Source organism: Arthrobacter sp. LAR12-1-1.1, assembly GCF_040676555.1.
Classification (GTDB): Bacteria; Actinomycetota; Actinomycetes; order Actinomycetales; family Micrococcaceae; genus Arthrobacter.
This window is the reverse complement of sequence record NZ_JBEGIG010000067.1, coordinates 57672-223064: the sequence shown is the minus strand read 5'-3', so window position 1 is coordinate 223064 and position 165393 is coordinate 57672. Positions and strand designations below refer to the sequence as shown.

Genomic DNA, 165393 nt, shown 5'->3' with positions numbered 1-165393 from the left:
GTTCCTCGGATGATGGGTCGGTGGTTTCCTATGCCTGGGACTTTGGTGATGACTCGCTTGCGGGAACCGGGCCGACGGTGCGGCACAGTTACGGGAAGGCGGGGACATACACGGTCCGTTTGACGGTTACCGATAATGCCGGCGTCGAGGGCACGAGTTCGAAGATGGTCACCGTTGTTGCGCTGCCGGTCAATGCTGCTCCGGTGTCTTTGATTGCTGAGACGGTCTCGGGTCTCGATGTTGTTTTTGATGGGTCCGGTTCCTCGGATGATGGGTCGGTGGTTTCCTATGCCTGGGACTTTGGTGATGACTCGCTTGCGGGAACCGGGCCGACGGTGCGGCACAGTTACGGGAAGGCGGGGACATACACGGTCCGTTTGACGGTCACTGATAATGCCGGCGTCGAGGGCACGAGTTCGAAGATGGTCACCGTTGTTGCGCTGCCGGTCAATGGTGCTCCGGCGCCTTGACACCAGCCATCGCAGTGCTGCGTCGGGCCCCGACGGGAGGGCGGTGCCGCCTGACCTGGGCCCGTCGGGCCCAGGTCAGGCGGCAGCCGATGCAGCAGCTGATCCCCGACGAAGTCCCGCCCTCTAGCTTCAACAACTGGGTCAACGCCGCCGCCACGATTCCGTGGATGCCTGGGTCCCGTCCCCGCCGGTCCTTGCGCCCGCTCCTTGGTACCTTCTCCCCGGCGCCCGGCACCTGCAATTCCGCGGAGGACTACTGGGCCGCCACCGGCCAGCTACTGGGGATATCCGTGGTTCTCTGATTGGTACCGCAAAAGGTGCGTGCTGACGGTTCACAGACCCGGCCGTCTGTGGTCACATAGGGGGGTGAGTCCGTGACGATTGGGGTCTGGCGGACATAGTGCGGGAGTCACATCGTGGGAAAACACTGGGGAAACTCATCGAGTGAGCAGTCAGCCAGGGCGCGGACCATTGCCGTGCGCTGCGTATCCGGAGGCCTGTGCCTGTCCCTGGCCGTTCTGGCATTCGGTGGCTTTCAGGGGCTGAGCGCCTTCGCGTCCTACGGGGCGCCCGCCGCCATCCCGACCGCCGCCATGCCGCCCGCCGGCGCGGTGGGGCGCGAAACCCTGGACCCGCAGGCCCACTCCGCCGCTACCGGTGCTGCGGGGACTCCCGGCACAGTCACTGCCGACGCCCTGGCGCTCCTGGCCTTCAGCCGGAGCACGGTGGACACGGTCACCAGGGAAGGAGTGCGTGGCGAGCTCAATGTGGCCTCGGCGGTCCTGAGCCGGCCCGCGGCCGGTTTCCTCATGGCCCCGCTGGAATCGCTCGTGCCGTCGTCCCCGTTCGGGCTGCGCACCAGCCCCCTGACGGGATTCGCGGGCGAATTCCATTGGGGCCAGGACTTCGCGGCATCGTGCGGCACCAGGGTCTACTCCGCCGACGCCGGCGTGGTGAGGGCCGTAGGGTGGCATCCCTGGGGCGGCGGCAACCGGGTGGAAATCGACCACGGCAACGGGCTCATCACCACGTACAACCACCTGGAGGCGATCGCGGTCAAGAAGGGCGACTCCGTGCGGGTGGGGGAGGTCATTGCCCGGGTGGGTACCACCGGCTCCTCCACCGGCTGCCACCTACATTTCGAAACGATCCTCAACGGCTCCCACACCAATCCCCGGGACTGGACGTTGCTCCCCATCAAGCAGGTGGATCAGCTCAGCCCGATGGACATGACCAGCTACGCACCCGACGCCGGCAAGGCAACCAACGCGGGGATTGGCTGGGCGATTCCTGTCCGGGAGGATCTGACCCACGTGGTGGCCGGCGGCGTTCAGGAACAGCCCGCCGCGGTGGCCGCCAAGCCGTCAGCGAGTGCCTCAGCAGCAGCCACCGAAGCCGCCGCCAACAAACCGTCGGCAAAGCCTTCCGCCACCTCGAAACCGACGCCGACCGGCACTGCCTCCGCTACACCGACGCCGACGCCGACCGGCACTGCCTCCGCGAAGCCGACGCCGTCGCCGACCGGCACTGCCTCCGCGAAGCCGACGCCGTCGCCGACCGGCACTGCCTCCGCGACGCCGTCGCCGACCGGCACTGCCTCCGCGAAGCCGACGCCGACCGGAACTGCCGCGACGACCGCCCCTGCCGCCCCGACGCCCACCCCAACCCCGACGGGAACAATTCCCGCCAAGCCGTCAGCTCCGGTGCCGGTCATGCCGTCGATAAATCCGACGCCCTCCGCGCCCGCGACGGCCTCCGCGGCCGCGACAGAGGCTGCGGGCAGCGCCGCGCCGCCGAGCCGGCCCCTGGCGCCGGCCCCAATCACTGTGCAGCCGGCCCCGGTCACCGCGCCGGCCGATGAGCCGAAGCCCACGACGACCACGCAGTCGGCCACCAAAGCAGTGACAACGAAGCCCTCACCGACGCCCACTTCGACGCCCAGCCGTTAGACGCCGGGTCGGGACCCAGTTACCGGCCCAGCGTCGGGTCCGGGATGCGCACCCATACCCGCACGCCTCGGTGCCGGATAATGGGGGGAACAGTTCCGAACCCCGGCTCCGGACCACCGATATCGCAAGGACGCGCTCCATGACAGCTCTGCACTCCATTCCCTTGACCCTCATCGACGGGACCGAGACCGATTTTGGCCGCTTCAGGGGAGAGGTGGTTCTGGTGGTCAACGTGGCGTCCGAGTGCGGTTTCACGCCCCAATACGCAGGACTCGAGGCACTGCACAACAAGTTCCGCGGCCAAGGCTTCCAGGTCCTCGGCGTCCCCTGCAACCAGTTCGCCGGGCAGGAGCCCGGCGGCGACGCAGAGATCGCCGAGTTCTGCCAGCGCAATTTCGGCGTGACCTTCCCGCTGACAGTCAAGTCCAGCGTCCGGGGAAAGAACCAGCACCCGCTCTACGCCGAGCTCACCAAGTTCAAGAACGGGCTCCTGCCCGGCCTGGTGAAGTGGAACTTTGAGAAGTTCCTCGTGAACCGCGACGGCGAGGTCATCGCCCGCTTTGCGCCCACCGTGGAGCCGGACTCACCGGAGATCATCGACGCTGTTCAGTCCGCCCTGGACTGAAACAGCCCCGGCCCGCCTTCCGATTCCGCAGCCTCTATCCCTAAGCATGCTTACCCCCTAGACTGGCCGAACCCTCCAACATTCCGGGCACATCCACGGCGCAGTCATCCCTGACAGCCGCCCTTCGGCAGTGCGGCCGAGGTGTCCCTGCGGAGGGCGCATCAAACACTTCGTCAATCACAGCAGGGCCCCGTGTGGGTCCGTGAACGCAGGAGGAATGAGATGACAGGGAACAAAGCCGTTGCCTACAAGGGGCCGGGAAAAGTCGAACTGATAGACATTGACTACCCCACCTTTGAACTCAAGGACGGCCCGGGGGTCAATCCCGCCAACGTCGGCCGGCAGGTGCGCCACGGCGCCATCATCAAGACCGTTGCCACCAACATCTGCGGCTCGGACCAGCACATGGTCCGGGGACGCACCACAGCCCCCCCTGACCTGGTGCTTGGGCACGAGATCACCGGCGAAGTGGTGGAAGTGGGGCCGGACGTTGAATTCATCAAAGTGGGGGACATCTGTTCCGTCCCGTTCAACATCGCTTGCGGGCGCTGCCGGAACTGCAAGGAACGCAAGACGGGCATCTGCCTGAACGTCAACCCCGACCGGCCAGGCAGCGCCTACGGCTACGTGGACATGGGCGGCTGGGTCGGCGGCCAGGCCAACTACGTCCTGGTGCCGTACGCCGATTGGAACCTGCTGAAGTTCCCCGACAAGGACCGGGCCCTTGAAAAAATCATGGACCTGGCCATGCTCTCGGACATCTTCCCGACCGGATTCCATGGCGCGGTCACCGCGGGCGTCGGCCCCGGCTCCACCGTCTACATCGCTGGCGCGGGCCCCGTAGGCCTGGCCGCGGCGACCAGCGCGCACCTGCTGGGTGCCGCCGTCGTGATTGTGGGGGACCTGAACGCGGACCGTTTGGCCCAGGCGCGCAGCTTTGGCTGCGAGACCGTCGACCTGAGCAAGGGCGGCCCGGCGGAGCAAATCGAGCAGCTCCTCGGCGTCCCGGAAGTCGACTGCGGCGTTGATGCCGTAGGCTTCGAGGCCAGGGGCCACGGTGCCGGAGCCCAGGAAGCCCCGGCAACCGTCCTGAACTCCCTCATGGAAGTCACGGCCGCCGGCGGCGCCCTCGGCATCCCCGGGCTCTACGTCACCGGCGACCCGGGCGGCATAGACGAGGCTGCACGGAAAGGCTCGCTGTCGCTCAGCCTCGGAACGGGCTGGGCGAAATCGCTCAGCTTCACCACGGGACAGTGTCCGGTCATGAAATACAACCGGCAGCTGATGATGGCCATCCTGCACGACAAGGTACACATCGCCAAGAACGTCAACGCGAAGGCCATTGCCCTGGAGGACGCGCCGAAGGGGTACGCCGAATTCGACGCCGGCGCGGCGACGAAGTTCGTGCTCAACCCGAACGGCTACCTCAGCTAGCGCAACCCCAACCCGGCGGCACTGCCGGCCCCGCCCCGCTGAACCGGGGTTTTGGGAGTGCCGCCGGGCGGCCGCGTCCCGCATATGCCTGCAGGAGCATGTGAGGGCACGCCACCTGTTAACGCGCGATTTTCCAATATGCCTGTCCCAGTTTTTACATTGTTTGCCTAATGTCTGGTTGGATAGTTCTTACTGAGAGGGACACTGGAGGCACCGCTTCCACCCAACCAAGAAGGCAGCAATGGAGCGCATCGAGGCCGAGCACCCCCGGCCACGTCATTTCTTACTTCACCTGAGCGACCCCCACTTGCTGGGGGGTCCGCAACCCTTGCACGGCGTCGTGGACAGCGAAGCCCTGCTCAGGCAGCTTTTCGAGGAGGTCCACGCCTCGGGTGCACGCCCCGAAGCCGTGATCTTCACGGGGGACCTGGCTGATCTCGGGGAACCCGAGGCATATGCCAAGCTCCGCGCAATCGTGGATCCGGCCTGCAAAGCCTTGGGGGCGAAGGTCATCTGGGCGATGGGCAACCACGACAACCGGGCCAACTTCCGGGCCGGGCTCCTGGACCAGGCCGACAATGACACGCCGGTGGACCACAGCTACTTCGTCAACGGGCTGCGCATCATCACCCTGGACACCTCCGTGCCCGGCTTCCACCATGGCGAATTGAGCCACGACCAGCTGGATTGGCTCGCTGCTGAGCTGGCCACGCCGGCCCCGGACGGGACCATCCTGGCCCTGCACCACCCACCGGTGCCGTCCGTGCTGGATCTTGCCGTGCTCGTGGAGCTCCGGGGCCAGTCGGCGCTTGCCGGTGTCCTGCGCAACTCCGATGTCCGCGCCATCCTGGGCGGCCACCTGCACTACTCGACCACCGCAACATTCGCGGGTATCCCCGTGTCCGTGGCCTCAGCCACCTGCTACACCCAGGACCTGAACGTTCCGGTGGGCGGCACCCGTGGCCGCGACGGCGGGCAGGCGTTCAACCTGGTCCACGTCTACGAACACACGATCGTGCACTCAGTGGCGCTGCTCGGCGACACCCCGGCCGTCGGCGAGCTTGTCTCTCCTGAGGAAGTCCAGCGCCGGCTCGCGGCCGCCGGGATTTCCATCCCGGAGCAGGCCAAGCTCGAGGCCCCGGCCCGGACGCCGGCGCCCCGCAGGTTCACCACCCTGAACTGATGCAATCCCTGGCTGGCGTCATCACTGCCTGAACGAGGCGGCGCCCGCTTTGGTCACGGTTCGTTACTTCTCCCAGGGCGCCTTGATGGGGTAGTACTTCTCCAGGAAATCCGTGACCAGCTCGGCCCGCTCTTCCGCGGGGACCTCCGGGAAGCTGCCGTCGTTGAGGCAGAAGAAGTCCATGTTCCGCTTGGCCAGGAGCTTGGGCAGGTAGTTCAGGCCCGCACGCGCCGTGGTGTCCACATATCTCACCCTGGCAGCCGTCTGGGTCACGGCCCGGCCCGTGAGCAACGCGTAGTAGTGGTAGAACGAATTGGTAACGGAGATGTTGTCCGCGGCCCGGAACGTGCTCGCCGCGGTCTTGGCAAACTCGGCCGGGAACTCCTGTTCCATCTGCTCGACCACGCTGCGCCGCAGCGGGGCCGCCGTGTGCTCCAGGTGCCGGGTGGTAATGCGGCCGAAGCGGTTCCACAGCAGCTTGCGGTTCACCCGGGCGGCGTTCTCAAAGCCGCTGCGTTCGGCGTCGTTATCCCCCAGCCCGATCCGGGTCTCGGCCTCGATGAACTTCGTGATGCCGCCGGGGGTGAAGAACATGTCCGGCCCCACGGCGCGGCCGAAGAACATGTCGTCGTTCGAATACAGGAAGTGCTCGGAGAGTCCCTCGATGTGGTGCAGCTGGCATTCCACGGCCTGCGAATTGTGCGTGGGCAGAACCGAAGTGTCGGCGAAAAACTCTTCGCTGCGGACGATCGTCACGCTGGGGTGGTCCGCCAGCCATGACGGCGTGGGGGAGTCCGTGGCGATGAAAATCCGGCGGATCCACGGCGCGAACATGTAGACCGAACGCAGGGCGTACTTGAGCTCATCGATCTGGCGGAAGCGGGCCTCGTGGTCATCTCCCTCGCCCACCACCACGCCGGCCATGCGGGCTCGGCGGGCTGCGATGTACTCGGGGGAGCTGCCGTCAACCCATGAGAACACGAGGTCGATGTCGAAGCTGATGTCGCTCGCGTGGTCCGCGAACATGTTCTCGATGGTGGGCCACGTGTGGCCGTAGCGTTCCACCGTGCCGCGCACCGCGTCCTGGGCCAGCATGGTGCGGCGCGTCAGGGAGTTCTCGATCGGCAGGATCAGCTGATCGCCCTCGAAGCTCCAGAGCTCCAGCTGGACGCCGGCGGAAGCCCCGAATTCAAAGCCGCCCTCCGGCTCCACCCTGGGCCGGTACAGCCGGAAGATCCGGGACTGGCGGTTCGGTGAAAGCTCACCGTCGGCCACCAGCACAGAGGATTTCTTCTTGGCGTCCACGCTCATGGAATAGAACGGCTCGTCGCGGCACGCCTCTACAAGAGCGTCGCGGAGTTCCTTGCGGTCCTTCCAGTCGACGGCGACGACCGGGCGGTGGTTGTTGCCGCGGACCAGCAAGTAGCTGATGCCGGCGCCGGCCATGACGGAACGCAGGAACATCAGGTCCTCGACCATGGCCTGGTACGGCGTGCGGTTCTCGTTGATCAGCGCATAGCGGCCGCGGCGGCGGACAACATCGGAGCGGGTCCGGAATCTGGCGACGGCGGCCGCCGACGTGATCTCGGCGTGGGCTTCCGCGGATGCCTGACTGCCATAGTAAATCTCGTCTTGGATCGCTGCTTCGGTAATGTCTGATCTCCCGCTTCTTTGAGTGCGTTGGTGTCTACTTGCATGATAACGCGGGCCTCAAAATTGCCGCGGAAAACCGGCCGGCACCTGCGGTGCATGACGACGGAATGTGACGGCGGAACGGGCCTCAGCCGGTGACGACGGCCAGCCAGTGGTGCAGGAAGGCGCCACCGGCGTCGTCGTGGATGACGTCCTCGCCGAGCCCCAAATCAGCGGCGGTGAGAACCTCGTAGGGTTTGACCGGGATGCCGTCCGCGGGCCGGACGTCCACGTGCTTCACGGCGTGGTCGTTGTAGTGCAGCCAGTCGGCCATGGCGTAGTCCGTGCGGGAATCGCCCACCGTGCGCCAGGCCTGCGGCGTGATGCCCTGTGCGGCCAGGAACTCCACTGCCCGGCTCGCGCCCAGGTCTTTGCCCAGCCGGACCGATTCGATATCGGTGGAGATGATGGTCGGATCGACGCGGAAATCGATCTGGTCATCCGAATCGGGGACGTGGTGGTCCAGCCGCACCACACCGAGCCCGTGCCGTGCCATGATGCCCATGGCGTCGGCGTCGAAGAGTTCCTGCTCGGCCCGGTAGTCAGGGTTGGCGACGGCGATGTGCTGCTCCACGGAGACCATGGCCCGCTTGGTTTCGTCGTAGAACATGTGGGCGGAGTAGTCCTCGGCGACCAGGCGGCGGACGTCGTCGCCGAAGGCCTGCGGGATGGCGAGTTCATGATCCACGTGGACCGGTCCGGGGCCTTCCGCGGTGTAGCTGAACCAGACGGCGCCCTTTTCGCAGATGGCGTGGATGACGGTGCCGGCGGGCATCCCGGCAGCAATCATCGGTTCCATGACTTGTTCGCGGATGAACGCGTCCGACCGGCCGGTGTTGAAGATGACCGGCACGCCGGCGGCGGCCAGGGCCACCAGATCCGCGATGATGCCGGGCTGCACTTCGCGGGTGACCGGGCTCGCGACCGGGCCGTCGACGTCGAGCAGCAGCGCCAGCACAGGGGCAGACGGCGACGGAACAGGGGCAGTCTCGGATGAAGTCATACGGCTATTCTGTCAGCCGCGCGGACCGTTTGCGTGAACGGTGCAGAAGATCGGCGGCCCGCGCTGGAGGTGACAGGCGGCGAAGCATCGTGTGACAGATGGTTACTGTTTGGCCACAACCTCACGCCGCCCGCGGAACTTGATTCCTTCGGGCGTCCAAGTTCCCTAGGCTGGCATGGTGATATTCAAAGCTGTGGGCGAGGGACGCCCGTACCCCGACCATGGTTACACCACGCCCAAGGACTGGGCGGCCCTGCCGCCGCGTCCGGTCCGGCTTGATGAGCTGGTGACCACGAAGCGCACGCTGGACCTTGAAGCCCTGTTGGCCGAGGACTCCACGTTTTTCGGCGACCTCTTCCCGCACGTCGTGGAATACCGCGGCGTCCTCTACCTTGAAGACGGCCTGCACCGGGCAGTCCGCACCGCGTTGCACCAGCGCACCGCAATCCACGCGCGAGTCCTGGTGATAAATGGCTAGGAAGCCGCGAGACGTCCGAGTCCTGCATGGGCACCGCGTCATCAGTGGCTCCGAGCTGCGGGCCACGTTCGTGGTGCAGGACGACACGGCAGACAACCCCGTCCGGCTGCGGCGCAGGATCCTGCACGGCGTGGTCCTGGTGATGCTTGTCGGCCTGCTCGCGGCGGCGATCGTGGTGGCCCTCGCCATCATGAACGGCCAGATCAAGCTGCCCGCGGCGGAGCGGAGCAAGGCGGCAGTGTCGGTGTGCCCGGCGGCCACCTACGACTACACGCCGCCGGATAAGGTCAGCGTCAACGTCTACAACTCCACGAGCCGGCCGGGCCTGGCCCGGAGCGTGGCCGATCAGCTCGTCGCCCGGAAGTTCCTCGTGGGCGCGGTGGGGAACACGACGTCGAGCTACCGCGGCGTGGCGCTGGTCGTCTCCGGCGCCGCCGGCCAGTCGGCCGCCTTCAGCGTCCAGCGCAACCTGCCCGGCTCGGACTATGTCCAGGACGGCCGCACGGACCCGAGCGTGGACGTCATCATTACCGGCGACTTCAAGGAACTGGCCAAGCCGGAACTCGTGGACCAGACGCCGGGCCAGCTCAGCTGCCCTCGCGAGGACCGGCGCATCGTGGATGACACCACCCTGCCCATCCTGCCGACGGCCACGCCCGCGGCGGGCTAGGGCACGCAGTTCGGGCACGCAGCTTAACTGTTGGCGCGGACCGGCCGGCCGGCGTCGTCGAACCTGGCCCCGGCGCCCAGCTGGATGAACCGCACCGTCCGGGCCAGCCGCGCCTCAGCCTCGGCGTCCTGTCCCGCACCGTCGCCCCGGGCAGCGCTCGAGGAGAGCGTGCCGTGGATGAGCTGGGCGAGCTGGGCGACGTCCGACTCGGGCAGGTAGCCCTGGGTCATGCCGTCGCGCAGGATCCCCCGCAGGAGCACGCTGAGCTCACCCACGTGGTCCGCGAGCTTGGCGAACGACGACGGCGAGAGCACCGCCGCCATGGCCGGCCCCGGCGGCAGGTGGCGCCGGCTCAGGTCCTCCACCTGGGCCCGGACGTAGACGGCCAGCCGCTCCACCGGGTTCTCCAGCGCATCGAGCGATTCGCGCAGGTCGAGCAGGAACCGTTCCGTCTCATCCAGGGCGTAGGCGATCAGGAGTTCTTCGATGTCCGCGTAGTAGTTGTAGACGGCGGTCCGGCCGATCTGGGCGTGGCGTGCGACGTCCGTCATGGTCAGGCCGGGCAGCCCGTGGGTGAACAGGAGTTCCCCGAAAGCGGTCAGGATGCGGCGCTGGGTCTCGGCACGTTGGGCGGCGTTGTTCGCGGCCGAAATCCTGGGCATACGGACACTTTAGCGCGATCTGTCACCAAAGCAGCCGAGTGGCGGACTGTGACACGGCCGGGCGCGTGACATTTAAGAGACGGCACCGCCAGGAAGGGGGTTTTAGGTTGGTGCAGCGTGCCGGTTCCTGCCTTGGTAGAGGCGACGGTAGCTTGAGGGTGTGGTGTTAAATTTCCGGGTGAAGTGGAGCCGGAAATTTGCTGTCGTTCCCAAACCAGTCCTGGAGGCAACCGCCTGTACAGTCAGATCGGTGGTTTCCAAGAGCCGGCATGCTTCGCCTATCCGTTGATCGTTTAGCCACCTCAAAGGTGTCATTCCTGCTTCGGCCGTAAATTTGCGTGTGAAGCTCCTGGGTGCCCAGCCGGCGTGGGCGGCCAGGTCGTCGACTGTGAGCGGTTCAGCCAGGTTCTGCCTTGCCCAGGCGCAGGTGTCGGCGAAGAGGGCCAAAGGCGCGGCGACCGCACGTTCCATGAACTGGACTTGGCCCCCTTCCCGGTGCGGGGCCACTACCATCCGTCGTGCAATGCTGTTGGCCGCCTCCGTTCCATAGTCCTTGCGGACCAGGTGCAGACATAGGTCTATGCCTGCCGCTACCCCGGCGCTGGTGCTGACGCTGCCTTGGTCTATGTACAGGACGTCTGCGTCGACGGCGACTCCCGGGTACAGGGTCTGAAGACGTTCGGCGTTTCTCCAGTGGGTGGTTGCCCGCTTGCCGTCCAAGAGACCTGCAGCAGCGAGGGCGAAAGCGCCTGTGCATACAGACACCATGCGGGCTCCGTTGGCCGCTGCCTGACGCAGCGCCACACAGACCTCCGCGGGTGGATCGTTCAGCGGTGCGTAGCCGGGCACCACGACCGTATCCGCGGATAGAAGGGCACCCAAACCGTCAGCGGCCAGGATGGAATATCCGGACGTCGTCGGCACCAGGCCAGGCTGGGCTGCGCAGACCCGGAAGGAGTACCGTCCCCGTTCATCCTCGTGGCCGAAAATCTGCGCTGGAATGGCAAGGTCAAAAGCGACCACATCCGGCAGTGCCAGGGCGACAACTCGGTGCATAGAATCACTGTACTCACGAAGGCACCAGGTGGGCGGAATCCTTTCCATGCAGGGCATTTTTGCCGTGCACTTCCGCTGCCGGCGAATGACAGCATTAGCGCATGACACTCTTCCCTGCGAGGCAGGAATTGACGGCAGCCCCTCCCACGGGCTCCACATCCACGGGCCAGGACCGTCCGCCCGGCGCTGATCCTTCCCAGAATGGACACCTCGGCTGGATCGTAGCCAGCTCATTGATTACCGGGGTCCTCGCTGCACTGCTGCTGGCCGTCGCCCCGTTCATTCCAGCAACCCAGAGCAGCGTGACCGGGGCCATCCTGTTGGGGCTTTCGCTGGGATGGGCAATGGTGGCTGTGTTGTCGGTGAGGTTCACGGAGCAACCACAGAAGTGGGCGGTGGCTCCAGCGCTTTTCATCGGGCTGGGCGGTTTCTTTTTGCTGGCGTTCGGCTCCCCAGCGCAGGAAGTGCTCGCCTGGGTATGGCCCCCCGCTTTGATGGTGTTAGCGCTCTGGACAGGCTCTCAAGCCAATCGGCAGCTTCGTAGCCGGAGCGGGCGCGTGCTGCTGTACCCAGTGATCGCGATGCTGGTTCTGGCTTCACTGGGTAGCGGCTACGAAACCGTGCGCGAAGCGGCGGATGCGGGGGCCTCTCCAGTGCAGGGCCAGTTGATCGACGTCGGCGGACACCGCCTGTACCTCAACTGCACCGGCTCGGGCAGCCCTACCGTCGTGCTCGAACCGGGCGCAGGCCAAGTGTCGTCTGACCTCGCATTGATCGCACCGGCCGTTGCCCGTGACACCCGGGTGTGCGTCTACGACAGGGCAGGACGTGGGTGGAGCGATTCAGCGAGGACCGCGCAGGAGGGCGCGCAGATCGCGACCGATCTCCACACGTTGCTGCAGCGCGGGAACGAGTCGGGACCGTATGTGCTGGCGGGGCATTCATTCGGGGGCCTCTACGCACTCACTTTCGCTGCCAGCTTTCCCGAGGACGTAGCCGGATTGGTCCTGGTGGACTCAACCGCACCAGCATGGGACTCGGAATCAGCACACCCCTCTCGCTCGGAGTCCGACGACACGATGAACCGTGCCTCCGCACTGGTCTCGAGCGCAGCTCGACTTGGCCTCGGCCGGTTGCTCGGCATGACACCCAACCACCTACGCAGCACGATCGACGAGTACATTCATGCGGGCTCCTCGGTGCAGCAAGCTGCCGCGTTGAGGAACTTCACCAATAGGCCGCTGGTAGTTCTGACGGCAGGCAGTGGGAGCGCGCCCGGCTGGGCGGCTTCGCAGGAAGCCCTTGCCTCTCTCTCGACCAACAGCCTGCACCGCGTCATCAACGGCGCCACCCATGCGTCTTTGATTAGCGAGCAGGAGGATGCGGCCGCGACCACCCGCGGGATCCTCGACGTCGTCTCTGCCGTGCGGACTGCAAGCCCGCTGATCCCGTAGGACAAAAGGAAGCCCGTGACACCCTCGTCGAGGGAAAGCGGCACCTGATCGGCCGAGGTCGGCGGTACAAAATAGCCCCGGTAAAACTCCGGCTGGCCATTGCTTCTATCCCACTGATACTGAACAGCCTCGCTACTCTCGCTGACCCTGCCACCGCCACTCATCCCCATGGGGAACCCCAGCGCCTGTTTCACTCTCACCGACGTGCCCGAAGGACGTCGGTGTTCTTCGGTTCTTTTTCACCCGCATTGGGTGAGGACTGCCCCCACTGAAAGCGTTAGCTTGGAGAGCATGTGATTGACCAGCCCAAATCGCTTGCGCGACCCACTATAGGCTCCCGCCGTCTAGCGCACGGCCAGCGGAAGGAGACGGGATGCTCAACTGTTACCACGGGCGCACCGAACCCGTTCTCTCGGTCCTCTCGGCGCCTCCGTTTGCTGGGGGCCGTCCTTCTGGCGGACGCTGGCTAAGTCCGTGCCGGATTGGGAAGCCTTCGGTGACGTGGCGCCGGAGGGCAGCCTGATGTTCTGCCCGGTGATCATCGGTGGCTCGCGGTGTGGCCGGCTGGGCAAGTCGACCCGATCTAGAAGAAGGACATTCGGAGTGACCCGAATCGTCATAGGCGCGCCGCGATGCCGGGATTGAGAGAGCCTGCCGCGCCGCCACCCAGTATCGATCCGGCCAGTTTCGATCCGGCCGCCGTGATTCGTTCCAGGTCGTACATCGCTGCGCTCGTGCTGGCGGCGGTCTTGGGCGTTCCCATCTCGGCCATTGCTTACGGCTTTCTCGCTTTGGTCGCGACGATCCAGCGGTACGTCTTCGACGGGCTGCCGAATCAAGTCCTAGGGGGTCCTGCTCCCGCGTGGTGGCCGGTTCCGTGGTTGGTGCTGTGTGGGTTGTTGACGGCGTTGACCATCCGGTATCTGCCGGGAACCGGGGGCCACTCGCCTGCTTTCGGGTTCAAGACGGGCGGCGGTCCGCCGAACGGGCGGGAGCTCGTGGGCATCGTTCTCGCGGCGCTGACCACGCTCAGCCTGGGTGCGGTGCTCGGGCCCGAGGGGCCGCTGATCGCGATCGGTGGCGGCCTCGGGGCGTTGGCGGTGCACCTAGTGAAGAAGGACGCTCCGCCGATGGCCCTGACGATCATGGCGTCGGCAGGCAGCTTCGCCGCGATCAGTACCTTGCTCGGGTCTCCCGTGCTCGGTGCGTTCCTGATCATGGAGGCCGCCGGGATCGGGGGAATGACGCTGAGTCTGATGGCCCTGCCCGGGCTGCTCGCTTCTGGCGTCGGGGCGCTGGTGTTTGTCGGCTTGGACGGCTGGACCGGGTTGGGCAGCTTCTCGCTGGCGCTGCCTGTGGTGCCGCCTGCGGAGCCGCCGACGCTGGCGACGTTGGGCTGGGCGGTGGTCATGGGCGCGGTCGGCGCACTGTTGGGATGGTTGATCCGCTGGGTCGGGCTGTCGCTTCGTCCTGTTGTGCATCTGAACCGGGTGTTAGTGACCGCTGCGCTCGGCTTGCTGATTGGTCTTACCGCGATGGCGTACCAGTTGATCTCTGGGAGAAGCTTCACGCAGGTGTTGTTCTCGGGGCAGGACGCACTTCCGGAACTGGTCGAACACGCCGCGGACTACTCGCTTGGTGTGCTGGTCCTGCTGATCGCTTGTAAGACCTTGGCCTACGGGCTCTCGCTGAGCGCATTCCGTGGTGGTCCCGTGTTCCCGTCGATGTTCATCGGTGCGGCGCTCGGTATTGCTGCGAGTGGGTTGCCCGGAATGAATCTCGCGGCAGCGATCGGCATGGGCATAGGAGCCATGTGCGCAGCCATGCTGCGGCTGCCGTTGACATCGACGCTGCTGGCCACGCTGCTGCTGGGAGTGGACGGTGTGGCCGTAACACCCCAGGTGGTGGTGGCTGTGGCGGTGTCCTTCGTGATCACCAACGTGCTCCCGGCACCGGGTCCGGGCTCGGGCCAGGGCCCGACGGCGTCCGTGGCGCCTGACGATGCCGGCAGCGTTCAACATCGGGCCCACACGAAGGCCGACCACGCAACTGAGATCTCCAGCGCGGACCGTTCGACCGTGCGGGGCCGGTGGATCGCCTGGTTGTTCATCATTGGCTCGAGTCTGTTCGCCTTGGGGGCGCTGCCGTTGTACGCCGAGGCCGTGGGACTGCGCTGGTGTGCGGCCACATTCTTCGTCGGTTCGCTGTTCTTCACCTGCGCGGCGTTCCTGCAGTACCGCGAAGCCGTTGACGCGCTCCCGGCCGCGCGTGCCACGCGGCGCCAGTCGTTTTGGGTATGGGCGCCGCGGAATCTCGGCTGGCTCGCTGGCGCGGTTCAACTTGCCGGCACGCTGTGGTTCAACTGGAGTACGGGAAATGCACTGCGGGACAATCTCAGTGCGGCGCTGACCGAGCAGCGGGTGTGGCGACCCGATGCGCTGGGTTCAGTCGCCTTCCTCGTTTCAAGCGGGGTTGCGTTGCGGGACGCCGGTCGTGGCGCCATCGCCGGCCTGCCCAGGCCGCGGACATGGAAGATCGGCGTGATCAACGTGGCCGGCTCTGTTGCCTTCGGCATCTCGGCTGTCGCGGCCTTTGTCATACCGTCGAGCGGCGAAGTGTGGAACGCCGAGCTGTCCAATCTCGGCACACTCGTGGGCGGCCTGTGCTTCCTCACCGGAGCGATTCTGATGCTGAGTCCAGAATCCACCGACGCCTCGGTTCCTGCGCACCGGGGAGCTCATCCGTAACCCCTTTTCAACAGTCTCTGAAGGAGAAGTGATGTCAGCAAATTTCCAGCCGGCCGATGCCGACGTGGCGCTGTTCGGCAACCGATTCGTCACCCAGGAGGTTCCGAGCCGGGAGTTCCCGGAGACCGGCATTCCTGCTGAGGACGCTTTGCGCCTGGTCTCGGAGGACCTGGCGCTGGAGGGTGATCCGGCCCGGAACCTGGCGACCTTCGTGACGACATGGATGGAGCCGCAGGCCCAGCAGATCATCGCCGCGAACCTGCACCGCAATTTCATCGACCACGCCGAATATCCCCGCACGGCCGAGATCGAGCAGCGCTGCATTCGGATGCTCGCCGACCTCTTCCACGCGCCCGGCGAGACGACGGGAGCCCGAACCCAAGGATCGTCCGAGGCGATCATGCTCGGCGGCCTGTCCCTGAAGTGGAACTGGCGCAAGCGTCGCGAGGCCGCCGGCGCGTCGACGTCGAGCCCGAACCTGGTGTTCGGCGGCGACGTGCATGTCGTGTGGGAGAAGTTCTGCCGCTACTTCGACGTCGAGCCGCGGATCGTGCCGTTGCAGCCGGGGAAGTACACGATCGGCCCGGAGGACGTGCAGGCCCATGTCGATGAGAACACCATCGGTGTCGCTGCCGTGCTGGGTACGACGTTCACTGGGCACAAGGACGACATCGCCGGCATCAACGATCTGCTGCTACGGATCAAGCGTGAGCGTGGCCTTGATGTGCCGTTGCACGTGGACGGGGCCAGTGGGGGGTTCGTCTGGCCCTTCCTCTACCCGGACTCCGAGTGGGACTTCCGGCTCGAGCAGGTCCACTCGATCAATGTCTCCGGGCATAAGTTCGGACTGGTCTATCCCGGCATCGGCTGGCTGATCTTCCGGGAGAAGGCCGACCTGGCCAAGGACCTTGTTTTCGAGGAGAACTACCTCGGCAAGACCGACTCGACCTTCACCCTGAACTTCTCCACGGGCTCGTCGATGGTTCTCGCCCAGTACTACAACTTCGTGCGCTATGGCCGCGCCGGTTACACCTACATCATGCAGAACATGCAGACCAACGCCCGCGTCCTCGCCGAGAAGTTGGAGGCCATGGGCCGGTTCGAGATCATCGGCCCCGACGAGGAGCAACTTCCCCTGGTCGCGTTCCGGCTCGCCGCCGACCCCGGGTACGACGAGTTCGACATTGCCTGGCAGCTCTCGGCCGAACGCGGCTGGATGGTGCCGGCCTACACCCTGCCGCCGAACGCCCAGGACGTGACGATCATGCGTGCCCTGGTCAAGGAAACGATGAGCCGCGAGCACGTCGACACGCTCGCCCGAGACATCGAAGAGGCGTGCTCCACGCTGGCGAAGAAGGGCGGCGCGCACGAATCGGAACGGAAGAAGATCGTCACCGGACCCGGCCATTGACCCAGTGCAACGGTGACGCACCGGTCCCGACACTTCCGGCCGGGCCGGCGCGGGAACACCACTCAGGATTCGACGTCGGCCGCGGCGATTGCCTTGTCCGTGAGGATGGGCATCATCCCCAGTAGCGCGAGGGTCAGCACTCCCATGATGCCGAACATGACCTGCAGGCCCAGCCATTGGGCCAGCAGTCCGCCCGCTGCTGCACCGAGCGGCATGGTTCCCCAAGCCAGCAGGCGGTAGACGCTGTTGACTCTGCCCAGCAAGGGGTTGGGCGTAATGCGCTGGCGCAGGGATACGGTAATGACGTTCCAAAGCACGATCAGCATGCCGCCCACAAAGAGGATGGGGCCAAGAACGTAAGGGCTGTCGGTCATGGCGGGCGCACCCACCAGCAGCGCGCCCCCGAAGATCGTGAGCGTCAGGGACCTGGACCTACCCAGCTTGGACTCCACCGGTTCGGCGATGAACGAGCCAACGAAGGCGCCCAAAGCGGAGGTCGTCAAAAGTAGGCCGAACCCCACCTCGGACAGTTCCATTTCTGAAGCCGGGCCCACGGCAAACAGCACCAAGACCGCGAATGCCGCGTTGGATGCGAAGTTGAACACCCCGGTCATCACCGCGAGCGTGCGAAGGATCTTCTGGTTCCAGAGGAACCGCAAACCCTCAGCAACGTCGAATCGCAGTGTCGTCTTCACCTCCCGCTCTGTGCGAAAAGCTCCCGGGACCAGGAACAGGACACCGGCGGCCGCAAGCCACAGTGCCGCCGGCGCGGCAAAGCCCGCAACGACGCCGATGGCCACCAGCAGCCCGCCCAGCGGTGGACCAACGAACTGGTTGGCGGTGAGCTCGACGGCGTAGAGCCGGCCGTTGGCGCGCGAAAGCTGATCCCTGTGCACCACCTGGGGCAGGATCGACTGCGCGGAGGTGTCGTAGAGCGTTTCAGCCACACCCACCATCAATGCGACGATGTACAGAGCCCAAATGGAGCCCAAATCCAGCAGGACGACGGCGACCAGCAAGGCGGGCAGCATCGCGCGGCTGAGGTTGGCCCACAACATCAGCTTGCGCCTATCCAGCCGGTCGGCCAGCGCTCCGGCAGTGAGGGCGAAGAGAAGCCAGGGAAGCGTGGCTGCGACGGTCAGCCCGGCAATCAGCGTGGGTGACTGAGTGAACTGAATGGCCAGCAGCGGCAGCGCGATCTTGAAGACGCCGTCTGCGAGGTTGGACAGCCCGGATGAGGTCCACAGCTTCCAGTAGGACGCACCCAGCGGCGCATCACTCCGTGCCTGCACCTGCGCAGAGTGACTAGTCATAGGTGAACCATTCCCTATTGATTGAGAAAATTCAAGGTGGTTGAAATTAGTACATCAGATCGTAGGATGGGTACATGACGGACGCAGAGCCGACGAGCGCGAACGAGAAGAAACCCGCCGCCAGCGCCCGCGAAATTAAGGCCCTGGCCCATCCGCTGCGCCTGAGGATCCTGCGCCTGTGCGGGCTCCACGAACTGACCAACAAGCAACTCGCCGATCGGCTGGGTCAGGATCCGGGGACGATGCTTTATCACGTGCGGCAATTGCTCTCAACCGGATTCCTTGAACCCGCCGAGGTCCGCACGGGGGTCAGCGGTGCGCTTGAGAAGCCGTATCGTTCCACGGGACGGTCCTGGAACCTGGACACCGCACTGCGTGAAGCTGGTCCGGACGGTCCAATGGCACCGATCGAGGCGTTTCGGGAAGAGCTGACGGAAGCCGGGCCGGATGCGCTCACCAGCCTCTCACGCTTCGTTCTGCACCTCTCCGAGAAAGACGCCGAGGACCTCATCAGGCGCATCTACGCTGTGCTGAGCGAATACACCGACAGCGATCGGCAGCGATCGGACCAGCCCGCATACGGCGGCATCTTTGTCCTTCACCGGTCGTCAGACTAGGCCGTCGGCCCCGCCTGGAACGACTTGCGAAGACCCCTCCGCGAAGAGTGCCTGCTCCCCGCCTTATTCGTAGATGGTGGGGATGGCCGGTTCGCCCGGTTGCAGCCTGTCCACCACCCGGGGCAGCTCTGCCATGGAGGCCGTGTGCCGCTCCCGGGCCCGCCCCACGGCGTCCGGCCCGGTCCAGCCGGGCAGGATTTCGCCATCCTTCATGAACTGCTGCAGCAGCGGGCGACCGTTCGGGACGGCGGCCGGCGGGTGGCCCACGCCGAGGACCTCGTGGGTGGCGGTGCCGCTGTCGTTGAGGCGTCGCACGGCGAACTTGCGGCCGCCCATGTTGATCTTGTCCTTCGAGGTCTTCGCCACGGCAGTCAGCTCACCGGAGTCCCCGGCCCGGCTCACCAGCTTGTAGACCATGCCGGCCGTGGGCGCACCGGAACCGGTCACGAGCGCAGTGCCGATGCCGTAGGAATCGGCCGGGGCGGACCGGAGAGCGGCGACGGAGAATTCGTCCAGGTCTGAGGTGACCACGATCCTGGTGTGCACATTGCCGAGGCTGTCCAGGAGTTCGCGGACCCACCGGGCCTGGGCCACGAGGTCCCCGGAGTCCAGCCGGATAGCCCCGAGGCTGTCTCCGGCGAGGCCGACGGCGGTGCGGACCGCCGCCTCGACGTCGTACGTGTCCACGAGCAGCGTGGTCCCGGGCCCCAGCGAGGCCAGCTGGGCCGCGAAGGCGTCGCGCTCGGAGTCGTGGAGCAGGGTGAAGGAGTGGGCGGCGGTGCCGACGGTCCGGAGGCCGTAGCGCCGCCCGGCAGCCAGGTTGGAGGTGCCGGAAAAGCCGGCGATCACGGCCGCGCGGGCCGCTGCGGCGGCAGCTTCCTCGTGGGTGCGGCGTGAGCCCATCTCAATGCAGGGCCTGCCGCCGGCTGCACTGATCATCCGGGACGCGGCCGACGCGATGGCGCTGTCATGGTTCAGCACTGACAGGACGTAGGTCTCCAGGACGCAGGCCTCGGCGAACGTCGATTCGATGATCAGGACGGGGGAGTGCGGGAAATACGCTTCGCCTTCCGGGTAGCCCCAGATGTCGCCGGAGAACCGGAAGGCGGCCAGCTGGTCCAGCGTATCCTCTTGGACCACACCGGTGCCTGCCAGGAAATCGAGGTCGTCCGCCTCGAAGCGGAAGTCCGCGATCCCCTCAAGGAGCCGGCCGGTGCCGGCCACGATGCCGTACCGGCGCCCGGCCGGCAGCCCCCGGGCAAAGGCCTGGAAGACGGACCGGCGGTGGGCCGCGCCGGAGTGCAGAGCCGCCTGGAACATGGTCAGCTCATAGTGGTCCGTAAACAAGGAGGTCCGGCGTCCGCCCGGGCCGGCCGAAGTGTCCATGCTCCACTCTAGGCCGGGGATCCGCGCTAGGCCGGACCGGCTGGGAAAAGGCGGCCGAACCTCAGGCGACCTGCCGGGGCGGACTCAGACGGCGCAGCCGTCGGGGCCGCAGGCGCCGGAATCCGTGGCACTGTCCGCGGCGGCTCCCGCGCCGCTGGCGCCCCCGGCGGTTGCGCCCGCGGCGGCTTCCGACCCGGCGGCGCCCACCATGACCAGCGGGTGGCTGTCCTGCCACGCCTGCTCGAGGGCCGCGCTGAAGGTTTCCGCAGGCTGGGCGCCCGAGAGCCCGAATTTCCGGTCAATCACGAAGAACGGGACGCCGCTGATGCCCAGGGCCCGGGCCTCGGCGATGTCGTTGCGGACGGCGTCGGAGTAGGCGTCCGTGCTGAACAGTTCCGCCAGTTCGCCGGCGTCGAGCCCGAGGTCCAGGCCCAGTGCGGTCAGGTACTCCTGGCTGCCGATGTCCCTGCCGTGTTCGAAGTGGTCGCTGAGCAGGCGTTCCTTCGCGGCATCCTGCTTTCCGTGGCCGGCGGCGAGGTGGATCAGCCGGTGGGCGGTGAAGCTGTTGGCCACCACGACGGCGTCGAACCGGTAGTTCAGCCCCTCACCCTTGGCCTGGGCCGCGACGTGCTCGAACATCTGCGATACCTGTGCCGGCGCCATGCCCTTGCGCGTGCTCAGGTAGTCCAGTTCGGTGCCGTCGTAGTGCTCCGGGAGCGTTGGGTCCAGCTGGTAACTGCGCCACTGCACCTCCACGGAATCGCGGTGCGGGAAGGCCGCGAGGGCGGTTTCGAAACGGCGTTTGCCGATGTAGCACCAGGGGCAGGCGACGTCTGACCAGATCTCAATCTTCATGCCGGCAACAACCCCGCCGGCGCCGGGTCCATTCCCCGGCGGCATGTCGGCTTCGTCACGGCCCGCCGGCTGACGGGCTGGCAGCCACAGACCCGTGCTCACAGGCCCCGCGCTCACGGCGCGACCGGGCGCTCCATCACGAAGTCGTGCTCCACGGTGTCGCCGAGCTGGAAGGACTTGGTGCCGACCTTGCGGAAGCCGGACTTCTCGTAGAACCGGATGGCCCGGGCGTTCTGGCTGTTCACGCCGAGCCAGAGCCCTCGGGCGCCGGCCGCCGCGGCCGCGCCGACGCTGGCGTGCATCAGTTCGGCCGAGGCGCCGAGCCCGTGGTGGTCCGGGTGGACGTAGCACTTGCTCAGCTCGGTGCACGGCAGTTCGCTCAGGACAGCGGCCACCTCCGGGTCCCGGGTGGGGCGGGCCACCAGCAGGCTGTAGCCGCGGAGCTCGCCGTCGGCGTCGATCACCAGCACCGTTACCTCTGGATCCGCCAGATAGGCCCGGAAATTGGGCTCGCTCAGGGTATTGGCCAGATGTGCCGCGATGTCTTCTGGCCGGGATTGCGGCGGGCACGCGAGCGGGAAGGTGACGGCCGCCAGTGCTGCCAGCCTCCCGGCGTCGTCCGCGGTTGCCTTTCGGAGTACGTGGGTCATGGGGGATCTCCCGGCTAGTGCTGGATTTTTCTCTCCGACCAACGCCGTCAAACGGCGCCTCCGGCGGCGTTGGCTGTCCCTAAAAGACTCTAGCGGGCGTCGGTCTCCATGCCCGCAGCGCACTCACAGGCTGCGCAGGAAAGCGAGGCCACTTTCCGCCAACTGGTCCTGGCTGGGGGCCAGCGGCCGCCAGATCGATGCCGCGACCGCAATGGCGGCATTGTCGACGGTGAAACTTTCAATGTTGAGTGGTCCCGTGTAGCCCACCTCATTCAGGACGTGCAGGAAGCTTTTCCAATCAGTCTGGTCCCCGCCGGGGGCACCGCGGTCGTTGCCGCAGACCTGCACGTGCACCAGATGTTCTCCGGCGGCCCGGATCGCCGCGGCCACCGAACGCTCCTCTATGTGCAGGTGGTAACTGTCCAGCGCGAGGCCGACGCCGTTCCCGAGCAGTGGCCCCAGCGCCTCAAGCGCCTGGTCCACCGTGTTAATCAGCGAAGTTTCATACCTGTTTAGCGGCTCGATGCCCAGCACCACGCCCGCCTCCTGGGCCCGGGCCGCGACCGGCTGGAGGTTTCGGCGCAGCTCCGCGTAGGCGTCGCGTCGCTGCTCCCGCGACATCCGCCAGACTCGACCCGTTTGGGCATAGAAAGGTCCGCAGACCGTGGGCGAGCCGATGCTGCTGGCCATGGTGATGCAGGCTGACAGGTAGGCCTGGGTCCTTTCCACGGAAGCCTGATCCGCGGCTACGAGGTCCCGCCCCGGTGCCATGGCCCCCACCACGAACGGTTTGAGCCCGTTTCCCGCGAGGGATTCCCGTACCGCTGCGGGCGTGAAGTCGCCCTCGTTTTCCAGCGGAAGTTCGACGGCGTCAAACCCTATGGCGGCGATTTTTGCGAGGAGTCCGGGGAGGTTGGAGTCGGTCAAGGGGGATTCCCAGACCCAGGTGCTGATTCCGGTCAGACGCTCCAAGCTGTCTCCTTCCGTCTGTTTGTCCTGCCGACTGTTCCAGACGCGGCGGTCCCGCGGGGAGGGGTATCCCGCGCGACCGCCGGGCCGCGTCAGGGAATCTGCCGTTGCTGCCAGACCTCCGGGTAGCCGGCCAGGTCCTCACCGCCGAACTTGGCGTAGTGCCCGCTGGGCATGCCCTGGTTACGCTGCAGCCATTGGTCCAGTTCGTCCGCGAGGATGGGCTTCTGCGGCAGAACCCATTCGGTCGGAATCGGCTCGCCCTTAAAGATCTTTTCCAATGCCAGCAGCGGGGTTCGCCATTGGAAGTTCGAATAGACCGGGGCCATGGCGTCGATTCCGGTTTGCTTCCACTTGGTCAGGAAGCTCATCTCATCCTCGCCGGTCATCACGGGCAGCTTCTTGCCTGCATCCTCGAAGGCCTCGAGGGCCGCCACCGCACCGTCTCCGGCGTCCATCCAAACGCCCTTGACGTCGCCCGTGGCCAGTTCATCGGAGATGATCTTCTTGATCTCGGTGGGGTCGGCGTTGGTGAAGTAGTCCTTGGCCTGGATTCCCTTTTCCTCGAAGATCTTCTTGGCCGCCGCCCAGCGGTGCTCCAGGACATCCACACCCGGGAGGATGCGAAGGGCAACAACCTTGTCCCCGGACTGAAGCTTGTCACTCAGGAAAGTGGCGGTGTCGATGCCCCAGGCGAATCCGCCGATCGGATGGATGAACGTGGTGGCGCAGTCCGTCTCCACACCGCGGTCAAACACCACCACGGGCTTGCCCGTCTGGCAGGCACGTTCGACGGCCTGCGTGAGGGCGGCCGTGGAATTGGGTGAAATGACGAACGCATCGCACTTGCCCTCGGCGATGAAATAGTCGATGTCCGCAATTTGGGTGTTGTCATTGTCCTTGGCATCCCGTGTTTCCATTTCGGAAATGACCCCGGAGCCCTGGAGTGCCTTGAGTTGCTGATTCATGGTGATCCACCCGGTTTGCCGCCACGGGTTGGAGATGGAGGCGTTGGCGAAGCAGACCTTGTGCGCTCCCGGGGCCTTGAACTTGGACGTGTCCGTCATCGGGCCCGCGATGTACTGCAGGTAGGGCTTCTCCGGGCTCCCTTCAAAGGTTGCCGAGCGCTGCTGGTTCTGTGTGTCGTACAGCGCCTGGTCAAACCAGTCTTTGCTTGCCGGGCTGGATGCCGCCGCAGAGCCGGTGCTGGTCCCTGATGTTTGGGTGACGGATGGGTCGGTGGTGGTACAGGCGGTCAGGGCCACCAGCGGCAGTGTTGCGGCAAGGGCGATCGCGCGGACAGGATTATTGCGCATCAGACTCTTTCTCCTCCTTGTTCGATGCCCTCGGCGGGCGTGGGTGCTGCGGCCAACTTGTGCTGTTCGTCATGGGCAGCGGAACTGGCTCCCTTGCGCTTGCGCTGCCACGACCTGGATGCCGCGGCCACAGCGATGATGATGATTGCTCCTTGGACCGTGTCCCGCCACGTCGCCTGGACGCCCATGAAGTTTAGGAGGGTGAACAACGACTCCAGGGCGAACGCCCCGGCCGCGGCGGACAGGACCCAGCCGCGTCCGCCGCCCAGCACAACGCCCCCGAGAACGACGGCGGTGATCGCCGTGAACTCGTACCCGCGCCCCACCGACGGGTGCACGCCGGCGTAACCCACGAGCAGGATGCCGGCCACGGTGGCCGACAGCGACGACATCATGAAGGCGCGCGTCCGCACCCACCAGACGGGGGAGCCGGTAAGTGCCGCCGCCGCAGGATTGTCGCCGATCGCGATAAGCATGCGGCCGTAGGGGCGGCGCATCAGGACGAACGCCGCTACCGCCACCGCCGTCAGGATAATGACCGGGTAGGGAATGATGTCCAGGACCGGAACGTCCTGGATGCCGCCGCGCCCGATCTGCCGGAAGCTGTCCGCAGGGTTCCCCTGGGCCGCGCCGCCGGTCCAGTAGAGGACCAGCCCGAGCAGCGCCAGCATCATGCCCAGCGTGACAATGAAACTCGGGACTTGCAGGAGCGTGGTGATCAGTCCGTTCACCAGCCCGATGAATGCTCCCAGCACAAACATCAGGACCAGCACGGGGATCACCTTGGAATCGTCCTGCCGTATCAGGTTGCCGGCAACGATGACCTGCATCGTCACGACCGATCCCATCGACAGGTCGAATTCCCCGCCGACAATGACGAAGTACTGGCCGATGGCGGCGATGGCAATGGGGGCAGTCCTGCCGATGAACCGGATGAAGGAGCCCGGCTCCCCGAAGGACGGATTCAAGACGATGATTGCCACCAGGAGGCCGATCAGCAGGATGAAGACGGCGCCGCCGGGGGTGCGGACGGCGCGCAGGAGCCGCTCGGAACGGCTAGCTCGGTTGCGCTTGAGAACTGCGCTGCGCTCGGAGTTCAGTGCTGTGCTCATGGCCCCTCCGCGGGCACAGGCTGGGCAGCGGGCGTTTCCGCGGAACCTTTCGAGTCGAACCGTTCGGGCCTGCTGACGATCCGGCGCCGGGCATAGACGGCGACGGCGACGACGATGACTACGCCTCTGACCACGTCCTTCAGGAACGGGTTGACCTGCATGACGGACATGATGTTGTCCAGCATGGCAAAGATCAGCACGCCGCCGAGGGTGCCGGTGATAGTCCCTTTGCCGCCGGAGAGCAACGTGCCGCCGAGCACAACTGCTGCGATGGAGAGCAGATCGTAGCCGCCCTGGGAACCCACAGTGGGACTACCCACGCCCAGCCTGCTGGCAAGGAGCAGCCCTGCCATCCCCGCCAGTACTGAACAGATGACGTGCGCCGTAATGACCGGCACGTCAACGCGGATTCCGGACGTACGGGCGACGGCAATGTCGCCGCCGACAGCGTACAGGTGGTGCCCGACGCGGGTACGGTGCAGGAGCAGCCCGGCCAGGCCCGCGCAGGCCAGCATGATGATCGTGGAGATCGGAACCGGGCCGATCCCCGTGGCGCCGACCAAGCGGAACGCTAGCGGTGTCTCGCCGAAGCTGCCCTTAAAATTGGTGGCGAGGTAGCCGCTGATGATCAAGCCAACGCCGAGCGTGGCGATGAATCCGTGCACATTCAGGCGGGCGACGATCAGCCCGTTCGCGAGTCCAATGACTGCTGCCGTCCCCAGCGTCAGCAGGACTCCGGACAGGACGTTGTTTGAGTTGTTGGCCATCACCCCGGCGGCGATGAGGCTGGCCAGACTGGTGACGTAGGGAACTGACAGATCCAGGCTGCCTGCCAGGATGACCAGTGTCTGGCCGATGGCGATGAAGCCCAGAACGCTGGTTCCGGTCAGGATGCTCGAGATATTTCCTGGGCTGAAGAAACTCCGCCCGATGGAGTTCACCAACAACACACCCAGGATGAGTGTCACCAGCGCCACCAGGTAGACGATCTGCGTGGAGGACAGCCTCTGGAAGAAGCCCGCTCGCTGTTTCATGCCTCTCCTTCGGGTGCTGTCCTGGCGCCGGTGCCCAGCTGGAGGATGGCTTCCTCTGACGTTCCGGCAGGCAGTTCGCCGACGAGCCGGCCATCACGCATGACAAGGATCCGGTCCGACATGCCGATAACTTCTGGGAGCTCGCTGGACACCATCAAGATGGCCTTGCCCTCCGCCGCGAGCTGGCGCATCAGCCGGTAAACCGCCACCTTGGCCCCCACGTCAATGCCGCGGGTGGGTTCATCCAGCAGGACAAGCCGGGGGCGGATAGCCAGCCACTTGGCGAGGACCACCTTTTGCTGGTTGCCGCCCGACAGGTACTGCACCTCCTGGTCCAGGTCACGGGCGATAACCTCGAGGGAGGAGAATACGCCCGGGATTTCTGTCCTGACGGTCCCTGTGCGGCGTGGAAAAACTGACCTGATCACACTAAGTGCGTTGTCCAGGATGGACTGGTTCAGGCTCAGGCCTTCAGCCTTGCGGTCCTCTGTGATCAGGGCCATCCGCGCCCGCACGCCTTGGCGCGGCGACTTGGGCAACAGCTCCCCGCCGGCCATTTTCATTGTTCCGCGGGTGAAGGGTGCTGCGCCAAAGATGCCATGAAGCAGTTCCGTGCGGCCGGACCCTTGAAGCCCGGCCAAGCCGACAATCTCGCCGGGGCGAATGCTGAGGCTTATCCCGTCCAGCTGGCCGTTTCCGGCGCCTTGCAACTCGAGGATCGGCTTCTCCCCCGGACCGTCGGGGTCCCCGTCCTCCCGGGGTAGCTTGTCCGGGAAGAACGCCGAAATGGGCCGGCCCACCATCAGCCGGACCAGCTGGGCGTCGTCAAGTTCCGAGGCGGGTAGGGTGCTGACCACCTTGCCGTCCTTCAGGACGGTGATGACGTCGCAGAGGTCGAACACTTCGCGGAGGCGGTGGGAGACATAGAGGATGGCCGTCCCACGTTCACGAAGGCGTGCCACGATCTCGTAGAGGAGTTCAACTTCGGCGCCGGCCAGGGCCGCAGTCGGCTCGTCCATGGAGATGATCCGCGCGTCGTAGCTGACTGCCTTCGCGATCTCCACTATCTGCTGCTCAGCCACAGTCAGGCTCCGCACCTGCATGGTGGGCCGGATGGCGGTGATCCCCAGGGAATCAAGCAACTCCGCCGTTTTCGAATTCATCAGGGCCTTGTTCACGAGCAGTCCGCGGCGCGGCTCCCGGCCAAGATAGATGTTCTCGGCCACCGTCCGGTCCGGCAGGAGGTTGAACTCCTGGAACACCGACGACAGCCCGGCTTCGTGCGCCTTCGTGGGGTGGCTAAAGTTGACTTCCTCGCCGTCCAGGAGGACGGTTCCGGCGTCGGGCTGGTACACACCGGCCAGCACCTTCATCAGGGTGGACTTTCCGGCGCCGTTTTCCCCCATGAGCCCGTGCACCTCTCCCCGGTGAAGGCTGAGATGGGCGTCTTCCAGTACGGGTATGCCGAAAAAACTCTTGGTCAGTCCGCGGACTTCCAGGATTGGCGGTGGTGCCGGGGAACCGGAGTGGAGCGCCTCGGAAGCATTCACGGCATCAGTTTCGTTGTGGTTCTCCATCGATGCGCCCTCCACGAGCTAACTGTTACAGCAGCGGTTCTGATCCGTCAAGGAATAAACGAGCGTTCACTATTGCCGCTTTTCGGCTGGTCCCTTACTGCTTGAAGGCGGCGTCGAAGGAGGTGTTCGAGGGCGGGAAATCGTACTTCTTGAGCGCGGCGAGGGCTTCGGGGGCGCCGTGGAGCCGGTCCATGCCGGCGTCCTCCCATTCGACCGAGATGGGGCCGTCGTAGCCGATCGCGGCCAAGGCGCGGAAGGACGATTCCCAGGGCACGTCCCCGCGGCCAGCGGAGACGAAGTCCCAGCCGCGGCGCGGGTCGCCCCAGGGCAGGTGTGAGCCCATCACGGTGTTCCGGCCGGTGGGCCGCAGCTTGGTGTCCTTGCAGTCCACGTGGTAGATCCGGTCCTTGAAGTCCCAGATGAAGGAGACCGGGTCGATGCCCTGCCACATGAAATGGGACGGGTCCCAGTTCAGCCCGAAAGCTTTGCGGTGGCCGATCGCCTCGAGGGTCCGGACGGTGGTCCAGTAGTCGTAGGCGATCTCGGAGGGGTGGACCTCGTGCGCGAAGCGGACGCCGCACTCGTCGAAGACGTCCAAAATCGGGTTCCAGCGGTCCGCGAAGTCCTGGTAGCCGGCCTCGATCACCTTCTCCGGCACGGGCGGGAACATCGCGACGTACTGCCAGATGGAGGAGCCGGTGAAGCCGACCACGGTGTCCACGCCCAGGGCCTTGGCGAGCCGGGCGGTGTGCCGCATTTCCTCGGCGGCGCGCGTGCGGACGCCTTCGGGGTCGCCGTCGCCCCAGACCTTGGCCCCGACGATGGCCTCGTGGCGGAAGTCGATCGGGTCGTCGCACACGGCCTGGCCCTTGAGGTGGTTGGAGATGGCCCAAACCTTCAGGTTGTACTTCTCCAGCACGGCGAGTTTGGACTCGACGTAGCCGGGCTCGTCCCACCGCCAGGCGTCCAGGTGGTCGCCGGAGACGGCGATTTCCAGGCCGTCGTAGCCCCAGCCGGAGGCCAGGCGCGCGACTTCCTCGAACGGCAGATCGGCCCACTGGCCGGTGAACAGGGTGTAGGGGCGGGGCATGTCAGGCTCCTTCGGTAGTCGTCGTCTGGGTGGTCGATGCGGACGGAGTGAGCTGGATGAGCGAACTTCTGGCCGCGGCGCTTTCCTCCACGGCTGTGAGGATCCGCTGGACGGCCAAGCCGTCCTCGAACGACGGCGACGGCTGGGTTCCGCTGCCCACCGCCAGGAGGAAGTCTCGGATCTCGTGCGTGAACGTGTGTTCCCAGCCGATCACGTGGCCCTGCGGCCACCATGCTTCAAGATACGGGTGCTCGGGTTCGTTGACGAGGATGCGGCGGAAGCCCTGTTCGCGGACGGGCAGCGTGGCGTCGAGGAATCCGAGCTCGTTCAGGTCCTCCAGATCAAACAGCAGGGCGCCCTTGTCGCCATAGATCTCCAGCTTGAGCGAGTTCTTCTGCCCGGTGGCCACCCGGGAGACCTCCACGGAGGCGATGGCCCCGGAGGCGAGGGTCAGCGTGGCCCACGCGGCGTCGTCGACAGTCACCTGTTCCGGACCATTGGGGCCGGGCCGGCTGGGCGTGAAGGTGTGCAGCCGGCCGGTGACCTCGGTGACCTGGTCGCCGAGGAGGAACAACACCTGGTCAATCGCATGGCTGGCGATGTCGCCCAGCGCCCCCGAACCCGCGGTTTCCTTGCTCAGCCGCCAGGTCATGGGCGAGTCCGGGTCCACGAGCCAGTCCTGCAGGTAGGCCGCGCGGACGTGCCGGACGGTGCCGAGCCGGCCCTCCGCGATCAGCTCCCGGGCCAGCGCCAGGGCCGGGACCCTGCGGTAGTTGAAGCCGATCATGGACTGCACCCCTTTGTCCTGGGCGCTCCGGGCCGCCGCCGCCATGGCCTCAGCCTCGGCCAGGGTATTCGCCAGCGGCTTTTCGACGAGGACGTGCTTGCCGGCGGACAGCGCGGCGATGGCGATTTCCGCGTGCATGAACCCCGGCGCGCAGATATCGACGATGTGGATATCGTCCCGGTCAAGGACTGCGCGCCAGTCCGTGGCGGACTCCGCCCAGCCGTACTTCGCGGCAGCCTCGGCGACCCCGGCCGGGTCGCGTCCGACCAGGACGCGCCGTTCGAAGGCCGGGACGTCGAAGTAGCTGGCCACGTTGCGCCAGGCGTTCGAGTGGGCTTTGCCCATGAACGCGTACCCGATCATGGCCACCCCCAAAGGGGGAGGGCCGGGGCTGGTTTCTTGGGAGTTCATTGCTGGTTCCTAGAGTGTGGAAGCTGTGGGGTCCCAGTCCTCGGGGAGGGCTGCGGAGGCGGGGACGGCGCTTTCGACGTCGATGAAGGTGCCGGAATCGATCGACTCGGAGATCGAGACCATGGTGTCCAGGACGTGGTAGGCGAGGTTGCCGGTGGCGCGGTGCGGGACGCCGGCGCGGATGGAGCGGGCCATGTCCAGCACGCCCATGCCGCGGCCTTGGCTCGGTCCGGTGGCCGGGATGACCGTCCATTCCTCGTCGCCGGCGCGCCAGAGCCTGACGTTGCCGTCGAAGTAGTTCGGATCCGGCAGCGAGATGGTGGCCTCGGTTCCGGTGATCTCCACGAAGCCCATCCGCAGCCGCGGCGACTCGAAGCTGAAGACGCTGTGGGAGGACGCGCCGGACTCGAATTGGGCCATGGCGGACACGTGGGTGGGGACCTCGACCGTGAATTCCTCGCCGGCCTTGGGCCCGGAGCCGATGACCCGGACCTGTTTGGCCTTCGAGCCCGTGGCGGCCACGCGGCGCACGGAGCCGAACGTCTGCACCAGGGCCGTCAGGTAGTAGGGGCCCATGTCGAACAGGGGCCCGGCACCGTACTGGAACAGGAACGCGGGGTTCGGGTGCCAGGATTCCGGCCCGGGGGTCTGGAACGTGGTCATGGCCGTCAGCGGCGTGCCGATGTCGCCGCGTTCGATCAGCCGCCGCGCGGTCTGCAGCCCGGCCCCGAGGAACGTGTCCGGGGCGCAGCCGAGCCGCAGCCCGGCGGCGTCGGCCGTTTTCAGCAGGCCGAGGCCGGAGTCGCGGTCCAGCGAGAACGGCTTTTCGGTCCAGACGTGTTTGCCGGCGTTGACGGCGGCCGTGGCCACTTCGACGTGTGCAGCCGGGATGGTCAGGTTGACGATGATCTCGACGTCGGGGTGGTTCAGGGCGGCATCGACCCCGCCCCACTCCGGGATGCCGTATTCCTTCGCACGCGCCTCGGCGGCCTCTTCGAAGAGGTCGGCGATCACGTGGACCTTGATGTCGGGGAAGACCCTCAGGTTGTCCAGGTATTGCTTGCTGATGTTGCCGGCCCCAATGACCGCCACGCCCACCGGGCCGCGCCCGGTTGCCTGATTCTGTGCGGCGCTCATGCGTTCACGCCCTGCGCACTGGCGGAACCGCTCTGCAGGTAGCCGAGGCTCTGGGCGATGCCGTCGAAGATGTCGCCGGAGTAGTCGTCGAATTCCACCACGCCGACTTCCAGGGACTGTGCCGCGGCGATGACGTCCCACACGGGAATCTTGCCCTGCCCGGCAGGCTGCTGCGCCTTGGTGTCGGTGTTGACGGGACCGTCCTTGATGTGGATGAACTTGACGCGGTCGCCGAGGCGCTGCAGCAGCTGGACCGGGTCCTGGCCGCCGACGGCGGCCCAGTAGGTGTCCACCTCCAGGACCAGTTCCGGGTCCAGCAGCCCGGCGAAGTACTCCAGTGCCGTCTGTCCCTCAATGCTGGACTCCAGCTCCCAGGCATGGTTGTGGTAACCGACGCGGATGCCGTACCCGGCGCCCTTCTTGGCGGCGGCGTTGAGCTTCGCGGCGGTGGCTTGGATATCTTCGGCGGACTGCCAGTGCTCGGCCGGGAGGTAGGGATCGATCACCGTGCTGATGCCCAGTTCCTGGGCCGCGGCGAAGATTTCGTCCTGGTCCTGGCTCAGCAGCGGGGCGTGGCCGGACGGGGCGGTCAGGCCGTTGTCCTTCAGGGCCGCGCCGAGCTCCTTGGCCGTCGCCACGAAGTTGTACGGCTCCACCTGGGTGAAGCCCAGCTCGGCGACTTGTCTGATGGTGCCGGGCAGGTCTTCCTGGAGGGCGTTGCGGAGGGTGTACAGCTGGATTGAATAAGACACGGGATTCCTTTGCTGGGAGTCGGTTGTTTTCAAGTAGGGGAGGGACTAGCGGCCGAGGTATCCGCCAATACCGCCGACGCCGAAGTACTTGTTCAGGGCAGCGAAGACGAGGATGGGCGGGAGCATCATGATCACAGCCAGGGCCATGACGGAGGTCCAGTCCGTTTGATTCTGCTGGAAGAAGGACTGCACGCCCATGGGCAGGGTGAAGATTTCTGTGGAGCGCAGGAACACGATGGCAACCAGGTAGTCGTTCCAGGCCAGCAGGAAGGCGAAGATCGCAGTGGAGAGGACGCCCGGGAGGTGGCCGGCCCCCAGGATCCCCACCCCTAGCGGCGCCGGTGCCGCATGTTCTTGGCTCGACAAGTTCCATACCCCTTCGCAAGTACCTGCACCCTCCCGGCAGCGAGGCTGCTTGGGGCGGTGATATGGCTCACTGCCAAAGCTAGAGATACTTTTGCCGGGCGTCAAGCAAAAGTTGAAAACTGCGTGTCAATCTTTTTCCGCCGTGACATGCAGAAGATCTTCGTGCTATCACTTACTCATGAGTTCTCCCACCGGTACAGAGTCCGCAGCCCCAGAGGCTGGCGGCAGCCTGTCCCGCGCCGGCGACCTCTTCCAACTCCTGCGCGACGGCAAGGCCCGGACCCGTGCGGAACTGGCCCTGACCACCGGGCTGGCCCGCTCCACCGTCGCCTCCCGCATCGACGCGCTGATGGTCTCGGGACTCGTTGGCCCCGCCGGGGAGGCGAGCTCCAGCGGCGGCAGGCCGCCGTCGCGCTTTGCCTTCAACCCTGCCGCCCGGGTAGTGCTTGCGGTGGATGTCGGGGCCACGCACGTGATCATCGCCGTCACGGATCTCAGCGGGAAGGTGCTCGCCGAGCGCCGGCTGGCGCAGGATGTCGCCGAGGGCCCGGTGGTTGTCCTGGACCGTGTGATCGAGGAAGGGCTGCGGCTGCTCGGCGAGGCCGGCCGGGGCGCCGCGGATCTGGCCGGCGCCGGAATCGGGCTCCCTGGACCGGTGGAACATGCCACCGGCATGCCGGTGAAGCCGCCGATCATGCCCGGCTGGGACGGGTTCGACGTCGTCCGCCATGTCCAGCGGTCCCTCCCGGTTCCGGTCCTGGTGGACAACGACGTGAACATCATGGCGCTGGGCGAGCGCACGGCGCACTGGCCCGAGGACGACAACTTCCTGTTCATCAAGGTGGCCACCGGCATCGGTGCTGGCATCATCAGCAGCGGCCAACTCCAGCGCGGCGCCAACGGAACCGCCGGCGACCTCGGACACGTCCGGGTTCCGCGCGGCGATGACGTGCTGTGCCGTTGCGGCAACTACGGATGCCTCGAAGCCCTGGCCTCCGGGCCCGCGGTCGCCAAGGCGCTGACGCAGCAGGGCCTGCCGGCGCACGACGGCGGCGATGTGCTGCGCCTCGTCGCAGAGGGGAACCTGCAGGCCATCCAGGCGTTGCGGCAGGCCGGCAGGGACCTCGGCGACGTCCTCTCCACGGTGGTGAACCTGCTGAACCCCTCGGTGATTGTGATCGGCGGAAGCCTCGGCCAGGCCGGGGAGCACCTCATGGCCGGAGTCCGCGAGGTGGTCTACCGGCGCTCGCTGCCCCTGGCCACGACGCACCTGCGGATCGGCGTGTCGAAGGCCGGGGACCAGGCCGCCATCCTCGGCGCCAGCCAGATGGTCACGCAGCACGTGCTCTCGCCCGCCGTCATAGAGGCGACCCTGCAGGCCACGGGCTAGGGGTGTCCCGGGAAGCGGCGCCTGAAGCGTCACATACCGCAGGTGCGGCAGGGGCCCGTGATAGCAATGGGACTGATGAAACCATATTTCTGCCCGCCCGCCGGGCGCCGGCCCACCCGATGAGCGACCTGGCCCGGGCACCTCGCGGCTGGCTCCTCATGCTCGCGATCGGGCTGATCGCGCTGAACATGCGCGGCCCGTTGGTGGCCGTGGCCCCGGTAATCGCGCAGCTGGAGGACGATCTCGGCTTCACCCCGGTGGAATTGGGATTCCTGACCGGGATCCCCGTGCTGTGCTTTGCCCTGGCCGCGCCGCTGGCCTCCCTGGCCGGGCGCAAGCTGGGTCCCGAGTTCGCTATCACCCTGACCCTGCTCGGCGTGCTCTTCGGCGTCGTGGTCCGCTCCGCGGGCGGGGGCGCCCTCGTCATGCTGGGCACCGTGATCCTCGGTGTCGCCATCACGATCGGCAACATCGTGGTCCCGCTGATCATCCGGCGTGACTTCACCCCGGCCCGGCAGGGCGCGGCGATGGGCACGTACACCGCGGCGCTGAATATCGGCTCGTTCCTGACCTCCATGGTGTCCGCTCCGCTGGCCGATCTGCTGGGCTGGCGGGCCTCGATTGCGGCCAGTGGACTCTTCGCGGTGTCGGCCGGCACGGTCTGGGTGATCGCCGTCGGCCGGCGGGCATTTATTCCCGAAGCCGTCCCCGCCACGGACCCGGGACGGCCGGGAGGCAAGCTCACCTCCCGGTGGATCACCGCGGCCCTGACCTTCGGGTTCGCCGGGCAGGCGTTCTCCTACTACGGAGTGACCGCGTGGCTGCCGAGCCTGCTGGCCGACGTCCTGGGCATGGCGCCCGCAGCCGCCGGGGCAGGGTCCTCGCTCTTCCAGATTCTCGCCATTGTGGGCGGACTGGGCGTGCCGCTGGCGGCCCGTTTCGCCAGCACGACGGCGGTGGGCCTCACCCTGGGACTGCTGTGGCTCACGGTACCTTTGGGCCTACTGCTCGCCCCGGAGCTGTGGTGGCTGTGGTGTTCCTTCGGCGGTGTGGCCCAGGGCGGCGGCATCACACTGATCTTCCTCGCCATCATCCGGCTGGCCCGGGACCAGGCCTCAGCGGCCCGGATGTCCGCCGTCGTCCAGGGCACGGGGTACTCGTTCGGCGCAGTGGCGCCGACACTGCTCGGCTACGTCCACGGGGTCACCGGAGCCTGGACCGGCCCGCTGCTGATGATCCTCTGCTCCGTCTGCGCATTCATCGTGGGCACCGCGCTGTCCCTGCGCCGCGTGCCCAAGCCGCGCTAGGGTGTGCCTCCTAACGTTCGCCTAGTGTTCGGGGCGGACTGATGTCGTGGCTCGGCTGAGGTGTTGTCGGATGCCCGTGTCGATCCGGTGAAACCGTTGCTTCGCAGTGGGATCGTGTGACAGCGTCGAAGTGATCCCGTCGCCGGGGCGACGACGGGCGACAGAGAAGGAGCACGGCATGGGACTCATCCATATCGACTTGTTCACCACGCTCGACGGCGTCGCGCAGGCGCCCGGCGGGCCGGACGAGGACGCCGACGACGGTTTCGCGTTTGGCGGCTGGCAGGCGCCTCTCTTCGACGAGGTCGTCGGCGAACAAATTGACTCCGGGATGGCGGGGATGGACGCGCTGCTGCTTGGGCGCCGGACCTACGACATCTTCGCCGCGTACTGGCCGCACGCGGAAGGGGAAATCGCGCGGCTGTTCAACCGCCTCCCGAAATACGTGGCCTCGCGCCAGACGCCGACCCTCGAGTGGGCCGACTCCACACTGCTCGGTCCTGATGTCGTCGCCGCCGTGCGCGAACTGCGCGACCGGCACGCGAACATCCACGTCATCGGCAGCCTCGACTTCGTACAGACCCTTTTCGCCGAGCGGCTCTTCGATCGGCTCACGCTCTGGGTCTATCCGATCCTCCTCGGCGGTGGAAAGAAAGTCTTCGCCGACGGTGTGGTTCCGACGAACCTCAGACTCATCGAGCCGGTCGTCGCCTCACCGAAGGGTGCGGTGATGCAGCGCTACGCGCTCGCCGATGGCACGCCTGGCGTCGGCGATATGTCGGCCATCGACCAGGAGGGCTAGGGGCTGGTCTTACCAACACCAGTGCTGCGCTCCAGATGACGAAGGACTGTAGGGCGGCGGCCGATCTGTACGTGAGGACGAGCTAGTCGTACCGGGCGGGCAGTGACCGCCGCGGGCAGCGACCGCAAATGCTTGAGGGTGTTGAAGCTGCGCCGGGGTGACTTCAATCAAGACAACAGCTAAGGCCCATGTTCGTGAGGAACATGGGCCTTAGCCGTCATCTCGACGCCGTTGTCGAGTAGGTGGGGGTCTTCCGTTGCTGGACTGCCACCCGGATTTCGGGGTGCCTGTTGCGAAGGGCATGGCAGCCCAGCTAACGGAAATCTTTGCGGACCCGGATGCCCGGGGCCGTGGAGTCCTACGCCGGAACCAGCGCGGGGTCCCCGGTGGCGACGTCGGCGCCGTCGCGCGCTTCATGCAGGAAGCGGTCGTAGGCCGGCAGGGTCAGGAACGAGGGGAACTCGTTGCTGAGGGTGACTTCCTCGAAGATGTCCCGCGCGTCGGCGAAACGGTCCCCCTCGAAGCGCTCCAGCTTGGCGAATTCCTCGTCCAGCATGTCCTCCACCCACTCCCGGGTGACCACATCGCCGTGGTCGGTGATGGCCCGGGAGAAGATCCACTGCCACAGCTGCGAGCGGGAGATTTCCGCGGTGGCGGCGTCCTCCATCAGGTTGTGGATGGCCACGGCGCCGTTGCCGCGCAGCCAGGACTCGATGTAACGGATCCCCACCTCGATGTTGTTCCGGAGGCCCTGTTCGGTGATGGTTCCGGTGGTCGTGGAGATGTCCAGGAGGGCGCGGTCGTCCGGGGTGACGTCCTCGCGGAGGCGATCCAGTTGGTTCGGACGGTCGCCGAGGACGCCGTCGAACACCTCGCGGCAGACCGGAACCAGGTCCGGGTGCGCCACCCACGAGCCGTCGAAGCCGTCGCCGGCTTCGCGGGTCTTGTCCGCGCGGACCTTCTCGAAGGCGATCGCGTTGGCAGCCTGGTCCTTGCGGTTGGGGACGGCCGCGGCCATGCCCCCGATCGCCATGGCACCGCGCTTGTGGCAGGCCCGGACCAGCTGTTCGGTGTAGGCCCGCATGAACGGCTGGGTCATGGTGACCTGGCCGCGGTCCGGCAGCACGAAGCGGGGGCCGCGGGTGCGGAAGTTCTTGATCAGGGAGAAGATGTAGTCCCAGCGGCCGGCGTTCAGGCCCGCCGCGTGGTCCCGCAGTTCGTAGAGGATCTCCTCCATCTCGAACGCCGCCGTGATGGTCTCGATCAGCACCGTGGCGCGGATGGTGCCCTGCGGAATGCCCAGCAGGTCCTGCGCCAGGATGAAGATGTCGTTCCACAGCCGGGCCTCGAGGCGGCTCTCGATCTTGGGCAGGTAGAAGTACGGCCCCTTGCCCTGGGCGATCAGGCGCCGGGCGTTATGGAAGAAGTACAGGCCGAAGTCCACGATCCCGCCCGCGACCGGGGCGCCGTCAATGAGCATGTGCTTTTCCGGCAGGTGCCAGCCGCGGGGACGGACCACCACTGTGGGCAGCTCCCCGGCCGGGCGCAGCTTGTACTCCTTGCCCTCGGGCGAGGTGAAGTCGATCCTGCGCTCCAGGGCGTCCGTGAGGTTCAGCTGGCCCTGGATCACGTTGCGCCAGGACGGGGTGGAAGAGTCCTCCATGTCCGCGAGCCACACCTTGGCCCCGGAGTTCAGCGCGTTGATGGTCATCTTCTTATCCACCGGCCCGGTGATCTCCACCCGGCGGTCCTCCAGGCCCGGGGCCGGGGGAGCGACGCGCCAGTTCGCGTCGTTGCGGACGGCCTCGGTCTCGCGCAGGAACCGCGGATCCTGGCCTTTGGAGATCTGGTGGCGGCGTTCCTGCCGTGCCTGCAGCAGCTCCTGCCGGCGACCGGCCGTGGCCCGGTGCAGCTTGGCCACAAAGGCCAAAGCGTCCGGGGTAAGAACCTCGCTCTGCCGGCAAATCGGCTGCGCGGTCAGTGTGATCCCGTTGATGGTGAAGTTGTCAGTGAAGCTGTTCATGGGAGGTGCTCCTTGAAAGTCCGCTGTTGCCCTATCACTTTTGGTCCCCAAGGCGGCCGATGAGGACCAAAAGTGATATAGCAACTGGCAGGGAAGTGTCTAGTGGAACTGGCCTTCTTCGGTGGATCCCACCAGAGCCAGGGTGGATGCGTTCGGGTTGAGCGCGGTGGCGATGTCGTCGAAGTAGCCGGTGCCGACCTCGCGCTGGTGCTTGGTTGCGGTGTAGCCGCGGGACTCGGAGGCGAATTCCTTCTCCTGCAGCTCGACGTACGCGCTCATGCCTTCCCGGGCGTAGCCGTGGGCGAGGTCAAACATCGAGTAGTTCAGGGCGTGGAAGCCGGCCAGGGTGATGAACTGGAACGTGAAGCCCATGGCGCCGAGTTCGCGCTGGAACTTCGCGATCGTGGCGTCATCGAGGTGCTTGCGCCAGTTGAACGACGGCGAGCAGTTGTAGGAAAGCATCTGGTCCGGGAACTCGGCCTTGACGGACTCGGCGAACTTGCGGGCCAGCTCCAGGTCCGGGGTGCCGGTCTCCATCCAGATGAGGTCCGAATAGGGGGCGTAGGCCTTGGCGCGGGCGATGCAGGGTTCGATCCCGTTGCGGACCTTGTAAAAGCCTTCCGGGGTGCGGACCGGCTGTCCGCCTTCGCGGAGGATGAATTCCTGGTCACGCTCGTCGACGTCGGAGGTGATCAGGGTGGCCGCCTCAGCGTCGGTGCGGGCGATGATGACCGACGGCGTGCCGGCGACGTCGGCGGCGAGGCGGGCGGCGTTCAGCGTCCGGACGTGCTGCTGGGTGGGGATCAGGACCTTGCCGCCGAGGTGGCCGCACTTCTTCTCCGAGGCGAGCTGGTCTTCCCAGTGCACGCCCGCGGCGCCGGCCTGGATCATCGACTTCATGAGCTCGTAGGCGTTGAGCGGGCCGCCGAAGCCGGCCTCGGCGTCGGCCACGATCGGGACCATCCAGTCCTCGACCGTCTGGATGCCTTCGGAGAACTCGATCTGGTCCGCGCGGAGCAGGGCGTTGTTGATGCGGCGGACCACCGTGGGCACCGAGTTCGCGGGGTAGAGCGACTGGTCGGGGTAGGTGTGGCCGGAGTTGTTGGCGTCGGCGGCGACCTGCCAGCCGGAGAGATAGATGGCGCGGAGCCCGGCCTTGACCTGCTGCACGGCCTGGTTGCCGGTCAGTGCGCCCAAGGCGTTCGTGTACTTGCCCGTGCTGTGCTCCTGGGTGAGCTGCGTCCACAGCTTTTCGGAGCCGCGGCGGGCCAGCGTATGTTCTTCGGAGACGCGGCCGCGGAGGCGGACGACGTCCGTTGCCTTGTAGTCACGGGTCACACCTTCCCAGCGGGGGTTGGCGGCCCACTCGAGCTCCAGTGCGGCGGCCTGCTGCTCGGGCGTCTGCTGGGTGGGCTCAAATGCTGCAGTCATCTTTGTCTCCTTGATGGGTCCGGGCCGGCCAGTCTGCGTCTCTGCAGATCCTGACTGGTTGTTCCGGATGCGAATCTTTCCGTGAGTTCTACTTTTCTTCACTTTCCAAGGGGTTTCTAGACTAAAAGGATGGAAAGAAATGCACTTCTTCGCGTATTCTCAAGAAATGCACTCAACCAGCTGGAATCGCCAAGCTCTTTCGCCGTCCGCGCCCGCAGCGCCGGAGGTGGACGTCATCAGCCTGGGCCGGCGCGTCCGCCATCTGCGCAAGGCGGCAGGCCTCACGCTCGACGACCTGAGTGCCGCCGTCGGCACAGCGCCAAGCCAGCTGAGCCTGATGGAAAACGGAAAACGCGAGCCCAAGCTTGGCCTGCTCCAGCAGCTTGCAGCGGCGCTCGGGGTGAGCATCGACGAGCTGCTTGGCGCGGAGCCGCCCAACCGGCGTGCGGCCCTAGAGATCGAGCTGGAACGGTACCAGCGCAGCCCCATCTATGAGTCCCTGAACCTGCCGAAAATCCGCATCAGCTCGCGGCTTCCGATGGATGTGCTGGAGTCGATGGTGGGGCTGCAACATGAGCTGGAACGCCGCCTGAACGAACAGATCGCGACGCCGGAGGAGGCCCGCCGCGCGAACGGTGAACTGCGGGCGATGATGCGGGAGCGGAACAACTACTTCCCCGAGTACGAAGCCGAGGCGCAGAAGGTCCTGGCCTCGGTGGGACACACAAGCGGTCCGCTGTCCCACCACGTCATCTCGGACATTGCCGGGCACCTCGGATTCAGCCTCCACCATGTGGGTGATCTCCCGCATTCCACGCGTTCGGTGACCGACCTTAAGAACCGCCGAATTTATCTCACGCAGAACGCGCGCAGCGATCACGACCCCCGTTCGGTGCTGCTGCAGGCGCTGGGCCACTACGTCCTGGGCCACCAGACCCCCAACAACTACGGCGATTTCCTGATGCAGCGCGTGGCCACAAACTACTTCGCCGCCGCGCTGTTGCTGCCCGAGCAGGCCACGGTGGCATTCCTGCAGGAGGCCAAACAAGCCAAGGAAATCGCGGTCGAGGACATCCGGGACGCCTTCGCGGTGTCCTACGAGACAGCCGCGCACCGCTTCACCAACCTCGCCACCCAGCACCTGGGCATCCGCACTCACTTCCAGAAGACGCACAAGAGCGGCATCATCTACAAGGCCTACGAAAACGACGGCGTGACGTTCCCGCAGGACCACACCGGCGCCATCGAGGGCCAGTTCTCGTGCCGGAACTGGACCTCCAGGGTGGTGTTCGACGTCCCGGACAAGTTCAGCGCGTACAACCAGTACACCGACACCCCTGCCGGGACGTACTGGTGCACGGCCCGGACGGAACGCTCGGCGAACGGGGAGTTCTCGCTCTCCGTGGGTGTCCCGTATGCGCATGTGAAGTGGTTCCGCGGCCGCGACACAACGGAGCGGTCCAAGTCCACATGCCCGGACGAAAGCTGCTGCCGCCGCCCGCCGGCGTCGCTGACCGCCGAGTGGGCCGGCAACGCCTGGCCCTCGGCGCGGGCGCATTCGCACCTGCTGGCCGCGATGCCCCCCGGCGCTTTCCCGGGCGTGGACGAGACCGAGGTCTACACCTTCCTGCAGGCGCACTCGGGGAACTGAGCCTCACTCAGGTTCTGCCCGGGCCGGGCGGACTATATTGGCCTGTGTCAGCTCATCGATCCACCTCGCGGGAGCGTGCACCCATGGCCAAAGAACTTGCCACCCAGCTCATCGAACAACTCCAGGCTGCCGGCGTGCAGCGGATCTACGGGATCGTGGGGGACAGCCTCAACCCGATCGTCGACGCCGTCCGCAAGACCGGCGGCTCGCAGCAGGGCGGCATCGACTGGATCCATGTCCGGCATGAGGAGGCGGCCGCGTTCGCCGCGGCGGCGGAAGCCCAACTAACCGGCCGGCTCGCGGTGTGCGCCGGTTCCTGCGGGCCCGGCAACCTGCACCTGATCAATGGGCTCTACGACGCCAACCGCTCCGGGGCTCCGGTGCTGGCCATCGCCTCGCACATCCCAAGCAAGCAGATCGGCAGCAGTTTCTTCCAGGAAACCCACCCGGATCGGCTCTTCAACGAATGCTCGGTCTACTCCGAGCTCATCAGCACCGCGGAGCAGGCGCCCCGGGTCATGCACAGCGCCATCCAGCACGCCGTCGGGCTCCGCGGCGTCGCCGTCGTGACCCTTCCCGGCGATATCGCCGGTCTGGAGGCGACCGCCGCAACCCCGGCCCCCGCGGCATTCCGGCCGGCCACGCTGACGCCGGACCCCGCCAGCGTGCAGGAACTGGCCGACGCCATCAACGCCGCCGCCAAGGTGGCCATCTTTGCCGGCGCCGGCGTCGAGGGCGCCCACGCCGAGGTGATCGCGCTCGCCGGGATGATCGCGGCGCCGATCGGCCACTCGCTCCGCGGCAAGGACTTCATGCAGTATGACAACGCGTATGACATCGGCATGACGGGGCTGCTGGGCTACGGCGCCGCGGCCGAGGGCATCGAGGACGCGGACCTGCTGATCCTGCTCGGCACGGACTTCCCGTACGACCAGTTCCTCCCGGGAACCCGCACCGCGCAGGTGGACCGGGCCGCCCACAAGCTCGGGCGGCGAACCGACGTCGACATTGCCGTGCACGGCGACGTCCTTCCCACCCTGGCCGCGCTCATGCCGTTGCTGACGGCCAAGAAGAGCCGCCGTTTCCTGGATTCGATGCTCAGGAAGCACGACCGGCTCATGAACAAGGCCGTGGGGGCGTACACCCGGAACGTGGGGACGAAACAGCCGATCCACCCGGAATACGCGGCCTCGCTGCTGGACCAGGTGGCGGCCGAGGACGCGATTTTCACGGCGGACACCGGCATGTGCAACGTCTGGACCGCGAGGTACATCAACCCGCTGGGCACCCGCCGGCTGATCGGCTCCTACCTGCACGGCTCCATGGCCAACGCCCTGCCGCATGCGATCGGCGCCCAACTGGCCTACCCCGGCCGGCAGGTGGTCTCGGTCTCCGGCGACGGCGGCCTGTCCATGCTGCTGGGCGAGCTCATCACAGTCGCCGCGCACCGGCTCCCGGTCAACGTGGTGGTCTTCAACAACTCGACGCTGGGCATGGTGAAACTCGAAATGCTGGTGGACGGCCTCCCCGACTTCGGCGTCGATGTCCCGGACGCCAACTACGCGGATGTTGCCCGGGCCCTGGGCTTCCACGCCGTCCGGGTCACGGACCCGACCCGCATCGAAGCCGCCTACCGGGAAGCTTTCGCCCACCCCGGGCCGTCGCTCGTGGAGCTCATCACGGACCCCAAAGCGCTGTCCCTCCCGCCGAAGATCAAGGGCGCCCAGGTCCTGGGCTTCGCCACGGCGATGTCCAAAGTGGTCCTCAACCGGGGCGCCGGCGAGGCCGTGAGCATGGCACGGAGCAACCTGCGGAACATCCCGCGGCGCTGACGCCCGCCTCCCGGGACGTAGCGAGTTCGCCGGAAAGTCTCGAGTTCGCCGGAAACTTCCGGCGAACTCGAGCAGTTCCGGCGAATTGGACGTCAGTGGCACCGGCGTCGTGCCTCAGGAGAACCACCGGATCGGCGCCCCGGATGGGAACCGCGGAGCCGCCGCCCCGAGACCAAAACGACGGCAAACCGTGACCGTACAGGCATCGTTGTGCCACGCTCCGGCTGGTTGACTGGGAGCGGCGGATTCCGCTACAGTCGGACGCACCTGTCGGAGGGCAGCCATGAAGTTGAAGGTGGCCAGAATTGCTGCGGCGGGAGCCGTGGCGGCCCTCACCGCATGTTCGGCCCCGGCCCCAGGGCTCTTGAAGGCCGACGGCGTGGAGCGGGTTGCGGTCGACAGCACGGCATATGCCGCCGAACTTCAGGCATTCCGGGCTTCCGCCCTTGAACTCGGCGCGGCGCTGCTGTCCGACGGCGGTGACGGTACCAACGGCAACGTCGTTTCCTCGCCGGGAAGCCTGCTAATTGCCTTGGCGATGCTGCGGGCCGGCGCCACCGGGGACACCGCCGCCGAAATGGACGGGGTGCTGGGACTCCCCGCGGACCGGCGGGACGAAGCCATGAACGCGGTGCTCGCTTCCCTCGAAAAGTTCGACGGCGACCCCGGGGCCGTGGACGAGGAGAACCCGCCGCGTAAACCGGTGATGCACGCGGCGAACGGCCTGTTTGTGGACAAAACCGTGCCCACGGGCCAGGAGTACCTGGCCACCCTTGGCCGGCACTATGGAACCGGCGTGTACCCAGTGAACTTCCCGGACGAGCGCTCCACGAAGCCTGCCATGGATGCCTGGGTGGCGGAGAACACCGGTGGCCGGATCAAGGAGGCTCCGGCGAAATACGATCCGGACAACACCTTCAGCCTGCTCAATGCGCTGTACTTCGCGGCCGCCTGGAGTGCGCCCTTTGATCCGAACAACACCTCGGACCTGCCCTTCACTTTGGCGGATGGCGAGGAAATCGCCGCTCCCGCCATGAACAACGAACTGAAAATGAAATACGCGGAAGGCAAGGGCTGGCGCGGAGTTGATCTGCCGTATGCGGAGGGCTTCGTCATGCGGCTGGTTCTGCCCGACGCCGGTTCCGGCCCGCCGGCCACTGCGTTCGACGTCGGGAAGTTGACGGAAATTGCGGCAGCCTTCGACACGGCGCAGGCGGAATCCGTGCAGATCCAGCTGCCCCGGTGGGATCACAAATGCAGTTTTGACCTGCGCAAGGTGCTTGGAGCCCTCGGACTGCACAAAACTCTGAGCACTGCGGAGGACTTTAACGCCATCCAGCCGAAGCTGACGCTCACGCAGGCTGCCCAGGCCGCCAACATCACGGTCGCAGAGAAAGGCACCGTGGCCGCGGCCGTGACCCAGGTCAACGGCGCAGTCACCAGTGCCCCGCCCCAGCCGGAGCGGACCATCGAGTTCGACCGGCCGTTCCATTACCAGATCGTGCACATCGAGACCGGGCTCCCGCTCTTCATGGGGAAGGTCGCGGACCCGCGCTGACGGGCAGACAACCGGGAACCAAATCGCCGGAAGCTCTCCAGTTCGCCGCAAACTTCCGGCGAACTGGAGTGACTCCGGCGAACTCGGCGACTTAAGGCGCCCCGCTCCGGCTCTCTTGTGCCAGGGCCGCCGCCACTTTTCCAATCAGCTCGTACGGGACAGGCTTCCGCAACGGGAACTTCAGGGTGCCCTTCGCTGCGCGGTAGGGTGCGAGTTCCGCGCTCAGCGATTCGTCGCCGTCGGGCACGGGATAGACGGAGATGTGGTGCGCCCAGCCCGCGAAATACACGACGTATTTGCCCCCGAGCGTGATCGTCGGGATGCCGTAACTGATCATCTCCGCTGACCCGGGTACCGCGGCATGGCAGCGCCGCCGGATCTCCTGCAGCGCCTCCTGCACGTCAGCAGGAAACGAGGCGATGTATTCCTCCACGGACTCAAAGTGCTGTGCCATTCCCGTTCCCTCCAACGTTCCCCCGCAACGAGTTAGCGCGCGCCGCCCTGCCACAAGGCATCGAACGGGGCGCCCGAGGCCACCCGGTTCCGGATTCCGGCGGTCACAAACGCCTTGGCCGTCCGGGCGGCGGCCAGCGGCGTCGCACCCTTGGCGAGCTCGGCCGTCACCGCTGCGGCCAGCGAGCACCCGGCGCCCGACACGGCCACTTCGCCCACCTTCGGGGCGGACAGGACTTCCAGAGTTACGCCGTCGTAATAGACGTCGACGGCGTCGGGGCCAACCAGGCGCACGCCGCCCTTGGCGAGCACCGCGGCGCCGCTGAGCTCATGGATGCGGACCGCGGCGGCCTTGAGGGACTCGACGTCTGTGATTTCCAGGCCGGAGAGCGATTCGGCCTCGAAGTGGTTCGGCGTGACGAAAGTGGCCAGCGGCAGGATGTGGGACTTGAGCGCCTGGTCAGTGTCCAGGGCGTGGCCCGGTTCCTGGCCCTTGCAGATCAGCACCGGATCCAGCACCACGTTGGCGAACTGTCCGCCGGCCAGCGCCGCGGCCACGGTCGAAATCGTCGCGGGGCTGCCCAGCATGCCGATCTTGACGGTGTCCAACACGGCCGGTGCGCCGGACGCGGCACCGTAGGCCGCCGTCGTCGCTTCCAGCTGGTCCGCGATGACCTGCTGGTCCACCGGGACAAAGCGGTGGTTCCAGTTGTCCTTGGGGTCGAAGGACACGATGCAGGTCAGGTTCGCGATCCCGAAGACGCCGAGTTCCTGGAACGTCTTCAGGTCAGCCTGCGCGCCGGCGCCGCCGGTCGCTTCGGAGCCTGCGATGGTCAGCGCGACGGCGGGGGAGGAGGCGGCGTCAGAGGCGGCCAAGGCAGCGGAGTCGAATGCGGTAGAAGTCATGGTTTCATCCTGCCACGCAGCCAAATCCACCCGCATTGTGCTCATGAACAAGCATTCCATGAACAGTATGAACAAAACCTTAGTGCTCCGGATCACGCGGACTAGGGTGGCGGACGGTGTTGCTTACAGGCGGCGCCGGATCCAGGAAGGTTCATTGATGAGCACCCAACTGTCCGAAGCGGCCCAGACCCGGAAAGCCGTCGGCAACATCCTCAAAGGCTCGGCCGGCAACCTTGTCGAGTGGTACGACCTGTACGTTTACACCGTCTTCGCCGCCTACTTCCAGGCGCACTTCTTCAACTCCACGGACGAGCTCCAGGCCGGCCTCGAGGCGATGGCCGTCTTCTCGACGTCGTTCCTGATGCGCCCGATCGGTGCCTGGTTCTTCGGCCGGTACGCCGACCGCAAGGGCCGCAAGGCCGCGCTGACGCTGAGCGTGACCATGATGTCCGCAGGCTCCTTCGCCATCGCAGTGCTGCCCACGCAGGACGTGATCGGCCTGTGGGCCCTGATCCTGCTGGTCCTCATCCGCGTGATCCAGGGCTTCTCCGTGGGCGGTGAGTACGGCACCAGCGCCACGTACATGTCCGAGGCTGCCACTTCCAAGCGCCGCGGCTTCTTCTCCAGCTTCCAGTACGTCACGCTGGTCGGCGGCCAGATGCTGGCCCTGCTTGTCCTCGTGATCCTGCAGAACGCCATGCCCAAGGCCGAGCTGACCGAATGGGGCTGGCGCATCCCGTTCGCGATCGGCGGCGTGGCCGCCCTGGTGGTCCTGTGGCTGCGGCGCTCCATGGAGGAGACCGTCTCGCCCGAACAGATCGAGGCCGCAAAGGCCCCGGCCGTGGCGGGCGAGGCGCAGCCGGGGACCATGAAGCTGCTGTTCACCAGCTACTGGAAGCCGCTCATGATCTGCATCGGGATCACCCTTGGCGGCACCGTGGCGTTCTACACATACACCAACTTCATCCTGAAGTTCATGAACGATACCTCCGGCATCGCCAAGACCGACACCTCGGTCATCAACTTCTGGGCGCTGTTCATCTTCATGCTGCTCCAGCCGGTTTACGGCATCATCTCGGACAAGGTGGGCCGCAAGCCGCTGCTGCTGTGGTTCGGCATCACCGGCGTCCTGTTCACCTGGCCTCTTCTGTCCGCCCTTGCCGGAACCAAGGATCCGATGACCGCGTTCCTGCTCATGATGGGCGGCCTGCTGATTGTGGGCGGCTACACCTCCATCAACGCCCTGGTGAAGGCCGAGCTGTTCCCCGCGTCCATCCGCGCCCTCGGCGTGGGCCTGGGCTACGCGATCGCCAACTCGCTCTTCGGCGGCACCGTCCCGCTGATCGGCGCGGCACTGCAGAAAGCCGGCCAGGAAGAACTCTTCTTCACCTACGTCACGGTGGCGATCGGCATCTCCCTTCTGGTCTATATCTTCGCGCTGAAGAACAAGAAGTCCACGCACCTGGACCACGAGCAGGGTCACGCCTGGGCGCCGGCCGCTGTCGACACGGGCGCCGGTGTTTCCGGCCCCAAGGACGAGGACAAGGACCTCATCGACGCCTCGCGCCGCTAGGCGCCACGACTCGGGGATTGTCTCGGGGGAGAACGACGGCGGGCCGCCGGCTACGGAACGTGCGTTCCGGGAGCCGCGGGCACGCCGTCGTCGTTGATGCTGGCGCCGGTAGGGTGTCGGCTCTGGGCGGCGACCGCCCGGCCCCGGGCTTACTGGGCGTTGTCCGCAAACCGCAGTTGCAGGACTGTGGCGGCGATGCCAGCTACAAACGTCGCCGCGAGCACCACATAGCTGCCCGCCGGGAGCGAGCCGACGGGGTCGGCCACCAAGCCGATCAGCAGCGGGACGATCGAGTAGGGGAACCACTCCGCCCAGCCGGTCTTGCCGAACAGGTTGCCCAGGGCCAGCATCACGAGGGAGAAGGCGATGGGGGCCACTTCGCCGCGGCTCCAGACGGCAATCCAGGCGATCACCGGCGCCAGCAGGAACGAGATCCCCGCAGCCAGAAGCACGTTTGCGATTCCGGTCCCGGCCAGCCGCGCCGAGAACCCCGGCAATCCCATCGCCAGTCCGATCCCCATCGCCTCGACGAGGACAATGATTACGAGCGCCATCCACCACACCGCCGCGACCGCCAGCTTCGCGACGGCGAACCAGTGACGGGCCACGGGCAGCGCGAGCATGTTCTTGGCAGTGGCATCACGGTATTCCCGGCCGAACAGGTAGGCGACGATGAATGCGAGCAGCAGCATCCCACCGACACCGAAGACCAGCGTGAGCACGTAGAAGTATTCGGGCCACGTCGCCTCTAGCCCGGCGAGGCTCGCTTTGGTCCCCAGAAGCCCAAGCTGGGCAGCCCGCCCCGGTTCGCGCACGATCCACATGAACAGCGCGATGCCGAGGGGCATCAGCGCCAGCACCGCCAGCGTGGCCCACGTCGCTTTGGCACGGCGAAGCTTCATGAACTCGGTGGAGAGCACCCGTCCGAACATCAGACAACGCCACTCTTCGGGCCATCGCCCGTGCGCGCGAGGAAGTAGCGCTCCAGATCCAGTGTGAGCAGGGCCTGCTCGCGCTCTTCTGAGGTGTAGGCGCCTGCCGCGAAGGCGCGTGCCTTCGCGGCGAGTTCCTCGCGCGACGACTCCTCGATGAGGCGGCCCTCGTGGACGATGCCGATCCGGTCTGCCAGGTGAGCGACCTCGGCGAGGATGTGGCTCGACATGAAGACGGTGATGCCGCGTTCGTCGGCGAGCGAACGGAACAGCACGCGGATCTCGACGATACCGGCCGGATCGAGCCCGTTAGCCGGCTCGTCGAGCACGAGCAGTTCGGGGGAGTGCAGCAGCGCGCGGGCCAGGGCGAGGCGCTGCTTGTTGCCGAGCGAGAGCTGCCCGGCGCTCCGGTCGGCGTACGGATCGAGGCGCAACAGCGCGATCGAATCGGCAACGGATCGCGCCGGCGAGCCGGTGAGGCGGCACTGGATGTCGAGGTTCTCGCGCACTGTGAGGTTGGGGTAGGCGGTCGCGGTCTCGACGAGGAAGCCGACGCGCGAGAACACGCTCGTCTCGCCAGGCCTGACGCGCCGGCCGAGTACGCTCACCTCCCCGCTGGTCGGTCGGATCAGGCCGAGCAACATGCGGATCGTCGTCGTTTTACCCGCCCCGTTCCTGCCGAGGAACCCGTAGATTTCGCCGCGGCGGACGTCGAGGTTGAGCGAGTCGACGGCGGTGACGTCGCGGTAGCGCTTGACGAGGGCGCGCGTGGAAAGTGCGGTGTCAGGCATGGGTCTTGTCCATGGCCCCATCCTGCCACCACGCCCGGAGCGTTCACAGGGTGAGGGCGAGCCGCATGGGCGGCGTGGGTGCCGCCGACGAAGCGTGGGCCCGGCGGCGTGGGCCCGGCGGCGTCGGCCCGTCGTCTTCGAAATCGCCGGAAGCGCTCCGGATCGCCGTATATTTCCGGCGACCTCGGGCGTTTCCGGCGAACTCGCGGCTACTGGTCGGGCCTACACCGCCGTCCAGACCGCCGTGCCCGCACCGCCGGGTGCGACAATGGAGGCGGTTCCGTCGGCTCGCGTCACCGGGGCCGTCCAGTGCTAATACAGCCGGCCGTCCAGCGTGTTCCCCTTGCGGGCACGGGCCGCCGAGCGAACCACTACGAATGGAATGCCCATGACTTCCGCCAAGACTTTCCCGGCCTCAGCTCCGCCGAGGTTCGCCTCGATCGGCTCCCCGTATTTCGGCATCATCCTGGCCGTCATGGCCGTTGTGCTGATCCTGTCCAACATCGGGGCGTCCAAGGGCGTGGCGATCGGCCCCGTCATCACAGACGGCGGATTCTTCCTCTTCCCGCTGGCCTACATCCTGGGCGACGTCATCAGCGAGGTCTATGGCTTCAAAGTGGCGCGCAAGGCTATCGTCACCAGCTTTGCGCTGTCCGTCTTTGCGTCCCTCTGCTATTGGGTCATCATCGCCCTTCCGGGGTTCGGCGACGAGTACGGTGCCTCCAAACAGGCAGCCTTGGAGGGTGCTTTGGGGCCGGTCCCGCAGATTGTGCTGGCATCGCTGCTGGCCTTCCTCGCAGGCCAGACGATCAACTCGTGGATCCTCGTGAAGATGAAGGTGCGGACCGGAGAAAGGTCCTTGTGGGCGCGCATCATGGGCTCCTCCGTGGCCGGCGAATTCGTGGACACACTGATCTTCTGTAGCATCGCCGCGTCCGTGATCGGCATTACCGACGCCGGGATGTTCGTGAACTACGTCCTCGTGGGCTTCCTCTACAAGACCCTCGTAGAGTTCGCCTTCGTGCCGCTGACCTCGCTCGCCATCGGCTGGGTCAAGAAGCGTGAACCGAGCTACGGGGCGTAGGCAGCCGCCGACCTCTGCCCTTCCCGCACTGCCGCAGCCCACCCAATCCGCCGCCGGCCGCGCAGTTCGCCGCCCGTCGCAGCCCACTCCGCCCCCCGCCGCCACCCAAAGGGACGCGAGAAACAGAACGGGCAACGGGCTCGGCCGGCGCCCACTCCGCGCCCCGCCGCCACGCACTTCGCCGGAAACCCGCGGGGTCGCCGTAAGATTCCGGCGACGTTGCGGGCTTCCGGCGAATTCGACGCTCAAGGGTGCGGGCGTCTAGCCAGCGCACGAAGCAGACGGCTCTTGAATTCCTGCTCGCGGAAGAGGTCCTTCCACTCAACCCGGACGAACCGCCAGCCCTCTTCAGTCAGGGCCTTCTCCCGGCGCCGTTCCTCGAAGATCACCTCGGCTGTGGGACTGTAATCGAAGTACTTGATTTTGCCGTCGAACTCGAGGGCGACCTTCTCCTCTTTCCACGCAAAGTCCAGGCGATGGCGCCCGGCGCGGCTTGAGACCTCCAGTTGCGGCTCAGGAGGCCTGATCCGGCACCGCAGGATCAGCTCGCGCGCCAGGGTTTCGCCGCGAGATTCGGACCGCGGATCGGCCGAGGCGAGGACCCGCCGGAACGTCCGGATTCCCCGGCGGCCGTCCAGATCATTTGCCATGGTCTGCAGGGCGGCCGGGTCCGCGCCCAGGCGAAGCGCGTGGTCAGTGAGGATCAACGCCTGCCTGTAGCCCAGCAGCATGGCGCAGTCGGCCGTTGTGCGCTCCAGGGAAGTCATCCGAAGGCCGTTCACTACGGCGACGTCGTGTTCGGCGAAGGGACGCGTGTGGCAACGGACGTCCCTGCCGTGGCGCTCGTTCGAGGGGCGCACTTTCTGGAGGACATGGATCGCGTCATCCACGTCCCACAGGTAGAGGCGGCGGAGGCGTGCGGCGGAAGTGTGGCTGTAGAGGAAGGCGCCCGTCGACGTCGTGCGCGTCCCGTGGGCATGCGCGTAGATGAGCTGCCGGCTCCTGACGGCGGGGGACTGGGCCCGCCACAGGCTGGCGCGGATGTAGCAGCCGTGCCGGAGCCCGACGAGGCCCCCCGAATCCAGGAGCGAACGGATGGCGCGCGAGCCGTAGCCCGACGAGGCCCCCCCGAATCCAGGAGCGAACGGATGGCGCGCGAGCCGTAGCCGAGGTCCAGGAGTTGTTCGGTGCGCCAGAGGTTGCCTGTCGGAGGCAGCTCCAGGAGGGATATCTGCGTCATGCCACAAGCTTGAGCTGCCATCCAAACGGGCGGGAGGCCTCGCCGTCGTTATGTGGAAAACGCGAGGCCGCGCCCCAGATTTGTTGCGACGGCGCTTTTTGGGACGCCGCCCCCAGTTCGCCGGAACGCGGCGGAGGCGCCGCAAATTTACGGCGAGTTCGGTGGTTTCCCGCGATTTCGACGGCGGGAGGCTGGCGGGCGCCTCCCACGAGTTCGACGGTGGTGGGGGAGGGCTCAGCCGGAAACGCGGGCCGTCGTGCCGCGGACGATGAGGGCCGGCTCGATCAGCTTGCGCCGGGGTTCGAGAGTTGGGTCCTGGATCCGTGCCAGCAGGGTGTTGGCGACATGGGACCCCACAACGTCGCTGCGATTGTCCACGGAGGTAAGGTCCAGGTACCGAGACTTGGCCAGTTGGGAGTTGTCGTAGCCAATCACGGACAGGTCCGCCGGGACGGACAGGCCGCGGGCCTTGGCTGCGGCCAGGGCACCCAGGGCCATGGTGTCATTGGCCGCGAACAGGGCGGTCGTGTCGGGGTGGTGGTCGAGCAGCCAGCAGGCGGCGGCGTAGCCATCCTCCTCCGAGGTCCCCTGGGATTCACCGGCGATCCGGACCTCGACGCCGGCCTCCACGATGCCGCTGCGGAAACCGTCCCGCCGGTGGGCAGCGGCGCCGCCGGAGCCCGAAAGGTGTCCGATCCGGGTGTGGCCGAGCTCCAGCAGGTGCTTCGCCGCCATGCGGCCGCCGCCGTCGTCGTCGTTCGTAATGAGGTCTGCGCCCGCGGGAACGCCGTTTCGCCAGCCAGCGACGACGGCGGGAACCCAGGTCCCGGCCATCATGGACTCGCTTGGCTCGGCGGCGATGACAAGGCCCTCCACGTGCATGGAAAGCAGGCCGTCCGTGGCCTCCGTGATGCGGTTCTCGCCCGGGCGGGAATCCGCGAGAGTGACCTGGTAGCCGTGGGGCGAGAGAGCGGATTCCATGCCGCGCAGGAGGTCCACGAACCAGAGGTTCCGGAAGTCGTCAATGACCAGCCCGATGCTTTTCGTCTGGCTGCTGGCGAGCGTGGTCGCCGCCCGGCTGGGCCGGTAACCGAGCTCCGACATGGCCGCCCGGACGGCCTCCCGGCGCTTCTCGCTGACCTTCGACGGGTTTTGCAGCACGAGCGAGACCAGCGACGGGGAGACGCCGGCGCTCTTTGCGACATCGTAGATCGTCGGGCGTCGGGTTCGGGGGGTGTTCAACGACATCTGCAGAGCCTTTCACGTCTCATCCGAGGATAACCGGTCAACCATTGACAGGACATATGTACATAGCTACGCTTTTGTTCAGCGCCCGTTTTTGTAGCGCTCCAATTTTCTAGGGTCGGGCCGGCGGTCTGGCCGAATTTCAAAGGAGAAATCGATGGCTGACAGTTTGGGAGTTGCCGTAATCGGCGCCGGAATGGCAGGAAAAGCGCACGCGGCTGCGTACCGGACGGCGTCCGCGCTCTACAGCCCCGTTCTTCCTCCTATCCGGCTGGTCTCCATCGGCGACGTCAACGCCGAGTTTGGTTCCCTGGCCGCGAAGCGTTTTGGCTACGAACGCAATGACACCTCGTGGCAGGCGATCGCCGAGGCCGATGACATCGACGTCGTGAGCGTCGTGATCGCGAACTCCCTCCACCGCGAAGTCGTGGAAGGCCTGCTGGCCGCCGGGAAGCACGTGCTGTGCGAGAAGCCGCTGAGCGACTCCATCGAGGACGCCCGCGCCATGGCTGAGGCGGCCCGCAACGCAAGTTCGATCGCCCGCATCGGGTTCACCTTCCGCCGCACGCCGGGCATCGCCTACATCCGCGACCTCATCCGTAGCGGTGTCCTGGGCAACGTCCTGCACTTCAGCGGCCGCTACTGGACCGACTACGGGTTCAGTCCGTCGGCGCCCATGAGCTGGCGCTACAAGGGAGGCCCAGGCTCCGGTGCGCTGGCCGACGTCGGCAGCCACCTGACGTACGTTGCCGAGTTCCTCTGCGGCGACATCAAATCCATCAGCGGCGGACGCCTCAGCACCGTGATCGACAAGCGCCCGCTGCCGCTTGGCGCCGTCATGGGCCACGACCACGCCGCGGTCAGCGACACCTTCGAGCCCGTCGAAAACGACGACTACGCGGTGTTCTCCGCCGAATTCGAGAACGGCGCCGGCGGCTTCGAGGTCTCCCGTGTCGCGGCCGGCCACGCCAACAGCCTCATCTTCGAGGTCTTTTGCGAGAACGGCGCCGCCCGGTTCGATCAGCGCCGCCCCGCGGAAATCGAACTGTTCCTCAACGACGGCCCGGCCAACGAGAACGGCTACCGCCAGGTCATCCTCGGCCCCGGACACCCCTACATCGCCGGCGGCCTGGCCATGGACGCGCCCAGCGTCGGGTTCGGCCAGAACGACGCCTTCGCCTACCAGTCCCGGGCCTTCCTCGAGGAGGTCGCCGGCCTCAGCCAGGCGGACTCCCTGCCCCGCTGCGCCACGTTCGACGAGGGCGTGCGCAACATGGAACTGCTCGGCGCTGTCACTGAATCCGCCCTCAACAACGGAAAGAAAATCACGCTATGAAACTCGGTGTCTACAACGCAATCCTGCACGACCGGCCGCTGCCCGAGGCCCTCAAGGTCATCGCCGGCCTGGGACTGACCGGCATCGAAATCAACACGGGTGGATTCCTGCCGGCCGTCCACGTCCCCACCATGGACCAGATCCTTGAGAGCGACGCGGCCCGCGACGACTACCTCGCGATTTTCGAGGGAACCGGCGTCTCGATCGCCGGCCTGAACTGCAACGGCAACCCGCTGCACCCCAAGCGTGAAATCGGCGAGAAGCATGCCGAGGACATCCGCCGCTCCATCCGGCTGGCGCAGCGGCTGGGACAGGACCGCGTGGTGACCATGTCCGGCCTGCCCGGCGGCGAACCCGGAGCCACCACGGTCAACTGGGTCGTGAACGCCTGGAACTCGGCGGCCCTGGACGTGCTCGACTATCAGTGGGGCATCGCGGCCGACTTCTGGAAGGAAACCGACCGCCTCGCAGCCGATCACGGCGTGAAGGTTGCCCTCGAGCTGCACCCGCAGAACATCGTGTTCAATACTGCCGATGTCCACAAGCTCATCGAGCTGACCGGCGCGACCCACGTGGGGGTCGAGCTGGACGCCTCGCACCTGTTCTGGCAGCAGATGGATCCGGTGGCGGTGGTCCGCGAGCTCGGTCCGCTTGTCGTCCAGGCGGCGGCGAAGGACGTCCGCGTGAACACGGGGAACGCCGCGCTCTACGGTGTCCTCGACAACAGCTTCCGCCGGCTTTCCCCGGAGGAAAGCCGCACCAACCTCGGCGGCGACGAGTGGGCCAACGAGTGGCCCAAGGACTCCGCCTGGGACTTCGTGGCCCTGGGCCGCGGGCACGACACCGCCTACTGGACCGAGTTCCTGCGCGCGCTGTACGAGGTGGACCCCAACATGCTGGTCAACATCGAGCATGAGGACGTCTCCCTGGGCCGGATCGAGGGCCTCCAGGTGGCGGCCAAGGTCCTGCGGGATGCTGACGCGGCGCTTTCGGCGTCGCTGCACCTGACGAGCTGAGGGCCTGACGGCCTGGCGGACGACTTCTACGCCGAGTCGCCGGAACGCAGCGGGGTCGCCGGAACCTTCCGGCGATCTGGCACGGTTCCGGCGACTTCGACGGCGGGGCGGGACGAAGCGGTTCGACGGCGGGCGGGACGAAGCCCCTAGGAGTAATACCGGCGCAGCGTCTCGGCCTTGAACTCGAAGAAGTTGCCGGCCTCGATGGCGAGCCGGGCGTCGTCCACCATTTTCACCACGAAGCGTTCGTTGTGGATCGAGATCAGGGTGGCCGAGACCATCTCCTTGGCCTTGAACAGGTGATGGATGTAGGCCCGCGAGTAGTTCAGGCAGGCGTAGCAGTCGCAGCCTTCCTGCAGCGGGCCGAAGTCGCGCTTGTACTTGGCGCCGGAGAGGTTGTACCGGCCGGTGGGGTGGTAGAACGCCGAGTTGCGGGCCACCCGGGTGGGGGAGACGCAGTCGAAGGTGTCCGCGCCGTTCTCAATGGCGGTGAAGATGTCGTCCGGTTCGGAAATGCCCAGCAGGTGCCGCGGCTTGTTCTCCGGCAGTTCCTCGTTGCACCAGCGCACGATCGTGCCGAGGTTCTCCTTCTCCAGCGCCCCGCCGATGCCGAAGCCGTCGAAGTTCATGGCGCCGAGGTCGCGGCAGGCCTTGCGGCGCAGGTCCTCGTACTGGGCACCCTGGATCACCCCAAACAGCGCCTGGTAGGGCTTGCCGGCGCGCTCGTTCGTGAGCCGGAAGTGCTCGGTGATGCACCGTTCGGCCCAGCGCCGGGTGCGTTCCAGCGACTCCTCCTGGTAGCCGCGCGAGTTCTGCAGCGTGGTGAGCTCGTCGAAGGCGAACATGATGTCCGCGCCGATCTGGTGCTGGACATTCATGGAGATCTCGGGGCTGAAGCGGTGCCGGTCGCCGTTGAGGTGGCTCTTGAACCACACGCCTTCCTCGTCCACGTGGGCCAGGCGTTCCTTGCCGGGGGCGACGGCGTCGTCCGGCCCTGAATTGTCCACCGACTTCATGTCGATGACCTTCTTGAACCCAGAGCCCAGGCTCATCACCTGGAAACCGCCGGAGTCCGTGAACGTGGGCCCGCGCCAGTTCATGAACGCGCCGAGGCCCCCGGCCTCGTCCAGGATGTCAGCGCCAGGCTGCAGGTACAGGTGGTATGCGTTGGCCAGCACGGCCTGTGCGCCGAGCTCGGCAATGGATTCCGGCAGCACGGATTTGACCGTGGCTTTGGTGCCGACGGCGATGAACGCCGGGGTCTGGATCTCCCCGTGCGGGGTGGCGATGGTGCCGGTCCGGCCCAAGAACTCACCGCCGTTGGTGGCAATCTGCCCGGCCGACGGCGGGCACGCCTCGCTCAGGCGTTTGCCCACGCGGAAGGAGAACTCGGACTGCCGGGCAGGCGCGGGGGGCACAGAAGCGAAGTCAGGATTGGCTGGCACGGTTCAAGTGTGCCAGCTAACGCTGCCCTTGCCTTAGTGGACGGGATCCGATGTGGGGTAGTTCTCAGCCCGCCACTTGTCCCAGTAATTACGGACCGCCTCCAGTTGGTGGGCCCCGAGGTCGTAGGTGGACACGATCGCGAGGGATCCGCCGTCGGGCCGGACGTCCTCGATGGCGGGCTGGTCCGCCACGATCAGCAGGCCGTCCCCGTGCTCGGCGTAGTGGTGGACCGTCAGGCCAACCTGATGGTTGCTGCGGAACCACACCTTGCCGGAGAGCTCCTCGCCTGTGGGCAGGGTGAGCGAATACGGGTCCCCGGGCGCCGGGACGTCGCTGAGCCCGAGTTTTTCTATCGCGGACCCGCCAGAGCCGGGCACGGAGAAGAAGAAGGTCCGGCGCTTGCCGTGCGGGTGCCGTTCCAGGGCGAAGCGCAACTGGTGGAGGAAGGTCAGCCAGCCCTGGGTGATGTCCTCGTCCCAGGCTGCCCACTCGGAATTGTGGTCGATCGCAGCCCGGGTGACGCTGACTTCCGTGCCCGTCGGGACAGGTTTCAACGTGAAGACGTCCCCGCCGTCGACCACCAAGGAGGTGTGGTCTGCGCCTTCGACCACATTGGGGCCGAAGTAGATTTCGTTGATTTCGGCCTCTTGGTCATCGGCCACCCAGCCGTGCCATTGGGCGATCTTGGCGGGTTCGCGCAGCATGGTCCAAACTTGCTGCGCGTCAGAATTAATCACAACGCTCAGATTGTTCGTCATGGGGTGAATCTACAACTCCCGGCACCCATCGGGTAGGGCCGAACGCTAAGCCCTATCGGGCAGGCCCCAACGCCAGGCCCCAACGCCAGGCCCCAACGCCAGGCCCCAACGGGGCAGGCCCAGCAGGACCACACAGGCCTCAGGCGCGGACTGATTCGAGCTCGTTGCCGATCCGGCGTTCCAGCTCAACGGTGCCAACCGTTTCGGAGCCGCCGTGCGCGCGCAGGAACAGGAGCGCCTCGAGCCGCAGCAGGCGCCATTCGCGTTCCGCATCCGGGTTCGCGTTGTCGATCGAGCGGAAGATTTCCTTGTCGTACAGGTTGGGCTCGTTGAGCGAGCGCTGGCGTACCTTGGCGTTGATCCTGGCCTTGAACGGGTCCGTTTCCATGGCCTCCGGCGCGCGGAGGAATTTCTCGTAGATCCCGGCGCGCTGGTCCTGCCCCAGCTGGCGGCAGATGTAGCTGGAGAGCGCCAGGGACGACTCCACGGAGGCCCAGCGGTCGGGGTTGCCGTCGAACGGCAGGACGTTGAGCAGGTCCGCGACCGCCAGGGCGTTGTCGGCGTCCTTGAGGGTGACGAAGAGCTCGTGCGCGAGGTCGCTGAGGTCCTTCAGGCAGCTCCCGGACTTGGTGTTGATGCCCTTGGCGAGCCGTTCACTGAGTAGGAGCACACCGACGGCGCCCGGATGGGCCTCGGCCGCGGCCTCCACGACAGACTCCGGCGTGCCTTCGAGGGCCGGGATGAGCGCCAGCTCCGCGTCGCTGGGACCGCTCACCGCGGCCGGGGCAACGGGCTGGGGAGGAACGACGACGGCGGCCGCCGTGTTGTCGGACTCCGTTGCGTCCCGCACTTCCTCTTCTGGTTCGGGGGAAGGGCCGGACGCCGGAAGTTCGGGGGCGCCGGCGTCGGGGGCTCCGTCGGAGGGGGCGACGGCGCCGAACGCGCCGCCGTCGGAAGAGGCCGGGGGGCCGGGCTCAGCGTCGTCAGTGACCCGGATCATTGATCCCGCCGCGATCCGCAGCACACCGCCGCCGCTGAGCGTCGCCAAAACCATGGCGGGAGTACCAAAATCGTCGGCTTCAACATCCACGCGATGGATCTCGGCGGAGCGGTTTCCGTCGGGCAGGATCAGGTGGTCGCCGGCCCGCAGAGATCCAGCCTGCTGTTCACTGTAGTTCCGGGAGGCTGGGGGGTGGGTCATCGGGAGTCCTTAAAGTTCTCTTGCGGTCCGCCCAACAGTCTACAAAATCCGGTGCGTGAAGTCGGGGACGCAGGGGCCGCCCCGAGCGTCCCCGGACGGCGCGGGACCGAAGGAAGCCGGCTAGTTGCCGACTCCCGCGAAGGCCAGCGCCTGCCGGATCAGGGCCCCCCGGCCGCCGCTGAATTCCAGCTGCACGTCCGTGCTCATGACCTCCTGCGGGGTCATCCAGGTCAGCTCGAGGGCGTCCTGGCGCGGGGAGCATTCGCCGGTGACGGGAATGACGTACGCCAGGGCAACGGCGTGCTGGCGGTCGTCCGTGAAGCCGGTGTGGGACGGAGACGGGAAGTACTCGGCCACCGTGAACGGCACCGGGCTGACCGGCAGCTGCGGGAAGGCAAGCGGGCCCAGGTCCTTCTCCATATGGCGGAGCAGCGCGGCGCGGATGGTCTCGCGGTAGAGAACGCGGCCGGACACCAGGGAACGGACCATGGTGCCGTCCTCGTCGGCCTGCAGCAGCGTGCCGACCTCGTTCACGAACCCGAGAGGGTCCAGCCGGACCGGAACGGCCTCGACATAGACCATCGGCAGCTTGCCCCGCGCTTCGGACAAGTCGTCGTCGGAGAGCCAGCCGGGATTCGGGTCAGGGGTGCGCACATTCATGGTTAAGTTCTACCCCATCCCTGACCCGAACCCCGCGCCGTCCCTCAGAACGCCAGCACCGATTCCAGCGGCTCGCCGGATGCGATCCGTGCCAGCAGCGCCGGTTCGGCGGCGTCAGAGGCCAGTGCCTGGCCCAGCACCTCGGCCGCCGCCTCCGGGGACAGGACGATCACGCCGTTGTCGTCCCCGAGCACCCAGTCGCCCGGATTAACCTGGATGCCGCCGCACTGCACCGGGACATTCACCGCGGAGCCGCCGCTGCGGACCCTTTTGGTGGTCAGGCACGAGGTCCCGCGGGCGAAGACCGGCAGGCCGGTGGCCCGGAGCTCCAGGATGTCGGTGGCCACGCCGTCGACGACGACGCCGGCGGCGCCTTGCGCGGTGGCCGCTGCCGCGGTGACTGCGCCCACCGGCGCGTGCCGGTGGTCACCGGACATGTCCACCACCAGCACCGCGCCGGGGTGCAGCTCCAGCAGGGCACGGTTCATGGCGTAGGCGTCATTCTCAGCGATGCGCACCGTGACCGCCGGGCCCGCCACCTTGACGCCGTCGAGCAGCGAACGGATGGCCGGATCCACGAATCCGTCCTCCAGGAAGTGCCCGATCGTGGGGTAGCTGACGGCGGCGAGCCCCTCGTTAAGCCCCGCGCTCACCGCGCTCACCGCGCTCACCGCGCTCACCGCGCTCACCGCGCTCACCGCGCTCACCGCGCTCACCGCGCTCACCGCGCTCATGGGGCTTCCGGCGCCGTCGTGCCGGCAACCACGGCCACGCAGTCGATTTCCAGCGCGACGCCCCAAAGGCTCACGCAGACAGTGGTCCGCGCAGGCTTGGCCGTGCCAAAGAACTCCGAGTAGACCCGGTTGTAGGCATCGAGCCGGTCGGGATCCGTGAGATAGCCGTTCACCTTGACCACGTGGTCCAGGCCGGACCCCGCCGTCTCCAGCACGGACCGGAGGTTGATGATGGTCTGGCGCACCTGGTCCTCGAAGGTGTCCGGCTGGTCATCCAGCCCGCTGACCGCGGGGATCTGGCCGGCGGTGAACACAAACCCATTGGCGACGACTGCCTGGGAGAAGGGGCCGACGGCGGCTGCGCCACCCGGGATCTGCGCGATCCGGCGGACAGTCCCGTTTACGGGAGGAACAGCGGGGAGCACGGCGTGCGGCGTTGTCATTTGGCAGCCACCGCTTCGGCGGACGGGTCCGTGCTTGCGTCGGTGAACGCGTCAGTGGGGGCGGAGTCGACGGCGTCGATGTTGCCGTGCCGGGTTTCGGTCAGGACAAACAAGGCACCGAGCGAGACGAGGGCGGCGGCCATGATGTACCACGCAATGGAGGAGCTCTGGTGGGTCATACCCAGCAGCCACGTGGTGATGAACGGTGTTGCGGCGCTGCCGAGGAGCCCGGAGAGCATGTAGGCCACGGACAGTCCCGAGTAGCGGACTTTTGAACCGAAGAGCTCGGCGAGGAATGTGGCGATCGGGCCGTAGTTCGCGGCGAAGGCCGTCATCATGGCGAGGTAGGCGATGAAGAGCAGCGGCACGGACTTGGTGTCCATGAGCCAGAACATCGGGAACGCCAGGGCTGCCTCGGCGGCCACTCCGGCGTAGATGATCGGCTTGCGGCCGTGCTTGTCAGAGAGCCGGCCGAAGAAAGGGATCAGGACAAAGCACAAGGCGCAGGCGGCCAGCACGACCCACAGCATCAGGGCCTCCGAGTGGCCCAGTTCCTTCTTGCCGTAGGAGACGCCCGAGGCCACGAGCAGAGTGAAGGTGCTGCCGGTGGACAAGGTGGCAACGCCGCCGAGGATGACCTGCTTCCAGTACTTGGCCATGAGGGCCGCGAAGGGCAGCTTGGCCTTGGCGCCGGCATCCTTGACCGCCTGGAATGACGGGGTTTCCTCGATGTGCAGGCGGATGTAGATGCCCACGGCCACGAGCAGCGCGGAGGCCAGGAACGGGATGCGCCAGCCCCAGGCAAGGAGCTCTTCGGTGCTGACCGTCGAGGCGACAATGAGGAACGCGACGTTGGCGATCAGGGTCCCGGCGGGCACGCCCACCTGGACCAACGAGCCGTAGAACCCGCGCTTGGACGCGGGAGCGTGTTCCACCGTCATCAGGACGGCGCCGCCCCATTCGCCGCCCAGGGCCAGGCCCTGGATGACGCGCAGGAAGAGCAGCAGCAGAGGCGCCATGATGCCGATGCTGTTGTAGTCCGGAAGCAGGCCTATGGCGAACGTGGCGGCGCCCATGGTCAGCAGTGAAATCAGGAGCATGGACTTCCGGCCCAGGCGGTCCCCGAAGTGGCCGAAGATGATGGCGCCCACCATGCGTGCAATGTAGGCGGAGGCGAAGGTGCCGAACGCGAGCATGGTGCCCACGATGGGGTCGAAGCTGGGGAAGAAGATCTTGTTGAACACCAGCGCGGACGCTGTGCCGAATACAAAGAGGTCGTACCACTCGACGGTGGTGCCAATGACGCTGGCTAGGGCGATTTTGCGCATTTTTGCGAGGTCCAGCCGTGCCGTAGCAGCGGCGGCAGTGGTATTTACCATGTGAGCCATCAGTTCTCCAGATGGGGTGCGGGGACGATTGTCCGGTGCAGATAGTCACCAACTATCCTGTGTCAGCCATCACAGTTCAATGGCAAAAAATCCACCAGAAATCCACCAAAATTGTGTGTTCACACAACCCGGAGGCAAGGTTCAGGCAGGCCGCCCTACGCCGGCACCCCAGTCGCACTCAGGCCCACGCAACCACCAGCCTGGCCGCTTGGGAGGGTACTGCGAGGTCGATCCCGGTCAGGTCCTGGAAGCGGTGAAGCCGGTTGAGGATGGTGTTCCGGTGGCAAAAAAGGGCCTGTGCCGTGATGGTGATATTGCCGGTGGACAGGAAGTGGCGCACCGTTTCCTCCAGGCGTTCGCGCTCCCCGCCGCGGCATGGCGAGAGTGCCGAGTCCAGGTCCGCCCACAGGTCCAGGCCGGCGTCCTGGAGCTGCTGCTTCGCGAGCCTGGCCCAGGCGCCGGCGGCAGTCAGGGGGCCCTTGTCCGAAGGTTGGAGGAGCAGTGCCAGACGCTCGGCAGTCCGTGCCGCTGCCGGGAGGGCGCGCAGGCCGGCAAAGCCTTCCACATAGCCGCAGGGGATCCCGGCGATGCCGGCCGGGAGATAGGCGGGGCCTTCCGGTTGCGCCCGTCCACTGGCGGGACGGCCGAGGGCCCAGAAAACATAGGCGCTGCCGCCGAATTCGTGCACAAAGAGCTTCTGCGAGGACTGCGGGCCCTGAGCTGCGATGGCGCGCAGTTTCGAGGCTGCCTCCCCGCTGGCGGCAACTATGGAGAACCTGGCGTCAGGATCGGTAACGAGGGCTGCGGCGGCCTGGCTGATCGTGTCTGCGGAAAGTTCAGACTTGCTGAAAAGCCGGGCGATGAACTCGCGGCGGATATTTGATTCTTCCTGTGCCATGCGCACCCGTTCCGCCGAGTAGCTCGAGTGCGTATGGGTGGCGAATTCATCCACGACGCGCCACACCCTGTCCACCCTGGATGTCAGCAGCATGGCGTCTTCGGGATCAGAGATCTGCAGCAGGTCATCCCACAGGATGCTGAAATCCAGCCGGACGGCTGAAATCAGGGCCTCGGGAGAGATCCCTGCCCTTGCTCTCTTGGCGCCCAGCTCGGAGGAGAACTGCATCAGCGAGTCGCGGTCGCCGTTGCGGCCCGCCTGCTGCAACTCCTTGTCCCGCAGCCCGTCCACGAGACGGCGGAACGTCTCGCGGGCAGTTTTGCGAAGTTCCGGGAGGTCAACCCTGTTGCCGGCATATTCGGGGATCTCCTGGACCCGGGCCATGAAGAGGTCCACGAGTTCGTCGAGCCGCCCGTGCAGCCGCTCCACCAGTTCTCCCCAGCGCGCGGCGTTGTCCTGAAAATTGTGCATTTACACATTCTAGGACCGAAATCCCGTGACGCATTGCTAGTTATTTTGGATGAACCTACTGGAAGAATGGAGTCAGACCCAAGGGTGAGCCACATCACGGGGCAGGCGGCGAAAGATGTCGTCCGTCCGAGGTATCCGGTCCCTAGCAATTTGGAGTAATTCATGGCAAGCAACAACAGCACGGCAGTGACAGGGGCGGAGCGCCCGGACCTACGGATCGTGGATGAGAGTGTCACCCGCAAGGTGGCCCTGGCAGCCCTGGTGGGCACAGCCCTCGAGTGGTACGACTTCTTCCTTTTCACCACTGCCGCGGCGCTGGTGTTCAACGCCCAGTACTTCGTGTCCGAGGACCCCTTCGTCTCGGCGATGAGCTCTTTCGCCACCCTGGCTGTCGGCTTCGTGGCCCGCCCGATCGGCGGGTTCATCTTCGGCTCCTTGGGGGACAAGGTAGGCCGGAAGAAAATCCTGATGGTCACCATCGTGGGTATCGGCGTCGTGACCGGCCTGATCGGCCTGCTGCCGAACTACATGACGATCGGCATTGCGGCCCCTATTATCCTGGTGGCCCTGCGGATCATCCAGGGACTCGCGGTGGGCGGCGAGTGGAGCGGCGCGGTGATCATCGCCGTCGAAAACGCGCCCGTGGCAAAGCGGGCCCGCTACGCTGCGCTGCCCCAGATCGGTTCGCCGATCGGCACCATTCTGTCCTCCGGCGGGTTCTTCGGCATGCTCTACCTCGTGGGCCAAACGAACTTTGACGCGTGGGGCTGGCGAATCCCGTTCATTGCCGCGATCCCGCTGCTGGCCATCTCGATGTGGATCCGCAGCAGGCTCAGTGAATCCCCCGAGTTCGAGGCCCTCATGGAGTCGGGCGAGACCGAGCACGCGCCTATCCGCGGCGTCCTGACCAACAGCTGGCGCCAGATCCTGGTCGGCATGTGCTCCGCTTTGCTGGGCATCGGCGGTTTTTACCTCATCACCAGCTTTGTGGTCTTCTACGGCACCAAGATCCTCAAGATGCCCTACGAAACCCTGCTCTTGGGCTCCCTCCTCGCGGCAACGCTGGAGATCTTTGTCCTCATCTGGGCTGGCCGAATGGGCGAGAAGTTCGGCGCCAGCCGCGTCATTCTGTGGGGCGGCGTGGTCTCCGCGGTTGTGGCCGTTCCGGTCTTCCTGGCTATCGACACCGCGAACCCGGTGCTGGTCATCGGCGCCATGATCATCGGCGTCGCCACCCTGTCCGTCCCTTACGCGGTGTCCGGCACGGCGCTGACCGCCCTCTTTGCCACGAAGGTCCGCTACACGGGCGTAGCCATCACCTCCAACAGCGCCGGCGTTATTTCCGGCTTTATCCCACTTATCGCCACAGCCCTCGTGGCTGCCAGTGGCAATTCATTCTGGCCCGGGGCCATCATCCTGCTGGTTGTGTCGGTTCTGACCGCACTCTCGGGGATTGTCCTGCCGGCCCTCAGCATCGAAGAAAAAGGTATGAAGCATTGAGCACCTCAACCACAGCAGGGCACCTGATTGTTGCCCAGCTCGAACGCGCCGGCATCCAACGCGTCTACGGAGTCCCCGGGGAGAGCTTCCTGGATGTGCTGGACGGCCTCCACGGATCCTCCATTGAAACCGTGGTGACCCGCCACGAAGGCGGCGCCGGGTTCATGGCCCTCGCCGAAGGCCGGCTCACGGAGCTTCCGGGCGTGGCCATGGTGACCCGTGGTCCCGGTGCCGCCAACGCCTTCATCGCCATCCACACCGCGCACCAGGACGCCACCCCGATGATCCTGTTCGTGGGCCTCATCCCGGTGGCGGACCGCGGGCGGGAGTCGTTCCAGGAATTCGACATCAACGCCTGGTTCGGCAGCACCGCCAAGAAGGTCGTGACGCTCGACGACGCCGCGTCCGCCGCCCGCGTGGTGGACGACGCCATCTTCACGGCCCTCAGCGGCCGGCCGGGTCCCGTGGTGATCGGCCTCCCCGAAGACGTGCTGGTCCACGCCATCGAATCCGGCACCGTGGAACCGCGCATCGTCTCCCGCCCGGCACCTGCGGCCCCGGCCCTGGCCGAACTCGAAACCCGGCTGGCCGCGTCCAAGAAGCCCCTCATCGTGGTGGGCGGCGAAGGCTGGAACCAGGCGTCCTCCGACGCGCTGGCCGGCTGGGCCTCCCGCCACGGCATCCCCGTGCTCGCGGATTTCCGCGCCTACGACGCCGTCCCGCACAGCAGCGACTCCTACGCCGGCTACCTCGGCTACGCCCGCAGCGACGCCAACGCCCGCCGCCTCGATGAGGCCGATCTGCTGGTCTTCGTCGGCTGCGTCCGCGCTGACGTGCTCTCCGACGGCTACAAACGCGGACTGGATGCCGTCACGGTCGTCGTCCACCCCGGCGCCGATCTGCTGGGCCACTTCGGCCGGCTGGACCAACACATTCCGGCCCACGTCGCGTCCTTCGCCAACGCACTTGCCGGCACGGAATCCGCGGTGGAACCCGCGGCCGGCTGGCTGGCCGGGGCCCGTGCGGACTACGAGAAGTTCTCCACCGCGCAGCCGGACGGCGGCACCGGTGTTGACCTCGCCGTCGTGATGGAAATCCTCAAGCAGGAAATGGACGACGACGCCGTCATCACCTACGGCGCCGGGAACCACTCGTTGTGGCCGGCCCGCTATCTGAAGCACAATACGGCGAACTCGCTCGCCGCGCCCCGCAACGGTGCCATGGGCATGGGAATCCCGGCGGCGGTGGCTGCCTCCCTGGCCTACCCGGGACGGCAGGTGATCTCCGTGGCCGGCGACGGCTGCTTCATGATGAATGGCCAGGAAATGGCCACGGCCATGGGCCACGGCGGGAAGTTCATCGCCCTCGTGGTGGACAACGGCATCTTTGCCACGATCCGTGAGCACCAGGAAGGCCACTACCCGGGCCGGCCCTCGGGCACGCACATGACCAACCCGGACTTCGCCGCGCTGGCCCGGTCCTACGGCGGCTACGGAGAACGCGTGGAGAGGGCAGAGGACTTCGGCGCCGCCTTCCGCCGCGCCGTCGAATCCGGGCTGCCGGCAGTCCTGCACCTGCCGCAGGACCCCACCACCCGCTCACCCAAGACCGCCAGCAACTGACCGGAGCCCGTCATGATCACCCTGCACAACATCATCAACGGTGAGATCGCCCCAGAGGCTGCGGCGGACGGTTCAGCTGCCGCCACTCTGCCGTTCTTCGACCCCGCCACCGGAGTCCAGCTCGGCACCGCGCCGGACAGCGACGACGCCACGGTGGACCGCGCTTTCCAGGCCGCCCACACCGCTTTCCAGAGCTACAAGCGGACCACCCCGGCCGAACGCCAGGCCATGATGCTCAAACTCGCTGACCTCATCGAGGCCAACGTCGACAGGCTCCTCGACGCTGAAGTGGCCTGCACCGGCAAGCCCCGTCAGGTCACCCGCGAGATCGAGATCCTCCGCGGCGCCGACCAGCTGCGCTTCTTTGCCGGCGCCTGCCGCGTGGTGTCCGGGACCGCGCAGACCGAATACGTCCGCGGCTTTTCCTCCACCGTCCGGCGGGAACCCCTCGGCGTGGTCGCCCAGATCACCCCGTGGAACTACCCGTTCATGATGGCCATCTGGAAGATCGGACCGGCGCTCGCCGCCGGCAACACCCTGGTCCTGAAACCGGCGGACACCACACCCTGGTCCACCCTGGTCCTGGGCGAGCTGGCGCAGGAGGCTTACCCGGCCGGCGTCGTGAACGTCATCTGCGGCGGCCGGGGGACCGGTGCCGCCATGGTGGACCACGAGATCCCGGAAATGGTGTCCATCACCGGCTCCACCCGGGCCGGGGCACAGGTGATGTCCGCGGCGTCGAAGACCCTCAAGGACGTCCACCTCGAACTCGGCGGCAAGGCACCCGCGATCGTCTTCGCGGACACCGACATTGACCTGGCGGCCAAGGAGATCGCGCTCGGTGCGTTCTTCAACGCCGGGCAGGACTGCACCGCCGTGACCCGTGTGCTCGTGGAGGAATCCATCCACCAGGAGTTCGGCTCCGCGCTCGCCGCGGCGGCCGCGGCGCTGCAGGTCGGCGGCGACGCCGCGGACCTGGGTCCGCTGAACAGCGCCGCGCAGCTGGACCGGGTGGAGGGCTTCATGTCCCGGCTTCCCGCGAACGCCAGGGTCCTGGCCGGGGGCAAGCGGACGGGCGCCGGCTTCCACTTCGAGCCCACCGTGATCGATGGAGTGTTCCAGGCCGACGAGGTGGTCTGCGAGGAAATCTTCGGACCCGTGGTCACCATCCAGCCCTTCCGGGACGAGTCCGAGGCCGTGGAGCTCGCCAACGGCACGAAGTACGCGCTGGCCTCCAGCGTCTGGTCGAACAACCACGGCGTCGTCACCCGGGTATCCAACGAACTGGACTTCGGCGCCGTGTGGATCAACTGCCACCAGGTGATTCCGGCCGAGGCCCCGCACGGCGGGTTCAAGCACTCCGGCACCGGCAAGGACCTCTCCGTCTTTGGCCTGGAGGATTACACCCGCATCAAGTCAGTCACCACGTCCCACCGCTAAAAGAACCACGCTAGGTAATCCCATGAAACTCGACCTGCTGCTGCGCAACGCGGACATCCTCACCATGGATAACCGCCGCCCGCAGGCCACCTCGCTGGGGGTCTGGCAGGGCCGGATTGTAGGCCTCGACGGTGACCTGGACTCGATGGAGGCCGCCGAGGTCCTGGACCTCGGCGGCGCCACCGTGACTCCCGGCTTCATCGACGCCCACTGCCACACCACCTGGTTCGGGCTGGGCCTGGGCGAGCTGGACGTCTCCGCCGCGCGCGGACTGCACCAGCTCTACGCCCTGCTGGAGGCCGGTATGGCGGCAGACAGCGCCGCAGGGCCCGGGGCAGAGCACGGGTCCAGCCCGGCGTCGGGCTGGCTGCTGGCCACCGGCTTCAGCCAGCAGCAGCACGGCGGCGAGTTCCCGGACATCGCCGTCCTGGACCGGATCACGGGAAACCGGCCCCTGTTGATGCGGCACAACTCCGGCCACATGGCCGTAGTCAACACCGCCGCGCTCCGGCTGGCCGGCGCCGAACCGGCGTCGTTTCCGGACCCCGACGGCGGCGTGATTGTCCGCGACGGCGCCGGCCGTCCCACGGGGCTGGTTCAGGAAACCGCGCAGCAGCTGATCCAGCAGCTGATCCTGCCGTACTCGTCCGAGGCGATCGAAGCCGCACTGGACCGGGCCACCAGCCACTACGCCGCGGAGGGCATCACGAGCTTCACCGAGGCCGGGATCGGCGGCGGCTGGATCGGCCACAGCCCCGTGGAGCTGGCCGCCTACCAGCGGGCGGCGGCCGGAGGCAGACTCCACGCGCGGGCACAGCTGATGCCGGTCCTTGATGTGCTCCACCCGCTCGGCGGACAGGACCCGCAGGACCCGGCACCTGCCGGTCTGGACCTGGGCATCGCCAGCGGATTCGGCGGCGACTTCCTGTCCCTGGGCCCGGCGAAGGTGTTCCTGGACGGTTCGCTGCTCGGCGAAACGGCCGCGGTCAGCCAAGACTACTGCAGCCACGGCGGGACGGACAACACCGGCAACACCGGCTACTTCCAGGCGGAACCGGAGGCGCTCCGGGCAAAGATCGAGGCCGCCTACGCGGCGGGCTGGTCGATCGCGGCGCACGCGATCGGCGACAGCGCCGTTGACCTCGCGATCGAGATCATCACCGGCTGCGCCGCGAAATACGGCCCCCGGACCGTGCCCAACAGGATCGAACACGCCTCGATGACGCGGCCGGAACAGCTTCCACGGCTTGCCGCAGCCGACATCGCCGTCACCCCGCAGGCCAGCTTCTTTTTCGACGGCGGGGACGGTATGACGCTGTCCCTCGGGCCGGAACGGCTCGGCTGGGCCTACCGGGCCGCGTCGTTCCTTGCCGCGGGGGTGACTCTCGCCGGCAGCTCCGACCGCCCCGTGGCGGACGGCAACGTGCTCCGCGGCATGCAGGCCTTCGTGGACCGGCGCACCGCCTCGGGCGCCGTTTTCGGGAACCCGGACGAGCGGCTGAGCCCGCTCCAGGCCCTGGCGGCGTATACCACCGGAGCCGCAGCAGCCACAGGCACGTCCGGCATCAAAGGCTCACTGACCACCGGGAAGCTGGCCGACTTCACCGTCCTGTCCGGGTCCCCGCTCACCGCGGGCAGCATCGCCGAACTCCAGGTGCTGGCCACCGCCGTCGGGGGGACGTTTACGTTCCGGACGCCCGGCCTCTCGTCCCCGGTTGCGGTCGATTCGGCCGCAACCGGTCCATTCTTCAACCCAGCTACCAACCGTTCATAGGGGAACACCGTGACTACTCACACCATTTTCAGCACCCGCGACGCCGCGTTCGTGCGGGACTTCCACATCATGAGCGAATTCGGCGCGACCGAGAACGGCGGCGTGGACCGGCAGGCGGCCAGCGTGCCGGACGGCCAGCAGCGGCAGTGGCTCACGGGCCTGCTGGAGGCCAAGGGCTTCACCGTCCGGTTCGACCGGGCCGGCAACCAGTGGGGTCTGTACGAGGCCGTGCCGGGTGCGCCGTTCGTGGTGGTGGGCTCCCACATGGACTCCCAGCCGACGGCGGGACGCTACGACGGCGCGTACGGCGTCCTTGCCGCAGCCCACGCGGCGTTTCGGCTCGTGGAGCAGTGGGCCGCGGCCGGGGCCGCCGGGCAGCCCCGGTTCAACATCGCGGTGGTCAACTGGTTTAACGAGGAGGGCTCCCGCTTCAAGCCGTCCATGATGGGCTCCTCCGTCTACACCGGAAAGCTCGACCTCGAGACCGCGCTGGCCACCACGGACACGGCCGGAGTCTCGGTCCGCGAGGCGCTGGACGCGATCGGCTGCCGGGGCAGCTACGAGGGCCCCGAAGCCGCCTACTGCGCCGAGATCCACATTGAGCAGGGCCGGAGCATGGAGCGCGAAGGCATCACCATCGGCCTGGTGAACTCCAACTGGGCGGCCAACAAATACGAGTTCGTGGTCCATGGCGAGCAGGCCCACACGGGCTCCACTGTGATTGCCGACCGGAAGGACGCGCTGCTGGGTGCCTCCATGATGGTGGTCGCCGCCCGGGAACTTGCCGACACCTTCCCCGGCGTGCTGCACACGTCCGTGGGGCAGCTGAACGTCTACCCCAACTCGCCCGTCGTGGTGCCGTCGCGGGTGAGCCTGCTGCTGGACCTGCGCAGCGCCGATGAAGCTGTCCTGGCCGAGGCGGACGCCTTGCTGGACGAGCGGATCGCCGGGATCGAGAGGCTGGCGAACGTCACGGTGGAGCGCAACCACGCCCACACCTGGCCCGTGACCCCCTACCAGCCAGAGGGCGTTGAACTCGCGGCCAAAGTGGCGGCCGACCTGGGTCTGGCGAACAAGCAGGTCATGACCCTGGCCGGGCATGATTCGACCAACATGAAGGACCTGGTCCCGACGGTGATGCTGTTCGTGCCCAGCGTGGACGGGATCTCACACAACGAGCACGAATACACCACGGACGAGGACATCGTGGCTGGCCTGACGACGCTCACAGAGGTAGTGAACCGGCTCTGCAACGGGGCGCTGGAGGACTGACCGCGGGCCCGGCTGTACCTCCGAAGGAATCTCAATGATGTTGTCAATGGATTCCTGAGGCCTATGGCTAGGGGCCGAGGCACTTGGCGGTCGTCGTTCCGGGATATGGTCTGCGGGTTTTGCTGTTGCTCATGGACTGTTCCTTTCACGTGGGCGGGGCGGCACCTGTACCGGTGTCCCTTCTCCCCCACCAGCAGGGCGACTAAGAGAACGGCTCCCAGCGCCCGCGGCGGTTGGTACACACGATTTCGAAGAGCGCCCACTGACGGTCTAGCTCAGTCCCAGGCACCGTCCGGCGGTCTGCTCACGGGTCGGATTTGCGAGTAGATTGTTCACATCCGCTGAGTGCCCGCGTATCAGCGAAACGAGCACGTGGACAGGGATCCGGATGGGCCGGCCGTACCGCATTGACACTCACCAGCACATCGTTCCGCCTGGGTATGCGCGCTGGATGCTTGAAAAGGGCATCCGCCCCGGCGGCATTGGCCTGCCGTCGTGGTCCGAGCGCTCAGCGTTGAAGTTCATGGACAGGCACGACGTGCAGACCGGCATCTTGTCCCTGTCCACGCCCGGCGTGTACTTCGGGGACGCTGCGGAGGCACGGCGGCGGGCGCGGGAGATCAACGAATACAGTGCAGAGGTGGTCGCGGCCCGGCCTGAGCGGTTCGGGTTCTTCGCGACGCTCACGCTGCCGGACGTGCAAGGCGCCCTGGCGGAGGCCCAGTACGCCCTGGACACCCTGCTCGCGGACGGGATCGTATTGCTGGCCAACAACGCCGGCCGCTATCTGGGCGATCCTGGCTTTGAGCCTCTGCTGGAGTTCCTGCACCACCGCCGGGCCGTAGTGTTCATCCACCCCGCTGAGCTGCCCGCTCCGGCGGTGCCGGGCATACCCGCCTTTGCCGCAGATTTCTTGCTCGACACCACCCGCACCGCTATCAGCCTGATCCTGTCCGGTGCGATGGAAAAGTTCTCGGGAGTCAGGTTCATCCTGGCTCACGCGGGCGGCTTCGTGCCTTACATCGCCTACAGGATCCTGCTGACGATGCTCAACGATAAGGACCTGGCCCTCAGCGCGCTGGCGGCGCTGGGAGATAAGAAGCAGTCCATCTTGCGGCGGTTTTATTACGACGTGGCCCTGTCTGCCAGCCCGGCGGCCCTGCCCAGCCTGCTCGAGGTAGCTGACCCGAGCCGCATCACATACGGAACTGACTTCCCGTTCGCACCCTCTGCGGCGATCGATTTCCTGAATATGGAGTATGAGAATTATCCGCTGGACCCCTCCGTGCGCGCGGCGATAGACCGCGGCAATTCCGAGGCGCTTTTTCCCCGGCTGAGGCCTGAGCAGACTTAGTTCTTATTGTGCGCGTTGCGCTCCCTGGCAGGCGGGGTTCCGGTGGAGATCTTCCTGTCTCTCGGGCTCGTCGCCGTTTTTCGCAGCGAGGACCTTTCCACCCGGTGCGTCGCTGCATGTTGGCGGGAAGGGCCTTGGCAGTCACACGTGGCGGGCAAGCTCACGGACAGGCGTGCTGTGAACCCGTCGGGTTCCTCATCGAAGGAGGTGGAGATGGAGCCGACGACGGTTCCGTCTTCGAGTGCGAGACGGGACCGGCGAAGGCCTGCCGTTTCAGTGGGAGCGGCAGGCTGGTGCTGCTCCGTGAGGATGCTTTGATCCCATTCGCGCATGAAGAGATGCCGTGCGCGCGGAGTGTCGTCGTGCCCCGGAGAGGTAGAAGACGCGCAGGAGCCGCCGGTCGTAGCGGCGGGGCCGGTGGTGGTTGCCAGTGATCCTGTCGGAGTCCCGGGGCGCGGGGGGGGGCGAGTCCGGCGACGCCGGCGAACCGGTCCGCGGTTTCAAAGACGGTCAGGTCTCCGCCGGTGGCGCCGAGGAACTCGGCGGCGAGGACGGGTCCGAAGCCGGGCATGCTCAGCAGCACCTGGGGTGGACGATCCGGCCCGGGATGTAGAGGATGTTCTGGCCGTGGGCGACGAGGATGGCGATCAGGAGCGCCGGGCCGCCGTGGTTCAGGTCGGTCGCCCAGACGACCTCGTCGCCGTCGCCGAGTTTCAGGACGGAGGCGATGAGTTCCAGCAGGGCCGGTTCGTCGTTAGGGATTTTCTGCGAGAGCAGCCGGTTTCCGTCGGCGTCGATCACGACGCAGTGATGATGGGCTTTGCCGGCGTCAATGCCGGCCCATAGATGCACCAAAACAGCCTCCAGTCTGTCGGATGGGTGGAACCCGGCAGATAACCGCGCCGTCGTGTCCCTATCCGGCGATCAAGTCGCGTCTCTCAATCAGCGGTCGGGTCATCGCGGGGCGGCGGGCGGCCAATCCTTCGAAGCCGTCACGACACCAATCGTCCGGCCACAGCAACAAAGCCATACCCGCCACCCCCGGGTAGCCACGACCCCACAACGGCCACGGAACCACCCGACAACACCATAAGGAACAGCCACAGGCGCACGGGAGGGACCGTCAGGCGCCTTCCGGCTTCGCCGAAATCCAGAGCATCGCCCCGTTGGGGTTCTCCGGCAGCTCGACCGCATCGGGGTTGGCCACGTGCAGGGTCCGCCCGAACGCCTCTTCCGTCAGACTGACCGAGTGCCCCGCGGCCGCCAGGCGGTCCCGCAGGGCGGACAGGTCGCCGGTGTATTCAAAGCCCAGGCCGGACCGGGCGGCGCCGCCGGCGGGCCGGACCATCAGCACGCCGCCGTTCTTCGCCGTGAAATCCGCCGTTTCGTCATCGTCCGGTGCCGGGCGCAGCCGTGCGCCCATGTTCCGCAGGGTTTGCGCGGCGGCGGCCGCGTCCGGGGTGAACCAGACCTCGACGACAGCGAGGGCCGGATCGGCGTCCGCGCACTGCGCGCCGTGGGCGGCCTTGTCCGCGAAGAAGCCGAAGCCGTCCTCGCCCGTGATGCGGCACGTGTCGCCGTGGCGGGCGCTGACCAGCTCGGCCGGGGTGGTCCCGTCCTCCACACCCGCGGCGTTGGTGCGGCGCGCGAACTCCGCCAGATCCCCGACCTCGACGCCGAAGTCCGTCTTGCCATCCAGCACCATTCCGGCACCGGCGTCCCCGCCGGGATGGGCGCCGGCGGCGACGCGGTGCAGGGCGAGGCGGCCCGAGCCGGCGTCGAACTCCTGCCAGTCGCCGTCGTCGACCGTCCGCACCATGCCGAGGGCGGACAGCAGACGCTCCCACTGGTCCATGCGGGAGGTGTAGTGGATCGGGCGGACGCGCAGCATGGGATCTCCTGGTGACGTACGGATGTGGCTCCACCTGCCATGGTGCCACCAAAGCACTCATCCGGTCAGCCCCACGGTGCACAATGGGGCCATGGCTGTTGAACTCGAGGAATTGCTGGTGAAGGACGCCGCCGAGTGGCGCGCCTGGCTGGAGCACCATCATGCGCAGAGCCCCGGCGTGTGGCTCGTGCTGCACAAGAAGGGCGGTTCGGTGACCGAACTGGACTACGAGGCCGCGCTGCAGGAGGCGCTGTGCTTCGGCTGGATCGACGGGCAGGGCCGGAGACGGGACGAGGAAAGTTCCTTCCAGCGGATGACCCGGCGGGGACGCAAGAGCGTGTGGTCGGCCCGGAACGTGGAACGGATTGAACGCCTGGAGTCGGCGGGGCGGATGGCCCCGGCCGGCCGGGCCGCCGTCGAGTCCGCCAAGGCTGACGGGCGCTGGGAGGCCGCCTATTCGGGCTCAGCGACGGCGGAGGTTCCGGATGACCTCGCCGCGGCCATCGCGGCGGAGCCCCGGGCGCAGGCGATGTTCGAGGTCCTGACGTCCGTGAACAGGTATGCCCTGATCTACCGCACCAACTCGGTCAAGCAGGCGTCCACCCGGGAGAAGAAGATCGCCGGGTTCGTGGAGATGCTCGCCCGGTTCGAAACGCCGTACCCGCAGACCAAGCGGCCCCGGGAACCCTAGCGGTCCGCCCGCCGCGGACCCAGCCGCCGGGGGATCCCAGCGAATTCCCAGCGGCCGTCCGGGCTGCAGGTAGTTGCCACTGGCAGGATTGGTCGATGCTTCTTGCCCAGCGTGCCCCGCGACCCCCTGCCCGCCCGCCGCTGATGTCCCAGCGGCGGCTCTTCTTCGTGGCAGCGGGCATGCTGATCGCGGGGGAGACGATCTTCTGGACCGTGCTCGCCGCCGTGCAGTCGAACAGCGGCGTGGCCGCCCTGGACGCGCCCGTGCACGATCGACTCGTGGCATCCCGGAACCCGCTCGCCACCGCTTTCCTGGCGGCCGTGACCGCGGTGACGTCGCCGCTGTGGATGACGGTGATCGGCTGCGCGGTGGCGCTGGCCTGGGCGGTCTGGAAACGGGAAGTCTGGCGTCCCGCCCTGCTAATCGGCGCCATGGCGGCCACCTTCGCGGTGTCCACGCTGATCAAGCATGACGTCGGCCGGGGCAGACCCGCCGCCAGCGACTTTCTGCTGGGACCGGATGATGCCCTGTCATTTCCCTCCGGCCATACCTTCGGTGCCGGCGTCTTCCTGTGCGTCGTCAGCTACCTGCTGGTGGCGGCCCGCGGAACGCGGACGAGCAAACAGTCGACGTCGGTGCTCGCCTTCGCGGCCGCAGCCGCTGGGACGCTGGTGGTCGCCTTCAGCCGCCTGTACCTGGGCTATCACTGGCTGACGGACGTGCTCGCCGCTATGGGCCTGGCGCTCGCCGTTACCGGGATCGTGATCCTGGCCGACGCGCTCCGCGCCTCTATGGCACCGCGGCCGGCGCCGTCCATCCGCATGGGGCGGGCCGCGCTCCCGACGCGGCCCGGGCCGGCGGAGGTTCGCCTGGCAGAAGTTAGCCTGTCAGAGCCAGGCCCGTCAGAGCCCGACGCCCATCGCCTGGGCGATCACCACCGCCGAGGCTGAGGACCACGCCTGCGGGTGGCACGACGCCGGATAGGGCACCGCGACGCCCGAGTCCTCGGCCCGCACCCCTGCGAACACCTCCGGCAGCCGGTGCCCGAAGGAGGCCGCCGCCGCGAGCAGGCCATCGGCGAGGATCCGGCCCTCGGCGATGAAACCGTCGGCCAGGAGGCCGCGGATCGCGATGGCGGTGTCGTGGCTCCAGACCGAGCCGCAGTGGTAGCTGAAGGGCCAAAACCCTGCGGCTCGCCGCGAAATCGTGTGCACGCCGTATCCGGAGAACAACTCGGGGCTCACCAGCCGGTCCGCCACGATCCGGGCCTCGGCCGCGTCCAGGATGCCCGTGCCCAGCAGGTGTCCCATGTTTGAGCCGGGGATGTCCAGGGGAACCCCGTGTCCGTCCAGGGCCATGGCCGGGAACGGTCCGCCGTCGTCCTCAACCCAGAAGCGCTCCCGGAACCTGAGCCGGAGGGCAGCGGCGAAGTCACGCAGTGCCTGGCCGCCGGGTTCGCCGAAGGCGTCGAACAGCTCCGCCGTCTCCATCGCTGCCTGGTACGCGTAGCCCTGCACCTCGGACAGGGCAATCGGCCCCTCGGCCTGGCGTCCGTCGCGGAACTGCATGGCGTCCCGGGAGTCTTTCCAGCCCTGGTTGCTCAGGCCGTGCCCGGACGCGTCACGGTAGCTGAGGAACCCGCCGTTGCCCGGTGCACCGTTGCCCGCTGTGCCGTCCGCTGCACCGACCGTTCCGTTGGTGCCGGCAGCGAGCAGCCATTCCGCGGCGCGTGCCGCGTTCGGCAGCAGCGACCGTACGGCGTCGTCGTCCCGGCCGGCGCGCCAGAGTTCGCCGAGCAGGCAAAGCCACAGCGGGGTGGAATCCACGGCACCGAAGTACACCGGCGGCAGACGCAGGCCCTGGCTCTCCAGCACAAGCTCTTTGGACCGCAGCTCGTGCAGGATCTTGCCGGGTTCCTCGGCCGCCGCGGCGTCCGTGCGGGTGCCCTGGAAGGCTGCAAGTGCGCGCAGCGTGCCCGCCGCCAGACCGGTGTCCGGTCCGGTGTCCAGCGGCAGCAGCAGCCGCGCGGCCCACAGCGAATCCCGCCCGAACAGCGTGAAGTACCAGGGCGCCCCGGCGGCGATGAACGGAGCATCCGGCAGCTGGCGGGTGGCCAGACGGAGCCCGGCCACTTCATCGAGGGAGTTATCCAGGAGCAGGCCCAAGGCTCCGGCCGGTCCGGTTCGCGGCGGCCGGGCTGCGGGCGGGCGGGCCGCCACCACGGCGTCGTCGTCGTCGGTGAGGATGGCCTGCCATTCGGCCTCGAACGGCCCGCCCCGGCCCAGGGTTCCGCGCCAGGTAAGGTGCCCTTCCGGGGTGACGGCGCCGGCGGCCGCAACCGTCAGGGTCTTGCCGCCCTGCCTCCAGCGCAGCGCGGACTCATCGGCAGAGACCGGCCCGGACGCGTCGCGGAAACGGCTGAGGCGGATCTGGGCCATGTCGGTGAAGTCGGCGGCAAGTTCAATGTCGATTTCGACGTCGAGGGACTCCAGTGAGGTGCGCAGCTGCAAGGTGTGCCGCACCACGCCCGGCGTCACGGTCCAGGTCTGGAAGAGCTCGACGGCGGGATCCTCAGTGGGTCCCGGGATGCCCCGGACCAGGCCCCGGACGCGCAGGACACCGCCGGGCTCGGTCTCGACGGCCGCCGGTTCGGGTTCCAGGCCGTTGACGCGCACGAGCGCCCGGCACAGCATCCGGGTGTCGCCGTGGAGCAGCCCGGTGAACCCGGCCGGATCAGCAGCCTCACCGGCTCCGGGCGGTTTGATCTCGCCGGCCAGGCGGCCGTCCGGATCGAGCCACAGCTGCGTGGGGGCGGCAACGGAGCAGTATTGGCGGTGCAGGCCAGGCTGAACAGTCATCCGCCCACCCTATCTGCAGAGCACGATTACGGAGACTGCTGCTCATCCACCGGGAAGGCCACGGCCTCGCCCACCACACGAAGCCGCAGCTCCGTGCCGGGACGGGCGATCGAGGCGTTCCAGTGCCGGATGGTGATGATTTCCCCGCCGCCGGGGTAGCGGTGGTCCGGGACGGCGCCGGCGGCAAGGACCGGCGGAACCGGGAGCTGGAGCCGCACCGTGGTCTCGGGGCCGAAGTAGTCGGTGTCCACCACGGTGCCGCGGATGGGGCCGTCCTCGGAAATACGGATCTGCTCGGGCCGCAGCATCAGCTGGACCCGGCCCTGCGCCGGCGGGCGGCGCACGGGGATCCCGCCGAGCGAACACGTGGCCAGGGAGCCTTCCATCCAGGCATCCAGGATGACGGCGTCGCCCAGGAATTCGGCGGTGGCACGGTCCGCCGGGCGGGTGTAGACGACGAACGGGTTGCCGATCTGGGCCAGCCTGCCGCCGCGCATCACGGCCACCTGGTCGGCGAAGGACAGCGCCTCGGCCTGATCATGCGTGACCAGGATCGTGGTGACGCCGGCATCCTTCAGGACCTGGGCCACAGCGCGGCGGGTGGCCACCCGCAGGCCGGCGTCCAGGGCGGAGAACGGCTCGTCCAGCAGCATGAGCGCGGGCTTGCGGGCCAGCGCCCGGGCCAGGGCGACCCGCTGCTGCTGGCCGCCGGAGAGCTGGTGCGGGCGGCGCTTGGCCATGGCCGGGTCCAGGGAGACCATTTCCAGCAGCTCGCCGACCCGCGCCTTGACGCCGCGGTGCCCGCCGGGGAGTTGCGAGGCGTCCAGGCCAAAGGAGATGTTCTGCCCGACGGTCAGGTGCGGGAACAAAGCGCCGTCCTGGGCCACGTAGCCGACGTGGCGCTTGTGGGCGGGGACCCAGGCGTTCTCGCCCGCCACCTTGCTCCCGCCCAGCGAGATGCTGCCGGTGTCCGGATGTTCGAAGCCGGCAATCAGGCGCAGGAGTGTGGTCTTGCCGGAGCCGGACGGCCCCACGATCGCCGTCGTTCCGCCCCTGGCGACGGAGAGGTTGACGCCCCTGAGGACGGCCTGGGGGCCAAAGTTCTTGGTGACCGCGTCGATTTCCAGGTGGCTGTTGGTGCTGGTGGCCACGGAAGCCGCGACTCGCGGCTCGGGCAGACGCGAGGGGGCCTCACGCGACGGGTAAACATCGGTCACTGTCCGGCTACTTTCTTGGACTGCTGGAAGAGGAGGTAGGTCATGGGCGCCGAGATCAGGATCATCAGCAGCGCATAGGGGGCGGCGCCAGCGTAATCGATCTCGCTGCTCTTGCTCCAGAACTCTGTGGCGAGGGTGCGCGTCCCGTTGGGCGAGAGCAGGAGGGTGGCCGTGAGTTCGTTGACAATCCCCAGAAACACCAGGGCAGCGCCGCCGGCCGCGGCGGGAGCGGTGAGGCGGAGCGTCACGCGCAGGAACGCCAGCAGCGGCGGCTTGCCGAGCACCTGGGCGGCCTCGTCGAGTTCCTTCGGTGCCTGGGCCAGCCCCGAGCGGATGTTCACCAGGGCCCGGGGGAGGAACAACAGCACATAGGCCGCGATAAGCAGCGCTGAGGTCTGGTACATGCTGGGCACCATCCGGATGCTCACGGTCACGAAGGCCAGGCCCACCACAATCCCGGGCATCGAGCTGGTGATGTAGTTGGACAGCTCCAAAGACTTGCTGAACCAGCCGGGACGCCGCACGGCCAGAAAAGCCATGGGGAACGCGACCACGGTTGTGGCGACGGCCCCCGCAAGGCCATAGGCCAAGGTCTGCAGAAGGGCCGGCATGAATTCCTCGGCTGCCCAGATTTCCGGGCCACCGGCGACGATCCAGCGCAGCACAAACGTCAGCGGCAGGCCGAACGCCAGCCCGGTGAGGGCGATCAGGGACAGCTGGGCGGGGACTTGATAGGCGTGCAGCGGCAGGCGCAAGGCGCGCGCCTGGGCGCCCGAGCCGATCCTGGCGTACCGGGCGCTGCCGCGGCTGCGGACCTCCACGAGCAGCAAGATCAGGCACAGGAACACCAGCACGCTGGCCAGCATGTTCCCCGCGGTCCCGTTGAAGGTGGACTGGTACTGCACCATGATCGCGGTGGTGAACGTGTCGAAGCGGATCATCGCGAACGCCCCGTATTCGGCCAGCAGGTGCAGCGCGACCAGCAGCCCGCCGCCGGTCATGGCGATGCGCAGCTGCGGCAGCACCACGCGGAAGAACGCGCGCCAGGCGCCGAGCCCGAGGGAGGCGGCGGACTGTTCGATCGCCGGGTCCAGGCGGCTGAGCGTCGCGGCCGCCGGGATGTACACGAGCGGGAAATAGGAGAGGGTGGCGATCAGGACCCCGGACCACAGCCCGCCGAGGGAGGGCACCGCGGAAACCCAAGCGTAGCTGTTGACGAAGGCGGGGATGGCCAGCGGCGCGGCCAGCAGCACGGCCCACCATTTCCGGCCCCTGAGGCTGGTGCGTTCGACCAGCCACGCGCCGCCGACGCCCAGGACCAGGCACAGCGGCACCGTCACCACGGTCAGCAGCACGGTGTTCAGCAGGAGTTCGCCCACGCGCGGGCGCAGGATCAAGGCGGCGGCGGTGTCCCAGCCAGTGGAGGCCGTCATGAAGACCACGTAGGCCAGGGGCACCAGGGAAAACAGGGCGATCAGGACCGCAATGATGGACACGACAGAGACGCCGAAAGGCGGGCGGGGACGTTTGCCCCTGCCCGCCGTCGTCGTGTTCCCGGATGGACCGGGGACCGCCAGCTTGCTAGTCACTGCTGCTACAGCAGTCCTGCCTGGGTCATCAGCTCGGTGACCTTGGCGGAATTGAGCTTGGCGGGATCCACTGTGGGTGCCTGCAGCTCCTTGAGCGGAACCAGCTTGTCGTTGGACGGGACGTCCGAGGCGACGGCGTACTCGAAGGAGGTGCCCTTCTGGAGCACTTCCTGGCCCTTCTTGCCGGTGATGAACTTCAGGAAGGACTGGGCCGCTGCGGCGTTCTTGGAGGACTTCAGCACGCCGCCGCCGGAGATGGAGACGAATGCGCCCGGGTCCTGGTTCTTGAAGTAGAACGGCGTGACGTTGTTGGAGTTCTCGCCGGTCTTGGCCTGGTCGCCGTAGTAGTAGTAGTGGTAGATCAGGGCGGCGTCCACTTCGCCGGCGTTGACGGCCTTCATGGCCGTGCTGTTGCCCTTGTACGCCTTGGAGTTCTCTTTCATGCCCTTGAGCCATGCCTGCGTGGCGGCTTCACCCTTGAGTTCCAGCAGGGCCGAGACGATCGCCTGGAAGTCGGCGCCGGACGGGGAAGCGGCCCATTTGCCCTTCCACTCGGGGTTGGCCAGATCCAGCATGGACTTAGGCAGCTTGTCGGCGCTGATCTTGTTCTTGTCATAAACCAGCACGGTGGAGCGGGCCGCGATGCCAGTCCACTTGTTGGTGGAAGGACGGAATTCGGCGGGGACCTGGTCCACGGTGGCCTTGTCCACGTCCGCGAAGAGGCCGGCGTTTTCCACCTGGGCCATGGCGGGGGAGTTCTCGGTGAGGAAGACGTCCGCCGGCGAGGCCTGGCCTTCCTGGACGATCTGGTTGGACATTTCGGTGTCGTCGCCCTGGCGCACGGTGACCTTGATGCCGGTTTCGGCGGTGAAGGCGTCGATCCACTCTTTGGTCAGGGATTCGTGCTGGGCGTTATAGACCGTGATCTCGCCGGCGGAGGAGCCACCGGCGGCTGCGCTGCTGCCGGCCGGGGAGGAGGAGCCGGAGCCGCAGGCGGCCAGGCCCAGGGCGGCAGTGGCGGCCAGGGCGATGCCCGCCAGCGCGTTGGTGCGGATCTTCATGGGGCTACTTTCTGCAAGGAAGTCGTCGTAGTGCCCTGCCCCCCGTGAGCGGGGAAGTTAGGGCATGCTCACTACGAAAGACTGTAGGTTAGCCAAACCTAAGCGACCAACCCGAATCCGCATTAAGTGATCAGTATCACATGAATTACGAAACTGTTGCGTGACCTAATTGGGCTGCGGTGCCGGCGCCGTCGCGATGGATGCGGCCGCCTCCAGCACCATCCAGGCCTGGAGCTGTGTGGACAGCTCGACGGCGGCGCCCTCCGGGTAGCTGCGGCGTGCCGGCAGTTCAGTGCGGTCGGAGAAGACCAGATGGCTGCCGGGGCGCGCGAGGCGGTCCTGCGCCGGGAGGATCCGACGGCCTTCCCAGAGGGCCTCGGCTGTATCGTTCACGAGTGCCGCCGCCGTGGCCCGGGTTTCGGCGGGCAGCCGTTCGTCGACGGCGGCAAGGGCCAGGTAGCGGACGAGGATCCCGGTGAAGAGTCCGCCGTCGCCCCTTCCCTCGCAGCGCAACACCGCAGCGGTTCGCCCCAGCAGCGGGGCCGGATGCGTGAGGCTGCGCGCCACGGCGGCCACCAGCGCGGCCGCACGCCCGAGGTTCGCCTCGCCCCCAAGTTCGAGCAAGGCCCCGAGGACGGGCCCCTGGTTGTAGGTGTAGATGGTCTCTTCCAGCACCACGTCACCCGTCCCGGAAATCCGCAGGCCGTCCCGGTAGAGGCCTTGCCCGGGTTCGTAGAGCTTGGCGTCCAGCCAGTCCAGCAGGGCCTGCGCCTTGGCCCGGTTGCCCGTCCGCGCGTAGTAGAGGGCCACCGGTGCGGTGGCGGGTGTGTTCTTGAAATCGCGCTTCGTGCTCCAGAAGGTGCCGCCGCCGAGGTCGTCGGTGGAGGCGGAGTCGAACTGCAGGGTCAGGCTCTGCAGGACCTTGGCGTTGCGCTGCCGGCCGGTGCGTTTGCGGCTGTCCTCGGCGAGCTTGTCCAGCCGGAGCGTGGCCAGGGCCAGCCAGGCCATGTCGTCGTAGTAGTTGTTGACCACCGTGAGCAAATTGCGCAGCCGGATGCCCGTGACGAGCCGCGATGCGAGGCGGCCGGCGCTGGGCCGGTTCTCGCCGTCGAACTTGGCCCCCCGACGCCCGGGCGAGCCCAGTTCCCGGCGGCCGGCGTCCACGAGGCAGTCCAGGTAGTGTGCCTGCCACCAGTAGTGCCAGGGCCGGGACAGGTTCTTCAGCCGGCCTGACGGCCGGAGGATCGCGGCGATGTGGGTTCCCGGCAGGAAGAAGAGCCGCTGCCCGAAAAGCCTGGTCACCGAGCGGGCTGCCTCGTCCGCGCGGAAGGACCAGTTGGGGGCGGAGGCGTCGGCTCGGGTCATGGCTCAAGCCTATTCGCGGGAGCCCGTCCGGACCTCGATCGTGACCGCGGCCCTGAGCGGGTGCGCCCAAAGGTGCGCAATGGCCGCATTCCAGTTAACATTCACTAACTAATGTTCCCCGCGGGCTGCTGCTTCAGGCGCCGCCCGCGTCAGAGGCTTCGCGGCCGGGGTTCGGTTCCACATCAAGGAGGATGGATGGACATCAAGGGTACTGTCGCGCTGATCACGGGCGGGGCCTCAGGTCTCGGAGCAGCCACGGCCAGGCGCCTGTTCGACGCCGGTGCGTCGGTGGTGCTCGTGGACCTGCCGGGTTCCGCCGGGGACGCCTTTGCCGCCGAACTGACCGCCTCCGCCGCTAGCGAGGCCGCCGCCGGTGCCGCCGCCGGTACGCCGGCCGGAACCGGCCGCACGGCCGTCTTCGTCCCCGCCGACGTCACGGACGAGGTGCAGGTGCAGGCCGCCGTCGATGCCGCCGCCGCCCTGGGCCCGCTGCGCATCGTGGTGAACTGCGCGGGAATCGCGACCCCCGGCAAGGTCCTGGGCCGCGAGGGCGTGCTCCCGCTGGAGGCCTTCAACCGCGTCATCCAGATCAACCTCGTGGGCACCTTCAACGTGATCCGCCTCGCCGCGGCCGCCATGGCCACCACCGAGCCCGCCGCCACCGAACTCGGCGGGCCCGAACGCGGCGTCATCATCAACACCGCCTCCGTTGCCGCGTTCGACGGCCAGATCGGCCAGCCCGCCTACGCCGCCTCCAAGGGCGCTGTCGCCGCCATGACCTTGCCGATCGCCCGCGAACTCGCGCGCTCGCTGATCCGGGTGGTCACCATCGCACCGGGCATCTTTGAGACTCCCATGATGGCCGGCCTGCCGCAGGAGGCGCAGGACTCCCTGGGCCAGCAGGTGCCGCACCCCTCGCGGCTGGGCCGCCCCGCCGAATACGCGAACCTCGCCGCGCACATTGTGGAGAACGCCATGCTCAACGGCGAGACGATCCGTCTCGACGGCGCCATCCGCATGGGCCCGAAATGACCGGCTCCGAAATGACCGGCTCCGAAATGACCAGGACAGGGCTGGCTGCCACGGCCGCACCGTCAGTGGCAGCACCGTCAGTGGCGGGGCTGCCCACGGCGGACTTCTTCGATTACGAATCCCTGCTCAGCGCGGCGGAGCGGGCCAAACTGGCGCAGCTGCGGGAGTTCCTGGCCGCCGAGGTCGCCCCGTTCGCCACGGACTGGTGGAACAAGGCCGAATTCCCGGCCCGCATCCTGCCCAAACTGGCCGCCCTGGAGCTCAGCGCCCCCGCCCAGCGCGGCTACAGCAACCTGTTCGCCGGGATCATCATTGCCGAGATGACCCGGGTGGACACCTCGCTCGCCACGTTCTTCCTGGTCCACCATGACCTTTTTGTGGAGTCGCTCTACGGCTTCGGCTCCGAGGAGCAGAAGGCGCGCCTGCTCGAGGACGCGGCGAACCTGCGCACCACCGGCGCCTTTGCCCTCACCGAACCGGACCACGGCTCGGACGTTGCCGGCGGCATGGAAACCCGGGCCCGGCGGGTCCCCGGCGGCGCGGCCGACGGCGGCGACGCCTGGGTGCTCAACGGCGCCAAGCGCTGGATCGGCAACGGGACGTTTTGCGACTACATGCTGGTCTGGGCCCGGGACGAGGCCGACGGCGGCATCCGCGGCTTCATCGTCGACGCCACCTTGCCGGGCGTGAGCCGGAGCCGGATCGAGAACAAGATTGCGCTGCGCACGGTGCAGAATGCGGACATCGTCTTCACCGACGTCCGCGTGGCCGAAACGGACCGCTTCGCGGGCATCAGCAGCTTCGAGGACACCAACGAGCTCCTGCGCGGTTCCCGGATCATGGTGGCCTGGCAGGGCGTGGGGCAGCAGCTCGCGGCCTTCGACGTCGCCCGGCAGTACGCCGTCGAACGCCAGCAGTTCGGCCGCCCGCTGGCGAAGTTCCAGCTGGTCCAGCAGCAACTGGTGACCATGCTCGGCAACGCCGTGGCCAGCATGGGCATGATGGTCCGGATCGCGCAGCTGCAGGACCAGGGCGCCGCGGACATGCCGCAGGTGGCCCTCGCGAAGTCCTATGTCAGCGCCAGGATGCGCGAAACCGTGGCGATGGGCCGGTCCCTGCTGGGCGGCAACGGGATCGTCACCGACTACCGGATGGCCAAGATCTTCTCCGACGCCGAGGCGATCTACACCTACGAGGGCTCGTTCGAGATCAACACCCTGATCACGGGGCGTGCCGTCACCGGCGTGTCCGCGATCGTCTAGAAGACCGTTCAGAAGAGGCCGGGTTCCTTCTCGCCGGCTGCGATGCGGTAGTCCAGGCTGTTGTTCTTCACCGGCATGGGGCAGGTGCCGTACGGGGTGAAGGCACTGGGGTAGTTGATGGCCCGGTTGAAATCCAAGATCACGGTCGCATTTCCGGATGAATCGACGCGGGGTTTTGCGGTGGAGACTTTCCGCCACTCGTCCGTCGATTCCCCATTGGTCTCGTCGTGGAACGTGACCGTCAACGCACCGAGCTTCTCCTCCTCGGCGTGCAGGTGGAACTCGTGGTCTGTGCCGGGCAGCCGGAAGACCAACTCGCCGACCGAGCGGTGGACCCCGTCCACGAGCGGGTTGGCGGTGCCGATCGGGACATCCACGGGCTCGGGATAGGGCATGAACCGGGCCTCGATGACCAGGTCCGGGCGGAAGTCGAAGGTGGGCACGCCGTCGAACTCCGTGAACGCCGGGGACTGGGAGTCGCGCGTGCGGATCGCGTACTTGTCCGCCCGCATGGCGAGCTCCACCACCACCTGGCGGCCGTCGTCGCCGCCGTACTGGACCCACATGAGTGATTCCTCGTCCGAGAGCACGGCGCTGATGGTCCCGTCCACGGGTTCGCCGGTTTCCACGAGGGTCAGACCGTCCGGCGCGGCGGCGGTGAGGAACGCCGTCGTGCCGTCAGTGGACCAGAGCCCGGGGGCGAGCTCGACGGCGGCCGGCCGGTCCTCGAGCCACTGGAACGAGGTCAGCGTCAGCCAGCCGTGGTCGCTGGCGAGGGCCGCGTTCCGGCTGTTCCGGAAGCGCTGCCAGCGGGCAAGCTGCGGGTCGACCGCGGGCTCAATGGTGGTCATGGGTTCCTCCAGGGTTTCCGTCGGGGCCGGTTCTCAGGCTGCGTCCGCCGGGGGAGCTGCCGAGGCTGGCAGCCACCAGTTGGGCTGCGGTGGTCCCGGCGGCGGTGGCCGCTTCCGGGTCGCCGTCGAGCACTCCGCTGGCCAGGCCGCCGTCGAGGAGCAGGGTCAGGCTGCGGGCAAGCTGGTCCGGGTCCTGGGCGCCGGCGCGGGCGGCCAGGTCCCGGATCCAGGCGCGGATCTGCTGCTTGTGGGCCACGGTCCGGTCGTGGACCCGGGTGCCGGCGGCCGACTCGGCAGCTGCGTTGATGAAGGCGCAGCCGCGGTAGCCGTCCCGCCGGCAGGCGGTTGTCAGGGCATCGAACAGGCCCACGAGCTGCGCGGCGGGGTCTTCGCCGGCGGCCTCGGCGGCGGCGTGCAGCTGCCCGGTCCAGATGCCGTCGACCTTCTCCAGATAAGCCAGGATGAGGTCGTCCTTGGCCGGAAAGTACTTATAGAACGTGGCTTTCGCGACGCCGGACTCGGCGATGATCGTATCGATGCCGGCAGCCCGGAATCCGTGCGCGTAGAAGAGCCGGAAGGCCGTGGCCAGGATTTTCTCTCTGGCCTGCCCGGCGGGGGTGCGGGCCGCCGGCGGGGCAGGGGCTGCTGACAGCGTCATGACACCATCGTACACAGACAAGTCTGTCTACGCCCTGGCTCGAATCACGCCCCGCAGGCCTGCCCCGGGCTCACGGCCGTACGGCCAGGCCCTGTACGAGCAGCCGCCAGACCTCCTGCAGCTGGGCCCCGATGGCCGGATCCGCCCATTCCGCCGCGTGCAGCGGGTGGTGGAACCGCGCGGTCGCGTGCAGGACCGCAAGGCCTGCCGTCGGCGGATCCGTGACAGCAAACTCGCCCCTGCTGACGCCGTCGGCAATGATTTCCGTGAGCTGCGCGGCCAGATGCCCAACGTGGACCGCCACGACATCCCGTGCCTCGGTGGTCAGCTGGCTGAAGGTGGCAAACAGCTCGGGATCGTTCAGCGCCATGCCCTGCTTGATGGCCGCGAGCCGTTCAAGCCAGCGGAGCAGACGTTCCGCAGCCGGGCCGTCCGTATCCCGGGCCGGATCCAGCGGATCTGCGAGGCGGTCCAGCCAGCGCCGGGCCACCGCGTCCCGCAGCGCGACTTTCGTGGGGAAGTGCCGGTACACGCTGCCGTGGCTGACGCCGAGGGCCTTTGCCACGTCCACCACCGTGGCCTTGGCCGGCCCGAAGCGCCGCAGCACGTCTTCCGCGGCGTCGAGGATGCGCTCTTCCGTCAGGACGACGGCGGCAGGGGTCACCGGCGTTCGCTGTCGAGCATGGCCATCTGGCCGGCGTCGTAACGCGTGCCCGCGGCGGCGTCGGCCGGGACGGCGTCCTCGATCTCCGCAAGGTCCTCGACGGAGAGGACCAGATCGGTTGCTCCCAGCGATTCGGTGAGCCGCTCGCGGCGGCGGGCGCCGATGAGGGGGACGATGTCCTCGCCGCGGGAGAGGACCCAGGCGATGGCGAGCTGGGCGACGGTCGCACCCTTACGGTCCGCGATGCCGCGCAGCCGTTCGACGAGTTCGAGGTTGCGCTGCAGGTTCTCGCCGGAGAAGCGGGGCAGGTGGGCCCGGAAGTCGCGTCGGTTCTCGGTTCCGGCCGCGGGCCAGTGGCCCGAGACCAGGCCGCGGGACAGCACGCCGTACGCGGTGACGCCGACGCCGAGTTCGCGGGCCGTGGGCAGGATGTCCTGCTCGATGCCTCGTGAGATGAGTGAGTACTCAATCTGGAGGTCGGAGACCGGGTGGACGGCGTTGGCGCGGCGCAGGGTATCGGCGCCAACCTCGGAGAGCCCGATGTGGCGGATGAGGCCCTGCTGCACGAGCTCGGCCAGTGCGCCCATGGTTTCCTCGACCGGCACGGTCGGATTCAGGCGGGCGGGCCGGTAGATGTCCACGTAGTCGGTGCCGAGGCGCCGCAGGGTATAGGCGAGGAAGTTCTTGACGGCGGCGGGCCGGGTGTCCACGCCGTTCCATCCGCCCCGGGCATCGCGCAGGACACCGAATTTCACGCTGATCTGGGCGTTCTCGCGCCGGCGGCCGCGGATCGCGTCGCGCAGCAGCATTTCGTTGTGCCCCATGCCGTAAAAGTCCCCGGTGTCCAGCAGCGTCACGCCGGCGTCGAGGGCGGCCTGGATCGTGGCGACACTCTCGGCGTCGTCGGCGGGACCGTAAAGATCGGACATGCCCATCAGTCCGAGACCGATGGGGGCGGTGGTGGGGCCCGTGGAGCCCAGCGTGCGGGTGGCGCCGAGAGTAGAAGTTGTCATGGATCCAGCGTACAACAATCAGTTGACAGATTTCAAACTTTGTCAGTCGTTCTTTTTCGGCATGCAGGATGCAATCCCTCCTTGTCGTAGACAGGTCTGTCTGATAGCGTCGTGCCGACACGTAGACGAACCTGTCTACTCCGCTGATTCAGAACGAGGATGCCATGAAGATTGCAGTACTGGGAACCGGCATGGTGGGGCGCACGATTTCCGGCGCACTCGCGGGCCTGGGGCACGATGTCGTGATGGGCACCCGCGACCCGCAGGCGACGCTCGCCCGGACCGAGCCGGACATGATGGGCACCGCGCCGTTCGCCCAGTGGCACGCCGCCAACACCGGAATCGCCCTCGCCGCCTTTGCCGACGCTGCGGCCGGCGCAGAGCTGGTCGTCAACGCGACGAACGGCGGCGGCTCCCTGGCGGCTCTGGCCGCCGCAGGCACGGGGAACCTCGCCGGCAAAGTCATCATGGACATCGCCAACCCGCTGGACTTTTCGCAGGGCATGCCGCCGTCGTTGAACCCGGTGAACACGGACAGCCTCGGCGAGCAGATCCAGCAGGCCTTCCCGGAGGCCAAGGTGGTCAAGACGCTGAACACCATGACGGCGTCCGTGATGGTGGATCCGGCGCGCGTTGCCGGCGGCGACCACTCGGTGTTCGTCTCCGGGGACGACGCCGAGGCCAAGGCCGCCGTAACGGAACTGCTCAAGGGCTTCGGCCACCGGGACGTGATTGACCTCGGGGACATCACGAGTGCCCGCGGCGCGGAAATGATCCTGCCGATCTGGCTGCGGCTCTGGGGCGCGCTGGGCACCGGCGAGTTCAATTTCAAGATCGCGCGCTAACGCGTTCACCCAACTAACTCGCAGCTGGGGCCGTTTTGGGCGCCCAAAAGAGGCCACAACTGCGGGCTAGAGGGGGCCGGGGGCCAGGGGGGCTGGGCGGCGCGGCAGGGCCTGACACTATCTGAGACGGAATTCCAGCCGGGAGTGCCTGCGGGTAACATCCCATGGGAAGAAGTAATCGGGCTCACAGTATCCAGCGCAGTGTACGAGCCAAGTCGAACCCTCGAAAGATAGTTTCCATGGCTGACACTGCAATGCATTCCGACACCGATCTTGCCGCCGAACTCCGGGCTGATGTCCGCCGGGTCTCCACCCTGCTGGGCGAATCCCTGGTCCGCCAGCACGGACCGGAACTCCTGGACCTCGTGGAGCAGGTGCGCCTGCTGACCAAGGAATCGAAGGAGGCCGCCCGCGGCGGGGCCGACGCCACCGGGCCGTGGAGCTCGTACGACGTCGTCGCCCAGGTCCGCGAACTGCTCGGCTCCCTGCCGCTGGACCAGGCCACCGACCTGGTCCGCGCGTTCGCGTTCTACTTCCACCTGGCGAACGCCGCCGAGCAGGTCCACCGGGTCCGCGGGCTGCGCACCCGGCAAGAAAAGGACGGCTGGCTCGCCAAAGCCGTTGAGGAGATCGCGGACCAGGCCGGCAACTCCGTGCTGCAGGAAGTCGTCAACGAACTCGACGTCCGTCCCATCTTCACCGCACACCCCACCGAGGCCTCCCGCCGTTCCGTGCTGGACAAAATCCGCCGGCTCTCGGACATCCTGTCCGAATCCACGGCGGAGGGCACGTCCGCGCGCCGCCGCCAGGACCGCCACCTGTCCGAAGTGATCGACCAGATGTGGCAGACGGACGAGCTCCGCCAGGTCCGGCCCACCCCGGTGGATGAGGCCCGGAACGCCATCTACTACCTCACCGGGATCCTCAGTGACGCCATGCCGGAAATGCTCTCGGACCTCTCCGAGCTGCTCGCCGAGCACGGCGTCACGCTGCCGCCGCAGAAGGCGCCGATCCGCTTCGGCTCCTGGATCGGAGGGGACCGGGACGGCAACCCCAACGTCACCGCCGCCGTCACCCGCGAAATCCTCCAGATCCAGAACCAGCACGCCGTACGGATCAGCATCGGCCTGATCGACGGGCTCATCTCCATCCTGTCGAATTCGACCGCGCTGGCCGGGGCCGACCAGGAACTCCTGGACTCGATCGACGTCGACCTGGGGAACCTGCCGGGCCTGGACCGCCGCGTCCTGGAGCTGAACGCGCAGGAGCCGTACCGGCTCAAACTCACCTGCATCAAGGCCAAACTGATCAACACCGGCCGGCGGGTCACGGCCGGATCCGCGCACGAGCCCGGCCGCGACTACACCGCCACCGCGGAGCTCCTCGCCGAGCTCGGCCTGCTGGAACGGTCGCTGCGGAACCACCACGCTGCCCTCGCCGCCGACGGCGCCCTGTCCCGGGTCCGCCGCGCCATCGCCTCCTTCGGCCTGCACCTGGCCACCCTGGACATCCGCGAGCACGCCGACCACCACCACGAGGCCGTCGGGCAGCTCATGGACCGCCTCGGCGGCCCCGGTGTCCGGTACGCCGAACTCAGCCGCGCCGAGCGGTTGGAGGTGCTGGGCTCCGAACTCGCCTCCCGGCGTCCGCTCTCCGGCCACCCGATCAAGCTCGACGGCGTCGCTGACGGCACGTACGACGTCTTCCGGGAGATCCGGCGTGCCCTGCGCACCTACGGCCCCGACGTGATCGAGACCTACATCATCTCCATGACCCGCGGCGCGGACGACGTCCTGGCCGCGGCCGTGCTGGCCCGCGAGGCCGGCCTGGTCAGTCTCTTCGGCGAGGCGCCCTACGCCAAGATCGGGTTCGCGCCGCTGCTGGAAACCGTCGACGAGCTCCGCGCGTCGGCCGAGATCGTGGACCAGCTGCTCTCTGATTCGTCCTACCGCGAACTGGTCCGGCTCCGCGGCGACGTGCAGGAGATCATGCTCGGCTACTCGGACTCCAACAAGGAATCCGGCGTCATGACGAGCCAGTGGGAAATCTACAAGACCCAGCGCAAGCTCCGGGACGTGGCCGCGAAGCACGGCGTCCGCGTGCGCCTCTTCCATGGCCGCGGCGGCTCGGTGGGCCGCGGCGGCGGGCCGACCTACGATGCCATCATGGCCCAGCCCAACGGCGTGCTCGAGGGCGAGATCAAGTTCACCGAGCAGGGCGAGGTCATCTCGGACAAGTACTCCCTGCCGGAGCTGGCCCGCGAAAACCTCGAGCTCTCCCTTGCCGCGGTGCTGCAGGGCTCGGCACTGCACCGCGCGCCGCGCACCTCGGAGGACCAGCGCGTGCGCTACGGCCACGTCATGGAAACCGTCTCCGACGCCGCGTTCGCGCGCTACCGCACGCTGATCGAGGACCCCGACCTGCCCGCCTACTTCATGGCCTCCACCCCGGTGGAGCAGCTGGGATCCCTGAACATCGGATCCCGTCCGTCCAAGCGGCCCGATTCCGGCGCCGGACTGGAGGGACTGCGGGCCATCCCGTGGGTGTTCGGCTGGACGCAGTCACGGCAGATCGTGCCGGGCTGGTTCGGCGTGGGCTCCGGCCTCAAGGCCGCGCGCGAGGCCGGAAACTCGGCCCAGCTCAAGGAGATGATCGAGGGCTGGCACTTCTTCCGATCGGTGCTTTCCAACGTGGAAATGACCCTGGCGAAGACGGACATGGACATTGCCGGCTACTACGTCTCCACCCTGGTGCCGGAGGAGCTGCACCACCTGTTCCATGCCATTCGGGAAGAGTATGAGCTCACCGTCGAGGAAATCCAGAACCTCACGGGCGAGCACGTGATCCTCGATGCCCAGCCCACCCTGAAGCGCTCCCTCGAGATCCGGGACCAGTACCTCGACCCGATCAGCTACCTGCAGGTGGAGCTGCTGCGCCGCGTCAGGGCCGAGGCCGCAGCGGGCATGTCCGGTGCCGAGATCGACGAGCGCCTCCAGCGCGCCATGCTGATCACGGTCAACGGAGTCGCCGCCGGGCTGCGCAACACCGGGTAGCCCTCTCAGACCCTCCCGCACGCCCAGCCTCTGCCCACCCCCTGTTGCCCTATCACCTATGGCGGCCATTTCGACTTCTTGGCAGCCAAAAATGATAGCGCAACGGGAGTGTGTGGCGGTGCGGCTAGGGTTGTTCCATGCCGTCGTTCCAGACCAGACTGAAGATCACCGGCCTCAAGCCGGGCACCGCTCCGGAAACGGTCATGGCCGCGGCCATCGAGGCGCTCGGGACGCGGCACCACGTCGAATCGCACCAGCTTGAGCTCGCCGGCGGCGTACCTCAGCTGAACCTGCGCTTCCTGGTCGATGCCACCGCGTACAGCGCCGAAAACAGCCAGGCGCTGGAGTCGGCAGCCATGATGCGCGACGCCGTCGAACGCGTTGCGCTCACCGGCGCGCTGACCGTGTTGCGCCGCAGCCGCGGCCGCTGGGCACCCGTCTAAAAGTCCAGTTCCTGGTCCGGGTCCACCGCTGCGGAATCCGCAGGGGAGGGGCTGCCCCGGCGTCGCGTCACGATCACGCCAACGACGGCGCCGATCACCAGCCCGACGCCGACGCCGATCAGCGAGCTCGCCCAAAACGGGAGTCCGGTGGCGGAGCCCGCGAAATAGCCCAGCGCCACCGACCAGCTTGCCCAGAGCAAGCCGCCGATGGCCGCGCAGAGGCTGAACCCCCGCGTCGAGACGTTGGCGATGCCGGCCGCGGCCGTCGCGGCCAGCCGCCCGCCAGGGATGAAGCGGATGCCGATAATCGCTCCGTACGTGGAGGAACGGCCCGCCTTCGCGATCGCCGCGTGCACGGCCGCGTGGAACCGCAGGCCCCATTTCCAGCGGTCGAGCACGTGGCTCAGCCGCCGTTTGAAGAGCTGGAAGACGAGAATGTCGCCCAGCCATGAGGACACCGTGGCCAGGAGCACCACGAGGAACGCGTTGATGTGGCCCTCCGCGGAGAGTGCACCGCCGGTGATGACCAGCATTTCCGAGGGCACAGGCGGAAAAATGGCATCGCCGATCACGAAGGGGAAGATCCAGAAATAGATCGCGGCGCCCCAGCTGTCCGCATTTCCGAAGTCCATGGGCACAAGGTACCGCACTTCCAGCCGCTACCGTGCTTCGCTGAGTTCCAGTCTGCTGCGGTATTCCACCGGGCTCCCCGAGATGGGGTCGACGAAGCGGATCCCGCGGGCCAGGAGCTGCAGCGGCTTGGCGTAGTTGTCCGGAGCCTTGTCCAGCAGCTCCGGGTAGAACGCATCGTTGACGATCCCCAGGCCCAGTGAGGCCATGTGCACGCGCAGCTGGTGGGTCTTACCCGAATGCGGCTCCAGCCGGTACAGCGCGCGGCGTTGGGGTCCGCCGTCGGGTGCGCGGTGGGGTCCGCCGGATGGTGTGCTTTCGGGCCTGCTGGCGGGACTGCTGGCCGCGTCAAACGTGTGCAGCCGCTCGATCCGGGTTTCCGCGTTTGGTTCGCCGTCAACCACCTCGGCCAGCAGATAGCTGCGGGACTTGGTCATCCGGTTCCGAACCACCACCGGGAAGTCCACGGCGGGGTGCCCCGGCGCCGACTCCGCGGCGGATACACACTCGTATTCCTTCTGGACCTGGCGCTTTTCGAAGAGCACCTGGTACTTGCCGCGGGTCTCGGGGTTCGTGGAGAGCAGCAGGATGCCGGCGGTCATTCGGTCGAGGCGATGCATGGGGATCAGGTCCGGGAGCCCGAGCTGGTTCCGGAGCCGGACCAGGGCCGATTCCTGGATGTACGTCCCGCCGGGGGTGGTGGGCAGGAAGTGCGGCTTGTCCACGACCAGCAGATGATCGTCCTGGTGCAGGATGCTCAGCTCCACCGGGATCCGGGTCTCCGGAGGCAGGGAGCGGTAGTACCAGATGAACGTGTGGTCCTGCATCGGCGTGCTGCGGTCCAGGACTCTCCCGGCCTCGCCAACGATCTCGCCGGCGTCGAACCGGTCCTCTATGCCCTGGGGATCGATATGCCCCCACCGGTGCATCATGTAGTCCAGTGCGGTCTCCCAGGGCCCCTCGTCCGGCAGGCGCAGGCGCGTCGCGTTGACGCCGTCGCGCACGGGGAGGGGGGATTGCATCACCAGCCCATTCTACGTGTCCGGTCTCCCGCCCCGCCGCCGCCCCTCGCCTGCGAACTCGCGAGGCCTCGCCCCCGCCCCTCGCCTGCGAACTCGCGAGGCCTCGCCCCCGCCCCTCGCCTGCGAACTCGCGAGGCCTCGCCCCCGCCCTTCCTCCGCGCCCGCCCCTCCCGCGCCCACGCCCTCGAATTCGTGCCAAGCGTGCGAGGTCGCCGGGAAGGCCGAAGGTCCGGCGACCTCGGGCGCTTCCGGCGAACTCGCGTCGCCGCGCCAGTCGATCGCACCGACGAGAAAAAAGTTCTTGACAAATAAAATTGTCGGCGGGCAGACTTGAAGCATGTTGGACATTGAAGTGATTGAGGATCCGGCCGCGGCGGAGGCCTCGCTGGACCCGATCCGGACGAGGATCCTGCGCGAGCTGGCCGAGCCCGGATCCGCAACGCAGCTCGCCGCGAAGGTGGGCCTGCCGCGGCAGAAGGTGAACTACCACCTCAAGGCCCTCGAGCGGCACGGGCTTGTCGAGCTCGTCGAGGAGCGGCGGCGCGGCAACGTCACCGAACGCATCCTGCGGGCGACGGCGGCGTCGTACCTGATCTCGCCGGCGGCCCTGGCTTCCGTGGCGCCGGACCCGCGGCGGTTCTCGGACCGCTTTTCCGCCTTCTGGCTGCTGGCGCTCGCCGCCCGCATGGTCCAGGAGATGGGCCAGCTGATCGCCGGGGCGACCGCGGCCAGGCAAAAACTCGCCACCTTTGCCATCGACGGCGAGATCACCTTCCGGTCGGCGGCGGACCGGGCGGCCTTCGCCGAGGAGCTCGGCGAAGCCGTGACCCGGCTCGTGGACAAGTACCACGATGGCGGACGCGACCTCCCGCCAGGTTCGCCGGCAACGACCCCGCCGGCAGGGCGCAAGCACCGGCTGGTCGTCGCGCTCCACCCGTCATTGAAGGCGCCGGCGCCCAAGGCAGCGCAAGCAGACCCGCACGCAGCCCCAGAAACTACACACCCACAAACTGCAAACCCACAAGCTAAGGAGCAGGACAATGACTGACAAGCGGAATTTCGAGATCGTCTACGACACCGAACTGCCCGGCACCCCCGAGCGGGTGTGGGAGGCCGTTACCAAGGACACCCCGGCCTGGATGTTCCCCACGGACCAATGGCCGGCGGTCCGGACCGTGGATGAGTACCCCTCCCATCTGGTGTCCCGGATGGACGGGCCTGATGGCTGGTTCAACCAATTGGAGCACGTCCTGGAACCTCTCGACGGCGGCCGGGCCCGGCTGCACTACGTCCACAGCGGCATCTTCGCGGACAACTGGGATGAGCAGTACGACGGCGCCAGCAAGCACACCGCGTTCTACCTCCACACCCTGGGCCAGTACCTGAAGTACTTCGACGGCAAGCCCGTCGTCTTCACGGACATCCAGGCACCCGCCGCGTCGCAAACGCCGGACGGCTTCGACCGGCTCAAGAGGGCCCTCGGCGTCGACACTGCGGCTCAGGGGGAGGCGGTTAAGCTGGAGCTCGACGGCGTCGGCCCGCTCAGCGGCGAAGTCGACTTCTCCAACGAGAACTTCCTCGGCCTGCGGACCGCGGACACGATGTACCGCTTCTTCGGGCGCAACGCCTTCGGCGCACCGGTGGGCATGACCGTGCACGACTACAGCGGCAGCGGGGACACCGCGGCGACGGCCAAGGCCTGGGCCGGCTTCCTGGCGAAGGTCTACGCCTAGCCGCGACGCCCATCCTGCCTGGCGACGCACTGATGCCCTGTCGACACCCGGATTCGGGCGTCGGCAGGGCCTGTGCGCAGCGCCGGGAAGAGCGGGCGTCGGCAGGGCCTGTGCGCAGCGCCGGGAAGAGCGGGCGTCGGCAGGGCCTGTGCGCAGCGCCGGGAAGAGCGGGCGTCGGCAGGGCCTGTGCGCAGCGCCGGGAAGAGCGGGCGTCGCAGGACGGGCCTGTGGGACGCCTCTGGATTCAGGCGATGGCCGCGGCCGGCGGGGCTGAGACGTTGCGCCTCAGCTGCGGCGAGGCCTCCAGCCGATCCTGCGCCGAACGCAACGCCAGGACGGCCGTCTCCAGTTGCTCCGGCGGCAGGGTGAACGGCAGCCGCAGGTACTGCTCAAACGCGCCGCCGACGCCGAACCGCGGCCCCGCGGCCAGCCGGATCCCGACGTCGGGAGCCACCACCGCAAGAGCCGTGCTGATCGGCGCCGGAAGACGGCACCAGAGGGACAGTCCGCCGTCGGGCCATTCCGGCTCCCAGCCAGGAAGGTGCGCGTGTATCAGTTCGAGCAGCGCGTTCCGGTTCTCGCGCAGCGCGGCGAGCCGGGCAGGGAGCGGCTCCGTCATGGCGTTGACCAGATGCGCCGCGGCAAGCTGTTCCACCACGGGCCCGCCGAGGTCCAGGGTGGTGCGGGCGGCGGCGAAGCGCTGGATGAGCGGCTCGCTGGCGCGGATCCAGCCGGTGCGCAGCCCTGCCCAGTGCGACTTGCTGAGGGAACCGAGGGAGACCACCGCCGGGCTGAATGCGGCCATGGGGGTCGAGGCGGCGCCGTCGAGGTTCAGCTCCCGCAGCGTCTCGTCCGCCACCAGCACGGTGCCCGACGACGCTGCCGCCGTCACGAGGCGGCGCCGCTGCGCATCGGGCATCAGCCGGCCGGTGGGGTTGTGGAAGTCCGGCACCACGTAGGCCATCGCGGGCCTCTGCTGCAGCAGCGCCGATTCCATGGCCTCGAGGTCCCAGCCGCCTGCGCCCAGGGGGCCTGCACCGTTGCGGCCCTGGCCGATGGGGTTCGCGGCGGGCATAGCCACCGGGACCGGGCGGCAGCCCGCAGCCCGGATCGCGTCGAGGGCGTTCGGGTAGCTGGGATGTTCCACAAGCACTTTGGTCCCCGAACGGCGGGCCAAAGCGCGGAGCACAATGTTCAGCGCATGCTGGGCGCCCGAGGTGACCAGGATCTGTCCGGCCGTTGTGGGGACCCCGGCGGCGGTGTACCGGGCCGCAATGGCTTCGCGGAGCGGGCCCACGCCCAGGGCGTCGTAGCCGAAGCCCGGCAGCAGCGCCGGCAGCTCGGTCAGTGCCGCGGCAAAGGCCCGGTGCACCACTTCGCCGCTGGCGGGCAGGGAGGCATAGGCCAGGTCCAGGATCCCGTCCGGCACGGCTAGGCCGGGGGCGCCACTCAATCGCAGGGCGCCGTCATGACCGCCGGCATGCCCGGGCCCCTGGCTCGGGATGCAGCTCCGGCTCCGGCTGCCTTGGCCGCTGCTAAGAAATCCCTGCTCGCGCAGCAGGGCGTACGCCGCGGTCACCGTGGTGCGGCTGATGCCAAGGGCCGCCGCCAGCGAACGCTCGCTCGGCAGGGCGACGTCGAGGGCGACGCGGCCGTCGAGGATGAGCAGGCGGACGACGTCGGCCAGTTCGCGGTAGGCGGGGGCGGCGCCAACGTTCCACTCGCCCAGCAGGCGGGCCAGCGACCCCGGAGTCAGAGAGATGGGCATGTAGCCAGTATTTCAAACTGGCTATGGATTGCAAGGCCAGTTTTCTAGGAGGATGGACACCATGTTGACCCGCAGACTCCTCCAGCTCCTGATCGGCCTCGCCCTGTACGGCATCTCCCTGGCCATGTTTATCCGTGCCAGCCTCGGCACGGCGCCTTGGGACGTGCTCCACCAGGGGCTGACGGCCAGGACCGGGCTCAGCCTCGGTACGGTGGTGATTGTTGTCAGCTTCCTGGTGCTGCTCCTGTGGATCCCGCTCCGGCAGTGGCCCGGCGTGGGGACCTTGTGCAACGCGGTGCTGGTGGGGGTCTTCGCGGACATCGGGCTGGCGCTGATTCCACAGTTCTCGCATCTGGGCGGCCAGATCGGCCTGCTGGTCGGGGCCGTGCTGCTCAACGGCGTCGCCTCTGCCTGCTACATCGGCGCCCGCCTGGGCCCGGGCGCACGGGACGGCCTCATGACCGGGCTCGCCCGGCGGACGGGCTGGCCCGTCCGGGTCTGCCGCACCGGCATTGAAGTGGTGGTCCTCGGCGCCGGCTGGCTGCTGGGCGGCTCGGTCGGGGTAGGCACGGTGCTGTACGCGCTGGCGATTGGACCCCTGGTGCAGTGGCTGCTGCCGCGGTTCACCGTACCCGGTGCGCGGCCCGTCTCCGTGGCCGGGACTGAAACGGAAGCCGCTGTTGCAGGGACGGCAGTCCCGGCAACAGCATCCAGCGCCCGGACAGATTGATCCCCCGCGCGTCCCGTCAGCTGACGCTCTCTGGCCCGGGGCCCGGCAAGGGCTGGCACATAGGGCAGTAGTAGATGTCCCGTTCCTCCGTGTAGGTGCCGGTGCCGGTGTCCCTGCCAAGGATGCCGCGGCGGATTGGGGTGCCGCATTTCAGGCACGGCTGGTGCTCGCGCCGGTAGACCCAGTAGCCGGGGCGCCCGGCGGTGCGGCCCACAGGCACGCCGCGCGCGTTCAGCACAGTGGTCCGGCGGCCCGGCCCGAGGTTGGCGGAGAGCAGGACCTGCGCATCGGTGATGATGGCGGGAAGATCCGGCACTGTGGACACGGGCGACGCCGGATGGACTCCCGCGAGGAAGCAGGCCTCGCACCGGTAGATGTTCCCGATCCCCGCCAGTTTGCTCTGGTCCAGCAGGGCGATGCCGATGGGAACGTCCGGGGCCGCCAGCAGCCGGCGTTCGGCCTCGGCGGCGTCCCAGTCCGGGCCCAGCAGGTCCGGGCCGAGGTGCCCCACGATGGCGTCTTCCTGGTCGGTGCGGACCACCTCGAGAATGCCCAGGGAGAATCCGACGGCGTCGGCCGTGGCGGTCCGCAGCACGCAGCGGGCTGTGAAGCCGGGCTTCCGCCAGCGGCCCCCGGGCGGGTACACCTGCCAGCTGCCCTCCATCTTCAGGTGCGAGTGGATGGTGAGCCGGTCCTTCGGCGTCGGGCCCTGCACGCGCATCAGCAGGTGCTTGCCGCGCGGCACCACCTCATCGACGGTCCAGCCGCCGAGCTTCAGGGTGGCGAAGCGCGGGACCCGGAAATCGGACGAGACCAGTTCCTTTCCGGCCAGTGCCGCGTGCAGCTGTGCCGCGGCGCGAAAGACCGAATCGCCCTCAGGCACGGATCCTCAGTCCCTTCGGAGTGGAGTAGGCTCCGGCCTGGGCGAGGGCGGCCGCCACCGGGGTGTCCAGGATGCCGTGGCCATTGACTTTTTCCATGATCAGCTTGTCGATGGCCCCGCGGGTCACCACGCCCACCAGGGCCGAACCGGCCGCGGCCAGGACGTCGGTGTCGTCGCTGAAGGCGAGCAGGGTCTTGCCGCCGCGCTCCACATACAGGGCCAGGGCGCCGTCGACCAGGACCACGAGGGCGCCTGCCTTCCGGCCGGGGCGATGGCCCGTGCCGGCGTCGACGTTGAGCGCAGGCCACGGCAGCGCGGCGCCATAGGGGTTGGCGGGGTCGGTCGCGGCCAGGGCCAGGGCCACCGGCTCGGCCTTGTGCAGCTGGGCGTCCTCGACGTAGGACCGCAGCCGGTCCACCGTGGCCGGAACGGCGAACTGCGCCGCGCCGAGGTGTTCGATGAAGTAGCCGCGGCGGCAGCGTCCGGCTTCCTCGAGCCGGGCCAGCACCTTGTACATGAGGCCGAAGCCGCCGAGGATGTTCTCCGCCATGACCGAGCCCCGGGTGACCACGCCGTAGCGGTCCAGGAGCAGTTCCGCCGTGGCCCGGGCATGGATGGTGGGATCGAGTTCGGGGGAGGGCAGCGCGGACCAGCGTCCTGCGGCGAGCGGGGGTGCAGGTGCGGTGCCGGTCAGGGAGCCGTACCGGCCGCCTGTGAGTCCGGGCGATCCCAGCAGGCCGGTGCCGTGCGCCCGTCCGAGCCGGCTGAGCCGCGGCGCGCGGGCCCGCGGGGCACGCCCCACCTGCCGGTGCGCGGTGTGGCCGCCGGCGATCAGGGCCCTGACCGGGGCGAAGGTGTCGCCGGTAATCCGGCCCGCCCAGGCGAGATCCCAGAGGGCGGCCACCACGTCCTGTTCGCTCAGCACGGAATCCATGCCGCCGGCAACCTCGGTCAGCTGCCGGAAAAAGTAGCCGCCGCCGTTGTTCTGGAGGTGCTCAAGGAGCCGCCGCTGCGCATCGCCGGGTTCGAAATCGATGGCAGGGTTCAGCGTCAGCTCGGCCGAATCCGCGAGGTGCAGGCTGACCCAGCCGTCGTTGCCGGGCAACGAGCCGGCACCGGACCAGAGGACTTCGCCGGCGGCCATGAGTTCGTCCAGCATGGCCGGCTGGTAATTCGAGACACGGCTGGCCAGGACAAGCGGTTCCCACGCGGAGGCCGGAATGGGCACGCCGGAGAGCTGGTCGATGGCCGTGATGATGCCGTCCAGGCCGCGGAGCGCGGACTGCCCGCGCCCGCCCGGGGTCCGCACGTTCTGCCAGGCGGGAAGGAACCGCCCGTACGCGGCGGCGTCCACGGGCTCCACTTCGGCCCGGAGCGCGGCGAGCGAGCGGCGGCGCAGCTTACGGAGGACCTCGGCGTCGCACCATTCGCTCACACCCGCCGCAGGCAAAACGGCAGGCAGAACGGCAGACGGGACCGTGGCGGGAACGGCAGCTGGGACCGCCGTGTCGCCGGACCCCTCAATGCCGGATTCCTCAACTCCGGATTCCGCAACTCGGGACGCCGCAACCCCGGCTGCCGTGCCGGCCGGCGTGACTCCCGGTGGCGTAGCGTGCGGGCGGAACTCGCCTTCCACCACGCGTCCGTCCGCGGCCAGCCGCTTCAGCGCCGTGCCGACGACGGCGACGCCGAGTCCCAGCCGTGCCGCGGCCTCGGCGGCGGTGAAGGGCCCGTGCGTGCGGGCGTAGCGCGAGACGAGGTCGCCGAGGGGGTCCGCGACCGGTTCGATGAAGGCCAGCGGCACGCCCATGGGCAGCGGTACGCCGAGGGCATCCCGGAGCCGGGCGGCATCCTCGACCGCCGCAAAGCGTTCGATGCCGCCGATGTTGACCTTGATCGCCCGGTTGGCCCGCTGCAGGGCCGCGAGGTGGGCAGCGGCGTCGGCCTCCGTTGCCGGGGTTTCGACGGGCAGAACCGCCGGGGTTTCGAGAGGCTCAGCCGCCGGGGCGGCCCCGGCGGTATCGTCCGCCGGGACCGGTCCGGCCTCCGGTTCCAGGCGGGCGGCGACTTCGTTCGGCGCGAGCGGACCCAGGAGGCGCAGGAGGTCCGCGACGCCCTCCAGCCCGCGTACCTGGCGGTCCCGGGCCAGGCGCTGGAGTTCGCGCTCGGTGGCGTCGATGACCTTCGCATCCAGCAGTTCGCGCAGCTCCACGCGGCCCATGAGCTCATTGAGCAGGGTGGAATCGAGGGCCAGGGCGGCGGCACGGCGCTCCGCGAGCGGGGAGTCGCCTTCGTAGAGGAACTGGGCCACGTAGCCGAAGAGCAAGGACTTCGCGAACGGTGAGGGCTGCTGGGTGGTGGTCTGGACGATCCTGAGCTCGCGGCGCTCCACCGAGGCGGCGATGTCCTTCAGCGCCGGAAGGTCGTAGACATCCTGCAGGCACTCGCGGACCGTCTCGAGGACAATCGGGAACGTCGGGTACTTCCGGGCAACATCCAGCAGCTGCGCCGAGCGCTGCCGCTGCTGCCACAGGGGCTGCCGCTTGCCGGGATTCTGCCGGGGCAGGAGCAAAGCACGGGCGGCGCACTCGCGGAACCGGGACGCGAACAGGGCGCTGCCACCGACCTCCGCCGTCACAATCTGCTCGATTTCCTCCGGATCGAACAGGAACAACTCGGCGCCCGGCGGCTCATCCTCCATCATGGGCACGCGCAGCACGATGCCGTCGTCGGCGGCCATGGCCGAGCCGTCCATCCCGTAGCGCTGCTGCAGGCGCTGGCCCACGGCCAGGGCCCACGGTGCGTGCACGGGCATGCCGAAGGGGCTGTGCAGCACCACGCGCCAATCGCCGAGCTCGTCGTGGAAGCGTTCCACCACGAGGGTGGTGTCGCTGGGGACCACCTCGGTGGCGAGCCGTTGTTCGGCGAGGTACTGGATCAGGTTGTTCGCGGCGTAGTCGTCCAGTCCGCTGGCCTTGCACCGCTCGGTTGCCGGCCCGACGTCGGACGCCGCCAGTTCGCGCATGAACGCGCCGAGGGCGCGGCCCAGGTCCACGGGCCGGCCGAGCGAATCGCCCTTCCAGAACGGGAGCTTGCCGGGCTGGCCGAACGCCGGCGAGACCAGGACACGGTCGTGCGTGATGTCCTCGATCTTCCAGCTCGTGGCGCCGAGGGCGAAGATATCGCCAACCCGGGATTCATAGACCATTTCCTCGTCGAGTTCGCCCACCCGGCGCCCGCCCTTGGCGGCCGCCGTGGCCGGGCTGGCTGCCCTGCCGTCCGCACTGGCACCGCCGGAGGAGCCGCCCCCGCCTGACCCCGAACCGCCGGTGCCCTCGACTTCGCTGCCAATGATGTAAACGCCGAACAGCCCGCGGTCCGGGATGGTGCCGCCGGACGTGACGGCCAGCCGCTGCGCGCCGGGACGGCCCTCAATGGTCCCGGCGTTCCGGTCCCAGATGACACGGGGCCGCAGTTCCGCGAACTCGTCCGAGGGATAGCGTCCGGCCAGAAGGTCCAGGGTGGCCTCGAACGCGGAGCGGGGGAGTGAGGCGAAGGGCGCGGACCGCCGGACGGTGGTGAACCACTCCTCCACGTCGATGGCACCCAGAGCGGTGGCGGCGACCGTCTGCTGGGCCAGGATGTCCAGCGGGTTGGCCGGCACGCTGAGCCGCTCGATCTTGCCGTCCAGCATCCGCTCCACGGTGATGGCTGTGTGGACGAGGTCTGCCCGGTGCTTCGGAAACAGGACGCCCTGGGAGATTTCGCCGACCTGGTGGCCGGCGCGGCCCACCCGCTGCAGGCCGCTGGCCACCGAGGGCGGCGACTCGACCTGCACCACCAGGTCCACCGCACCCATGTCGATGCCAAGCTCGAGTGAGGACGTGGCCACCACGCAGCGCAGGCGGCCGGATTTCAGGTCGTCCTCGATCAAGGCGCGCTGGTCCTTGGACACGGAACCGTGGTGCGCGCGGGCCAGCACGGGGTCGGCGCCGGCGGTGCTGCCTGCCTGGGCCATCATGTGGGCCGGTGTGGCGGTGGACGTGGGCTGTGCAGCGGCACCGCCGGGCGGCACGGCGTTGGGCACTGTACTTGGCACCGATTTCGGCACTGATTTCGGCACTGCGGCCGGTACGGCGTCGAAGTCCGGCGCCCCGGCGCCAAACTCGGTCCAGTCGCCGCCGGCCGCCATGAGCTGGCGTTCGGCGTAGATCTCGTTGAGCCGGGCGGTCAGCCGTTCGGCGAGGCGGCGGGAGTTCGCGAACACGATTGTGGACTGGTTGGCCAGCACCAGGTCCACGATCTTTTCCTCCACATGGGGCCAGATGGACGCCTGCGGCTGGAGCCCGGAGGCCGGGCCGGAATCGAAGGCGCCGGCGGCGCCCTGGAGATCGGACATGTCCTCCACAGGTACAGAGACGGTCAGGTCCCAGTTCTTCCGCGACGGAGGGGCCACAATTTCCACCGGCGCCGATCCGGCGAGGAACTGAGCCACCAGCTCTTTGGGTTCCACGGTGGCCGAAAGCCCGATGCGCTGGGCGGGCTTGGACAGCAGCGCGTCGAGCCGTTCCAACGACACCGCCAGATGCGCCCCGCGCTTGGTCCCGGCGACGGCGTGGACCTCATCGACAATGATCGTGTCGACCTCACTGAGGGTTTCGCGCGCCTTGGACGTCAGCATCAGGAAGAGGGATTCCGGGGTGGTGATGAGGATATCGGGCGGGTGGCTGAGCAGCGAGCGGCGGTCTGACGCCGTCGTGTCCCCGGACCGGACGCCCACGGTAATGAGCGGGGCGGGCAGGTCCAGGCGTTTGGCGGTCTGCGTGATGCCGATCAGCGGTGCGCGGAGGTTGCGTTCGACGTCGACGCCGAGAGCCTTGAGCGGGGAAATGTACAGCACTCGGGTCTTCCGCTGGGCTGCCTTCCGCTGGGCTGAATTAATCCGCGAGGCCGTTCGGCGCCCGCTCTTGGCCGCCGTGTCCAGGCCGGGCAGGGGCTCGGGCTCGGCGGGGGCGGAAACGAGCAGTCGGTCCAGCGCCCAGAGGAACGCGGCGAGAGTCTTGCCGGAACCGGTGGGGGCGACCACGAGGGCGTGCGCACCGGAGGAGATGGCATTCCAGGCGCCGTTCTGGGCCGGGGTGGGCGCGGAAAAAGCGCCCAGGAACCAGTCCCGGGTCGGTCGGCTGAACCGGTCCATGGCGTCGGCCGAGAGTGTGCCGCCGGCGAGCTCCTGCCCCTTCATTCCTCCATCATGCCCTACCCCACCGACACTATTAGCCGGGCCCGATCACGGCGGCCCGGCGGCCCCAGAAGGGCAAATGCACCGTGGCGGGCGCGAGCAGAGACGCGGGTGCCCAGCGTTACTTGGGCTGGAAAGCTCCGATGGTCAGCAGGTTGATCTCCGTGTTGGCGCAGGCGTCCAGCGGCTGCGCGAGGAACAGCGAGTCGGTGTCATCGGGCGGGTAGACCCGGAGTCCTGCCGCCGGCGTCCGGGTGCAGTCCGGGTAGTTGGCGGCCTGGGTGTAGCGCAGCGTGGCGGCGCCGGCCTTGCCCGGGGCGAGCAGGACATCGGTGACCGGGGTCGAGTCGTCGCGGGTGGCGGCGGCGCCGATCGGCTCGCCGTCGGCCCCGGCTGTGAGGGAGACGCCCGCATAGCCCTTCAGCAGGCACGGTTCGGTGCCGGAATTGGTCACGATTAGCTGCATGTAGACGCTGCCCGCGGCGCCGCCGCCCGAGGAGTCCGTGGTGGCGGTCAGGCTTCCGGCCTTGCACAGTGCGGGGCCGGCCTGGGCCGCTTGCGAGGATGCGGCGGCCGCAGAGGATTCCGTTGCGGCACCGGAAGTTGCGGGCTGGCTTGTTTCGCTGGCCGACGGGGTGGGCGGGGACGTGGCCGGCTGGGTCTGCGTCGAGCTGCCCCCGCAGCCGCTGAGCAGGAGGGCCGCCGCGGCAGCCGTTGTCACAACCAGTGCGTGCTTCATTCGCTGAGACCTCATGGCTCAACCATTATGCCCGCCGTTGCCTTAGTCAACGATGCCACGGCGGCGGAGCCCGATTGATGCCCGGATTGTGATTTCCGGGCATCGGCCGAGGTCAACTGCTCCTACGGACCCCTGGGGCCTCCTGCGGCCGCGGCGCAAGGGGAGCCGTTGCCGCTAGTCGGTCTCGGGGCCGGAGCAGTAGTGGCAGTCATCCGGGCAGGAGGCGGCGGTGCCGGCTGCCCAGGTGCCCGTCCCGGTCGCGACGCCGGACAGGGGGTTCGGCTGCTGCATCAGGGCGGGTTGGCGGTCAGTTGTCAGCATGGCGGGCCCCTTCGGGGTCTGCCACGCTCAGTTTGAAGCCGTCGGCGACGTGGAACAGCTTCCGGTGCCCGGCCTTGGACACCACCCACACGACGGCGCCGTCGGCGGTGCGGTTGTCTACACGGCCTGCGTGCTCGAGGAGGCCGCCCCGGCGGAGGTGGACGGCGTCGCCGATCTCGACGTCGTCCCAGTCTGTGGCGCGGCCCGAGGGCCGGTTATTCTGCAATGTCATGAGGAGTCCTGAACGGTTACGGGCAAACGAGGATGTGATCCAGCTAACCGTTAAATGGCCCCCGTCTCAATGGTCAAATGTATGAGGCCCTCTCGTTCTGTTGTGCAGGCGTCTAGAGCCGAGGTGCTCCGGTGTGGGTTCCTGCGGGCTGCGGGGTGCGGGTTGGGTGCCGGCTCAGCCAAGTGGCGGTCAGATCGGCAAATGTGGCGGTGGTGGCGCCGGAACTCATAGTCTGCGCTGCCCATCGGGGCCTCCTGTCAGCCCTGCGTGGATGCCCTCACTATCAGTTCGGGCGGAAAGACCACCTGGGTGGGTGCAAAGCCGTCCTCGGCTGCCGCTTCCCGGAGCAGCAATTCCAGTGCGGTGGAGCCGATGAGGGCGCTGGGCTGCCGGATGGAGGACAGGGGTACGACGGCGGCGGCGGCGAACTCAATGTCGTCGTAGCCGATCAGGGCGATCTCTTGCGGCACGTTGACGCCGCCCATGAGCATCAGGCCCTGGAGGACACCTATGGCCAGCAGGTCGTTGGCTGCAAAGATCGCATCCGGGCGTTCGGCTTCGGGCCGGGACCGGATGGACTCGCCGGCTGCCCTCCCCGAAAGCACGGTCAGGGATTCCGTTGCGATGACCTCGAGGGCTGCACCCGCGACGGCGTCGACGGCCTTCCGGGCCCCTGCCAAACGGTCCGCCACCTGCCGGATGCTTGCCGGGCCGCCAACAAACGCGATCCGCCGCCGGCCCAGCGACAACAGGTGGGCTGCAGCCATCTCCCCGCCCGCCAGGTCATCCACGGCCACCGAGGAGAAGCTCAGGTTCTCTGTCTGCCGGTCCACGAGCACCGTCGGGATGCCCCGGCGCCGGAGCTGCTCCAGCCGGGGGATCACATTTCCTACCGGGGACAGCAGTACGCCCCGCACGCGCTGCTGCTCGAAAAGATCCAGATAGGCGGATTCCCGGCCCTCGTCCTCATTGCTATTTCCGACGAGGACCGTTAAATTCTCCGCGGTGGCACGGTCCTCTGCACCCCTGGCCAGATCCGTGAAGAAGGGGTTTGCGGCGTCCAGGACCACCAGGCCGATGCTGTGGCTCATGCCGGCGCGCAACTGGCGCGCGGCGTCGTTGCGGACGAAGCCGAGCTTGTCGATGGCGGACTGGACCCTGCCGGTGACTTCGGCAGAGACCTTCTCCGGCCGGTTCAGCACATTGGAGACCGTCCCGACCGAGACGCCGGCCAGGGCCGCGACGTCCTTGACGCTCGCTGAAACCATTGCCTGTGCTCCTGAAGGTGGACGCCGCAGCCCTTGGGGCTAGGCGGCGCATACGCAAAATACTCACTTCAGGATACCTGTCCGGGGCCTACTTTGAACCCTTTCATTGAAACGAATCAAAAGCTGCGTCACGGATGGTTGACAGCAGTTGACGTGTCCATTTGAAGACCCTATGATTCAAATCACAGCTGGTTATGAAACGATTCATTGCTGTGTTCAACAAGGCAGTGCTCACTAAGCCCCAAAGGTGCGGTTAATTTTATGCAGCAGACATACAGTTCCCGGTCCGGCCCCTCCGAGGGGGAACCGGTTCCGGTTCTCTCGCTCTCACACGCAGCCAAGACCTTTGGCCCGGTGGTCGCCCTGGCCGATGGAACCATCAACATCGAGGCTGGCGAAATCCACGCGCTGGTCGGGGAGAACGGCGCCGGCAAGTCCACGCTGGTGAAAATCCTCGCCGGCCTGCACCATCCCGATTCCGGCGACTTCCAGGTGGCGGGCCAGAGCGTCCAGTTCCGCAACGTTGCCGAGAGCAAGGACGCCGGAATTTCCGTCATCTACCAGGAACCCACACTCTTTCCGGACCTGAGCGTCGCAGAGAACATCTTCGTTGGCCGCCAGCCCAAGGGCCGCTTCGGGCTGATCAGCAAGGCGACGATGGTCAGGGAGGCGCACAAGCTGTTCGAACGCCTTGGCGTTCCCATCGACCCGACCCGCATCGCCGAGGGCTTGTCCATCGCGGACCAGCAGATCATTGAAATCGCCAAGGCCATTTCGCTGGACGCCAAAGTCCTGGTGATGGACGAGCCCACCGCAGCCCTCAGCGGCGTCGAGGTGGACCGGCTGTTTGCCGTGGCCCGGAGCCTCCGGGACCGCGGGACCGGCATCCTCTTCATTTCGCACCGTTTCGATGAGGTCTTTGACCTCTGCGACCGCATCACCGTCATGCGGGACGGCCGGTACATCTCCACCCACCGGACAGCAGACGTCACCGTGGAGCGGATCGTTCGCGAGATGGTGGGCCGTGACATCGGCGCCCTGTTCCCCAAAGCCCCTGCCGAGATCGGCGACGTGGTCCTGAAAGTGGACGGGCTCAGCCGCGCAGGAGTGTTCCGCGATATCAGCTTCGAGGTCCGCGCCGGGGAAATCGTTGCGCTGGCCGGCCTCGTGGGCGCCGGCCGCACCGAGGTGGCCCGTGCCGTGTTCGGAATCGATCCCTATGACGCCGGCGCCATCACCTTCGACGGGCGCAAGCTCAGGCCCCGCAATGCCCAGGCGGCGATCACTGCCGGCATGGGCTTCGTCCCGGAGGACCGCCGCAAGCAGGGCCTCGTGATGGACCTGTCCGTGGCCCGGAATGTCACGCTCACGCTGCGCAACAAATACACGACGGCGGGGCTGATCAACGGTGCCGCCGAGCGGCGCGCAGCCCAGGAGTGGAGCAAACGGCTCCAGGTGAAGACCGGCTCGCAGGAGTACGCCGTCTCCACGCTCTCCGGCGGCAACCAGCAAAAGGTGGTGCTCGCAAAGTGGCTGGCCACGGACCCGCGGCTGCTGATCATCGACGAGCCCACCCGCGGCATCGACGTCGGCACCAAGAGCGAGGTCCACCGGCTCATTTCGGACCTCGCCGGGCGCGGGATCGCGATCCTGATGATCTCCTCCGAACTGCCCGAGGTCCTCGGCATGGCGGACCGCGTCCTGGTCATGCGCGAAGGCCGGATCACCGCCGAACTCGACCGTGCCGATGCGAACCCCGAATCGGTCATGCACGCCGCCACATCTTCCGCAGGAGGAACCCTGTGAGCTCAGCTCTGGACCACAAGAACGCAACGACGACGGCGCCCGCCGCCGGCGCCCGAGGCGCCGTCGCTGCGGTGCTGCGGATGCGCGAACTCCCCGTGCTGATCGCGCTGGCACTCCTGGTACTCGTCACCTACCTGATCAACCCGCTGTTCCTCACCGCCCAAGGCGTGAAGGACCTGCTGCTCAACGCCACGATCATCATGATTCTGGCGGTAGGGCAGACCCTGCTGATCATCACCCGGAACATCGACCTCTCCGTCGGCTCCATGCTGGGGCTGGTCGCCTTCGGCACCGGCTCCATTTTCTCGGCCGTGCCCGGCGTTCCGATCATCGCAGTGTTTGCCATCGGTATGGCCTTCGGGGCGTTGCTCGGCGCCTTCAACGGCGCCCTGGTGACCCTGGCCAAAGTCCCCGCCCTGGTCATCACGCTCGGGACGCTCTACGTGTACCGCGGCCTGAACAACGCCTGGGCCGGCGGCAAGCAGTTCTTCGCGGGCGATCGTCCGGAGGAGTTCGGCGCCCTCTCGGTGAACACCTTTCTGGGGTTCCCCGTTATCACGCTGCTGGCCATCGTCGTCGTGATCGCCGTGGCCGTCTACATGTCCGGCACCCGCCCGGGCCGTGACCTGTACGCCATCGGCTCGGACCCGGACGCGGCGACAGCCTTCGGCATCAAGGTCTCCAAGCGCGTGTTCCTGGCCTTCCTGGCCAACGGGGCGCTCGCCGGCCTGGCCGGCGTGCTCTACGCCAGCCGCTTCAACTCGGTCGGCGCGACCACCGGCACCGGCATGGAACTGACCGTGGTGGCGGCCGCCGTCGTCGGTGGCGTGGCCATCTTCGGCGGCAGCGGATCGGTGACCGGGGCCGCCCTCGGCGCCGTGCTCCTGACCACCATCACCAGCTCCCTGACCGCCCTCAGGGTGGACAAATTCTGGCAGCAGGCGATCGTCGGCGTGCTGATCCTCACCGCCATCATCATCGACCGCGTGGCCAGCCTGCGCACAGCCAAGAAACTGCGGATTAGCGAGGCTCGCAATGTCTGAAACCACGTCCACCACCAGCACGGCGCCGGCTCCCGTGGCTGACAACACCAAGCCGCTGGCCAGCGAACCGAAGGGCCGGACCGGCGCCGCACGGATCCTTACCGGCCGTGACGCCATCACCATCTACGCCCTGATTGCTTTCCTGATCTACGCGGCCATCGCGATCCCGCGCTTCGCCTCGCCGGTGACCACCGGCTTCCTGCTCCTGGACGTGATCCCGGTCCTGCTGATTGCGATGCCGATGACGCTGATCATCATCACGGGCGAGATCGATCTGTCCGTGGCCAGCACGGCCGGCCTGACCAGCGCCTTGATGGGCGTCCTCTGGGCCGGCGGGATGGACATCTGGCTGGTCCTGGCGATCAGCCTGCTGGCAGGAATTGCCGCCGGCATGTTCAACGGCTTCCTGATCGCGGTCCTCGGACTGCCGTCCCTGGCGGTCACGATTGGCACCCTGGCGTTGTTCCGCGGCCTGGCACTTGTCATCATCGGCGACAACGCCGTGGCCAACTTCCCGAAGGCGCTGACTGCCTTCTTCACCTCCAAGATCGGTGGCACCGGGATCCCCACGGTGATGATCGGCGTGGTCGTGGTGGTGGTCTTCTTCGGCGTGCTGCTGCACTTCACGCCGTTCGGGCGGGGGCTCTATGCGATGGGCTACAGCAAGGAAGCCGCCAGCTTCGTCGGCATCAACGTGGCCCGCAGCAAGTTCTGGCTGTACGTCGGATCCGGCGCCGTCTCTGCGCTCGCCGGCATCTACTGGACGCTGCGCTACACGAGTGCCCGCAGTGACAACGCCTCCGGCCTGGAACTGGCTGTTATCGCCGCTGTCCTGCTCGGCGGCGTGTCGATCTTCGGCGGCAAGGGCTCCATTCCCGGCGTGATCGCGGGGGTCCTGCTGATCGGGACGCTGAACTATGCGCTGCGCCTGGCCCGGGTGTCCGACGTCGTCCTCATCACGGTTACCGGGCTGCTGCTGATCGTCTCGGTGGTGGCGCCGAGCATCGGCTCCGCCATCCGGCAATGGCGCCACACCCGGCGCGTACGACGAAGTTTCACCCGCAAGGCCACCTGAAATCTGCACACGAGAACCACAGAAACCGTGCCCGCCTGGGGCCGGCCGCACCTACCGCACGAAGGAAAAGGGAAGAACAATGATGTTGAACCGCAAGAACAAGGGCCAGACCGGCCGACTGGGAAGCATGGTGGCCATCACCGCCGTGGCCGCACTGGCGCTGACAGCCTGCAACAGCGGCTCCGCATCCTCCAGCGATACCAGCAGCCCCTCAGCAGGGGGAGGGGACCAGAAGATCACCTTCATCCCCAAGCAGCTGAACAACCCGTACACCGACGTCGTCCTGGGCGGCGGCAAGAAGGGCGCCACCGAGGCCGGATTCGCCTCGTCCCAGGTGGTCGGACCGCTGGAAGCCTCCGCCTCCAGCCAGGTTTCCTTCATCAACGCCGAGACGCAGGCCGGCACGAACGTCATCACGATCGCGGCAAATGACCCCGACGCCGTCTGCACGGCCCTCGGCGAAGCCCGCTCCGCCGGCGCCAAGATCGTCGCGTTCGACTCCGACACCAACCCTGACTGCCGCGACGTCTTCATCAGCCAGGTCGTCGCCAAGGACGTTGCCCTGATCCAGACCAAGCTGATCTCCGAGCAGATCGGCGGCAGCGGCGAAATCGCCATCCTGTCCGCCACCGCCAACGCCACGAACCAGAACGAGTGGATCAAGTACATGGAGGAGGAGCTGGCCTCCAACCCCGCGTACAAGGACATCAAGCTTGTTGCCAAGGTCTACGGCGATGACAACGACACCAAGTCCTTCCAGGAAGCCCAGGGCCTCATGCAGGCCCACCCGAACCTGAAGGGCATCATCTCTCCGACCACAGTGGGCATCGCCGCCACGGCCCGGTACCTCTCAACGTCCGCCTACAAGGGCAAGGTTGCCCTCACCGGGCTGGGGCTGCCGAATGAAATGCGGCCCTTCGTGAAGGACGGAACCGTCAAGGAGTTCGCTCTCTGGGACCCGGCACAGCTTGGCTATGTTGCCGCGTTCGCCGGCAAGGCCCTCACGGACGGCAAGATCACCGGCAAAGAAGGGGATACCTTCACCGCCGGCGAGCTTGGCGAACGCAAAGTCGAAAAGGGCGGCCTCGTGATCGTCGGCCCGCCGACCGTCTTCAACGCCGAGAACATCGACAAGTACAACTTCTGATCCGTCCCTGACCCATCCCGAGCAGCCGGGCGGGCCGCCGACAGCCCGCCCGGCATCTCGTTCCTTCCACCCACACCATTCCACTTCACCGGTGCCGCAGCACCGGGTCCACGGCGCCCTTCTCCACAGCCGTGCCCGGAACCCGCATTCCGGAGCCCCAGGTACCCCTTTTCACGCCGGAAGGCCCCTTACATGAACCAGAAACAACCGGCAGACCGGCTGCTGCACCCGCACCGGCGCCGCCCCACCCGCATCGGGCTGGTCTCCGGCGGGCTGGGCGCCTACTGGCCCCAGTTCCCGGAGCTGCTCCCGCAGCTGCAGGACTCCGTCCGCTACGTCACCGGCCGCTTCCAGGGACTCGACGCCGAAGTCGTCGACACCGGCTTCATCTCCGACGCGCAGGAGGCCGCGACGGCCGGTGAAAAGATGCGCGTCGCCGACTGCGACCTCATCGTCATCTTCCTCACCACGTACCTGACCTCCTCCATGGTCCTGCCGATCGCGCAACGGGCGAAGACCCCCGTCCTGGTGATCGACCTGCAGCCGACCGAAGCGATGGACCACGCCAACTTCGACACCGGCAAATGGCTGGCCTACTGCGGCCAGTGCCCGGTGCCGGAGGTCGCCAACGTCTTCCGCCGGGCCGGGATCGACTTCCGCTCAGTCTCCGGGCATCTCAAGCAGGAGTCCGCCTGGGAGCGGATCACGCAGTGGGTCCACGCCGCCGGCGTCCGCGCCCGGCTCCGCAGTGCCCGGCACGGGCTCATGGGCCACCTCTATCCGGGCATGCTCGATGTCGCCAGCGACCTCACCACCGTCTCGACCACCTTCGGCTCCCACGTCGAAGTGCTCGAATTCGATGACCTCCGCGAACGGGTCAACGCCGTGACGGACGCGGAGGTCTCCGAACGGCTCGGGCTCGCCCGCGAACTTTTCGTTGTCGATGACTCCGTGAACGACGACGACTTCGCGTGGGGCGCGAAGGTCTCGGTGGGCCTGGACCGCCTCGTGCAGGACTTCGACCTCGACTCCGTGGCCTACTACCACCGCGGACTGGCCGGGGAACAGCACGAACGGCTGGGCGCCGGGATGATCCTGGGCTCCTCCATCCTGACCGCCCGGGGCATCCCGATGGCCGGCGAATTCGAACTGCGGACCTCCATTGCCATGCTGGCCGCCCAGGCGATCGGCGCCGGGGGATCCTTCACCGAGATCCAGGCCCTGAACTTCCTCGACAACGTGGTCGAAATGGGACACGACGGCCCGGCCCACCTGGCCGTGTCCGCCCAGGACCCGCTCCTGCGCGGACTCGGCATCTACCACGGCAAGCGCGGCTGGGGCGTCTCGGTCGAATTCGATGTGCGCCACGGCCCCGTCACCACCTTCGGCCTCGGCCAGGACCCGGACGGAAGCTACGTCTTCGTCACCTCCGAAGGCGAAGTTGTCCCGGGGCCCCTCCTGCAGATCGGCAACACGACCTCCCGGGTGGACTTCGGCGGGGACCCCGGGCTCTGGGTGGACCAGTGGAGCCAGACCGGAATCGGCCACCATTGGGCCCTCTGCATCGGCCACCGGGCCGCCGACATCAAGGCCGCCGCGTCCCTGTTGGGCATCGAACACCGCCACGTGGTGCTCTCATGAGCACGCAACGCGTTTGCTTCCAACTTCAGGTCAAGCCCGGGCTGATCGAGGAATACACCCGCCGGCACGCCGCCGTCTGGCCGGAGATGCTCCGGGCCCTCAAGGCCTGCGGCTGGAACAACTACTCACTCTTCCTCCGGCCCGACGGGCTCCTGATCGGCTACTTCGAAACAGACAGCCTGACGGGCGCGCAGGCCCGGATGGCAGCCACGGACGTCAACGACCGCTGGCAGGCCGACATGGCCGGCTTCTTCGAGGATCTCTCCGGTGCACCGGACCAGGGCTTCCTCCAGCTCACCGAAATCTTCAATCTCGAGGACCAGTTGTCCGCGGCCAACGCCGCCGGGGACAACCACCAACCGCAAAAGGAACAGTCATGAACACCACAGAAACGGCCCTGGGCCGCCTCGGGGAACTCGCCATCGAGGTCCCGTCCTGGGCCTACGGCAACTCCGGCACCCGCTTCAGGGTGTTCGGCACGCCCGGCACCCCGCGCACCGTCCAGGAGAAGTTGGCCGACGCCGCGAAGGTCCACGAACTCACCGGCCTGGCACCCACGGTCGCCCTGCACATCCCCTGGGACAAGGTGGATGACTACGCGGCCCTGAAGGAGTACGCGGCGGGTCTGGGCGTGGGCCTGGGCACGGTGAACTCCAATACCTTCCAGGACGACGAGTACAAGTTCGGCTCGCTGACCTCCTTGAACCCTGCGGTGCGCCGCCGCGCCATCGACCACCACCTCGAGTGCCTGGAGATCATGCACGCCACGGGCTCGCGCGATTTGAAGATCTGGCTCGCGGACGGCACCAACTACCCGGGCCAGGACGACATGCGCGGCCGGCAGGACCGCCTGGCCGAATCCCTGCAGGAGATCTACGCCGCCTTGGGCGCGGAACAGCGCCTGGTGCTGGAATACAAGTTCTTCGAGCCGGCTTTCTATCACACCGACGTCCCGGACTGGGGCACCTCCTACGCTCAGACCCTGGCGCTGGGCGAGAAGGCCCTCGTCTGCTTGGACACCGGCCACCACGCCCCGGGCACCAACATCGAATTCATCGTCATGCAGCTGCTGCGCCTGGGCAAGCTCGGCTCCTTTGACTTCAACTCCCGCTTCTACGCGGATGATGACCTGATCGTCGGCGCGGCCGACCCGTTCCAGCTCTTCCGCATCATGCATGAGGTCATCCGCGGCGGCGGCTTCGGCAAGTCCGCAGGAGAGAATTCAGCCGTCGCCCTGATGCTGGACCAGTGCCACAACCTGGAAGAAAAGATCCCGGGCCAGATCCGCTCGGTGCTCAACGTCCAGGAAATGACTGCCCGGGCCCTGCTGATCGACACGGACGCGCTCGCCGAGGCCCAGCGCAGCGGGGATGTCCTGGCCGCCAACGGCATCTTCAACGATGCCTTCTACACCGATGTCCGTCCTGCGCTGGCGCAGTGGCGTGAATCCCGCGGCCTGCCCGCGGACCCGCTGGCCGCCTTCAAGGCCAGCGGCTACCAGAAGAAGATCAACGAGGACCGCGTCGGCGGCCAGCAAGCCGGATGGGGCGCTTAAGAGTTATGACTGAGAACAAGACTGTTGAAGAACTGATTGCCCGTTCCAACCGCCTCGGCGCGGACAAGCGGAACACCAACTTCGCCGGCGGTAACACCTCGGCCAAGGGCACCGAAAAGGACCCCGTGACCGGCGAGGACGTCGAACTCCTGTGGGTCAAGGGCTCCGGCGGCGACCTCGGCACACTGAAGGCCGGAGGCCTTGCCGTGCTGCGGCTGGACCGGCTGCAGGCGCTGAAAAACGTGTACCCCGGCGTCGAGCGCGAAGACGAGATGGTGGCCGCATTCGACTACTGCCTGTTCGGCTTGGGCGGCGCCGCGCCGTCGATCGACACCGCCATGCACGGCCTGGTCGATGCCGCGCACGTGGACCACCTGCACCCGGACTCCGGGATCGCCATTGCCACGGCGGCCGACGGCGAGGCGCTCACCAAGGAGATCTTCGGCGAGAAGGTGGCGTGGGTGCCGTGGCGGCGCCCCGGGTTCCAGCTGGGCCTGGACATCGCCGCGATCAAGGACGCGAACCCGCACGCGGTCGGCACCATCCTCGGCGGACATGGCATCACGGCCTGGGGCGCCACCAGCGAGGAAGCCGAGGCCAACTCGCTGTGGATCATCGAACAGGCCGAGCAGTACATCAAGGACCACGGCCGGGCCGAACCGTTCGGGCCGAAGCTGCCCGGCTACGCTGCCCTCCCGGAAACCGAGCGGCGGGCGAAGGCGGCCGCCCTGGCGCCCGTGATCCGCGGACTCGCCTCGACGGACAAGCCGCAGCTGGGGCACTTCAGCGACGACCCAGCCGTCCTGGAGTTCCTCGAAGCCGCCGAGCACCCGCGGCTCGGCGCCCTGGGCACGTCCTGCCCGGACCACTTCCTGCGCACCAAGGTCAAGCCGCTGGTCCTGGACCTGCCCGCCGACGCCCCGGTCGAGGACTCGATCGCCCGGCTGAAGGAACTCCACGCCGCCTACCGCGAGGACTACCAGGAGTGCTACGACCGGCACGCGACCCCTGAGAGCCCCGCCCTGCGCGGCGCGGACCCGGCGATCGTCTTGGTGCCCGGGGTGGGCATGTTCTCCTTCGGGGCGAACAAGCAGACCGCCCGGGTGGCGGGGGAGTTCTACCTCAACGCCATCAATGTCATGCGCGGCGCCGAGGCCGTCTCCAGCTACGCCCCGATCGAGGAATCTGAGAAGTTCCGGATCGAGTACTGGGCCCTGGAAGAGGCCAAGCTGGCCCGGATGCCCAAGCCGAAATCCCACGCCGGCCGGATCGCCCTGGTGACCGGGGCGGCGTCGGGGATCGGCAAGGCGATCGCCACCCGTTTCGCCGCCGACGGCGCGTGCGTGGTCATCGCGGACCTGAACCTGGACAACGCCCGCGCGGTGGCCGCGGAACTCGGCGGCCCCGACGTCGCGATCGGCGTCCAGGCCGATGTCACCGACGAGGCCCAGATCGCCGCGGCCATCCAGGAAGCCGTCCTGGCCTTCGGCGGCCTGGACCTGGTGGTCAACAATGCCGGACTCTCCATCTCGAAGCCGCTCCTGGAAACCACGGAGAAGGACTGGGACCTTCAGCACAACGTCATGGCCAAGGGCTCGTTCCTGGTGGCCAAGGCCGCCGCGCAGGTGATGATCGGCCAGGAAATGGGCGGGGACATCATCTACATCTCCTCCAAGAACTCCGTGTTCGCGGGCCCGAACAACATCGCCTACTCCGCCACCAAGGCAGACCAGGCCCACCAGGTCCGGCTCCTCGCCGCGGAACTGGGCGAGTACGGCATCCGGGTCAACGGCATCAACCCCGACGGCGTGGTCCGCGGCTCCGGGATCTTCGCCGGCGGCTGGGGCGCCAAGCGCGCCGCCGTCTACGGCGTGCAGGAAGAGGAGCTGGGCAAGTACTACGCCCAGCGCACCCTGCTCAAGCGCGAAGTCCTGCCCGAAAACGTGGCCAACGCCGCCGCCGTGCTCACCGGCAGCGAGCTCTCCCACACCACCGGGCTCCACATCCCCGTGGACGCCGGCGTGGCCGCGGCCTTCCTGCGATGAGCCTTCCTGCGATGGGCACCGTGCCACCAGCGGATACGGCACCAGCCAGCGGCGGCCTGTTCGCCGCCGTCGACATCGGCGCCTCCTCTGGCCGCGTCATCCTGGGCCGGGTCACGGGTAGTCCCGGTGGGACGAGGGCCGAGCTGGAGACGGTGCACCGCTTCCCCAACGGCGTCAAGGAGCTCGACGGCGGCCTCCGCTGGGACTTCGACGCGCTGTTCGCCGAGGTCCTCACCGGGCTCGCGGCCGCCGCCACGGCGGCCGCGGCCCGCGGCGAGCGCATCGCCAGCATCGGGATCGACACGTGGGCCGTGGACTACGGGCTGGTCAACGCCGCCGGCGAGCTCGTCGCCTCGCCGTTCAGCTACCGCGATGACCGGTCCCGGGCCGCCGTCGCCCCGGTCCACCAGGAACTCGATCCGGCCCGGCTCTACGCCACCACGGGGCTGCAGTTCCTGCCGTTCAACACCATCTACCAGCTCGCCACCGAGCCCGCACTGGAGGGGCTGCAGGCGCTGCTGATCCCTGACCTCATCGGGTTCCTGCTGACCGGCCGGCGCCGCACCGAGGCCACCAACGCCTCCACCACCGGGCTCTTCGACGCCGTCGCGGGGGAGTGGGCCACGGAGTTCCTGGCCGCCCTGGGCCTGCCCAAGCACCTGTTCCCGCCGCTGATCCAGCCCGGCGAGACCCTCGGCACCCTGCTGCCGGAGATCGCGGAACGGACCGGCCTGCCCGCTGCCACGGAAGTGGTGGCCGTGGGCTCGCACGACACCGCCTCGGCCGTCGCTGCCGTACCCGCGGGCGCCGGAGGTGATGAGGAGAAATTCGCCTACATCTCCTCGGGCACGTGGTCCCTGGTCGGTGTCGAACTCTCCCATCCGGTCCTGACCGAGGCCAGCCGGGCCGCGAACTTCACCAACGAACGCGGCGTGGACGGCACCATCCGCTACCTGCGCAACGTCGGCGGCCTCTGGTTGCTCAGCGAATGCCAGCGCGCCTGGGCCGCCGAAGGCTACCGGCCCGGACTTGAGGAACTGCTCGACGCAGCCGCAACTCTTCCTCCCGGCGGTCCCGTCATCAACGCCAACGATTCGTACTTTATCGCCCCCGACAACATGCCCGAACGGATCCGGGCCGCGGTCCGCAACACCGGCGCGGTCCTCCCGGAGCATCCCGCGCACATCGTGCGCTGCATCCTGGACAGCCTCGCCGCCGGCTACGCCCGGACCATCGCCGACGCCGAACGGCTCGCGGACGTCCGGGCCGGCGTCGTGCACATTGTGGGCGGCGGATCCCAGAACCGGCTCCTGTGCCAGCTCACCGCCGACGCGACCGGCAAGCCCGTCCTGTCCGGTCCGGTCGAAGCCACGGCCCTGGGCAACGTCCTGGTTCAGGCCCGCGCCGCCGGCGTGCTCGGCGGCGGCCTGGGCGAGCTGCGCGCCGTGGTGCGCGCCTCCCAGCAGCCGGCGGAGTACGTGCCCTCAACTGTGGCGGAACACCAGAGGGCCGGAGGTGCCCAGTGAAGATCGCACTCTTCGCCACGTGCATCGTGGACGCCATGTACCCGGCCACGGCGCGCGCCACCGTGTCCATCCTCGAACGCCTCGGCCACGAGGTCATCTTCCCCGCCGGGCAGGCCTGCTGCGGGCAGATGCACGTCAACAGCGGCTACTTCCGGGAGGCGCTGCCCGTCGTCGCCAACCATGTGAAGGCATTCGAAGAAGACGAGTACGACGTCGCCGTCGCACCGTCCGGTTCCTGCGTCGCCTCCGTGAAGCACCAGCACCCCATGGTTGCCCGCCGCTGCGGGGACGCCGGGCTGGAAGCCCGGGCAGCGGCCGTCGGACATAAGACCTACGAGCTCTCCCAGCTCCTGGTCGATGTCCTCGGCGTCACGGACGCCGCGGCACAGCTGGGCTCCTACTTCCCGCACCGGATCACCTACCACCCCAGCTGCCACGGCATGCGGCTTCTCCGGCTCGGCGACCGGCAGCTGGACCTGCTGCGCTCGGTGGCAGGCATCGAGGTGGCCGAGCTGCCCGAGGCCGAGCAGTGCTGCGGCTTCGGCGGAACCTTCTCGATGAAGAACGCGGACGTGTCCTCGGCGATGCTCGCGGACAAGACCGCCAACATCTGCGGCACCGGCGCGGATCTCTGCGCCGGGGGTGACGCCTCCTGCCTCCTGCATATCGGCGGTGGCCTGTCCCGCCAGGGCAGCGGCGTCACCACGATGCACTTCGCCGAGATCCTGGCCAGCACCCTCGAGAATCCCGCCGCCGTCACCGGCGACGTCCGCCTCACCACCGGAAGGACCGCACGATGAGCGGCACATTCCTGGGGATGCCGTCCCTGCCCGTCTTCGGCATCGGCAACCTGCACGAGCACGAGCCCTTCCCGAAGGCCGCCCGCCGCGAACTCGGCAACACCCAGCTGCGGGCAAACCTCGGCCACGCCACCCGGACCATCCGGGACAAGCGGCTGGCCGTCGTGTCCGAACTCCCCGACTGGGAGGAGCTGCGCGAGGCCGGCCGGGCGATCAAGGAATCCGTCATGGCGCGGCTGCCGGAGCTGCTGGAGCAATTCGAGGCGAACTTCACCGCCCGCGGCGGGACCATCCACTGGGCCCGCGACGCCGGCGAAGCCAACGCGATTGTCGCTTCCCTCATCCGGGAGCAGGGCGCCGACGAGGTGGTCAAGGTCAAGTCCATGGCCACCCAGGAGATCGGCCTCAACGAGTACCTCGAGGAACAGGGGATCGCGGCGTTCGAGACCGACCTCGCCGAGCTCATCGTCCAGCTGGACCACGACAAGCCCAGCCACATCCTGGTCCCGGCGATCCACAAGAACCGCAGCCAGGTCCGGGACATCTTCCTGCGCGAAATGGAGGGCGTCGACCCGGAGCTGACCAACGAGCCGGCCCGGCTCGCCGCGGCCGCCCGGGCCCACCTGCGCCGCAAGTTCCTCAGCGCCAAGGTGGCCGTGTCCGGCGCGAACTTCGCCCTCGCCGACTCCGGCACACTCGCCGTCGTCGAATCCGAAGGCAACGGACGCATGTGCCTGACGCTGCCCGAAACCCTCATCACCGTCATGGGCGTGGAGAAGCTGCTGCCGGCGTGGGAGGACCTCGAGGTGTTCATGCAGCTGCTCCCGCGCTCCTCCACCGGCGAGCGGATGAACCCCTACACCTCGCTGTGGACCGGCGTCACGCCCGACGACGGGCCGCAGAACGTCCACCTGGTCCTGCTGGACAACGGGCGCAGCGCCGCCCTGGCCGACGAGATGGGCCGCTCAGCCCTGCACTGCATCCGCTGCAGCGCCTGCATGAACGTCTGCCCCGTCTATGAGCGCACCGGCGGGCACGCCTACGGATCCACCTACCCGGGACCGATCGGCGCTATCCTGTCACCGCTGCTGACCGGGATCACGGCGGAGGAGAACAACTCGCTGCCGTACGCCTCGTCCCTGTGTGGGGCCTGCTATGACGCCTGCCCGGTGAAGATCAACATCCCGGACATCCTGGTGCACCTGCGCGGTGAGGACGTGGACAGCAAACGGGGCAAGCGCGGGAAACGCGGGAGGGAGCGCCTGCCGAGCCAGATGGACCTGGGCATGAAGGCTACCTCCTGGGCGCTGTCCTCTGGAAAGAACCTTGGCCTGGTCGAGAAGGCGCTGCCCCTGGGCCGGATCGCCGCCGGACCGGATAAGAAAATCACCAAACTGCCGGGCATCGCCGCCGGCTGGACCCAGAGCCGGGACATCCCCGCGCCGCCGGCACAGTCCTTCCGGCAGTGGTGGGACAAGGAACATCGGGCCCCGGCCGCCCCGACGGACCCAACCGGCACGGGCGACGCCGGTACTGGGAACGCCGGCACAGGATCCGCCGGTACAGAGGAGAACCCGTGAACGCGCGCGAAGAAATACTCGACCGGATCCGCTCGGCCCTCCGCGACGCCCCGGCCGTACCGGACGTGCCGCGCGACTACCGCCGCAGCTCCACCCTGGGCGAGGAAGAGCTCATCGAGCTGCTGACGGACCGGTTGGTCGACTACAAGGCGAACGTCTTCGTCGAGGAGGCAGCCGCGGTGCCGCAGCGGCTCGCCGTGCTGCTCGAAGGCGCCGGCCGCTACGCCATTCCGCACGGCCTCGACCAGGCGCTGTTCGCTGAGGCGGACGCGCGCGACGGCGGCTCCCGCCGCGTCACCGACGCGCCCGGGCACCGGCTCAGCGTCGAGGAACTGGACAGGGTGGACGCCGTCGTCACCGGCAGCGCCGTGGCGGTCGCCGAAACCGGCACCATCGTCCTGGACGCAAGCCCGGACCAGGGCCGCCGGGTCATCAGCCTCGTCCCGGACCGCCACATCTGCATCGTGCGGGCCCGGGATATCACGGCGATCCTGCCGGAGGCCCTCCGCCGGCTCGACGGCACCCGCCCGCAGACCTGGATCAGCGGCCCCAGCGCCACAAGCGACATCGAACTCGAACGCGTCGAAGGCGTCCACGGACCGCGGACCCTGGACGTGGTGATCGTGCGCGGGTAGGGCGGTCTGTGTCGGTGACCAGCCCTGCTTCCCATGCAAACAAAGGGAAGCAGGGCTTTCCTGTTTGGCATGACGCGTCCTGGGGGAGTGCGGCAAACTCGATCATCCAGACGATACTCATGGTCTTCTCAGCCGGAAGTTGAACCATGGAAGCATGTACTTAGTCGATCCCAGAGCCTATGCACAGCACTTGATGCACCCTGGCACGTGGTTCCACAAGACGAGCCGCAGGCACGGGACCGCCCGGGACCGGCAGCCCACGGACTCCCGGCTGGACTATCTCGAGGCTGGCATGACGGGAACCGTCAGCACCGCCTACACGCGACGCAGGGCCAAGGAACTCGAGCAGGCATTCCGCAACGGAGACGTTTCCTACGAAGAAGCGTGCCTGGAGATGGAGCAACTCGACGGGGAGCCCTGAACGCTTGCCCGCGCTCGCCAGAACCGCACGTTTCCTCCGGTGCCGAACCTGTCGGGCAGATCAGGGCGGTTGTGGGCCCTCCATTCGCCCTGATCTGCCCCACAGCACTTCTCATCACCCTGGATCACGTCAATTCACGGTGGATTCCCAGATCGAGATATCCGCCGGAATGGTCACAGCTGCTCTGACGGAAGTGTCCGCGATGGTCACGGCTAAACGCCAGGACGAGGGTCCGCTACGATGACGCTATGAGCGCGCACCAACGCTAGCCCATTCGGGGCCGGCGACAATGGAAAGGCATTCCATGATGAAGCGCGCTCTGCCACATGCACTGTTCTATGTCTTCGGACACCGTGTCTGCTGTGGCACCATTCCTAGCTGGACCGCCCACGTCGGCCAGAAGTGGGACACCTTTGATGTCGCACCCTACAACCTCTACAACGTCATCTGGCGCGCTCAGAACTGGGTCTTGCAGAACTGCGACGACTAACCGATTCAGAGCGTTCTACCGGCGTAGGAACTGCTCCGGCACCTGTCATAGGTCCGGGGCTTTTCCTTGCCGCCAATTTAGCGCGGCTGTGCTGTTTCCCGTCCATGCCCGCACTTGTCGTAGCGGGCGGCGACGCTCGACGGAGCTGCGCGTTTTTGCCCGTGCCGAATCTGTCGGGCAGATCAGGGCGAATGCGGGCCCTCTATTCGCCCTGATCTGCCCCACAGCCGAACAACGCCCCGGCAGGCAAAGCAAAAGGCCCTGCTTCCCTTAGTTTGTAAGGGAAGCAGGGCCTTTTTATATGGTGGTGACGGTAATTACATCACCTGAGATCACGGCAATTCACACTAGATGTGCCCAAAGTGTGCCCGCCGGCGTCTAGTGGCAGTGGCAAGTGCAGTAGGGCGCAGGATCCCAAAACTCGTAGTCGGGCTCTAGCTCCTCGAATGGCGATCGGGCAGGGACTGCCAACAACTCATCTAGCATCCGACTCGTTGCCTCAACATCTCGCTTCACCACGCCTGGCACGATAGCCACCAGGAACGACAAACCCCCGCCAGTCGTGATGACTGGCGGGGGTTTCTCTGTGCGTGGTGGTTAGCGGACTATGTACGTCCGGCTGAACCGATAGCTGACCTTGCCGTTCAATGTGCCCTTGACGCGGACGACGTACTTATCGCCTTTGCCTTCCCATGCCTTGTGGGTGTCATGGTAACCGCCCGCGAAAATTTTACCGTTCAAGAACCATCGGTATTCCAGCTTGGTGCCCGTGGGCCAGCCGTACTTATTCGCCCGCAGGACTGTTCCTGCGGTGACGTACACGGTAGATACACCGGCTGTGCAACTCGCGGTAGTTTCTGCACATGACGAGGGGCAGAAATTGAATTCCGGTGCACAGGTTGCGGCGCTCGCCGGGGCCGCCGCGGTGAGCGCTCCTGCTCCCAGGGCAACGGAAAGGACGGCAGCGGCTGCCGCTTTACGGAAGATCGATCGTTTCAATGCTGGCACGGTTCCCCGCACCTCCTGTCGGTGGTTGGCAGATAGTTTTTGGCTGCTGAACGCTTCCGACATACACCGTCTAAGGCGCCCCCAAGCATGAGTATAACCACACGGGCAACACTGGCATCAAGGGTGCCCGGCCTAGGCAGGCAGGAATCCGGGCAGGCGGTTTCCCCAACGGATGCCCCGCAAGTGTTCCGGGCACCGCCGGTATTCCTCAACGTCCCAGCCGGAATCAGTCACGCGCTCCACGTTGCCGGCAGGGATCCAAGCCCAATGCGCGTGCCGGCCATCGTCAGCCCAGCTCACAAGAATGGACGAGGGATTCCAGCGCTCCGCGACGGCAGACGCTCTAGATCACGCCGTATCTCTGGCGAATGTGCCCAAAATGTGCCCACCGGCCTAAATTGGGCAAAACAAAAGGCCCCGCTTCCCTTTCTTTATAAGGGGAGCAGGGCCTTTCTCATTTGGCGGTGACGGTGGGATTTGAACCCACGTTGGCTTTTACACCAAACAACATTTCGAGTGTTGCACCTTCGGCCGCTCGGACACGTCACCAACCTGACTAGGGTACCGGAGCAAGGCGCCCATCCACAAAACGAGCCACAACGGCACCCGCACCATGCCGGGAACGCGCGCGGCGCCCTTCCCCGCGAACAGCGCGGGCACTAGATTCGTAAGCACAATGACTACTTCTGAACGGCACGCCACGGCCACCGCCTACTGGACCGTCGGCCCGGAGCAGGGCGAGCTCCGGAGCGAGGAACTGCCCGCCCCCGGACCCGGCGAGGCACTGATCCGCACGCTGTACTCGGGCATCAGCAAGGGCACCGAGCTGGTGGTCCACCACGCGAGCGTCCCGGCGTGCGTCGCCGGGGCCATGGCCGCCCCCAACCAGGAAGGGGACTTCCCCTACCCGGTGAAATTCGGTTACCTCACCGTGGGCGTGGTTGAGGACGGTCCGGACGGCTGGGCCGGTAAGACCGTCTTCTGCCTCTACCCGCACCAGGACCGCTTCATCGTCCCGGTCGAATCACTCACGGTGATTCCCGACGGCGTCCCGGCCCGCCGCGCGGTGCTGACCGGCACGGTGGAAACCGCCATTAACGGAATCTGGGAGGCCGGGCCCCGCTTGGGCGACCGCATCGCCGTGATCGGGGCCGGACTCGTCGGCGGCATGGTGGCCAGGCTCCTGGCCGGCTTTCCGCTGGCGCGGCTGCAGCTGATCGACGTCGACCCCGCCAAACGCGCGTTCGCAGACGCCCTCGGCGTCGACTTCAGCCACCCCGACGACGCCCTCCCGGACTGCGACATCGTGATCCACTGCTCGGCCTCGCAGGAAGGCCTGCAGCGAAGCCTGCAGTTGGTGGGCGACGACGGAGACATCATCGAAATGTCCTGGTACGCCGACCGGAAGATCTCCCTGCCGCTGGGGGAGGACTTCCATGCCCGCCGCCTGTCCATCCGGGCCAGCCAGGTGGGGATGGTGGCCCGCGCCCGCCGGCACCGCCGCACCAACGCCGAGCGCCTCGCGCTCGCCGTGTCCCTGCTGCAGGACCCGGTCTATGACGTCTTCCTGACCGGATCCTCGACGTTCGAGGAGCTCCCCGGCGCTGTCCAGCGGCTCGCCGACGGGACCCTGGACGCCCTCTGCCACGTCATCGAATACCCGTCCGCCAAAGTCTCATTCACCCCACACCCATCCGCCCCAGCCCAGCCCACCAAAGCCGCGAGGTAGCCCGTGTTCAGCCTGACCGTCCGCCGTAACTTCATGATCGCCCACAGCCTTCCGCGCGAAGCCTTCGGCCCCGCCCAGGGCCTGCACGGCGCCACGTTCGTCACGGAGGTGACCTTCCGCCGTCGTGAGCTCAATGACGATGCGATTGTGCTGGACATCGGCGCGGCGGGGGACGTGGTGGACGAAGTCCTCGAGGGGCTGAACTACAAAAACCTCGACGAGCACCCCGACTTCGTCGGCAAGCTGAGCACCACCGAGGCCCTCGCCCGGTACATCGCCGACGCCGTCGCCTCGCAGATCCGCGTCGGCAACGACGGGCGCGAGCTCGCCGGGCTGGACGTCACCCTGCGCGAAACCCCCGACGCCTGGGCCGGCTTCTCGCTGGACTTCGACGCCCGCTAAGCGCCGCAGATGCCTCCGGCCAGCCCCCGCCTCCGGCTTGTGGTGCCCGGCAACGTCCGGCACAACTCCGGCGGCAACGTCTACAACGCGGCGCTCGCCCGGGAACTGACCGCCCTCGGCGCCGTAGTGGAAACCTGCCCGCTCGACGGCGACTGGCCGGGAGGCAGCGCGGGGGACCGGCGGCGCCTGGCCCGGCTGCTGAATGCGGAGTCCACAAACCCGGGTTCCGCGACTGGGTCCGTGATGGTGGTCGATAGCCTCCTCGCCTGCGGTGCGCCCGACGAACTGGAGGAGGCCGCGGCCGCCGGGCAGCAGGTCTGGATCCTGCTGCACATGCCCTTGCCGGACCATTCCGAGCGCGAACGCAGGGCCCTGCAGGCCGCGGCCGGTGTCATCTGCACAAGCGGCTCGGCCGCGGCGGGCATCCGTGCCCGGCACGGCCTGGACGGCATCAGGGTGGCCCTGCCCGGTACTGCGCCCGCCCCTTTGGCGGCAGGCAGCCTGTCCGCCGGCGCCGGCGGGCCGCACATCATCGCCGTGGCCGCATTGCTGGAGAACAAGGACCAGTCGCTCCTGCTGGACGCGCTCGCCCGGCTCACGGATTTGCCCTGGACGGCGTCCCTCATCGGCTCGGATACCGCCCACCCGGCCTATGCGGCGCAGCTCCGGAACTCCGTGGAATGTCTAGGCCTGGCTGGGCGGGTCAGCATCCCGGGCGAGCTCCGGGGCCCGGCGCTGGAGGCTGTATGGGACGCGGCCGATCTCAGCCTGCTGATTTCCCGGGCCGAAACCTACGGCCTGGTGGTCACCGAATCGCTGGCCCGCGGCATTCCCGTGCTGGTGCGCGAAGGCACCGGAGCCGTCGAGGCGCTCGGCGCCGGCAACCTGCCCGGCTCGCCGGGGCCGGACAGCTGGCCGGGCAGGATGCTGGACGCGCCGGTGCCTGACACGCCGCTGCCGGGCGCCGCCGTCGGGCTCGGAACGGACCCCGCGCCGCTGGCGGACCTGCTCAGCCGCTGGCTGCGCGACGCCGCACTCAGGGAACGCTGGCGGGACGCGGCAGCGGATGCACGGGGCCGGTTGCCCGGCTGGGACGCCACTGCCCGGACCGTTCTGGAGTTCCTGTCGACGGAATCGACGGAATCGACGGAATCCCCGGAAACCGGGGACAGCGGGAAACCGGCGGCGCAGGTTGATACGGCTTCTTGATACCGCTGACAGAGAAGCTGTTGGAGAATGAGCCCATGAGCAGCCACCCTGTCGCCACGCAATCGCCGTCGGTAGAAGAGCCCGTCAATCTGCCGGAGCCGCAGGGCCTGACTCCGGAGCGGCTCCGGGCGTGGGCTTGGCACCGGCAGGGCCTGGACGGTTCGCTGGCTGGCTGCACGGCGGAACAGGTTCTGGCCCGGGCAGGCTGGGCCCGGTCCGTGGGCGGCGCCAACCCATACCTCACGCTCTTCGCCCGCGCCGGCATCCGCCGCGAACAGGTGGACGCCGACGTCCTCGCCCACCGGATCCTGGAACTCCCCGTCGCCCGCGGCTGCACCTACGTCCTGGGCCGGGACGACTTCGCCTGGGCGCTGAAGCTGGGCAAAGACGCCGCCGAAGCCATCCGGGTGCTCGGCAGGCTAGGCGTGGAACGGGGCGAAATCACGCTCCTGGAGGAGCAAGTGCTGCACGTGCTCGCCGAGGCGGAGGGGCCGATGGATCCGCGGCAGCTCAAGGAGGAACTGGGCGATTCAGTCCGGAACCTGGGCGAGGAAGGCAAGAAGAAGGGCGCTACCACTACGCTGCCCACCGCCCTGGGGATCCTGCAGGCGCAGGGCAAGATCCGCCGCGTCCCGGCCAACGGCCGCCTGGATCAGCAGCGCTACGCCTACGAGCCCTGGGGCTTGGCGCCCAGTGGCCTCGACGACGACGCCGCGCGCACCGAGCTGGTCCGCCGCTACCTGGGCTGGACCGGGGGAGCCACCTTCAAGCAATCGCAGTGGTTCACGGGGTTCACCGTCGCGCAAAGTAAGGCGGCGCTCGCCGCCGTCGGCGCCATCGAGGTGTCCACCGCGCTGCCCGAGGCCGGGGGCGACCCGCTGTGGATGCTGCCCGCGGACGTCGGTCGCCTCGCCGCGTTCGAGGAGCCGGCGGGGGAACAGATCCAGCTGCTCGCCGGAACGGACTCCCTGTTCCTGCTGCGGCGCAACGCGGCGGACCTGCTCGAGGAGGAAGACCAGCACAGACCGGCGCTGGGATCTCTCGCGCTGCAGGCCGATCTCCCGGACCACCCAATCCTGGACCGCGGCAGGATCATCGGGCTCTGGCAGTACGATCCGGCCAAGGGGAGGATCGTGCCCTGGCTGTTCCATGGCCCCACGCCCGCCATCACGCAGCGGATCGCCGAGGTGGAAGCCTGGATCCGCGAGGACCTCGGTGATTTCCGGGCCTTCAGCCTGGACTCGCCGGCCTCCCGCCAGAAGCGGATCGACGCGCTCGCGGCTTCTGCCGTAGCGGCAGCGTCATCGGCCGCCGCGTCATCTGCCGACGGCGCAAGCTAGCCGGAACGGATCAGGCGCGGTGCCCGGCGAAGAAATCCCGCAGCAGCGCGGCGCACTCCTGCTCACGGACGCCTGCAACGACTTCCACCCAGTGGTTGAGCCGGCGCTCTCGGAGGATGTCGAACACGGAACCCGCGGCGCCGGCCTTCTCGTCCCAGGCACCGAACACCACCCGCGGAATCCTTGCGAGGACGATCGCACCCGCGCACATTGCGCACGGTTCCAGAGTCACCACCAGCGTGCAGTCCTCCAGCCGCCAGCCGTCGTCGCCCTTGCCTTCCTGGGCACGGTACGCCCGCAACCGCGCGGCGGCCTCCCGGATGGCGACCATCTCGGCATGGGCCGTCGGGTCCCCCAGGGCCTCGCGTTCGTTTCGCCCGGTGCCCAGCACGGAACCGTCGGGCCCGATCACGACGGCGCCGATCGGCACGTCCGCGGTGGCCAGCGCATTCCGGGCCTCCGCCAGGGCAAGGCTCATCCATTGGGCATGGCGGGGCTCAGGGGCAGTCATGGGTCAATGATAGTTTCGATCCTAAGCATGCTGTTCAGCTCTGCTGTTCAGCCCCAGTAGTTTATGTAGTCAAGTAGTCGGGAGACGGCCGTGACCACCGGAACAGAGAACTGGTTGGCGCATCGCTGGGGCAAATGGGTGGTGCCCTACGCGGCTCTGTGGGTCACGATGCTTATCGGCGGCGTGGTGATTGTGCTTCTGGCGCTGTTCAGCGCCGAGGTCTACGACAACGTGGTGGACGACGCCGGCCTCGCGAACGTGGACAAGCCGGCCCTGGCGTTCATGGAACAGTTGCGCAGCCCCGGCCTGGACGCCTTTATCACCGGGTTCACCAATATCGGCGGCGGCATCGGGATGCCTATCCTCGGCAGCATCCTGACGGCGCTGCTGATCTTCACCTCCCGGAGCTGGCGGCCGCTGATCCTGGTCGGCGGCGCGGCCGCTGTGTCGGTGACTGCCACCACCCTGGGCAAGAAGCTGATCGGCCGTGTCCGTCCGGACCATGCCGACGCCGTGCCGCCCTACGAGACCTCGCCGTCGTTCCCGAGCGGCCACACGCTGAACACCACGGTGGTGATCGCCCTCGTGGTGTACCTGGCCTGCCTGCAGATCAAACGGACCAGCGCCCGGATCGCCCTGATCGCCGCGGGTGTGATCTTCATCGTCGCGATGGGCCTCAGCCGGGTCTATCTGGGCCATCACTGGTTGACCGACGTGATTGTCGGGTGGGGCATCGGGCTGGCCTGGGTGGGGATTGTGATCCTGGCGCACCGGCTGTTCCATGTGCTGCGCCACCGGGAGCACGCTGGCCCGGCGCCCACCTTTGAGCATCCCGCCCACCTGCGGGACGGCGCCGCCGGCCGCGGTGATGGCGCCGCCAGCGCCGCTGCTCCGGCCGACGCGAACGACGCCGATACCCCCGGCACTGCGGGACGGTCCTCCGCCTCCGGGTGATAGTTTTGACCCATGCGCACTCTCGTTGTGGACCACCCGCTGGTCGCCCATAAGCTCACCGTTCTGCGGGACAAGAACACCCCGTCCCCGGTTTTCCGCCAGCTCACCGAGGAGCTTGTAACGCTCCTGGCCTACGAAGCCACGCGTGACGTCCGCACTGAACCGAAGACCATCGAGACGCCCGTCAGCACCACCATCGGAACTTACTTCACCAAGCCAACCCCTCTGGTGGTCCCGATTCTCCGGGCCGGGCTGGGCATGCTCGAGGGCATGACCAAGCTGGTACCCACCGCCGAGGTCGGCTTCCTGGGCATGGCCCGCGACGAAGAGACCCTGGACATCATCACGTACGCCGAGCGCCTCCCGGAGGACCTCACGGACCGGCAGATCTTCGTCCTCGATCCCATGCTGGCCACCGGCGGAACCCTGCGCGAGGCCATCAAGTTCCTCTTCAAGCGCGGCGCCTCCGACATCACGTGCATCTGCCTCCTCGCCGCCCCGGAGGGCCTGGCCAAGCTGGAGGAAGAGCTCTCCGACTCCGACGTGACAATCGTCCTGGCCTCGATCGACGAGAAGCTCAACGAGAAGTCCTACATCGTGCCCGGCCTGGGCGACGCTGGAGACCGCCTGTACGGCATCGCCGGCTAGGTCCAGTTCGCCGGGGGTCCCTTCCGCATTGCCGCGGTCCGCGCTAGCGTGTGCGCCATGGATTGGAAACTTGAACTCGTGTTTGTGCCGGTGTCCGATGTGGACCGGGCCAAGGATTTCTATGTCAACAAGGTGGGCTTCAACGCCGACTACGACGAGCGGCCCATGGACGGCATCCGGTTCGTCCAGCTGACGCCGCCGGGCTCCGGCTGCTCGATTGCCATCGGCGAGGGCCTCAACGACGCCCCGCCCGGGACGGCTCCCAGCCTGCAGCTTGTGGTCAGCGACATCCAGGCCGCGCACAAGCAACTCAAGGACAACGGCGTGGACGTCAGCGACGTCGACGTCCAGGACTGGGGGCACTTCGTCCACTTCGCCGACCCCGACGGCAACAAGTGGGCCGTGCAGTACATCCCTAACCGGCCCAACGGCTGATCCAACCCGGCTGCCCGTGGCGGCTTCGCTGCGGGCCGCTGGGGGCCGTGCGCCAGCGGTGAGCCGGGGCCATGCGGCAGGATAGAGGCATGAGCCTTCCAGCCCGTTCCAGTACTGCCACCCTGACCGCCCGCGCCGTCCTGTTCGACATGGACGGCACGTTAGTGGATTCCACCAGCATCGTGGAGCAGGTATGGACCACATTTGCGGGGCGCTACGGCCTGGATATCGGCGAGATCCTGCGCTCCTCCCATGGTGTCCAGGCCATGGACACGGTCCGCAGGTTCGCCCCGGCCGGTTCCGACATCCAAGCCCTCGCCGCCGAACTGGGGCGGATGGAGCTGGCCGAGACCCGAGGGATTGTTCCGGTGCCCGGCGCGCTGGAGCTGCTGGCGAGCCTGCCGCCGGATGCCGTAGCGCTCGTGACGAGCGCTTCCAGGGACCTGGCCGAGGTCCGGATGGCTGCTGCGGGGATCCGCGTCCCTGCCGTCTCGGTCACGTCCGAGGACGTTAGCCAAGGCAAACCCCACCCTGAGGGATACCTCCGGGCGGCGTCCCTGCTAGGGGTTGCCCCGGCCGACGCGGTGGTATTCGAGGACGCCCCGGCGGGCATCGCCGCGGGAATCGCCGCCGGCATCCGGACCGTGGCGGTAGGGCCCAACGCCGGCGAACTGCCGGACGGTGTCTTCCACATTCCCGACTACTCCGGGGTCTGCGTGACCACCCACGTCACCGGCGCCGGCCTGCGCGCCCTGTCCTTCACCTTCTAGGCCGCCCTTCGCCACGCCGCCCGGCGTACCGGCAAGGCCCGGCCTTTCGCCACTCCGCCCGCCGATCCTGCTGCCCGTCTAGTCTGCCAGCAGGTACACGCTGGTCCCGCCCACGGTCTGGGCGGTGAAATTGTCCTGCACCCACGCGGCAATCTGCGCGGCATCGTTGGAGCCACTTTCGCCCTGCATCATGCGGCCGGCGATGAAATAGTGGATCTTGCCGTCGGCCACGTACTGCTGGAACTGTGCCAGGGTCGGCGCAGGGTCCGTGCCGTTGAACCCGCCCACGGCCATCACAGGGAGCTGAGTTGCCAGCTGGTAGCCGGCGGCGTTGTTGGACCCGACGATGGCGGCGGCCCACGTGTAGGGCCCGGCATCTGTCTGCAGCGCGGTCACGAGGGCCGCCGACGGCGTGCTGGCACCCAGCAGGCCGCCCATTCCACCCGCACCTCCCGCACCCGGGCCGCGGCCAGCGCCGCCTGTGCCAGCGCCGGCCGTACCGTTGACCGCCGTAGCACCGCCGAGGGACGGCGGCATCCCGGCACCGCCCCGGCCGGACACTGCCGGCCCGGCACTGACGATCGAGCCGCTGTGGGCCGTGGACGCGGTGGACAGCGAGTACGCCAGCGGCCCGGCGAGGGCGGCGGCGACGGCGAGCGTCGCCGTCGTCCGCGCCATGATCCTGGATGCCTTCAGCCCCGGTCCCTTGACCCCCGCGGCCCCGTTGGTCCCCGACCTCTTGAATCCCAGCGCCGCGGCGGCCAGCACCAGCGCCGCGGCGGCGAGGGCGCCCAGCAGCGCCACCCAGCGCAGCCACGGCAGGTACGCCGCGGTGCGGCCGAGGAGTTCGGCGGCCATGGCCCCGGCCGCCACGATCGCCACGGCGAGGACGGCGGCCGCAACGGTCTGGTCCCGCCGCTGCCAGAGCAGGACGCCGCCGAGCCCGGCAAGCCCGGCGATCCCGGGCGCCAGCGCCACCCCGTAGTACGGGTGGATGATCCCGGCCATGAAGCTGAACGTCAGGCCGGTGACCGCCACCCAGGAGCCCCAAATGATCACTGAGGCCCGCACTGCGTCGGTGCGCGGCGCGCGGCGGCCCAGCAAGAGCAGCCCCGCTCCGAGCAGCAGCACCGAGGGGAGCAGCCAGGCGATCTGGCCGCCGAACTCGTTGTTGAAGAGCCGGAACAGCCCGGGAGTGCCCCAGCCGTTGCTGCCGCCCACACTCCCGGTTTCGTCGCCGTTCAGCCGGCCCAGGCCGTTGTAGCCCAGGGTCAGTTCCAGGATGGAGTTGTTCTGCGAGCCGCCGATGTAAGGGCGGTTCGCCGCGGGAATGAGTTCGACGGCGGCCAGCCACCACCCGGCCGCGACAGCCATCGCCGCGCCTGCGCAGAGCAGGTGAAGGATCCGTCTGCCTGCCGTGGCCGGCGCCGCGAGCAGGTATGCCAGGGCGAAACCGGGGACGACCAGCAGGACCTGCAGCTGTTTGGTGAGGAACCCGAAGCCCAGCAGCACCCCGGCGAGCAGCAACCAGGGCAGGCGCGCGTCCTGGATGGAGCGCAACACGGCGTAGGCGGCCGCGGTCATCAAAAGCACCAGCAGGGCATCGGGGTTGTTGAACCGGAACATCAGCACGGCCACAGGGGTCAGCGCCATGACCGCACCGGCGAGGAGCCCCGCGCGGTGGGCCAGGCCGGCGTCGGCCGTGGCGGGGGCCGCGGCCCGGCGTACGGCCAGATAGAGCAGCCAGACCGTGCCGACCCCCATGAGCGCCTGCGGGACGAGGACGCTCCAGAAGCTCAGCCCGAAGATCCGCACCGACAGCCCCATCACCCACAACGACGCCGGCGGCTTGTCCACGGTGATGGCGTTGGCGGCGTCAGAAGAGCCCAAGAACCAGGCCGCCCAATCCTGCGACCCCGCCTGGGCCGCCGCGGAGTAGAACGCGTTCGCCCAGCCGGAGGCTCCGAGGTTCCACAGATACAGCACGGCCGTGGCCAGTAGCAGGACCGCGAGTTCCAGCTGCCGTCGCAGCTGCCGGGCGCCAGGGACGGCGCGCTGGCCGCCGGCCGCCCGGGGCTCCAGGGGCCGGCGCCGCCGCTCCGGGACTTGCGGCTGCGGCGGGCCTGGCGTGCGGGCCGGTCCCGCCGGCACTGTGTCGGGGTGGGAGCTCAGGGTGTCAGTCATGGCGGCCTATGCTCCCAGCTTGTAGACGGTGGTGCTGCCCACCGTCTGGGCCTGGTAGTTGGCCGCGACCCAGGTGGCGACCTCGGAGTTGCCCCCGCGGCCCCCGCCCATGCCGCCCATGCCGCCGGAGACGAAGTAGCCGATCTCGCCGCGGTCCACCATTGCCTGGAACTGCGCGAGCGTGGGGTAGGGGTCGCCGCCGTTCCAGCCGCCGAGTGCAATCACGCTGGTGCCGGTGGCGAGTTCCAGGCTCGCGGCTTGGGTGGCGCCGGAGACAATCGCGGACCACTTGGTGCCCGAGGACTTCAGCAGCGCTGTCAGCTCCGCCGAGGACGTTTCCCCGCCGGGGCCGCCATCAGCACCGTCACTGCCGGCCCTGCCGGCTGCCCCGAAGCCGCCGCCCATCGCGGACGCGGTGGGACCGGACGTGGGGATCGAACCAGAATGCGGCTGGGCCACGGTCGACAGCGTCCAGGCGGTGCTCCCCAGCCCGCCGGCGAGCAGCGCCAGGATCACGACGCCCGCCGTGGCGGCCTTGCGTAACCGCGCCGGAAGCGCCGCCATGCTGTCCGCCCGCAGCAGCAACGCCGCGGCCGCGAGCACGCCCAGGACCACCGCGATCACCCGGAGCCCGGGAAGCCAGGCCGGATCGCGGCCCAGGAGCACGGCAGACCAGACCGATGTGGCCAGTACCGTCACGGCCAGGACGATCCGTGCCGGCCAGTAGGCCCGGCCCCGCCACAGTTCCACGGAACCGATGCCCGCCAGGGCCGCGATCGCGGGGGCCAGCGCTACGGCATAGTACGGATGCACGGTGCCGCTCATGAAGCTGAAGATTCCGGCCGTGATGACCAGCCAGCCGCCCCACAGCAGGAGCGCCGCACGGGTTTTTGAGGTCCTGGCCTCGCGCCGGGTGAACCACAGCCCGGCGGCCAGCAGGATCAGGGCTCCCGGCAGCAGCCAGGACACCTCGCCGCCGAAACTGGTCCCGAACATCCGGGTGATCCCGGCCGTGCCGCCGAAGCCCACGTTTCCGTTGCCGCCCGGGCCCCCGCCGCCCGGCATGCCCCCGCCGGACCCGGTGATCCGGCCCAGGCCGTTGTAGCCGAACGTCAGTTCCAGGAAGCTGTTGGTCTCCGAACCTGCCATGTACGGGCGGACCGAGGCCGGGGTCAGCTGGAACAGCACAATGTAGCTTCCGGCCACAACGGCGATCCCTGCGGCGGCGGCCAGCAGGTGCAGAAGCCGGCGGCCGAGTGTGGTGGGCGCCGCCCACAGGTAGGCCAGGGCCAACCCGGGAACGATCAGGAAGCCCTGCAGCATCTTGGACAGGAACGCCAGGCCGATCACCGCGCCGGCCGCAGCGAGCCACTTCCAGCCGGCCTTCTCGATGGCGCGCGTGGTGAGGTAGGCGGCCAGCACCAGGCACAGCGTGAGCATCGCGTCCGGGTTGTTGAACCGGAACATGAGGGCGGCCACCGGGGTCAGCGCCAGGGCGGCGCCGGCGAGCAGGCCCGCCGCCGGTCCGGACACCCGCTTGACGGTCAGGTAGAGAAGCCCGACGGCGGCCACGCCCATGAGAGCCTGGGGAATGAGCATGCTCAGTGCCGAGAAGCCAAAGATCCGTCCCGCGAGGGCGGGGATCCAGAGGGCGGCGGGCGGTTTGTCCACCGTGATGGCATTGCCGGCGTCGAGCGAGCCGAACAGCAGCGCGGTCCAGTCCTTCGTCCCGGCCTGGATCGCCGCGGCGTAGAAGGAGTTGGCGTAGCCGGTGGCTTCCAGGTTCCACAGGTACAACGCTGCGGTGACCAGCAGCAACAGCGCTGCCGAGGGCCGCACCCAACGTGGCTGCGGTCCGAACAGCAGGCGGTCCCGGCTGCTCTGCGTTGTGCGGGTTGTCGGCAGGTGGGGCGCCGTCCCGGTGTCCTCAGGTACCGCGCGGGGAGTTTCCTGGGCTGCCGGCGGGCTGCCGGCTGGGGAGCCTCCCTGGGCTCCGGCGGTGGGGCTGATGGTTGCCGTCATTTACTTGGCCTTTTCTGTACTGGGGAGGAAAGTGTCGGTGGCGCCGGGCGCCGGAGCAGAGTCGGTAGGCCTGTGCCGGAAGACCACCAGCCGGAAGAGCAGGAATTTCACGGCTGTGGCGGCCAGGTTGGCGGCGGTGACCGTGAGCAGTTCAAGCCAGCGGTCCGGTGCCGCTCCCGACGCGGCGTGAACCAGGGCGAGTGCGCCCGAGGTCAGGGCCAGCCCGATCCCGAAGACCAGCAGCCCCTCGAAGTGGTGGCGTGCCGCCTGGCTGCTGCCCTGGATGCCGAACGTGAAGCGCCGGTTGGCCGCGGTGTTGGCCACGGCGGTGGTGAGCAACGCCAGGAAATTTGCCAGCTGCGGGTCCATGATCCCGCGGCAAAGCAGGAAAATTGCCAGGTATGCCAAGGTGGAGGCCACCCCGATGCTGCCGAAGCGGACCAGTTGCCCGAAGAGGCTTCCGCCGGGGCTTTGTTCCTGGGCCCGCGAGGAGGCCGGCAGCGGTCCGCGGGCCAGGGCGGCGCGCAGCTCGGGCACCGGGATCCGGCCCGAGACCAGGTCCCGGCTCAACCGTGCCATGCCGCGCAAGTCAGCGAGGGCAGTCTGGACGATGTCCACGCTGGAATCAGGGTCGTCGGTCCAGTCCACCGGGACTTCGTGGACGCGCAGGCCGCACTTTTCTGCCAGGACCAACAGCTCGGTGTCGAAGAACCAGGCGTTGTCCAGTGTGTGGGGGAGCAGTTGCCGGGCCACGTCCGCCCGGATCGCCTTGAAACCGCACTGCGCGTCGCTGAAGTGGGCGCCCATAAGGGACTGCAGCAGGAAGTTGTAGCTGCGCGAGATGAATTCGCGCTTGGGTCCACGGACCACGCGCGAGTTGCGGGTCAGGCGCGTCCCGATCGCCAGGTCGGAGTGCCCCGAAATGAGCGGCGCAAGGAGCGGGCCGAGGGCGGCCAGATCAGTGGAAAGATCCACGTCCATGTACGCCAGGACCGGCGACGGCGAGGCAAGCCACACCTTGCGAAGCGCGTTACCGCGGCCCTTTTCGGCCATATGGACCACGTTCACTTCGCGCAGCTCGCGGGCTACGCGTTCCGCCGCCTTGAGCGTTCCGTCGGTGCTGGCGTTGTCCGCCACCGTGATCCGGAAGGAGTGCGGGAAGGCGCCGAGAAGGTACGCGTGGAGCCGGCGCAGGCATGCTTCGAGATCCCGTTCCTCGTTGAAGACCGGAATGGTGACGTCCAGCAGGGGTGTGTTGGCGCGCGTGTCAATGGCTGAGCGCCGGCCGCCCGGGCCGGCAAGCGCCCCGGCGGACGTGCCCGGGCCAAGCGCTTCGGCCAGGGCAGGCCCCGGCCGTGCGGCCGGGCTGGCCGGCGTCGCCGTGGAGCGGAGCAGGGTTCCTGTGGCCTGGTCTGTGAATGTCATGGCTCAACTTTCCCGGCGGCCCATATGAGGGCTTTAGGGTCAAGCTGTGCGGGGGCTGTGGAAGTCCGGCTGGTCCGCCCCCGACACACAAGAAGGCCCCGGATCCATGTGGATCCGGGGCCTTCTGTGGAGGCCGGTTAGTGCCGGTTTAGTACCAGTTGTGTGCGTAGTGGAAGTTCAGGGCGCCGCAGGGGGAGCCGTAGCGTTCCTTGACGTAGTTCAGGCCCCAGTTGATCTGGGTCCGGTAGTTGGTCATGTAATCGGCGCCGGCGCTCGCCATCTTCGTGGCCGGCAGGGACTGGACCACGCCGTAGGCGCCGCTGCTGGGGTTGGTGGCAGTCGTCTTCCAGTCCGATTCCTTGGTCCAGAGCTTATGCAGGCACTGCATCTGGCCCGGTGCCCAGCCATAGCTGCCCAGCTGGGCCGCGGCGTAGGCCTGGGCCCCGGCGGGGTCGTCGACTGCGACCGGCGCAGCTGCGGGAGCCGGGGCAGCTGCCGGGGCCGGTGCGGGAGCGGGGGCCGGAGCCGGGGCGGGAACCGCAGCGGCTGCAGGAGCCGGTGCAGGAGCGGGGGCTGAGGGAGCCGGCACGGGAGCAGCGGGTGCTTGGATCAGCGCTTCGACGGCCTTAACCTGCGAGATCTGGGGTGCCACGTTTTTTTCCACTGGAGCGGTCGGCCCAGCCACCTGGGCCCGCTCGAAGTTGAGCTTGGCCAGCGGGTCGGCGGTGGTGGCTGTTTGGCTGCTTCCAACGTTCGTGCCCGGGCTCCCCGGCTCTGCCGCCTGGCTGGCAGCGCCGCCCCCCACCAGCATGGCGCAGGCGGCGGTGATGACGGCGGCGCGGCGGCCGGTGATGCCGAGGCCGGTGGCCAGCCTGGACAGGGCGGATGCCTGCGTGGCCGGTTCGGCGCGGTGGCGCGACTTGGTGGAACGGGAATGGGAATCGCCGTCAGGGCGCGTTTGTACTTGGAATTCAGTCATGGTGGCCTCTCAACGCCGGCGGAGTTAGCTGTCGGGTTCGGATGAGGTCATCCGGCCGCACGGAAACTCACGTGTCGGCTTCACCCCGAGGGCGCATGAAAGCAGAATGCCCGGGAACTCTGGGTCCCCCGCCTCTGCCTGGTCCAGCGGAATCCGGGAAGCGGCAGAGTTTGGCGTCCGTCCGGATATGCGGCACCAATGGCGGCGCACCCCAAAGACGCTACAGGACCCGGCCGCTTAAGTCACATTTTGGTAACAGGAGTCACAACGGCGGGGTGTCGGCTTGCGCCGGAGTCGCCGGTCGTCCGGGTGGGGGCCTGTGGGTGGCTACGCCGACGGCGGCGCCGCGGGCAGCCGCACGGCGAACTCCGTGCGGCCAGGCCGGGACGTGACCTCGACTGTTCCTCCGTGGGCCTCCACGATCGAATGGACAATGGACAAGCCCAACCCGCTCGTGCCCTCCGAGGTCGGCGCGGCAGTCGCCGTTCCCTGACCATGGCTGCCTCCGGCTGCCATGCCAAAGGCACTAGAAGCAGCACCGGAAGCAGCGCCGGATGCCGAGCGCACGGCGCCCCCGGACCGGGCCCCCGCCGTCGCGACGGCTGAGTTAGCTGCGGCGCTGGCTGCGGCGCTGGTCGCGGGATTGGTGCGCGCCGCGTCGGCACGTGCGAAGCGGGCGAAGACCCGGCCGACGAATTCGGGGGCGATGCCGCGGCCATTGTCCGTCACAGTGACCATGGCGCTGCCGTCAGCCGAACGCATGACGCCCGTAACCACCTTGGTTCCGGGGTCCGTGTGCTTGCGTGCATTGGACAGGAGGTTGGCGAGGACCTGGTGAAGCTGGGTCGCGTCACCGCGCACCACCACGGGTTCCTCCGGAAGCTCCAGCTGCCAGATGCGGTCCGGGGCCATGACTTTCTCATCGCTCACCGTCTCGATGGCCAACTGGGTGAGGTCGACGTCGGAGATCTTGAGCGGCTGTCCCTCGTCCAGGCGTGCCAGCAGCAGCAAGTCCTCCACCAGGGTGGTCATCCGCTCGGACTGGCTTTGCACGCGCGCGAGGGATCTCTGGCCGTCGGGAGTGAAGTGCTCGGTCATCCGCATCAGCTCCGTGTAGCCGCGGATGGCCGTCAGCGGGGTTCGGAGTTCGTGCGAGGCATCGGCGACGAACTGCCGAACCTTCATCTCGCTCTCCTGCCGCGCCTCGAGGGCATTGGAGACGTTGTCCAGCATCTGGTTCAGCGCGTAGCCCACGCTGCCCACTTCGGTTCCGCGGTGGGCGGCCGACGCCGGGACGCGCACCCCGAGCGCCACCTCGCCGGCGTCCAGCGGGAGGCGGGAAACCTGGGTGGCCACCTCGGAGAGCTGCTCCAACGGCTTCATGGTGCGGCGGATGAGCACAGTCCCGGCAAGGCCGATCAGAACTATTCCGCCAAGCGACACAATAGTGATGGTCCAGACAAGGGAGGTCAGGGTGCTCTGTTTATCGGCAAGGGGAAGCCCGGTGACAATGGTGTCGCCATATGGGGTCTGCGTGGCAACGAGACGGTAGGCGCCGGATGACAGCGAGCGATCAACGGGGAGACCGTCGGTGCGTAGTCCCAGGAGGATCTGGTCGTCCTCCGATGACAGCGAGGCGCGGGTGGCGTCGGTGGCCAGGAAGCCTGCACTGCTGACGTTGCCGTTCTCAATCCGGGCGATGAGGGTGCCGACCCTTTGTCCCCGCGCGTCTAAGGGATCCGGCCTGCCATTGGGGTTGCCGGCAGGGGGCCGGCTGAACTCACTCGAGCGGTGCGAAGCCTGGCCGAGCTGGTCATCGAGCTGCCGGGTCAGGAACAAGTCCATGGAGGCGTAGCTGAACAGTCCCACAGCGCCGCAGATAGCCACGAGCAGCGCCATGGCGACGAGAACCAGCCGGGTGCGCAAATGCCACGTGGAGGGGTTGCGCCAGTCGCGCCCGGGGACGCGTGTCACACCGGAAAGTGAAGGCACGGATCAGTCCGCCGGTTTCAGGACGTAGCCGGCGCCGCGCACCGTGTGGATCATGGGAGCGTGGTTGGCGTCGACCTTCTTGCGCAGGTAGGAAATGTACAGTTCCACGATGTTCGCCTGGCCGCCGAAGTCATAGTCCCAGACGCGGTCCAGGATCTGGGCCTTGCTGATGACCCGTTTGGGGTTTTCCATGAGGTAGCGCAGCAGCTCGAACTGCGTGGCGGTCAGATGCAGCTCCTCACCGCCCCTGGTGACTTCGCGGGTGTCGACATTGAGTACAAGGTCCCCGACCACCAGCTCGGCGGTGTCCATGGCGGCCACCCCGGAGCGCTGGACCAGCCTGTGCAGGCGCAGCAGCACCTCTTCCATGCTGAACGGCTTGGTGACGTAGTCATCGCCGCCGGCCGCCAGGCCGGTAATGCGGTCCTGGACGGCATCCTTGGCCGTGAGGAACAGCGCCGGCACCTCCGGCGCGAAGGCGCGGATCCTGCTTAGCAGCTCGACGCCGTCGAACCCGGGCAGCATCACGTCCAGCACTAGCACGTCGGGGCGGAAGTCCTTGGCAAGCCGGACCGCGGCGGGCCCGTCTTCCGCCACGGCCACGGACCAGCCGGCCATCCGTAGGCCCATGCTCATGAGCTCGGAGAGGCTGGGCTCGTCGTCCACCACCAGCGCGCGGATGGGGGAGCCATCCGGATGCGTGAGCTGGGGAAGGTTGTTAGTCATGGAGTGCGAAGTGGCCATGGGACAACTCTCCGATCTGCCGGTTAGGCGGGGCTTTGGGGACCCTGTGCGGCACCTGTGAATCCCAGCCTAGCGAGCTGGATGCCCTTCCCGGGCCGTAGGTGCCGCTCCGGCAGCGCTCAATCGGAGACTAACGCCCCGCCCGAACGTCACAGGCCCGGCTGTCGGCCCGCACAGCCCAGGCACAGGATCCCTCAGCACTCTGGGGTGAACACCGATCCGCACCCTAAGGAGAAACACCATGAGCGGTCAGCATCCCGGAGCCGGTTCCGGACCAGCCCCCAAGCCCGCCCCCGATTCCGCCCCCGATTCCACCCGCGCCACAACAGCAGCGCCCGCGCCCGTGACTACGCCCCGGGCTCTCGGGCAATACGACGCCGGACAGGATGGCGCTGGGCCGCATGCAGCCGGGCAGCCTGATGCCGGACACCACGACGCCGGGCAGCCGGCAGCCGGCGCTGCCTCCGGCTGGGGCGCGCCCCCTGTTTCGAAAGTGCCGGCATCGGCCCCGGCCTGGGGTATGCCCCGGCAAGGGCCTCCGGCGCCTGCGGCTACTGCCGGCTGGGGAGCGCCGGGAGCCGCCGCCAGGACGGGCTCGGCGGCAAAGCCCTGGACCCTCACCCGGGGACTCGCCGTCGCCGGGGCCGCAGCTGTCCTCGCAGTCGGCGCCGGGGCGGGGGTCTACGCACTTACCTCAAGTTCAGCGGCCGCCAACGGAGCTGCCGGCACAGCAGCCGGTGGGGCGGCGGGCGGGGCGGCCGGCGGCCAAGGTGTTGCCCCGGGCATGCCAGGTTCTGCGCAGGACGGATTCGCGGGTGGCGGATTCGCTGGAGGCGGCATGTCGGGGCAGGGTGGTCCCGGCGACTTCGCTGCCGGTGGGATGGGCGGCGGCCTTTCAGCGGCAGTGCATGCCGAATACGTGGTGCTGCAAGGATCCGCTTACACCACCATGGCCGAGCAGTTGGGCACTGTGAGCGAGATCAGTTCGTCCTCGGTCACGGTCAAGAGCAGTGATGGGTTCACGCGCAGCTATGCGTTGGGCGCCGATGTGGTGGTGAGTAATCTGCAACAGCGGCGCCAGCAGGCCGGCGGCACGGGCACCCAGCTGAGCGTGGCGGACATTGTCGCGGGCGGGACGGTGCGGATCGTGGCGACCAAGAACGGTTCCGGCTACACGGCGTCGTCGGTCATGGTTGTGGCGGCGACCGCCACCGGCCAGTCCAACTGACCCCCACCGCAGCCGGCATTTGCCGCCGGGCCACGCGGCAAAATGCCGGCTGCCCACTCCGTGGACCGTCTCGCAAGAAACGGTGGAGAGACCCGGTTTCGCGCATTTTGCGATGCTGTGAATGATTTCCACCACATCGCAAGATGGGCCGAATAATATTCGGACAAAGCGACTTTCTGACCAGCCGGTCAGAAAAACACTTGTTATTTTATTGCGGTCGCAGAATTGTGACTTGCGCTACAATTCCCGGATCTGTCTCACTATGTGGAACTTGCGGTCCATTGTTACTTGCACGTTCGCATTGTTACGTTGCACACTTCAATTGTGAACAAGAACTCAACAGCACCTGCAGCTGCAGCTTCCTGGATCAGCACACCCGCTGGTACCGAGACGCGCTGTTGTCGAATGCACGCCTAACTTTTACACCCCAAAGAGTTTCTAGGCATTCGCCCCCCAGCCCAGAGTCGGGCGCCCCTCCCCAATTTCATTGCGGGGAAAGAAGCATTCGAGCCGCGATGACGGCCATTCACATTGAGGTAAGCATTCCATGTCAGTTGCATCCGGATACGTCCACATCTCCGTCCGTAACGCCAGCAAGGCCGGCCAGGCCTCCGGGATCCGCCAGGGCTTTGGGGGCCGCTCTGCGTTCGCACCCGCCGGATCCACCGGCAGCTTCCCCGCCCCCGGATATGCAGCGCAGGGCTACAACCCTGACTCCTACGGCCAGCTCCGCGCCGTTCCGCCCGCCCCCGCCACGGCGCCCACCCCGGTGATTGCCCCGGGTTCCGGCAGCCCGGTCCGTCCAGCCCCCAGCGACAACGTGGCCCGCGGCTTCGTGCTGTACATGGGGATCGACGAGGAAACCGCAGCCGCGGCCGGCACGTCCATCGCCAAGCTTGCCCAGGAAATCCGGGCCTACGCACAGTCGCTCGTTGCCGGCGCCGAAAGCTATGCCGCCGTCGCCGTCGCACCGGCCAGCGCCCCGGGTTCCGCGCTCGACGTCGTCCGCTCGACCTTCGGTGACCCCACCGCAGGGGCCCGCCAGCGCACCGAAACCGCACGCCTGCAGCAGCCGCAGGATCCGCGGCCTTCCGGAGTGCTGATCGACCTCGCCCGCCGTGAGGTGCACCTCGACGGCGAATCCCTGAACCTGACATTCAAAGAGTTCGAGCTCCTGAACTACCTCGTGGAGAACGGCACACGCACTGTGGGCCGCGACGAGCTCCTCGAAGGCCTGTGGCGGAACGCCGAAGAGGTCCCGAACGAGCGGACCATCGACGTCCACATCCGCCGCCTGCGTTCCAAGCTCGGCCGCCTCGCCAACACCGTGCGCACTGTGCGCGGCCAGGGGTACCGGTTCTACGAGCACCCCGAAGTAGTGGTCTGGGCCGCTCCGGAATACTCGATCTAGCTTCTAGCCCACGCAAAGCGTCCGTTCCTCTCATTGGGGCGGGCGCTTTCGTGTTCTCCAGAGCGCGTTTCACGCGCTCCAGGCGGCTCTTTGCCGTGCCTTAGCGTTCGCTGGCTCCCTTCACCTCGCAAGCTCGGACAAGGAATCCGGCCAGCTCTTTTCCTCCTTCGTTCCTCAGTCGGCGATGCGGCACTACGCGGAAACCCACTTCGCTTCCGCCGGGCAGTCACATTCCCCGACGGGCGCTTTGGGTGGGCTGGCTGACGGGCATGTGCCTCCGCGGCCGAGGCGGCGAGGCCGGATCTTGGGGCCGCGGCGTGGCGGGCACCGCGGGGGCCCACTGCCGCGAGGGCCCCGACTCGAGCTTGCGAGAGTTGGGAGCGGCTGGGGACGGGCACGGCCCCAAATCCGGCGAAGCCGCTGTGCGTGGGGGTGGACTCTGTTGCGTTTCCTGGCTCCGGCGTAGTCTCGGACCGTTGAGCCGACAATTGGGAGGAAGACATGTCTGTTGCACGGATTACTACCCTGAGCGCGAACTCCAAAACCTCGTTTGATGCTGCCATCAAGGAGGGCATCGACCGGGCTAACAAGACCCTGCGCAATGTCACGGGGGCGTGGGTGAAGGAACAAAAGGTTGAAATCAGCGACGGCGCCGTTGTTGCCTGGCACGTGGTGCTGGAAGTGACCTTTGTCCTTGAAGACTGAGCGGCCGCTGGCGGGCTGGGCGCCTGGCGGCAGCCACCGCACTAGGATTGGGGCATGAGCGCGCATCACATCAAACGGCTGGTGATCATGCGGCACGCCAAGTCCGACTGGCCCGGTGGGGTTGCCGACCACGAAAGGCCGCTCGAAGAGCGCGGCCACAAAGATGCCCCGGTCGCCGGAAAGTGGCTGCTAAAGCACGGCGTGGTCCCTGATTTCATCCTCTGCTCCAGCGCGCTGCGGACCCGCCAGACCTGCACCTGGGTGTGCCACGCCCTCGGGGACAAGGCGCCGACGCCCAAGCTCGAGGATGGCCTGTACGCCGCGTCCGCCTCGCGCATGCTGGCGGTGATCAACCATGTCCCGGACACCGTGAGCACCCTCATGGTGATCTCGCACATGCCCGGTGTGCAGGACCTCGCCATGCATCTGGCGTCGCGCGATTCCGACCACGACGCCTATATGGACGCCGCCACCCGCTTTCCGACCAGCGCTCTGACCATCCTGGAAACGGAAAAGTCGTGGTCCGAACTGGACGGGCAGGACGCCAAACTGACCCACTTTAAGGTCCCCCGCGCCAAATAGCCGCAGGCCAGCCCGGACAGCGGTTCCCGAGACCATAGCTACCGGCCCCGTTCTGCGGTTTACTGTTGCTGTTCGCTGATGTGGTTTTTCCAGTGGTTTTTTGGGGCAGGTTAGGCAACCCGAGAGAAAAGGTGGATCAACGTGGATTCAGGGCAGCTCATAGGAATTGTCGTCGGCATCGTTGTGGTGCTCGCGATCGTGGCAGTGGCAGTCATGATCAGCCGCAAGCGCAAAGTGGCCGCGGACCGGAACCGCGCCGCCGAGATGCGGGAACAGGCCAAGGCCGACGAATTCGCTGCGCGGGAACGTGAGGCCAAGGCGGCGCGTGCCGAGGCCGACGCGCAGGAGGCCGACCTCGAAGCCGAGCGCCTGCGCCAGGTTGCCCGCAGCCGCCAGGAAGAGGCGGAAAGCGTCCGCTCCGGCGCGCAGGAGCAACTGCGCAAAGCCGACGAAGTGGACCCTGATGTGGTCACCTCCGAACGCGAAGGCGAAACCAGGGAAATGCCGACCCGCGCGGATTTGCGCTCCGAGAGGGCCACCGGCGAGCCAGCGAGCGGCAACACCGTCCCCGGCAACCCCGCCTCCGGCAACCAAGTGCCCGACGACCAGCGCAGCCGGGAAGACGTGACCCGGGCCGACACCGCACAGGGCCCGGATACCGCCCCCCGGGAAGACAAGCCGCGAAACCTCTGACCGAGACCTCGAACCTCTAACCCGAATCCACTGAGCCGCCAAGGGCCGCGCTCCGGAGTCAGCGGCGGGCGGAGGTCCGGGCAGGTGACTTGGTAGCAGGTGACTTGGCAGCGGGCGCCTTTGCGGGCGCCTTTACGGGCGCCTTTACGGGTGACTTTGCTGCGGGCCGGGCCGCCGCCCGCGGAGCCGCCGGGCGTGCGGCGGTTCCCCTCGGCGTCGGACGCGGCGCGGACGGCCTCGGGCTCGCGGACCTCGTCGCCGCGCCTCGTGCGGCAGGCGCCGGGCGGCGTCGCGGAGCCCGGCCCGGGGAACGCCGGCCGCGGCTCTTGCCGGGCAGGACAGTGCCGGCAAACAGCAACAGCAACGTGACGGCTCCGGCGGCCGCGGCCAGATAGAAGTACAGATCCGGATGCTCGGAATCGACGTGCGTGGACAGGGCGTCGGGATCGGGGTTGAAGGCCAGTCCCCACTGGCGCAGGAATGCGATCCCGAACGCGATGAAGAGGATGCTGCCGACCCCGCTCGCGGCCAGGGTCTTGTGCCGGCGCCGGACCACCACCTCCGCCACACAGGCCACATAGGCCGTGGCGGCAGCCCCGACGAACCACACCAGCACCCACTCGTGCAGGGTGATTCCGGTCAGGACCAAAAGTCCCAGGGCGGCGAGGAACGCTCCGATGGCGATCTTCCCGTTGGTACCCATGTGACGCATGTGAACAATCATGCCTGAGTGGGCGGCTGCTTCACGACGTAGCCGCGCATGGAGGCCATAATTGCGGCCACACTCTGCTCCCTGGTCCGCTCCGGGTTGTACGTCTGGCGGTCCAGGCCCACCACGAAACAGGCCCCAAAGATTGCCGTTTCGAGGCTGCCCCGGGATACACCGGGATCCACGGGATAGGCGGCGGCGACACCATCGATGGCAGAGCCGATCACCGCGAGCAGGCGCGCGCGGAGCTCTGCGAAGGTGTCCTGCCATTCACTGGGAGTGCGCCAGTTTTCGCTGACCCAAAGCCGGGCGAAGGACGGGTACTCGGCCATGAAGTCCATGGCCTGGCCGATCATCTCCTCCATGGCGGCGAGGGGATCGGCGGAGTCGTCCCGGACGCTCAGGAGCCGTGCCATGAGGATGTCCACGCCGTGGCGCAGCAGCTGGGCAATCAGGTCCGACTTGCTGCCAAAGTTGTAATACACCGTGCCCTTGGACACCCCGGCCGCCGTGGCGATCTCGTCCACCGTCACGCCCGCCGCGCCGCGCTCTCCGATCAGTTCCATGGACGCCTCGAACAGTTTCTGCTTCGTGGCGTTGGTGCGGGCGGGCCGGAGCTTTTTCTCCGCGTCCCCGGGACCTGCCGCGCTGCCGCCGCTTTGGCTGGTGGTCATACGGCGATCTCCGGTTTCAGCGTCTTGGGGGTCCAGTATTTGTTCTTCCGGGCGGCAACGGTTGACATTGCCAGTCCCAGCAAAGTGTAGCCAACCAGCCCCAGCATGGTGGGCAGGATGATGGCCAGGTCAGCGCCGTAGATCAGGTGCCGCATGCCGCTGACCACGTAGCCCATCGGCAGGATCTGGTGCACCACGTGCAGCGGCTCGGGCGTGGTCTGCCACGGGAACGTGCCGCCGGAGGAGACCAGCTGCAGCACCAGCAGGATCAGCACCACGAGCTTGCCGGGCGAACCAAGCAGCGCAACCACGCCCTGGATGATTGCGCTGAACGCCATCGCGGCCGCCAGCATGAGGAACCACATGAGCACCGGGTGGGCGGGGTTCAGTCCGAGCCCCACGTCCACCACCAGGGTCAGCAGGCTGGCCTGCACGGCGGACACCGCCAGGAACGGAAGCCAGCCGCCGGCAGCGATCTTCCAGGCCGGTGCATTGGAGGCCAGCGCGCGCTGGGTGACCGGGCGCATCGCCTGCACCAGCATGAAGATGCCGATCCACAGGGACAGCGTCAGGAAGAACGGCGCAAGTCCGGCGCCGTAGGACCCAGCCTTGGCCTGCGAAACATTGCTGACGGCGACTGGATCCGCCATGACCTTGGAGAGGCTGTCCTTCTGGGCGTCGTCGGGGTTGGGGACCTTCCCGGCGCCCTGGGCGAGTTCCGCGGCGAGCGTTCCCGCGCCGTCGGAGGCCGTCGCCGCGCCGCTCTCCAGCTGCGCCGCGCCGTCGTCGAGTTTCTGGGCTCCCTGCACGAGCTTGCCGGCACCGTCGACGGCGTTCTGCTGGCCGGCAGCGAGGGCCGCCGAACCGCCGGCGAGCTGGTCCGCCCCGGCGGAGGCCTTGGCGACGGCGTCGCTGAGGGCGGGCGCGGCGCCGGCCAGTTGTGAGGCGCCGGCGCTGACGGCGGCGGAACCGTCGGCCAGCTTCTGGACCTGGGCGGCGGCAGCCTGCAGCTTGGTGCCGGAGGGAGAAGCCACGGCAGAAGCCGCCGGCGGGGCCGGAGTGGCGTCGACGTCGGCAACCACCTTGTCGGCCTGCTCCTGGCTGAGGACGCCGGCGGCGACCAGGCGGGCCGTGGACGCCACGACCCTGCTCCGCTGGGCCTGCGCGGCGGCCTGCTGCGCGGCTTGTTCCGCGGCCGCGAGTTGTCCGGGAATGGCCTGCACCTGGGCGTTGAGCGCGGCGTTGCCCGCGGCCACCTGGGCGGCGCCGTCAGCCAGCCGCTGTGCGTCGGCGGGCAGGGCTGCCGTCTTGTCCTTGAGCTGGGTGAGGCCGCTGCTGAGCTGTCCGGCCCCGGCGCTGAGCGCAGTGGCGCCGTCCCGGAGCTTGACTTCGCCGTTGTACAGCTCGGTGGCGCCGGATGTGAGTTCGCCGGTGCCCTGGTGCAGGGTCACGGTGCCGTCGTGAAGCCGGGCGACGCCGTCGGCGAGCTGGCCGGCGCCGTCGGAGGCCTTGAGCATCTGCGTGTGTATGGTGCCGAATCCGGTGAGGAGCTGGTTGGCGGTCTCCTCGCCCACCTCCTTGGCGACCGTCGTGTGCACCGCGGTGGTCAGCTTGTCCACGATGGTGCTCAGCAGATAGTTGTTGGCATCGTTGGTGGTGACGTTCAGCATGGCCTGGTTGGCGGCGTCGAAGCTGCCGGGGGAGACCAGGTTCGCGGAAAAGTCCTGCGGGATTTTCAGGGCGAAGGCGTAGGTGCCGTTGCTGACGCCCTGGTCTGCCTCCTCCGTGCTGGCGACCGTCTTCCAGTTGAAAACATGGCCGTCCACCAGGCTCTCGGCCACCTTCCGGCCGGCCTCCAGCCGCGTGCCGTCGGCGGACGCTGCACCGGAGTCCTGGACCACCAGGGCCGCATCGATCTGGTTCAACTTGCCGTACGGATCCCAGTTGGCGTAGAGGTACACGGCGCCGTAGAGCAATGGAACGAGGGCCAGGGCCAGGATGGTCAGCTTGGGAAGCAGCCCGCCGGTCATTCGTTTGAGCTCGGAGCGGGCCAGCCGCAGCACTGTCACTTTGCGTCCTCGGTTTCGGGTGAGAGGGATTCGGGCAAGAAAGTTTCGGGACGGCGACCTACGCGAGTCTGGGCTGCATCAGCATCGGCGTCGTCAGCATCGGGGTCAGCTTGCGGGACGGCATTGCCGATCGCGACGGCTGGCCCCGTCCAGCCGTCCGGAATGCGGGTGACGGTGGTGACGACGGCGAGCGGCCGCCCGGCGTCGTGCGCCAGTTCCTGCAGCCGCGGCAGCCAGTCGGCGGCATCGCCGCTGTGCCGGTCGGGGGAGTCCACCACGAGGAGATCGGTGTCCGGATTGGCGAGGGCGAGCGCCGTGAGGAGCCCGGTCCGCCGGCCCGCCGGCAGCTGCTCGGTCCAAAGCCCGGCGATGTCTTCGAAATTGTTGAGCCTTAGCCAGGGCGTGCTGCGCGCGGCGCCGCGGTGGCGGCGCGGCACCAGGGCCAGATCCTCGGTGACGAGGTCGCGGACGCTCAGGTGCTGTTCGGGCTCGTTGACGCCGGGGGAGTCGACCACGCTGCTCGCCTGCCGGAGCACTTTGATCCGGGTATTTCCGTCCCAGCTCACGATCCCGGCGGAGGGCTTCATACGTCCGCTCAGGGCCAGGGCCAGGGCGGTCCGCTGGTCCTGGCGGACACCTTCGACCAGCAGGAGGTCTCCGCGCGCGGCCTCAAGCGAGGTGGGCGGCAGCAGGTCATCCCGCCGGCCGGTCACGGAGAGCTGTTGTACGCAGAGCAAAGCGGGCCTTTCGCAGGAACGATGTCCACTCAAGGCTAACTAAACTGACCAGTCAGTTCAAATAGAATGGGTTGGGTGTGATGAACCAGACGTGCCGCAGCCGCTCCGGCCGGTTCAGAGGCCGTATTCCTCCAGTAGGCGGAGCCAGACTTCGCTGATGGTCGGATAGGAGGGCACGGCGTGCCACAGACGCTCCAGCGGAACTTCCCCCACCACCGCAATCGTGGCGGCATGCAGGAGCTCGGCCACATCCGGGCCGGCGAACGTGGCGCCCAGCAGCACCCTGCGGTCCTCGTCGATGACCAGCTGCGCCCACCCTTCATAGTGTTCGGCGTGCAGGGACGAGCCGGCCACCTGGATGGGAAGCTCCACGGCAGAGGCCCGGAAACCGTCTTTCTCCGCCTGCGCCATGGTCCGGCCGACATTCGCCAGCTCCGGGTCGGTGAACACCACATTCGGCACAGCGTGCTCATATGCCGTCTGGGCAAAACGGCTCCACGGTGCCGGCTCGCCGGTGAGTTCGCCCTTGGCCCGGGCGGCAATGGCGTCTCCCGTGGCCCGGGCACCGTACTTGCCCTGGTGGGTCAGCATGGCCCGTCCGGCGGCGTCGCCGGCAGCATAGAGCCACGGGTTGCCGGACACTTCGTTGTCGGTGGCTTGGTGGACTAGTCCGGTGGAATCGGTAGTGAGCCGCAGGGTCCCGCCCTCGGGCGCCGGGAGGCCGACGCTGTCCAGGCCGAGTCCCTCAAGGGCGGGGTGCCGGCCGGTGGTGACGAGCAGCTTGTCCGCCGTCACCGTGGCGCCATGGGTCGGGCCAGAGTTGTCCTTGGGGCCGCCGTCGAGCACGACAGTGAGGGAGCCGTCGTCGTTCTCGTGCACGCTCCGGGTCCCTGTATGCAGGCGGAGGTCGACGCCGTCGGCGCGCAACCCGGCCGCGACCAGGTCGGCGGCCTGCTCCGGGAAAACGCCCAACAGGCTGCCGCGGGCCACGAGAGTCACGGACGAACCAAGGCGGGCGTAGGCCTGGGCGAGTTCGACGCCGGCAACCCCGCCGCCCAGGACCGCCAGCCGCGCCGGGACGGCGCGGGCGGAGGTCGCCTCCCTGGTGGTCCAGTACTCGACGTCGTGAAGCCCTTCGACCGGCGGCTGGTTGGGGGTGGATCCCGTGGCGACCACGACGGCGTGCCGGGCCGTCAGCGCGTAGCTGTTGCCGTCCAGCCCTGCCACTTCGACCTGCCGCGGGGCGGTGATCCAGCCATGGCCGCGGATCAGCTCGATCCCGGTGTCCTCCACCCACTTGACCTGGCTGTCGTCCTGCCAGTTCGAGGTGAAATAGTCCCGGCGCTTCAGGACGGCTGCCGGATCCAGGGTGCGCGTGACGGCTTCCTGGGCTCCCGGGACAGTCTGGGCCCCGTGCAGTGCGGTTCCCGGGCGCAGGAGCGCTTTCGAGGGCATGCAGGCCCAATACGAGCACTCGCCGCCTACCAGCTCCGCCTCGATGAGCACCGCCGTCAGGCCGCCGCGGACCACGCGGTCCGCCACGTTCTCGCCCACGGCGCCCGCGCCGATCACAATGACATCGAATTCCCGCAGAAGCTGTGCTGTCATGGCACCAGCCTACGCCGGGGCCCTGGCCGGATCCGGGCGGGCGCCCCGGGCGCCGGCGGTGCTGGGTTCCGGCGTAATATGCCGGGCCGGGCCCTTTGCAGGAGGGGGGACGGTCGCTACTGTTGGGACCATACTTGGGGGAGGAGGCGGCCATGGCCGCACGCAACATGACAACAGGCACGGCCATACCGCTGGCGAGGTTCAGTGCCCAGACCCGGCTCCGGGCACTTCAGTCGGACATCCTGGAGCTGATCCTTGAGCGCGACCTTGTTCCCGGGGACCCATTGCCGACGGAGAGCGAGCTCACTGCGGCCCTCGGCGTCGGCCGCAACACGCTGAGGGAGTCCCTGAAGGCGCTCCAGGCGCTGGGTGTCATCGAGATCCGCCACGGCTTCGGCATGTTTGTGGCGCCGAGCAATTTCGAAGCCCTGACTGACGGGCTCACGTTCCGGGCCCGGCTGTCGCTGCGCCATCACGGTGAGGAAGCCCTGCAGCTCGTGGAGGTCCGGCAAGCGCTCGAATCCGGCCTGGTCGGCGCCGCCATGGACCGGATCAGCGCAGAGCAGCTGGCCGCCGTGGAGGAATCCGTGCACCGGATGGAAGCGCTGGCTGCTGCCGGGGAGCCCTTCATCGAGGCCGACGCGGAGTTCCACCGCCGGCTTTTCGAGCCGCTGAACAACGATTTATTGATCAGCCTGATGGATGTCTTCTGGAAGGTGTACCGCACCATCCACCTCGAACTCGGCGGTCCGTACGCCGTCGACCTCCCGGCGACGGCTGCGCAACACAGGGGGATCTATGAGGCTGTCGCCTCGGCGGATAAGGCCCTGGCAGCCGAACGGCTCAGCACCCATTTCGACGCAATACGGGACATCATCGCCCAGGCCACGGGCTGATCCCTGCTGAGTGGGCCGCTAGCGGCCCCTGGCTGTGCACCGTGCCTGTGTACTCTGCGCGTGTGCTTGGCATCTGTACTTTGCGCGTACCGCGGGCGCTTAAAACAGAAGATCCGCCCGGCGAACCGGGGCGGATCTTCTTCTTCTGTGCGCCCAAAGGGATTCGAACCCCTGACCTTCTGTTCCGTAGACAGACGCTCTATCCAGCTGAGCTATGGGCGCATTCTCGGCTCTTGGAGAACTTCTCGCTCCCCGAACCTCGAATTACTTTACGCGAGGCCGCGCCCAGTTACAAATCGAAGCGGGTGTAATTTAGCCGACTAGACCGGTCTATGTGACCTTAGTCACTAAACGGGTGCCTGGCGGCTGGCTACTTCCTTGAATTTCCGCGGTTTTTGATTTGAGCCGGCTTGGTCATCCCATGTCCGGGCCCGAAATGGGCACCCTGCCGAGCCCTAGCATTTAGGACACACCACTGAACCCGAGGAAGGGAACCGTAATGGGAGATCTGGCGCGACTGCCGTTGCTTGAAAAAGCACCCACCACACATGCCGGTCTGCTGGCATGGGTAGAAGAGGTGGCTGAACTGACTCAGCCGGACCGGATCTACTGGGTTGACGGGTCGGAAGCGGAGAACACGCGGCTCACTGACGAGCTCGTGGCCGCAGGCACCCTGACCCGGCTGAACGAGGACCTCTTCCCCAAGTCCTTCGCGGCGTTCTCTGACCCCGCCGACGTGGCCCGCGTCGAAGAGCAGACCTTCATCTGCTCCGAGAAGGAACACGACGCAGGCTTCACCAACAACTGGATGGCCCCGGCGCAGATGAAGGAAAAGCTGCGCGGCCTGTTCGCCGGCTCCATGCGCGGCCGCACCATGTACGTGATCCCCTTCGTGATGGGCCACCTCGACGCCGAGGACCCCAAGTTCGGCGTCGAAATCACCGACAGTGCCTACGTTGTCGCCTCCATGCGCATCATGGCCACTATCGGCACCAAGGTTCTGGACAAGATCACCGCTACCAACGCGTTCTTCGTCCCCGCCCTGCACTCCCTGGGCGCCCCGCTGGCCCCCGGCCAGGTTGATGTCCCGTGGCCGTGCAACCCGGACAAGTGGATTGTCCACTTCCCGGAGGAGCGCTCCATCTGGTCCTTCGGCTCCGGCTACGGCGGCAACGCCCTGCTCGGCAAGAAGTGCTACGCGCTGCGCATCGCCTCGGTGATGGCACGGGACGAAGGCTGGCTTGCCGAGCACATGCTCATTCTCAAGCTGACCTCGCCGGAGAAGAAGAACTACTACGTCTCCGCGGCCTTCCCGTCGGCCTGCGGCAAGACCAACCTCGCCCTGCTGGATCCGACCATCGAGGGCTGGAAGGTCGAAACCCTCGGTGACGACATCACCTGGATGCGGTTCGGCAAGGAAGGCGAGCTCCGCGCCGTCAACCCTGAGGCCGGCCTGTTCGGCGTGGCTCCGGGCACCGGCTGGGGCACCAACCCCAACGCGATGCGCGCCATCGCCAAGGGCCACAGCATCTTCACCAACGTCGCCCTCACGGACGACGGCGGCGTGTGGTGGGAGGGCATGACCGAGGAAGTGCCCGCACACCTGACCGACTGGCAGGGTAACTCCTGGACGCCCGATTCGGACAAGCCCGCTGCCCACCCGAACTCCCGGTTCTGCACGCCGATCGACCAGATCGACATGCTGGCCGAGGAGTACTACAACCCGGACGGTGTGGAGCTTTCCGCGATCCTGTTCGGCGGGCGCCGCAAGACCACCATCCCGCTGGTCACCGAGGCGCGCAGCTGGTCCAACGGCATCTTCATGGGCTCCACGCTGTCCTCCGAGACCACAGCCGCGGCTGCCGGTGCCGTCGGCGTTGTCCGCCGGGATCCGATGGCGATGCTGCCCTTCATCGGCTACGACGCAGGCGATTACCTGAACCACTGGGTTAACCTGTCCGCCAAGGCCAACCCGGAGCGCCTGCCCAAGATCTTCCTGGTCAACTGGTTCCGCCGCAATTCCGAGGGCGGCTTCGCCTGGCCCGGCTTCGGGGACAACTCCCGTGTCCTGAAGTGGGCCATCGAACGCCTCGAGGGCAAGGCCGACGCCGTGGAGACCCCCATCGGGTTCGTCCCCACCGCTGACGCAATCGACCTCACCGGCCTGGACATGACGCCCGCCCAGGTTGAAGAAGCCGTCCGGGTTGATCCGGCCGAGTGGGCCACCGAGCTGGCCTCCATCGAGGATTGGTTCGCGAACTTCGGCAGCTCGCTGCCCGAGGCACTGCAGGCCGAGCTGGACGGCCTGAAGGCCCGCATGGCCGTTCAGCAGTAGCAGCCGGCACTCAGCGACAACGACGGCGGCCCCGCACCTTTCAAAGGTGCGGGGCCGCCGTTTCCTGTTGCGGGTCCCGCCGGGACTTAGGTCCCTAGGCCGCATCCGAGCACGCCCCTAGGCTTGTCCGCATTCCATCAGCCGGGCCGGCCGCCGACTGGAGAGGGCGCTGGGAGGCATTCCGGGCGGGTGCAGCCGCGCCCCCGACATGCTCGCGGCCAGCGAGATTTCAGGAGTGCAACATGCTTGTCAACGACGACATCCATGCCTTGTCCAGGGCGGTCGGCGGCCCGGTCGTGCTGCCGGGCAGCCCCGAATTCGCGGAGGAGACCTTCGCCTTCAACGTCGCAACGGTGCACCGGCCCGACGTCGTTCTTGGCGCCGCAGATGCCCAGGACGTCGCAGCCGCGGTGAAATGGGCGGCAGAACACCGGATTCCCGTGTCCGTCCAGTCCACCGGGCACGGCGCCGATTCAGCGATCGATGGCGGCCTGCTCATCAACACGCGGCGCCTGCAGGACCTGCAGATCGATCCGGTTGGACGCACCGCACGCGTCGGCGCCGGAGTGAAGTGGCGCACCGTCCTGGAGGCGAGCGTGCCGCACGGATTAGTCGGATTGCACGGCTCGAGTACCGATGTGGGCGTCGTCGGGTACACAGTGGGTGGCGGGCTGCCCGTCCTCGGCCGCGCCCACGGCTTCGCGGCGGACCACGTCCGCAGCATGGACATCGTCACCGCCGACGGCGCGCTGCGGCGGATCGACGCCGACGCCGAAGCCGAGCTGTTTTCACTGATGCGCGGGGGCAAAGGCAACTTCGGGATCGTGACCGCACTCGAGTTCAGCCTCTTTCCGGTCAGTGAGTTCTATGGGGGCGGCATCATCTATCCCGGGGCAGATGCGGCCACGATCCTGGCTGCCTTCCGTCAATGGCTGCCCACCCTGCCCGACGACGCCTCGCCATCGGTCTCCCTGCTGCGTCTTCCGGACATGGACTTCGTACCCGAACCGCTGCGGAACCAGTTCGTCGTGCACCTGCGCTTTGCCTTCCTGGGGAACCGCGAGGACGGCGACGCGCTGCTTGCCCCGATGCGCGCGGTCTCGACTCCATTGATGGACACGGCCGGGCCCATGAGCTACCTCGACGTCGACCAGATCCACATGGACCCCGCGGACCCGCTGCCCTTCACTGAAGGCGGAGCGCTCCTGAAGGATTTCGGCGACGAGACTGTTGCGGACCTGCTCGAGCTCACCGGGGACGGTTCGGACTGCCCGCTGCTGCTGGTGGAGATCCGGCCGCTCGGTGGGGCACTGTCCCGGCCTGCACTGTCCCGGCCGGGGGCTATGCCAGACGCAGTGCCGGATGCGGTGTCGGGGCGGGACGCGGCCTTCCTGCTGTTCCTCGTCGGATTCAAGGTGCCGCCCATTGCGGAGGCAGTGGCGGCCTCCATACGCGGGATCCTTGCCGCGATGGCTCCCCACTCAACCGGATACACGCTGGTCAATTTCCATGGCGAGCCGGGCGACGAGGCCGACCGGGCCAGGGCGTGGTCTCCTGCGGTCTACGAGCGGATGCGGTCCGCGAAGGCCACGTATGACCCCGGCAATCTCCTGCGCTTCGGCCATGCGATCACCGGGGCGCCCGCCGCGGGGTGAGCCCGGCCGGGCTGCTTTGTCAGGTGAACCACGACGGCGGCCCCGCACCTTTGTTGCGAAAGGTGCGGGGCCGCCGTCGATGAGTAGTTTAGCTGGCGAGCCAGATGTCCGGGCCGAAGACCTCGTAGTGGATCTTCGTGGCCGGGATGCCGGCGTTGATGGCCTCGTTGCGGATGTTCTTCATGAACGGCAGCGGACCGCACAGGTACAGCGAGGCGTTGGCCGGGAGGTCCACCTCGCGCAGGGACATGAAACCTGCGTTCGAGCCGGCCTGCGGTTCCTCCAGCCAGAGCTGCAGGTCGGCGCCGTCGAGGCGTGCGACGTCGTCCGTCATCTGGGAGCGCAGCGCCCAGCTGTCCAGGGTGCTTTCGGCGTGCAGGACCAGGACCTGGCGGTCCGAGCCGGACTCGGCCAGGGAGCGCAGAATGGACGCCGTGGGCGTGCAGCCGATGCCGGCCGAGGCCAGGACCACGGGGCCGTCGCCCTCCTTGAGCGTGATTTCGCCGTAGGGGTTGGAGATTTCGATGATGTCGCCGACCTCGACGCTGTTGTGCAGCACGGGGGAGACCTCGCCGCCGTCGTCGAGCTTGGTGGTGAAGCTGCGGCTGGTGCCGGCGTCGCCGGAGAGGGAATACTGGCGGACCTGGCGGAGCCCGTCCGCAACGGTGACCTTGACGCTGACGTACTGGCCGGGGAGGGCAGCGGTGATGGGGGTGTCGTCGGCCGGTTCCAGGGTGAAGGTGATGGAGCCGGTGCCGGCGGGGGTCTTGGCGGCGACCTTCCAGGGGCTCCACATCTTGCCGTTGGCCTGGGCGGCGTAGAGGCCCTTCTCGAGCTTGATCAGCGCGTCCGCCATGAGCCAGTAGACCTCGGTCCAGGCCTCGGCGATTTCCGGGGTGATAACCAGTGCCAGGTCGTCGGCGATGGCCGCGAAGAGGTGCTCGTAGACCACCTGGTACTGCGGTTCCGTGATGCCGAGGGAAGCGTGGCGGTGCGCGATGCGGGACAGCACCGTCTCCGGCAAGGTCCCCGGGTTGCTGACCAGGTGGCTCGCGAAAGCGGCGATGCTTCCGGCCAGGGCCTGCTGCTGGTTGCCGTTGCCCTGGTTCGAGCGGCTGAAGAGCCCGTCCAGCAGTTCCGGGTGGGCGGCGAAGAGGCGTGCATAAAACTTGGGGGTGATCTCCCCGATCCGGGAACCGACGAGCGGCAGGGTGGCCTCGATGACGGGGAAGGACTTGTCCGAGAGCATGTTGACTCCTGAGATAGTGGCCCGGGGGTCTTCAACCGGACCGCGATGTAAATACTGTCATTTCAAATGCGTGTATTTATGCCTTATTTCTACATGCCGTAGAAGAGCGACGCAAATCGGGTGTTTTTCGGGCGTGTCGGGCAGTCGGTGCTGCTGCTGGGCAGGCCGGGCGGCCGAGGACCTGAGTGCATCCTACAGCCCGGGCCGCAGCCCGATCGCCTCGAACACCGGTGTCATCTGCCGTGAGGTCGGCAGCGAGGCGATCACAATCCCGTCGAGTTCGCTATAAAAGGCTTCGCGGGCCCGGGCAAGCGCGGCCCGGAGGCGGCATTCGGTGATGAGCGGGCACGTGCCGCCCGAGGCGATGCAGTCGGCCGGGTCCAGACGGGTGTCGAGTTGCCTCAGCAGCTGGCCCACCGTGGCGGTCCGGCCGGCGCTGCTCAGCCGGGAACCGCCGTTGCGGCCGCGTTCGACGTCGATCAGGCCCAGTGCGCGCAGCTTCGCCATCGCCTTGCTGACGTGGTTGTACGGGGTGCCGACGGCGTCGGCGATGCTCTGGGTGGTCAGGAGCCCGCCGTCCGGAGCGGCCGCGAGCACCAGCAAAGCGCGCAGGCTCACATCGGCGAACGCATTGATCTTCATATCCCCAGCCTAAGGGAGGTCTAGTCCACCCAGACGGCGGGCTCGTTGGTATCGGCGGCCAGCTGGCCAAATTCGAGTTCGTGCGTCCCGGCGTTCGCGGCGTAGGGCAGGACCGCGGCGAACAAGGAGCCGTCCTGGTGCTCTGCCGCAACGTGAATGGCGTCCGAGTCTTCCTCGAGCAGCGTGATGTCACAGACGACGGCGGCGGCCCGGAACTCCTCCCGGTGCTGCCGGAGCAGCTCATGGAGGTCCCGGATCATGGCGTCCGCGTCGAAGTCGCCTTCCGATCCGTCGCTCGCGTTCGCGGGGGTCACAGCAACCAGCCGGACCTCGCCGTCGTTCTGCACCACCAGGGCGAACGGCAGGAAGCCGCCGTTGCGTTCCAGCTGCTCCTGCGCGGCGCCGACGCCGGTCCCCAGCAGGTTCTCCAGGTCCGTGGCGCTGGCGTCCGGCACGGACTCGCGCCAGGAACCGGTGTTCGAGGACTCTTCGGGGTGTGCGGCCACGGCTAGCCCCGGACCAGCGCCAGGACGCGGTCGCGGACGCGTTCCATAGTGGCGGTGTCCGCGGCTTCGACGTTGAGGCGCAGGAACGGCTCGGTGTTGGACGGGCGCAGGTTGAACCAGTAGCTGCCGTCGGCGGCGATAAAGGTGCTGCCGTCGAGGTAGTCGACCTCGACGTCGTCGTCGTGGAAATCCTTGCGGACCCGCTCGACCGCGGCGGCCTTGTCCTCGATTTCCGAATTGATCTCGCCGGATGACTGGTACGGCTCGTATTCGCGGCCGAGCTCGGAGAGCGGGCCGTCCTGCTCGCCCAGGGCGGCCAGGACGTGCATGGCGGCCAACATGCCGGTGTCCGCGTTCCAGAAGTCGCGGAAGTAGAAGTGGGCCGAGTGTTCCCCGCCGAAGATGGCTCCTTCCGCGGCCATGACGGCCTTGATGAAGGAGTGCCCCACGCGGGTACGGACGGGGCGGCCGCCGAGGCGCTCCACGAGTTCCGGAACCGCGCGGGAGGTCAGCAGGTTGTGGATGACGGTGGGCGTGTCTTCGCCGATGCCCTGCGCGCGGGCGATTTCGCGGCGGGCCACCATGCCCGTGATGGCCGACGGCGAGACGGGCTCGCCCTTTTCGTCGATCACGAAGCAGCGGTCGGCGTCGCCGTCGAACGCCAGGCCGATGTCCGCGCCATGCTCGAGGACGGCGGCCTGCAGGTCGCGCAGGTTTTCCGGCTCCAGCGGGTTGGCCGGGTGGTTCGGGAAAGATCCGTCGAGCTCGAAGTACAGCGGCACGATCTCCAGGGGGAGCTTGGGCAGCAGGGCATCGCCAAGCACGGCCGGGGTGGTGAGGCCGGCCATGCCGTTGCCGGCATCGACCACAACCTTCAGCGGCCGTGAACCGCGCAGGTCCACCAGGCCGCGCAGGTACTCCGAATAGCCCTTGAGGACGTCCTGCACGCCAATGAGGCCAATGCTGCCGGCCGCGGGGATGGTGCCGGCGTTGAGGTATTCCTCGGCGCGGGCTTGGATTTCCATGAGCCCGGTTTCGGAGGAGATCGGCACGGCGCCGGCCTTGGCCATCTTGATGCCGTTGTATTCGGCCGGGTTGTGGCTCGCGGTGAACGTGGCGCCGGCGGCGTTGAGGGCGCCGCAGGCGTAGTAGAGCTCGTCGGTGGAGATCAGGTCCAGCAGCTGGACGTTGGCGCCGCGGGTGGCTGCGCCGTTGGCGAAGGCTTTGGCGAACTCGGGGGAGGAGGGGCGCATGTCCCCGCCCACCAGTACGGTCTGCCCCGAGAGTTCCAGGACGTCGACGAAGGCAGCACCGACGGCTTCGACGATTTCCGCGGTAATGGATTGCCCCACGATTCCGCGCACGTCATAGGCCTTGAACGAGGTCGAGAGGTCAAAAGTCTTTGTCTTGTCCGTAGTCACGCGTCTTATCTTACGTTGCGGCGCTGACGCCGTGACCTGTGTCCGCACGCTTGTCCACAGGCTGGGATGTGCACATAGCGGGCCCCGGCTTCATGGCTGTCGGAGGGGGCTGGGATACTGAAGCAATGGCCAGTAACCAGAACGCCCTTTCCAGCACCGCCCTCGCCGACACCACGGCCTCGACCCGGGAACAGGCCCAGACTGTGCTGCGGGAGCTCGTGGGCCACCCTGGTGCGGAGTTCCATGACGGCCAGTTCGAGGCCATTGAGGCCCTGGTCGACGGCGGCAGGCGGGCGCTGGTGGTGCAGCGCACCGGCTGGGGGAAGTCGGCCGTGTATTTCGTCGCCTCCCTGCTGCTGCGCCGCCGCGGCGCCGGCCCCACCCTGATCGTCTCCCCGCTCCTGGCGCTCATGCGTGACCAGGTCGCCGCCGCGGCGCGGGCCGGGGTGCGGGCGGTCGCCATCAACTCCGCGAACCAGTTGGAGTGGGACACCGTCCGCGAGCAGCTCGCCGCCGATGAAGTGGACGTCCTGCTGGTCTCGCCAGAACGCCTCACCAACCCGTCCTTCCGGGAAAACCAGCTCCCCGAGCTCGTGCGCCGGACCGGGCTGCTGGTGGTTGACGAGGCCCACTGCATCTCGGACTGGGGCCACGACTTCCGCCCCGACTACCGGCGCATCGCGGACCTCATCACACAGCTGCCGGACACCGTCCCGGTGCTCGCCACCACCGCCACGGCCAATTCCCGGGTGGTGCATGACATCGAGGAGCAGCTCGGGAAGGACGTGCTCACCATCAGGGGCGCCCTGGGCCGGGATTCGCTCCGGCTGGGTGTCCTGACCCTGCCCGATTCCCGCGAACGGCTGGGCTGGCTGTTGACCCACCTGCAGGATTTGCAGGGCAGCGGCATCATTTACACGCTCACGGTGTCGGCGGCCGAGGACACTGCCCGCCTCTTGGCCGAAGCGGGGCATGAGGTGCTCGCCTACACCGGCCGCACGGACCCCGCGGACCGGGAACGCGCCGAGCAGCTCCTTAAGGACAACCAGGTCAAGGCGCTCGTGGCCACGTCCGCGCTCGGCATGGGCTTCGACAAGCCGGACCTCGGCTTCGTGGTGCACCTTGGCGCGCCGTCCTCGCCGGTGGCGTATTACCAGCAGGTGGGCCGCGCCGGGCGTGGCGCGGCGAACGCCGATGTCCTGCTGCTGCCCGGTTCGGAGGACCGCGACATCTGGCAGTACTTTGCCACCGCGTCTATGCCGTCCGAGGAAAAGGCTGCCGCCGTCCTGACAGCCCTCGCCGAGGCCGGAACGGCGGTCTCCACAGTGGCGCTCGAGGCCCGGGTGGACCTGCGCCGCACCCCGCTGGAGCTGTTGTTGAAGGTCCTGGCCGTGGACGGCGCCGTCGAACGCGTCGGCGGCGGCTGGCGCTCCACGGGACAGCCGTGGAACTACGACGCCGAGCGGTACAGCCGGATCGCCGAGGCCCGGGTGGATGAACAGGACTCGATGGTCATCTACCAGGACACCGCGGGCTGCCGAATGGAATACATCACCTCGGTACTGGACGACGAAACAGCCCGCGCCTGCGGCCGCTGCGACAACTGCGCGGGCCGCTGGTTCCGGGCCGACATCGCCGAGGACGCCACGGAGACCGCCGGGCAGACCCTTCGCCGGGCCGGCGTCGTCCTTGAACCGCGGCTGCAGTGGCCCAGCGGAATGGACCGCCTGGGTGTGCCCGTCAAGGGCAAGATCAAGCCGGACGAAGCGCTCGCCGACGGCCGGGTGCTGGCGCGACTGACGGACCTCGGCTGGGGCGGGGCCCTGCGCGAGGCCTTCGCCGCCGGTGCACCCGACCGGGCCGTAGACCCCGGCATGCTGCAGGCCTGCGTTCAGGTGCTCCGGGAATGGGGCGCGGGAGATGCCCGGTCCCCGGGCTGGAGCGGGGCCGGCCGGCCGGCCGCGATCATCAGCCTGCCCTCCCGCGGGAAGCCGCTGCTGGTGGACTCCCTGGCCCGCGGGATCTCCGAGATCGGCCGCATCCCGTATCTCGGCCAGCTGCAGCTCAATCACGGCGGACCCACCGGCGGCCGCGGCGGGAACAGTGCCTACCGGCTCGCCGGCGTCTGGGACCGCCTGGTGGTGGGACCGGAGCTGGAGGACGCCCTGGCTGGAATCCGTGGCCAGAGCGTCATGCTGGTGGACGACCTCGTGGACAGCCGCTGGACCCTGACCATCTCCGGGCGGGCCCTCAGGCTCGCCGGCGCCGGCGCCGTTCTGCCGCTGGTGCTGGGCCAGGCCGGCTGACCTCCGCGCCGGCGTGGCGGGGGAGGGCCAGGCTGTCCAGCGTGCTCAGGAGCATCAGGACCGCGATGGCCACGAATGCTGCCCGGTACGGCGCCGCCGGATCGCCGGCGGCAAGACCCACGGCGACACCGATGGTTCCTGCGCCGTGGCTGCTTGCCTCGAAGACCCGCAGCAGGAGCGCCCCGACAGCGATCCCGGCCGCGGTGGAGAGCTGCACGAGCGTGGCGGAGACGGCATTGGCGGACGGCAGTTGGCCCGGGGCGACGTCGGCGTACTGGACGGAAGCGTAGGCCGAGAACCCGATCGAGCGGAACGCTCCGCTGGCCACCAGCACAGCGACAATCAGCGGCTCCGGCGTACCGGCCTCGAGCAGTGCGCACAGCGCAAAAGTGGCCGCCGAGGCCAGCGACGCGAACACCAGAACGGGTTTGAAACCGAAGCGCCGGATCAGGGGCGTCGTAGCGGGCTTAATTCCGATGTTCCCCACGAACACGGCGGACACCATCGCCCCGGCGCGCAACGGGTCCCAGCCGAAGCCGGCCTGGAACATCAGCGGCAGCAGGAACGGCACGGCGCTGATGGTCAGGCGGTACACAAACCCTCCCGTCGCTGTTGCGCGGAACGTCCGTGCGCCGAAGACGGACAGGTTGAACAGTGGCGTGCTGGTCCGTCGCATCCAGGCCGCGGCTGCGGTCAGAAACAGCAGGCCCACTACGATCCCCGCGGCCGCCAGCAGCCCGGCGTCGCGGCCGCCGATCAGTTCCAGACCAATGAGCAGGGACCCCACCCCGAGCGTGGTGAGGACCAGGCCGAGCCAGTCGAGGCGCCGCGTGCTGTCGCCGCCCACTGCGGGAACCAGGTGCAGCGCGGCCAGGAACGCCGCCAGGCCCAGGGGGAGGTTGACCAGGAAGATCCAGTGCCAGGACAGATACGTGGTGAGCGCTCCGCCCACGAGCGGGGCAAGGACCGGGGCCAGCAGCCCGGGCCACACCAGAAAGGCGGTGGCCCGCAGCAACTCCTTCTTCGGCGTTCCGCGGAGCACCACCAGCGTGCCGACAGGGACCATCATGGCGCCGCCCGCACCCTGCAGGACACGGCTCAGGGTCAGCATGGTCAGGTCCTGGCTGAGCGCGCAGAGTAGCGACGCCGCTGTGAAGATTGCGATGGCGAGACAGAACACCCGGCGGGCACCGAGCCGCTCCGCGAGCCAGCCGCTGAGCGGGATGCCCATCGCCACCGTCATCAGGTAGGCCGTCAGGGTGATGTTGACGTCGGCGGCGGGCACGTCGAAATCCGCGGCGATACTGGGTATGGCCGTGGTCAGGACGGTCCCGTCGAGGAATTCCATGAAGAACGTCGCAGCCACTAAGAGCGCCAGCCGCGGGCTCCAGCTGCCCCCGGCCGGGACGCCACGCGACGAGGCTTTCATGCGCGGTTCTCCGAGTTCCGGTTCACCCATTGCGGAGGGGCGGTTCCGATTCCAACACGGCCATGGCGGCGTTGTGGCCGCCGATGGCACTGACGGCGCCGCCGCGGCGGGCGCCGGAACCGCAGAGCAGGATCTGCGGATCGTCCGTCGCCACGCCCCAGCGGCGCGCCGGGGTGTCCAGCGGTTCGCCGTCCTCCACGAACGGCCAGTCGAGGCCGCCGTGGAAGATGTTGCCCCGGGGCATGCCGACGGCGCGTTCAATGTCCAGGGTGGTCTTGGTTTCGATGCAGGGCCTCCCCTCCGGATCCGTCAGGAGCAGATCCTCAATCGGCTCGGCCAGGACGGAGTTCAGGGAGGCCAGGACGGCCGCCTGCAGCTCGGCGCGGCGGTCCTCGTTATTCTCGGCCGTGACCAGCCGGTGCGGGACGTGCAGGCCAAAGACGGTCAGCGTCTGGGCGCCGGCGGCCTGCAGTTCCGGGGACAGGATGCTGGGGTCGGTCAGCGAATGGCAGTAGATTTCGCACGGCAGCGGCGAGGGCACGGACCCGGCGGCGGCGGTGCGGTAGGCGGCGTCGAGCTGTGACCACGTCTCGTTGATGTGGAACGTCCCGCCGAAGGCGGCCTCCGGGCTGACGGATCCGTCCAGCAGCTCCGGGAGGCGTTTGAGCAGCAGGTTGACCTTGACCTGGGCGCCCTCGCGGCGATGGTTCGGGTTGCCGGCAGCGCCCGTGGCGCCCGCTGAAATGCCAGCGGCAGCGACGCCCTCGGCAGGCCGGTCGCGCAGCCGGCTGCGCAGCCGGTTCAGGACGGCCGGCGCCACATTGGACAGGACCCACGCGGCGGTTACCGTATGGTCCTGGCCGCCGTGGCGGTAGTCCACGACGCCGCCGGGCCGGACCGCCGTGACGTCCGCGGAAGTCAGGATGGTCGCGCCGGCGTCGCGGGCGGCCCGCTCCAGCTCGCCGGACACCGCGCCCATGCCGCCGACCGGCACGTCCCAGTCGCCGGTCCCGCCGCCGATCAGGTGGTAGAGGAAGCAGATGTTTTGCTGCAGGTCCTCGTCGTCGGCCCGCGCGAACGTCCCGATCAGCGCATCCGTCAGGACCACGCCGCGGACCAGGTCGCTGCCCAAATTCTTGCTGATGGCGTGCCCGATGGGATGTTCGATCATGGCCTCCCATGCTTCGGCGGCGCCGGCCCGGGCGGCGAGGGAACGCGCAACGGATCGCGGCAGCAGCGGCGAGGTCATGGTGGGCCAGAGGGCTTCAGTGAGCTGCCGGCAGGCGGCGTAGAACGCGGTGAAGGCGCGGAACTCGCCGTCGGGCGCGCCGACGGCGGCGAAGGACGCCGCAGTGGCGGCCTCGTCCCCGTTGTCCACCAGAAGGGCCCGGCTGCCGTCCGCAGGGTCCGGGGTGTAGGAGGAATAGCGCCGCCGAGCCAGCGTGATGCGCAGGCCGAGGTCATCGATGATCTGCTGGGGCAGGAGGCTGACGAGGTACGAGTAGCGCGAGAGGCGGGCGTCGACGCCGTCGAACGCGTGCTCGGACACCGCGGCGCCGCCGGGGTGCTCCAGCTTTTCCAGGACCAGGACCTCACGTCCGGCCTTGGCCAGGTACGCGGCCGCGGC

General features: G+C 67.8%; 141 protein-coding genes, 2 tRNA genes, 2 pseudogenes and 1 riboswitch (1 of these 146 cut by a window edge). Of the genes and pseudogenes, 69 read left to right on the top strand and 76 right to left on the bottom strand.

The features are described from left to right. The 6 genes from MRBLAR12_RS22035 to MRBLAR12_RS22010 all read left to right on the top strand — a co-directional run. Positions 1 to 470 (top strand): PKD domain-containing protein (locus MRBLAR12_RS22035; RefSeq protein WP_364748440.1); only part of this gene is annotated, 470 nt, incomplete at its 5' end. A gap of 89 nt (positions 471 to 559) precedes the next feature. Continuing rightward, complete coding sequence (locus MRBLAR12_RS22030) at positions 560 to 772, top strand: hypothetical protein (RefSeq protein WP_364748437.1); 213 nt, start codon at positions 560 to 562, stop codon at positions 770 to 772. A 114-nt stretch (positions 773 to 886) separates the two neighbouring features. Continuing rightward, positions 887 to 2419: a M23 family metallopeptidase gene (locus tag MRBLAR12_RS22025; protein WP_364748434.1), complete on the top strand. Its 1533-nt coding sequence runs from the start codon at positions 887 to 889 to the stop codon at positions 2417 to 2419. Between the two features lie 139 nt (positions 2420 to 2558). After that, positions 2559 to 3044: a glutathione peroxidase gene (locus MRBLAR12_RS22020; protein ID WP_229993695.1), complete on the top strand. Its 486-nt coding sequence runs from the start codon at positions 2559 to 2561 to the stop codon at positions 3042 to 3044. 222 nt (positions 3045 to 3266) lie between these two features. Then, the gene (gene fdhA, locus MRBLAR12_RS22015; protein ID WP_229993694.1) at positions 3267 to 4478 is read left to right on the top strand and encodes a formaldehyde dehydrogenase, glutathione-independent; all 1212 of its coding nucleotides are present in this window, start codon (positions 3267 to 3269) and stop codon (positions 4476 to 4478) included. A gap of 241 nt (positions 4479 to 4719) precedes the next feature. After that, the gene (locus MRBLAR12_RS22010) at positions 4720 to 5661 is read left to right on the top strand and encodes a phosphodiesterase (RefSeq protein WP_364748432.1); all 942 of its coding nucleotides are present in this window, start codon (positions 4720 to 4722) and stop codon (positions 5659 to 5661) included. 63 nt (positions 5662 to 5724) lie between these two features. On the opposite strand, the gene MRBLAR12_RS22005 is transcribed toward MRBLAR12_RS22010, so the two are convergent. Next, positions 5725 to 7140: a stealth family protein gene (locus MRBLAR12_RS22005; RefSeq protein WP_414645562.1), complete on the bottom strand. Its 1416-nt coding sequence runs from the start codon at positions 7138 to 7140 to the stop codon at positions 5725 to 5727. A gap of 301 nt (positions 7141 to 7441) precedes the next feature. Beyond that, complete coding sequence (locus MRBLAR12_RS22000) at positions 7442 to 8356, bottom strand: hypothetical protein (RefSeq protein ID WP_364748429.1); 915 nt, start codon at positions 8354 to 8356, stop codon at positions 7442 to 7444. A gap of 178 nt (positions 8357 to 8534) precedes the next feature. On the opposite strand from MRBLAR12_RS22000, the gene MRBLAR12_RS21995 reads away from it, so the two are divergent. Next, entirely contained in the window at positions 8535 to 8834 is a 300-nt protein-coding gene (locus tag MRBLAR12_RS21995) for a type II toxin-antitoxin system VapB family antitoxin (RefSeq protein WP_026266597.1), read from the top strand. Then, on the top strand, positions 8827 to 9504 hold the full coding sequence (locus MRBLAR12_RS21990; RefSeq protein WP_364748428.1) for a LytR C-terminal domain-containing protein: 678 nt from the start codon (positions 8827 to 8829) through the stop codon (positions 9502 to 9504). Before MRBLAR12_RS21995 ends, MRBLAR12_RS21990 begins: the two co-directional genes overlap by 8 nt. Before the next feature lie 23 nt (positions 9505 to 9527). On the opposite strand, the gene MRBLAR12_RS21985 is transcribed toward MRBLAR12_RS21990, so the two are convergent. Together MRBLAR12_RS21985 and MRBLAR12_RS21980 are read right to left on the bottom strand one after the other, a co-directional pair. Continuing rightward, complete coding sequence (locus tag MRBLAR12_RS21985; protein WP_229993688.1) at positions 9528 to 10166, bottom strand: TetR/AcrR family transcriptional regulator; 639 nt, start codon at positions 10164 to 10166, stop codon at positions 9528 to 9530. Between the two features lie 102 nt (positions 10167 to 10268). Next, positions 10269 to 11222: a GlxA family transcriptional regulator gene (locus tag MRBLAR12_RS21980; RefSeq protein ID WP_229993687.1), complete on the bottom strand. Its 954-nt coding sequence runs from the start codon at positions 11220 to 11222 to the stop codon at positions 10269 to 10271. A gap of 101 nt (positions 11223 to 11323) precedes the next feature. On the opposite strand from MRBLAR12_RS21980, the gene MRBLAR12_RS21975 reads away from it, so the two are divergent. The 3 genes from MRBLAR12_RS21975 (at position 11324) to MRBLAR12_RS21965 (ending at position 16834) form a co-directional block, all read left to right on the top strand. Next, positions 11324 to 12676 (top strand): alpha/beta fold hydrolase, encoded by a 1353-nt coding sequence (locus tag MRBLAR12_RS21975; RefSeq protein WP_229993686.1) that lies wholly within the window; start codon positions 11324 to 11326, stop codon positions 12674 to 12676. A 632-nt stretch (positions 12677 to 13308) separates the two neighbouring features. Further along, entirely contained in the window at positions 13309 to 15423 is a 2115-nt protein-coding gene (locus MRBLAR12_RS21970; protein WP_229993685.1) for a chloride channel protein, read from the top strand. Positions 15424 to 15454: 31 nt separating this feature from the next. Next, entirely contained in the window at positions 15455 to 16834 is a 1380-nt protein-coding gene (locus MRBLAR12_RS21965) for a glutamate decarboxylase (protein WP_364748424.1), read from the top strand. A 62-nt stretch (positions 16835 to 16896) separates the two neighbouring features. Here MRBLAR12_RS21965 and MRBLAR12_RS21960 read toward each other — a convergent pair whose 3' ends face one another. Continuing rightward, positions 16897 to 18147, bottom strand: a complete 1251-nt coding sequence (locus MRBLAR12_RS21960; RefSeq protein ID WP_364748422.1) for an MFS transporter — start codon at positions 18145 to 18147, stop codon at positions 16897 to 16899. A gap of 74 nt (positions 18148 to 18221) precedes the next feature. Here MRBLAR12_RS21960 and MRBLAR12_RS21955 point away from each other — a divergent pair, with 74 nt between their 5' ends. Further along, complete coding sequence (locus tag MRBLAR12_RS21955) at positions 18222 to 18764, top strand: ArsR/SmtB family transcription factor (RefSeq protein WP_229993681.1); 543 nt, start codon at positions 18222 to 18224, stop codon at positions 18762 to 18764. 63 nt (positions 18765 to 18827) lie between these two features. On the opposite strand, the gene MRBLAR12_RS21950 is transcribed toward MRBLAR12_RS21955, so the two are convergent. The 13 genes and pseudogenes from MRBLAR12_RS21950 to MRBLAR12_RS21890 all read right to left on the bottom strand — a co-directional run. Then, positions 18828 to 20150: a nicotinate phosphoribosyltransferase gene (locus MRBLAR12_RS21950; RefSeq protein WP_364748419.1), complete on the bottom strand. Its 1323-nt coding sequence runs from the start codon at positions 20148 to 20150 to the stop codon at positions 18828 to 18830. An 84-nt stretch (positions 20151 to 20234) separates the two neighbouring features. Then, positions 20235 to 21005, bottom strand: a complete 771-nt coding sequence (locus MRBLAR12_RS21945) for a DsbA family oxidoreductase (RefSeq protein ID WP_229993678.1) — start codon at positions 21003 to 21005, stop codon at positions 20235 to 20237. Between the two features lie 113 nt (positions 21006 to 21118). Continuing rightward, positions 21119 to 21655, bottom strand: a complete 537-nt coding sequence (locus MRBLAR12_RS21940) for a GNAT family N-acetyltransferase (protein ID WP_229993677.1) — start codon at positions 21653 to 21655, stop codon at positions 21119 to 21121. A 123-nt stretch (positions 21656 to 21778) separates the two neighbouring features. Beyond that, positions 21779 to 22627: a sugar phosphate isomerase/epimerase family protein gene (locus MRBLAR12_RS21935; RefSeq protein WP_229993676.1), complete on the bottom strand. Its 849-nt coding sequence runs from the start codon at positions 22625 to 22627 to the stop codon at positions 21779 to 21781. Positions 22628 to 22716: 89 nt separating this feature from the next. Beyond that, positions 22717 to 23940: a substrate-binding domain-containing protein gene (locus MRBLAR12_RS21930; RefSeq protein WP_229993675.1), complete on the bottom strand. Its 1224-nt coding sequence runs from the start codon at positions 23938 to 23940 to the stop codon at positions 22717 to 22719. Further along, entirely contained in the window at positions 23940 to 25052 is a 1113-nt protein-coding gene (locus MRBLAR12_RS21925) for an ABC transporter permease (protein ID WP_229993674.1), read from the bottom strand. Before MRBLAR12_RS21925 ends, MRBLAR12_RS21930 begins: the two co-directional genes overlap by 1 nt. Beyond that, positions 25049 to 26086: an ABC transporter permease gene (locus MRBLAR12_RS21920; protein WP_229993673.1), complete on the bottom strand. Its 1038-nt coding sequence runs from the start codon at positions 26084 to 26086 to the stop codon at positions 25049 to 25051. Before MRBLAR12_RS21920 ends, MRBLAR12_RS21925 begins: the two co-directional genes overlap by 4 nt. Then, positions 26083 to 27663 (bottom strand): sugar ABC transporter ATP-binding protein, encoded by a 1581-nt coding sequence (locus MRBLAR12_RS21915; RefSeq protein WP_229993697.1) that lies wholly within the window; start codon positions 27661 to 27663, stop codon positions 26083 to 26085. Before MRBLAR12_RS21915 ends, MRBLAR12_RS21920 begins: the two co-directional genes overlap by 4 nt. A 94-nt stretch (positions 27664 to 27757) precedes the next feature. Continuing rightward, positions 27758 to 28753: a sugar phosphate isomerase/epimerase family protein gene (locus tag MRBLAR12_RS21910; protein WP_229993672.1), complete on the bottom strand. Its 996-nt coding sequence runs from the start codon at positions 28751 to 28753 to the stop codon at positions 27758 to 27760. A 1-nt stretch (position 28754) separates the two neighbouring features. Next, positions 28755 to 29951: a Gfo/Idh/MocA family protein gene (locus MRBLAR12_RS21905; RefSeq protein ID WP_229993671.1), complete on the bottom strand. Its 1197-nt coding sequence runs from the start codon at positions 29949 to 29951 to the stop codon at positions 28755 to 28757. 9 nt (positions 29952 to 29960) lie between these two features. Then, positions 29961 to 31088: a Gfo/Idh/MocA family protein gene (locus MRBLAR12_RS21900; RefSeq protein WP_229993670.1), complete on the bottom strand. Its 1128-nt coding sequence runs from the start codon at positions 31086 to 31088 to the stop codon at positions 29961 to 29963. Continuing rightward, entirely contained in the window at positions 31085 to 31840 is a 756-nt protein-coding gene (locus tag MRBLAR12_RS21895; RefSeq protein ID WP_229993669.1) for a sugar phosphate isomerase/epimerase family protein, read from the bottom strand. Before MRBLAR12_RS21895 ends, MRBLAR12_RS21900 begins: the two co-directional genes overlap by 4 nt. A 45-nt stretch (positions 31841 to 31885) precedes the next feature. Next, positions 31886 to 32143 (bottom strand): annotated as a pseudogene (locus MRBLAR12_RS21890) (carbohydrate ABC transporter permease); the annotation flags it as partial. 241 nt (positions 32144 to 32384) lie between these two features. On the opposite strand from MRBLAR12_RS21890, the gene MRBLAR12_RS21885 reads away from it, so the two are divergent. The 3 genes from MRBLAR12_RS21885 to MRBLAR12_RS21875 all read left to right on the top strand — a co-directional run bounded on the left by MRBLAR12_RS21885 (position 32385) and on the right by MRBLAR12_RS21875 (position 35705). After that, positions 32385 to 33596, top strand: a complete 1212-nt coding sequence (locus MRBLAR12_RS21885; RefSeq protein WP_229993667.1) for an ROK family transcriptional regulator — start codon at positions 32385 to 32387, stop codon at positions 33594 to 33596. A gap of 119 nt (positions 33597 to 33715) precedes the next feature. Then, the gene (locus tag MRBLAR12_RS21880; RefSeq protein WP_364748413.1) at positions 33716 to 34903 is read left to right on the top strand and encodes a CynX/NimT family MFS transporter; all 1188 of its coding nucleotides are present in this window, start codon (positions 33716 to 33718) and stop codon (positions 34901 to 34903) included. 178 nt (positions 34904 to 35081) lie between these two features. Continuing rightward, the gene (locus MRBLAR12_RS21875) at positions 35082 to 35705 is read left to right on the top strand and encodes a dihydrofolate reductase family protein (protein WP_229993665.1); all 624 of its coding nucleotides are present in this window, start codon (positions 35082 to 35084) and stop codon (positions 35703 to 35705) included. A gap of 358 nt (positions 35706 to 36063) precedes the next feature. Here the strand turns inward: MRBLAR12_RS21875 and aceB are convergent, their stop codons facing one another. After that, entirely contained in the window at positions 36064 to 37728 is a 1665-nt protein-coding gene (gene aceB, locus MRBLAR12_RS21870) for a malate synthase A (protein ID WP_229993664.1), read from the bottom strand. Between the two features lie 99 nt (positions 37729 to 37827). Continuing rightward, the gene (aceA, locus tag MRBLAR12_RS21865; protein WP_229993663.1) at positions 37828 to 39159 is read right to left on the bottom strand and encodes an isocitrate lyase; all 1332 of its coding nucleotides are present in this window, start codon (positions 39157 to 39159) and stop codon (positions 37828 to 37830) included. Positions 39160 to 39298: 139 nt separating this feature from the next. On the opposite strand from aceA, the gene MRBLAR12_RS21860 reads away from it, so the two are divergent. From MRBLAR12_RS21860 to MRBLAR12_RS21850, 3 genes are all read left to right on the top strand, one after another. Next, entirely contained in the window at positions 39299 to 40810 is a 1512-nt protein-coding gene (locus MRBLAR12_RS21860; RefSeq protein ID WP_229993662.1) for a helix-turn-helix transcriptional regulator, read from the top strand. A gap of 83 nt (positions 40811 to 40893) precedes the next feature. Then, entirely contained in the window at positions 40894 to 42642 is a 1749-nt protein-coding gene (locus MRBLAR12_RS21855; RefSeq protein WP_229993661.1) for a pyruvate dehydrogenase, read from the top strand. 283 nt (positions 42643 to 42925) lie between these two features. Then, complete coding sequence (locus tag MRBLAR12_RS21850) at positions 42926 to 44200, top strand: serpin family protein (RefSeq protein WP_229993660.1); 1275 nt, start codon at positions 42926 to 42928, stop codon at positions 44198 to 44200. Positions 44201 to 44291: 91 nt separating this feature from the next. Here the strand turns inward: MRBLAR12_RS21850 and MRBLAR12_RS21845 are convergent, their stop codons facing one another. Both MRBLAR12_RS21845 and MRBLAR12_RS21840 read right to left on the bottom strand, forming a co-directional pair. Then, positions 44292 to 44654 (bottom strand): iron chaperone, encoded by a 363-nt coding sequence (locus MRBLAR12_RS21845; RefSeq protein WP_364748409.1) that lies wholly within the window; start codon positions 44652 to 44654, stop codon positions 44292 to 44294. 32 nt (positions 44655 to 44686) lie between these two features. Beyond that, positions 44687 to 45559, bottom strand: coding sequence for a hydroxymethylpyrimidine/phosphomethylpyrimidine kinase (locus tag MRBLAR12_RS21840; RefSeq protein ID WP_364748407.1), 873 nt, complete (start codon positions 45557 to 45559; stop codon positions 44687 to 44689). A gap of 157 nt (positions 45560 to 45716) precedes the next feature. Between MRBLAR12_RS21840 and MRBLAR12_RS21835 the strand changes: the two genes are divergently transcribed. Beyond that, a complete protein-coding gene (locus tag MRBLAR12_RS21835; RefSeq protein ID WP_229993657.1) occupies positions 45717 to 47132 on the top strand; it encodes an MFS transporter in 1416 nt (471 codons plus the stop codon). Positions 47133 to 47281: 149 nt separating this feature from the next. On the opposite strand, the gene MRBLAR12_RS21830 is transcribed toward MRBLAR12_RS21835, so the two are convergent. Further along, positions 47282 to 48064 carry an ABC transporter permease gene (locus tag MRBLAR12_RS21830; protein WP_364748405.1) on the bottom strand — a complete coding sequence of 261 codons (783 nt, stop codon included), beginning with the start codon at positions 48062 to 48064 and terminating at the stop codon, positions 47282 to 47284. Then, positions 48064 to 48855 carry an ABC transporter ATP-binding protein gene (locus MRBLAR12_RS21825; RefSeq protein ID WP_364748403.1) on the bottom strand — a complete coding sequence of 264 codons (792 nt, stop codon included), beginning with the start codon at positions 48853 to 48855 and terminating at the stop codon, positions 48064 to 48066. Before MRBLAR12_RS21825 ends, MRBLAR12_RS21830 begins: the two co-directional genes overlap by 1 nt. Before the next feature lie 388 nt (positions 48856 to 49243). Between MRBLAR12_RS21825 and MRBLAR12_RS21820 the strand changes: the two genes are divergently transcribed. Then, a complete protein-coding gene (locus MRBLAR12_RS21820; RefSeq protein WP_364748401.1) occupies positions 49244 to 49939 on the top strand; it encodes a queuosine precursor transporter in 696 nt (231 codons plus the stop codon). Between the two features lie 245 nt (positions 49940 to 50184). On the opposite strand, the gene MRBLAR12_RS21815 is transcribed toward MRBLAR12_RS21820, so the two are convergent. After that, complete coding sequence (locus MRBLAR12_RS21815) at positions 50185 to 50829, bottom strand: hypothetical protein (RefSeq protein WP_364748399.1); 645 nt, start codon at positions 50827 to 50829, stop codon at positions 50185 to 50187. Positions 50830 to 51413: 584 nt separating this feature from the next. Next, positions 51414 to 52427, bottom strand: coding sequence for a LacI family DNA-binding transcriptional regulator (locus tag MRBLAR12_RS21810; RefSeq protein ID WP_364748397.1), 1014 nt, complete (start codon positions 52425 to 52427; stop codon positions 51414 to 51416). Positions 52428 to 52581: 154 nt separating this feature from the next. Here MRBLAR12_RS21810 and MRBLAR12_RS21805 point away from each other — a divergent pair, with 154 nt between their 5' ends. Together MRBLAR12_RS21805 and MRBLAR12_RS21800 are read left to right on the top strand one after the other, a co-directional pair. Continuing rightward, on the top strand, positions 52582 to 53760 hold the full coding sequence (locus MRBLAR12_RS21805; protein WP_364748395.1) for a Gfo/Idh/MocA family protein: 1179 nt from the start codon (positions 52582 to 52584) through the stop codon (positions 53758 to 53760). After that, a complete protein-coding gene (locus tag MRBLAR12_RS21800; RefSeq protein ID WP_364748393.1) occupies positions 53757 to 54776 on the top strand; it encodes a sugar phosphate isomerase/epimerase family protein in 1020 nt (339 codons plus the stop codon). The genes MRBLAR12_RS21805 and MRBLAR12_RS21800 overlap by 4 nt, the downstream gene beginning before the upstream one ends. Positions 54777 to 54922: 146 nt before the next feature. Here MRBLAR12_RS21800 and tgt read toward each other — a convergent pair whose 3' ends face one another. The 8 genes from tgt to MRBLAR12_RS21760 form a co-directional block, all read right to left on the bottom strand. Continuing rightward, the gene (tgt, locus tag MRBLAR12_RS21795; protein ID WP_364748390.1) at positions 54923 to 56221 is read right to left on the bottom strand and encodes a tRNA guanosine(34) transglycosylase Tgt; all 1299 of its coding nucleotides are present in this window, start codon (positions 56219 to 56221) and stop codon (positions 54923 to 54925) included. Positions 56222 to 56254: 33 nt separating this feature from the next. Next, complete coding sequence (locus MRBLAR12_RS21790; RefSeq protein ID WP_229996195.1) at positions 56255 to 56980, bottom strand: SRPBCC domain-containing protein; 726 nt, start codon at positions 56978 to 56980, stop codon at positions 56255 to 56257. 139 nt (positions 56981 to 57119) lie between these two features. Beyond that, positions 57120 to 58181, bottom strand: coding sequence for a DUF6707 family protein (locus MRBLAR12_RS21785; RefSeq protein WP_364748387.1), 1062 nt, complete (start codon positions 58179 to 58181; stop codon positions 57120 to 57122). Between the two features lie 120 nt (positions 58182 to 58301). Next, positions 58302 to 58841 (bottom strand): NUDIX hydrolase family protein, encoded by a 540-nt coding sequence (locus tag MRBLAR12_RS21780; RefSeq protein WP_229994615.1) that lies wholly within the window; start codon positions 58839 to 58841, stop codon positions 58302 to 58304. A 44-nt stretch (positions 58842 to 58885) separates the two neighbouring features. Further along, complete coding sequence (locus tag MRBLAR12_RS21775; RefSeq protein ID WP_364748384.1) at positions 58886 to 59575, bottom strand: RraA family protein; 690 nt, start codon at positions 59573 to 59575, stop codon at positions 58886 to 58888. Further along, a complete protein-coding gene (locus MRBLAR12_RS21770; protein ID WP_364748382.1) occupies positions 59572 to 60018 on the bottom strand; it encodes a RidA family protein in 447 nt (148 codons plus the stop codon). Before MRBLAR12_RS21770 ends, MRBLAR12_RS21775 begins: the two co-directional genes overlap by 4 nt. Further along, positions 60015 to 61397, bottom strand: coding sequence for an MFS transporter (locus MRBLAR12_RS21765; protein ID WP_229994618.1), 1383 nt, complete (start codon positions 61395 to 61397; stop codon positions 60015 to 60017). Before MRBLAR12_RS21765 ends, MRBLAR12_RS21770 begins: the two co-directional genes overlap by 4 nt. 187 nt (positions 61398 to 61584) lie before the next feature. Then, the gene (locus tag MRBLAR12_RS21760; protein ID WP_364748380.1) at positions 61585 to 62775 is read right to left on the bottom strand and encodes a helix-turn-helix domain-containing protein; all 1191 of its coding nucleotides are present in this window, start codon (positions 62773 to 62775) and stop codon (positions 61585 to 61587) included. A gap of 162 nt (positions 62776 to 62937) precedes the next feature. On the opposite strand from MRBLAR12_RS21760, the gene MRBLAR12_RS21755 reads away from it, so the two are divergent. The 6 genes from MRBLAR12_RS21755 to MRBLAR12_RS21730 all read left to right on the top strand — a co-directional run bounded on the left by MRBLAR12_RS21755 (position 62938) and on the right by MRBLAR12_RS21730 (position 71737). Then, complete coding sequence (locus MRBLAR12_RS21755) at positions 62938 to 64275, top strand: MFS transporter (RefSeq protein ID WP_229994620.1); 1338 nt, start codon at positions 62938 to 62940, stop codon at positions 64273 to 64275. Then, on the top strand, positions 64272 to 65897 hold the full coding sequence (locus MRBLAR12_RS21750) for a thiamine pyrophosphate-dependent enzyme (protein ID WP_364748377.1): 1626 nt from the start codon (positions 64272 to 64274) through the stop codon (positions 65895 to 65897). Before MRBLAR12_RS21755 ends, MRBLAR12_RS21750 begins: the two co-directional genes overlap by 4 nt. A 12-nt stretch (positions 65898 to 65909) precedes the next feature. Beyond that, a complete protein-coding gene (locus MRBLAR12_RS21745; RefSeq protein ID WP_364748375.1) occupies positions 65910 to 67337 on the top strand; it encodes a gamma-aminobutyraldehyde dehydrogenase in 1428 nt (475 codons plus the stop codon). Positions 67338 to 67359: 22 nt separating this feature from the next. Continuing rightward, positions 67360 to 69111, top strand: coding sequence for an amidohydrolase (locus tag MRBLAR12_RS21740; protein ID WP_229994623.1), 1752 nt, complete (start codon positions 67360 to 67362; stop codon positions 69109 to 69111). A gap of 9 nt (positions 69112 to 69120) precedes the next feature. After that, positions 69121 to 70383 (top strand): M20 family metallo-hydrolase, encoded by a 1263-nt coding sequence (locus MRBLAR12_RS21735; protein ID WP_364748372.1) that lies wholly within the window; start codon positions 69121 to 69123, stop codon positions 70381 to 70383. A gap of 388 nt (positions 70384 to 70771) precedes the next feature. Beyond that, positions 70772 to 71737 carry an amidohydrolase family protein gene (locus MRBLAR12_RS21730; protein WP_364748370.1) on the top strand — a complete coding sequence of 322 codons (966 nt, stop codon included), beginning with the start codon at positions 70772 to 70774 and terminating at the stop codon, positions 71735 to 71737. Positions 71738 to 72106: 369 nt separating this feature from the next. Here the strand turns inward: MRBLAR12_RS21730 and MRBLAR12_RS23790 are convergent. The 3 genes and pseudogenes from MRBLAR12_RS23790 to MRBLAR12_RS21720 all read right to left on the bottom strand — a co-directional run. Continuing rightward, a pseudogene (locus MRBLAR12_RS23790) lies at positions 72107 to 72320 on the bottom strand (transposase); the annotation flags it as partial. Continuing rightward, positions 72311 to 72589 carry an IS110 family transposase gene (locus MRBLAR12_RS23785; RefSeq protein ID WP_414645561.1) on the bottom strand — a complete coding sequence of 93 codons (279 nt, stop codon included), beginning with the start codon at positions 72587 to 72589 and terminating at the stop codon, positions 72311 to 72313. The pseudogene MRBLAR12_RS23790 and the gene MRBLAR12_RS23785, both read right to left, overlap by 10 nt. 271 nt (positions 72590 to 72860) lie before the next feature. Further along, the gene (locus MRBLAR12_RS21720; protein WP_364748368.1) at positions 72861 to 73628 is read right to left on the bottom strand and encodes a VOC family protein; all 768 of its coding nucleotides are present in this window, start codon (positions 73626 to 73628) and stop codon (positions 72861 to 72863) included. Between the two features lie 91 nt (positions 73629 to 73719). Between MRBLAR12_RS21720 and MRBLAR12_RS21715 the strand changes: the two genes are divergently transcribed. Both MRBLAR12_RS21715 and MRBLAR12_RS21710 read left to right on the top strand, forming a co-directional pair. Next, positions 73720 to 74319 (top strand): YdeI/OmpD-associated family protein, encoded by a 600-nt coding sequence (locus MRBLAR12_RS21715; protein ID WP_364748366.1) that lies wholly within the window; start codon positions 73720 to 73722, stop codon positions 74317 to 74319. Between the two features lie 95 nt (positions 74320 to 74414). Beyond that, entirely contained in the window at positions 74415 to 75269 is an 855-nt protein-coding gene (locus tag MRBLAR12_RS21710) for a phosphatase PAP2 family protein (protein ID WP_364748363.1), read from the top strand. Here the strand turns inward: MRBLAR12_RS21710 and MRBLAR12_RS21705 are convergent. The 5 genes from MRBLAR12_RS21705 to MRBLAR12_RS21685 form a co-directional block, all read right to left on the bottom strand. Continuing rightward, the gene (locus tag MRBLAR12_RS21705) at positions 75222 to 77177 is read right to left on the bottom strand and encodes a glycogen debranching N-terminal domain-containing protein (RefSeq protein ID WP_364748360.1); all 1956 of its coding nucleotides are present in this window, start codon (positions 77175 to 77177) and stop codon (positions 75222 to 75224) included. The two genes, MRBLAR12_RS21710 and MRBLAR12_RS21705, sit on opposite strands and share 48 nt — an antisense overlap. Positions 77178 to 77203: 26 nt before the next feature. Further along, positions 77204 to 78394: an ABC transporter ATP-binding protein gene (locus MRBLAR12_RS21700; protein ID WP_364748358.1), complete on the bottom strand. Its 1191-nt coding sequence runs from the start codon at positions 78392 to 78394 to the stop codon at positions 77204 to 77206. Then, positions 78391 to 79890: an ABC transporter permease gene (locus MRBLAR12_RS21695; protein WP_414645560.1), complete on the bottom strand. Its 1500-nt coding sequence runs from the start codon at positions 79888 to 79890 to the stop codon at positions 78391 to 78393. Before MRBLAR12_RS21695 ends, MRBLAR12_RS21700 begins: the two co-directional genes overlap by 4 nt. Positions 79891 to 79988: 98 nt before the next feature. Beyond that, the gene (locus MRBLAR12_RS21690) at positions 79989 to 81044 is read right to left on the bottom strand and encodes an iron ABC transporter substrate-binding protein (RefSeq protein WP_364748352.1); all 1056 of its coding nucleotides are present in this window, start codon (positions 81042 to 81044) and stop codon (positions 79989 to 79991) included. A gap of 165 nt (positions 81045 to 81209) precedes the next feature. Next, the gene (locus MRBLAR12_RS21685; RefSeq protein WP_229994633.1) at positions 81210 to 82409 is read right to left on the bottom strand and encodes a glycoside hydrolase family 76 protein; all 1200 of its coding nucleotides are present in this window, start codon (positions 82407 to 82409) and stop codon (positions 81210 to 81212) included. 195 nt (positions 82410 to 82604) lie between these two features. On the opposite strand from MRBLAR12_RS21685, the gene MRBLAR12_RS21680 reads away from it, so the two are divergent. Together MRBLAR12_RS21680 and MRBLAR12_RS21675 are read left to right on the top strand one after the other, a co-directional pair. Beyond that, positions 82605 to 83441: an SDR family NAD(P)-dependent oxidoreductase gene (locus MRBLAR12_RS21680; protein ID WP_229994634.1), complete on the top strand. Its 837-nt coding sequence runs from the start codon at positions 82605 to 82607 to the stop codon at positions 83439 to 83441. A gap of 26 nt (positions 83442 to 83467) precedes the next feature. After that, positions 83468 to 84703, top strand: a complete 1236-nt coding sequence (locus MRBLAR12_RS21675) for an acyl-CoA dehydrogenase family protein (protein ID WP_364748460.1) — start codon at positions 83468 to 83470, stop codon at positions 84701 to 84703. An 8-nt stretch (positions 84704 to 84711) separates the two neighbouring features. Here the strand turns inward: MRBLAR12_RS21675 and MRBLAR12_RS21670 are convergent, their stop codons facing one another. From MRBLAR12_RS21670 to MRBLAR12_RS21655, 4 genes are all read right to left on the bottom strand, one after another. Beyond that, positions 84712 to 85554 (bottom strand): DUF1684 domain-containing protein, encoded by an 843-nt coding sequence (locus tag MRBLAR12_RS21670; protein WP_229994635.1) that lies wholly within the window; start codon positions 85552 to 85554, stop codon positions 84712 to 84714. Continuing rightward, a complete protein-coding gene (locus MRBLAR12_RS21665; protein ID WP_364748347.1) occupies positions 85541 to 86212 on the bottom strand; it encodes a TetR/AcrR family transcriptional regulator in 672 nt (223 codons plus the stop codon). The genes MRBLAR12_RS21670 and MRBLAR12_RS21665 overlap by 14 nt, the downstream gene beginning before the upstream one ends. 70 nt (positions 86213 to 86282) lie before the next feature. Then, positions 86283 to 86876 carry a TetR family transcriptional regulator gene (locus MRBLAR12_RS21660; RefSeq protein ID WP_229994637.1) on the bottom strand — a complete coding sequence of 198 codons (594 nt, stop codon included), beginning with the start codon at positions 86874 to 86876 and terminating at the stop codon, positions 86283 to 86285. Beyond that, a complete protein-coding gene (locus MRBLAR12_RS21655) occupies positions 86873 to 87889 on the bottom strand; it encodes an aldo/keto reductase (protein WP_229994638.1) in 1017 nt (338 codons plus the stop codon). The genes MRBLAR12_RS21660 and MRBLAR12_RS21655 overlap by 4 nt, the downstream gene beginning before the upstream one ends. Positions 87890 to 88053: 164 nt before the next feature. Between MRBLAR12_RS21655 and MRBLAR12_RS21650 the strand changes: the two genes are divergently transcribed. The 3 genes from MRBLAR12_RS21650 to MRBLAR12_RS21640 all read left to right on the top strand — a co-directional run bounded on the left by MRBLAR12_RS21650 (position 88054) and on the right by MRBLAR12_RS21640 (position 92230). Further along, positions 88054 to 88734, top strand: a complete 681-nt coding sequence (locus MRBLAR12_RS21650) for an NADPH-dependent F420 reductase (protein WP_364748344.1) — start codon at positions 88054 to 88056, stop codon at positions 88732 to 88734. A gap of 239 nt (positions 88735 to 88973) precedes the next feature. After that, positions 88974 to 91787, top strand: coding sequence for a phosphoenolpyruvate carboxylase (ppc, locus tag MRBLAR12_RS21645; RefSeq protein WP_364748341.1), 2814 nt, complete (start codon positions 88974 to 88976; stop codon positions 91785 to 91787). Positions 91788 to 91924: 137 nt separating this feature from the next. Continuing rightward, on the top strand, positions 91925 to 92230 hold the full coding sequence (locus MRBLAR12_RS21640) for a hypothetical protein (protein ID WP_364748338.1): 306 nt from the start codon (positions 91925 to 91927) through the stop codon (positions 92228 to 92230). Here MRBLAR12_RS21640 and MRBLAR12_RS21635 read toward each other — a convergent pair. Beyond that, positions 92227 to 92862, bottom strand: a complete 636-nt coding sequence (locus tag MRBLAR12_RS21635; protein WP_364748336.1) for a DedA family protein — start codon at positions 92860 to 92862, stop codon at positions 92227 to 92229. The genes MRBLAR12_RS21640 and MRBLAR12_RS21635 overlap by 4 nt on opposite strands. A 27-nt stretch (positions 92863 to 92889) precedes the next feature. After that, positions 92890 to 93882 (bottom strand): RluA family pseudouridine synthase, encoded by a 993-nt coding sequence (locus MRBLAR12_RS21630; RefSeq protein ID WP_364748457.1) that lies wholly within the window; start codon positions 93880 to 93882, stop codon positions 92890 to 92892. A gap of 337 nt (positions 93883 to 94219) precedes the next feature. Here MRBLAR12_RS21630 and MRBLAR12_RS21625 point away from each other — a divergent pair, with 337 nt between their 5' ends. After that, positions 94220 to 94930, top strand: coding sequence for a winged helix-turn-helix domain-containing protein (locus MRBLAR12_RS21625; RefSeq protein ID WP_229995984.1), 711 nt, complete (start codon positions 94220 to 94222; stop codon positions 94928 to 94930). Beyond that, entirely contained in the window at positions 94923 to 95615 is a 693-nt protein-coding gene (locus MRBLAR12_RS21620; protein WP_229995985.1) for an SRPBCC family protein, read from the top strand. The genes MRBLAR12_RS21625 and MRBLAR12_RS21620 overlap by 8 nt, the downstream gene beginning before the upstream one ends. Positions 95616 to 95859: 244 nt before the next feature. On the opposite strand, the gene MRBLAR12_RS21615 is transcribed toward MRBLAR12_RS21620, so the two are convergent. Next, a complete protein-coding gene (locus tag MRBLAR12_RS21615; protein ID WP_364748333.1) occupies positions 95860 to 97383 on the bottom strand; it encodes a PLP-dependent aminotransferase family protein in 1524 nt (507 codons plus the stop codon). Between the two features lie 61 nt (positions 97384 to 97444). Between MRBLAR12_RS21615 and MRBLAR12_RS21610 the strand changes: the two genes are divergently transcribed. Further along, complete coding sequence (locus tag MRBLAR12_RS21610; RefSeq protein WP_364748330.1) at positions 97445 to 98113, top strand: YczE/YyaS/YitT family protein; 669 nt, start codon at positions 97445 to 97447, stop codon at positions 98111 to 98113. A 16-nt stretch (positions 98114 to 98129) separates the two neighbouring features. Here the strand turns inward: MRBLAR12_RS21610 and MRBLAR12_RS21605 are convergent, their stop codons facing one another. From MRBLAR12_RS21605 to MRBLAR12_RS21580, 6 genes are all read right to left on the bottom strand, one after another. Beyond that, positions 98130 to 98996, bottom strand: a complete 867-nt coding sequence (locus MRBLAR12_RS21605) for a DNA-formamidopyrimidine glycosylase family protein (protein ID WP_364748327.1) — start codon at positions 98994 to 98996, stop codon at positions 98130 to 98132. Further along, a complete protein-coding gene (locus MRBLAR12_RS21600) occupies positions 98989 to 104238 on the bottom strand; it encodes an Lhr family ATP-dependent helicase (RefSeq protein WP_364748324.1) in 5250 nt (1749 codons plus the stop codon). Before MRBLAR12_RS21600 ends, MRBLAR12_RS21605 begins: the two co-directional genes overlap by 8 nt. A 118-nt stretch (positions 104239 to 104356) precedes the next feature. Further along, entirely contained in the window at positions 104357 to 104974 is a 618-nt protein-coding gene (locus tag MRBLAR12_RS21595) for a DUF4232 domain-containing protein (protein ID WP_364748321.1), read from the bottom strand. Between the two features lie 174 nt (positions 104975 to 105148). After that, positions 105149 to 105295, bottom strand: a complete 147-nt coding sequence (locus tag MRBLAR12_RS21590; RefSeq protein ID WP_364748318.1) for a hypothetical protein — start codon at positions 105293 to 105295, stop codon at positions 105149 to 105151. Then, positions 105282 to 105527, bottom strand: coding sequence for a hypothetical protein (locus MRBLAR12_RS21585; protein WP_364748315.1), 246 nt, complete (start codon positions 105525 to 105527; stop codon positions 105282 to 105284). The genes MRBLAR12_RS21590 and MRBLAR12_RS21585 overlap by 14 nt, the downstream gene beginning before the upstream one ends. A 257-nt stretch (positions 105528 to 105784) precedes the next feature. After that, on the bottom strand, positions 105785 to 106795 hold the full coding sequence (locus tag MRBLAR12_RS21580) for a LacI family DNA-binding transcriptional regulator (RefSeq protein ID WP_229994843.1): 1011 nt from the start codon (positions 106793 to 106795) through the stop codon (positions 105785 to 105787). 261 nt (positions 106796 to 107056) lie between these two features. Between MRBLAR12_RS21580 and MRBLAR12_RS21575 the strand changes: the two genes are divergently transcribed. The 14 genes from MRBLAR12_RS21575 (at position 107057) to MRBLAR12_RS21510 (ending at position 122559) form a co-directional block, all read left to right on the top strand. Further along, on the top strand, positions 107057 to 108601 hold the full coding sequence (locus MRBLAR12_RS21575; RefSeq protein ID WP_364748311.1) for a sugar ABC transporter ATP-binding protein: 1545 nt from the start codon (positions 107057 to 107059) through the stop codon (positions 108599 to 108601). Beyond that, positions 108598 to 109644 (top strand): ABC transporter permease, encoded by a 1047-nt coding sequence (locus MRBLAR12_RS21570; protein ID WP_229994841.1) that lies wholly within the window; start codon positions 108598 to 108600, stop codon positions 109642 to 109644. The genes MRBLAR12_RS21575 and MRBLAR12_RS21570 overlap by 4 nt, the downstream gene beginning before the upstream one ends. Then, the gene (locus MRBLAR12_RS21565; protein WP_229994840.1) at positions 109637 to 110719 is read left to right on the top strand and encodes an ABC transporter permease; all 1083 of its coding nucleotides are present in this window, start codon (positions 109637 to 109639) and stop codon (positions 110717 to 110719) included. Before MRBLAR12_RS21570 ends, MRBLAR12_RS21565 begins: the two co-directional genes overlap by 8 nt. A 79-nt stretch (positions 110720 to 110798) precedes the next feature. Further along, positions 110799 to 111866 (top strand): rhamnose ABC transporter substrate-binding protein, encoded by a 1068-nt coding sequence (gene rhaS, locus MRBLAR12_RS21560; RefSeq protein ID WP_229994839.1) that lies wholly within the window; start codon positions 110799 to 110801, stop codon positions 111864 to 111866. 192 nt (positions 111867 to 112058) lie between these two features. Then, positions 112059 to 113507 carry an L-fucose/L-arabinose isomerase family protein gene (locus MRBLAR12_RS21555; RefSeq protein ID WP_229994838.1) on the top strand — a complete coding sequence of 483 codons (1449 nt, stop codon included), beginning with the start codon at positions 112059 to 112061 and terminating at the stop codon, positions 113505 to 113507. Continuing rightward, entirely contained in the window at positions 113504 to 113887 is a 384-nt protein-coding gene (locus tag MRBLAR12_RS21550) for an L-rhamnose mutarotase (protein ID WP_229994837.1), read from the top strand. Before MRBLAR12_RS21555 ends, MRBLAR12_RS21550 begins: the two co-directional genes overlap by 4 nt. Next, a complete protein-coding gene (gene rhaI, locus MRBLAR12_RS21545; protein WP_229994836.1) occupies positions 113884 to 115062 on the top strand; it encodes an L-rhamnose isomerase in 1179 nt (392 codons plus the stop codon). Before MRBLAR12_RS21550 ends, rhaI begins: the two co-directional genes overlap by 4 nt. A gap of 5 nt (positions 115063 to 115067) precedes the next feature. Further along, positions 115068 to 117107 (top strand): bifunctional aldolase/short-chain dehydrogenase, encoded by a 2040-nt coding sequence (locus tag MRBLAR12_RS21540; protein WP_364748305.1) that lies wholly within the window; start codon positions 115068 to 115070, stop codon positions 117105 to 117107. 11 nt (positions 117108 to 117118) lie between these two features. Beyond that, the gene (locus tag MRBLAR12_RS21535) at positions 117119 to 118633 is read left to right on the top strand and encodes a rhamnulokinase (protein ID WP_364748303.1); all 1515 of its coding nucleotides are present in this window, start codon (positions 117119 to 117121) and stop codon (positions 118631 to 118633) included. Then, positions 118630 to 119433 carry a (Fe-S)-binding protein gene (locus MRBLAR12_RS21530; protein WP_229994834.1) on the top strand — a complete coding sequence of 268 codons (804 nt, stop codon included), beginning with the start codon at positions 118630 to 118632 and terminating at the stop codon, positions 119431 to 119433. Before MRBLAR12_RS21535 ends, MRBLAR12_RS21530 begins: the two co-directional genes overlap by 4 nt. Further along, on the top strand, positions 119430 to 121013 hold the full coding sequence (locus MRBLAR12_RS21525; protein ID WP_364748301.1) for a LutB/LldF family L-lactate oxidation iron-sulfur protein: 1584 nt from the start codon (positions 119430 to 119432) through the stop codon (positions 121011 to 121013). Before MRBLAR12_RS21530 ends, MRBLAR12_RS21525 begins: the two co-directional genes overlap by 4 nt. Beyond that, positions 121010 to 121648, top strand: coding sequence for a LutC/YkgG family protein (locus MRBLAR12_RS21520; protein ID WP_364748298.1), 639 nt, complete (start codon positions 121010 to 121012; stop codon positions 121646 to 121648). The genes MRBLAR12_RS21525 and MRBLAR12_RS21520 overlap by 4 nt, the downstream gene beginning before the upstream one ends. A 154-nt stretch (positions 121649 to 121802) precedes the next feature. Beyond that, entirely contained in the window at positions 121803 to 122069 is a 267-nt protein-coding gene (locus MRBLAR12_RS21515; RefSeq protein ID WP_364748296.1) for a hypothetical protein, read from the top strand. 304 nt (positions 122070 to 122373) lie between these two features. After that, positions 122374 to 122559: a hypothetical protein gene (locus tag MRBLAR12_RS21510; RefSeq protein ID WP_229994830.1), complete on the top strand. Its 186-nt coding sequence runs from the start codon at positions 122374 to 122376 to the stop codon at positions 122557 to 122559. A gap of 597 nt (positions 122560 to 123156) precedes the next feature. Here the strand turns inward: MRBLAR12_RS21510 and MRBLAR12_RS21505 are convergent. Together MRBLAR12_RS21505 and MRBLAR12_RS21500 are read right to left on the bottom strand one after the other, a co-directional pair. After that, positions 123157 to 123630, bottom strand: a complete 474-nt coding sequence (locus tag MRBLAR12_RS21505) for a hypothetical protein (protein ID WP_229994829.1) — start codon at positions 123628 to 123630, stop codon at positions 123157 to 123159. Positions 123631 to 124026: 396 nt separating this feature from the next. Further along, positions 124027 to 124116: transfer RNA gene (locus tag MRBLAR12_RS21500), tRNA-Ser, on the bottom strand. Between the two features lie 127 nt (positions 124117 to 124243). On the opposite strand from MRBLAR12_RS21500, the gene MRBLAR12_RS21495 reads away from it, so the two are divergent. From MRBLAR12_RS21495 to MRBLAR12_RS21480, 4 genes are read left to right on the top strand one after another with little or no spacing between them, the layout of a single operon-like run. Next, positions 124244 to 125296 (top strand): dehydrogenase, encoded by a 1053-nt coding sequence (locus MRBLAR12_RS21495; RefSeq protein ID WP_364748292.1) that lies wholly within the window; start codon positions 124244 to 124246, stop codon positions 125294 to 125296. Between the two features lie 3 nt (positions 125297 to 125299). Further along, the gene (locus MRBLAR12_RS21490) at positions 125300 to 125698 is read left to right on the top strand and encodes a 6-pyruvoyl trahydropterin synthase family protein (protein ID WP_364748289.1); all 399 of its coding nucleotides are present in this window, start codon (positions 125300 to 125302) and stop codon (positions 125696 to 125698) included. Positions 125699 to 125707: 9 nt separating this feature from the next. After that, positions 125708 to 126907 (top strand): glycosyltransferase family 4 protein, encoded by a 1200-nt coding sequence (locus MRBLAR12_RS21485; protein WP_364748286.1) that lies wholly within the window; start codon positions 125708 to 125710, stop codon positions 126905 to 126907. Positions 126908 to 126942: 35 nt separating this feature from the next. Then, positions 126943 to 128247: a DNA glycosylase AlkZ-like family protein gene (locus tag MRBLAR12_RS21480; RefSeq protein ID WP_364748283.1), complete on the top strand. Its 1305-nt coding sequence runs from the start codon at positions 126943 to 126945 to the stop codon at positions 128245 to 128247. A gap of 10 nt (positions 128248 to 128257) precedes the next feature. Here the strand turns inward: MRBLAR12_RS21480 and MRBLAR12_RS21475 are convergent, their stop codons facing one another. Further along, positions 128258 to 128758 (bottom strand): nucleoside deaminase, encoded by a 501-nt coding sequence (locus MRBLAR12_RS21475; RefSeq protein ID WP_364748280.1) that lies wholly within the window; start codon positions 128756 to 128758, stop codon positions 128258 to 128260. Positions 128759 to 128848: 90 nt separating this feature from the next. On the opposite strand from MRBLAR12_RS21475, the gene MRBLAR12_RS21470 reads away from it, so the two are divergent. The 4 genes from MRBLAR12_RS21470 (at position 128849) to MRBLAR12_RS21455 (ending at position 131565) form a co-directional block, all read left to right on the top strand. After that, positions 128849 to 129712, top strand: a complete 864-nt coding sequence (locus MRBLAR12_RS21470; protein ID WP_364748279.1) for a phosphatase PAP2 family protein — start codon at positions 128849 to 128851, stop codon at positions 129710 to 129712. 12 nt (positions 129713 to 129724) lie between these two features. Beyond that, positions 129725 to 130360, top strand: a complete 636-nt coding sequence (upp, locus tag MRBLAR12_RS21465; RefSeq protein ID WP_229994822.1) for a uracil phosphoribosyltransferase — start codon at positions 129725 to 129727, stop codon at positions 130358 to 130360. 57 nt (positions 130361 to 130417) lie between these two features. Next, complete coding sequence (locus MRBLAR12_RS21460; RefSeq protein ID WP_229994821.1) at positions 130418 to 130795, top strand: glyoxalase superfamily protein; 378 nt, start codon at positions 130418 to 130420, stop codon at positions 130793 to 130795. 89 nt (positions 130796 to 130884) lie between these two features. Continuing rightward, positions 130885 to 131565: an HAD-IA family hydrolase gene (locus MRBLAR12_RS21455; protein WP_364748275.1), complete on the top strand. Its 681-nt coding sequence runs from the start codon at positions 130885 to 130887 to the stop codon at positions 131563 to 131565. A 78-nt stretch (positions 131566 to 131643) separates the two neighbouring features. Here MRBLAR12_RS21455 and MRBLAR12_RS21450 read toward each other — a convergent pair whose 3' ends face one another. From MRBLAR12_RS21450 to MRBLAR12_RS21425, 6 genes are all read right to left on the bottom strand, one after another. Next, positions 131644 to 133749 (bottom strand): ArnT family glycosyltransferase, encoded by a 2106-nt coding sequence (locus tag MRBLAR12_RS21450; protein ID WP_364748272.1) that lies wholly within the window; start codon positions 133747 to 133749, stop codon positions 131644 to 131646. A gap of 6 nt (positions 133750 to 133755) precedes the next feature. Then, positions 133756 to 135771, bottom strand: a complete 2016-nt coding sequence (locus tag MRBLAR12_RS21445; RefSeq protein ID WP_364748269.1) for a glycosyltransferase family 39 protein — start codon at positions 135769 to 135771, stop codon at positions 133756 to 133758. Continuing rightward, a complete protein-coding gene (locus MRBLAR12_RS21440; protein ID WP_364748266.1) occupies positions 135772 to 137196 on the bottom strand; it encodes a bifunctional glycosyltransferase family 2/GtrA family protein in 1425 nt (474 codons plus the stop codon). Between the two features lie 148 nt (positions 137197 to 137344). Then, positions 137345 to 138175 (bottom strand): hypothetical protein, encoded by an 831-nt coding sequence (locus MRBLAR12_RS21435; protein ID WP_364748264.1) that lies wholly within the window; start codon positions 138173 to 138175, stop codon positions 137345 to 137347. Beyond that, a riboswitch (cyclic di-AMP (ydaO/yuaA leader) is annotated at positions 138175 to 138334 on the bottom strand. Its footprint overlaps the gene before it by 1 nt. A 168-nt stretch (positions 138335 to 138502) precedes the next feature. Beyond that, complete coding sequence (locus MRBLAR12_RS21430; protein ID WP_364748262.1) at positions 138503 to 140149, bottom strand: sensor histidine kinase; 1647 nt, start codon at positions 140147 to 140149, stop codon at positions 138503 to 138505. A gap of 21 nt (positions 140150 to 140170) precedes the next feature. Beyond that, positions 140171 to 140911, bottom strand: coding sequence for a response regulator transcription factor (locus MRBLAR12_RS21425; protein WP_229996174.1), 741 nt, complete (start codon positions 140909 to 140911; stop codon positions 140171 to 140173). Positions 140912 to 141152: 241 nt separating this feature from the next. On the opposite strand from MRBLAR12_RS21425, the gene MRBLAR12_RS21420 reads away from it, so the two are divergent. From MRBLAR12_RS21420 to MRBLAR12_RS21400, 5 genes are all read left to right on the top strand, one after another. Then, on the top strand, positions 141153 to 142139 hold the full coding sequence (locus MRBLAR12_RS21420; protein ID WP_364748258.1) for a hypothetical protein: 987 nt from the start codon (positions 141153 to 141155) through the stop codon (positions 142137 to 142139). Positions 142140 to 142686: 547 nt separating this feature from the next. Next, positions 142687 to 143550 carry a winged helix-turn-helix domain-containing protein gene (locus MRBLAR12_RS21415; RefSeq protein WP_364748255.1) on the top strand — a complete coding sequence of 288 codons (864 nt, stop codon included), beginning with the start codon at positions 142687 to 142689 and terminating at the stop codon, positions 143548 to 143550. Positions 143551 to 144051: 501 nt separating this feature from the next. Next, complete coding sequence (locus MRBLAR12_RS21410) at positions 144052 to 144255, top strand: dodecin family protein (RefSeq protein WP_018774263.1); 204 nt, start codon at positions 144052 to 144054, stop codon at positions 144253 to 144255. A gap of 54 nt (positions 144256 to 144309) precedes the next feature. Next, a complete protein-coding gene (locus MRBLAR12_RS21405) occupies positions 144310 to 144837 on the top strand; it encodes a SixA phosphatase family protein (RefSeq protein WP_229992720.1) in 528 nt (175 codons plus the stop codon). A gap of 141 nt (positions 144838 to 144978) precedes the next feature. After that, the gene (locus tag MRBLAR12_RS21400) at positions 144979 to 145530 is read left to right on the top strand and encodes a hypothetical protein (protein WP_229992721.1); all 552 of its coding nucleotides are present in this window, start codon (positions 144979 to 144981) and stop codon (positions 145528 to 145530) included. Between the two features lie 58 nt (positions 145531 to 145588). Here MRBLAR12_RS21400 and MRBLAR12_RS21395 read toward each other — a convergent pair whose 3' ends face one another. The 5 genes from MRBLAR12_RS21395 to MRBLAR12_RS21375 form a co-directional block, all read right to left on the bottom strand. Further along, positions 145589 to 146233, bottom strand: coding sequence for a hypothetical protein (locus tag MRBLAR12_RS21395; RefSeq protein ID WP_364748250.1), 645 nt, complete (start codon positions 146231 to 146233; stop codon positions 145589 to 145591). Positions 146234 to 146250: 17 nt separating this feature from the next. Next, positions 146251 to 146913, bottom strand: coding sequence for a TetR/AcrR family transcriptional regulator (locus MRBLAR12_RS21390; protein ID WP_229992723.1), 663 nt, complete (start codon positions 146911 to 146913; stop codon positions 146251 to 146253). Beyond that, on the bottom strand, positions 146910 to 148982 hold the full coding sequence (locus MRBLAR12_RS21385; protein WP_364748247.1) for a YhgE/Pip family protein: 2073 nt from the start codon (positions 148980 to 148982) through the stop codon (positions 146910 to 146912). Before MRBLAR12_RS21385 ends, MRBLAR12_RS21390 begins: the two co-directional genes overlap by 4 nt. After that, positions 148979 to 149719 carry an ABC transporter ATP-binding protein gene (locus tag MRBLAR12_RS21380; protein WP_364748244.1) on the bottom strand — a complete coding sequence of 247 codons (741 nt, stop codon included), beginning with the start codon at positions 149717 to 149719 and terminating at the stop codon, positions 148979 to 148981. The genes MRBLAR12_RS21385 and MRBLAR12_RS21380 overlap by 4 nt, the downstream gene beginning before the upstream one ends. A gap of 114 nt (positions 149720 to 149833) precedes the next feature. After that, positions 149834 to 151327 (bottom strand): dihydrolipoyl dehydrogenase family protein, encoded by a 1494-nt coding sequence (locus MRBLAR12_RS21375; protein ID WP_364748242.1) that lies wholly within the window; start codon positions 151325 to 151327, stop codon positions 149834 to 149836. A gap of 167 nt (positions 151328 to 151494) precedes the next feature. Between MRBLAR12_RS21375 and MRBLAR12_RS21370 the strand changes: the two genes are divergently transcribed. Next, positions 151495 to 152223, top strand: coding sequence for a FadR/GntR family transcriptional regulator (locus MRBLAR12_RS21370; protein WP_229992776.1), 729 nt, complete (start codon positions 151495 to 151497; stop codon positions 152221 to 152223). Positions 152224 to 152371: 148 nt separating this feature from the next. Here the strand turns inward: MRBLAR12_RS21370 and MRBLAR12_RS21365 are convergent. Further along, positions 152372 to 152445, bottom strand: a tRNA-Arg gene (locus tag MRBLAR12_RS21365). 277 nt (positions 152446 to 152722) lie between these two features. On the opposite strand from MRBLAR12_RS21365, the gene MRBLAR12_RS21360 reads away from it, so the two are divergent. Next, entirely contained in the window at positions 152723 to 154558 is a 1836-nt protein-coding gene (locus MRBLAR12_RS21360) for a phosphoenolpyruvate carboxykinase (GTP) (protein WP_229992727.1), read from the top strand. Positions 154559 to 154800: 242 nt separating this feature from the next. After that, entirely contained in the window at positions 154801 to 156213 is a 1413-nt protein-coding gene (locus MRBLAR12_RS21355) for an FAD-binding oxidoreductase (protein ID WP_364748239.1), read from the top strand. Positions 156214 to 156301: 88 nt separating this feature from the next. On the opposite strand, the gene MRBLAR12_RS21350 is transcribed toward MRBLAR12_RS21355, so the two are convergent. From MRBLAR12_RS21350 to MRBLAR12_RS21335, 4 genes are all read right to left on the bottom strand, one after another. Next, positions 156302 to 157462 carry a globin domain-containing protein gene (locus tag MRBLAR12_RS21350; protein ID WP_364748236.1) on the bottom strand — a complete coding sequence of 387 codons (1161 nt, stop codon included), beginning with the start codon at positions 157460 to 157462 and terminating at the stop codon, positions 156302 to 156304. Positions 157463 to 157654: 192 nt separating this feature from the next. Continuing rightward, a complete protein-coding gene (locus MRBLAR12_RS21345) occupies positions 157655 to 158104 on the bottom strand; it encodes an RrF2 family transcriptional regulator (protein ID WP_229992730.1) in 450 nt (149 codons plus the stop codon). Between the two features lie 20 nt (positions 158105 to 158124). Next, positions 158125 to 158610, bottom strand: a complete 486-nt coding sequence (locus MRBLAR12_RS21340; RefSeq protein ID WP_364748232.1) for a hypothetical protein — start codon at positions 158608 to 158610, stop codon at positions 158125 to 158127. Between the two features lie 2 nt (positions 158611 to 158612). Continuing rightward, on the bottom strand, positions 158613 to 160031 hold the full coding sequence (locus MRBLAR12_RS21335; RefSeq protein WP_229992732.1) for a phosphomannomutase/phosphoglucomutase: 1419 nt from the start codon (positions 160029 to 160031) through the stop codon (positions 158613 to 158615). A 125-nt stretch (positions 160032 to 160156) separates the two neighbouring features. Between MRBLAR12_RS21335 and MRBLAR12_RS21330 the strand changes: the two genes are divergently transcribed. Further along, positions 160157 to 162337 carry a RecQ family ATP-dependent DNA helicase gene (locus tag MRBLAR12_RS21330; RefSeq protein ID WP_364748229.1) on the top strand — a complete coding sequence of 727 codons (2181 nt, stop codon included), beginning with the start codon at positions 160157 to 160159 and terminating at the stop codon, positions 162335 to 162337. On the opposite strand, the gene MRBLAR12_RS21325 is transcribed toward MRBLAR12_RS21330, so the two are convergent. Together MRBLAR12_RS21325 and MRBLAR12_RS21320 are read right to left on the bottom strand one after the other, a co-directional pair. Further along, the gene (locus tag MRBLAR12_RS21325; RefSeq protein ID WP_364748226.1) at positions 162282 to 163766 is read right to left on the bottom strand and encodes an MFS transporter; all 1485 of its coding nucleotides are present in this window, start codon (positions 163764 to 163766) and stop codon (positions 162282 to 162284) included. The two genes, MRBLAR12_RS21330 and MRBLAR12_RS21325, sit on opposite strands and share 56 nt — an antisense overlap. 22 nt (positions 163767 to 163788) lie before the next feature. Then, positions 163789 to 165393: the 3' portion of a phytoene desaturase family protein gene (locus MRBLAR12_RS21320; RefSeq protein WP_364748223.1), read on the bottom strand. 57 nt of this gene lie beyond the right edge of the window; 1605 of the gene's 1662 nt are visible here — the last part of the coding sequence; the start codon falls outside the window, past its right edge — the gene reads right to left on this strand; its stop codon occupies positions 163789 to 163791.

Coding starts and splice junctions, on each gene's coding strand:
- MRBLAR12_RS21920 (WP_229993673.1), bottom strand. CDS start 26,086: ATGAAACAGCGAGCGGGCTTCTTCCAGAGGCTGTCCTCCACGCAGATC.
- MRBLAR12_RS21775 (WP_364748384.1), bottom strand. CDS start 59,575: ATGAGCGCGGTGAGCGCGGTGAGCGCGGTGAGCGCGGTGAGCGCGGTG.
- MRBLAR12_RS21850 (WP_229993660.1), top strand. CDS start 42,926: ATGAAGTTGAAGGTGGCCAGAATTGCTGCGGCGGGAGCCGTGGCGGCC.
- MRBLAR12_RS21590 (WP_364748318.1), bottom strand. CDS start 105,295: ATGCTGACAACTGACCGCCAACCCGCCCTGATGCAGCAGCCGAACCCC.
- MRBLAR12_RS21825 (WP_364748403.1), bottom strand. CDS start 48,855: ATGCCTGACACCGCACTTTCCACGCGCGCCCTCGTCAAGCGCTACCGC.
- MRBLAR12_RS21625 (WP_229995984.1), top strand. CDS start 94,220: ATGTTGGACATTGAAGTGATTGAGGATCCGGCCGCGGCGGAGGCCTCG.
- MRBLAR12_RS21600 (WP_364748324.1), bottom strand. CDS start 104,238: ATGAAGGGGCAGGAGCTCGCCGGCGGCACACTCTCGGCCGACGCCATG.
- MRBLAR12_RS21460 (WP_229994821.1), top strand. CDS start 130,418: ATGGATTGGAAACTTGAACTCGTGTTTGTGCCGGTGTCCGATGTGGAC.
- MRBLAR12_RS21910 (WP_229993672.1), bottom strand. CDS start 28,753: ATGCCCCGCCCCTACACCCTGTTCACCGGCCAGTGGGCCGATCTGCCG.
- MRBLAR12_RS21445 (WP_364748269.1), bottom strand. CDS start 135,771: ATGACGGCAACCATCAGCCCCACCGCCGGAGCCCAGGGAGGCTCCCCA.
- MRBLAR12_RS21900 (WP_229993670.1), bottom strand. CDS start 31,088: ATGAGCGCCGCACAGAATCAGGCAACCGGGCGCGGCCCGGTGGGCGTG.
- ppc (WP_364748341.1), top strand. CDS start 88,974: ATGGCTGACACTGCAATGCATTCCGACACCGATCTTGCCGCCGAACTC.
- MRBLAR12_RS21785 (WP_364748387.1), bottom strand. CDS start 58,181: ATGACCCACCCCCCAGCCTCCCGGAACTACAGTGAACAGCAGGCTGGA.
- MRBLAR12_RS21940 (WP_229993677.1), bottom strand. CDS start 21,655: ATGACCCACGTACTCCGAAAGGCAACCGCGGACGACGCCGGGAGGCTG.
- MRBLAR12_RS21375 (WP_364748242.1), bottom strand. CDS start 151,327: ATGACAGCACAGCTTCTGCGGGAATTCGATGTCATTGTGATCGGCGCG.
- MRBLAR12_RS21360 (WP_229992727.1), top strand. CDS start 152,723: ATGGGAGATCTGGCGCGACTGCCGTTGCTTGAAAAAGCACCCACCACA.
- MRBLAR12_RS21635 (WP_364748336.1), bottom strand. CDS start 92,862: ATGGACTTCGGAAATGCGGACAGCTGGGGCGCCGCGATCTATTTCTGG.
- MRBLAR12_RS21575 (WP_364748311.1), top strand. CDS start 107,057: ATGCAGCAGACATACAGTTCCCGGTCCGGCCCCTCCGAGGGGGAACCG.
- MRBLAR12_RS21960 (WP_364748422.1), bottom strand. CDS start 18,147: ATGACTAGTCACTCTGCGCAGGTGCAGGCACGGAGTGATGCGCCGCTG.
- MRBLAR12_RS21485 (WP_364748286.1), top strand. CDS start 125,708: ATGCCTCCGGCCAGCCCCCGCCTCCGGCTTGTGGTGCCCGGCAACGTC.
- MRBLAR12_RS21835 (WP_229993657.1), top strand. CDS start 45,717: ATGAGCACCCAACTGTCCGAAGCGGCCCAGACCCGGAAAGCCGTCGGC.
- MRBLAR12_RS21975 (WP_229993686.1), top strand. CDS start 11,324: ATGACACTCTTCCCTGCGAGGCAGGAATTGACGGCAGCCCCTCCCACG.
- MRBLAR12_RS21595 (WP_364748321.1), bottom strand. CDS start 104,974: ATGAAGCACGCACTGGTTGTGACAACGGCTGCCGCGGCGGCCCTCCTG.
- MRBLAR12_RS21370 (WP_229992776.1), top strand. CDS start 151,495: ATGACAACAGGCACGGCCATACCGCTGGCGAGGTTCAGTGCCCAGACC.
- fdhA (WP_229993694.1), top strand. CDS start 3,267: ATGACAGGGAACAAAGCCGTTGCCTACAAGGGGCCGGGAAAAGTCGAA.
- MRBLAR12_RS21580 (WP_229994843.1), bottom strand. CDS start 106,795: ATGGTTTCAGCGAGCGTCAAGGACGTCGCGGCCCTGGCCGGCGTCTCG.
- upp (WP_229994822.1), top strand. CDS start 129,725: ATGCGCACTCTCGTTGTGGACCACCCGCTGGTCGCCCATAAGCTCACC.
- MRBLAR12_RS21565 (WP_229994840.1), top strand. CDS start 109,637: ATGTCTGAAACCACGTCCACCACCAGCACGGCGCCGGCTCCCGTGGCT.
- MRBLAR12_RS21680 (WP_229994634.1), top strand. CDS start 82,605: ATGGACATCAAGGGTACTGTCGCGCTGATCACGGGCGGGGCCTCAGGT.
- MRBLAR12_RS21925 (WP_229993674.1), bottom strand. CDS start 25,052: ATGAGCACAGCACTGAACTCCGAGCGCAGCGCAGTTCTCAAGCGCAAC.
- MRBLAR12_RS21685 (WP_229994633.1), bottom strand. CDS start 82,409: ATGACCCGAGCCGACGCCTCCGCCCCCAACTGGTCCTTCCGCGCGGAC.
- MRBLAR12_RS21765 (WP_229994618.1), bottom strand. CDS start 61,397: ATGGTAAATACCACTGCCGCCGCTGCTACGGCACGGCTGGACCTCGCA.
- MRBLAR12_RS21840 (WP_364748407.1), bottom strand. CDS start 45,559: ATGACTTCTACCGCATTCGACTCCGCTGCCTTGGCCGCCTCTGACGCC.
- MRBLAR12_RS21665 (WP_364748347.1), bottom strand. CDS start 86,212: ATGACGCTGTCAGCAGCCCCTGCCCCGCCGGCGGCCCGCACCCCCGCC.
- MRBLAR12_RS21880 (WP_364748413.1), top strand. CDS start 33,716: ATGAGCGACCTGGCCCGGGCACCTCGCGGCTGGCTCCTCATGCTCGCG.
- MRBLAR12_RS21945 (WP_229993678.1), bottom strand. CDS start 21,005: ATGAAGATTGAGATCTGGTCAGACGTCGCCTGCCCCTGGTGCTACATC.
- MRBLAR12_RS21800 (WP_364748393.1), top strand. CDS start 53,757: ATGAAACTCGGTGTCTACAACGCAATCCTGCACGACCGGCCGCTGCCC.
- MRBLAR12_RS21690 (WP_364748352.1), bottom strand. CDS start 81,044: ATGAAGATCCGCACCAACGCGCTGGCGGGCATCGCCCTGGCCGCCACT.
- MRBLAR12_RS21455 (WP_364748275.1), top strand. CDS start 130,885: ATGAGCCTTCCAGCCCGTTCCAGTACTGCCACCCTGACCGCCCGCGCC.
- MRBLAR12_RS21830 (WP_364748405.1), bottom strand. CDS start 48,064: ATGTTCGGACGGGTGCTCTCCACCGAGTTCATGAAGCTTCGCCGTGCC.
- MRBLAR12_RS21540 (WP_364748305.1), top strand. CDS start 115,068: ATGACTGAGAACAAGACTGTTGAAGAACTGATTGCCCGTTCCAACCGC.
- MRBLAR12_RS22010 (WP_364748432.1), top strand. CDS start 4,720: ATGGAGCGCATCGAGGCCGAGCACCCCCGGCCACGTCATTTCTTACTT.
- MRBLAR12_RS21675 (WP_364748460.1), top strand. CDS start 83,468: ATGACCAGGACAGGGCTGGCTGCCACGGCCGCACCGTCAGTGGCAGCA.
- MRBLAR12_RS21915 (WP_229993697.1), bottom strand. CDS start 27,663: ATGGAGAACCACAACGAAACTGATGCCGTGAATGCTTCCGAGGCGCTC.
- MRBLAR12_RS21615 (WP_364748333.1), bottom strand. CDS start 97,383: ATGCCCATCTCTCTGACTCCGGGGTCGCTGGCCCGCCTGCTGGGCGAG.
- MRBLAR12_RS21405 (WP_229992720.1), top strand. CDS start 144,310: ATGAGCGCGCATCACATCAAACGGCTGGTGATCATGCGGCACGCCAAG.
- aceA (WP_229993663.1), bottom strand. CDS start 39,159: ATGACTGCAGCATTTGAGCCCACCCAGCAGACGCCCGAGCAGCAGGCC.
- MRBLAR12_RS21745 (WP_364748375.1), top strand. CDS start 65,910: ATGATCACCCTGCACAACATCATCAACGGTGAGATCGCCCCAGAGGCT.
- MRBLAR12_RS21480 (WP_364748283.1), top strand. CDS start 126,943: ATGAGCAGCCACCCTGTCGCCACGCAATCGCCGTCGGTAGAAGAGCCC.
- MRBLAR12_RS21855 (WP_229993661.1), top strand. CDS start 40,894: ATGGCCAAAGAACTTGCCACCCAGCTCATCGAACAACTCCAGGCTGCC.
- MRBLAR12_RS21845 (WP_364748409.1), bottom strand. CDS start 44,654: ATGGCACAGCACTTTGAGTCCGTGGAGGAATACATCGCCTCGTTTCCT.
- MRBLAR12_RS21395 (WP_364748250.1), bottom strand. CDS start 146,233: ATGGGTACCAACGGGAAGATCGCCATCGGAGCGTTCCTCGCCGCCCTG.
- MRBLAR12_RS21755 (WP_229994620.1), top strand. CDS start 62,938: ATGGCAAGCAACAACAGCACGGCAGTGACAGGGGCGGAGCGCCCGGAC.
- MRBLAR12_RS21670 (WP_229994635.1), bottom strand. CDS start 85,554: ATGACCACCATTGAGCCCGCGGTCGACCCGCAGCTTGCCCGCTGGCAG.
- MRBLAR12_RS21555 (WP_229994838.1), top strand. CDS start 112,059: ATGAACCAGAAACAACCGGCAGACCGGCTGCTGCACCCGCACCGGCGC.
- MRBLAR12_RS21760 (WP_364748380.1), bottom strand. CDS start 62,775: ATGCACAATTTTCAGGACAACGCCGCGCGCTGGGGAGAACTGGTGGAG.
- MRBLAR12_RS21790 (WP_229996195.1), bottom strand. CDS start 56,980: ATGACGAACAATCTGAGCGTTGTGATTAATTCTGACGCGCAGCAAGTT.
- MRBLAR12_RS21965 (WP_364748424.1), top strand. CDS start 15,455: ATGTCAGCAAATTTCCAGCCGGCCGATGCCGACGTGGCGCTGTTCGGC.
- MRBLAR12_RS21440 (WP_364748266.1), bottom strand. CDS start 137,196: ATGACATTCACAGACCAGGCCACAGGAACCCTGCTCCGCTCCACGGCG.
- rhaS (WP_229994839.1), top strand. CDS start 110,799: ATGATGTTGAACCGCAAGAACAAGGGCCAGACCGGCCGACTGGGAAGC.
- MRBLAR12_RS21970 (WP_229993685.1), top strand. CDS start 13,309: ATGCCGGGATTGAGAGAGCCTGCCGCGCCGCCACCCAGTATCGATCCG.
- MRBLAR12_RS21930 (WP_229993675.1), bottom strand. CDS start 23,940: ATGCGCAATAATCCTGTCCGCGCGATCGCCCTTGCCGCAACACTGCCG.
- MRBLAR12_RS22000 (WP_364748429.1), bottom strand. CDS start 8,356: ATGACTTCATCCGAGACTGCCCCTGTTCCGTCGCCGTCTGCCCCTGTG.
- MRBLAR12_RS21820 (WP_364748401.1), top strand. CDS start 49,244: ATGACTTCCGCCAAGACTTTCCCGGCCTCAGCTCCGCCGAGGTTCGCC.
- MRBLAR12_RS21655 (WP_229994638.1), bottom strand. CDS start 87,889: ATGACAACTTCTACTCTCGGCGCCACCCGCACGCTGGGCTCCACGGGC.
- MRBLAR12_RS21985 (WP_229993688.1), bottom strand. CDS start 10,166: ATGCCCAGGATTTCGGCCGCGAACAACGCCGCCCAACGTGCCGAGACC.
- MRBLAR12_RS21325 (WP_364748226.1), bottom strand. CDS start 163,766: ATGAAAGCCTCGTCGCGTGGCGTCCCGGCCGGGGGCAGCTGGAGCCCG.
- MRBLAR12_RS21585 (WP_364748315.1), bottom strand. CDS start 105,527: ATGACATTGCAGAATAACCGGCCCTCGGGCCGCGCCACAGACTGGGAC.
- MRBLAR12_RS21345 (WP_229992730.1), bottom strand. CDS start 158,104: ATGAAGATCAATGCGTTCGCCGATGTGAGCCTGCGCGCTTTGCTGGTG.
- MRBLAR12_RS21505 (WP_229994829.1), bottom strand. CDS start 123,630: ATGTCGGAAGCGTTCAGCAGCCAAAAACTATCTGCCAACCACCGACAG.
- MRBLAR12_RS21950 (WP_364748419.1), bottom strand. CDS start 20,150: ATGGACACTTCGGCCGGCCCGGGCGGACGCCGGACCTCCTTGTTTACG.
- MRBLAR12_RS21805 (WP_364748395.1), top strand. CDS start 52,582: ATGGCTGACAGTTTGGGAGTTGCCGTAATCGGCGCCGGAATGGCAGGA.
- aceB (WP_229993664.1), bottom strand. CDS start 37,728: ATGAACAGCTTCACTGACAACTTCACCATCAACGGGATCACACTGACC.
- MRBLAR12_RS21730 (WP_364748370.1), top strand. CDS start 70,772: ATGGGCCGGCCGTACCGCATTGACACTCACCAGCACATCGTTCCGCCT.
- MRBLAR12_RS21435 (WP_364748264.1), bottom strand. CDS start 138,175: ATGACTGAATTCCAAGTACAAACGCGCCCTGACGGCGATTCCCATTCC.
- MRBLAR12_RS21780 (WP_229994615.1), bottom strand. CDS start 58,841: ATGAATGTGCGCACCCCTGACCCGAATCCCGGCTGGCTCTCCGACGAC.
- MRBLAR12_RS22030 (WP_364748437.1), top strand. CDS start 560: ATGCAGCAGCTGATCCCCGACGAAGTCCCGCCCTCTAGCTTCAACAAC.
- MRBLAR12_RS21875 (WP_229993665.1), top strand. CDS start 35,082: ATGGGACTCATCCATATCGACTTGTTCACCACGCTCGACGGCGTCGCG.
- MRBLAR12_RS21475 (WP_364748280.1), bottom strand. CDS start 128,758: ATGACTGCCCCTGAGCCCCGCCATGCCCAATGGATGAGCCTTGCCCTG.
- MRBLAR12_RS21450 (WP_364748272.1), bottom strand. CDS start 133,749: ATGACTGACACCCTGAGCTCCCACCCCGACACAGTGCCGGCGGGACCG.
- MRBLAR12_RS21495 (WP_364748292.1), top strand. CDS start 124,244: ATGACTACTTCTGAACGGCACGCCACGGCCACCGCCTACTGGACCGTC.
- MRBLAR12_RS22005 (WP_414645562.1), bottom strand. CDS start 7,140: ATGGTCGAGGACCTGATGTTCCTGCGTTCCGTCATGGCCGGCGCCGGC.
- MRBLAR12_RS21410 (WP_018774263.1), top strand. CDS start 144,052: ATGTCTGTTGCACGGATTACTACCCTGAGCGCGAACTCCAAAACCTCG.
- MRBLAR12_RS21420 (WP_364748258.1), top strand. CDS start 141,153: ATGAGCGGTCAGCATCCCGGAGCCGGTTCCGGACCAGCCCCCAAGCCC.
- MRBLAR12_RS21740 (WP_229994623.1), top strand. CDS start 67,360: ATGAAACTCGACCTGCTGCTGCGCAACGCGGACATCCTCACCATGGAT.
- MRBLAR12_RS21610 (WP_364748330.1), top strand. CDS start 97,445: ATGTTGACCCGCAGACTCCTCCAGCTCCTGATCGGCCTCGCCCTGTAC.
- MRBLAR12_RS21720 (WP_364748368.1), bottom strand. CDS start 73,628: ATGCTGCGCGTCCGCCCGATCCACTACACCTCCCGCATGGACCAGTGG.
- MRBLAR12_RS21510 (WP_229994830.1), top strand. CDS start 122,374: ATGATGAAGCGCGCTCTGCCACATGCACTGTTCTATGTCTTCGGACAC.
- MRBLAR12_RS21705 (WP_364748360.1), bottom strand. CDS start 77,177: ATGACTGTTCAGCCTGGCCTGCACCGCCAATACTGCTCCGTTGCCGCC.
- MRBLAR12_RS21330 (WP_364748229.1), top strand. CDS start 160,157: ATGGCCAGTAACCAGAACGCCCTTTCCAGCACCGCCCTCGCCGACACC.
- MRBLAR12_RS21630 (WP_364748457.1), bottom strand. CDS start 93,882: ATGCAATCCCCCCTCCCCGTGCGCGACGGCGTCAACGCGACGCGCCTG.
- MRBLAR12_RS21620 (WP_229995985.1), top strand. CDS start 94,923: ATGACTGACAAGCGGAATTTCGAGATCGTCTACGACACCGAACTGCCC.
- MRBLAR12_RS21770 (WP_364748382.1), bottom strand. CDS start 60,018: ATGACAACGCCGCACGCCGTGCTCCCCGCTGTTCCTCCCGTAAACGGG.
- MRBLAR12_RS21885 (WP_229993667.1), top strand. CDS start 32,385: ATGAGTTCTCCCACCGGTACAGAGTCCGCAGCCCCAGAGGCTGGCGGC.
- MRBLAR12_RS21715 (WP_364748366.1), top strand. CDS start 73,720: ATGGCTGTTGAACTCGAGGAATTGCTGGTGAAGGACGCCGCCGAGTGG.
- MRBLAR12_RS21535 (WP_364748303.1), top strand. CDS start 117,119: ATGGGCACCGTGCCACCAGCGGATACGGCACCAGCCAGCGGCGGCCTG.
- MRBLAR12_RS21710 (WP_364748363.1), top strand. CDS start 74,415: ATGCTTCTTGCCCAGCGTGCCCCGCGACCCCCTGCCCGCCCGCCGCTG.
- MRBLAR12_RS21810 (WP_364748397.1), bottom strand. CDS start 52,427: ATGTCGTTGAACACCCCCCGAACCCGACGCCCGACGATCTACGATGTC.
- MRBLAR12_RS22020 (WP_229993695.1), top strand. CDS start 2,559: ATGACAGCTCTGCACTCCATTCCCTTGACCCTCATCGACGGGACCGAG.
- MRBLAR12_RS21425 (WP_229996174.1), bottom strand. CDS start 140,911: ATGGCCACTTCGCACTCCATGACTAACAACCTTCCCCAGCTCACGCAT.
- MRBLAR12_RS21525 (WP_364748301.1), top strand. CDS start 119,430: ATGAGCGGCACATTCCTGGGGATGCCGTCCCTGCCCGTCTTCGGCATC.
- MRBLAR12_RS21515 (WP_364748296.1), top strand. CDS start 121,803: ATGTACTTAGTCGATCCCAGAGCCTATGCACAGCACTTGATGCACCCT.
- MRBLAR12_RS21905 (WP_229993671.1), bottom strand. CDS start 29,951: ATGAACTCCCAAGAAACCAGCCCCGGCCCTCCCCCTTTGGGGGTGGCC.
- MRBLAR12_RS21350 (WP_364748236.1), bottom strand. CDS start 157,462: ATGCTCTCGGACAAGTCCTTCCCCGTCATCGAGGCCACCCTGCCGCTC.
- MRBLAR12_RS21640 (WP_364748338.1), top strand. CDS start 91,925: ATGCCGTCGTTCCAGACCAGACTGAAGATCACCGGCCTCAAGCCGGGC.
- MRBLAR12_RS21390 (WP_229992723.1), bottom strand. CDS start 146,913: ATGACCACCAGCCAAAGCGGCGGCAGCGCGGCAGGTCCCGGGGACGCG.
- MRBLAR12_RS21955 (WP_229993681.1), top strand. CDS start 18,222: ATGACGGACGCAGAGCCGACGAGCGCGAACGAGAAGAAACCCGCCGCC.
- MRBLAR12_RS21650 (WP_364748344.1), top strand. CDS start 88,054: ATGAAGATTGCAGTACTGGGAACCGGCATGGTGGGGCGCACGATTTCC.
- rhaI (WP_229994836.1), top strand. CDS start 113,884: ATGAACACCACAGAAACGGCCCTGGGCCGCCTCGGGGAACTCGCCATC.
- MRBLAR12_RS21860 (WP_229993662.1), top strand. CDS start 39,299: ATGCACTTCTTCGCGTATTCTCAAGAAATGCACTCAACCAGCTGGAAT.
- MRBLAR12_RS21990 (WP_364748428.1), top strand. CDS start 8,827: ATGGCTAGGAAGCCGCGAGACGTCCGAGTCCTGCATGGGCACCGCGTC.
- MRBLAR12_RS21415 (WP_364748255.1), top strand. CDS start 142,687: ATGTCAGTTGCATCCGGATACGTCCACATCTCCGTCCGTAACGCCAGC.
- MRBLAR12_RS21980 (WP_229993687.1), bottom strand. CDS start 11,222: ATGCACCGAGTTGTCGCCCTGGCACTGCCGGATGTGGTCGCTTTTGAC.
- MRBLAR12_RS21355 (WP_364748239.1), top strand. CDS start 154,801: ATGCTTGTCAACGACGACATCCATGCCTTGTCCAGGGCGGTCGGCGGC.
- MRBLAR12_RS21550 (WP_229994837.1), top strand. CDS start 113,504: ATGAGCACGCAACGCGTTTGCTTCCAACTTCAGGTCAAGCCCGGGCTG.